This window comes from Sulfurospirillum sp. 1612, assembly GCF_036556685.1.
In the GTDB taxonomy this organism is placed as follows: Bacteria; Campylobacterota; Campylobacteria; order Campylobacterales; family Sulfurospirillaceae; genus JAADIZ01.
Window position 1 is genome coordinate 1959201 of record NZ_CP140614.1, and the last position, 230686, is coordinate 2189886.

248 protein-coding genes, 4 tRNA genes and 1 riboswitch (2 of these 253 only partly in view) are annotated in these 230686 nt (G+C 38.9%); of the genes, 89 read left to right on the plus strand and 163 right to left on the minus strand.

The features are described from left to right. The 3 genes in view from SFB89_RS09760 to rpsB are tightly spaced (at most 58 nt apart) and all read right to left on the minus strand, a layout consistent with a single transcriptional unit that may run on beyond the window. Positions 1-521, minus strand: the 5' portion of a protein-coding gene (locus SFB89_RS09760) for an ABC transporter ATP-binding protein (RefSeq protein ID WP_331774499.1). 115 nt of this gene lie to the left of the window's left edge; only the first 521 of its 636 coding nucleotides appear in the window; its start codon is at positions 519-521; its stop codon lies beyond the left edge, outside the window. Positions 522-579: 58 nt separating this feature from the next. Then, positions 580-1647, minus strand: coding sequence for a translation elongation factor Ts (tsf, locus tag SFB89_RS09765; protein WP_331774500.1), 1068 nt, complete (start codon positions 1645-1647; stop codon positions 580-582). Next, entirely contained in the window at positions 1647-2471 is an 825-nt protein-coding gene (gene rpsB / locus SFB89_RS09770; protein WP_331774501.1) for a 30S ribosomal protein S2, read from the minus strand. The genes tsf and rpsB overlap by 1 nt, the downstream gene beginning before the upstream one ends. 234 nt (positions 2472-2705) lie before the next feature. Between rpsB and SFB89_RS09775 the strand changes: the two genes are divergently transcribed. The 3 genes from SFB89_RS09775 to thiC all read left to right on the plus strand — a co-directional run bounded on the left by SFB89_RS09775 (position 2706) and on the right by thiC (position 7647). Continuing rightward, the gene (locus tag SFB89_RS09775) at positions 2706-4499 is read left to right on the plus strand and encodes an EAL domain-containing protein (protein WP_331774502.1); all 1794 of its coding nucleotides are present in this window, start codon (positions 2706-2708) and stop codon (positions 4497-4499) included. Between the two features lie 27 nt (positions 4500-4526). After that, entirely contained in the window at positions 4527-5576 is a 1050-nt protein-coding gene (locus SFB89_RS09780; protein WP_331774503.1) for a chemotaxis protein CheX, read from the plus strand. 184 nt (positions 5577-5760) lie between these two features. Further along, positions 5761-7647: a phosphomethylpyrimidine synthase ThiC gene (gene thiC / locus SFB89_RS09785; RefSeq protein WP_331774504.1), complete on the plus strand. Its 1887-nt coding sequence runs from the start codon at positions 5761-5763 to the stop codon at positions 7645-7647. Between the two features lie 27 nt (positions 7648-7674). Here the strand turns inward: thiC and SFB89_RS09790 are convergent, their stop codons facing one another. From SFB89_RS09790 to SFB89_RS09835, 10 genes are all read right to left on the minus strand, one after another. Beyond that, complete coding sequence (locus SFB89_RS09790; RefSeq protein ID WP_331774505.1) at positions 7675-7932, minus strand: hypothetical protein; 258 nt, start codon at positions 7930-7932, stop codon at positions 7675-7677. After that, positions 7922-8230: a cupin domain-containing protein gene (locus SFB89_RS09795; RefSeq protein WP_331774506.1), complete on the minus strand. Its 309-nt coding sequence runs from the start codon at positions 8228-8230 to the stop codon at positions 7922-7924. Before SFB89_RS09795 ends, SFB89_RS09790 begins: the two co-directional genes overlap by 11 nt. Next, a complete protein-coding gene (gene pgeF / locus SFB89_RS09800) occupies positions 8227-8907 on the minus strand; it encodes a peptidoglycan editing factor PgeF (RefSeq protein ID WP_331774507.1) in 681 nt (226 codons plus the stop codon). The genes SFB89_RS09795 and pgeF overlap by 4 nt, the downstream gene beginning before the upstream one ends. A gap of 2 nt (positions 8908-8909) precedes the next feature. Continuing rightward, complete coding sequence (gene ribE, locus SFB89_RS09805; RefSeq protein ID WP_331774508.1) at positions 8910-9518, minus strand: riboflavin synthase; 609 nt, start codon at positions 9516-9518, stop codon at positions 8910-8912. Between the two features lie 33 nt (positions 9519-9551). Next, positions 9552-10166, minus strand: a complete 615-nt coding sequence (locus SFB89_RS09810) for a hypothetical protein (protein WP_331774509.1) — start codon at positions 10164-10166, stop codon at positions 9552-9554. Next, positions 10163-10462, minus strand: a complete 300-nt coding sequence (locus SFB89_RS09815) for a metal-sulfur cluster assembly factor (protein WP_331774510.1) — start codon at positions 10460-10462, stop codon at positions 10163-10165. The genes SFB89_RS09810 and SFB89_RS09815 overlap by 4 nt, the downstream gene beginning before the upstream one ends. After that, positions 10452-11726, minus strand: coding sequence for a hypothetical protein (locus tag SFB89_RS09820; RefSeq protein WP_331774511.1), 1275 nt, complete (start codon positions 11724-11726; stop codon positions 10452-10454). The genes SFB89_RS09815 and SFB89_RS09820 overlap by 11 nt, the downstream gene beginning before the upstream one ends. A 3-nt stretch (positions 11727-11729) precedes the next feature. Beyond that, the gene (locus tag SFB89_RS09825) at positions 11730-12089 is read right to left on the minus strand and encodes a hypothetical protein (RefSeq protein ID WP_331774512.1); all 360 of its coding nucleotides are present in this window, start codon (positions 12087-12089) and stop codon (positions 11730-11732) included. Positions 12090-12157: 68 nt separating this feature from the next. Continuing rightward, complete coding sequence (locus tag SFB89_RS09830) at positions 12158-12700, minus strand: isochorismatase family protein (protein WP_331774513.1); 543 nt, start codon at positions 12698-12700, stop codon at positions 12158-12160. Beyond that, positions 12697-14658 carry a M3 family metallopeptidase gene (locus SFB89_RS09835; protein WP_331774514.1) on the minus strand — a complete coding sequence of 654 codons (1962 nt, stop codon included), beginning with the start codon at positions 14656-14658 and terminating at the stop codon, positions 12697-12699. Before SFB89_RS09835 ends, SFB89_RS09830 begins: the two co-directional genes overlap by 4 nt. A gap of 123 nt (positions 14659-14781) precedes the next feature. Between SFB89_RS09835 and SFB89_RS09840 the strand changes: the two genes are divergently transcribed. The 11 genes from SFB89_RS09840 (at position 14782) to SFB89_RS09890 (ending at position 21876) form a co-directional block, all read left to right on the plus strand. Then, entirely contained in the window at positions 14782-15159 is a 378-nt protein-coding gene (locus SFB89_RS09840; protein WP_331774515.1) for a phosphate-starvation-inducible PsiE family protein, read from the plus strand. Between the two features lie 15 nt (positions 15160-15174). Then, positions 15175-17046, plus strand: coding sequence for a tRNA uridine-5-carboxymethylaminomethyl(34) synthesis enzyme MnmG (gene mnmG, locus SFB89_RS09845; RefSeq protein WP_331774516.1), 1872 nt, complete (start codon positions 15175-15177; stop codon positions 17044-17046). A 251-nt stretch (positions 17047-17297) separates the two neighbouring features. Then, a complete protein-coding gene (locus tag SFB89_RS09850; RefSeq protein ID WP_331774517.1) occupies positions 17298-17942 on the plus strand; it encodes a peroxiredoxin-like family protein in 645 nt (214 codons plus the stop codon). Between the two features lie 92 nt (positions 17943-18034). Beyond that, the gene (locus tag SFB89_RS09855) at positions 18035-18331 is read left to right on the plus strand and encodes a DUF134 domain-containing protein (protein WP_331774518.1); all 297 of its coding nucleotides are present in this window, start codon (positions 18035-18037) and stop codon (positions 18329-18331) included. Further along, positions 18328-18474 (plus strand): hypothetical protein, encoded by a 147-nt coding sequence (locus SFB89_RS09860; protein ID WP_331774519.1) that lies wholly within the window; start codon positions 18328-18330, stop codon positions 18472-18474. Before SFB89_RS09855 ends, SFB89_RS09860 begins: the two co-directional genes overlap by 4 nt. 10 nt (positions 18475-18484) lie before the next feature. Beyond that, on the plus strand, positions 18485-18694 hold the full coding sequence (locus tag SFB89_RS09865) for a hypothetical protein (protein ID WP_331774520.1): 210 nt from the start codon (positions 18485-18487) through the stop codon (positions 18692-18694). Continuing rightward, positions 18681-19547 (plus strand): ATP-binding protein, encoded by an 867-nt coding sequence (locus tag SFB89_RS09870; RefSeq protein ID WP_331774521.1) that lies wholly within the window; start codon positions 18681-18683, stop codon positions 19545-19547. Before SFB89_RS09865 ends, SFB89_RS09870 begins: the two co-directional genes overlap by 14 nt. After that, complete coding sequence (locus SFB89_RS09875) at positions 19544-20437, plus strand: ATP-binding protein (RefSeq protein WP_331774522.1); 894 nt, start codon at positions 19544-19546, stop codon at positions 20435-20437. Before SFB89_RS09870 ends, SFB89_RS09875 begins: the two co-directional genes overlap by 4 nt. 1 nt (position 20438) lies before the next feature. Then, positions 20439-20780 (plus strand): NifB/NifX family molybdenum-iron cluster-binding protein, encoded by a 342-nt coding sequence (locus SFB89_RS09880; protein WP_331774523.1) that lies wholly within the window; start codon positions 20439-20441, stop codon positions 20778-20780. A 9-nt stretch (positions 20781-20789) separates the two neighbouring features. After that, positions 20790-21155, plus strand: a complete 366-nt coding sequence (locus tag SFB89_RS09885) for a NifB/NifX family molybdenum-iron cluster-binding protein (RefSeq protein WP_331774524.1) — start codon at positions 20790-20792, stop codon at positions 21153-21155. A 16-nt stretch (positions 21156-21171) separates the two neighbouring features. Beyond that, positions 21172-21876, plus strand: a complete 705-nt coding sequence (locus SFB89_RS09890) for a c-type cytochrome (RefSeq protein WP_331774525.1) — start codon at positions 21172-21174, stop codon at positions 21874-21876. Positions 21877-22040: 164 nt separating this feature from the next. Here the strand turns inward: SFB89_RS09890 and cydB are convergent, their stop codons facing one another. From cydB to SFB89_RS09905, 3 genes are read right to left on the minus strand one after another with little or no spacing between them, the layout of a single operon-like run. Next, on the minus strand, positions 22041-23165 hold the full coding sequence (gene cydB / locus SFB89_RS09895) for a cytochrome d ubiquinol oxidase subunit II (protein ID WP_331774526.1): 1125 nt from the start codon (positions 23163-23165) through the stop codon (positions 22041-22043). After that, positions 23166-24692 (minus strand): cytochrome ubiquinol oxidase subunit I, encoded by a 1527-nt coding sequence (locus tag SFB89_RS09900; RefSeq protein ID WP_331774527.1) that lies wholly within the window; start codon positions 24690-24692, stop codon positions 23166-23168. Between the two features lie 9 nt (positions 24693-24701). Beyond that, positions 24702-24911, minus strand: coding sequence for a DUF4492 domain-containing protein (locus SFB89_RS09905; protein WP_331774528.1), 210 nt, complete (start codon positions 24909-24911; stop codon positions 24702-24704). 254 nt (positions 24912-25165) lie between these two features. On the opposite strand from SFB89_RS09905, the gene SFB89_RS09910 reads away from it, so the two are divergent. From SFB89_RS09910 to SFB89_RS09920, 3 genes are read left to right on the plus strand one after another with little or no spacing between them, the layout of a single operon-like run. Next, positions 25166-25675 carry a Rieske 2Fe-2S domain-containing protein gene (locus SFB89_RS09910; protein WP_331774529.1) on the plus strand — a complete coding sequence of 170 codons (510 nt, stop codon included), beginning with the start codon at positions 25166-25168 and terminating at the stop codon, positions 25673-25675. Positions 25676-25685: 10 nt separating this feature from the next. Beyond that, complete coding sequence (locus SFB89_RS09915) at positions 25686-26909, plus strand: cytochrome b (protein ID WP_331774530.1); 1224 nt, start codon at positions 25686-25688, stop codon at positions 26907-26909. Beyond that, on the plus strand, positions 26909-27862 hold the full coding sequence (locus SFB89_RS09920) for a c-type cytochrome (protein WP_331774531.1): 954 nt from the start codon (positions 26909-26911) through the stop codon (positions 27860-27862). The genes SFB89_RS09915 and SFB89_RS09920 overlap by 1 nt, the downstream gene beginning before the upstream one ends. Positions 27863-27941: 79 nt before the next feature. Here the strand turns inward: SFB89_RS09920 and accA are convergent, their stop codons facing one another. The 5 genes from accA to gpmI all read right to left on the minus strand — a co-directional run bounded on the left by accA (position 27942) and on the right by gpmI (position 32698). Next, positions 27942-28880, minus strand: coding sequence for an acetyl-CoA carboxylase carboxyl transferase subunit alpha (accA, locus tag SFB89_RS09925; protein ID WP_331774532.1), 939 nt, complete (start codon positions 28878-28880; stop codon positions 27942-27944). A gap of 9 nt (positions 28881-28889) precedes the next feature. Further along, positions 28890-30098 carry a beta-ketoacyl-ACP synthase II gene (locus SFB89_RS09930; RefSeq protein WP_331774533.1) on the minus strand — a complete coding sequence of 403 codons (1209 nt, stop codon included), beginning with the start codon at positions 30096-30098 and terminating at the stop codon, positions 28890-28892. Positions 30099-30167: 69 nt separating this feature from the next. Continuing rightward, a complete protein-coding gene (gene acpP, locus SFB89_RS09935) occupies positions 30168-30398 on the minus strand; it encodes an acyl carrier protein (protein WP_331774534.1) in 231 nt (76 codons plus the stop codon). A gap of 68 nt (positions 30399-30466) precedes the next feature. Next, positions 30467-31210, minus strand: coding sequence for a 3-oxoacyl-ACP reductase FabG (gene fabG / locus SFB89_RS09940; protein ID WP_331774535.1), 744 nt, complete (start codon positions 31208-31210; stop codon positions 30467-30469). 12 nt (positions 31211-31222) lie between these two features. Further along, entirely contained in the window at positions 31223-32698 is a 1476-nt protein-coding gene (gene gpmI, locus SFB89_RS09945; protein WP_331776078.1) for a 2,3-bisphosphoglycerate-independent phosphoglycerate mutase, read from the minus strand. A gap of 145 nt (positions 32699-32843) precedes the next feature. Here gpmI and mraY point away from each other — a divergent pair, with 145 nt between their 5' ends. From mraY to SFB89_RS09965, 4 genes are all read left to right on the plus strand, one after another. Continuing rightward, entirely contained in the window at positions 32844-33908 is a 1065-nt protein-coding gene (gene mraY / locus SFB89_RS09950) for a phospho-N-acetylmuramoyl-pentapeptide-transferase (RefSeq protein WP_331774536.1), read from the plus strand. Further along, a complete protein-coding gene (gene murD / locus SFB89_RS09955; RefSeq protein ID WP_331774537.1) occupies positions 33905-35098 on the plus strand; it encodes a UDP-N-acetylmuramoyl-L-alanine--D-glutamate ligase in 1194 nt (397 codons plus the stop codon). The genes mraY and murD overlap by 4 nt, the downstream gene beginning before the upstream one ends. Before the next feature lie 80 nt (positions 35099-35178). Then, entirely contained in the window at positions 35179-35754 is a 576-nt protein-coding gene (locus tag SFB89_RS09960; RefSeq protein WP_331774538.1) for a pseudouridine synthase, read from the plus strand. Between the two features lie 60 nt (positions 35755-35814). Beyond that, positions 35815-36696 (plus strand): DMT family transporter, encoded by an 882-nt coding sequence (locus SFB89_RS09965; RefSeq protein WP_331774539.1) that lies wholly within the window; start codon positions 35815-35817, stop codon positions 36694-36696. A gap of 23 nt (positions 36697-36719) precedes the next feature. Here SFB89_RS09965 and SFB89_RS09970 read toward each other — a convergent pair whose 3' ends face one another. The 3 genes from SFB89_RS09970 to SFB89_RS09980 form a co-directional block, all read right to left on the minus strand. Then, entirely contained in the window at positions 36720-37469 is a 750-nt protein-coding gene (locus SFB89_RS09970) for an acyl-CoA dehydratase activase (protein WP_331774540.1), read from the minus strand. A gap of 1 nt (position 37470) precedes the next feature. Next, positions 37471-38793, minus strand: a complete 1323-nt coding sequence (locus tag SFB89_RS09975) for a double-cubane-cluster-containing anaerobic reductase (protein ID WP_331774541.1) — start codon at positions 38791-38793, stop codon at positions 37471-37473. A gap of 183 nt (positions 38794-38976) precedes the next feature. Beyond that, entirely contained in the window at positions 38977-39753 is a 777-nt protein-coding gene (locus tag SFB89_RS09980) for an exodeoxyribonuclease III (RefSeq protein ID WP_331774542.1), read from the minus strand. Positions 39754-39880: 127 nt separating this feature from the next. Here SFB89_RS09980 and SFB89_RS09985 point away from each other — a divergent pair. Then, positions 39881-39956, plus strand: a tRNA-Phe gene (locus tag SFB89_RS09985). A gap of 54 nt (positions 39957-40010) precedes the next feature. Further along, the gene (locus tag SFB89_RS09990; RefSeq protein WP_331774543.1) at positions 40011-40616 is read left to right on the plus strand and encodes a LysE/ArgO family amino acid transporter; all 606 of its coding nucleotides are present in this window, start codon (positions 40011-40013) and stop codon (positions 40614-40616) included. Positions 40617-40633: 17 nt separating this feature from the next. Here SFB89_RS09990 and SFB89_RS09995 read toward each other — a convergent pair whose 3' ends face one another. Together SFB89_RS09995 and ciaB are read right to left on the minus strand one after the other, a co-directional pair. Continuing rightward, positions 40634-42028, minus strand: a complete 1395-nt coding sequence (locus SFB89_RS09995) for a chloride channel protein (RefSeq protein WP_331774544.1) — start codon at positions 42026-42028, stop codon at positions 40634-40636. Positions 42029-42123: 95 nt separating this feature from the next. Further along, entirely contained in the window at positions 42124-43977 is a 1854-nt protein-coding gene (gene ciaB, locus SFB89_RS10000; protein ID WP_331774545.1) for an invasion protein CiaB, read from the minus strand. A 118-nt stretch (positions 43978-44095) separates the two neighbouring features. Here ciaB and SFB89_RS10005 point away from each other — a divergent pair, with 118 nt between their 5' ends. The 5 genes from SFB89_RS10005 to thiE all read left to right on the plus strand — a co-directional run bounded on the left by SFB89_RS10005 (position 44096) and on the right by thiE (position 48582). Continuing rightward, positions 44096-45223 (plus strand): hypothetical protein, encoded by a 1128-nt coding sequence (locus SFB89_RS10005; protein WP_331774546.1) that lies wholly within the window; start codon positions 44096-44098, stop codon positions 45221-45223. A gap of 77 nt (positions 45224-45300) precedes the next feature. Continuing rightward, a riboswitch (TPP riboswitch) is annotated at positions 45301-45400 on the plus strand. Between the two features lie 71 nt (positions 45401-45471). Next, on the plus strand, positions 45472-45669 hold the full coding sequence (gene thiS / locus SFB89_RS10010) for a sulfur carrier protein ThiS (RefSeq protein WP_331774547.1): 198 nt from the start codon (positions 45472-45474) through the stop codon (positions 45667-45669). Next, entirely contained in the window at positions 45670-46452 is a 783-nt protein-coding gene (locus SFB89_RS10015) for a thiazole synthase (RefSeq protein WP_331774548.1), read from the plus strand. Continuing rightward, positions 46449-47549: a 2-iminoacetate synthase ThiH gene (thiH, locus tag SFB89_RS10020; RefSeq protein ID WP_331774549.1), complete on the plus strand. Its 1101-nt coding sequence runs from the start codon at positions 46449-46451 to the stop codon at positions 47547-47549. Before SFB89_RS10015 ends, thiH begins: the two co-directional genes overlap by 4 nt. A 1-nt stretch (position 47550) precedes the next feature. Continuing rightward, a complete protein-coding gene (gene thiE, locus SFB89_RS10025) occupies positions 47551-48582 on the plus strand; it encodes a thiamine phosphate synthase (RefSeq protein ID WP_331774550.1) in 1032 nt (343 codons plus the stop codon). Between the two features lie 24 nt (positions 48583-48606). Here thiE and SFB89_RS10030 read toward each other — a convergent pair whose 3' ends face one another. Together SFB89_RS10030 and SFB89_RS10035 are read right to left on the minus strand one after the other, a co-directional pair. Continuing rightward, positions 48607-49404 (minus strand): 4Fe-4S binding protein, encoded by a 798-nt coding sequence (locus tag SFB89_RS10030; RefSeq protein WP_331774551.1) that lies wholly within the window; start codon positions 49402-49404, stop codon positions 48607-48609. Positions 49405-49609: 205 nt separating this feature from the next. Then, positions 49610-50653, minus strand: coding sequence for a mechanosensitive ion channel domain-containing protein (locus tag SFB89_RS10035; RefSeq protein ID WP_331774552.1), 1044 nt, complete (start codon positions 50651-50653; stop codon positions 49610-49612). Between the two features lie 219 nt (positions 50654-50872). On the opposite strand from SFB89_RS10035, the gene SFB89_RS10040 reads away from it, so the two are divergent. The 3 genes from SFB89_RS10040 (at position 50873) to SFB89_RS10050 (ending at position 52817) form a co-directional block, all read left to right on the plus strand. After that, entirely contained in the window at positions 50873-51613 is a 741-nt protein-coding gene (locus SFB89_RS10040; RefSeq protein ID WP_331774553.1) for a c-type cytochrome, read from the plus strand. Further along, positions 51610-52491, plus strand: coding sequence for a c-type cytochrome (locus tag SFB89_RS10045; protein ID WP_331774554.1), 882 nt, complete (start codon positions 51610-51612; stop codon positions 52489-52491). Before SFB89_RS10040 ends, SFB89_RS10045 begins: the two co-directional genes overlap by 4 nt. Positions 52492-52571: 80 nt before the next feature. Further along, positions 52572-52817 carry a Rho-binding antiterminator gene (locus SFB89_RS10050; protein WP_331774555.1) on the plus strand — a complete coding sequence of 82 codons (246 nt, stop codon included), beginning with the start codon at positions 52572-52574 and terminating at the stop codon, positions 52815-52817. Between the two features lie 38 nt (positions 52818-52855). Here SFB89_RS10050 and SFB89_RS10055 read toward each other — a convergent pair whose 3' ends face one another. Further along, positions 52856-53284, minus strand: coding sequence for a heme-binding domain-containing protein (locus SFB89_RS10055; RefSeq protein WP_331774556.1), 429 nt, complete (start codon positions 53282-53284; stop codon positions 52856-52858). 122 nt (positions 53285-53406) lie between these two features. On the opposite strand from SFB89_RS10055, the gene recQ reads away from it, so the two are divergent. The 4 genes from recQ to SFB89_RS10075 are packed head-to-tail and all read left to right on the plus strand — an operon-like array spanning position 53407 to position 57604. Continuing rightward, positions 53407-55185 (plus strand): DNA helicase RecQ, encoded by a 1779-nt coding sequence (gene recQ / locus SFB89_RS10060; RefSeq protein ID WP_331776079.1) that lies wholly within the window; start codon positions 53407-53409, stop codon positions 55183-55185. Then, positions 55172-55651: a Cys-tRNA(Pro) deacylase gene (ybaK, locus tag SFB89_RS10065; RefSeq protein ID WP_331774557.1), complete on the plus strand. Its 480-nt coding sequence runs from the start codon at positions 55172-55174 to the stop codon at positions 55649-55651. The genes recQ and ybaK overlap by 14 nt, the downstream gene beginning before the upstream one ends. Positions 55652-55697: 46 nt before the next feature. Next, positions 55698-56801: an OmpA family protein gene (locus SFB89_RS10070; RefSeq protein WP_331774558.1), complete on the plus strand. Its 1104-nt coding sequence runs from the start codon at positions 55698-55700 to the stop codon at positions 56799-56801. Between the two features lie 2 nt (positions 56802-56803). Further along, positions 56804-57604, plus strand: a complete 801-nt coding sequence (locus tag SFB89_RS10075) for a mechanosensitive ion channel family protein (RefSeq protein ID WP_331774559.1) — start codon at positions 56804-56806, stop codon at positions 57602-57604. Positions 57605-57652: 48 nt separating this feature from the next. Here SFB89_RS10075 and purT read toward each other — a convergent pair whose 3' ends face one another. Together purT and SFB89_RS10085 are read right to left on the minus strand one after the other, a co-directional pair. Next, on the minus strand, positions 57653-58816 hold the full coding sequence (gene purT, locus SFB89_RS10080) for a formate-dependent phosphoribosylglycinamide formyltransferase (protein ID WP_331774560.1): 1164 nt from the start codon (positions 58814-58816) through the stop codon (positions 57653-57655). Between the two features lie 15 nt (positions 58817-58831). Next, entirely contained in the window at positions 58832-59722 is an 891-nt protein-coding gene (locus tag SFB89_RS10085) for an aspartoacylase (protein WP_331774561.1), read from the minus strand. 155 nt (positions 59723-59877) lie between these two features. Here SFB89_RS10085 and SFB89_RS10090 point away from each other — a divergent pair, with 155 nt between their 5' ends. Together SFB89_RS10090 and nifJ are read left to right on the plus strand one after the other, a co-directional pair. Beyond that, positions 59878-60531, plus strand: a complete 654-nt coding sequence (locus SFB89_RS10090) for an HAD family hydrolase (protein WP_331774562.1) — start codon at positions 59878-59880, stop codon at positions 60529-60531. Positions 60532-60714: 183 nt separating this feature from the next. Continuing rightward, positions 60715-64278, plus strand: a complete 3564-nt coding sequence (gene nifJ / locus SFB89_RS10095) for a pyruvate:ferredoxin (flavodoxin) oxidoreductase (protein WP_331774563.1) — start codon at positions 60715-60717, stop codon at positions 64276-64278. Positions 64279-64317: 39 nt separating this feature from the next. Here the strand turns inward: nifJ and SFB89_RS10100 are convergent, their stop codons facing one another. Next, the gene (locus SFB89_RS10100) at positions 64318-64512 is read right to left on the minus strand and encodes a hypothetical protein (RefSeq protein WP_331774564.1); all 195 of its coding nucleotides are present in this window, start codon (positions 64510-64512) and stop codon (positions 64318-64320) included. A 121-nt stretch (positions 64513-64633) separates the two neighbouring features. Between SFB89_RS10100 and luxS the strand changes: the two genes are divergently transcribed. Next, the gene (gene luxS, locus SFB89_RS10105) at positions 64634-65134 is read left to right on the plus strand and encodes an S-ribosylhomocysteine lyase (RefSeq protein ID WP_331774565.1); all 501 of its coding nucleotides are present in this window, start codon (positions 64634-64636) and stop codon (positions 65132-65134) included. Between the two features lie 16 nt (positions 65135-65150). Here luxS and SFB89_RS10110 read toward each other — a convergent pair whose 3' ends face one another. Together SFB89_RS10110 and SFB89_RS10115 are read right to left on the minus strand one after the other, a co-directional pair. Continuing rightward, positions 65151-65558 carry a hypothetical protein gene (locus SFB89_RS10110; protein WP_331774566.1) on the minus strand — a complete coding sequence of 136 codons (408 nt, stop codon included), beginning with the start codon at positions 65556-65558 and terminating at the stop codon, positions 65151-65153. Beyond that, positions 65548-65934 (minus strand): DUF1294 domain-containing protein, encoded by a 387-nt coding sequence (locus SFB89_RS10115; RefSeq protein WP_331774567.1) that lies wholly within the window; start codon positions 65932-65934, stop codon positions 65548-65550. Before SFB89_RS10115 ends, SFB89_RS10110 begins: the two co-directional genes overlap by 11 nt. A 104-nt stretch (positions 65935-66038) precedes the next feature. On the opposite strand from SFB89_RS10115, the gene dut reads away from it, so the two are divergent. From dut to SFB89_RS10130, 3 genes are all read left to right on the plus strand, one after another. Then, positions 66039-66728, plus strand: a complete 690-nt coding sequence (dut, locus tag SFB89_RS10120; RefSeq protein ID WP_331774568.1) for a dUTPase — start codon at positions 66039-66041, stop codon at positions 66726-66728. Positions 66729-66826: 98 nt separating this feature from the next. Continuing rightward, positions 66827-68437: an inorganic phosphate transporter gene (locus tag SFB89_RS10125; RefSeq protein WP_331774569.1), complete on the plus strand. Its 1611-nt coding sequence runs from the start codon at positions 66827-66829 to the stop codon at positions 68435-68437. Positions 68438-68498: 61 nt separating this feature from the next. Continuing rightward, positions 68499-69041 carry a transglycosylase SLT domain-containing protein gene (locus SFB89_RS10130; protein WP_331774570.1) on the plus strand — a complete coding sequence of 181 codons (543 nt, stop codon included), beginning with the start codon at positions 68499-68501 and terminating at the stop codon, positions 69039-69041. A gap of 35 nt (positions 69042-69076) precedes the next feature. On the opposite strand, the gene SFB89_RS10135 is transcribed toward SFB89_RS10130, so the two are convergent. Both SFB89_RS10135 and SFB89_RS10140 read right to left on the minus strand, forming a co-directional pair. Next, positions 69077-69622 carry a 6-carboxytetrahydropterin synthase gene (locus tag SFB89_RS10135; protein ID WP_331774571.1) on the minus strand — a complete coding sequence of 182 codons (546 nt, stop codon included), beginning with the start codon at positions 69620-69622 and terminating at the stop codon, positions 69077-69079. Between the two features lie 76 nt (positions 69623-69698). Next, positions 69699-70556, minus strand: coding sequence for an AraC family transcriptional regulator (locus tag SFB89_RS10140; RefSeq protein ID WP_331774572.1), 858 nt, complete (start codon positions 70554-70556; stop codon positions 69699-69701). A gap of 118 nt (positions 70557-70674) precedes the next feature. On the opposite strand from SFB89_RS10140, the gene SFB89_RS10145 reads away from it, so the two are divergent. Next, entirely contained in the window at positions 70675-71844 is a 1170-nt protein-coding gene (locus SFB89_RS10145; protein ID WP_331774573.1) for an aminotransferase-like domain-containing protein, read from the plus strand. Positions 71845-71896: 52 nt separating this feature from the next. Here SFB89_RS10145 and SFB89_RS10150 read toward each other — a convergent pair whose 3' ends face one another. After that, entirely contained in the window at positions 71897-72898 is a 1002-nt protein-coding gene (locus SFB89_RS10150) for a YfdX family protein (protein WP_331774574.1), read from the minus strand. Between the two features lie 177 nt (positions 72899-73075). Here SFB89_RS10150 and SFB89_RS10155 point away from each other — a divergent pair, with 177 nt between their 5' ends. After that, complete coding sequence (locus SFB89_RS10155) at positions 73076-73831, plus strand: helix-turn-helix domain-containing protein (RefSeq protein ID WP_331774575.1); 756 nt, start codon at positions 73076-73078, stop codon at positions 73829-73831. On the opposite strand, the gene SFB89_RS10160 is transcribed toward SFB89_RS10155, so the two are convergent. The 5 genes from SFB89_RS10160 to bla all read right to left on the minus strand — a co-directional run bounded on the left by SFB89_RS10160 (position 73828) and on the right by bla (position 77733). Beyond that, positions 73828-74250: a RidA family protein gene (locus SFB89_RS10160; protein ID WP_331774576.1), complete on the minus strand. Its 423-nt coding sequence runs from the start codon at positions 74248-74250 to the stop codon at positions 73828-73830. The two genes, SFB89_RS10155 and SFB89_RS10160, sit on opposite strands and share 4 nt — an antisense overlap. Next, the gene (locus SFB89_RS10165; protein WP_331774577.1) at positions 74247-75461 is read right to left on the minus strand and encodes a pyridoxal phosphate-dependent aminotransferase; all 1215 of its coding nucleotides are present in this window, start codon (positions 75459-75461) and stop codon (positions 74247-74249) included. The genes SFB89_RS10160 and SFB89_RS10165 overlap by 4 nt, the downstream gene beginning before the upstream one ends. Before the next feature lie 117 nt (positions 75462-75578). Further along, on the minus strand, positions 75579-76166 hold the full coding sequence (locus tag SFB89_RS10170) for a mobile mystery protein B (RefSeq protein WP_331774578.1): 588 nt from the start codon (positions 76164-76166) through the stop codon (positions 75579-75581). Continuing rightward, positions 76163-76537 (minus strand): hypothetical protein, encoded by a 375-nt coding sequence (locus tag SFB89_RS10175; protein ID WP_331774579.1) that lies wholly within the window; start codon positions 76535-76537, stop codon positions 76163-76165. The genes SFB89_RS10170 and SFB89_RS10175 overlap by 4 nt, the downstream gene beginning before the upstream one ends. A 287-nt stretch (positions 76538-76824) precedes the next feature. Then, positions 76825-77733, minus strand: a complete 909-nt coding sequence (gene bla, locus SFB89_RS10180; RefSeq protein WP_331774580.1) for a class A beta-lactamase — start codon at positions 77731-77733, stop codon at positions 76825-76827. 271 nt (positions 77734-78004) lie between these two features. On the opposite strand from bla, the gene SFB89_RS10185 reads away from it, so the two are divergent. Next, positions 78005-78223 (plus strand): hypothetical protein, encoded by a 219-nt coding sequence (locus tag SFB89_RS10185; protein ID WP_331774581.1) that lies wholly within the window; start codon positions 78005-78007, stop codon positions 78221-78223. A 29-nt stretch (positions 78224-78252) separates the two neighbouring features. Here the strand turns inward: SFB89_RS10185 and SFB89_RS10190 are convergent, their stop codons facing one another. Then, entirely contained in the window at positions 78253-79200 is a 948-nt protein-coding gene (locus SFB89_RS10190; RefSeq protein WP_331774582.1) for a 2-hydroxyacid dehydrogenase, read from the minus strand. Between the two features lie 180 nt (positions 79201-79380). Between SFB89_RS10190 and SFB89_RS10195 the strand changes: the two genes are divergently transcribed. Then, positions 79381-80232: a transglutaminase family protein gene (locus SFB89_RS10195; RefSeq protein WP_331774583.1), complete on the plus strand. Its 852-nt coding sequence runs from the start codon at positions 79381-79383 to the stop codon at positions 80230-80232. A 33-nt stretch (positions 80233-80265) separates the two neighbouring features. Here SFB89_RS10195 and SFB89_RS10200 read toward each other — a convergent pair whose 3' ends face one another. Continuing rightward, positions 80266-80925, minus strand: a complete 660-nt coding sequence (locus SFB89_RS10200; protein WP_331774584.1) for an NAD(P)H-dependent oxidoreductase — start codon at positions 80923-80925, stop codon at positions 80266-80268. A gap of 98 nt (positions 80926-81023) precedes the next feature. On the opposite strand from SFB89_RS10200, the gene SFB89_RS10205 reads away from it, so the two are divergent. The 3 genes from SFB89_RS10205 to queC all read left to right on the plus strand — a co-directional run bounded on the left by SFB89_RS10205 (position 81024) and on the right by queC (position 82724). Continuing rightward, entirely contained in the window at positions 81024-81374 is a 351-nt protein-coding gene (locus tag SFB89_RS10205; protein WP_331774585.1) for a winged helix-turn-helix transcriptional regulator, read from the plus strand. A gap of 80 nt (positions 81375-81454) precedes the next feature. Continuing rightward, entirely contained in the window at positions 81455-82033 is a 579-nt protein-coding gene (locus SFB89_RS10210; RefSeq protein WP_331774586.1) for a 7-carboxy-7-deazaguanine synthase QueE, read from the plus strand. A 25-nt stretch (positions 82034-82058) separates the two neighbouring features. Continuing rightward, positions 82059-82724 carry a 7-cyano-7-deazaguanine synthase QueC gene (queC, locus tag SFB89_RS10215; RefSeq protein ID WP_331774587.1) on the plus strand — a complete coding sequence of 222 codons (666 nt, stop codon included), beginning with the start codon at positions 82059-82061 and terminating at the stop codon, positions 82722-82724. 16 nt (positions 82725-82740) lie between these two features. On the opposite strand, the gene SFB89_RS10220 is transcribed toward queC, so the two are convergent. Next, positions 82741-83178, minus strand: coding sequence for a DUF302 domain-containing protein (locus SFB89_RS10220; protein WP_331774588.1), 438 nt, complete (start codon positions 83176-83178; stop codon positions 82741-82743). A gap of 111 nt (positions 83179-83289) precedes the next feature. On the opposite strand from SFB89_RS10220, the gene SFB89_RS10225 reads away from it, so the two are divergent. The 7 genes from SFB89_RS10225 (at position 83290) to SFB89_RS10255 (ending at position 87766) form a co-directional block, all read left to right on the plus strand. Beyond that, positions 83290-83547 (plus strand): hypothetical protein, encoded by a 258-nt coding sequence (locus SFB89_RS10225; RefSeq protein ID WP_331774589.1) that lies wholly within the window; start codon positions 83290-83292, stop codon positions 83545-83547. Positions 83548-83656: 109 nt separating this feature from the next. Then, positions 83657-83941, plus strand: coding sequence for a hypothetical protein (locus SFB89_RS10230; protein ID WP_331774590.1), 285 nt, complete (start codon positions 83657-83659; stop codon positions 83939-83941). A 9-nt stretch (positions 83942-83950) separates the two neighbouring features. Further along, entirely contained in the window at positions 83951-84778 is an 828-nt protein-coding gene (locus SFB89_RS10235; protein ID WP_331774591.1) for a DUF692 domain-containing protein, read from the plus strand. Further along, entirely contained in the window at positions 84765-85463 is a 699-nt protein-coding gene (locus SFB89_RS10240; protein ID WP_331774592.1) for a hypothetical protein, read from the plus strand. Before SFB89_RS10235 ends, SFB89_RS10240 begins: the two co-directional genes overlap by 14 nt. A gap of 1 nt (position 85464) precedes the next feature. Beyond that, the gene (locus tag SFB89_RS10245; RefSeq protein WP_331774593.1) at positions 85465-85902 is read left to right on the plus strand and encodes an HvfX family Cu-binding RiPP maturation protein; all 438 of its coding nucleotides are present in this window, start codon (positions 85465-85467) and stop codon (positions 85900-85902) included. A gap of 54 nt (positions 85903-85956) precedes the next feature. After that, a complete protein-coding gene (locus SFB89_RS10250) occupies positions 85957-86616 on the plus strand; it encodes a response regulator transcription factor (protein ID WP_331774594.1) in 660 nt (219 codons plus the stop codon). Further along, positions 86606-87766, plus strand: a complete 1161-nt coding sequence (locus SFB89_RS10255) for a sensor histidine kinase (RefSeq protein WP_331774595.1) — start codon at positions 86606-86608, stop codon at positions 87764-87766. The genes SFB89_RS10250 and SFB89_RS10255 overlap by 11 nt, the downstream gene beginning before the upstream one ends. Here the strand turns inward: SFB89_RS10255 and SFB89_RS10260 are convergent. Genes SFB89_RS10260 through SFB89_RS10270 form a run of 3 tightly spaced genes read right to left on the minus strand, consistent with a single transcriptional unit; the run spans position 87747 to position 90830 of the window. Beyond that, positions 87747-88310: a sulfite oxidase heme-binding subunit YedZ gene (locus SFB89_RS10260; RefSeq protein WP_331774596.1), complete on the minus strand. Its 564-nt coding sequence runs from the start codon at positions 88308-88310 to the stop codon at positions 87747-87749. The two genes, SFB89_RS10255 and SFB89_RS10260, sit on opposite strands and share 20 nt — an antisense overlap. Next, a complete protein-coding gene (gene msrP, locus SFB89_RS10265) occupies positions 88307-89272 on the minus strand; it encodes a protein-methionine-sulfoxide reductase catalytic subunit MsrP (protein ID WP_331774597.1) in 966 nt (321 codons plus the stop codon). Before msrP ends, SFB89_RS10260 begins: the two co-directional genes overlap by 4 nt. 52 nt (positions 89273-89324) lie before the next feature. Continuing rightward, positions 89325-90830: a peptide-binding protein gene (locus tag SFB89_RS10270; RefSeq protein ID WP_331774598.1), complete on the minus strand. Its 1506-nt coding sequence runs from the start codon at positions 90828-90830 to the stop codon at positions 89325-89327. 722 nt (positions 90831-91552) lie between these two features. On the opposite strand from SFB89_RS10270, the gene SFB89_RS10275 reads away from it, so the two are divergent. After that, positions 91553-92191 (plus strand): DUF234 domain-containing protein, encoded by a 639-nt coding sequence (locus tag SFB89_RS10275; RefSeq protein ID WP_331774599.1) that lies wholly within the window; start codon positions 91553-91555, stop codon positions 92189-92191. Between the two features lie 166 nt (positions 92192-92357). On the opposite strand, the gene SFB89_RS10280 is transcribed toward SFB89_RS10275, so the two are convergent. Beyond that, positions 92358-92921: a PAS domain-containing protein gene (locus tag SFB89_RS10280; RefSeq protein ID WP_331774600.1), complete on the minus strand. Its 564-nt coding sequence runs from the start codon at positions 92919-92921 to the stop codon at positions 92358-92360. 87 nt (positions 92922-93008) lie between these two features. On the opposite strand from SFB89_RS10280, the gene SFB89_RS10285 reads away from it, so the two are divergent. Further along, the gene (locus SFB89_RS10285) at positions 93009-93443 is read left to right on the plus strand and encodes a hypothetical protein (RefSeq protein WP_331774601.1); all 435 of its coding nucleotides are present in this window, start codon (positions 93009-93011) and stop codon (positions 93441-93443) included. On the opposite strand, the gene SFB89_RS10290 is transcribed toward SFB89_RS10285, so the two are convergent. The 64 genes from SFB89_RS10290 to rpsJ all read right to left on the minus strand — a co-directional run bounded on the left by SFB89_RS10290 (position 93429) and on the right by rpsJ (position 138215). Then, a complete protein-coding gene (locus tag SFB89_RS10290) occupies positions 93429-93935 on the minus strand; it encodes a DUF523 domain-containing protein (protein ID WP_331774602.1) in 507 nt (168 codons plus the stop codon). The genes SFB89_RS10285 and SFB89_RS10290 overlap by 15 nt on opposite strands. A gap of 45 nt (positions 93936-93980) precedes the next feature. After that, entirely contained in the window at positions 93981-94370 is a 390-nt protein-coding gene (gene rpsI, locus SFB89_RS10295) for a 30S ribosomal protein S9 (RefSeq protein WP_331774603.1), read from the minus strand. Next, positions 94371-94802 (minus strand): 50S ribosomal protein L13, encoded by a 432-nt coding sequence (gene rplM / locus SFB89_RS10300; protein ID WP_331774604.1) that lies wholly within the window; start codon positions 94800-94802, stop codon positions 94371-94373. Positions 94803-94875: 73 nt separating this feature from the next. Beyond that, entirely contained in the window at positions 94876-97608 is a 2733-nt protein-coding gene (locus SFB89_RS10305; RefSeq protein WP_331774605.1) for a RecB-like helicase, read from the minus strand. Position 97609: 1 nt separating this feature from the next. Then, entirely contained in the window at positions 97610-99955 is a 2346-nt protein-coding gene (locus SFB89_RS10310) for a PD-(D/E)XK nuclease family protein (RefSeq protein WP_331774606.1), read from the minus strand. 17 nt (positions 99956-99972) lie between these two features. Beyond that, positions 99973-100470: a FixH family protein gene (locus SFB89_RS10315; protein WP_331774607.1), complete on the minus strand. Its 498-nt coding sequence runs from the start codon at positions 100468-100470 to the stop codon at positions 99973-99975. 7 nt (positions 100471-100477) lie between these two features. Next, positions 100478-101077, minus strand: a complete 600-nt coding sequence (locus SFB89_RS10320; RefSeq protein WP_331774608.1) for a TPM domain-containing protein — start codon at positions 101075-101077, stop codon at positions 100478-100480. Positions 101078-101188: 111 nt separating this feature from the next. Further along, positions 101189-101401 carry a DUF4006 family protein gene (locus SFB89_RS10325; protein WP_331774609.1) on the minus strand — a complete coding sequence of 71 codons (213 nt, stop codon included), beginning with the start codon at positions 101399-101401 and terminating at the stop codon, positions 101189-101191. A gap of 11 nt (positions 101402-101412) precedes the next feature. Then, complete coding sequence (locus tag SFB89_RS10330; RefSeq protein ID WP_331774610.1) at positions 101413-102258, minus strand: cbb3-type cytochrome c oxidase N-terminal domain-containing protein; 846 nt, start codon at positions 102256-102258, stop codon at positions 101413-101415. An 11-nt stretch (positions 102259-102269) separates the two neighbouring features. After that, positions 102270-102482, minus strand: coding sequence for a cytochrome c oxidase, cbb3-type, CcoQ subunit (locus SFB89_RS10335; RefSeq protein WP_331776080.1), 213 nt, complete (start codon positions 102480-102482; stop codon positions 102270-102272). 16 nt (positions 102483-102498) lie between these two features. After that, entirely contained in the window at positions 102499-103164 is a 666-nt protein-coding gene (gene ccoO / locus SFB89_RS10340) for a cytochrome-c oxidase, cbb3-type subunit II (RefSeq protein WP_331774611.1), read from the minus strand. Positions 103165-103175: 11 nt separating this feature from the next. Continuing rightward, positions 103176-104639, minus strand: coding sequence for a cytochrome-c oxidase, cbb3-type subunit I (gene ccoN, locus SFB89_RS10345; protein ID WP_331774612.1), 1464 nt, complete (start codon positions 104637-104639; stop codon positions 103176-103178). 102 nt (positions 104640-104741) lie between these two features. Next, a complete protein-coding gene (locus tag SFB89_RS10350) occupies positions 104742-105419 on the minus strand; it encodes a response regulator transcription factor (RefSeq protein WP_331774613.1) in 678 nt (225 codons plus the stop codon). Next, complete coding sequence (locus SFB89_RS10355) at positions 105412-106647, minus strand: PAS domain-containing sensor histidine kinase (RefSeq protein ID WP_331774614.1); 1236 nt, start codon at positions 106645-106647, stop codon at positions 105412-105414. The genes SFB89_RS10350 and SFB89_RS10355 overlap by 8 nt, the downstream gene beginning before the upstream one ends. Beyond that, the gene (locus SFB89_RS10360) at positions 106644-107336 is read right to left on the minus strand and encodes a sulfite exporter TauE/SafE family protein (protein WP_331776081.1); all 693 of its coding nucleotides are present in this window, start codon (positions 107334-107336) and stop codon (positions 106644-106646) included. The genes SFB89_RS10355 and SFB89_RS10360 overlap by 4 nt, the downstream gene beginning before the upstream one ends. 12 nt (positions 107337-107348) lie before the next feature. Then, entirely contained in the window at positions 107349-108479 is a 1131-nt protein-coding gene (carA, locus tag SFB89_RS10365) for a glutamine-hydrolyzing carbamoyl-phosphate synthase small subunit (RefSeq protein ID WP_331774615.1), read from the minus strand. Continuing rightward, complete coding sequence (locus SFB89_RS10370) at positions 108476-109030, minus strand: DUF507 family protein (protein ID WP_331774616.1); 555 nt, start codon at positions 109028-109030, stop codon at positions 108476-108478. Before SFB89_RS10370 ends, carA begins: the two co-directional genes overlap by 4 nt. Positions 109031-109138: 108 nt before the next feature. Then, a complete protein-coding gene (locus SFB89_RS10375) occupies positions 109139-109753 on the minus strand; it encodes a LysE family translocator (protein ID WP_331774617.1) in 615 nt (204 codons plus the stop codon). Further along, the gene (locus SFB89_RS10380) at positions 109753-110307 is read right to left on the minus strand and encodes a MotE family protein (protein ID WP_331774618.1); all 555 of its coding nucleotides are present in this window, start codon (positions 110305-110307) and stop codon (positions 109753-109755) included. The genes SFB89_RS10375 and SFB89_RS10380 overlap by 1 nt, the downstream gene beginning before the upstream one ends. A gap of 4 nt (positions 110308-110311) precedes the next feature. Then, a complete protein-coding gene (locus SFB89_RS10385) occupies positions 110312-110725 on the minus strand; it encodes a flagellar FliJ family protein (protein ID WP_331774619.1) in 414 nt (137 codons plus the stop codon). A gap of 8 nt (positions 110726-110733) precedes the next feature. After that, complete coding sequence (locus tag SFB89_RS10390) at positions 110734-111981, minus strand: adenylosuccinate synthase (protein WP_331774620.1); 1248 nt, start codon at positions 111979-111981, stop codon at positions 110734-110736. 4 nt (positions 111982-111985) lie between these two features. Next, entirely contained in the window at positions 111986-112837 is an 852-nt protein-coding gene (locus SFB89_RS10395; protein WP_331774621.1) for an ATP phosphoribosyltransferase regulatory subunit, read from the minus strand. A 5-nt stretch (positions 112838-112842) separates the two neighbouring features. Continuing rightward, positions 112843-113946, minus strand: a complete 1104-nt coding sequence (locus SFB89_RS10400) for a pyridoxal-phosphate-dependent aminotransferase family protein (protein WP_331774622.1) — start codon at positions 113944-113946, stop codon at positions 112843-112845. A gap of 59 nt (positions 113947-114005) precedes the next feature. Further along, positions 114006-114869: a hypothetical protein gene (locus SFB89_RS10405; RefSeq protein ID WP_331774623.1), complete on the minus strand. Its 864-nt coding sequence runs from the start codon at positions 114867-114869 to the stop codon at positions 114006-114008. Positions 114870-114876: 7 nt separating this feature from the next. Then, positions 114877-115521, minus strand: coding sequence for a PAQR family membrane homeostasis protein TrhA (gene trhA / locus SFB89_RS10410; RefSeq protein WP_331774624.1), 645 nt, complete (start codon positions 115519-115521; stop codon positions 114877-114879). 4 nt (positions 115522-115525) lie between these two features. Then, the gene (locus SFB89_RS10415) at positions 115526-116524 is read right to left on the minus strand and encodes an adenosine deaminase (RefSeq protein WP_331774625.1); all 999 of its coding nucleotides are present in this window, start codon (positions 116522-116524) and stop codon (positions 115526-115528) included. Positions 116525-116545: 21 nt separating this feature from the next. Further along, entirely contained in the window at positions 116546-117205 is a 660-nt protein-coding gene (locus SFB89_RS10420) for an HAD family hydrolase (RefSeq protein ID WP_331774626.1), read from the minus strand. A 53-nt stretch (positions 117206-117258) separates the two neighbouring features. Continuing rightward, positions 117259-119232, minus strand: coding sequence for a transketolase (gene tkt / locus SFB89_RS10425; protein WP_331776082.1), 1974 nt, complete (start codon positions 119230-119232; stop codon positions 117259-117261). 7 nt (positions 119233-119239) lie between these two features. Beyond that, positions 119240-120103 carry a polyprenyl synthetase family protein gene (locus tag SFB89_RS10430; protein WP_331774627.1) on the minus strand — a complete coding sequence of 288 codons (864 nt, stop codon included), beginning with the start codon at positions 120101-120103 and terminating at the stop codon, positions 119240-119242. Then, entirely contained in the window at positions 120100-121110 is a 1011-nt protein-coding gene (locus SFB89_RS10435) for a DUF7488 domain-containing protein (RefSeq protein WP_331774628.1), read from the minus strand. Before SFB89_RS10435 ends, SFB89_RS10430 begins: the two co-directional genes overlap by 4 nt. 10 nt (positions 121111-121120) lie before the next feature. Continuing rightward, on the minus strand, positions 121121-121432 hold the full coding sequence (locus SFB89_RS10440; RefSeq protein ID WP_331774629.1) for a YbaB/EbfC family nucleoid-associated protein: 312 nt from the start codon (positions 121430-121432) through the stop codon (positions 121121-121123). 19 nt (positions 121433-121451) lie between these two features. Next, complete coding sequence (gene panD, locus SFB89_RS10445; protein ID WP_331774630.1) at positions 121452-121817, minus strand: aspartate 1-decarboxylase; 366 nt, start codon at positions 121815-121817, stop codon at positions 121452-121454. Positions 121818-121876: 59 nt separating this feature from the next. Beyond that, positions 121877-123193 carry a UDP-N-acetylmuramoyl-L-alanyl-D-glutamate--2,6-diaminopimelate ligase gene (locus tag SFB89_RS10450; protein ID WP_331774631.1) on the minus strand — a complete coding sequence of 439 codons (1317 nt, stop codon included), beginning with the start codon at positions 123191-123193 and terminating at the stop codon, positions 121877-121879. Continuing rightward, the gene (locus SFB89_RS10455) at positions 123190-123747 is read right to left on the minus strand and encodes a tetratricopeptide repeat protein (RefSeq protein ID WP_331774632.1); all 558 of its coding nucleotides are present in this window, start codon (positions 123745-123747) and stop codon (positions 123190-123192) included. The genes SFB89_RS10450 and SFB89_RS10455 overlap by 4 nt, the downstream gene beginning before the upstream one ends. A 3-nt stretch (positions 123748-123750) precedes the next feature. Then, the gene (locus tag SFB89_RS10460; RefSeq protein WP_331774633.1) at positions 123751-124029 is read right to left on the minus strand and encodes a NifU family protein; all 279 of its coding nucleotides are present in this window, start codon (positions 124027-124029) and stop codon (positions 123751-123753) included. Positions 124030-124181: 152 nt separating this feature from the next. Beyond that, positions 124182-124532 carry a 50S ribosomal protein L17 gene (gene rplQ / locus SFB89_RS10465; RefSeq protein ID WP_331774634.1) on the minus strand — a complete coding sequence of 117 codons (351 nt, stop codon included), beginning with the start codon at positions 124530-124532 and terminating at the stop codon, positions 124182-124184. Positions 124533-124534: 2 nt separating this feature from the next. Beyond that, positions 124535-125548 (minus strand): DNA-directed RNA polymerase subunit alpha, encoded by a 1014-nt coding sequence (locus SFB89_RS10470; RefSeq protein ID WP_331774635.1) that lies wholly within the window; start codon positions 125546-125548, stop codon positions 124535-124537. 15 nt (positions 125549-125563) lie between these two features. Next, positions 125564-126190, minus strand: a complete 627-nt coding sequence (gene rpsD, locus SFB89_RS10475; RefSeq protein WP_331774636.1) for a 30S ribosomal protein S4 — start codon at positions 126188-126190, stop codon at positions 125564-125566. A 74-nt stretch (positions 126191-126264) separates the two neighbouring features. Further along, the gene (rpsK, locus tag SFB89_RS10480; RefSeq protein WP_331774637.1) at positions 126265-126657 is read right to left on the minus strand and encodes a 30S ribosomal protein S11; all 393 of its coding nucleotides are present in this window, start codon (positions 126655-126657) and stop codon (positions 126265-126267) included. Positions 126658-126675: 18 nt separating this feature from the next. Continuing rightward, on the minus strand, positions 126676-127044 hold the full coding sequence (gene rpsM, locus SFB89_RS10485) for a 30S ribosomal protein S13 (RefSeq protein WP_331774638.1): 369 nt from the start codon (positions 127042-127044) through the stop codon (positions 126676-126678). A gap of 2 nt (positions 127045-127046) precedes the next feature. Continuing rightward, on the minus strand, positions 127047-127160 hold the full coding sequence (gene rpmJ / locus SFB89_RS10490) for a 50S ribosomal protein L36 (RefSeq protein WP_331774639.1): 114 nt from the start codon (positions 127158-127160) through the stop codon (positions 127047-127049). Positions 127161-127321: 161 nt separating this feature from the next. After that, entirely contained in the window at positions 127322-127540 is a 219-nt protein-coding gene (gene infA, locus SFB89_RS10495; RefSeq protein WP_331774640.1) for a translation initiation factor IF-1, read from the minus strand. Positions 127541-127643: 103 nt separating this feature from the next. After that, entirely contained in the window at positions 127644-128402 is a 759-nt protein-coding gene (map, locus tag SFB89_RS10500) for a type I methionyl aminopeptidase (RefSeq protein WP_331774641.1), read from the minus strand. 1 nt (position 128403) lies between these two features. Continuing rightward, the gene (gene secY / locus SFB89_RS10505) at positions 128404-129666 is read right to left on the minus strand and encodes a preprotein translocase subunit SecY (protein ID WP_331774642.1); all 1263 of its coding nucleotides are present in this window, start codon (positions 129664-129666) and stop codon (positions 128404-128406) included. 139 nt (positions 129667-129805) lie between these two features. Further along, positions 129806-130210, minus strand: a complete 405-nt coding sequence (gene rplO / locus SFB89_RS10510) for a 50S ribosomal protein L15 (RefSeq protein WP_331774643.1) — start codon at positions 130208-130210, stop codon at positions 129806-129808. A gap of 14 nt (positions 130211-130224) precedes the next feature. Beyond that, positions 130225-130668 carry a 30S ribosomal protein S5 gene (gene rpsE, locus SFB89_RS10515; RefSeq protein ID WP_331774644.1) on the minus strand — a complete coding sequence of 148 codons (444 nt, stop codon included), beginning with the start codon at positions 130666-130668 and terminating at the stop codon, positions 130225-130227. Between the two features lie 18 nt (positions 130669-130686). Beyond that, a complete protein-coding gene (gene rplR, locus SFB89_RS10520; protein WP_331774645.1) occupies positions 130687-131043 on the minus strand; it encodes a 50S ribosomal protein L18 in 357 nt (118 codons plus the stop codon). 8 nt (positions 131044-131051) lie between these two features. Continuing rightward, a complete protein-coding gene (gene rplF / locus SFB89_RS10525; RefSeq protein ID WP_331774646.1) occupies positions 131052-131588 on the minus strand; it encodes a 50S ribosomal protein L6 in 537 nt (178 codons plus the stop codon). A gap of 73 nt (positions 131589-131661) precedes the next feature. After that, the gene (gene rpsH / locus SFB89_RS10530) at positions 131662-132057 is read right to left on the minus strand and encodes a 30S ribosomal protein S8 (RefSeq protein ID WP_331774647.1); all 396 of its coding nucleotides are present in this window, start codon (positions 132055-132057) and stop codon (positions 131662-131664) included. A 9-nt stretch (positions 132058-132066) separates the two neighbouring features. Further along, positions 132067-132252 carry a type Z 30S ribosomal protein S14 gene (locus tag SFB89_RS10535; protein WP_331774648.1) on the minus strand — a complete coding sequence of 62 codons (186 nt, stop codon included), beginning with the start codon at positions 132250-132252 and terminating at the stop codon, positions 132067-132069. 1 nt (position 132253) lies between these two features. Next, positions 132254-132799: a 50S ribosomal protein L5 gene (rplE, locus tag SFB89_RS10540; RefSeq protein WP_331774649.1), complete on the minus strand. Its 546-nt coding sequence runs from the start codon at positions 132797-132799 to the stop codon at positions 132254-132256. Then, complete coding sequence (gene rplX, locus SFB89_RS10545) at positions 132799-133035, minus strand: 50S ribosomal protein L24 (RefSeq protein WP_331774650.1); 237 nt, start codon at positions 133033-133035, stop codon at positions 132799-132801. Before rplX ends, rplE begins: the two co-directional genes overlap by 1 nt. After that, positions 133035-133403 carry a 50S ribosomal protein L14 gene (gene rplN / locus SFB89_RS10550; RefSeq protein ID WP_331774651.1) on the minus strand — a complete coding sequence of 123 codons (369 nt, stop codon included), beginning with the start codon at positions 133401-133403 and terminating at the stop codon, positions 133035-133037. The genes rplX and rplN overlap by 1 nt, the downstream gene beginning before the upstream one ends. Then, entirely contained in the window at positions 133403-133654 is a 252-nt protein-coding gene (gene rpsQ, locus SFB89_RS10555; protein ID WP_331774652.1) for a 30S ribosomal protein S17, read from the minus strand. The genes rplN and rpsQ overlap by 1 nt, the downstream gene beginning before the upstream one ends. A 13-nt stretch (positions 133655-133667) precedes the next feature. Next, complete coding sequence (gene rpmC / locus SFB89_RS10560; protein ID WP_331774653.1) at positions 133668-133856, minus strand: 50S ribosomal protein L29; 189 nt, start codon at positions 133854-133856, stop codon at positions 133668-133670. Next, positions 133843-134268, minus strand: a complete 426-nt coding sequence (gene rplP / locus SFB89_RS10565; RefSeq protein ID WP_331774654.1) for a 50S ribosomal protein L16 — start codon at positions 134266-134268, stop codon at positions 133843-133845. Before rplP ends, rpmC begins: the two co-directional genes overlap by 14 nt. Beyond that, complete coding sequence (gene rpsC / locus SFB89_RS10570; protein WP_331774655.1) at positions 134268-134963, minus strand: 30S ribosomal protein S3; 696 nt, start codon at positions 134961-134963, stop codon at positions 134268-134270. Before rpsC ends, rplP begins: the two co-directional genes overlap by 1 nt. 1 nt (position 134964) lies before the next feature. After that, entirely contained in the window at positions 134965-135297 is a 333-nt protein-coding gene (gene rplV / locus SFB89_RS10575) for a 50S ribosomal protein L22 (RefSeq protein WP_331774656.1), read from the minus strand. A 9-nt stretch (positions 135298-135306) separates the two neighbouring features. Further along, positions 135307-135588, minus strand: a complete 282-nt coding sequence (rpsS, locus tag SFB89_RS10580; protein ID WP_331774657.1) for a 30S ribosomal protein S19 — start codon at positions 135586-135588, stop codon at positions 135307-135309. After that, positions 135589-136419: a 50S ribosomal protein L2 gene (rplB, locus tag SFB89_RS10585; protein WP_331774658.1), complete on the minus strand. Its 831-nt coding sequence runs from the start codon at positions 136417-136419 to the stop codon at positions 135589-135591. It lies immediately after the preceding gene. 1 nt (position 136420) lies between these two features. After that, positions 136421-136702, minus strand: a complete 282-nt coding sequence (locus SFB89_RS10590) for a 50S ribosomal protein L23 (protein ID WP_331774659.1) — start codon at positions 136700-136702, stop codon at positions 136421-136423. A gap of 2 nt (positions 136703-136704) precedes the next feature. Beyond that, on the minus strand, positions 136705-137319 hold the full coding sequence (gene rplD / locus SFB89_RS10595; protein ID WP_331774660.1) for a 50S ribosomal protein L4: 615 nt from the start codon (positions 137317-137319) through the stop codon (positions 136705-136707). Then, positions 137316-137894 (minus strand): 50S ribosomal protein L3, encoded by a 579-nt coding sequence (gene rplC / locus SFB89_RS10600; RefSeq protein ID WP_331774661.1) that lies wholly within the window; start codon positions 137892-137894, stop codon positions 137316-137318. The genes rplD and rplC overlap by 4 nt, the downstream gene beginning before the upstream one ends. Positions 137895-137903: 9 nt before the next feature. Then, positions 137904-138215, minus strand: coding sequence for a 30S ribosomal protein S10 (rpsJ, locus tag SFB89_RS10605; protein WP_331774662.1), 312 nt, complete (start codon positions 138213-138215; stop codon positions 137904-137906). Positions 138216-138371: 156 nt separating this feature from the next. Here rpsJ and SFB89_RS10610 point away from each other — a divergent pair, with 156 nt between their 5' ends. Then, on the plus strand, positions 138372-139448 hold the full coding sequence (locus SFB89_RS10610; RefSeq protein WP_331774663.1) for an ATP-binding protein: 1077 nt from the start codon (positions 138372-138374) through the stop codon (positions 139446-139448). 58 nt (positions 139449-139506) lie between these two features. Next, a complete protein-coding gene (locus SFB89_RS10615; protein WP_331774664.1) occupies positions 139507-140073 on the plus strand; it encodes a ribonuclease HII in 567 nt (188 codons plus the stop codon). A gap of 2 nt (positions 140074-140075) precedes the next feature. On the opposite strand, the gene SFB89_RS10620 is transcribed toward SFB89_RS10615, so the two are convergent. Both SFB89_RS10620 and SFB89_RS10625 read right to left on the minus strand, forming a co-directional pair. Beyond that, positions 140076-140402, minus strand: a complete 327-nt coding sequence (locus SFB89_RS10620) for a cytochrome C (RefSeq protein ID WP_331774665.1) — start codon at positions 140400-140402, stop codon at positions 140076-140078. Between the two features lie 5 nt (positions 140403-140407). Beyond that, positions 140408-140734 carry a c-type cytochrome gene (locus SFB89_RS10625; RefSeq protein ID WP_331774666.1) on the minus strand — a complete coding sequence of 109 codons (327 nt, stop codon included), beginning with the start codon at positions 140732-140734 and terminating at the stop codon, positions 140408-140410. Between the two features lie 233 nt (positions 140735-140967). On the opposite strand from SFB89_RS10625, the gene SFB89_RS10630 reads away from it, so the two are divergent. From SFB89_RS10630 to SFB89_RS10640, 3 genes are all read left to right on the plus strand, one after another. Further along, positions 140968-142488 (plus strand): carbon starvation CstA family protein, encoded by a 1521-nt coding sequence (locus SFB89_RS10630; protein ID WP_331774667.1) that lies wholly within the window; start codon positions 140968-140970, stop codon positions 142486-142488. A gap of 160 nt (positions 142489-142648) precedes the next feature. Then, positions 142649-143602, plus strand: a complete 954-nt coding sequence (locus SFB89_RS10635) for a TAXI family TRAP transporter solute-binding subunit (RefSeq protein WP_331774668.1) — start codon at positions 142649-142651, stop codon at positions 143600-143602. Between the two features lie 8 nt (positions 143603-143610). Next, a complete protein-coding gene (locus SFB89_RS10640) occupies positions 143611-145404 on the plus strand; it encodes a TRAP transporter permease (protein WP_331774669.1) in 1794 nt (597 codons plus the stop codon). 12 nt (positions 145405-145416) lie between these two features. Here SFB89_RS10640 and aroC read toward each other — a convergent pair whose 3' ends face one another. From aroC to SFB89_RS10660, 4 genes are read right to left on the minus strand one after another with little or no spacing between them, the layout of a single operon-like run. Further along, on the minus strand, positions 145417-146493 hold the full coding sequence (gene aroC / locus SFB89_RS10645) for a chorismate synthase (RefSeq protein WP_331774670.1): 1077 nt from the start codon (positions 146491-146493) through the stop codon (positions 145417-145419). A 1-nt stretch (position 146494) separates the two neighbouring features. Next, positions 146495-147178, minus strand: coding sequence for a ribonuclease III (gene rnc / locus SFB89_RS10650; protein ID WP_331774671.1), 684 nt, complete (start codon positions 147176-147178; stop codon positions 146495-146497). A 33-nt stretch (positions 147179-147211) separates the two neighbouring features. Beyond that, complete coding sequence (gene rnhA, locus SFB89_RS10655; protein WP_331774672.1) at positions 147212-147631, minus strand: ribonuclease HI; 420 nt, start codon at positions 147629-147631, stop codon at positions 147212-147214. Beyond that, the gene (locus SFB89_RS10660) at positions 147606-148649 is read right to left on the minus strand and encodes a tetratricopeptide repeat protein (protein WP_331774673.1); all 1044 of its coding nucleotides are present in this window, start codon (positions 148647-148649) and stop codon (positions 147606-147608) included. The genes rnhA and SFB89_RS10660 overlap by 26 nt, the downstream gene beginning before the upstream one ends. 66 nt (positions 148650-148715) lie before the next feature. Between SFB89_RS10660 and dnaG the strand changes: the two genes are divergently transcribed. The 3 genes from dnaG to SFB89_RS10675 all read left to right on the plus strand — a co-directional run bounded on the left by dnaG (position 148716) and on the right by SFB89_RS10675 (position 151423). Beyond that, positions 148716-150365, plus strand: coding sequence for a DNA primase (dnaG, locus tag SFB89_RS10665; RefSeq protein ID WP_331776083.1), 1650 nt, complete (start codon positions 148716-148718; stop codon positions 150363-150365). Beyond that, positions 150366-151346 (plus strand): argininosuccinate synthase domain-containing protein, encoded by a 981-nt coding sequence (locus SFB89_RS10670; protein WP_331774674.1) that lies wholly within the window; start codon positions 150366-150368, stop codon positions 151344-151346. A 1-nt stretch (position 151347) separates the two neighbouring features. Then, positions 151348-151423 (plus strand) — tRNA-Ala (locus tag SFB89_RS10675). Between the two features lie 7 nt (positions 151424-151430). Here SFB89_RS10675 and SFB89_RS10680 read toward each other — a convergent pair. The 15 genes from SFB89_RS10680 to SFB89_RS10750 form a co-directional block, all read right to left on the minus strand. Continuing rightward, positions 151431-152210, minus strand: a complete 780-nt coding sequence (locus tag SFB89_RS10680; protein ID WP_331774675.1) for an IclR family transcriptional regulator domain-containing protein — start codon at positions 152208-152210, stop codon at positions 151431-151433. Positions 152211-152222: 12 nt separating this feature from the next. Then, positions 152223-153071: a DMT family transporter gene (locus SFB89_RS10685; protein WP_331774676.1), complete on the minus strand. Its 849-nt coding sequence runs from the start codon at positions 153069-153071 to the stop codon at positions 152223-152225. A gap of 96 nt (positions 153072-153167) precedes the next feature. Further along, positions 153168-154382, minus strand: coding sequence for a 4-hydroxybenzoate 3-monooxygenase (gene pobA / locus SFB89_RS10690; protein WP_331774677.1), 1215 nt, complete (start codon positions 154380-154382; stop codon positions 153168-153170). A gap of 12 nt (positions 154383-154394) precedes the next feature. Next, entirely contained in the window at positions 154395-156269 is a 1875-nt protein-coding gene (locus SFB89_RS10695; protein WP_331774678.1) for an FAD-binding monooxygenase, read from the minus strand. Positions 156270-156321: 52 nt separating this feature from the next. Continuing rightward, a complete protein-coding gene (locus SFB89_RS10700) occupies positions 156322-157716 on the minus strand; it encodes a TRAP transporter large permease (RefSeq protein WP_331774679.1) in 1395 nt (464 codons plus the stop codon). Then, positions 157709-158215, minus strand: a complete 507-nt coding sequence (locus SFB89_RS10705; protein WP_331774680.1) for a TRAP transporter small permease — start codon at positions 158213-158215, stop codon at positions 157709-157711. The genes SFB89_RS10700 and SFB89_RS10705 overlap by 8 nt, the downstream gene beginning before the upstream one ends. A gap of 12 nt (positions 158216-158227) precedes the next feature. Then, the gene (locus tag SFB89_RS10710; protein WP_331774681.1) at positions 158228-159271 is read right to left on the minus strand and encodes a TRAP transporter substrate-binding protein; all 1044 of its coding nucleotides are present in this window, start codon (positions 159269-159271) and stop codon (positions 158228-158230) included. A 35-nt stretch (positions 159272-159306) separates the two neighbouring features. Next, on the minus strand, positions 159307-160257 hold the full coding sequence (locus tag SFB89_RS10715; RefSeq protein WP_331774682.1) for a Gfo/Idh/MocA family oxidoreductase: 951 nt from the start codon (positions 160255-160257) through the stop codon (positions 159307-159309). Beyond that, a complete protein-coding gene (locus tag SFB89_RS10720) occupies positions 160257-161111 on the minus strand; it encodes a class III extradiol dioxygenase subunit beta (RefSeq protein WP_331774683.1) in 855 nt (284 codons plus the stop codon). The genes SFB89_RS10715 and SFB89_RS10720 overlap by 1 nt, the downstream gene beginning before the upstream one ends. Beyond that, entirely contained in the window at positions 161104-161499 is a 396-nt protein-coding gene (gene ligA / locus SFB89_RS10725) for a protocatechuate 4,5-dioxygenase subunit alpha (protein ID WP_331774684.1), read from the minus strand. Before ligA ends, SFB89_RS10720 begins: the two co-directional genes overlap by 8 nt. A gap of 12 nt (positions 161500-161511) precedes the next feature. After that, the gene (locus tag SFB89_RS10730) at positions 161512-162543 is read right to left on the minus strand and encodes an amidohydrolase family protein (protein ID WP_331774685.1); all 1032 of its coding nucleotides are present in this window, start codon (positions 162541-162543) and stop codon (positions 161512-161514) included. Continuing rightward, a complete protein-coding gene (locus SFB89_RS10735) occupies positions 162540-163265 on the minus strand; it encodes a 4-carboxy-4-hydroxy-2-oxoadipate aldolase/oxaloacetate decarboxylase (protein ID WP_331774686.1) in 726 nt (241 codons plus the stop codon). Before SFB89_RS10735 ends, SFB89_RS10730 begins: the two co-directional genes overlap by 4 nt. Positions 163266-163267: 2 nt before the next feature. Next, positions 163268-164143 carry an amidohydrolase family protein gene (locus SFB89_RS10740; RefSeq protein WP_331774687.1) on the minus strand — a complete coding sequence of 292 codons (876 nt, stop codon included), beginning with the start codon at positions 164141-164143 and terminating at the stop codon, positions 163268-163270. Then, positions 164140-165240: a 4-oxalomesaconate tautomerase gene (locus SFB89_RS10745; protein ID WP_331774688.1), complete on the minus strand. Its 1101-nt coding sequence runs from the start codon at positions 165238-165240 to the stop codon at positions 164140-164142. Before SFB89_RS10745 ends, SFB89_RS10740 begins: the two co-directional genes overlap by 4 nt. A gap of 233 nt (positions 165241-165473) precedes the next feature. After that, on the minus strand, positions 165474-166919 hold the full coding sequence (locus SFB89_RS10750) for an aldehyde dehydrogenase family protein (RefSeq protein ID WP_331774689.1): 1446 nt from the start codon (positions 166917-166919) through the stop codon (positions 165474-165476). 146 nt (positions 166920-167065) lie between these two features. Here SFB89_RS10750 and SFB89_RS10755 point away from each other — a divergent pair, with 146 nt between their 5' ends. The 21 genes from SFB89_RS10755 to SFB89_RS10855 all read left to right on the plus strand — a co-directional run bounded on the left by SFB89_RS10755 (position 167066) and on the right by SFB89_RS10855 (position 185289). Beyond that, entirely contained in the window at positions 167066-168352 is a 1287-nt protein-coding gene (locus SFB89_RS10755) for a sensor histidine kinase (protein ID WP_331774690.1), read from the plus strand. Beyond that, positions 168349-169098: a response regulator gene (locus SFB89_RS10760; RefSeq protein WP_331774691.1), complete on the plus strand. Its 750-nt coding sequence runs from the start codon at positions 168349-168351 to the stop codon at positions 169096-169098. Before SFB89_RS10755 ends, SFB89_RS10760 begins: the two co-directional genes overlap by 4 nt. Before the next feature lie 89 nt (positions 169099-169187). Then, positions 169188-169514, plus strand: a complete 327-nt coding sequence (locus tag SFB89_RS10765) for a c-type cytochrome (RefSeq protein WP_331774692.1) — start codon at positions 169188-169190, stop codon at positions 169512-169514. Next, positions 169511-170137: a hypothetical protein gene (locus SFB89_RS10770; protein WP_331774693.1), complete on the plus strand. Its 627-nt coding sequence runs from the start codon at positions 169511-169513 to the stop codon at positions 170135-170137. Before SFB89_RS10765 ends, SFB89_RS10770 begins: the two co-directional genes overlap by 4 nt. Continuing rightward, complete coding sequence (locus SFB89_RS10775; protein ID WP_331774694.1) at positions 170130-171689, plus strand: FAD-binding oxidoreductase; 1560 nt, start codon at positions 170130-170132, stop codon at positions 171687-171689. The genes SFB89_RS10770 and SFB89_RS10775 overlap by 8 nt, the downstream gene beginning before the upstream one ends. A 945-nt stretch (positions 171690-172634) precedes the next feature. Next, positions 172635-174002 carry a sulfite dehydrogenase gene (gene soxC / locus SFB89_RS10780; protein WP_331774695.1) on the plus strand — a complete coding sequence of 456 codons (1368 nt, stop codon included), beginning with the start codon at positions 172635-172637 and terminating at the stop codon, positions 174000-174002. After that, positions 173983-175095 (plus strand): c-type cytochrome, encoded by a 1113-nt coding sequence (locus SFB89_RS10785; protein WP_331774696.1) that lies wholly within the window; start codon positions 173983-173985, stop codon positions 175093-175095. Before soxC ends, SFB89_RS10785 begins: the two co-directional genes overlap by 20 nt. 19 nt (positions 175096-175114) lie before the next feature. Beyond that, the gene (gene soxX / locus SFB89_RS10790) at positions 175115-175483 is read left to right on the plus strand and encodes a sulfur oxidation c-type cytochrome SoxX (protein ID WP_331774697.1); all 369 of its coding nucleotides are present in this window, start codon (positions 175115-175117) and stop codon (positions 175481-175483) included. 9 nt (positions 175484-175492) lie between these two features. After that, positions 175493-175948, plus strand: coding sequence for a thiosulfate oxidation carrier protein SoxY (gene soxY, locus SFB89_RS10795; RefSeq protein ID WP_331774698.1), 456 nt, complete (start codon positions 175493-175495; stop codon positions 175946-175948). 53 nt (positions 175949-176001) lie between these two features. Beyond that, positions 176002-176298, plus strand: coding sequence for a thiosulfate oxidation carrier complex protein SoxZ (soxZ, locus tag SFB89_RS10800; RefSeq protein WP_331774699.1), 297 nt, complete (start codon positions 176002-176004; stop codon positions 176296-176298). A gap of 32 nt (positions 176299-176330) precedes the next feature. Next, positions 176331-177239, plus strand: coding sequence for a sulfur oxidation c-type cytochrome SoxA (gene soxA / locus SFB89_RS10805; protein ID WP_331774700.1), 909 nt, complete (start codon positions 176331-176333; stop codon positions 177237-177239). Between the two features lie 10 nt (positions 177240-177249). Continuing rightward, positions 177250-177564: a hypothetical protein gene (locus SFB89_RS10810; RefSeq protein ID WP_331774701.1), complete on the plus strand. Its 315-nt coding sequence runs from the start codon at positions 177250-177252 to the stop codon at positions 177562-177564. Between the two features lie 12 nt (positions 177565-177576). After that, positions 177577-179355: a thiosulfohydrolase SoxB gene (gene soxB, locus SFB89_RS10815; RefSeq protein WP_331774702.1), complete on the plus strand. Its 1779-nt coding sequence runs from the start codon at positions 177577-177579 to the stop codon at positions 179353-179355. 59 nt (positions 179356-179414) lie between these two features. Beyond that, the gene (locus SFB89_RS10820) at positions 179415-180326 is read left to right on the plus strand and encodes an MBL fold metallo-hydrolase (protein ID WP_331774703.1); all 912 of its coding nucleotides are present in this window, start codon (positions 179415-179417) and stop codon (positions 180324-180326) included. Between the two features lie 12 nt (positions 180327-180338). After that, positions 180339-180782: a DsrE family protein gene (locus SFB89_RS10825; protein ID WP_331774704.1), complete on the plus strand. Its 444-nt coding sequence runs from the start codon at positions 180339-180341 to the stop codon at positions 180780-180782. Between the two features lie 13 nt (positions 180783-180795). Beyond that, positions 180796-181608, plus strand: a complete 813-nt coding sequence (locus SFB89_RS10830; RefSeq protein ID WP_331774705.1) for a thioredoxin fold domain-containing protein — start codon at positions 180796-180798, stop codon at positions 181606-181608. A 173-nt stretch (positions 181609-181781) separates the two neighbouring features. Then, positions 181782-182870, plus strand: a complete 1089-nt coding sequence (locus tag SFB89_RS10835) for a transglutaminase-like domain-containing protein (protein ID WP_331774706.1) — start codon at positions 181782-181784, stop codon at positions 182868-182870. Beyond that, positions 182867-183448 carry a mercuric transporter MerT family protein gene (locus SFB89_RS10840; protein ID WP_331774707.1) on the plus strand — a complete coding sequence of 194 codons (582 nt, stop codon included), beginning with the start codon at positions 182867-182869 and terminating at the stop codon, positions 183446-183448. Before SFB89_RS10835 ends, SFB89_RS10840 begins: the two co-directional genes overlap by 4 nt. A 3-nt stretch (positions 183449-183451) precedes the next feature. Continuing rightward, the gene (locus SFB89_RS10845; RefSeq protein WP_331774708.1) at positions 183452-183730 is read left to right on the plus strand and encodes a heavy-metal-associated domain-containing protein; all 279 of its coding nucleotides are present in this window, start codon (positions 183452-183454) and stop codon (positions 183728-183730) included. A 40-nt stretch (positions 183731-183770) separates the two neighbouring features. Next, a tRNA-Sec gene (locus SFB89_RS10850) sits at positions 183771-183868 on the plus strand. Between the two features lie 161 nt (positions 183869-184029). After that, positions 184030-185289 carry a tyrosine-type recombinase/integrase gene (locus SFB89_RS10855; RefSeq protein ID WP_331774709.1) on the plus strand — a complete coding sequence of 420 codons (1260 nt, stop codon included), beginning with the start codon at positions 184030-184032 and terminating at the stop codon, positions 185287-185289. A gap of 94 nt (positions 185290-185383) precedes the next feature. On the opposite strand, the gene SFB89_RS10860 is transcribed toward SFB89_RS10855, so the two are convergent. From SFB89_RS10860 to fdhF, 24 genes are all read right to left on the minus strand, one after another. Next, complete coding sequence (locus tag SFB89_RS10860; RefSeq protein ID WP_331774710.1) at positions 185384-186706, minus strand: HlyD family type I secretion periplasmic adaptor subunit; 1323 nt, start codon at positions 186704-186706, stop codon at positions 185384-185386. Then, positions 186706-188442 (minus strand): peptidase domain-containing ABC transporter, encoded by a 1737-nt coding sequence (locus SFB89_RS10865; protein ID WP_331774711.1) that lies wholly within the window; start codon positions 188440-188442, stop codon positions 186706-186708. Before SFB89_RS10865 ends, SFB89_RS10860 begins: the two co-directional genes overlap by 1 nt. Continuing rightward, positions 188396-188815: a cysteine peptidase family C39 domain-containing protein gene (locus SFB89_RS10870; RefSeq protein WP_331774712.1), complete on the minus strand. Its 420-nt coding sequence runs from the start codon at positions 188813-188815 to the stop codon at positions 188396-188398. Before SFB89_RS10870 ends, SFB89_RS10865 begins: the two co-directional genes overlap by 47 nt. Next, positions 188800-190140, minus strand: coding sequence for a TolC family protein (locus tag SFB89_RS10875; protein WP_331774713.1), 1341 nt, complete (start codon positions 190138-190140; stop codon positions 188800-188802). The genes SFB89_RS10870 and SFB89_RS10875 overlap by 16 nt, the downstream gene beginning before the upstream one ends. Further along, a complete protein-coding gene (locus SFB89_RS10880; RefSeq protein WP_331774714.1) occupies positions 190141-205461 on the minus strand; it encodes a calcium-binding protein in 15321 nt (5106 codons plus the stop codon). Between the two features lie 15 nt (positions 205462-205476). Then, positions 205477-206295, minus strand: a complete 819-nt coding sequence (locus SFB89_RS10885; protein WP_331774715.1) for a hypothetical protein — start codon at positions 206293-206295, stop codon at positions 205477-205479. Between the two features lie 755 nt (positions 206296-207050). Continuing rightward, positions 207051-207599 carry a hypothetical protein gene (locus SFB89_RS10890; RefSeq protein ID WP_331774716.1) on the minus strand — a complete coding sequence of 183 codons (549 nt, stop codon included), beginning with the start codon at positions 207597-207599 and terminating at the stop codon, positions 207051-207053. A gap of 15 nt (positions 207600-207614) precedes the next feature. Beyond that, on the minus strand, positions 207615-208232 hold the full coding sequence (gene traT / locus SFB89_RS10895) for a complement resistance protein TraT (protein ID WP_331774717.1): 618 nt from the start codon (positions 208230-208232) through the stop codon (positions 207615-207617). A gap of 75 nt (positions 208233-208307) precedes the next feature. Then, positions 208308-208676 (minus strand): hypothetical protein, encoded by a 369-nt coding sequence (locus tag SFB89_RS10900; protein WP_331774718.1) that lies wholly within the window; start codon positions 208674-208676, stop codon positions 208308-208310. 477 nt (positions 208677-209153) lie between these two features. After that, entirely contained in the window at positions 209154-209465 is a 312-nt protein-coding gene (locus SFB89_RS10905; RefSeq protein ID WP_331774719.1) for a thiamine-binding protein, read from the minus strand. Between the two features lie 9 nt (positions 209466-209474). Next, the gene (locus SFB89_RS10910) at positions 209475-211193 is read right to left on the minus strand and encodes a YgiQ family radical SAM protein (protein ID WP_331774720.1); all 1719 of its coding nucleotides are present in this window, start codon (positions 211191-211193) and stop codon (positions 209475-209477) included. A gap of 146 nt (positions 211194-211339) precedes the next feature. After that, positions 211340-213586, minus strand: a complete 2247-nt coding sequence (locus SFB89_RS10915) for a molybdopterin oxidoreductase family protein (RefSeq protein WP_331774721.1) — start codon at positions 213584-213586, stop codon at positions 211340-211342. A gap of 124 nt (positions 213587-213710) precedes the next feature. Further along, entirely contained in the window at positions 213711-214562 is an 852-nt protein-coding gene (locus SFB89_RS10920; protein ID WP_331774722.1) for a formate/nitrite transporter family protein, read from the minus strand. A 15-nt stretch (positions 214563-214577) separates the two neighbouring features. Then, on the minus strand, positions 214578-215024 hold the full coding sequence (locus SFB89_RS10925; protein WP_331774723.1) for a hydrogenase 3 maturation endopeptidase HyCI: 447 nt from the start codon (positions 215022-215024) through the stop codon (positions 214578-214580). Then, positions 215021-215371, minus strand: a complete 351-nt coding sequence (locus SFB89_RS10930) for a formate hydrogenlyase maturation HycH family protein (protein ID WP_331774724.1) — start codon at positions 215369-215371, stop codon at positions 215021-215023. The genes SFB89_RS10925 and SFB89_RS10930 overlap by 4 nt, the downstream gene beginning before the upstream one ends. 15 nt (positions 215372-215386) lie before the next feature. Beyond that, positions 215387-216229 (minus strand): NADH-quinone oxidoreductase subunit B family protein, encoded by an 843-nt coding sequence (locus SFB89_RS10935; protein ID WP_331774725.1) that lies wholly within the window; start codon positions 216227-216229, stop codon positions 215387-215389. Continuing rightward, positions 216226-216762 (minus strand): formate hydrogenlyase complex iron-sulfur subunit, encoded by a 537-nt coding sequence (locus SFB89_RS10940; protein WP_331774726.1) that lies wholly within the window; start codon positions 216760-216762, stop codon positions 216226-216228. Before SFB89_RS10940 ends, SFB89_RS10935 begins: the two co-directional genes overlap by 4 nt. Before the next feature lie 12 nt (positions 216763-216774). Beyond that, the gene (locus SFB89_RS10945; RefSeq protein ID WP_331774727.1) at positions 216775-218514 is read right to left on the minus strand and encodes a hydrogenase large subunit; all 1740 of its coding nucleotides are present in this window, start codon (positions 218512-218514) and stop codon (positions 216775-216777) included. A 10-nt stretch (positions 218515-218524) separates the two neighbouring features. Continuing rightward, positions 218525-220009, minus strand: a complete 1485-nt coding sequence (locus SFB89_RS10950) for a hydrogenase 4 subunit F (RefSeq protein WP_331774728.1) — start codon at positions 220007-220009, stop codon at positions 218525-218527. 5 nt (positions 220010-220014) lie between these two features. Beyond that, on the minus strand, positions 220015-220659 hold the full coding sequence (hyfE, locus tag SFB89_RS10955; protein WP_331774729.1) for a hydrogenase 4 membrane subunit: 645 nt from the start codon (positions 220657-220659) through the stop codon (positions 220015-220017). Position 220660: 1 nt separating this feature from the next. Further along, on the minus strand, positions 220661-221584 hold the full coding sequence (locus SFB89_RS10960) for a respiratory chain complex I subunit 1 family protein (protein WP_331774730.1): 924 nt from the start codon (positions 221582-221584) through the stop codon (positions 220661-220663). A gap of 12 nt (positions 221585-221596) precedes the next feature. Next, the gene (locus tag SFB89_RS10965) at positions 221597-223561 is read right to left on the minus strand and encodes a proton-conducting transporter transmembrane domain-containing protein (protein ID WP_331774731.1); all 1965 of its coding nucleotides are present in this window, start codon (positions 223559-223561) and stop codon (positions 221597-221599) included. An 18-nt stretch (positions 223562-223579) separates the two neighbouring features. Then, positions 223580-224149: a 4Fe-4S dicluster domain-containing protein gene (locus SFB89_RS10970; protein WP_331774732.1), complete on the minus strand. Its 570-nt coding sequence runs from the start codon at positions 224147-224149 to the stop codon at positions 223580-223582. A 2-nt stretch (positions 224150-224151) separates the two neighbouring features. Beyond that, complete coding sequence (fdhF, locus tag SFB89_RS10975) at positions 224152-226389, minus strand: formate dehydrogenase subunit alpha (protein ID WP_331774733.1); 2238 nt, start codon at positions 226387-226389, stop codon at positions 224152-224154. 295 nt (positions 226390-226684) lie between these two features. On the opposite strand from fdhF, the gene SFB89_RS10980 reads away from it, so the two are divergent. Continuing rightward, on the plus strand, positions 226685-227329 hold the full coding sequence (locus SFB89_RS10980) for a Crp/Fnr family transcriptional regulator (RefSeq protein WP_331774734.1): 645 nt from the start codon (positions 226685-226687) through the stop codon (positions 227327-227329). 7 nt (positions 227330-227336) lie between these two features. Further along, entirely contained in the window at positions 227337-227537 is a 201-nt protein-coding gene (locus SFB89_RS10985) for a CPXCG motif-containing cysteine-rich protein (protein ID WP_331774735.1), read from the plus strand. Positions 227538-227553: 16 nt separating this feature from the next. Here the strand turns inward: SFB89_RS10985 and SFB89_RS10990 are convergent. Both SFB89_RS10990 and SFB89_RS10995 read right to left on the minus strand, forming a co-directional pair. After that, positions 227554-227630, minus strand: a tRNA-Thr gene (locus tag SFB89_RS10990). 66 nt (positions 227631-227696) lie between these two features. Then, the gene (locus tag SFB89_RS10995; RefSeq protein WP_331774736.1) at positions 227697-228407 is read right to left on the minus strand and encodes an SIR2 family NAD-dependent protein deacylase; all 711 of its coding nucleotides are present in this window, start codon (positions 228405-228407) and stop codon (positions 227697-227699) included. Positions 228408-228558: 151 nt separating this feature from the next. Here SFB89_RS10995 and SFB89_RS11000 point away from each other — a divergent pair, with 151 nt between their 5' ends. Beyond that, entirely contained in the window at positions 228559-229329 is a 771-nt protein-coding gene (locus SFB89_RS11000) for an inositol monophosphatase family protein (protein WP_331774737.1), read from the plus strand. Between the two features lies 1 nt (position 229330). Here SFB89_RS11000 and SFB89_RS11005 read toward each other — a convergent pair whose 3' ends face one another. The 3 genes in view from SFB89_RS11005 to SFB89_RS11015 are tightly spaced (at most 21 nt apart) and all read right to left on the minus strand, a layout consistent with a single transcriptional unit that may run on beyond the window. Further along, on the minus strand, positions 229331-229909 hold the full coding sequence (locus SFB89_RS11005; RefSeq protein ID WP_331774738.1) for an isochorismatase family protein: 579 nt from the start codon (positions 229907-229909) through the stop codon (positions 229331-229333). 21 nt (positions 229910-229930) lie between these two features. Then, positions 229931-230365, minus strand: coding sequence for a YMGG-like glycine zipper-containing protein (locus SFB89_RS11010; protein WP_331774739.1), 435 nt, complete (start codon positions 230363-230365; stop codon positions 229931-229933). Beyond that, positions 230346-230686, minus strand: partial view of a hypothetical protein gene (locus SFB89_RS11015; protein WP_331774740.1) — the 3' portion only. The gene runs 121 nt beyond the window's last position; only the last 341 of its 462 coding nucleotides appear in the window; its start codon lies off the right edge, out of view; it ends in the stop codon at positions 230346-230348. Before SFB89_RS11015 ends, SFB89_RS11010 begins: the two co-directional genes overlap by 20 nt.

Genomic DNA, 230686 nt, shown 5'->3' on the forward strand with positions numbered 1-230686 from the left:
ATATCCATCACTTCAGAAGCCGTTTTATGGTCTAAATTGCCCGTGGGTTCATCTGCAAAGATAATACGTGGTTTTTTTGACAAAACTCTTGCGATTGAAACCCGCTGTTGTTGTCCGCCAGATAATTCACCAACCTTTTGATGAATTGCTTTTTTGATTTGAAATCTCTCGAGTAATTCCTCATCAATCTTTGCATCCACCATCAAAGTAGATAACTCAATATTTTCAAATGCGTTGAAACCTTTAAAAAGATAATGAGATTGAAATATTATACCCAATTTTTTTCGTCTTAGGGCGATAAGTTCTTTGGTGGGAAGATTGTAAATATCTTGGTCAAAAAGTTTGACAGTGCCATGATTGGGCTTGAGAAGTGTGGAGCAAATATTTAAAAGTGTAGATTTACCACTTCCGCTCACACCAGTAATCGACATTGATTCAGAAGGCATTAAAGAAAAATTGATATCTTCAAAAAGTGGGTAATCAAAAGAGTGGGAAATATTTTGAACCTCCAAAAGGGGCATGCATATCCTTTTAGAAAAGAGGACTGAGGGCGCACCCTCAGTCTATTGTTTTAGTTAATTATTTTAATTGCTCTGCTACTTCATCCGCGAAATCAGCATCTTTTTTCTCTAAACCTTCACCAAGTTCAAATCTTACGTAATCAACAAGTTCAATCGTACCACCTAATTCGGCAGCTTTTTCACTGATAACTTCAGCGACTGTTTTCTTGTCATCCATAACATAAAATTGGCTAAGTAGTGTAAATTGTTGATCCAACATCGTGTTGTCAGCAATAAATCGTGCGATTTGTCCTGGGATGATTTTATCCCAGATTTTTTCTGGTTTATTTTGCTCTTTCAATGTTGCTTCGATATTGGCTCTTGCTTCTTTCATAACCGCATCGCTCAATTGCAATTGGCTACCATAAAGTGGCACTTTTTTCAAAGGTTTTTTTAATCTATGAAGTTCTTCATTCTCTTTTTCGATGTCCGCCTTTAAAGCAATTGTCTCTTTTTCGATGAAATCAGGATCTAGTTCAGTATAGCTAAGATACATCGGTTTCATCGCCGCTGCATGCATACATAGTTGTCTAATAAATTCAGCACTTGCTGCTGCTGTTTTTTCGCTGTCACATTTCGCAGCCAATAAAACACCAACACGGCCATTTGAGTGAACGTATCCATTAACAACACCACTCTCACCGGCTTTTAGAGTTGCAAATCTTCTCAATACAAGGTTTTCACCGATTGTTGCGATATGTGAATTAAAATATTCTTCAAATTTCACGCCATCTACAGTAGTAGACATCAACTCTTCTGTTGTGTTCACTTGTGTATTCATAATATGTTTAGTAGTACTTTGAGTGAAATTGACAAATTTTTCATTTTTGGCAACAAAATCGGTTTCTGAGTTGATTTCACTGATAGTTGCTTCTTTATGATTTGGATTGATTTCAACACTAACCAAACCCTCACTAGCAAGTCTATCTGATTTTTTCGCAGCTTTACCCAGACCTTTTTCTCTTAAAATATCAACAGCATTATCAATATTACCTTCAGTCTCAGTCAGTGCTTTTTTGCAATCCATCATACCTGCACCGGTCATGTCTCTTAATTGTTTTACTAATTTTGCAGTAATTTCAGCCATTATTTTACCTCTTCGTTATCTTTTTCAGCACTAGTTTCTTCTTCTGTCACTTCTTGAGCATCTTTATCATTCACTGCTTCTTCGATGACTTCATTTTTTTCTTCTTCGCTTACAACGATTTCTTCTTCTTTTGCCGCATCTTGATTTCTGATTTCTTGTCCTTCAATCATCGCTTCACTCATCTCTTTACAGAACAATCTCACAGAACGAATCGCGTCATCATTACCTGGAATTGGATAATCAACCAAATCAGGGTCACAGTTTGTATCAAGCGGGGCAACGACTTTGATACCAAGTCTTCTTGCTTCTTGAACTGCAATTTTTTCTTTTACGGTATCGATGACAAAAATCATATCAGGGATATTTTTCATTTCTCTAATACCGCCAAGATAATCTAATAGTTTTGCTTTTTTTCTTTTCAACATTAACGCTTCTTTTTTCGTCAATAACTCTATTTGTCCATCTTCTTCCATTTTTTCAATGATATCAAGTTTTCTGATTGATTGTTTGATGGTTTGATAATTTGTCAACATTCCACCCAACCATCTGTGATTAACATATGGCATACCACATTTTTCAGCGTATTCTTTCACTGCTTGGCTGGCTTGTTTTTTTGTTCCGACAAACAGCATGGTTTGACCTTCTGCTGCTGCATCTTTGACTACATTATAAGTATATCTGAAAAAACGAAGGGTTTTTTGTAAATCTATAATATAGATATTTTTTCTTTCACCAAAAATGTATTTTTTCATTTTTGGATTCCATCTTCTTGTTTGGTGTCCGAAGTGTACACCACATTCTAATAAGTCTTTCATGGCTACCATGAAGCGCTCCTTTGTGTAAAATTTTGGTTTAGCCTCCACGCCCATCAACAGCCGAAACTGCAACCTAAAAGGATTGGCGTGTGAGAAATAGAGAAGGATTATACTCAAATTTATATTAAAAATTGCTTCATTGACTTTGAGAATAGAAGCAATAGGCTTTCTTAAGAGAATTATCAATACTATTGTGATAAAGTAATGAGAAGTTTACAATACTATAGAATAAGGCAAATCAATATGTCTAAGACCACTAAATTATTTTTTGATTCTTTTTTGATCCTCTTAGCTATTTGTCTATTTATCTCCATTGAAAATGCTCTTGAAACCCTTTCTATTGGTCTTATTATTGCACTCATGTGTGCAATCTTGTTTGATTTTATCACCACAATCGCCAAACCCATCATATTGAAAACCCCTGATGACAGTGCACATAAAGCATACATGGAAGTCTTTGAAAACAGTGCTTCTATCGCAAAATTAGGGCTTGATTTTCATATAAAATACGTCAATCGTTCTTTTTCTCAATTAACACTCAGCACCAAAGAGGAGTGTCTGCAGAAAAAATTAGATAGTTTTTTAGAAGGACAAAACGAAGTCGTGAGTGAAATACATGAAACATTACGCCAAAACCAAACGTGGGATGGCGTGATTACATTGACGACGAAACACAACAATCATGCGCATATCAAGTGTACTATCAAACCCATCCCCAACGAAATCGGTGATGCGGCTGAATATTTACTCGTCGCTCATGATCTCACAGAACTCACTATCAGCAAGCAACTTGTGCGCACCAAGATGTACCGTGACAATCATACACAATTACCCAATAGAGTCCAACTCATTGAAGACAAGGTTGCATTACTCAATAAACAAGAGATGACATTGATGCTCTTTAATATCGACTCATTTCAAGCCATCAACAGTATCTATGGCAATCAAATTGGTGATGAAGTACTGATAGCGACGGCTCATTGGCTCAAAATGCATATGCCATGCAAACTGGCAAAATTGTATAAATTTGAAGCCGATGTTTTTGCTATCTTTATCCCTGCACACTACGACAATGACGCACTCAAAAATTATCTGAATGATGTCTCTAAAAAAATCTCAGAAGAAGGACTCGTCTGCTCAGGAATCGGCATCAATATCACCTTTACTATCGGTGCGGTACAGAGTAAAACAGACCTGTTAAAGTTTGCATCTATCGCATACAAAGTAGCCAAAAAAGAGCAGAAAGCTTTCTGGATTTATGACATTGCAAGCAACAAGGATGAAGAATATTTACAAAATGTCAAGATTATCAATATCATCAAAAAATCTTTATCACACAATGGCATCGTCCCTTATTTCCAGCCTATATTTGATATTAAAAATAAAAAAATTGATAAATATGAAACGCTCATACGCATCAAAAAAGAGGATGGCTCGGTCCATTTACCTTATGAATTTTTGGATATTGCCAAACATTCAAAACTCTATCCCACACTCTCACGTGACATCATTGGCAAAGCCTTTGATGCGTTTCGATTTTCATCCAATGAATTCTCAATCAACCTCTCCTTTTTAGATGTATCCAATGCTCACACGATAGATTTCATCTTTAATAAGATGAATGAATATACCATAGGTTCGTGTGTCGTTTTTGAAATTTTAGAGAGCGAAGGTATTCACAACTATGCAACCGTTTTGAAGTTTATAGAAAAAGCAAAATCTTATGGAGCGAAGATTGCCATTGATGATTTTGGAAGTGGCTATTCAAACTTTGAACGATTGGTCAAACTGCAGCCTGATTACATCAAAATAGATGGAGGCTTGATTAAAAATATAGATAAAAACGAAGATATGAAGATTATCACGCAAACAATCGTCGACTTTTCTAAAAAGCTTGGAGCAAAAACCATTGCAGAGTATGTCCATTCTAAAGAAATTTTTGATATAATCAAAGAGATGGGCGTTGACTTTGCACAAGGTTATTATATCGGGAAGCCTTCTCCTAATCTTGAGAATGACAACACTTTGAAATTTTAAATTCATATTATACATCTGAGGTACTTGTTGGAAAATTACATAAATATGGGTCTTGTTATCTTCGAATACAAAGGGGTGATTAAAAAAAGCCAAAACGCTTTGCTGGTACGCTCTATTACCACTTATATCAAATCCATAGATGAAGAAGAAAAACCTGAGAATATTTTAGTTTCATTGAAATCAGCAAGCACACTGGACCATTATGAAAGCCTCGCACTCCTCGTAAAAGCTTTGAATCTTTTATCCAAAGAATACACGATTGTTATCGCTTTGATTCACTATGATGAGACGATGTATGAGATTTTAAAACCTCTTAGCAAAAAGACTCTGGTCAAATTATTTAAAACTTTTGACATAGCCAGACTCTATCTCAAACCCTACTCTTACAAAAAAAATTCTCAAGTATTAATTTGTGACCGTGATGCAGAAAATGCTCGAAATCTCTCATTGAAACTTTCTCTCTTTGAGAACTTCATCATTACAACTCATGATGCATCAGAGCCTGATAAACTCACCAATCTCAAACATTATCAGATTGTCGTCACTCAATCTGCATTGAATCTAGATCTTGAAAAACATAGCAATACCAATCTTTTAAAACTCTCCAAAAAACTTATTAGTGCGTTGCCTTTTTTTATGGAGTCCGCTGTCAATGCACTAGAAACCGTCACAGAACTTAGCACATTCAAATCATCTCACGCCGTAGGCTCACTAGAAAAAGACCTCAAGCCCGATCAATATGTGTATTCTATCATGAAGTTTCGAGGTGACTTAGAAGGCACGTTTGTGCTCATCTTTCCCAAAGAAAATGCTTGGATTACGTTGATGGCCTTCTTAAAAGAAACTATCAATTCTAATGATGTTGAAACACTCAAAGATGGTATCGGAGAACTTTGTAATATCATCACCGGAAGTACGAAAAGTGCTTTATCTAAACGGCATATTAATATTTTATTTGAAATCCCCATCACGTTTACGACACTCAAACAAACCCTTGCTGAAATTAAAAACGACAATGGCATCATCATCAATATGCTTTTAAATAACAAACCGTTTTATCTATTTGTCACGCGATAATTACCTTTTTAAGTCCTTTTTATACTAATGCTTGTTACAATCCACCTTTTATTATTGTCAAAACTGTCTTAGGGGTGCTAATTTAATTTGGCTGAGAAATACCCTCAACACATGATGCCACGAACTCACATGACATCATGCACCTGATCTGGATAATGCCAGCGTAGGAAAAGGAGAATACTACATGAGTGCAACATTAGAACATCTCAAAGAGATGAAAACATCCACAATCCAAAACCTTCCCAATTCCCAAAAAGTTTATGACCAGGGTAGTAGCCCTGATATTTTGGTGCCAATGCGCAAGATTACCTTAAGTCCCACACTCTCAAGTGATGGCAAAAAGGAGGAAAATCCACCACTTTATGTCTATGATACCACCGGTCCTTATACCGACCCTAATGCCACCATTGATTTGCATCGCGGTTTAAATCCACTACGTGCGCCTTGGATTAATGCGCGACATGACAGTGAACCACTCACAGACTTTAGCTCATCTTATTGGCACACGCGTCATCAAGATACCGCGCTTGATACTCTAAGATTTCCCAATATTCCCAAACCAAAACGCGCCCAAAAAGGTCGAAATATCACACAAATGCACTACGCAAAAGCGGGAATTATCACCCCAGAGATGGAATTTGTCGCCATTCGAGAAAATTGTAAAATCGAAGAGATGAAACAAAGTGGCCATCTTTATAAGCAACATCAAGGCGAGCATTTTGGTGCCAATTTACCAGAATTTTATACACCCGAATTTGTCCGCGATGAAATCGCTAGCGGTAGAGCTGTACTGCCTGCAAATATCAATCATCCTGAGAGTGAGCCGATGATTATCGGACGAAATTTTAGGGTTAAAATCAATGCCAATATCGGTAACTCTGCCACGTCATCGTCTATCGAAGAAGAAGTGGAGAAGATGATTTGGGCGACGCGTTGGGGTGCCGATACCGTGATGGATCTCTCAACGGGTGCTAATATTCACGAAACCAGAGAGTGGATTATCCGCAATTGTGCGGTGCCCATCGGTACGGTGCCGATTTATCAAGCGCTTGAAAAAGTGCATGGGGTTGCTGAAAACCTTACGTGGGAAATCTTCAGAGATACACTTATCGAACAAGCCGAACAGGGAGTGGATTATTTTACCATTCACGCTGGTGTGCGCTTAGCTTACATTCCCCTAAGCGCCAAAAGATTGACAGGAATCGTCTCTCGTGGGGGTTCTATCATGGCAAAATGGTGTCTACATCATCACAAAGAGAGCTTTTTGTATGAGCATTTTGAAGAGATGTGTGAGATCATGAAAGCCTATGATGTGGCCTTTTCACTAGGTGATGGTTTGCGACCGGGATCTATCTATGATGCCAACGATGATGCCCAATTTGCAGAACTTGAAACACTGGGGGAACTCACGAAAATCGCATGGGATCATGATGTGCAAGTCATGATAGAAGGTCCCGGCCATGTTCCGATGCAAAAGATTAAAGAAAATATGGAAAAAGAGTTGCAAGATTGCATGCAAGCGCCTTTTTATACACTCGGGCCCCTCACGACCGATATTGCGCCAGGATATGATCATATTACTTCGGCCATCGGAGCAGCACAAATTGGCTGGTATGGTACTGCAATGTTGTGTTATGTCACGCCCAAAGAGCATTTGGGATTGCCTGATAAAGATGATGTCAAAGAGGGAATCATCACTTATAAAATCGCCGCGCATGCCGCAGATCTTGCTAAAGGCTTTGCGGGAGCACAAATACGAGATAATGCCATGAGTAAAGCACGATTTGAGTTTCGATGGTTTGATCAATTTAACATCGGTTTTGATCCAGAACGCGCACTTGCCTTTCATGATGAAGAGTTGCCCACAGAAGGTGCCAAAATCGCTCACTTTTGTTCGATGTGCGGACCAAAATTTTGCTCGATGAAAATCTCTCAAGATATTCGAGATTATGCCGAAAATAAAGGCATTGAAAACTTAGATGAAGCGTTTGAAAACGGGATGCAAGAACAAAGCGATAAATTCAAAGAGACGGCTACACACAGAATCGGTGAGATTTACCAAAAACTCTAACCTCTAGCAGCTCAGCATATTCTATCTTTATTTGCTGAGCTGCGCCTCTTTTTCGATATGAACAAAAAATTTCAACAACATCGTGATGGTTTGGCGTTCATTTTGAGACAGTTTATCCACCGCGTCACAATTTAACAAACGTGCCCTTAACGCTTCGTTTTCAAAAAATGGAATATGATATCGTGCAGCAATTTGTGCAATTTTCAGAGTCGTCTCATTGTCACAAGTATGCGTGGCCTCTGTTTCTTGTAGATAGTGTTTGATAATCTGTTTTTTATTTATCATGATGTTTCAGATGCACACACAACCACAGTGTGCCTTTTGTTGTCTCTAATACTTGATGCCTGATGCCTTGTTTTATGAGAAGCCAATCACCTTTTTTGAGGCGTTTTCGCTCTTTTTCCAATTGCAAAAGCGCTTCGCCTTGAGCGATCATGACCCACTCATCATGATCTTGTTTGTAAAGCTTTTTTTCTTGTTTATCCGAACTAATAATCCGCTCAATCAACACCTCTTTACTCTCAAATAAGGTTTCAAAAATCTCACCATTTTGGGGCGCATCACTATTGTCAAACAAATTCATAAAACTATCGCTCCACAAAATCTTCCCGTCACCCCGTCTCTTCGGTAGGAGAAATAATTCTCTTCACAACAGGTACAAATCTGAGCGTTATTGATGTGTTGAGCGCTCACGCCCCCCTCACACATATCATCCAAACATTTTTGCATGATATCCAAGTAAATACGCCCTTCGTGATGGCGCACATATCCCTCAAATCCTGCGGTGACATCTTCTTTGACTTCATAACAACAAGACCCAATCGCTGGACCTAAAAATACTTGAATATCCTCAGGGCTACTCCCATAGGTCTCTTGCATTGCTTGTATTGTTTTGTTGACAATCTTTTTCGCCACACCATTGCGCCCTGCATGTATGGCCGCGATAGCTTGTGTATGGCTATCGTGTAACAGAACAGGAATACAATCTGCCACCATCACGCACAAAGCAACATCGGGTAAATTGGTAATCAAAGCATCGCATCTACGTATTTTAGGAGAAGAGACATCCCGAACGATTGAGATACTATCACCATGAACTTGTTCCATAAACACAAGATTTTCACAAGCTATTTTTTGAGATAAGAGTGCGCGATTTTGCGCTACGATGAGGGGATCATCACCAACATGCAACGCCAGATTAAAACTCTCATAACGCCCCTCGCTCCTGCCGCCAAAGCGGTCTGTGAAACAATACCGCATCGCTAATAACGCGCCATCATATGATCTACATCATCCCAGCTGAGACTCTTTTTGGCATGAATCATGTGGTAGATATAGCGGGCAAACATATCGGTTTCGATGTTGACATGAGTGCCGACTTTGTATTCGCCAAAGAGCGTTTGGCTGAAGGTGTGGGGGATAATGGTGAGTCTAAAACGCGCATCATTGACCTCATTGATGGTCAAACTCACCCCATCAATCGCGATACTGCCTTTGGGTGCAATATAGGGTGCAAACTCTTTGGGATACGTGATATAAAAATCGGTCGCATTTTGATTTTTGTGAATCGATTCAATCACACCCACACAATCAACATGCCCTTGCACGATATGTCCCTCTAAGCGTTCATCAAGCTTCATAGCCGGCTCGATGTGAACACGTCCTTTGAGGTTTTCTACGGCCATCACCCCTCTGGTTTCGTTGGAGAGTTCAACTGAGAAGGTTTGATTGCCGATGGAAATCACGGTCAAACAGACGCCATTAACAGCAATGCTATCTCCAATATTGGGTTTATAATTGGCTTTTAGCGTCAATACACTGTTTTGATAACTAATAACGGTTGCAAATTCTCTGATAAGTCCTGTAAACATTACTACTCTTTTTTGCCATATTATACCAAAAGATTAGCGTACTTTTATCAATGCCTCATTATTAAAATTGTCAATCAAAATGCGTTTGACTCTCTCTTGCCACAAGGTACCAAACTCTTTTATCTGTGCTTCATTTGCTTTTTGATTCACAACAAGCAACATCAACTCTTGCAGGGCTTTACTCGGTGGCACGACATTGGGATTATAAAACACATCGACACTTTTTTGTGTATCCAACCTCGTAAAACGCGCACTTGATTGAATCGGCGCATTGAAAAACATCAAAGAGTGTCGTGCAAATCTGCCATTTAATCCTTTAAACCCACTCTTTTGGGTCGCTGCTGTGATATTGCTTATGACATTGCCAATCACACCGGCGACGCCCTCTTTTTCATCCTCTTTAAATTCTACTTTAATCTCGCCTCGAATGGGATTGCTATCAGGATACAGAGCATCTAAGGCTTTGAGTGTCATGATATAAGCGCCTGCAACCGTGGGACAACTGTGTCCGGCGGCTTTGACGATTTGTCGATAATTAAATACAATAATACCATCGCTCACGGTACCGAGTGTCAATGCCAAAGGATCAAAAGTAGTAATACTTGGTACCTCATCAAAAAATTTAGGAAATGCGCTCATATCTTTCATATTGCCCCCAATGCTTTTTTTACTTCATCACTTGCCATCGTGATATTCCACGCCGGCTCCCATACAATCTCAACGTCACAACTACTGATGCCATCAATGCGCTCAACGGCCTCTTTTGTCCACTGTTTCATCATCTCATGCAAAGGACATCCTCGTGTCGAGAGTGTCATCGTGACATGCGCATGGTCATCCTCTACGCGCACGCCATAAATCAAACCCAAAGAGTAGATATCAAATCCCACTTCAGGGTCGATAACTGTTTTAATTGCATCATACACATTTTCTTCACTCACCATCTTGAACTCCTAAATTAACTTTATAATTTAATGTAAAATAGATATTATATATCACCAAAAGGGTTCCCACTCCCATAATCGTAGCTCCGATTTGAAATGCCAATGGAATGGAGAATAAAATCGCCATCAAACTCACCAAAAATCCCAAGAGCGTGACCCAAAATTGCACATCGGCAATCTTCTCTTTTATCATCTCGCCCAGCATGGGCACTTTGATTTTACCCACAAGAGGGGAATAGCGCTGATACCAGACCAAAAAGGGCAAAATTTTATAGATATGTCCCACAATAAAAAAGGTAAAAAATCCAAAAAATAGCGTAAATCCAAACGCCAGATAGAGCGTAGCACTTTGGGTTACAATGGCCGTGATTAAAATCACAAAAGTGAGTAATAATGCCACAAATGAAGCAATCATATTCTTGGCCCAAAAGTCATTTTGTTTGCGAATTCTTGTACTAAAAATCAGCCACATTTGATACAATGCTAAAAATACAGAGACCATCACAAAAAATGATCCGAGTAATTCTAATGTCTCAAACTGCAATGTTGCTCCTAATAATAACAACACTAACCCTAGGATAATGGTATAAAAGGCGATTTCAATCGCACGTTGTTTAAAGCCATGAGAGAGTGAAAACATCGGTAGAAGAATCATCCCCACTCCCATAATCGTCATCAATACATATCCAAAAATCGTCGCACCCACATGCATGCGTACAAGGTTTTCAATATCTGGATAAAATCCATAAATCAGATTTAAAGCAATCACCAATCCAATGCTCACCCCCACAAACAAAAAGATATTGGAGACAAAGATAAATTTCGCGACAATATCCCAGCGTTTGAGCTCCTTATACGTCATCATGATATTCACGACGAAAATCAACATCGAGAGATACATCATCAAAGCGCCATAAGGCATCATAGCGATAAAATTGGTATCAAAAAGCCCCAACACAAAGAGAATAATACCCCCTATGAAGATATAAAACTGAACATAGGCAAAGTCTTTGGAGAATATTGGGATTTCCAATACAACGGGAATCAATTGATACATCGCGCCAAAGATTACCATCATGACAAAACCTAGCAGATACAGATGTATCAGTGAGGCGATGGATGTGGAGAGAAAATACCCACTAATATCATTCGCAAAAAAGGGCAAGATAAAAGCACTCAGTGCATAAAAAAAAGCCCCCGCGATAAAATAATGTGCCACCAGTACAAAAGGGGGCGCCATCTCTGTGGCTAAATTTTTTGCCATGATTTAACCATCACACGTTTTGTCACTAAGGTCAGCTTGCTCGCTCGCACCCTCAATATAAGAGAAGACAAGTTTGACCCTGCCATCTTCTAGTGTGCTCTCTTGAATATCAAAATTTTCACGAATCTTCGGCAACAAACCCGCAGGGCTTTTGTGATTGATCATGATAACTTTAGTCTTGGCATCTTTAATCAATCCCACCGCCAACATGGCATTGACCATAGGCTCAGGAGGACCGCAACGTGAAGTATCAAACTCGATATACGTCACTCCATTGACTTGGAACTGATAAAAAGGGACACTACTCCCTTCTACTGTGATAATTTGGGCATCTTCAGGTCGCTGTACTGTTAAATCCGACATACTAACTCCTATTTGTTTTTAGGAATTATATATTAGATTTCACTCAAGATTCTTGATTTAAATCAAGCTTATTTAATCAATGCGCTTATTGCCCTAAAAGCGGAGTGTTTTGCACTACCGCAGAGTTCAAAAAGTAACGATTCATAGGTCGTAGGGATGGCGCCTGCTTGCATCATTCGTGAAATTGCTACATTTTTATCATTTTCCTTGCGTGAGCCAATACAATCGGTGACCAAAATAGGCACCAATCGCGCATCAATCAAATCAAGTACGGTTTGCAAAACACAAACGTGCGCTTCAATACCAAATACGATGACAAACTTCCGACCTTCTTTTTTAATCAAATCCATCGTCTCTTCAGTTTGGCAACAACTAAAGGTCACCTTTTCATGAGCCACATCATTTTGCAATAATTCTTTGATAGGTGCAATCGTATGTCCAATCCCCTTAGGATACTGCTCATTTAGTACAAAATCCACTTCCAAAAGCTTCAACCCTTTGATGAGTTTGAGCATATTTTCCAATAAAATTTCATGGTTGTTGATGTGCGGAAAAAGTTTCTCCTGCACATCCACCGCCAAAGCAAACACATTGTCCATAGGTATTTTCATGATGCCTCCGATTTTGATGTTAATCCACTCAAGCGAAGCAAACTTTCTACTTTTGCATCCGCACCTTTTAACTCTTTATACAAGGCTTTCATACTTCTGCTTCCACCTTGCGCTAAGACAATATTGAGATAATCTTTACCAAATTTTGTATTAAAAATTCCCTGATCTACGATTGCAAAGAAGGCATCGGCACTGAGCACTTCTGCCCACTTGTAGCTGTAATACCCTGCCGCATAACCTCCTGCAAAGATGTGCGAGAAACCATTTTGAAATTTATTATAAGCAGGTGGCTGAATCAGTGAATTTTCCGCTCTTACTTGATTAAGTAAATCTTGTACCTCTTGACCTTGGTGAAGTTTTTGATGCAATTTAAAATCAAAAAGTGAAAACTCGACTTGTCGCAAGATGCCCAATGCTGATTGGAAGTTTTTGACCGCTACAATTTTATCAATCATCGCATCACTGAGGATTTCTCCGCTTTTGTAATGTGCGGCAAAAATTTTCAAGACTTTAGGTTCGTATGCAAAATTTTCCAAAAATTGTGACGGAAACTCGACCGCATCCCACTCAACCCCACTAATACCACTCACGCCCACTTCTGAGACATTTGAGAGCATATGATGCAAGGCATGACCCATCTCATGAAAGAGTGTCACGACATCATCATGACGCAACAAGGAAGGCGATTTCTCAGAAGAAGGAAAGTTACACACGATGAAAGCAGAAGCGAGATGTTCGGTGCCACCCTCTTTGTAGTGACTCTGCCAGTTGTGCATCCACGCGCCACCGCTTTTACCTTGGCGTGACTCCAAATCCAAATACAAACGCGCCGTGAGTTTATCCCCGACCATGACATTATAAGCACTGGCTTTTTCATCCCAAAGTGGTACTTCAACCTTTTCAAAGCGAATACCAAAAAGAAGATTTAAAAATTTAAAAAGTCCCGCTACCACAGAGTGTTGTTCAAAATAGGGACGATAGAGATCTTGGTCGAAATCATAGGTCTCTTTTTTGAGTTTTTCGGAATAAAATGCAAGATCATAACTCTGTAAATCTTCTTGTTTTGCAAACGTTCGCAGTGTGGCTAACTCTTGCTTGGCGATGGGTTTGGCCGCATGGGCTAATTTTTCTAAAAAAGAGATGACCGCTTCTTCTTTTTCTGCCATTTTAGGAGCCAGCGAATACGCCGCATAATTTTCAAACCCCAAGATATGAGACATCTCTTGACGTAATTGCATCAATTCATCAATAATAGCCGCATTTTGTGGGGCTTTTGTCGTATAGGCTTTGTAGAGTTTTTCGCGAATTTCACGATTTTGGCCATAGGTCATGTAGGTAATGTAAGGGGGCATTTGCAAGGTAAATCGATACTTTTTAGCCCCATCTACGTCGATCTCATAACTTTTTTTATCCTCTTCACTCAATCCCTTCACATCATCTTCATCGAGTATCAACTCATAATCATTCACTGCGTTGATGAGATTTTGTGAAAAATCATTGGCCAGTTCGCTCATCCGCAAATTGATGGCCTCTAAGCGCTTCTTTTTCTTTTCGTCCAAATTCGCACCGCTGAGTTCAAAACTTTGGATATTGAGTTCCAACACGCGAAGTTGCTCTTGATTTAGCTGTGCTTTTTCACTAGCCTCAATACTTTTAAAAGCATTGTAAATATCAAGATTTTGAGATAATTTTGTCGCATATTCTGTAATAATAGGTAAAGATTGGCTATAAACCTTTTGGGTTGTTTCGCTATTTTTTACAGAATTTAGATGTGACATGGGAGTAAAGAATTCATCCATCTTCTCTTCTAAGATCTCTAACGGTCTGACAAAGTTATCATAAGTTTTATGTTCAATCTTTAATAATTTTTCGATAGTTTGGTTGTTTTGGTTGATTTTTTCTTGTAGTTTTTCGATAAAATGATCGAAATCTACTTCAAATTTTAAAAATTTATTCATTATCGCTCCATTTTTTTTGAAATTATAGCAATAAAAGAGTAAAATAGTCATCTTACTTTAAAAATGGTTAACAAATTTTAAGCTAATTATGATATCTTACGCAAAAAATAAAGGATGAGAAGGATGGAAGTAAAAGACTACCTTACTAGGAACAGAATACTCGCTTTTTTGAAGTTTTTTGTTGCGGCCTTACTCTTTGTACTCGTCAAAGACCTCAAAGAAGTCAACTCTTTTTCGACCTTGATTGTGGCATTGTTGGAGTTTATTATCGTATTGGAAATCGTCAGAATGCTGATTGGATTTTTATTTAGCGATGAAAACAACATCAAACTGCGCTTCATGATAGACTCAACCATTATTTTTTTCATCAGAGATATCATGTTGATTGCAAATTCACACTTTGATTTTACGAAAATCGGCTCGGTCCTTGTGATCATCGCCGTACTATTTTTATTTAGAGGATTGACTATAAAATTTAGTCCATCAAACACACATCAATGATTTTAAAGGCACATTATGAAATATGACATTATCGTCGTCGGTGGCGGTCATGCAGGTATCGAGGCATCACTTGCGGCCGCACGACTTGGAAAGAAAACATTACTCATCACCATACTCGCAGAACAAATCGGCGCAGCGAGTTGTAATCCCGCAGTCGGAGGTTTGGCCAAAGGACATCTGGTTAAAGAACTCGATGCCCTCGGCGGACAAATGGGTCTTACAACTGATGCCACTGGTATTCAATTTAGAATCCTCAACCAATCCAAAGGCCCAGCAGTCCAAGGAAGTCGCGCACAAATTGATATGGATCGTTATCGTATCTATATGCGAAACATCGTCTTAAATACTGAAAATCTCAGTGTCACCCAAGAGATTGTCAAAGATCTCATCAGTGACAATCAAGTCGTCACAGGAGTCAAAACCCATTTGGGCAATATTTATAATGCCAAAAAGGTGATTTTGACAACAGGAACCTTTATGAAAGGTTTGATTCACGTCGGTGAATTCAAACAAGATGCCGGACGATTTGGTGAATTTCCTTCGGTTCACCTCTCTGATTCTCTAAGAGATTTAGGCTTAGACTTAGGACGATTGAAAACCGGAACGTGTGCGAGAATCGATGCTAAAAGTATCGATTTTTCTAAGATGGAAATCCAACACGGTGATGAAAAGCCACAACCTTTCAGCTTTAGAACCGATAGTGAGACATTCCAACCGCATCAACTCCCTTGTTACATCACCTATACCAATGAATCAACCCATACGATTATCGAGAGTAACTTTTATAGAGCCCCATTGTTCACCGGACAAATTCACGGCTCAGGTCCACGATACTGCCCAAGTATCGAAGACAAAGTCAATCGCTTCCGAGACAAAGATCGCCATCATCTCTTTATCGAACCCCAAACTAAAGAAGCCACAGAATATTATATTAATGGACTCACCACATCACTACCACCAGATACGCAACTCTCAATGCTCCACTCTATCGTAGGATTAGAAAATGCAAAAATCGTCCGATACGGTTATGCTATCGAATATGATTATATCAATCCCACCCAATTGCGTCATACTTTGGAGACGAAAAAGGTTTCTGGACTCTATCTTGCAGGACAGATCAATGGAACGACAGGATATGAAGAGGCTGCGGCGCAAGGTTTGATGGCAGGGATAAATGCTAGTTTGAGTATTGAAGAAAAAGAGCCATTGATTCTACGACGTGATGAGGCGTATATCGGTGTTTTGATTGATGATTTAGTCACAAAAGGCACCAAAGAACCCTATCGTATGTTCACCAGCCGTGCGGAATATCGCCTGCTCTTAAGAGAAGACAATGCTGACATCAGACTGAGCCATTATGGCTATAAACTCGGACTTATTGATGAGGAGACTTATGAGAAGGTTATCAAAAAGCAACGAGAAACCAAAGAGGGTTTGGCATATTTAGAAGAGACCGAACTCACTCCATCCAAAGAGAATATCGCTTATCTAGCCTCAATTGATGAAGACAAAATCACCGATAAAGTAAGTTTACAAAAAATCGTAGCACGAAAATCATTTGATATGGAAAAGCTAGACAAGCTTTCACCAATCTTTTCACAATTTTCACTCGATGCAAAAAAACAGATTCTTGTGGAAGCGAAATATAAAAATTATATTGAAAAACAGAAACAACAAATCGACAAGATGAAAGACCTCATGAATGTCAAAATACCACCAATGATGGATTTCGCTTCCATTTCAGGTCTCAGCAACGAAGTCGTAGAAAAGTTACAAAAACACAATCCACCCACACTATTTGCCGCCAGTGAAATCAGTGGCATCACGCCAGCAGCTTTAGATATCCTGCATATCTACGTCAAAATCGGCAGCAAACGACAAAAATAAGTATCATGAGATTCCTATAAGAATCTCCTACCACTTTTACCAATCTTGCGTGTATTCAAAGAGTATTGGCCTCAATACCATGATACACGCAGCTTGATTATCATCTCTAACACCCTTTTCATTTTTATCTCACTCTTCTTTTGATTCAACATTATTATCATGATGCTTGACATTATAGAACAATTATTCTACAATGTTGCATTAGGTCATTTATTATAAAAAAATCTAATATAAAAAAACAAAGGATACCTATGTCAAGATTAATTGATGCGATCAAAGAATACCAAGTTGGCTTTAGAAAAAAAGCTCCAAAAGAAGTTCAAGATATTATGCTGCAAGCAACAAAACAACTCGAAAAGATGCACCTCAGCCAGAATGCACTCACAGTAGGAGCGCGCGCCAAAGCCTTTACCCTACCCAATGCCGTAGGAAATCTTGTATCTTTAGATGATGTTTTAGACAAAAATGATTTTGCGATTGTGAGTTTTTATAGAGGAGCTTGGTGTGCTTATTGTAATCTTGAATTAAAAGCACTACAAGAGAGAAATGATGAATTTAAAGCATTGGGGGCCCAGCTCATTGCTATCTCTCCTCAAACTCCTGATGCCAGTTTATCGACGCAAGAAAAACATAATTTGCAGTTTGAAGTACTCAGTGATGCACAGAATACAGTAGCGAAGTCCTATGGCTTGGTCTTTTCTCTAGCCCAAGAGCTAAGACCAATCTATCTGAGTTTTGGTATTGATATCCCTGCAAGCAATGAAGAAGAGAGTTACGAACTCCCCATGCCCGCTACGTATGTCATCAATAAAGAGAAAACAATCATCTTTTCATATGTCAATGAAGATTACACAAAAAGGTGCGAACCGCAAGATATCATTGATATCATTAAATAAAATGAAATTATTTGTAAAATAACTTGAAAATATATTGACTTTTGAACATATGTGCGTTATAATTCTGCACATATGTTCAAAAAGGAGTCAAGATGCCCTGTTGTGGAAGACGACGCAAAGATAGAGTTATAGATGTCAATCACTGCGAGATTTGTTTCAAACCTCGAGGTATTCGTAGTGATACCCTTGAATCAATTATCCTTTACGAAGATGAGATGGAAGCCATCCGACTCTCAGATTATGAATCCCTATACCAACAAGATTGTGCTGACAAAATGCAAATATCTCGTACAACGTTTTCGAGACTCATTGATTCAGCACGAAAAAAAATCGCTGATGCCCTTTTGAACAATAAAATCTTAGAAGTAAAAGAAAGGAAACAATCATGATACTAGCATGTAACAACGGACGATGCATCAATAAAGATCGATGCGAACGCTATCGACTTTTCAAAGATGGTGCCAAAGAGTACTCCACCAATGGCGGTACTCCAGAAAAAGGCTGTAAAAAATTTATACCGATTCAAAAATAAGGAGATTATTATGAGAAGAAACGGACAAGGACAAGGTCAAGGACAAGGTCAAGGTCAAGGTCAAGGTCAAGGTCGAGGAAGAAACTGCGCTCATTCCCCTCGTCATGAAGGACGCGGAATGAATAAAAATACACATGCATGCCAAGGAAACGGTGTCGGATTTGGACAAGGTAATGGTCGAGGTCATGGCGTAAACCGCTACAGACATGAAGAAAAATAACCTTAAAATCACCATCGCAAGTGGAAAAGGTGGAACCGGAAAAACAACGGTTTCCACCAATCTTAGCTCCTATCTTGCCAGTAACAATCACGCGGTAGTACTGACAGATTTGGATGTAGAAGAGCCTAATTCTGCACTCTTTATCGATGCTAAACTCAAAGAGACAACAATCTGCAATAAAATGGTTCCAAAATGGGAACGTGCTGATTGTACCTTGTGTGGAAAATGTGCAAAGATTTGTAATTTTAATGCCATTGTCGCACTGCCTTCTGAGGTCTTAGTATTCCCTGAACTGTGTCACAGTTGTTATGCATGTAGCGAACTCTGCCCCACAAATTCTTTGCCGATGAATCCTGTCAGAATAGGAGAAATTAAAACATTTGAAGCGACTGATTTTCATTTTGTCGAAGGACGGTTAGATTTAGGCCAAGAGATGGCCGTACCACTCATCTCACAAACGATTGATTATGTAGATGAAAATTTTAAAGATACAATCAAAATTTATGACGCACCTCCGGGGACCAGTTGCCCGGTCATTGAAGCCAGTAGAGAGAGTGATTTTGTCATCTTAATCACAGAATCCACCCCTTTTGGGCTCAATGATTTGCGCTTGGCCGTCGAAACAATGCGCGTCCTCAAACAAAATTTTGGTGTCATCATCAACCGTTATGGTATTGGCAATAATGATGTTGAAGCGTATTGTCAGCAAGAGGGAATCCCAATTATCACAAAAATCAAAAATGACAAAGCCCTCGCCACTCTTTATTCAAAAGGAGCGTTAATTTATCCCAAAATCGAACACTTCAAAAATTCACTCGATGACATTGCAACATTTATAGGAGCGATAAAATGAAAGAAATCGTCGTAATTTCAGGTAAAGGAGGTACTGGGAAAACCTCACTGAGTGCTTCCTTTGCATATCTTGCTGGAGCGGAATCTCTGATTTGTGATTGTGATGTGGATGCGGCCAATATGCACCTACTTTTAGATGCAGATTTTGACAAAAGAGAAGATTTTATGAGTGGGGAAATCGCCAAAATCGATGCCGATTTATGTAGCAATTGTGGTGCATGCGAAGCAGCGTGTCGTTTTGATGCCATCCATCGCATAGAAGACCAATATGAAGTTGATCCAATTTCCTGTGAGGGATGTTGGTATTGTAGTCGTGTTTGTCCTAGCCATGCCATTACGATGGAAACACAAAAAGCCGGTGATCTTTTTGTCTCACATATCAAAAATAATGCACAAATGGTACATGCCAAGCTGGGATTTGGAGCAGAAAATTCTGGTAAACTCGTCGCAAAAGTCAAACAAACAGCCCGAAATATCACTAAAGATAGTGCCATCAAGTACATCATCACAGATGGTAGTCCGGGAATTGGATGTCCGGTCATCTCTTCTTTAAGTGGTGCTGATTTGGTCGTACTAGTAACTGAGGCTACGATATCGGGAATTCATGATTTAAAAAGAGTTCATAAACTCATCAAAACGTTCAATCTACAAGCGGTATGTATTATTAACAAATATGACCTCAATCTCGAAATGACGCAAGAGATTGAAGCATTTTTACATGATGAAGATATCAAACTGATTGCAAAATTACCTTATGATGAAACCTTTACCAAAGCACTTTCATTAGCACAGCCAATTGTAGAATATGATAAAGATTGCGCACTTTCACATCTTGTGAAACAGGCATGGGAAACGATAAAAGAGAATATTTTAATAAAAAAAGGAATATAATATGAAAATAGTATTTACAGCAAAAGGGGGCGATTGGGAGAGCTCTATGGATCCAAGATTTGGACGTATGGAGATGTTGGTCGTTTATGATGACGTCGCCAAGACACTCACATCAGTACCAAACAACGAGACAGAGGGCATGGAACATGGTGCAGGACTACAAACTGCAAAAAAAGTTTTGGAATTAACCCCCGATATCATTATCACGGGCAACGGTGCAGGGGAGAAGGCATTAGCCATCTTAAAACGCTCCAATGTGAAAATGTACATCGGTGCGGGCAATATGAGCATAAAAGAAGCATATGATGCATACCAAAACAATCAATTAGAATTACAATATTAAGGACAGAAAATGAAACTCGTTTTCCCAACAGATACCAATGAAGGGTATCTATCACCAAGAGGTGCTCACTTCGGTAGAGCCAATTTTTATACCATTGTCACACTGGAAGATGGAAAAATTGTCGAAGTAGAAGGAGCACAAAATCCAGGTCATAAAACTGGTGGTTGTAGCAATGCTATTACCAATATTTTGAATTTTAAACCCGATGCACTCATCGTCAGCGGCATCGGTGGTGCTCCCGCACAAGGTTTTGCAAAAGCGGGATTGGACGTCTATTTTGATCGCGTTTCTCGTACCGTAGAAGAGAGTATCAAAATGTTTCTTGAAGGAAAACTAGAACAAAGTACCGGACAAGGAACCTGTTCAACACACTAAAAACAATGGGGGCTACATGAAATTTAAACCACTCGCCACACTGATCTCATTGGCGCCCCTGCTTTTTATAGGCTGTGGCGAGGACCAAAGTCTCAAGCTTGATGGTAAAACACTACTAACACAAAAGTGCAGCAGTTGTCATAATCTTGATATGCCAGCACACTCAACAGAAGATGAAAAAGCACCACCTATGATGGCTGTTAGCTTTCATGTTTATGATTTTATCGATGCGGTTTCATTGCCAGATCGACGCTCAAAAAGCATTGAATTTGTCGTAGACTTCGTAGAAAATCCCAGCGTTTCAAAATCATTTTGTGATAAAAAAAGTCTCGCATCTTATGGACTCATGCCCTCCCTTAAAGGCAAAGTCAGTACCGATGAAGTACGTGCGATTGCACGATATATGTTTTCACACTACACACAAAAAAATCTTCTTGCTATCATGAAGCGTAATCGTGAACTTAAAGCCATGCCACAAGGTAGGCGAATAGCCGCTCAAAGCGGTTGTTTGAGCTGTCATGCAATCAAAAAGAAAAAAGTCGGCCCATCTTTTCATGATATTGCGCTAAAAAAAGATGCAACGCAGATTGATCATTCGATTCGTGAGGGGAGCAAAGGAATGTGGGAAGAAAGTCGCAATATCCCCATGCCAGCATTTGGGAAAAAACTAAGCAATAGCGATATTAAAATAGTATCAGATTGGATTTTAGAACAAAAATAATCCACATGCAACCTGCGTTGCACGTGGATGTTTCATCTATTTTAGATTCTCTTCAAAATGGTTAATATTTAATGCAATGAATTTATAAGATACAAATATCAAAGCCGGCCAAACCAAAAGCCATATAATCTCAGCAGTGTAATTAATCTCTTCCATGTTATCTCCTAATAATGATGAGAATCCGATTGGATTTCATCTGATGTAATTTGTTTTTGATCCATTTTTCGCCATACGATAATAATATATCCCAACACAAAAGGGACCAAAAGGGACACATAACTCATCGCTACCAAAGTGTATCGACTCGCCGCAGCGTTACGAATATCCAGAGAACTTTGTAAATCGCTCAGCGAAGGATAAATCGCCGTATTATTAAATCCCAAAAGGCTAAACAGTGCCAATACTACTAAAACCGTACCAACCCCACTAAACCAAATACCTTGTTGGCTCTTTTTAAACAATGAGATAAAGAGTGCATAAATCACCAACAAAGCCCCTACGAGAAAAATTCCCAACAGTATCGGTGATGCTAAAAAGTTGAGTAAAAATTTGTATTTTACAACCACAAAAGCATTGCCATCATACGCCACACCACTGAGTGTGAGCAACAAAATACAAAAAAGTATAAAAAATGCTAGGAAAAGAATCGCGTCATTTCGTAACACCCTTCTTGTATTATTGATGATACCCTCATGATTGATATTATTCAAAAAATAGAGACTCGCTTGAACGCGAGCTAAGAAAAAGACGACCAATCCTAAAATCACATTGAAAGGATTCAAAACAGCTTCCAAACCACGGCTTGAGAGTGTCCATGAGGAGAGATTCATATCACTTAATATAAAATTTCCTCCTGTAAAAAGTGTCCCCACTGCGGCACCAATGAGGATAATCCCCAAACTTCCATTGATGAATAAAAAGATTTCAAAAGTTTTTTGTCCTAGAAAATTATCCGGTTTTTTACGATATTCATAAGAGACCGCTTGGATAATAAAACAGAATAAAATCGCCATCCAGACATAATAAGCACCGCCAAAACTCGTCGCATAAAAGAGTGGAAATGCCGCAAATAAAGCACCTCCAAACATCACTAACGAGGTAAAAGTCAATTCCCATTTTCGACCTAATGAGGCAATAACAATATCCTTTTCATCTTCACTCTTTGCCACTTTATTCAGTAGTGTCTGACCCCCTTGTACAAAAGTCATGAACACAAACAAAGCACCCAAAAGAGCGATGAGGAACCACCAATATTCTTGTAATGCTAGATATGATAATTTTTCAAACATTTATGCTCCTTTGAACCCGAGTTTGATTTGAGATAACATGATTTTGATCTCTGCTATTAATAATCCCGTAAAAAGTACAGCAAAGAGCACCAAAGTCACAGCAACTGAATTACTAGTCAGATGCGAAGTGGCTACTTGTGTTGGTAGCATCCCTTGTATCGCCCAAGGTTGTCGCCCTACTTCTGCGACGATCCAACCGACTTCACCGGCAAGATATCCCAAAGGAATACTCCAAAGGGCTAGTTTTTGAAACAATCTTTTATCCTCTATTTTTCCAATCATTGAATAATATAACATAAAGAAAAAGAGGATTAAGAACCAAGTACCAAGACCTACCATGATATGGAAGCTATAAAACGTCAATCCAACCGGTGGGATGATATCTACTGGATTTTTCAAATAGCCATAGCCTAGATATTTTTCATACATTCTAAAGGTCTTCAATGAAGCTTGACTTTTCTCTGCATCATTTACTTTTTGGGCATTTTTATAATCTCGCAATGATTTCAACGCGATTTTACCTTTGGCAAGCATATCACTTGCTGGTTCAATATTCATTTTTTTGTTTCCCAATACCAAGTCATCCATACCGGGAACAAAAGCATCGATATTTCTAAATCCTAAAAATGAGAGCGCATAAGGAATTTGCACGGACCAAACAAAATCATCTTTGTTATCACCGATTTCCTTACCTGAGGTCAATTGGCCAATCGCCACAATTCCTTGACGTTTAGAACCATCATATAAACCCTCCATAGCTGCTAGTTTTGTAGGTTGTTTGAGCGCCACTTGATGCGCCGATTCATCTCCAGTTGAGATCAAGAAGATTGACGCTAAAAGACCAAAAGAGGCAGCCACAATAATGCTACGTTTTGCAAAAACCGTATCTCTTTTTTTCAACAAATACCAGCTACTAATCCCAATAACAAACAAAGATCCCATCACATAACCACTAGAAACGGTATGGAGGAATTTTGAAACTGCAACAGGATTGAAAAGCACATCAAAAAAGCTTTCCATTTCAAATCGTGCGGTATCGACATTAAATTTCATACCGGTTGGGTATTGCATCCAACCATTGGCGACTAAAATCCAAAGGGCTGACAGATTGGAACCAATCGCAACAAGCCACGTGGAAAGCAAATGGGCTTTTTTGGAAACTTTATTCCATCCGAAAAACATCACAGCAAAGAATGTTGATTCCATAAAAAACGCCATAATCCCTTCGATGGCAAGTGGTGCGCCGAAGATATCGCCAACGATCCATGAATAGTTGGACCAATTGGTACCAAATTCAAATTCCATGATGATTCCCGTAGCCAAACCAATCGCGAAATTGATGCCAAAAAGTGTCATCCAAAATTTCGTAATTTTTTTCCACTCAGGATTGCCCGTCTTGACATAAATCGTCTCCATAAATGCAATGATAAAAGAGAGCCCCAATGTCAATGGTACAAAAAGCCAGTGATACATCGCAGTCAATGCAAATTGTGATCGAGAGAGATCAACTAAAAGCGAATTATCCATATTATTCCTTTATTGTGTTATATTTTCCATGACATAGTTAGCACGTTCGTGGTCATTGGAAAATTTTGTTTGAAGTATGTCAGGAAAAAAGAAGATTTTTAAAACGATGAAAAAAATGAAAAATTTTATAGCCAAAATGGCCCATAATTTTTTGCCCACTTTCATATTTTGAAAACCTTCAACATAAAAGCGAAATACTTTTTTGCATAACTCTTGCATACATAATCCTATACGATAATAATTATCAATTTCCTTAATAGAATTATAATACTTATCAGCTAAATATGTTCTTAATTTAACCTTATTTTATTCTGAATTCGACACACTATTACCATTGCATATCCTATTTAATAGCGTATTTGATACATTTTATATTTTTATTTCTCTCAATTCTTAAAAATTGACTTACATCATCTTGTTTTAAAAAATAATTAGATAGAATAATTAAAAACTATTGAAAGGAAAGGAAAGCAATGGCAATAAAAAAAGAGAGAAGGGATTTTCTCGGCATGGCTCTTGGTGGTTTCACTGCTCTTGGCGGAATCGCGGCATTGGGCGCAGCTAAGAGAACTTGGGATCCCTTACCAAGTGTTATGGCCGCGGGATATTCAACCATCGATCTCAGCGCAGCAAAACCCAATGTGTTGAATGTAGAAAAATGGAGGGGAAAACCAATATTTATCTTAAAAAAATCCCCCGATATGAAAAAAGATCCTAGAGAGGTTATCGTAGGAGACAATAGATATCTTATATGCATTGGTCTTTGTACGCATCTTGGTTGTATTCCCTCTTATTTTCCAAAAGAGCACAAATTCAAATGTGCCTGTCACGGGGGCCAATTTGATGCAAGTGGTAGAGTTTTAAAATCTCCACCTCCAATACCACTCGTAATTCCACCTTTTAAAATTGAAGGTGAAAAGGTTGTGATTGGTGAAGCCGGCGAAGAATACAAAAAATTAAAAGCCGATGGCTTAACAGTATAAGGGAGGATTGATGGCACATTTTACAAAAGCAACAAGCGTTCATGATTGGCTAAATCAAAGACTTGCTATTGATTCAGTAAGAAAAGTTTTGGCAACAGAATATTGGATCCCAAAAAATATTAACTTTTTGTGGGCCATGGGGATGATTTTAGCAGTGACATTTGGGCTCCTGTTAATCTCTGGAATCTTTTTATTGATGTATTATAAACCCGATACAAAACTTGCCTTTGATAGCGTCAATTATACTATCATGAGCCAAGTTGGTTATGGATGGTTATGGCGACATATTCATGCCGTCGCTGCATCAGTTGTCTTTTTGATTATCTATATTCACATGTTCACCGGTATCTATTATGGAAGTTACAAAAAAGGCAGAGAGATGATTTGGATCTCGGGTATGCTTTTATTCGTCACTTTTTCAGGTGAAGCCTTTAGTGGGTACATGTTACCATGGGGTCAAATGAGTTATTGGGCGGGTATGGTTATTACCGATATTTTTAGCCTTGGTGCACTTCATCTTGATGGTTTGGTTGAGTGGATTCGAGGAAATTTTGTCCCAGGTGATGCTTTCTTAAATAGATTTTTTATGCTTCATGTTGTCTTGCTACCTTTAGCCGTTATGGCGTTGATAGTACTTCACTTTGCAACATTAAGAATACCTCATGTTAATAACCAAGACGGTGAAGAGATTGATTTCAAAGAGGAATCTCAAAAATACCTATCTGGTAATACAAAAAATTCAAAAGTGATTCGATTTCAATTTGACTTCTTAAGCAAAGATATTGTAGTACTCGGTTTCTTTTTAATTTTCTTCTTTTATCTTGTTTTTTATCACTTTGAATTTGCGATGGATCCGGTAAACTTTGATCCCGCAGATGGACTTAAAACGCCAACCCATATTTATCCTGAGTGGTACTTCTTGTGGACGTATGAGATTCTTAGACCATTCCCTAAAAATCCGGGACTTTTGGCATTTGGCTTTGCGCAAGTCATTTTCATCTTCTTGCCATTTTTAGATAGAAGTCCAAATGTGGCTCCTGCTAATAAAAGAGGTGCTTTTAAAATTTGGTTCTGGTTATTACTACTCACGATGGTAACATTGACAATATTTGGTAAATTACCGCCTGAGGGTGTTTTCACAACGTATGGTACGATTACGGCAAGTTTCTTTATACTCTTGTGGCTTTCTTTGCCTATCATCACCAAATTTGAAAAACCGATTGGGGGCAAATAATGAAAGAGTTAAAAATATTAGCAATCGTTGTCTTTTTTACACTATTGACATATTGGGGTGTTGAGCCTTTTGCACATAGTAAAATGCACAAACATGTAGAATTTAAAAACTTTGCCTATTCAGACCTTCCGGCACTCACAAAAACCGGTGATCCAGCAAAAGGCCAAGAACTCGTCATGGGTGCGGGAGCTTGTGTGGGATGTCACAGTATAAAAGCTGCGGGCGTACCAAGTCCAATGGACCCTAATATGGCCGCTTCAAGTTATGGTGTTACCCCACCAGATTTAAGTCAAGTTGGAGCGCTTTTAGATGATAGATTTTTGGCAGAAATGATTAAAAATCCTACCAAAGCGATGATGTTAAAACATAAATTCGATGGCACTACAAGAGTTTTCCCAATGCCAGCATTTATGGGTGCAGGTGGAGACATAGACCAAGAAGTCGCTGATATGGTTGCCTACTTTAAATCCATAGCAAAACCGGATGAACTCACTCCAAAAGTTGCCTATGAAGATAGTTGTGCCAGATGTCATGCTAATCGATACGGAAATATCACTCAAATTGGTGAGGTTCCAAAAACCAAAACTAATATCGTGACTAATAAAGATGTGGATCTCTTGAAATTTAAAATTAAAGTGGCAAATTATCAAGCAGATTTAGTACATTATCTCGGAAAACTTCCACCTGATCTTTCTATCATGATACGAGCGCGAAGTGAAAACTTCATGAAAACATTCGTAGAAGATCCTGAGAGTCAACTACCAGGGACAGCAATGCCTCGTGTTGGTTTAAGTAAAGAGGGTTATGATAAAGTCATCAGTTATCTTGAAGAGACCGGTGATCCAAGTAAAAAAGATAGAGAAAGCCTCGGACCATGGGTTTTAGGATTCTTTGCAATCTTTACCATTCTAGCACTATTATGGAAAAAATCTATCTGGAAAGATTTACACTAAACAAAACAATTAGCCCGGTTTAAAAACCGGGTTAACCTCTTCATCTCATATATTAGCAGTTTTAAATATTATAATAGGATTAAAGTTCTTCGTAGGCACCAACAGAGAGTATTTTATCTAATCTTCTTTTGAGTCGCTCTTCTGTGCTCAGATTGTCCATCTCTGTTAAAAAATTCACAAAGTACTCTTTGATAGCATTAGCCGCTCCCACTTTGTCACGATGTGCTCCGACAATTGGTTCGTCTAAGACAGCATCTATCAGTTTGAGTCGGTATAAATCATCAGCGGTGATTTTCATCGCTTTGGTAGCATTTTCTTGTTTGAGGGGGTCATTCCACAAAATCGCAGCACATCCCTCCGGTGAAATTACGGAAAAGACAGAATAGCGCATCATGACCATCTTATCAGCAACACCAATCGCCAAAGCGCCTCCGCTTCCTCCTTCACCAATCACCACAGCCAAAGTCTTCGCTTTGAGGTCACTCAACTCATAAAGATTTCGAGCAATCGCTTCACTTTGTCCCCGCTCTTCTGCTTCAAGTCCTGGATAAGCGCCGGGAGTGTCTATCAAGAAGAGGATAGGAATATCAAATTTTTCTGCCATTTTAGCGATTCTCAAAGCTTTGCGATACCCCTCAGGATGAGGCATCCCAAAATTGCGTTTGAGTTTGTATTTGGTACCACGGCCTTTTTGCTGTCCAATCACAATAACTTTATGACCGGCAATATAACCCATATAAGCCAACATCGCCTCATCATCTCGAAAAGCACGATCACCATGTATCTGATACGCATCATCCAAAATCAAGCGAATATAATCCATCGCATAAGGACGATCTGGATGTCGTGCTAATTGTAATTTTTGATAATCATTAAGATTTTTATAGACTTTTGAAATCTCTTTTGTAAGATTTTTTTCTAAAATTTCAACCGCAGGAGTATCCCCTTTGATTTTCGCATTAGCAATATCTTCATCTAAGTTTTTTATACTTTTTTCAAAGTCTAAATATGTTGCCATAATAATTCCCTAGACTCTTCTAAATATTAAAGAGCCGTTTGTGCCACCAAAACCAAAAGAGTTACTCATCACCACATCTACGTCCATAGTACGTGATTGATTGGCAATATAGTCCAAATCACATTCTGGATCTGGTGAAATTTGATTGATGGTAGGAGGCAAAATTTTATCGCGCATGGCCATCAATGAAATAACCGCTTCAATCGCTCCAGCAGCTCCTAAGCAGTGACCAATTTGTCCCTTAGTTGAGCTCACTAGTGGTACATTATCGCCAAAAAGTTTTTTGATTGCGGCGGTTTCATTTTTATCATTGGCTGCGGTACTAGTACCGTGTGCATTGATATAATCTACTTTGGGTTGATTGGCCATCTCATAAGCTGCCTTCATCGCACGAAAGGCACCATCAGGAGCCGGTGTCGTAATATGATAAGCATCACCACTTTCACCAAAGCCTATAATTTCACCATAAATATGTGCGCCTCTTTTGATGGCATCATCATAATCTTCAAGCACCAAAGCACCCGCTCCTTCACCCATGACAAAACCATCTCGGTCTTTATCAAAAGGACGTGAGGCAAGTTGCGGATCATCATTGCGAGTAGAGAGCGCTTTCATAGAGGAAAAACCGCCAACACCCACAGCACAAATCGCAGCTTCTGCCCCGACGACAAGCACTTTATCAGCACCACCAACAACGATGGTTTTGAAGGCTTCTGATATCGCATGAGTTCCCGCTGCACATGCAGTAACGGCTGATAAATTTGGCCCTTTAAGTCCGTGTTCAATCGCAACCATTCCCCCTAGCATATTGACTAATGCTGATGGAATAAAAAATGGCGAAATTCTTCTTGGGCCTCGGTTATCACAAATCAAAGAGTTTTTTTCGATTGCAATAAGACCCCCAATACCTGAAGCAGAGCAGACACCAAATCGTTCACCATCATAAGTATCAAGTTTTGCATCCATCATGGCTTCACCTGCTGCTTTGATACCAAATTGTATGAATCGATCAGCTTTTTTGACATCTTTTGGGTTCATCACTTCTTCGGGGACAAAATCAGTAATCTCACCTGCTATTTTTACAGAGTGATTGGTCGTGTCAAATGAACTAATCCTTTTAATGCCACATTTTCCCTCAACTATAGCTTTAAAAGAACTCTCCTTATCTAAACCAACTGAATTAATCATTCCCAAACCTGTAACTACGACTCTTCTCAAGATAACTCCTCTTAAATTTCACTAAAAAAGCGCTAGGACAACCCTAGCGCTACGATAAAATTGATAGTTTTATTTATGTTCTTCTATGTATTTAACAGCATCATTTACAGTCACAATTTTTTCTGCATCTGTATCAGGTATTTCAATATCAAATTTTTCTTCTAATGCCATTACAAGTTCCACTACATCAAGAGAATCTGCGCCCAAGTCTTCTACAAATTTTGATTCTTCTTTTACTTCATCAGGATTAACATTTAACTGTTCAACTACTACTTCTTTTACTTCTTCGATTAGTGCCATCACTAACTCCTTTAAAAAATTTTTATTATTCTAGCAAAATAAACTTTAATTCACGTTATGGTCTTATGCTACATATACATCCCGCCATTAACTTTCAAGACGCTACCGGTCACATAAGAGGCACTATCACTCAATAAAAATGCCACCGCTTCGGCAATATCCTCAGGCGTTCCAAAACGTTGGAGTGGTATTTTATCGGTATAAGATTTTTTTACCTCATCGCTGAGTTTATCAGTCATCTCTGTGGCAATAAACCCTGGAGTCACTGAATTAAATCGAATACCCCTAGCACTACCTTCAAGTGCAAAACTTTTTGTCATCGCAATCAATCCGCCTTTGCTTGCACTATAATTGACTTGACCCGCGTTGCCTGTTTCTCCTACAATAGAGGCGATATTCACGACACTACCAAATCGTTTTTTACTCATCACTTTCAAGGCTTCACGACATCCTACAAAAGCGGAAGTGAGATTGACATTGATGACCGCATCAAACTCTTCTGTTTTCATTCTCATTGCTAGTTTATCTTTGGTAATACCTGCATTGTTCACTAAATATGACAATTCGCCATCACTACTAATAATCGTTTTAATGCCCTCTATAAAAGCAGCTTCATCAGCCACATCAAAACAGACCACCGCTGCGGTGCCCCCTTGTGTTTCAATCTCTTGTTGGAGCGCATCTGCTTCAGCCGGACGGGAACGATAATTAATCCATACTTTCAAACCATACTGTGCTAATGTGATGGCAATTTGTTTTCCAATGCCGCTTGCTGCCCCTGTTATAAGAACATTTTTACCACTAAATTTCATCTATTTTTCTCCTTAAATTAAAGCTTCATCCATCTCTTTGGGGATGGTAATACCCATCAATTTTAAAACGGTCGGTGCGATATTATTCAATCCACCGTTTTTGACTTTTGTCACGCCATCAGCTTTGACGAAGCAAAAGACATCAAACGTCGTGTGATTGGTCAATACTTCACCCTCTTCTCCTAGCATTTTTTCACAATTTCCATGATCACTCGTCAACACCAAAGCATAATCTTGCGCTTCGGCTTTGCGAATAATACGCCCCAGTTGTGCATCCACAGCTTCCACTGCTTTTACTGCAGCATCGTAATTTCCGGTATGCCCAACCATATCGCCATTGGCAAAATTGACGACAATAAAATCATACGCTTCATCCATCGCTTTGAGTACGCCATCACCCACAGCACCCGCACTCATCTCAGGTTGCAAATCATAAGTTGCCACCTTTGGGCTAGGAATCAGCAATCTACTCTCTCCCACATAAGGCGTCTCAATACCGCCATTTAAGAAAAATGTAACATGAGCATATTTTTCTGTCTCTGCGGTATGAAACTGACGCAGGTGGTGGTCTGCTATGACACTGGCCAAAGTATTTTTCGGTACACTTTGATCAAACATCACCTCAAATGGAAATGTCTCATCATACCGTGTCATGGTTATGGTGGTAATACCATGATGTTTTCTCTCAAACTCATCAAATTCTGTCATTCCGATTGCTTTGGTAATCTCACGCACGCGATCATTTCTAAAATTTGCGATGATGACACCATCATCTTCCTTCATACCAGCATAATTATCAAAACTTGCTGGCTCGATAAATTCATCAGTGATGCCCTTATCATAGGAGGCTTTTACATAATCTAGCACATTAGAGGTTTCCAACATACCGCCTTCTGCAATCACATGATAGGCTTTTTGGATACGATCCCAACGATTGTCACGATCCATCGCATAATATCGGCCACTAATCGTAGCAATTTTAATTGTGTCATCACAAATTTTCAAAAAGGATTGAAGATACCCTATACCCGAAGTCGGTGAAACATCACGTCCGTCCATAATCGCATGATAATAGACTTTTTTACCTTGTGCTTTAGCAATCAAAGCCAAAGCTTTGATATGATCGATATGTGAATGCACACCTCCATCACTCAATAATCCAATAATGTGAATATCTCCTTTGACTTTTAATAGATGCTCTAATGCTAGATTATCTTTGAGAGTATTCTCAGCAATGGCTTTGGAAATTTTTACGAGGTTTTGGTATAAAACACGTCCACTTCCGATACACATATGCCCTACTTCGCTGTTTCCCATCTGCCCTTCTGGCAAACCAACAGCTAAGCCTGAGGTATGAATATACCCATAAGGCACTTCTTTAAAAAGTTTATCATAGGTAGGTTTTTTGGCATTTAAAAAAGCATTGGAATTCGCATGAGGATTGGCACCGATACCATCGGTAATCACTAAAATCGTTTTTTTCATTATCGCGCGCTCCTTCGATATAAATAAATTGAAAACAGGGCTGTAAAAATTTTATCTCTAAGAGCAAGACAATGCCCTGCGAACTATTAACAACTTATAAGCAATATGGTACTATAATGTAGCTTTTATTAAAATATATGGGAACACGATGCTTTATTTGCTTTATCAAACATTACACATTAATTTATTTCAATATATCACGGTCCGTTCTGGATTTGCTTTTTTTATTTCTTTAACCTTGAGTCTTTTTCTCATACCGCGCTTCATCAAATGGGCCAAGGCTAAAAATGCCAATCAACCCATTTATGATTTGGCACCAAAATCCCACCAATCCAAGCGAAAAACTCCGACCATGGGAGGCATCGTCATCCTTGCTTCTTCAATCTTATCGATTCTTTTATGTGCGCATCTTGTCAATGTTTATGTCTTGATGGGACTCGCCTCTATTATCTTGTTTGGCGCCATTGGTATCAAAGATGATATGTCTAAAATCATTGGAGGACAAAATACTTCAGGGATGAGTGCCAAAACAAAAATGATGTTTCAAATTATTGCATCTCTTATCGTAGGATTTTTCCTCTTTACCTTCTCGGGTATCAATCATGAGATTTTTATTCCATTTTACAAATATCCTATTATCGATTTGCATTGGCTTATTATTATCTTTTGGTCTTTGGTTATGATTTCATCAAGCAATGCTGTCAACCTCACCGATGGACTTGATGGTCTTGCAACCGTACCGTCTATCGCCTCCATGTTTAGTTTGGGTATTTTTGTCTATATGAGTGGTAATGCCGTACTGAGCAGTTATCTCTTGCTCCCTAAGATTAGTGGTAGTGGTGAAGTCGTCATTATGGCCGCAGCGATGATTGGCTCCCTCGTAGGCTTTCTTTGGTACAATTGTTATCCTGCTGAAGTTTTTATGGGCGATAGCGGTAGTTTGAGCATCGGAGCCTTTATCGGATATATGGCGATTATTTCTAAAAACGAATTCTTACTCTTTTTAATCAGTTTTGTTTTTGTATTAGAGACCATGTCGGTCATCTTGCAAGTGGGAAGTTTCAAAACACGTAAAAAAAGGATGTTTTTGATGGCACCAATTCATCACCATTTTGAAATCAAAGGTTGGGCAGAAAATAAAATTATCGTGAGATTTTGGATTATGGCTATTATCTCCAATATCATCGCACTTACGGCATTGAAAATCCGATGATTGCGTTATTTGGTAATGGTAAGACAACCAAGGCGATAGCCAAAAAGTTCAAAAATTGTCTGATTTTTGATGACCACATCAGCGAAAAACAAACCGATGACTGGGGCAATATCCTCCTGCCTCCTTGTGAATTTTCAAATTATGAGAGTCAGGTGCAAGTACTCAGTCCAAGTTTTCCACCTCATCATGATCTACTTAAAAGGGCTAAAAATTATATGAGTGAGTATGATTTTTTTGCTAAAGATATGCCTTTTTCCATCTGGATTAGTGGAACAAACGGCAAGACAACCACAACACAAATGTGTGATTTTTTGCTCAAAAAGCACGGTTCACAAAGTGGTGGAAATATCGGCACGCCACTAGCAGAACTTGATAAAAATGCACCCATTTGGATATTGGAGAGTAGCTCTTATATGCTCCACTACACCAAAATAGCCACACCTGATATTTATTTGTTATTGCCTATCAAACCCGATCATCTCAAATGGCACGGTAGCTTTGAGGCTTATGAAAAGGCAAAATTAGCACCCTTATCACGTATGAAAGAGGGTCAAATAGCCATTGTACCCGATACATACCGAGATATCCAAACGAATGCCTCAAAGATTATCTATCATGATGAATTTGATCTCGCTAAAACTTTGAGTATCGACATCACGCGCATCACGTTTCAAACCCCTTTTTTGCTCGATGCCATACTCGCGATGGCCGCACAAAAAGTGATTTTTGGTACGCTTGATTATGACCTACTTAATACCTTCAAGACCGATGTTCATAAACTAGAAGCCTTTAAAGATGCCCAAGGGCGAACGTGGGTCAATGACTCCAAAGGCACCAATCTTGATGCGACGCTTGAAGCTATCAAACGTTATAAAAATGAAAATTTGCTGTTGATTCTTGGAGGCGATGATAAAGGGGTGGATTTAACACCGCTATTTGAGATGTTGCGTCCACTTCAAGTCACCGTATTTGCCATCGGTTCCAACACCGAAAAAATCGTCAATTTTTGTCATAATATCAATAAACCCGTCCTTGCATGTGGTCATTTGGAAAAAGCGATAGTTGAAATCAAAAAACTCCATACACAAGACACTGTGGCACTTTTATCTCCTGCTGCTGCGAGTTTAGATCAATTTCCATCCTACGAGCACCGGGGAGATTTATTTAAAAAGTTGGCACAAGAAGCCTAGTTTTTTGGTGCTTTTATAAAGATACCAGCACCAAAAACAACACGACAACAATCAAACAGACAACATCATCAGGATTTATCATGAACCACACATTGGCTTCAAAAAAACTCTTAGTACTCAATAAGCCAAAGGGATATTTAGTGACACGTTCTGATGATCTTGGGCGCAAAACAGTCTATGATCTCTTGCCCCCATGGGCGTATAATAAGGGATGGATGCCAATTGGACGTCTTGATCTTGAATCAAAGGGCATGTTGCTTTTTACAACCGAGGGCAACATCAGCCACGCATTGACAAAACCGGGAAGTTGTATTAAAGTATATGAAGTTTGGGTTCGCGGTCATGTGAGGGATACCCATATGTCACAAGCACGAAAGGGCATCATGACACCACAAGGCTTACTCAAGGCTCTTAGCATAGAGAAAATCGGTACAGGCGGTGCCAAAACGAAACTCAGAGTCACAATCAACGAAGGGAAAAATCGACACATTCGTCGACTTTTTGGTGCACTCAAAGATCAAAAATTTGGCACACCTTTAAAGGTACTGCGCTTAAACCGCACTACCATTGGAAATTTTGAACTGGATATCGAGCTAGGTAACTGGCGATTTTTATCATCAGAAGAAGAGAAAGCACTGCTTCAAAATCTTGGTTAATCCGTGGGTTCCCATCGCAGTATCATACACAAATTCACACGATAAAATACAAGGATTTATATGTCACATAAGTATCCATCATTGAGAAGATTAAAATTACTTGATAAAGGAATTTTATTTATGATTTTAAGTGCCCTTCTTGGTGCACTCAATGGCGCTGTAGCCAAAATATTAACCATCAGTATGGACCCGATTGAAATCGTATTTTATAGAAATCTTTTAGGTATTGTTATCATTCTTTATAGTTTTAAAAAAGTCCCTGTATCTATCAATACCTCAAAGTTACATTTACTTTTTTTAAGAGGGCTTTTTGGGACGCTGGCTATGTTGTTGTTCTTTTATACCATTGCAACCATCCCTTTGGGAGAAGCGGTCATCTTAAATAAGACCTCTCCATTTTTTGTCACCATACTGGCATATTATCTCATGAAAGAGTCCATTAGCTCTCGTACTTTTTTTGCTCTTATAATTGGATTTTCTGGTGTGCTTTTTATCATAAAACCTTTTGGTATCGAGCTATCGGTGGATCATATTTTTGGAGTATTGGGTGGGTTTTTTGCCGCCGCTGCTTATGCTACAATAAAACGTATCAAAGATATTTATGATGCCCGTGTTATCATGCTATCGTTTATGGGCATTGGCGTCATTATCCCTTTGTTACTCTTTTTGCTGACACCTTATGTAGATTTTAAAATACATACAAATCCACTCATCTGGATACTGCTGGCCTTCATGGCAGTGCTCTCAACTGCTTCGCAATGGTTTTTGACCCGTGCTTACAGTTTGAGCCCTGCAAGTATCATCGGCGTGATTAGCTATACGAGTATTCCTTTTGCTATTGGATTTGGTGTACTCTTAGGAGATTTACTTCCTGATATGTATACCTTCATCGGCATTGCCCTGATTATCTTAGGAGGTATTTTGGTAAGCAAGAAATCATAATATCATGATACCTGATGTCATTATCAAATCTCAGCTCCAGCAAGTGCAGCTCCGAGTGAACCAACCAGTTGTGGTTGTTCGGGTGTGATAATCTTCTTCTCAAGTTTTAATGATAAAAGATGCTTCAAAAATGGATTGAGTGCACCTCCTCCTGAGAAGATGATGTATTCACTGTTGCTGGCAAATTTTCGCGCCATTGAAGCGAGTCTTGATGCGATGGATTCGTGTACCCCATAACAGATATTAGCGACGCTCTCTTTTTGGGCGATGAGTGAAATCACTTCAGATTCGGCGAACACCGCACACATACTAGAGATAGTCAACTCCTTATCTGCTTCAAATCCCAATTTTGAAAAGGACTCTAAATCCAGACCCATTCTATTGGCGGCAATCTCCAAAAACTTGCCCGTACCCGCAGCACATTTGTCATTCATCCTAAAATCTACAAAACCACCACTTTTATCAAGTTTGATGACCTTACTGTCTTGGCCACCCAAATCAATCACAAGTTGGGCCTCATGATTTGAAAAATACGCCCCTCTTGCGTGTGCTTTGATCTCACTAATTACCGGACAGGAGAGTGCATCTCCTATCATATGGCGACCATAACCGGTTGCAACAAGCATCGTCACCGTTTTGTCTTTTAAGTAATTTTTGACAATCTCATCTTGATTGATGATGGTGGGGATCACCGCGAAATCAATCACATCATGATCGGCATTAATCCCCGTGATTTTTGTATACGTCGAACCGACATCTACACCCCAATACATGTTATGAAATACCTTTGAATGCTTTGGCTTTTTTCTTAAAAGCCAAACTCTCTAAAAAGGCTTCAACGCGTGTTTTAATCTGTCCCATATCCTCAGGTGAATAATCCGATTCAATAATCAAACAAGGAATACCCTCTTTTTCTAAGGCTTCGGTGACAAGATGGGATTCGACATTATAAGTATGACAAAATGAGAGTGTGTAATAAATCACTCCATCGGCTTTTCTATCTTTATACATTTGTATGATTTTCTCAGTTCTTCCCATATTAGGGGTAAAACAGGCACAATCAACTTTGGCATAGCGATCGAGCAATTTTTGCATCATATCGTCTTCAGTTTTGACATCTTCTAAATCGACATTGTCTTTATAATAACGATGACCAATACAAGATTCTTCATTAATGATAACTCCACCAGTTGTCTCCACTGCTGTGTGAAGTTTCCAATTTGGCACGGCAAATGGTGTTCCAAGCACCATCAATCTTGGTCTATCTTTTTCAAAAACACTCACTCCATCAGCCACTCTTTGTTCTAATTCATCACACAGTTCATTGACTTTTTGAGTATAACGCACAGGGTCATCCATAAAGCCCACTTGTGTCACAAACAAGCCATCTTTGCCACTGATGGGTACCACATCAGGGTCCATACCACGAAGTGCATCCAATCGCAACATCGCTTTTCGTTTTTCATTGATAATACGTGTGCCCTCTTTCATCTCTTCTAGACTTAGTTTTTTGCCCGTTACCGATTCGATGTGGGTTTTAAAATCTTCAATCTCTTCTTTCCACATTTGCAAATCTTTGTCACGTTTCATATGAGGAATGTTCATGACATGTACGGGATGATGTTTGCCTAAAATCTCCCACGTTTTCTTTTTGGCTTCGCACGTTGTCTCACCGTAAATAAAATCAGCCGATTGGGTATAACCACACGTTTTTTGGAGTTTAAATCCGTGTGCTGATTTGATTAAAGGACAAATATTACGTGGTAGTTCTGTCTCAGCATCGGCAATAGTAGCAGGACTTCCGCCACACAATCCATAACATGACCCACCCGCACCTACGACAATCTCTTCAGGCACAAAAATACAAAAAGTACCCACCGCAGGTTTTTTTTGTGCTCTTAGGGCATTTATCTCTACCATCCTTTGACCTTGGATTTCACTCATAAACCAGTCAAAATACTTCATTCCCTCTGGTCTATTTGGTTGTGATAAAAATTGTTTGTTGTACCCTTCTAAACCCGCTGCCATCATTTTTGCATGTTTCGCTACATCAAGCCCGAGACTTGATAGTAACTCTTTATGTACTTCTACGCCCATACTGTATCCTTTTGTTAGAAATATGCTGAGATTGTTATATTGGATGAAAAGCAAAAGAGGAAAACGATGCTTATTCATGTTTGTCTGACCTCAGACCTCTGCAGCATTTGTGCGGAAATTATAAGATAAAAGAGATAAAAAATAGTTTAAAAAAGGAAAATATAATTTAAATAGTAAAGTTTTTTATACTTTTATAGTCAAACTAATAGGGCAATGATCGCTCCCTATAATCTCATCACAGATTTTGGCATCCACAATGTGATCTTTTAAATCTTCAGACACATAAAAATAATCGATACGCCACCCGACATTTCTCGCACGGGCACCAGCACGATAAGACCACCACGAATATCTATCTGTTTCGTTTCCATGAACATGACGAAAGGTATCGATATAACCGTAAGAGAGAAATTTATCAAGCCAATCACGCTCCATCTTCAAGAATCCTGAAGTATTTTCATTGGCTTTAGGTCTAGCAATATCAATCTCAGTGTGAGCGGTATTTACATCTCCACAAATGATAAGAGACTGTCCCTCACTGCGCAAGGCTTCACAATATTTTAAAAATCGCTCATAAAACTCCATCTTATAGACCAATCGTTCCTCATTGCGCTGACCATTAGGGAAATAGACATTAAACAAGGTGATATCGCCAAATTGAAACTCATTAATACGACCTTCATTTAGAATATCAACCGCTTCACTTTTGCCCACACGCGTAGAAGCAACATCACTAAAAAGGGCTACACCTGATTGTCCTTTGTTGGATGAAGGATTGACATGCACTTCTTTAAAGTTTTTATCAAAAATCGTATCCGGTATCTGATTGGCTTCTGCTTTAATCTCTTGCAACGCCAAGATATCAACCTGTGTTTCATCCACCCATTTGAGGGCTTGTTTCTTATCGACTGCGCGTATTCCATTGACATTCCATGATACCAAATGAAGTTCATTCATCATCTTCTCCATTGAAAATTATTTCTCTAATCATATAGCATTTTGTATAAAATTCTAATTCATTTTCAAAATTCCCTAAAATAAGCGTATATTAAAGTTATTCGGATATAATTTCAATCTTAAAATGAGTGGCTTGATAGCTCAGTCGGTAGAGCAGGTGACTGAAAATCACCGTGTCGGCGGTTCAATTCCGTCTCAAGCCACCACTTTAATCTATTCATCCTCATTATATTTATAATCATAACTCTCTAGGATTTACAATGACGTCGCTCATACAAGGATTTTTGATCAGTATTGGACTGATTGCAGCTATTGGTGCACAAAATCTCTATCTTCTCAAAAAAGGCCTCTTAAAAGAGTCTGTTTTCACCATCGCTTTTATTTGTTTCATGATAGATGCCATCTTAATCACAGCAGGCGTCAAAGGAGTTGGGAGTCTCTTAAAAAAATATCCCGCTTTGGTTGAGTATGTGACCTATTTTGGTATTGTATTTTTAATCAGTTATGGAATTTTAGCACTGCGTTCTGTCTTTAAAACCCAGATGATGGACCCCAACCAGAAAATCAATACCGATAAAAAGCTCACCACCATCTTAACCGTACTTTCTTTATCATTGCTAAACCCACACGTCTATCTTGATACGCTCTTATTAATTGGCTCAATTGGTGGACGTTATGAGAGTGCGGAGCAAAATCTTTTTATTATGGGTGCAGTGAGTGCTTCATTTATCTGGTTTTTTTCTATCGGTTATGGTAGTAGGATTTTGATTCCACTTTTTAAGAAGCCTTTTACGTGGAAATTACTCGATGCCTTTAGTGCTTTTGTCATGTTTTTTGTCGCCTTTAGTTTTTTTCAAACACTCTAAAAGCGACGTATCTCTCTTTATTTTTTTCTATTAAAATTCTTGGCTTGCCATTTGAGTCTTTTGTATTTTAGCTGCGATCCAATATGCCTGAATTTTTCAATATCTTCAGTGTGGATACTGATATTGGAGTGCTCAATATCATCCCCTGCTTCAATTTCGATATTTCCTGACTTACTCATAGCAATCTTCTGAGACGGAAAGACGCTTCGATGTCCTGAAACCAAGAAAGCAACAACCGCAGAAATTGCAGCATAATGTGCAATCTCGATACCAAAAAGCTCCACTGCCATGATGATAGATGCAATCGGTGCATTGGTAGCTCCTGCTAAAACACTCACAAATCCTAAGGCGCCAAAAAGTGCCACTTCATTGTGCATAATGTGTCCAAAAGCCACACCGCTGGTCGCACCAATATAGAAAATCGGTGTTACAATACCACCACTTCCCCCAGCACCTAGCGAGATTGCCGTAAAAACTGTCTTCAAGATAAAGTCATACCAGTGAATACCCGCAGACAAGAAACCCTCAGGGTCCAAAGCATTACCAATCACATCAAGACCAAGGCCAAGATATCGATCACCCACAATCAAAGTCGCGATGACCATAACCACGCCGGCACCAAAAGCTTTGAGATAGACATTGAGTTTAATTTTTTCAATAACGCGCTCAATTTCTGTCAACACGGTGATAAAGAAATCCGCAACGAAACCAAAGAAAATTCCCGCTACCAATACTTCTGCAATCAGGGTCAAATCTAAATCCATCGGTTTGTAGAAGTGAATATCAAAATAGGTATAATCTGTTCCTAAAAATTGCGCCGTAGTAAATGCCGCAAATCCTGCGATAAAAGAGGGCAACAACACATCATACATAATCACACCGATGGTCAACACCTCAATACCAAAGATTGCACCAGCAATCGGGGTTCCAAAAACCGAAGCAAACCCGGCACTAATACCGCAAATGACTAATTTTTTTCTATCGGCTTTACTAAATTTTAACATAGAAGCAATCACAGAAGAAGCCCCTGCACCGATTTGTGCACCCGGACCCTCTTTCCCCACAGAACCACCAGCAAAGATGGTAAAAACCGTGGCTAATAGCTTGATCGGCATCACAGCCACTTTAATCTTGCCACCATTTTTATGCACGGCTTCAATGACCTTTTCGGTACCATGTCCTTGCGCATTGGGCGCAAATGTTTTGATGACAAAAACGGTCAGCGGCAGGGCAAAAGGAAGGATAAAATAGTAATGAAACGGCAAGAGCCCTCTACTATTGACAGAATACTCAAGTATCCATAAAAAGAGTGCCATAAGGGCACCAATAATCACGCCCATGACAGATGACAAGAGTAGCCACTTAGTGACACTGAGAAATATTACGGTTTGTTCGACGACATGTTTTTTCACAAGAATTTCTTAAGAATTTATTTTATAAAATCATACACTATTTTATCTTATAATTCGTTTCAATAAACCGATAAAAATCTTTTTTAATAAAAATTTTATATCCAATTACTTTTTTGTGACGTTTCATCAATTTCACGACCGATACTTTTGTGTAAATTCCAGTAATAATCCACAAAACTTTTCACTTTTGCATCCTGTGGCACATAGTATGAATTTTCTTTATAAGCAAAATTATCAAGAAATGCTTTGGCATCTTTTTTAGCCAAATAATGCGCTGCCAGTTTCTCATAATGTTCTAAGTACCATGCTTTAAGTGATTCATAAGTTTCATCATTCATATGAATGTGCAATGTTGCATCAAAATCCAAAACACCACTATCAAAAAGTGCTTTAAGATGGATGAGCCCTTCACAATAATAAGGCTCGACTTCACCACTTGTTTTCCACGCTATCAAACTCACTGCGCGTTTAATCAATTCTATAAAAATGTGCTTTTTGATTTTTGGATTTTCATTCATAAAAAAGGCGACTAATCCTCCGGTTGTCGCTTTAAACTCTTCGATATTTTTAAAAACGCCACTGTGGTTCATGATCATTTCAGTGTCACTGTCTAACCAGAGGATATGTCCATATTCATGTCCGATAGTACTAACCTGATACACTTCATGCCATAGTGCTTCTTCTCTAAAGATTAGTGCGCGTTCTTGGTTCAAAAACTCATCACCAAAGACGATTTTATTGATCTTCAAAAAAGGTTTAGCCCGTTGTGCATCAAGGACATTGTCTGCAAAAGCAAAGATTTTTTTGCCCGCTTCTTTGCTCACATCTTCATCATTTGGCACGACTTGAGCAGAAAACAGTCCGTTGAATTCAGACGCATAATAAAAAGCAGGACGACCGATATACAACTGCACTCTGTTAAGATTTTTTTCGGTTCGCTCCAAAACATGTTCATATCCTTTGCCTATCTTATGAAACAAACTTTCATACATCGCGACCATAGCATCATAAACTTTATTGGCACCGAGATTTTTTGGATTTGAAAGTCTGACATCCCACTCCAATGCCACCGCTTTTCTAAAATGGTCCTCATAATATTCCAAAGGATGACCTAATTGTATCGGCGAGGTGATTTTCATCCATGCGCGATCGACGGCTTTCCAATCGGTCAACAATTTGGTTCGATCCTTCTGGGCAAAGGCATCTTTTAATGCAGTAAGATAGTCGATATATTCTGTTTTTTGATGAGTATCTTCATCTTCAAGCATCATGAGTGCTTGGATGAGTGTTTCGAGTTGATGCACCACTGTTTGCACATCTTCTTTAAAATATTGTGCATACGTCAAGACTTCATACCCCTCACCTTTAGGACTCAAGACAGAATAGGCACGATCACTAATGGCTCCAGTCTCATCAATTTCCAAGAGATTATTCTCAGATAAATACTTCAGCGCATCATCGCCAAAACGAGATTCAAGTTGAGGATTGATGGTATCAATGATATGAGCATTCCAATCAAATTGCCACAAACTAAGCGTCACCCCTACATCATGAAACCCTCGTAGAAGGGTTCGATAAAATGGATTAAAAAGCTGCTCGTCTTCGATGACCTCCAAAAGCTTCTCATGACGCTTCATGTGAAAATTTTTGGTCCAAAGATACGCGAGTGCCCGTTTGGTATCGCGCGCTTTTTTAGTGATGTCTTGCTGTTGTAAGACTTGATTTAATTGCTCATCTCTCAGACTAATCAAACGGCTCAATAAAGCCAAAGTGTTCTCCTTGGTATGGGCCAAATCACACTCATCTAAAAATTCATCAATATAAATTTTCACGGCATCATTAACATAGCCCTCTTCTTCTACTAATTTATATAAAGTTCCTAATTCTTTTTGGTTTTGACTCACAAGTTCGTATAATCGAGATAAATCTTTTGTAAATTTTTCACGCATGGTTGCTATCCTTGAAATTAATTGTATAATTATATCAAGTAAGTTATAATTAGTCCTTAGTGGTAAGAATATCCCTGATAGATTAAAATATCACAGAATGTAGAATGGATTACAAAATATGCAAAAAGATACCATCGTCAATGATTACATTATCCGAGCCATCATCGAAGCAAATCTCCAATCTGCCAAAGAAAATCACGCGACGTTCTCTTTGGTAAAATTCTCCTATACTATTGATTTGGAGGATACTTATGGGTTCAAAGATTTCATCGCTTTTATCCACAAAAATACAAATTTTAGTCCTATTTTGTATCAAGGTCATGATACGTTTTTGATTTTTCTAAAAGATACGAAGATTCTCGATGCAAAAACACTCATACGCGAACTCAACCGCAAAATCAAACAAATCTTTCGCTTTGAAATCCAGCAAGTCGGTATCACCTCAAGCGATCCGCTTGATACTTACAAAAAACTGATGGACCGCGTGGATAAATACTTTGTTATGGCAAAATTTTCTAACACAAAAAATATCTTTTACGGTACCGCAGATTTTGATTTTCACCATTCGGACAATCCGATACAAGCCTTGCAAAATATCTTTAAAAAATCCAATAAAATCACGTTGAACAATATCTACAAGGGCATTCCTATCAACGAAGATGTTGATATTAGTGGATTTAGTAATGGCATTTTACAAGTTCGTATTCCCCGCTCTATGCTTTCTTTTTACAAAAAAGAGCACTTTACATTTATCCGTCATGATCTCATCCCTGATGTGATTAAAGCAGATATTTTAACGGTGGATGATTTCAAGCTCGTCCTCATCTTAGGAAATCTCAAATATTCTTCTACATCTCCCGTGGAGCGCAAAAGTGCCCGAATTCATCCTGCACAAAAAATACATGCTATTTTGTCATGGAAAAAGAAAAAGATTTTATCTGGACACATCATAAACATTTCTGAAAATGCCACGTCACTCGAAGTACCCGAAGGTGATTTGGATGAAAAATTTGATAAAAATCTGCTGCATAAAGCACTGCACATCCAATTTCAATTTGTCAATAAAAAAAACTTTCTCTCCCTGATTGATATCACCGCTTATATTTTTAGTATCCAAGATAATATCATTGTCTTAAATCTTCTTCCAACTGCGGATGAAATCGAGAGAATCCGTCATTATATCGAGGTCCAACAGACCAAACTTCTCACCGATCTCAAAGTGGAATTAGCACAAAAAAAATCCTAACCCCACCCCTTATCATGATACTTTCAAACCCCGTTCTAAGCTCGATATAAGAGTAAAGATGCAAAAATTACAAAATTAGAATGTGCTAGGGGTGCATTTTGCTGAGAAGAGCTAAGGCTCTAACCCTTGAACCTGAATTTGGATAATACCAGCGTAGGAAAGCGACACTTTACACAAAAATGCCACCGTATCTCTCTGCAATGCCAACCTCCAAGATTCAGGAACCCAACAAACTAAGGAACATGATTATGGAGCTGACACTCAATAACCACACCATACAAACAGAACACACCAACGTGAACGATTTGATTGCTTCATTAAATCTTGAGAATCCCAACGTCGTCGTGGAGCTAAACCTTAAGATTTTAAAAAGAGTCAATTGGGAGCAAACCTTACTACATCCGGGAGATCGTGTAGAAATTATAACCTTTATGGGAGGGGGATAGATGCGGGACATACTAAAAATAGGAGACAAAGAATTCTCAAACCGATTGCTGTGCGGAACCGGAAAATTTAGAGATAAAAATGATATCAAAAAGATGCTAGCCCAAAGTGGCTCACAAATCATCACCATCGCACTCAGAAGAGTGAATCTTGATAATCCACAGGACAATATCCTCAATTATATTCCTAAAAATATCACCTTGCTTCCCAATACATCAGGAGCAAGAAATGCTGAAGAAGCGGTAAGAATCGCCAATATTGCTAGAGAATTTGGCTGTGGTAATTTTGTAAAAATCGAGATTATTCATGAGAGTAAATACTTGATGCCAGACAACGAAGAGACCATCAAAGCGACTAAAATACTCGCCAAAGATGGATTTGTCGTCTTACCTTATATCAACCCCGATTTGGTCACGTGCAAAAAACTTGAAGATGCCGGTGCGAGCACAGTCATGCCTCTGGGTGCTCCGATTGGCTCAAACCGTGGGCTAGAGACGCAGAGTCTGATTGAACTCATTATCGAAAATAGTAATCTTCCCGTCATCGTCGATGCCGGTATCGGGATGCCTTCACACGCCGCACATGCCATGGAGATGGGAGCGGATGGAGTTTTAGTCAATACCGCAATCGCCACAGCAGAAGACCCCATGATGGCAGGGCATGCATTTTCACTCGCCGTGCAAGCAGGCAGGATGGCCCATTTGGCAAAACTCGCCAAAAAAAGTAAATATGCCCAAGCCTCTTCTCCTCTGACAGGGTTTTTACACCAAGAGCGTCAATCATGAGTTTTTTAGCACAATTAAAAGCGTATGAAGAATTTGATTTTAAGGATTATTTTGACCATGTCACTGATACTATGATTTTTGAATCCATCGAGAAAAAAACGCTCGATTGGTATGATTTTTTAAATCTCCTATCCCCAAGAGCCAAACAACATTTAGAAGCTCTCGCTAGACGTGCGCATGAGGTGACGGTGCAACACTTTGGGTATACCATCAGCTTATACCTTCCCATTTACGTATCCAACTACTGCAGTAGCCATTGTCTTTATTGTGGCTTTAGCAAACAAAATCGCATCAAAAGAAACAAACTCAGCTTAGAAGAGGTTGAAATCGAAGCGCAAGAAATTGCCAAAACGGGTATCAAACATATCTTGTTTTTGACCGGTGAATCTAAAAAAATCACCCCGCTTAGCTACCTCATCGATGTTGCTAAAATATTAAGACGTCATTTTGCACAAGTAGCCATCGAAGTGGCACCCATGGATGAAAAGGAGTACCATCAACTCTTTGAAGCTGGCGTCGATGCGCTCACGGTTTATCAAGAAGTTTATGATAAAACCATCTACCAACAGGTGCATATTAGTGGAGAAAAAACAAACTACCAATACCGCCTCGATGCACCTGAACGTGGTGCAAAAGCAGGATTTAGAAACATCAATATCGGGCCGCTTTTTGGTTTGGGTGAGATTCTTCCTGAAGCTTTTTTTGGTGGACTTCATGCCAAATATCTCAGTGACAAGTACTTAGAGTGTGAAGTGGGACTCTCCTTGCCACGCATCAATGAAGCCGAAGGGGGATTTCAACCTCTTAGCCTCTTAGATGATACAACGTTTGTGCAGATTATGTGTGCGTATCGTCTCTTTTTACCACGTGCTGATATCAATATCTCAACAAGAGAAACCGCAGAATTTAGAGATAATTTACTCAAAATTTGTGCGACAAAATTCTCAGCAGGCTCCAAAACCGAAGTCGGCGGCTACACAAAAGCCAAAACCGAACCACAGTTTGAAATTAGTGATGCAAGAGACACGACGCACGTCATCGAGCGCATCCAAAGCATGGGCTATGAGCCCGTGTATAAAAATTGGGAAGGAATATAACATGATAAAAATATACAGAATCTTAGATGCCAATGTCAATCGTGCAGCAGAGGGAATTCGTGTGGTCGAGGATATTTGTCGGTTTCATTTTGAAGATGAAAATCTTACCAAAAAACTGCGCGATATCCGTCACAAAATCCGAAAAAATCTCTCAAGCGTCGATACGCATCTGTTGAAGTATCGCGACGCTGATCATGATATCGGCAAAGGCATCTCCACCGCTAGCAAAATTGACAAAAAAGCCTCCATCGCACAGAGTATCTTTGCCAACTTTAAACGTGCACTTGAAGCCATCCGTGTCATCGAAGAGATCCTAAAAACCACAGAAGATATGTATCACATCGGCAAAAGTTATGAAGCCTTGCGTTATGAGCTTTATTACTTAGAAAAAGAGTTGATGGAACGCCATCAAAAAAGAGTGTTACCTGAGGGAATTTATGGTATTACCTTCTCAAAATTTTCAAATGGCAGAAGCAATATTGAAATCGTACGCGATATGATAGATTGTGGTATCACAGTCATCCAATATCGTGAAAAAGACAAAAGTTTGAAAGAGATGTATGAAGAGGCTTTGATTTTAAGAGAGATGACACGCAAAGCCGGCGTCGTTTTCATCATCAACGATCACGTAGAACTCGCCATGATGGTCGATGCCGATGGCGTACACATCGGACAAGATGATTGGCCTCTAGAGAAGGTGCGGAAACTCATCGGCGATGACAAAATCATCGGGCTCTCCACTCACTCCAAAGAGCAAGCCCTAGAAGCGGTGGAACTTGGAGCTGATTACATCGGAGTCGGACCGATTTATGATACTAAAACCAAAGATTATGCCACTGTCGGGGTCGAATACTTAGAGTTTGTCGCTCAAAATATCCCTATTCCTTTTGTCGCCATCGGCGGCATCAAAGAGCACAACTTGAGCGAGATTATCAAACGAGGCGCCAAAAGTTTTGCCCTAGTTACGGAGCTGACAATGGCAGTAGATATGCGAGCCAAAGTGGAGGCACTAGAGACGATTATCAAATCTTAAAATCTATTGATTTTTACTTAGATTTTATAGAAAAAATTCAGGCTCTTTACGTGCTTGACAATTGGTATTTAATCTCTCAGCCATCGCCTTCCATGCGCTATCTTCAACCACTCTTGCCTCACTTGGGCAATTTTTGATGCAGGCACAACAGCGAATGCACAATGTCGCATTGGTTTGAATTTGCTCATCTAAAAATATCGCCCCAGTGGGGCACACATCGATACATGCACCACATACACTACAGAGCTCATAATCACTCAAAGGCGCCACACTGTTGGGTGGCATCGCCTCTTTGTAGGGAAAATTACCAGGCACTTCTAAATCCATTGGCAGGCAAGTGGGTGATACGTTGTTGATTTTATCTTTAATTTTTTTGGCAAATGCTGCTATTTTTTGCAAATCTAACGCATCAGGTCTTCCCTGTGCGATTGGAGTTTTTGCCGTTGAGTACGAGTGTTCTCCTATAAAAGCACCTCCGGCAATCGGCGTAAAGCCCAATGTTATCACGAAATGTTTTAACTCTAATAGTGCATCTTCAAATGCTCTATTCCCATACACGACGACGAGGATTGCAAGCGTATTATTGGCACGCAACTGTTTCAATCGTGCCATCGCCTCAGCACTCAAGCGTCCTGCATATACCGGAGCACCGATAATAACGATCTCATCTGAGCATACTCTTGTTGTTTTTGTCTGTTGCGCATAGGTGAGATCCAAATCTTCAACCACCTCAGCACCCAAGTTGTGAGCGATACACTCCAATACCTTTTTTGTTGTTTGTGTTGGTGAAAAATACACCATTTTGACGCGTTTAAATTCCATGATTCCTCTTCAAAGCGGGGTGAGACTTCTTAAGATTTTGGCATTGATAGAAAACAATCTCGCAAGCCTCAGAGAGATAAACATTGGATGCATTTGAACATTGCGGCAAACATGTAAATCAATCACTTTTTTTCTTTATCTTTCCCCATCAGATTATTTTTGAATCATATCAAAATTTAGCTATTATCTACAATAAAACTGATCGCTATTCTGCGTTTTTTTCACGCTCTTTGAGCTCTTTTAAACGTTGGCGTTTGGTCTCTATATTCTCTTTGACTCTCTCTTTTTCCTCGTCTTTGGCCTCTTTTGATTGCAATTCCAGATTTTTGATATCCTCAATCAGTTGTTCTTGCTCTTTTTCCTTTTGTTCTGATTGTTCTGCTTTATCAAAGACAATTTTTTCCGCTTCTACGCCCTCTGTTTTTGGTGAAGTTGGAGCCGTAAAAGTCGGGATAATTTTCTCATTGTCTCCAATTTTTCGCTGATTCATAAAAGTAGGTGATACGATTTCAATCCCCTCCTCATGTAATACTTCCAAAACAGAGCGAAACAGGTTAGAACGCGCAGTAATCAGCCCTTTTACCTCATTTAGAAGACCAGAAATACGATAGGTAACGGAGAAATTACCCAATTCCAAAATATGTACAAAGGCATGCTCAAGCCCACTTTTTTCTGCTGCTTGAATCAACAAAGTCTCGATTTTAGAATGAGGCACATCATAACCTAAAGAGAGTGACGCAGAGACAATCGCCCCAGTACTAGGCGTGGCTGAAATCGGATTTTTAATCAAATACGCATTGGGGATGGCGATTAATTCTCTAGTTTCAGATTGAATCTCCGTATCAAATAAGCCTCGTTGAGAAACACGTCCAAAGAACTCACCCACGCGAATAAAATCACCCGTAGAAAAGGGTTTCATAATGCGGAGCAATACCCCTGCCATCAAATTGGCAATAATATTTGTCGATGAAAATGCGATGATACCAGAGAGCACGATTCCAATCAAACGCATCACGTCGCTGCGAGATTCTTCACTCAAAGGCAAGGTCATCACCAGTGCCAAAACAGCAATCAAACTCAGTAACAACATCACCAGTTGTACCGGAAATTTTTGCTCATTGCCACGTTCGGGATATCGTCCAATCAAAAACCAATAAACGCCCCATAAAATGCCCATACAGAGCACAAGAGTAGCGATAAATGGTAAAAATGGAGCAACAAGTGTCATGATACTATTGATGTTTCCCATGGTAACACATCCTTTTATTGATCTTTGCAGATATACCAAAGATATTGGTAATAATTTTAACGTTGTATTACTTAAAGTATCTATTTGATACCTTTGGGTGCCATATGCAAATTTTTTATTTTACACTTATGAGAAAAAATCGCCTTAAATTATTCAGGCATTATTAATAACTTAACCTATATACTAATATAAATAACATTTATCATAAGGAGCAAAATAGTGACACACTTTTATAGTGATGCACAATGTGGTATGAAGATTTTGAGAAAATTCATCGCGTTGTCATCCGCTGCCATTTTCATCCCGATTCTCGCCTTTGGTGCGGGGGATATGGGAAAAACTCTGTACGATCAAGGAGACCAAGGTGCTATCATTGCCTGTAGCAGTTGTCATGGCGCACAAGGTCAGGGAGAAGCCAGTACGGGTATGCCCGCATTAGGAGACTTACAACCTGCTTATACCATCAAGGCATTGCAGGCTTTCAAGTCCAAAGAGCGCAAAAATGATATCATGAACAACATAGCCGCAGGGCTTTCTGAACAGCAGATGCAGGCCGTTGCCAACTATATCAGCACCCTTCCACAACCAAAACCTGCTGCTATAAAATCGAAAACTTTAGTAGAAAAAGGTCGTATTTTATTTGAATATGGCAAAAAAATATCTGCCACTGATTGGGTGCCATCGTGTTATCTTTGTCACGGTCAAAATGCCCAAGGTGCGGGAGATTTATTTCCGCCTCTTATCAACCAAAATGCAGCCTATCTCAAAACACAATTGCTTGATTTTAAAAGTGGAAAACGCGTAGACCAAACCGATGGTTTGATGAAATCAATCGCTGAAAAACTCTCCAAAGAGGATATCGATGCCATCAGTGCCTATTTGGCGTCTAAGTCAATCGTACGCGGGTATGAATGGCCTTATAAAATGCGCTCACAAGCAGAAAAAAAGGATAAAAGATGAGAAAAGTAATTTTATTTTTTTATATCATGATATTTATGGGCGTATCTGGATTTGCCGCATCGACTCAACAATCTACCGCAGATATCAGTAAAGCACTCGATGGCAAACCTGTGGATTATGCCGCCGCAAAAAGTATGCTCAGTAAAATACAATTTGATGCCCCTTTTCCTGCTGAAGTAGAAAAACAAAACAGTGAATTTGGTGAATTTGTGAAACTTGGTTACCTCCTTTTTACACAAACAAAAAAGTATGCTCCAAAATATGTCGGAAGTGCACTGAGTTGTAATAATTGTCACCTCAATGCCGGTGCTTTAGCAAACTCTGCTCCAATGTGGGCTTCTTATGGAATGTACCCAGCATATCGTGGTAAAAATCATCTAGTCAATAGTTTTGAAAACCGTTTGCAAGGATGCTTTATTTATTCAGAAAATGGAATCGTACCTCCATCAGGCGGTGTCATCCTCAAATCGCTCTCAGCCTATATTTATTGGATGTCAAAAGGGGTTCCAGTCGGCGTCTCACTACCAGGTCGAGGCTATCCGAAGGTAAAACCCGCTAAAAAAGCCGACCTTAAAAAAGGTGAAGCTGTTTATATGCAAAAATGTGCCATCTGCCACGGTAAATTTGGTGAAGGTGTGAAAACGCGTCATGCCCATGAATACCAATTTCCGCCATTGTGGGGACCAGATTCTTACAACTGGGGAGCAGGTATGCATAAAGTTTCTAATTTTGCAAACTTCATCAAAGCCAATATGCCACTAGGCCAAAGCTATACCCTCAGTGACCAAGAAGCTTGGGATATCGCCGCTTGGGTCAATCAAAAAAGTCATAGCAGACCGACAAGAGTCTCTGACCCGATTAATGGTCCTGCTTTTTAAGCACTCAAATAAAATACTCTCAAAAAGGATAGGAAAATGCAGCATGCTTTTCCTATCCACAATATCATCAAAGGAGCCTCATGATAAGTTGTGCGCACTATGATTACATAGAAATCGCTTGCCTGTATCACTATGACATCAAACTCACTCTAAAATCTGGAGAAGTCATCGAAGGAAGGGCCCTAGATACAGCACGCAATAGCGATTTGAAAGAGTGCATCAAAATAAAGACAAGCGTTGATGAGCCCCTTATTGTCCTCGACGATATCATGAGACTTCAAATCAAGACCAAAAATCCACACTTTCAAAGTGTCTCATTTACCTAAACGAAACCCCAATCACCCTCTTAAAAGTGGGCGTGATTTTATTTGTCTCCAAAAGTTGCCTTGAGTCCTGCAACCAAATCTGCGCGTTGTTGTGCACTAAGACGCGCCTTTTTATGCATCCACGGATACATGAACATCGGCATATCGCCCTCTTTTACTTCTGAGGCGGCCTCATCTCCTTTGTTGCGTTTTTGTACACCCCATGCTGAGACATTAAAATGATCGCGTCCCTCTTGGACATCACTATAAACGAGCCAAGAAATAGGCGCAATTTTACTATAAAGTGGCCACTTGGTTTCAAAACTATGACAATCAGCACACGCATTGGCAAAGAGTTTTTTTGTTCTTGGGCTGTCCCATTTTGGGGTGCTAATGATGGCAGGATTGGTGTGATTTTTCCCATAAGGGATGAATTGAATCAGTATCGCCAAAACGATGATTGAAATCAAAATTTTTGTTTTATTCATAACGCGTCCTTAAATTTTAGATTGACAATTATAAACACACAAAATGAAATGAAAATGAAAAAGTTAAAATGCTATAATAATCACTCATCTTAATTATATTGGAGATTTAAATCAAACAAATACTGCACCAATTTTTTGGTTTCAACGAATTTAAACCCCTGCAAAAAAAGAGTATTGAAGCTATCTTATCCAAAAGAGATTTGCTCACAATCTTGCCAACAGGGGGAGGAAAATCACTGTGTTATCAACTCCCTGCAATCATGCAAAAATCAGAGCTTACCATCGTCATCTCTCCCTTGATTGCCCTCATCAATGATCAAATCATCAATCTGCGCAACAACAATATCCAAGCAGACAAGCTCACAAGCGAATTGAATGAACACCAGATGCAAGAGGTTTATGAAAAAATCCGCAACAAGCAAATCTCACTCTTATATGTATCGCCTGAGCGTGCCGTTATGGGAAGTTTCAAGCAACTCTTGCGTCACAATGCTGTTAGTTTTATTGTGATTGATGAAGCGCATTGCGTGAGTGAATGGGGACATGAATTTCGATTTGATTATCGAAAACTTCACTATCTCAAAGAAGAATTTCCACACATCCCCATCGCCGCTTTTACTGCCACAGCGACTGATCTTGTTGCCAAAGATATTATAAAATCTCTCAAACTCAATAATCCGGTCCTTCTAAAGGGGAGCTTTTTTCGCAAGAATCTTTTGCTTAGTGCCAAAAAACGGCAAGGCAATGGAAGAGTGACTTTGCTCAAATTTTTAGAAGCATACCAGAATGAGAGTGGCATCATCTATACCTTCACACGAAAAGAGAGTGAAGCTTTGGCACTCTTTTTACAATCCAAACACTTAAAAGCCAAAGCCTATCATGCTGGAATTTCCAGTGAAGAGAGGCATGCCATCCAAAGTGCGTTTATCAAAGATGAGACGAAGATTATCGTAGCCACGATTGCCTTTGGTATGGGCATTGATAAAAGTAATGTCCGATTTGTCGTGCACATGGATTTGCCAAAAAGCATTGAGAGTTATTATCAAGAGATTGGGCGTGCCGGACGAGATGGCTTAAAAAGTGCGTGTTTGTTGCTCTATTCCAGAGGTGATGTGACGCGAAAATCTGAACTACTTGAGAGCATCGAAGATGAGCGCTACAAAAATTTAGCCAAAAACAAAATCGAAGCACTCTATCATTATGCCAGCGCGACACAATGCCGCCACAAAATATTGGTGAACTATTTTGAAGAGGAGATGGAAGATTGTCTTAGTTCGTGTGATAATTGCAAAAAAGAGCCACATGAGGCAATCGATATCACACGCGAAGCCCAAATGTTTCTCTCGGCGATGTATCGCAGCAATCAGAGTTTCGGGCACGCTTATATCATCGATATCCTAAGAGGCGCACGGGGCAAAAAGCTTTTGGATAACCATCATGATACGCTAAGCGTCTATGGTATCGGGAAATCCATCAGCAAGCAGAGTTGGGAACTCATTGTTGATGCACTTTTTGAACACAATGCAATCAAAAGAGGAGAATATCGAGAACTTCTCATCACTTCACGGGGACGTGACATCCTAAAAGGCAGCGCCAAAGTGTCGGTCAGAGATGAGATTTTTGCCAGCGAAAAAGAGGATAATCTCAACCAAGAGGTCACCATCAAAGATGAAAATTTTGAAGCATTAAGAGCACTGAGAACCAAGATTGCCAAAGAGATCAACCTCCCTGCGTATGTTGTATTTTCAGATGCCACCCTCAAAGAGATGGCACAAAAACTCCCTCATGATAGCGATGCCTTGCTACAAATCAACGGCGTCGGTCCAAGTAAACTCGAAAAATACGGCACGCAATTTTTACAAAAGATACAGGAGATAAGAACGCATCATGAAAAAGAGTAACGCCGCTAGAATTTTAGACCAACACCACATCGAGTATGAACTCTTCAGCTATCAAGTCGACCCCAATGATTTGAGTGCGACACATGCAGCTGAATCTTTGCAACAAAATCATGAAATTGTCTTTAAAACGCTCGTAGTTTGTGATGAAAATCAAAGACCAATAGTCGCATGTATTCCAGCTGATTATGAATTGGATCTCAAAGCACTAGCCAAAAGTGCAAACTGCAAAAAATGCACCATGTTGCCATTAAAAAATCTCTTAAAAACTACCGGCTATCTTCGTGGGGGTTGCTCTCCTATTGGGATGAAAAAACAGTATAAAACTTTTATGCATCACACCGCACTTCAATACGACAAAATACTGATTAGTGCGGGCTTGAGAGGGTTACAGCTCTACCTCAACCCTCGGGATTTACAGAACATTATAGAGATAGAATTTGAAAACTTGTGCATTATAAACGTATAACAATTTAAAATTATGATATAATCACTTAAACAATATGGAGGAATCAATGAAAAAATTAGTTTTTGTTATGCTACTCGCAAGCAGTTTTGCATTTGCCGGTAATTATAAATATGAAATCACCCCAATGATAGGTGGAGTACAACCCGAAGGCAACATGGATATTAAAAGTCACTTGAGTTATGGACTCAGATTTGGTATCAATGTTGAAAAATCTGTCATCGACCAAGTAGAACTTGGATATGAGCGATCGGATAAAGTAGAATATAAATTTACTAACATGAAAACAGATATTGATAGATTATTTGTCAATGTGCTTAAATTTTACCCAATCAAAAAAGACCTTTCATTTTATGCTCTCGCAGGAGCCGGTTATGAAAATCTCGAAAATCACTTCACTAGCAATGGAGATAGTGGTTTTGTAAATTATGGTGTTGGTCTTAAATATATGTTAAAAGATGAGATGGCAATCCGAGCAGAAGTTCGCCACGCTATCAACTTCAAACATGGGGATAACAACCTCTTTTATAATGTTGGCTTTAGCATTCCATTTGGTAAAAAAGCAGAGCCAGTAGAATACAAACCTGAGCCCGTAGCAAAAGTCGCACCAAAACCTGCACCTGTTGTTGTTTTGGATGATGACAAAGATGGTGTCATCAATGAAAAAGATGCCTGCCCCAATACTCCAATGGGTGTTCAAGTGGATGAAAAAGGATGCGAATTAGACAGCGATCATGATGGTGTCGTAAACAGTCAAGACCAATGTCTTAATACTCCAGCAGGCAATGTTGTCATGGCTGATGGATGTGAAAAAGTAATCCATTTAAAAGTAGAATTTGCATTTGATAAAGCTGATGTACCTGAGAGTTATATGAGCAAAATAAAAGAAGTGTCAAACTTCATGTCAATCAACAAAACCTACAAAGTCATCCTAGAAGGTAATACTGACTCCATTGGTAGCAAAAAATACAATCAAGCACTCTCTGTAAAAAGAGCAAAAGCCGTAGCGGGTGCACTTGAAACACTCGGTGTTGCATCGAATAGAATCATCACAAAAGGTTTCGGAGAGATGAATCCTGTAGCCAGCAACAAAACAGCAGAAGGACGAGCACAAAACAGAAGGGTTGATGCAAAATTCAATAAAGGTGAATAGTAATGGACTTCAATCTTGACTCTATACTAAGTATTTTAAGCGTCTATGGGCTCAAGCTCATAGGCTCAATACTTATATTTTATATTGGAAAAAAAGTTGCAAAAATATTGACGAAATTTTCACGAAAAGCGATGGATAAAGCCAAGCTTGATGTGACAATTTCACAATTCATCGGCAATGTCGTTTACGGTGCCCTACTTGTCTTTATCATACTAGCAGCACTTAGCAACCTTGGGGTCAATACCACCTCTTTCATCGCTGTTTTAGGTGCCGCCGGTTTGGCTGTTGGTTTGGCATTTCAAGGGACACTCTCAAACATCGGTGCGGGAGTTTTACTGGTCTTTTTCAGACCGTTTAATGTAGGCGATTTTATTGATGCGGCTGGTGTGATGGGTGTGGTTGAAGAGATTAATCTTTTTAGTACCCTCATGAAAACTGGAGATAACAAACAAATCATTATCCCAAATTCATCAATCATCGGAAAAAACATTATCAACTACTCCAAAAAAGAGACCCGTCGTGTGGATTTCGTCTTTGGCATTGGTTATGATGATGATCTCAAACTTGCTAAAACAACGCTTCAAGAAATCATTGATGCTGATGAGCGTGTCTTAAAAGACCCAGCCTCTCTTGTCGTTGTGAGTGAATTGGCCGACAGTAGTGTCAACTTCACCGTTCGTGCTTGGGTTAAAAGTGCGGATTATTGGGGAGTTTATTTTGATACTATCGAAAAAGTCAAACTGACGTTTGATGAGAAAAATATTTCGATTCCTTACCCTCAGATGGATATCCATCAGAATTAATACAACCAATTGGGAGAAGTACGCTTCTCCCAACAACCTCTCGCTTTTTTAATTATCTTTTATCTTTTTTATTAATTCTCGTGCCTTTTGTAGCGCTGCTGCAACTTTATCAAAAACAAGTACCACCGCCAAACGTCGCCCTTGGTGCGCTTCTGGTTTCCCAAATACTCGCACAAAAGAGTTATTGCTAAACAATGTATCATCCACATTGATAACCGGTGCAATAGCATCATGTTCAGATTTAAATGCGCCACTTGCGCCCTCACCATAAAAAGTAAATCCCAAAGGCAACCCTAAAATCGCTCGAAGATGCAGAGCAAACTCACTTTGACTTTGTGTGATGAGTGTCACCATCCCGGTATCATGAGGGCGTGGACTCACTTCACTAAAGTAGACATTATCCCCTTTGACAAATAGTTCTACCCCAAAAATCCCACGTCCTCCAAGCCCATCGGTAATCGTCTTGGCAATCTCTTGTGCGCTTTTTTTGGCATGAGCACTCATCTGCATCGGTTGCCATGAAAAAACATAATCCCCATCGCGTTGTTCATGACCTATGGGTTCGCAAAAGATGGTTTCATGTTCATGGCGCGCGGTGAGCATGGTGATTTCATAATCAAAATCAATAAACGCCTCGACAATCAAGGCACTCGCATCACCTCTGGCCTCTTTGGCTTTTTCCCAAGACATGGCAATATCTTCAGGCTTTTTGGCGATACTCTGTCCATGTCCAGAGCTACTCATGACGGGCTTTATCACACAAGGAAATCCCAACCTCTTCGCGGCTTCTTCTAACTCCTGCAACGTGCTCACAAACTCATAAGGACCGGTTTTAACTCCCAGTGTTTCGGCTGCAAATTGACGGATATTTTTACGATTCATAGTCTTGTTCACCGCATCAGCATTAGGAATGACACAAAAGCCCTCTGCCTCAGCATCATAAAGTGCTTCAATACTAATTGCTTCAATTTCAGGCAAGATAAAGTCAGGCTTTTCCCGTCTTATAATCTCCAAAATTGCATCACGATCTTGCATGTCCACCACATAACTTCGGTGTGCGACATGATGTGCTGGAGCATTTTGGTAACGATCTACTGCGATAACCTCAAGTCCTAAGCGTTGGGCTTCTATGGTGACTTCTTTGCCCAATTCACCTGAGCCTAAAAGCAAAATACGTTTTGAATTTGATTGTAATGGAGCTGAAAATTGCATCGTGATGGTTCCTTTTTATGACACTTTTATTGTTTTTTTCTCTGCGAAACACATCGCAAAGCCTTTTTCGTAATACGCCGCCTCGTTGATAAACAAGGCATAAACATCCGCTTCTTCTTCATAGTAGATAACCCTGCCTTCTAAATCAATAAACAAAGGATCTCCTTTTTGAACTTTTATATAACCATGGTCTTGAAGATTTGGATGCACAGCAGCCTTAATTTCTCCCTTTTTATCTCGCGGGAAATCTACCAATTTGATATGATTATAAATCTCAATTTCTTTTGGAAGTGTCTCTAGCGTGTTATTATTATATTTTTCAAAAAAATCTAAAATCTTTTGTACTAATGTTTCTGTTTCAAAAAATAGATCTGCTCGCAATACTCCCTGAGGAATCGGGCCTACTTCTATGGCAAATCCATTTGGGGCGATTGAATTGACAAAAGAGACTTCAGCAGTATCTCCCTTCCACCTAAAAATATGTAGCTTAGGCTCATGAACACTCAAATAGGCAGCCAATTTCCAAACCAATGGACTATCATTGTCGATAATAATCGAAAGTCCCATATCTGAAGTCGTAGAATGTAAATCAACGATAAAATCAACATGAGGATTTTTTGAACCTTTGGGTCCGAGTTTTTCATTGAGATTTTTTGCCAAAATATCTTCATACGTACACCGACTCGGATCGGCTAAATCTTGCGTCACAAACGTACGATTTAAATCTTTATCAACATAGCGAGTACACTGCTTCATCGCACCCAAATTCGTATGCATGAAAAGTGTTTCAAAATTGCTCCGCTTCACCAAGTCTGGATTTTTAAAAAATTTCTTTATAAGATACACTCCGGTGAGTTCATTACCATGGGTACCGCCGGTTATAGCCACGGTTTTGATTTTACGCATTATCTTCCACCCCACCCCATACTTTTTTATAGAATTATAGCCTAAAAACCCATAGAGAGGCCTAAATAAGGACGTATTCATATAAAAATTACAAAAAATAATCATTTAATCAGCTCCACTATAGTATAATCTCAAAAAAATCATAAGGGATTGTATTGACTGCGACAACCATACTCTTTGATCTTGATGGGACCTTGATCGATTCTACTGATGCTATTTTAGAGAGCTTTCATACGAGCTTCAAACAATGCAACTTCTCATCTCCTGATGATACCGCAATCAAATCCTTGATTGGGCATACACTTGAGGATATGTATCTACAATTGGGTGTCCCAAAAGAGGAACATCAGCGTATCATCGCCGCATACAAAGAACATTACCGACAAATTTCACGAGCACAAACATTACTTTTGCCTTATGCAAAAGAAGCCTTAGAAGCTGCCAAAACATTTGCAACACTAGGGGTTGTGACGACAAAAACCAAGCGTTATTCATTAGAATTATTAGAACATCTGGGCATTTTAGATTATTTTACTAGTATAATAGGTAGAGAAGATGTACAAAATCCCAAGCCTCATCCTGAACCGGTACTTAAAGCTATTGCTATGCTGCATGCTGAGAAAGCATCTACCTGGATGGTTGGCGATACGATTTTGGATATACAAAGCGCTAATCAAGCGGGGATTCAGTCATGTGCTGTCTTGTGTGGATACGGCATGAGAGAAGATTTAGAGCAACAAACCTCTCATATATCACAACACTCACACGATGCAGTTCAATTGATTTTAAGAAATTCTAATTTATTATAAGGAGTTTAGACTATTTAGATAATATAAAAAAAGTAAACTAGTGTTTTTCATTGCTCAATTCTTAACAAAATATAATATAGAATATGGCATTTATGAATTATTAAGATTCTAGAAGTAGAATAATCGAAATCATTTGTTTAAAGTTAGACTGCAATAAAATGAAATTTAAAAAAGGGGAACATTATGGCTAAAGTCATGAAAACGATGGACGGAAATGAAGCAGCAGCTTACGCTTCATACGCTTTTACGGAAGTTGCGGGTATATACCCTATCACACCTTCTTCACCTATGGCAGATCATGTTGACATCTGGGCATCACAAGGAAAGAAAAATCTATTTGGAATGCCAGTCAAAGTAGTAGAAATGCAAAGTGAAGGTGGGGCAGCCGGAGCAGTCCATGGATCACTCCAATCTGGAGCATTGACAACAACTTATACTGCATCTCAAGGATTATTATTAAAAATTCCTAATATGTATAAAATGGCGGGACAACTTCTACCAGCGGTCATCCATGTCGCAGCACGATCACTTGCCACCCATGCTTTATCAATTTTTGGCGATCATCAAGATGTCTGTGCCGCTCGTGCAACTGGTTTTGCTATGCTTGCTTCAAGCTCAGTTCAAGATGCTATGGATTTAGGTGGTATTGCCCATTTAGCAGCAATCAAAGGTAGAGTACCATTTTTGCACTTTTTTGATGGATTTAGAACCTCACATGAAATTCAAAAAATTGAAGTGATGGATTATGCAGTTTTCGATAGACTTCTTGATAAAGAGGCTGTTGCACAATTTAGAACTGAAGCATTAAATCCTGAAGCACCAAAGACAAGAGGAACAGCACAAAATGATGATATCTACTTTCAAGGTAGAGAAGCTCAAAATAAATATTATGAAGCCGTACCTGATATCGTAGCAGATTATATGAACGAAATTTCAAAAGTTACCGGTAGAGAGTACAAACCATTTGTCTATTATGGTGACCCTGAAGCTGATCGCATTATCATTGCTATGGGTTCTGTCAATGAAACGATTAAAGAAACCATCGATTATCTAAGAGAAAAAGGTGAAAAAGTTGGTCTGATCAATGTCCATCTTTACCGTCCATTTAGTCTCAAATACTTTTTTGATGTTATGCCAAAATCTGTCAAAAAAATCGCAGTATTAGATAGAACAAAAGAACCAGGTAGTTTAGGCGAGCCTCTCTTTTTAGACGTTAAATCTGCATTTTACGGCAAAGAAAATGCTCCTATTATCGTCGGAGGACGTTTTGGTCTCTCTTCAAAAGACACCAATCCAGCTCAAATTATCGCCGTATACAAAAATCTTGAAGCCACTGAGCCAAAATCTGACTTTACCATCGGTATTGTCGATGATGTGACTTTCAAATCACTTCCTGCAGGAGAAAATCTATCCCTTGGTGGTGAAGGTATTGTCGAATGTCTCTTCTATGGTTTGGGTGCTGATGGTACCGTTGGTGCCAACAAAAACTCCGTTAAGATTATCGGGGATAAAACCGATCTTTATGCACAAGCTTATTTTGCTTATGATTCAAAAAAATCAGGCGGTTATACCAGAAGTCACTTACGATTTGGAAAAACTCCGATTCGATCCACTTATCTCGTGACGCGCCCTGACTTTGTCGCCTGTTCTGTGGCTGCTTATCTTGATATCTATGATGTATTAGGCGGTATCAAAGATAACGGTACCTTCTTGCTGAACTCCATCTGGGATGCCCAAGAAACTGCCAAAAGAATTCCTAATAAAGTCAAAAAAATATTGGCAGAGAGAAATGTCAAATTTTATGTCATCAACGCAACTAAAATCGCACGAGAAATAGGACTGGGCAATAGAACCAATACGATTATGCAATCTGCCTTCTTTAAACTTGCCAATATCATCGATTACACTGAAGCTAAAAAGTTCATGAAAGAATTCGCACATAAATCTTATATCAAAAAAGGTGAAAATATTGTCGAGATGAACTACAAAGCAATCGACAGTGGAGAAGCTGGATTAGAACAAGTTACCGTCGATCCTGCTTGGGCGACACTTAAAGAAGAAGTCTCTTTGGCCGTTCCTAGCAAATATACTGGAAGTAAATATGTAGAAAGCATTTGTAAACCTATGAATGCCGCATTGGGAGATGAATTACCGGTCTCTGTATTTATGCAACATCCTGATGGTACCGCAGAAAATGGCTCAACCGCTACTGAAAAACGTGGCGTTGCGACGATGGTTCCTGAATGGAAAGAAGAGCACTGTATCCAATGTAACCAATGTGCATTTGTCTGTCCTCACTCTGTCATCCGACCATTTTTGATTGATGATAAAGAGCTTGCCGATGCTCCAGCTGGTGTGAAAAATCATGTCCTTGATGCCAAAGGGAAAGAGCTTAAAGGATTGAAATATAAAATCCAAGTTTCTACTCTCGATTGTACCGGATGTGACCTTTGTGTCGAAATTTGTCCAACAAAAGAAAAATCTTTGGTTATGGTGCCAATCAACCAAGAACTCGACAAAGGCGAACAAGAAAATGCCGATTATCTCTTTAAAGAAGTCACCTACAAAGATGATCTTGTCAACAAAGCAACCGTCAAAGGTTCACAATTTGCACAACCGCTACTCGAATTCCATGGCGCATGTCCAGGTTGTGGTGAAACACCGTATATCAATCTAGCCACACAACTTTATGGGGATCACATGATGATTGCCAATGCCACTGGTTGTTCATCAATCTATGGCGCGTCTATGCCATCAACCCCTTATACGACCAACGACAAAGGTCACGGACCAGCATGGGCCAACTCTTTGTTTGAAGATAATGCAGAATTTGGTATGGGTATGCATATTGCCAATGAAACCATTCGAAATAGAGTGGCAAACATCATGGCTAACTCCATCCAAGAAGTTCCAAATGCAATAGCAGCATTTTATAAAGATTTCCTTGAATTTAAAGATGATAGAGAAAAAACAGCAGAAATCAGAGACAGACTCGTGCCACTTCTAGCAGAACATTTGGATATCCCAAGTGTCGCAGAACTTTACAGTTTGAAACGCTACATCGCCAAAAAATCTCAATGGATTGTCGGTGGTGACGGTTGGGCTTATGATATCGGTTATGGTGGACTAGATCACGTGAGTGCCAGTGGTGAAGATGTCAATATCTTGGTACTTGATACCGAAGTATACTCCAACACCGGTGGACAAAGTTCAAAATCATCACGTAGTGGTTCGGTTTCAGAATTTACAGCATCAGGTAAACCTGTACAGAAAAAAGATCTCGGTTACATCACCATGACTTACGGAAATATCTATGTTGCGCAAATCAACTCCAATGCATCACAAGCACAAACATTAAAAGTGATGAAAGAAGCAGAAGAGTATCCTGGTGTCTCTTTGGTCATCGCATATTCTCCATGTATCGCTCATGGTATCAAGGGAGGATTGGCAAAATCAGGAAACCAAGCAGAACTTGCAACCAAATGTGGTTACTGGCCAATTTATACGTTTGACCCAAGATTGATGAAACAAGGTAAAAATCCTATCAAAATCAGCGGAAAAGAGCCTGATTGGGATCTTTATGAAGAGTTCTTGATGCACGAAGTACGCTATGCGTCACTCAAAAAATCTCACCCTGAACATGCCGCATTGATGTTTGAGAAAAACAAAAATGATGCAAAATTTAGATGGAGACAATTGAAACGAATGGCAGCCGCTGACTATTCTGACGAAGCAGAAAAAGAATAAGAAAAAAGACGAGCCGAAGAACAATCTTCGGCTCACCTATTATAAACCTAAAGTAGCTTTCACCTCAGCATTACTCTTTACCAATTCACCACTTTCATGAATCACTCTGGGAATACATGAGGTACAAATCAGCACTTCTTCTCCCCCGCATAACGCTTTCACATAGACACGTTTTTCGCCATCATCACTCGGTGATAAACAGACATTACAAACTTGAACATTGTTGATTTCCATCTTTTTTCCTTTAAGTGTTTTTGATTAATCTTTGTATTATAATAAAAATATATAAAAATACAATTGAGCTATATCAATTATTTTAGTATAATTCAAAAAAACATTACAATAAGGATTTTTTATGCCACTACTCGATAGTTTTACTGTTGACCACACCATTATGCCAGCCCCTGCGGTGCGTGTTGCTAAGCACATGAAAACACCATCAGGAGATGAAATCACGGTCTTTGACCTTCGTTTTTGTCATCCTAATAAAGAGATACTTCCGGAAAAGGGCATCCATACCTTGGAGCATCTTTTTGCTGGATTTATGAGAAATCATCTCAATCATGATGGTGTAGAAATCATCGATATTTCACCGATGGGATGTCGTACTGGTTTTTACATGAGCTTAATCGGAGACCCAAAAGAGCAAGAAGTTGTACAAGCGTGGAAAGACTCGATGCATGATGTCCTAGCAGTGAAAAGTCAAAATGATATACCCGAACTCAACCTTTATCAATGCGGCACTTATAAAATGCACTCCCTTGATGAAGCGAAACAAATCGCCAAAGATATTTTAGATAAAGATGTCGGTGTGATGAATAATGAAGATTTGAAATTGGATCTATCTAAAATTTAAAAATACGCAACATGATTTATTTGGTGGAAAATTCTAATTTTTCACCAAATCCAAACCGATTATCGGTAAATTTGATATATGAGATTTCAATACACCAAAGTTTTGGAACCATCACAGAGGCATAGGGAAATCTCAAAAGATACGCTTGAGACTCTTTCATCCTCGCCTTTCTCCAGATTCCTTGAAATTGCACTCCTTGTATTTTACCAATCTCCTGAGTCTCCAGATGAATCGTTCCGGCGACATGATGATTTTTGGACACCATGGCGATGTGTTTGCTCTCACCTTTTGAGGCGATGATAAAACGAGCAGGCTCGTCTAAAAATGCATAAAAACAACTGGCACTATAAATTTCCTCTTCTGAGCAAAAGGCACAACTGAGCACATGATGGTGATCAATGAAATCTAGAATTCTATTGTCCACGTAACGCTTCTATTCCATGGGCTATTTCGGGAAGATTTTGTATGATGAGATAACTTGCCACGACATAAAGCACTAAAATCGCAAACTGTATGCCAATAAACATTTTGTGATGCGTTTTGTGCCGAAACAATACAATACCCAACATCACTCCTAATCCACCGCCAATGAATGCGAGAAAATGAAAGCTCATCTCTGGTACACGCATACGCTCTTTTGTTGCATTAAATTTATCAATACCAAACAAAATAAAAGCGAAGATACTCACCGTAACAAAATACCAGACAAGAATAGGAATGCTTGGCATAAAATAATTAGAAGTAAAAGCAATCAATGCAAATAACAGCATTGTGAAAATTCTAAGCCCATTGGTACACATATCAATCCTTTTATTTATATATTATAACACCTGTCATTAAATTGTTTTTAAATAAATGGTATAATTCAGGCCGCAGATAATGAAAAAAGGAGAAAGATATAAAAATGCATGATTATTTAAAAGAGATGTTTTTATTGCAACAAAAATTAAATGATGAAACCAATGGTATTGGCTGGGAAAATGGATATACTAAAAATGATAAAATGATTAATTGGAAACGTTGTATTTATATGGAATGTGCTGAACTGATAGATAGTTTTAGTTGGAAACATTGGAAAAATATAGATGCGCCAATAGACTGGGAAAATGCTGTGATTGAAATCGTCGATATTTGGCATTTTATCATGAGCTTATTACTTGAGGATTACAAAACCAACAATAAAGGCGGTATCGATAAACTGGTTCGTGATATCACAGATGTGCACGGTTTTGAAAAATTCACAAAAGAGCCATATAGTCTGGGCAATGTCTCCTCTATGGAAATCATCAATGACATTGAGAAGATTATCAACAGAACAACAAGCTATAACATGGATATTTATGATGGATTGTTGCGAGATTATTTTACATTGGCGCTCAAATGCGGCGTTAATTTGAAAATTTTATACAAATACTACGTTGCTAAAAATGTACTCAACAAATTTCGACAAGACCACGGATACAAAGAGGGGACTTATAAAAAAGTCTGGAATGGCAAAGAAGACAATGAAGTCATGCTAGCGATTTTAGAGAAAAAACTTCCAAGCCCCGAAGCACTTTATCAGGAATTAGAAGCCGCTTATCAAGCAATTTAATAACTAATTTATTCTAAAACTATATTTTGTTCACCACCAAAGTGACTTTTTATAGTTCTTAGAATATAATTTCTCTACACAAACACCAAAGGAATTGTATGAAATTTTCATCTGTCAAAATCTCCAAAGAATCAAAACATAAAAAATTGATAGATGTATATAAATTTTTTGGTGCTTTGCTCTTCATCCTCATGATAGTCTGGTATGCAACCACACTCACTCAAGGTATTTCGCAGCCAATTTTATTGTTAGTAGCGACTATCTTTGGTGGCTATATGGCACTTAATATCGGGGCTAATGATGTCGCAAACAATGTAGGACCGGCCGTGGGGTCTCAAGCCATCACGATTCTTGGAGCTGTGATTGTAGCGGGACTCTTTGAAGCCTTAGGCTCATTTATTGCAGGAGGAAATGTCGTTGGTACGATTAAAAGTGGCATTATCAATCCCAACTTGATTCAAGAAACCAGTACGTTTGTTTGGTTGATGATGGCGGCACTACTAGCAGGGGCTATCTGGCTCAATCTAGCCACAGCTTTTGGAGCGCCCGTCTCAACAACCCACTCTATCGTCGGCGGCGTAATGGGTTCAGGCTTGGCTGCTGTGGGTTTTCATATGGTCAATTGGTCCAAGATGGGAGCCATTGTCTCAAGTTGGATTATCTCACCACTTTTAGGTGGTATTATTGCTGCCGTTTTTTTAATTATAATCAAAAAAACTATCGTTTACAAAGAAGACAAGCGCCTCGCTGCTAAAACAATGGTGCCGATTTTATTAGCACTGATGACCTGGGCATTTAGCACGTATATCATCTTAAAGGGTCTCAAAAAACTTGTCCATCTCAATTTTTCTATTGCTGCATTTATTGGATTACTCGTCGCTATTGTAGTCTATTTTTATACCCGCTCTTCAATCATAAAAAAAGCCGATACTCTTGAAAATACACGAAAGGGTATTAATAAACTTTTTAATATTCCGCTTATTTTCTCAGCCGCACTGTTGAGTTTTGCACATGGTTCTAACGATGTCGCCAATGCTATCGGTCCTTTGGCAGGTATCTATGATGCACTCGCAACGGGCAATATTATATCAACAGCGCACATTCCACTATGGGTTATGGCAGTAGGTGCAATCGGTATTGTCGTAGGACTCTCTTTATACGGACCCAAACTCATCAAAACAGTCGGCAGTGAAATCACGGAATTAGATCAAATTCGAGCGTTCTGCGTCGCCATATCCGCAGCACTCACGGTCATCATTGCCAGTCAATTAGGATTGCCCGTCAGTTCTACTCACATTGCTATTGGCGCCGTATTTGGAGTGGGTTTTTTGCGAGAATATCTCATGAGAAATCCCGTCAAAGAGACAGAAGCTGAGATTGAACAGCACAAAATTGACACAGAGATGAATAAACTTGAAGAGTATAAACACGCCCTGGAGTCTCTTGGAAAGCTCAAAAAGGTTGATCCAATTTTGGTAAAAAGTCTCATGACAAAAATCAATGAAGAGAAAGCCATCATCAGAAATATCCACGAAGGAGAACTTGAACTCAGTAAAATTGAGAAAAAAGCGATCAAAGCAGTCAAAAAACACGAACTAGTTAAACGCTCTGCACTTAAAATGATCATTGCCGCATGGTTGATTACCGTTCCTGCTTCTGCTCTATTATCGGCTATGTTTTACTACATGTTACGCGGGATGCTTTTATAGATTAATATTTTATTAAGCTTGTCATGATATAATCCACCAAAATTTTCTAAAAAGGTAAATAATGAAAAATATTTTTTCATTATTTCTTAGAAACTTTTTTATAATATTGATTGTTTCAACTTCTAGCCTGGTTGCCTCAAACCTCTCCCCTCAGCAAATAAAAACACTGAAATTAGTAAAAGAGATCGCAAAACAATATCCAAACAAAAGTGGAGAGACTTTTGAATACACAGCCATGTCAATCTGTATGACTGAGACCAGTGCTGGCATTTTTAAAGTTGGAGATATCGGCAAAGATCCCAATATCTTCAAAGCATCCCTTGGCATCATGCAAGTTCGGTTACAAACTGCGAGATTCATAGCAGAAAAACTTCAATTGCATGACATCCTCAAGATGAGTGATGTCGTTTTGGTCAATCGACTCTTAGGTGATGACCGGTTTAATATCTATGTCGCTGTGCAATATTTGGTATGGCTCAATGATTATACGAAAAATTATTTTCGAACCGTTAGTCGCTATAATGGTGGTAATTACAATCACACCTATTATAATAAAGTAATAAGAAATATGCGTTTTATTCAAAACATAAAAGATTTAAACTAGAGATTTTTCTCTGGTTTAAATCTTTCAAAATATCTTTAATTTGGTTTGGCGTAAACAACGCTTTTGCTTTTTGGGGTTTCTAGAAATTCAACACTAGAGACCCTCACCCCAATTTTGTTCATTTTTTCTTGTATGATTTCCATCAACCAAGTCGAAATATTTTCACTTGTTGGTACAAAATCCACGATAATATACCCCTCATACATCTCAAAAATATGTCTTGGCTCTTGTTGTATGACACTAAAATCAACCGTTTTAAATCCAGCATCATGATCAATGAGGTTCTTTTTATCACTAAAATGTGGCAACAGTGTCTCAAAGAGAGGATCATGAATATCGATGAGAAATTTGTGATCTAATGTATCGTCCAAAAATTGTTTGAACCAGTTGAGATGCCCAAAATCTGTCACCATTCCCTCTTGCAACACATCGCTTTGCAGGTGAATGATAATCTTGCCCTGATGACCATGAAGATGTCTGCATGTAAAGCACGTTTTCATCGCGAATTCTTGATCTAAAACCTGAGACCACACGCGGTGACCATAACAAAAATCAAACTCTTTTGAAATTTCCCAAAACATTATAGCTTCCTTTCTAAAAGATAATTATACTCAATCATATTAAAATTATTGCTTTGATGGCACAAAGTTAGCCGTATCACTTATAGCGTATCGGAATATAAAAATCCAATTCAAACTGTTCATCTTCACGAATAAAATGATTTTTATGATAAATAGCGATGGAGGGAAAATGCACTTTTTCATACGTGGAATGGGGAAGCCATTTGTAATAAATATAATCCATATATTTCATCAAATCCCCATATTTTCCCTGCAGTGAAAATTTTCCGCAAAAAAATCTAGGAATTTCCATGATACCAATTTCACCGCTACGATAATATTCTCCTGTGGCGTCTAGTTCCAAACAAGCCACATAATGGCACTCCTCTTTTTTGACGATATTAGGATTGCTATGATGCAGGCCTATCATCGTTGTATTCTCAAATGAGAGATGATTATTCCTGGCCCATTCACCAAGTTGATACCACGCTTGCCGGATGCTACGATCATACCCTTTGTGTCGGATGTATGCCACTTTTCTCTTTTCAAAATACCCCAATGAGACCTCTAAAAATTGGATTTCTTCAATATTTTGATTGATACTTTTTGGGATGTCAATCTCGCGCCACTTCGTCGGTGTGACACCAAAACAATCCTTAAATGCGTGCGTAAATGAAGCATTGGAGACAAAACCATACTCTTGCAAGATTTCAGTAATCGTTGAATCGGGATTAAATAACAGGGCATTAGCACAGTGTTCCAACCTAACGCGACGAATATAAGCATGCAGACTCTCACCGGTGACTTTTTTAAACACTCTATTACAATGAAACGGTGACATAGAAACACGCGCAGCCAATGAGGCGACACTATTTTCTTTTGATACATCCTGATGAATATAAAAAAGGATTTCATTGACACGTTGAGAATAATCTTGTTGTGTATTTTTCTTCATATTGCAATTATAGCACATTTCGACAAAATAATAATCATATTTTTTGTAGTCTTTTTCATAAAATCACAGTAATATAAGACATTACTTCATAAGATATTAATCCCATAAGGACATTTGAATGAATATACGATTTGCCAATAGAGTAACAAGCGCGCCGAGATCTTTTACTAGAAAGATACTCGATCTCACAAAGGATACATCTGTCATATCTTTTGCCGGTGGATTACCTGATGTCACCCTTTTTCCGCATGAGCTGATCAAGAGTGAGCTTGATCATATTTTGCAAGCTGACAATAAAACCATCTATCAATACAGTCCCGCCTCTGGCGTCGTAGAACTTCGAGAAGAGCTTGCTAAAGGATATCAAAATAGCAATGCCGAAGAGATTTTATTAACCAATGGCTCACAACAAGGCTTGGATCTTATCTGCAAAGCATTCATCAATGAAGGCGATGCTATTGTCGTAGAATCTCCGAGTTATTTGGCTGCACTCAATCTCTTTGCGCTGTATAATCCTGATATTATCGAAGTAAAACTCTCCGCCAATGGCGTCGATACTGAACAATTAGAAGAGATTTTTAAAACCAAAAAACCAAAATTTTTCTATGCCATTCCAACTTTTCAAAATCCTACCGGATGGAGTTGGGATCAAAAAACACGTGAAGAAGTCGCGCGTCTTGCAAAAAAATATGACATCATCATCATTCAAGATGGTCCTTATGATGCCTTGCGATATGAAGGAGAAAATCCTATAGGATTTGATACCCTTCTACCGGAGCAAACGGTCAATTTGGGAACCTTTTCTAAAACGTTGGTACCGGATTTTAGAATCGGATGGATGCGTGCCAATAAAGACCTTATCTCTGTATTTAAAGGCTTGAAAGAGAGTACAGATTTGCAAAGTTCAAAAGTGTTTCAATATGTTGCGGCTAATATTCTCAAAAAAGGGAAACTTCCTGCGCACATCGCAAAAATCAAAGCCACCTATAAAACCAAAAGAGATACTATGGTCAAGGCGCTCAATGAGCACTTTGGATCAATCATTGATTTAGAAATTCCACAAGGTGGGATGTTCCTTTGGATTAAATTTCCTGATGATATTGATACGATGAAGATGTTCGATGCGGCCGTCAAAGAAAATGTTGCCTATGTTCCAGGAAGCGTATTTTTTAGAGATCAAGGCATCAGTTCTTATGCAAGACTCAACTACACCAATGCAACACTAGATGAAATAAAAACCGGAATCAAAAGCCTCAAAAAGGCTTACCAAACCTACACCAGCAAATAATGTAATAACGGGGAGTGCGACACTCCCCACCATCTCACTGCGCGTACTTTTGTCAATAAGCGTCTGTTTCTGATTTGTGCGCAAAATTGACGATATCTTTATCCTCTTCTTTTGTCGCATTTTTATGCGCTACTTTAGTGTGATTCCATACTGAATCTGAATCTAACTTTCGGCTCTCTTTTCGCGTTATCATGAGAACATGATTGAAATATTGTTTGAGATCATGATACAACTTATCCACTTTGTTATTGGCTTTGATTCCTGCTTTGAGATCCTCTATCATGATAGTGAGCTTTTGGTACTCTTTTGCATGTTTTGAAGTGTATCCTAAAAGAAGTGTTTTTTGTAATGATTGCGTTGCTCTATCCAGCCAGGCAAGGGCATCTTTTTGATGGCTTTTATCGAGTTGTGAAGCCATTAAGACACTATTTTGGGCATCAAGTAAAGATAACGGCATCAGCGTATGTCGCCCCTCAATCATACTCAGCCCCATCATGAGCTCTCGCAATGCCTCTTTTTGTTTGCCTTTGTGAAGCAATTTTGTTGCGATTTTAGTCACGTCTGGATACAAATCCATCGGCAAGTAATATGTCGTGATATCCAGTTCATCCCGTAGCGGTGCCAACAGCTCCCTTACAGATTGCAAATGATTCTCTTGTAACATTTTCTTTGCAATTTGTAATGAGGCTTGGATATCTTTCACCGAACCGTTAAATTGATACATATAAACATCATTGCCAATAGGTACTAATCTAAGATCTGGATTGTTTTTGAGTGCCACATCAAAATCTTTGGTGGCTCCAGCTAATAATTTTGATGCGTCATCGGCTTTGTTGGCACGCAAATCACGCATCGCTTCAAAAGTTTTGTGCAGTCCTTTTAGCGCATCTGAAGAAGCAGATTCAATCTTCTTATTTTGCACTGACAGCTCTTTTTTGATGAAGGATTTCGTCTCAGAATTTTTGAGATTTTTGTCCATACTCGCAGATCCAAAAGCAGAAACACTCCACAAAACGGAAACACTTAGGGCAAAAACCAAAGCTTCTTTTTTCATGTTGACTCCTTATGACGTTTGATTTTAAAATACTATCACCCCCAGACAAATAATCTTTTAATATAATATAAATAATTTTTAAATTTTTCATATCATGACAATAAGAAAATATAATATTTTTTTAAGAAATCCGCTATATAATAGCATCATGAAAGAGAGAAAAATAGGAAAATTACAGTGATTGACTCGATCAAAACAGCATCGTTTGAGCTCAATATCCTCGATCGTGTTTCAACCAACTACAAACTCCACACTCATGAAAATATCTGTATGTGTGCCATCAGCCAAGGGGAGATGCTCTTTTTTCATGATGGTGAAAACATCCTATTAAAACCTGCAGAAATTATTGTTTTCAACACCAATCAACCGCACTGTTTGAAAGACTATCATGATATCACGCGCTATTATATTTTACATCTCTACAAAGAGGCGCAACTCTTGCCCAAAATCATCAAAGAACCCTCATGCTATGAACAATTTCTCACCTTTTGTACACACGCACTAAATGGAACATCTGATGGGTTTATCGATACCTTTTTAAAAGAGTATCAAGCCCCATTACCCCATGCAAATTTCGATGATGACTTTGAGAAAATCAAAAACTATATTGATGCCAATCTAGAGCAGAGCTTATCGCTTGAAGCACTCGCACAAAAGACAAAACGCAACCGCAGTTATCTCTCACGAGGATTCAAAAAAAAGTATGGACTCTCCCCCAGCCGTTATATCTTCAACAAACGCGTACACCGCTCTAAAACCATGCTTGATGAGGGCAAAGATATCACACACATTGCCCTCGAGCTTGGATTTTGTGATCAATCCCACTTCTACAAAGCCTTTAAATCCATCTTTTCTATTACTCCAAATGAATACAAACAGATGAAGCGACGCCAAGAAATTGCCCCGCTTCTTAACGATCACGATGACGTTTAGATTTTAGAAACACCCGCAACCAAAGCAATCTCAACCGGTGCATTTGATGGCAATGTCGCCACACCAATAGCCGCACGACTTCCGATGCTCGCTTCTCCAAGCTTTTCAGCTAAAAGTGCTGATGCAAAATCTGCGATTTTTGAATGCTCCAAAAAATCCTCTGCTGCATTGATATAAACGTTTAATTGTAAAATAAGCGTGATTTTTTCATCTTCTTGCACTAAAGCAAGCGCGGCCGTAAGCGAATTGGTTGTCGCCTGCTTTACCGCCTCTTGATAATGCTCCAAAGGGTACGCTGCTGTTATCTTTCCAGAGTATTGCAACACTCCTTGCACACGCGGTGTCATCCCTGAGGTATAAATCACATCATGATAACGCACAGCGGGACGATAGAGCCCTTGAGGTATTGGCTGATTCATTTTTTATACCTTTGTACCATACTTACAATCCGTTTTGCCGCCGCGACTGCATTATCATGATCTTGGGAAAAGTTTAGACGCACACTATCATGAGTCGTGGGTCCAAATTCAGAACCGGGCGTGACAATCACACCGGCTTGATGGCGCAATAATCTGACAAACAAAGTGATATCTACATCCAAAGGGGGCAATTTTGGAAAGAGATAACTACCCGCTTGCGGTTTTGCGGTGATAAGTCCGGCTGTATTGAAAATCTCCAACAAATCATCGCGTATGGCTTCATGCTTTTGGATACGCTCTTGCAACCAACCAGGCGTCTCATCAAGCCAGCCCGATAATACCGCTTGATTGTATCCAGCAGCCCGCAAAGAGACGATGGCTTGCAAGCGCTCCATTCGCTCAATCAACGCCGCACTCCCAAAGGCAACGCCCAGACGAAAACCGCTGAGCGATTCGGTTTTGGAAGGCCCCATAATCGTGATAATATTCTTAGGCACGCTCTCACAAGCGCGAAGATGTGTATAAGACTCCCCACTGTAAAGCAAGCGAGAATAGAGCTGATCGACAATCACACTCACATCATATTGCCGCGCAAGTGTTGCGATTTTGTTGATGCTCTCTTTGGAGTAAATCACCCCTGTGGGATTGTTAGGAGTTGAAAATACCAAAACCTCCACCCCCTCTTTGAAAGCACGCTCGAGTGCTTCTAAATCGGGTCCATTTTGCGATTGACCTTTGCCATAGTGCAACGGAATCGGCACGACAATCCCACCAAGATAAGTCACTATTTTACGATTTGCAAAATAATCAGGCGCAATCACAGCGACTTTTGTATCCGCTCCGACTAGCGCACCTAAGGCCAAAAAGAGTGCCCCTTGTGTACCCGGTGTGATAATCAACTCAGAATCAGCCGCGATGGCACGCCCGGTAAATGCACCCAAGCGCTCGGCTAAGCCTTGTGCTATCTCTGCAGATCCTCTATATTGGGTGTAAGCTTGCGCGGCTCCTTTTTGATACCCCTGCATCCACAGTGCATCTGACCCAGGTGTCGGAGCAAAAGCATCAACATCGCCATGAGAAAAATCCACCAGTACCCCGGCAATCTTTTCGCCTCGCATCATCGAATCAAGATTATCAATCTTTTGACGCCCCTCTTGCCCAGGCGCATTGTCTGCTCCGATTGCTTTGAACTTTTCATCTAGTGTCATCATGTCCTTTTCCTTTTATATCGTACTGTTTTTATGTCTATCATGATAACGGATTTTGAAACTTTAGTATTGTACGATATTGACTTTTGAGGTGGGTGAACAAAGAAAAATCATCGAATTTTATGTTTGTTTTTTCTCAAACATAAAAGTTTTTAACCCATCATACACTCCCTCATCAGCCTCTTTCAATGACCTGATATATGCTCTCCTAGAAACGGATACTTGTGTGATATTTCCACCCCAAGATAGCGCCTCATGTCCCATTTTCAACAGCCATAGATCAGTCACAAGTCGGGCCCATCTTCCATTGCCGTTTATAAAAGGATGAATTTTTACTAATGTATGATGCAAATGCGTCGTCGTATCTTGATAATCCCACTCTTTTTGCCAAAATTTTAAATCATCTTGCAACTGATATAAAGATTGATGAATCCTATGAGCTGGCACTCCTATCGAAGTTTGAGTAGTGCGAAAATCACCTGCCCAGCTCCATACATCGCCCAACATGTCTTTATGAAGTTTACAAAATAAACTAAGATTAAATTCTATCTTCTTCAGTTTTGAGGGAATCAATGTATAGTGAATATACGCTTTCAAAATATTTTGTGCTTCCGCCTCATCTAATTCTTTGCGTGAAGTTATCTTTTTGAGTTTTAATCCCGATATATCATCAAGAGGAGTTTCTCCCTCTTTGTCAAATGTAATCATCCCCATATCTGTGATTTTGGCATCTTAGCGATTATAGCTTTGGCTTGGATTAGCATCTTTTTTTGTGCTTCATCATCGACGGCTTGATCTTCTAAAGCCGAAGTTTGTATCACCCTTTTCACCATTTCATGCGCCTTTTTCTCGATTTGTGAACGATATAGTGCTTTGGGTGATTTTTTAGATTTAATCGTAATCTCACAATCCAAAGCTACTGCAATCTTCTCTAAAGTTCCAAATGCGACATCATTCCCTGCAAACACCCGCTTAACAGTTGCTATCCCAACATGGGAGCGCAAGGCTATGGACTCATAAGGGATATTCAGTGCTTGTTTTTGTTTTTTCAATACATCTAAAATAATTTTTTTATACATGAAGCATCCTTTTAGTATCAATTATGATACTATTTTATTTTAGCAATATATCATATATGATACTATATTGTCAAGACAAAGGAGGAGGATGCTTTTTAGTTATTTTGTATTTCCCTAATACTAATAATATATTTGTTCTACTAATTGAAAGAAGTAGAACACCTATTGCACTCTTTTCTAAATGCTACATTTTTTACACTTGAAAACTAATTAGAATAGGGGTTTTAAGCATATGTAAGAAAATCGCGAGTCGAGCCTTGAGCCCTATTATATAGTTTGAACACTTGTTATTTATAAAGCGCAAAAATCTCTCGGCCTATTTGTGCAATTGCTTTGTTCCGTTGGTCAAATGATGCTTTTGTTTGAGTTAAGTAAACAGCAATAATTAAAGGCTTATGTGTTTTTGGCCAAACAATAGCAGTTATCCCCCGGGAGCCATATCCTCCAGCACCTGAGCGATCTGCAATCACCCAATTATTTGGAAGTACAGAGCGAAACAAGCTGTTTGCGACTTTATTCTCCATCATCCATTTTTTTAACTGTGCTTTCGATGAATCTGATAATACATCTCCAAAAAGCAGAAGATGTAAACTTTGCGTTATAGCATGCGGCGTTGTTGTATCTCTAACATCCCCTTCAAGAGCTTCATTAAGATCTGGTTCCATTCGATCCAACTGAGTAGTGTTATCGCCAATAGTTTGCATAAACAATGTCAGAGCTTTTGGACCACCTATTTTCTTCAGAACGATATTGGCAGCAGTATTGTCACTCATGGTCATCATCGCACTGCATGCCTGTTTTAAAGTAAATTTTTTTCCTATATAATTTTTAGTTATTGGTGACCATTCGATAAGTGATTCCTTTTTAATAAAGGTGTAAGGATTAAGCAATAGTTTCTTTTTTTCGACATCATGAAGCATCTTAGCACAAGCTAAAGTCTTAAATGTACTCATCAAAGGAAAACGGGAACCCCCTCTATAGCTCCATAACTCTTTTTTCATATCGACATCATACACAGAAATACCCACACGGGCACCCAGCTTTTTTTCAATACTTATAATTTTATTCTCAAGGCCCCTATAATTGATTCCATCAACTTGACTTATTTTGGGAACTTGCTCATGATGTATAGAATCGCTACACCCCAATAAAGATCCAATGATAAAAATTAAACCGATTAATTTTAACGCACCCATTTATCTTTCCTTCAAAAGGATATCCAAGGAACCAGAGTTTACTCTTTGACTTTAAACTATATTTAGGAACTTTTCTTTATCTTATTGGCTCTTATTTCTTGGGAATTTTAAAAAATTTTATCAATCTTTTTGCCATAAGTCAAGCTTTAATTCAAATGCCCCATAAATAGATGGCTGTAGAGATAATAATAAAGAAAAAATGAGAGTTTAATTTTTTTGACTCAACCCGATTTTGTTATAATATCTCTATATCTACAGGCAAGGAGATACAATGGCTGGTGGTTGGTCGTGTCCTCATGATGTTGAGGGCATTTGTGATATTATCAAAAAGCAGTGTGATCCAGGAGAGGCGGGGTGCGTCTTGTTTGGCAAAGTAAAATTTTCTATGGAAACATCTCCCTCCAATGAGGCTTTTGAGCGAAGGATGGAGCGCAAAATGAAAAAAATGCTTCAAGAAGAACAAGATTCCAACAGTGATACGACCCAGTAGCCGCTTGACTCTCTTTGTTTAAAAGTGTGCTAATAACCCGTTTGCCTCGAAACGCTTTGGGGTATAATATTGGATTCAAAATAGGCTTTGATATTGTTGGCTGCGACTTGTGAGGCCGTTTGCTTGTTGGTTACTCCTGAGATATGTGGTAAAATCGTCACATGGGGATTTGTCCAAAGGGGATGATCCTTTGGCAGTGGTTCTTTTAGAAAAACATCCAAAATGGCGTGTTTGAGTCGGCGTGTCTCGAGGGCTTGAATCAAAGCTTGCTCCTCCACGATGGCACCTCGTGCAAAATTAATCAGTGAAGCACCACTTTTGAGCATGTTAAAAAAATTCCGATTCAGCAATCCACGTGTTTGATCCGTCAAAGGCAAAAGCACTACGATGATGTCGGAGCGCGCTGTTATCTGGGACAAACCCTCCTCCCCGCTTAGAGTTTGGATACCTAAATCTGTGACACGCTTATGGCGCTTCCAACCTATGACATTAAAACCATTCTCTTGCAATCGTTTGGCCGCCTTCAAACCCAAATACCCCATACCTAAAATGCCCACCGTCTGATTGGTTGCGCTTACTAGATCATGACGTATCCACTCTTTCTTAGCTTGTTGTTGTGCATACTTGTGCATATCACGATGGAGATAAAGGGTCCAAGCAAGCACCGCCTCTGCCATCGTCTGTGCGAGTTGGGGATCGATAAGACGCACCAAAGCAATCGTCTCATCTGGCACTATTTTCAATAACCGCTCCACCCCTGCCCATAAACTTTGGATCCATTTTAAATTGGGCAATGTCGCAAAATCCTTCGCATTAGGGCTGGTTACGATGGCGACTTTGACTTGGTATCGTTGTTCTTCTGAGAGATCTTGGATGTCCCTTATCATGATAGAAGGCATGGCAGATTGTAAGGTTGAAAGCCATATAGCCGTATCTTTTTCTCTAGGGCTGTGAACAAATGCAACAATCGGTTTCATGGGAGGCCTTTTTACAATATATTGGGTTATAAGAGTATTATAGTATTAAATTTTTAAAATTTTGTATTGTATGATATTGACTTTTTCACAAGATGACTTAAGCAAAATCGTTATAAAATGAAAGAGCAATCAAATCTGGGCTTTTAATAGGAGCTATGTCCACCAAAATAGGATCATATTATGAAACGCTATAAAATCATCCACCGAACCTATTACAACTATTCTACTCAAGTATCTTTGGGAGAGCACCATCTACTCTTGCGCCCCAAAGAGGATCATGAACTGCGTATCGAATCGTTTCACCTTAAAAGCACCCCAAGTGCCAAAATACTCTGGTACCGCGATGTTGAGGATAACTCTGTGGCCATTGCCAGCTTTAGTGAGCCCACACAACATCTCTTGATTGAGAGTGAAGTGATGATTCAACAATACAATGAATCACCATTGGATTTCATCGTCGCAGATTATGCCATTACCTTCCCGTTTCAATATCTTGATGATGATAGATTTTTATTAGCGCCATATATGTTATTGCCCGATTCTTCAACACAACACCTTTTAGATACGCTACTGGCTACTATTTATACACAGCAAGAGCCCATCCAAACTTATACCCTGCTCCAACGTCTCAGTCACCATATCTACCGCCGTTTTACTTACAAAAGTCGTGAAGAACCCGGAGTACAAAGTGTCGCGCAAACATTGCAATTGGGCTCAGGGTCATGCCGTGATTTTGCGCTGGTTTTTATGGAAGCGGCGCGATGTTTGGGACTGGCCGCTCGTTTTGTCAGTGGCTATTTATATGCTCCCTTGATGTCTGCTCAAGTGGGCTCAACCCATGCTTGGGCTGAAGTATATCTACCCGGAGGAGGATGGAAAGGATTTGATCCGACAATCGGGGATATCGCAGGAGAAGATCACATACGCGTGGCCGTCTCGCGCCTCCCACAAGCAGTCCCACCCATCGCAGGCTCTTTTAGCGGTAACGCCACCTCAACCCTTGATGTAGGGGTCTGGGTCACGTTGTGCTAAGCATCATGAGCCTCTTTTATTGCCGATACCCCTTTAGCGATACCAGGCGGTAATGTCTTTGATATCTTGTCGTGATTTCTCTCGGGGTTCACTCTTCCTATACCCAAATGCCACCATCACCGATGCGCCAAAGGCGTCAGTATCAATGCCTAACTCATTTTTCAAAAATTCCTCTGTCTTCGCCACATCAAATCCCTCTATGGGGCAAGAGTCGATGCCCTTCGTAGCCGCTCCAGTCATCATATTGGCTAAGGCCAAATAGGTTTGCTTTGAAGCCCAATCAAACAAAGTTCGATCACTCTCTAAGAGTTTAAAATCCTCTTTCTGAAACTTTTCATAAAATTGATTGATCATACCGACCACCTCTTCTGGCATTTGTTTAACATCATGCAACATATGTTGTATGTAGCTACTATCGTATTTGACACCAGGTGCTTTTCTTGCCAGAATCACCATGAAATGACTCGCTGTAGGAAGTTGCCCCTGGGCACCCCAGGTGAAAGCTTTCATCTTTTCTCTCAGAGCGCTGTTTTGAATGATGACAAATTTCCAGGGTTCAAAACCAAAGGAACTCGGACTCAATCTACCCATCTCTAAAATATCGTTAAAATCCTTCTCACTAATTTTTCGTGTTGCATCAAATGCCTTGCATGCATGTCGGAACATCATCGCATCTAAAAATTTCTTTTCCATTTTATGGTCCTTGTTTTATAATTTTGAAATTTTAGTAGTATTGTGTCATAATGTCAAGAACTATCTAATTAGTTATATACATACCAAAAGGATACTATGTGTCAAACACCATCATTTATAGAGACAAAGAATACCCGTGTGAATTTGGATTTACTCTAGATCTCATCAGTGGAAAATGGAAAGGTTTAATATTGTGGTACCTCCAAGATGGAACATTGCGTTATGGAGCATTACGGAAAAAACTAGGAAATATCACACAAAAAATGCTCACCCAAACACTCAGAGAACTCGAGAGAGACAAACTCATCAGCAGAAAAGTCTATCCAATCGTACCGCCAAAAGTTGAATACACGCTGACAGAGCGAGGTCTGAAACTCATCCCTATATTTAAACAGCTTATCCAATGGGGACATGAAGTGGGCACGATTGAGGGCGTCATTGTCGATTAATGCTGAGAAGAGTATCACCTAAGACGCTCATGAGCTAAATCTGGTATAATTGCGGATTCAAATAAATTATAAGGGATGCTGTGCTTAAAGTTGTTGAAATATTTTATTCGATTCAAGGAGAGGGCACCTATAGTGGGGTTCCTAGCATCTTCATAAGACTTCACGGATGCAATCTTGCTTGTTCATTTTGTGATGACGCACTTCATAAAGGAGATTATAAATCCTACCGTTATGAGGAAGTTTTGAACGCGATTCAAGACTACCCTGCCAAGAGAGTGATTATCACAGGAGGAGAGCCGAGTATCACCGATCTGAATGCTTTTATCAAATTTTTGCAAGCCAAAGATTATTATGTCTGTGTTGAAACCAATGGCTTTAAACTCGACCATATCAAAGCGGCCGATTGGATTACCTACAGTCCCAAAGATTGGGATGCGCTTTTAACACAAGGATACAATGAGATTAAATTCATCGTCTCACGCGAGGATGATACCCAAAAAATCACAAATTTTAAAAGTGATGGGCCCATTTACATCCAACCGCTGAATTTTTTTGATAAACCCGATATGGAAAATCTGGACTTTTGCATCGAACTAGCCAAAGCCCATCCACAGCTCAAACTCAGCATCCAAATGCACAAATTTTTAGGAGTGAGATAATGACAATCCAAAAGGAGTCCGTAATATGACCAAAGCGTTGATTATTTTTAGTGGCGGACAAGACAGTACAACATGCCTCGGTTGGGCAAAAGAGCGCTTTGATGTGGTAGAGACCATTACCTTTGATTACGGTCAAAAACACAAAGTAGAGATACAACAAGCTGATAAAATCGCACACTTGATGGGGGTAAAAAACACGCTTTTGAGCATCAATGCCTTCACAGAACTCAATGATTCAGCCTTGATCAACTCTGATCTTGATATCTCAAGCCAACACCAACATAAGAAAAATTTGCCGGCTTCTTTTGTGCCAAATCGCAATGCGATTTTCTTCACACTCGCACATGCCTTTGCACAAAAACAAGGGATTGACAATCTTGTCACTGGGATTAATCAAACCGATTATTCGGGCTATCCTGATTGTCGTGAGAACTTTGTCAAAGCACTAGAATTAGCCCTCAACCTCGGCAGTGAAGCCACTATAAAATTTCACTACCCCCTCATGCATCTGAGCAAAGGGGAAACATTTGCATTGGCACAACAAGAGGGAATTTTAGACCTTGTTGTCAATGAATCGCACACCTGTTACAATGGCGATCATGATCACTTCCATGATTGGGGTTATGGTTGTGGTACCTGTCCGGCTTGTATTTTGAGAAAAAAAGGCTGGGAAGAGTTCACGGCAAGATAAATTGCCGTGTTTGCGCTTACATTGCGGCTTTTGAAGTGATTTTATCAAGTGCACCGGAGAGTTTTGGTAAGACAACACAATCTTCTAACTGATACGATTTTTCTAAATTTTTGGGGTCTTTGTACTCAATGATGGTCTGACCCTCACTGTTTTGATACACTAACACTTTCATTGGTAAATCAATCGCAGCCGTGATATCGCGTTGCATGATTCGAGTGCCAAGCTTTGGATTACCAAATATCAAAAGTTTGGCTTTGCTCATCTGTAATCCCACACTTTTGGCACCGGCTTGAAAATCGATAACCGTAAAGAGGGTAATCCCTTTTTGCTTGATAATTTGCTCCATCTTAGCCACCGTCGCATCAACAGAAGCGTGACTCTTTTTTATCACCAAATTTCCAGCGCTCAATCCGATTGCTGTTATAATACTCAAGATGAAAACTTTCCACATCATGATAACTCCTTGTAAAATTTTTGATACTATATCCACTCAAAGTGTAGTCAAAGTGTAGCTTTAAAAAAAGAGAGATTGTTGGTATAATACGCAAAAATAAAAAGGAATTTTATGAAAGATTCACAACTGGTTGAGTTATATTTTGTGGCCAAAAGTCCATCCCGCTACTATATATTTGTACTACTTAGTATGTTTGGAGGTTGGAATATCGCACAAGATATTATGAACATCTTAGAACACAAGATGAATCCCTCTTCTATCGCATTTGAATATATCGCCATCACGATGCTCTCAATGCTTGGATTCTATTTTGTGAGAAAAAATGCACTACGCAAAATCAGAAAACTCGAAAAAGAAAACGTCTCATGATATAAAATGGGACGTTTTGATTTCACTACACATTCGCTAAACACAACATTTACATTATCTACACATTAAATCATTATACTTTCATCACAAATCAACAAAAGGATGAATGATGAAATCTTCAAAAACATTAAAATTAGCCGGAGCGCTTTTAGGCGCAACCATCATGAGTAGTACTGCCGCAATCGCAGCAGGCAGCAATGGCAAATGTGGCACCGGAACCTGTGGGGCTAAAAACAGTAGTGAAAAAGTCCAACAAAAAAGTGCGGGTGATAGCAAATGTGGTACGGGAACCTGTGGGGCTACCAAAAAAGAGATGAAAAAAGAGATGAAAAAAGCAGGCGATAGTAAATGCGGCACCGGAACGTGTGGTAGCACCAAAAAAGCAAAGCAGTAGAAACGCATCATGATAGATATTAAAGGCTGTGGACTCGGACTCAGACGAGATTTTCTTTATGAGGTTCAACGTGATGGATTTTTGCCTGATTTTTGGGAAGTTACTCCTGAAAATTGGATGCACATGCCCCATCACCACAAAGAAAAATTTGAAGAAATTGTCGCGCTCAGACCCACATTAGCCCATGGCCTTTCTCTCTCTATCGGATCTCCTGATCCTGTGGATAAAAAGTTTGTCAAGGCAATCAAAGAGTTCTTAGATTGCTATGGCATCCAATACTACTCAGAGCACCTCAGTTTTAGCGCGCTCTCTTCCAATCAGACCTATGAGTTATTGCCGCTTCCTATGACCCCTAAGATGGTCAATCATGTCAGTGATAAAATCAAAAGAGTCGAGGATATTTTGCAAAGAAATCTGATTTTGGAAAATGCTACGTATTACCATGTATTAGAGGCAAAGATGTCAGAAGCTGAGTTTATTAACCGCGTGATGGAACAATCAAAAGCGCAGTTACTGCTCGATATCAATAATGTCTTTGTGAATTCCAAAAATCATCATTATGATGCCAAGAAATTTCTTGATGACCTTGACCTTACAAAGGTGGCCTACATCCATATGGCAGGACATTATAAGGATGATGACTTAGACCTCATCATTGATTCGCATGGGATGCCTGTAAAAAAGAAGGTTTGGAAGCTTTTAGCTCATACCCTAAATCAAATCAATTGCCCGGTTATGATTGAGCGGGATAATAATATTCCGCCTTATAAAACATTGGAAAAAGAGTATCACAAATTAGAAAAAATTGTCCAAAAGGCGTATCATGATAGAGTTTAAAAAACAAAAATCACTCATCAATATCGCCAATAAAACCCTCCCCTTGCCCAAAAAACAAAAAGGATTGAGGGCGTATCGCGCATTGATTTACAATCGCTTTTATGAAGTACTCTCGCATGCCTTTCCGATTTTTTTTGAGACAATCGATCATGATGCCTTTGAAAAATCGATTTATGAATTTATGAGATATGGGGCCAAAACGCCCTATATCTGGCAAGTTCCTAATGAATATCGCAAATTTATCAAAGCCAAAAATATGTTAAGAGAAGACCCGTTTGTCGATGATCTTTTGTGGTTTGAGTGGATTGAAATCAAACTTTTGATGCAGACACATCAACGACCCAAAAATCGTCTATTTCACTTCAAAAATACATATCGACTCGCTTCAAATGCAAGAGTCAAGCCGTTGCATTTTCGAGTCTTTGAGCATCGTTTTGAACAAAAAGGAGAGTATTTTTTACTTTCTTATTATGACTTTGAAGCCCAAGCGGTACATTATCGCGAGATTGCTCCTGCCTTGTATCTATTTTTAAAAAATCTCAATACGCATGGATTAAAAAAGAGTATAAAAATCTTGGCACATCAAAGCCATGAATCCATCAAAAATGTGAAGCAATTTCTCAAACCTGCCCTTCAAGAGTTGTGCGAACAAGGTATCTTAACCAACAAGAAGAAAAGGAAATAATATGTGTATCAAAGATTGCTATATCAGTATCAAACAGAAAATGAATCACCTCCAAAGTATCTCTTTGCTCGCGGCGCGATTGATTGTCGCTTATGGATTTTGGACACCGGCTTGGAAGAAATTTGGCAATATCGATGCGGTGGCTGCTTGGTTTGCCACATTGGGCATTCCCTTCCCTCTTATCAACGCCTATCTCTCTGCAAGTACCGAACTCTTAGGGGTTATTTTGTTGACACTCGGTTTCATGACACGGTTTATCTCTATCCCGCTGATTGTCATCATGATAGTGGCCATCCTCACCGTGCATTTGCCCAATGGCTTTCATGCTGCGGATAATGGATTTGAGATTCCACTTTATTATATGATTTTTCTCTCGCTATTTCTCTCCTTTGGCGCGGGCAAAATCAGTGTGGATCATTTTGTATTTAAAAAACAATAAATGCTATAATAGCGTCATGAAACGTGGCGCTATGAATCAAACAAAGAAGAAATTATGAAAATCTTACTGCTAGAAGATGATTATATATTGGCGGATATCTTATTCCATCATCTAAAAGACGACGCCCATCAAGTCGTGCATGTCGCCGATGGTGAGCATGCGCTCGATGAGGCCAGTGCCAACAAATTTGATTTGATGATTTTAGACATCAATGTCCCAAAACTCAATGGCATTGAAGTGCTCAAAAGTATCCGCTCTTATAGTAAAACCACACCCATTATCCTCATCACCGCCTATCAAGACACCAAACATCTCAAAAATGGCTTTGAAAATGGCTGTGATGATTACATCAAAAAACCCTTTGATTTAGAAGAGTTAAACCTGCGCATCAACAATATCAAAAAACGTTTTAGTATCGAAAATGACGATACTGTGGTCATCAATGCCCATACCTATATGATTCCTTCACGCAATCTTTTGTATGTCAATGAGCAAGAATTTCAACTGGCCAAAAAAGAGATTGAGATTTTGCTTTACCTCAGCAGCCGCAAAAAACGGGTCGTCTCCTCAGAAGAGTTGATGCAAAATATCTGGGAATTTGAAGATATGCCCAGTGATGCTACCATACGCGTATATATCAAAAATCTTAGAAATATCATCGGTAAAGATTGTATCAAAACCATAAGAGGGAGCGGCTACTACTTTGAATCATGAAGAGAAAAAAGCACTGTATAGTTTCTTGATTATCTATACCCTCTCTGCCTTTGTGCTGATTGCTATCATCGCGATTTTATACTACAATAGGGGTATTGTCTCCATTCAAGACCGTTGTAGTATGCAGATGCGAAATGCCGCATTATGGATGGAAAAAGAGCTCATGCATGCCGATATGGACCATCTCACGTATCACTTCAAAGCACGAAAAGATGGTTTGAGAATTGGACTATTTGATGCTCATAACAAAAAACTCTACTCCAACCTCAAAGATAATGACATCTACTTTTCAAAAAAAGCCTATCGCAATTATCAGCATGATTACCACATACAAAAGCTCAATCCCCCGATCTTGGGAGTTGCTTATATTGTGGTTGAGAATGATGGCATTGCCAAAGATCGTCTCAAGCTCATCACCCTCATCATCGCCACCATGCTCGTCTCGATGGTTTTTGTCTCTTTCATTGGATATTGCCTTAGCAAAATACTCTTACGTCCGGCGCAAAGTCGCATCCAAAAACTCAACCGTTTCATCAAAGACAGCTCCCATGAGCTCAACACCCCCATCTCTGCTCTTTTGATGAGTGCCTCATCACTCAAGCATGCCAAAGAGATGAATCCCCGCGTCATCAATCACATCTCGGTTAGCGCCAAGCTCATCTCTCAGATTTATAACACCCTCTCCTTCATCGCCTTTAATGATGTCGATGAGCGTTTTGATGAGGCTTTTGATCTCAAAGAATTGGTTCAAGAGAGTGTGCGATTTTTTAATGAAATCGCCGCGAGCAAAGGCAATCATATCACCGTCTCTTTGGAGAAGACTGATGTCTTTTTGGATAAGACAAGAATCCAAAAAATCATCAATAACCTCCTCTCTAATGCCATCAAATACAGTTATGCTAAAAGTGAAATCGAAGTCCTACTCAAAGATTATACTCTGTGTATCATCAACCAGGGAGAAGGCATCAAAAAAGAGGATCAAAAATCCATCTTCAAACGATTTGAACGTCGTAACAGTAATGAAGAAGGGGGTTTTGGAATTGGCTTAGATATCGTTCAGCGCATCTGCAAAGAGTATGATATACAAATCAAAGTTGAGTCACAACTCAAAGAGAAAACGACCTTTTTCCTCACCTTTCCACGCCCTTGATTCTTTTTTGTAAAAGTCGCTTAAAAGGAATCCGAAATCCTAATAATAAGAGAGCCATGAACATATAAGCATACTCATTAAAACTCAATACTTTCTGCGCCATAGCAGCATGAATGACCACTAAAATCAGCACCATATAAACAAATCGGTGCCAGCGATGAAACCGAGCAAAAAGCTTTTTTGAAGAGGTGATACTCATTAATAATAAAACCGCAAAAGCAATCATCCCAAGATAAACAAAGGGTTTCTCATAGGTCTCTTTTACCACCAAAGCCAAATCAAACTGCGCATCTAAAATCACAAAATTTAAAAAATGCAACATCACATAAAAAAAGGTAAACAATCCCAACATCCTACGATATCGCATCACATTCACCCACCGACGCAATAGCGAAGGCAAGAGCGTGAGATTGAGCATACAAATTGATGTCACCCCGGTGATGGTATAGATGTATTTGATGGGATCAATAGCATGAGGGAGCTTGATGAGTAAAAATCCCAAAGGAGCCAATAAAATAAGCGCTAAAAATCCTTTTTTTTTCATATAAATTTTCGCAAATCCATATCTTTGTAAAGGGGTGCCACTTCCTTTTCATAACCATTGAACATCAGAGTCTTTTGTTTCCAAAAACTCCCCAATTTGCGCTCACTTGCCTGAGACCATCTTGGGTGATCTACTTTGGGATTGACATTGGCATAAAAGCCATACTCTTTAGCATTAATCTGGCGCCACGTGTTGAGTGGCTCGTTTTCAACCAATTCAATACTCACAATCGATTTGATACTTTTAAAGCCATATTTCCAAGGCACCACCAAACGAATCGGCGCCCCATTTTGATTGGGTAAAACTTTGCCATACATGCCCACGCCTAAAAGGGTAAGATCATGCATCGCTTCATCCATGCGTAGTCCTTCTACATAAGGATAGGGAATATTGCTACCAAAGAGTGAACTGGCTTGGTCTGGGAATTGTTTGGGATCAAAAAGGGTTGTAAATTTAACGTATTTTGCTTTGGAGGTAGGTGCCACTTTTTTGAGAACATAAGACAAGGGAACACCAATCCATGGCAATACCATCGACCAGCCCTCCACACAGCGAAATCGGTACACGCGCTCCTCTAGGGGATATGATGAGAGGATCTCCTCCATACTGATGGTCATCGGATGCTCCACTTCACCCGATACGCTAATACTCCAAGGGCTTGGCTTTAGGGTATGCGCCATCTTCGAGGGTTTGGCTTTATCGAGTGAAAATTCATAAAAATTATTATAGGTGCTGGCTTGATGAAAGGTATTGGTTTCTAAATTTTTGCCATAGTCTGTTTTTTTAAATGCTAAAATACTTCTTTTTTCTGTCTCAATGGCAGCGAGTTTTTCTGCGATTACGGAGAGTGAAACCGTACTGGCAATACCAAGTTTTAGAAAATGCCTGCGCGCGTCAAATAAAACCTCAGGGGTAATCTCTTTATCGCTAATATGCCAGCTTGGTTTTTTCAATAGATTCATATCATACTCCTCATGTTACTAATCTTAACATATTATAGTGAGTATTTGTGTACTATTTGTTGGGCTCTATTTTCCAATCGATGATATTGTGCATCACCCCGATGATAGAGGGAGAGATGGGTGAAATTTTCTTGCTAACCACCGTGATAGAATTGGGAATCACTAAAAAAAGATAGGGATTGTCATCGACGATTAATTGAAATATTTTTTGATAAATAGCATCAAATTTCTCAGATTCAACCGTACGCTCCGCCTTTTTGATGAGACGGTCTACTTTTTTATTGTGATAGCCGACAAAATTAAAGCCTCCCTTTTTATCCGATTCACTATGCCAAATACTATAAGCATCCGGTTTGAGCCCCACAGACCAACCCAAAAGTACCGCTTCAAAATGTCGTGGCAATACAACCGTATTTAAAAAAGCTTGCCACTCCATCACACGCAGTGTCACGATGACACCGGATTGTTTTAATTGGTGTTGTAATATTTGTGCGATGTAAGAGCGTGTTGAGCCTGTGCTCGTTGTGATTTCAAAACGCAAAGGATGCGCTTTATCATATCCGGCTTCTTTTAAGAGTGCTGTTGCCTTTTTGATGTCTTGCTTGGGCGCTTTGATATGAGGATTAAAAGCTCCCGTCCCTGGCAAAAAGGGGCCACTACACACCTTGCCGTGTCCAAAATATAAGATATTCACCAACTCTTGACGATTAATCGCCAAAGAGAGAGCCTTTCGCACTCTTGGGTCTTTAAATTTCTTATTTTTGAGATTAAATCCTAAGTATTCATAAGCGTGAGCTGGTGATTCGTAGATATTGTATTGTTTTTTAAAATTCTCATCAATCTGTCTTGTCAGTTGCAAAGCAGAAAGCGAGCCCATATCCAAAAGTCCTGATTTTAACATCAAAAAACTAGCAGAACTATCGGGCAAATAGTGAAAGATAATCTTATCAATATAGGGTTTATGTATAAAATAATGAGGATTGGCATCGAGTTCAATATCGCTGGAAGTGGTAAACTTTTTGAGGGTATACGCTCCCGTACCAATAGGTGCTTGATTAAATTTACTCGTCATGATATCTTTATCATTTTTCAAAATATGCTCAGGCAAAATCTCCATCATCCAAGTCTCAAGCGCCTTAAAATAGGGATATTTATAGGTCACTTTCACCGTATAATCATCGAGGGCCTCCACACTTTTGATGTGTTTGAAACTGGAAGCATACGGGGTGAAAATCTTCGGAGAGATGATAGTCTTGTAAGTAAAGAGCACATCTTTAGCACTAAAAGGTGCCCCATCACTCCAACTCACATCATGACGCAGGTAAAAAATCAAAGTGGTTGGATTTTTAAATTCATAACTTGTGGCTAGAGATGGGACGATTTTGGCATGTTTGTCATATTTGATTAAAGAATTAAACAAAAATCCCGCCACTTCACTACTGGCACTATCGGTTGAGAGAATGGGATTGATGCGACTTGGATTGGCACTTATGGCCAAATTTAGGGTTGAGGCAAAAATATTGACAAGGAATAAAAATAGTAATATTAAGAATTTCATTTGAGGATTATACCATAAGAAGGAAAGAGAAAAAAGAGGTGAATGTGCGTCCGAGGTGGGCAACTCGGACGCGTATTCTAAAAATATATTCGTTCTATAAAAAGGAGGGTTGCGTCTTGGTAAAAGAATTATAAGCTTATAGATTAAATACTGTGTTAATTTAATATAAACAAATAGTAAATAAGATGATTTTTCTCTTATTTTGTGAATTTTTTACTCATTTGTCATAAAATTTCTGAATCTTGTCGGTCAAAGTGTGATAATAAAAAAAGGGAGGGTGAATTTGCGTCCGAGGTGGGCAACTCGGACGCGCATTCTAAAAATATATTCGTTCTATAAAAAGGAGGGTTGCGTCTTGGTAGGAGAATTATAAGCTTATAGATTAAATGTGACATTAACCTATTATAAATAAATAGTAAATAAGATGATTTTTCTCTTATTTACTAGATTTTTCTTTCCTATGCTATAATCTCACAGAAATATTCAAAGGATTTATTATCATCATACATCATACACAATCATTTATAGAACAGTTTGAGATTTTTTGTTCTCGTAACCATCCTAAAAATATCGAAGAGGCGATAGCCTACTTTACTATTTTTGGTGGACTTGATATCAAAATCGATTGCAATCAGCCTCTTGAAGCATTGATTGAAAAACATATTTTAAATCGATACAAATATCTAAGAAACGATATTGCCCTCTTAACCACAGGCGATGAATTGTTTCATTTGATTCTTACAGGTGCCGCGTTGGGAGATCGCAGGACCAACTCTTCATTTAAACGCGCCAAAGTATCTTTTGATAAGGGGATGGATTGTCTCGATGAATTATGTGATTTAGACGTCATAAAACTCGAATCGACTTCAGCATCTTGCGATATGTCTGATAAAATCTTATTTATGGCACCTTTTTTGAGATTCTGGTTTGCGTTTATCTCTCCTATTTTCAAAGGAATCAAAAACGGTGATTATACGGAATTTTTTGAAAAGTTTAAAAATTTAAAATCTGAATTTTCCTACTTGACCTTTGAGCAACTCTCTCATGAATATATCAAACGCTCCTTTCAAGAAGATAAAATCTACAATATCAACCGATATTGGGATGATGATCGCGACATCAATATCGTCGCAAAAACAAAATCAGGACAAATCATCGCAGGTCTTTGTAAATACACGCAAACAAAAGTCAAAAAAAGTGACCTCACAAAACTAAAAGTTGATTGTGATGCCGCACACATCAAACCTGATATCCTTGTCATGTTTTCAAAAAACGGTTTTACGAGTGAATTAAAGTCAATGAAAAGTAATAATTTGAGACTTTTTAGTGTGAGAAATTTAAAAATTTTATTGGAAAAATAAAAAGAAGGTGAATGTGCGTCCGAGGTGGGCAACTCGGACGTGCATTCTAAAAATATATTCGTTCTATAAAAAGGAGGGTTGCGTCTTGGTAGGAGAATTATAAGCTTATAGATTAAATGTGACATTAACCTATTATAAATAAATAGTAAATTAGATGATTTTTCTCTTATTTAAAGAGTTTTCTCATCGCGGCAAAGAACATTTTAAAAAGCCCTTTGTTTTGTACTATATTATCAATATACTCATCATAAGTCGTGTTATTTTCTTTTAAAAACTCAACCAAAAATTTCTCGCTAGCCTCCATACCGCCGATTTTTTCAAGTGCTATTAACTTCTTGTAAATGGGTATGATTTTTTCTATTGCATCTCTCGGAGCCGCTTTTCTAAAGGCGGTATAACTGATAATCTTACGCGTTCTTTTATCTTTTTTCGTTTCAAACTCTGTCACCACCCAATAATATTTTCCATTTTTAGCTAAATTTTTAACCAGGGCAGTGATATTTTCAGATTTTTTGATGCGATCCCACATCATCTTAAAAACAATACGTGGCATATCTGGATGTCTCAAGATATTATGAGGGGTACCAATCAACTCTTCGCGCCCATAGCCACTAATCTCCACAAAGTAGTCATTGGCATACTCAATAATCCCCTTAGGATCCGTTTTGCTTACAATATATTTTGAGGGATCTAAGACAATTTCTTCATCAATCGCATCAGGTCGTTTCATAAAATTTTCTCCTTTTCTATAAATAATATAAATTATGATACAATTTATATCCAATATTTACTTATATTTTTATTTTAAGGTATCCCCGTGACGAAACAAGAATGTATTAATTTTTTAGAAAGAACGCAACGCAGTTACAACACACACATGTCTACCATGAAATATAACGAGGCAAAAAATTTTTCTGGATATACTCCGGTTATTCTCAATAAGGAAAAATCCTTGGTCGGAAAATGGATTTATGAAAATATTGAAGCCACGAAAAATATCACTGGTACGATTTTTTATGATGAGTTAGAATCACTTCACTCTCAATGGTGTGAAGAGTATAACAAAATTTCTAATGTTTATTTAAAAAATGCCAAAAAAAGTTTTTTGTTTGGGAAAAAGATTGATTCGATGAGCAAAGACAAAGTCAAGGCTTATTTAGATGATCTCATCCACACGACCGAACAAATCACCATCATGTTCAATAAAATATTGACACGCGTCCATGCGTTGCCTGAATCAAAGTTTGTCTAAAGTCTCCCAAAACGCTTCAGCCGCATCCAGTTGTTTTTCATTAAAGACTCGGATGCCTTTTTCTTTGATTTTACGCGCACCGATGCCATCTCCGGGTACCAGCGTTTTTGTAAAATTACCATCATAAATATATCCAGAGCCACATGAGGGGCTTTTGCTCTTGAGTATGGCCATACACACGGCGTGTTCTTGTGCGATATTGCACGCTAGCGTTGCGCCCAATTCAAAGGCATCACTCTTATCAATACCCTCTTTGTTGATAGCCCGATGCTCTTTAATCTCCACAGGGACTCTGGGAGTCGGTAAACCACCCAATGTTTCAGGACACACGGGAACGAGAAGATTGAGTTTTAACATTTTTTGAATAAAAGCATGCTCGCGTATATCATTATTGGTACCATCGTATTTGACATTTTCACCCAATAAACAAGCACTGATGAGGATTTTTTGCATGGAGGTTAAAAAAGAAGAGAGGACAATCCCCTCTTCCAATATTCTATTACTAAGATTTTCAAAGAGACAAGGTGTCTCAAAAAATTATCTTTTAGAGAATTGTGGACTTCTTCTCGCTTTTCTTCTACCAAATTTCTTTCTCTCAACGATTCTTGAATCGCGAGTCAATAATCCATAAGGTTTCAAAATTGCTCTGTTGTCCGCGTCCATAGAAGCCAATGCTTTAGAGATACCGTGTCGCAATGCATCTGCTTGGGCAGAATATCCACCACCAAATGCAGTCGCTTTAATATCTACTCTATCGATTTGTTTTGTTAGCTCTAAAGGTTGTCTTACTCTTTTTTTGATGGTTTCTAAGCCGCCGAGCCATGCTTCGAAATCAATACCATTAACAATAATGTTACCGCTGCCAGGAGCTACCCAAACTTTGGCAATTGCTGTTTTTCTTTTGCCTGTTGCATATACTTTTGCCATCTATTTTCCCTCTCCCTGACTAATTTGAGCGGTGTGAGGATGCTCACTACCAGCATAAACTTTTAGTTTTTTGATCATATCTTTTGCAAGATTTGATTTAGGCAACATCCCTCTAACTGCTAATTTATACAATTTTGCAGGATTATTTTTTAGCAAGTCATTAAGCTTGTCACTTCTTACTCCACCAAAATACCCAGTGTGTCTGTGATACTGTTTGGTATCCAATTTATTTCCACTAAACTCAACTTTCTCTGCATTGATAATGACGACATAGTCACCACAATCAACATTTGGAGTAAAATAAGGTTTATGTTTGCCTCTTAAAAGTGTTGCTACTTCAGTTAAAATTCTACCGAATTTTTTACCTTCTGCATCTACGATTATCCAATCGCGTTTTACTTCGTTTGGCTTAATAGCAATTGTTGCTTTCATCTTTTTACCTTTGCCAAAATTATTTTGAACTGTGATTGTAGTCAATTAAAACTTTGATATAGCTTAATTTCAGCTATTTTTCAGCTATTTCCACTAATTCACACCCCGTTTCTCTCAAGTAGCACAAATAAGCCCGACATTTTTTATTATATATGCTCTGCAGTGCTTTTTGATAGTGCTTTACTTGGTTCCTATGCGCCTCTTGAACGATGCGTGAGGTTTTGTAATCAATGACGATAATTTCACCATCTTTTTCAACTAAAAGATCCAATTGCTTGCGCTCTCCTTGATAGTAGAGTGGTTGCTCTTTATAACAGGTCCCTTCGTGTACCAAAGTCCTAAAGGTTTCATCTTGCAATAGCATCTGCACACGATTATAAATATCTTGCAACATGTTTTCTTTTAAGATAAATCCATAGCGATTTTTCAACGATGCAAAAGCCTCAGGCAAAGCGCGCTCATCAAATCCACCAAGAATCTCCAACATATAATGAAGCCCTAAGCCAAAATCAATAGCATGAATATCGCCACGGTACACTTCTGATTTTTCGGTTTTTTCTTGTTTTTGAGAGCCATATCGCGAAGGAGAGATGGGTTTGGTCTCTTTTTTGCTAGGGGATGTCTCTTTTGGCACGGACGCGAAAATGTCACCAACTTCCTGTTGGAGTAAATCCAAATTTTCAAATGCTGAATCTTTTTTCTTAGCACATACGATGAGATTGTTTTTGGCACGTGTGAGTGCGACATATTGGGCATTGATGAGATCTTCTGTGGCTGCATTTTTTTCTTGCTCTTTGGCTCGTGCATAATCTAAATCCACATTTTCTCGCCCTTTGATTCGCAAATAGAGATTTTTTAATTGGATGCCTTCATAATCAAATAATAAAGTATGAGACGAACTTTTAGGTTTTTTGATGCGGTCAGCAATCACAACACTATGAAACTCTAAGCCTTTTGATTTGTGTATCGTCAAGACCCGAATACCCTGTGTACTTTTCGACAGTGACGCTTGTGAAATCGTATCATGATTAAATATAAAATCTTCAATATCACGGAATTTTTTACTAATTTCAATAAAATAGAGTAAATCTTCTTCTTTTGAAAAAATTTCAAACGCTTCAATAATATCGCAAATCAGCTCAAAAACATCGCCATCAAGATTAAAATAGGCCATTTTAGAGCTATCGACCTTTTTTGCACACGCAGCTTCAAAGTTTCTAAGATATATAGGCTCACGAAAATACAAATAAAAAATAAAATCAATAATGCCGCTGATGATAGGGACATCGATTAATTTTTGTTTGGCTTCCATTGTCACTTTGGTACCGGGGATTTGTTGCTGTATTAACTCTTTTAAGATTAATGCCTCTTTATTGGTAAAACATAAAATAGCAATATCATCTTGCGAAATATCATGATCCATCAAAAATTGTAAATTTGCAATCACTTGCGCTTCAATATCATCACCCAAATCCACTTTGACATATCCCACGGGATTTGCCGGATTGATTTTTTGTGCCTTGTAATCTTTAATTTTCTCGGCAAAGGTAGCATTAACAAAATGAACCACCTGATGCGCACTGCGATAATTGGTCTCTAAGATATCTCGACTCAAATGCAACTGTTCTGCCGCATACAAAAACAGCTCCTTAGAGCCTCCTCTAAAGCGATAGATTGATTGTTTAATATCCCCTACGATAAAGAGCGAACGATCCTCATAAGCGCCCTTTCCTGCTGCGACTTCTTGCATAAAAGGTTCTAATATTTTATATTGCACGATACTCGTATCTTGAAATTCGTCAATCAACAAATGCGTAAAATTACCATCCATCCTAAAGTATAGAAAATCTTTAGAAATCTCTTGATGCAACAATTGATACAGCCGATACGTTAAATCTAAAAAGCTTAATTTTCCACTTTTTTTGGCTTCTTCATAAATGGCCTTTTTAAATGCGCTATAGTATTTTGAAATCTCTTTGATGACATAATGCTCTTTCTGTTGTACGTATTGTGCTAATTCATGTTTTAGCTCATGATGCAAAGCATTGATAGTGGCATCTGCATATTTTTTATAATGCCAATATTCAAAATCAGCTTTACCAACAAATCCCTTACTTAAGAGCTCATCAACACTAGAGACCTGAAGGCTTTGCAATGTTTTCTCTCCTAAGCCATTGCGCGCAAAAGCTTCTTGTATCTGCTCTAATAGCGACAATATCTTTTCACTTCGTAGGGCTTGTAATTGAATCCCTTTAGCATAGCGCTCTAAGTCCAATTCAGACTCTCGCTCATAGACGACTTGAAATAGTTTAAAAATATCAGTCAAGCTTTTATTTTCTTTTTGGGCAAAAACGACCAAAGAGTGATACAGGCTTGATTTTTTACAGATTTGTAGAAAACGTTCCATCAATACATCACTCGCAAACTCTTCTTCTATCGAAAAATCTGGCATCAATCCAATATTAAATGAAAATTTTCTCAATATGGAAGCAAAAAAAGAGTCTATCGTCGAGATTTTGAGATCGCTGTTTAAAAAAAGTTTCAAAATTTTCGGTTGCATTTCTAAAATTTTCTCTTTTGTCAATCCCGTCAATTTGACAATTTCATGAAGTTCGCTGGAGTGTTCTAGTGTTTTGAGACACTCAAAAATCTTAACTTTCATCTCTAGGGTGGCTTTATTTGTAAAGGTTAATGTTAAGATTTTATTGGGGTTGATTCCTAAGTACATCAATGAAATATAGCGCACACTCAAGGCAAAAGTTTTCCCACTTCCGGCACTGGCTTCTAGTGCTAAACTTTTTAACATCTTAATTTTGCCTTAAACATAATTTTTTGTAAGGACAATAGAGGCAATTTTGGATTTTCTCACACATATCAAAGGTACTAATTGGCGTTTGATATTCTTTTAAAATTATTTTAAGATTATCAAGTTTTGCATCCAAATTGCTTTCATCCACCCGTTTGGCATTTTTCAAATCATAATAAACGACACTGCTAACATCACCCAGACTGCTAGCAAGCAGATAATAAAATTCCAGTTGGTAGTCATCGACTAAATCCATATTTTTTGGCATCAGTCGCTTTACATCACCACTTTTATAATCGATAATGTGTAGTTTTCCATCTTTCTTGTCAATGCGGTCTATGGTCCCTTTGAGTGTATATCCCTCAAAATTGACACTCAAATGTTCTTCTATCTTAAAAATTCTATATCCCTCATGATAATGCTCAACTTCATTGGTGACAAAATTTTTCAGCCGTTGTAGCCAAATATCAATAGAAAATTGATCTAAAGGGTTGTATTTTTCATGATGAAGATATGCCTCAATGGCATGATAGAGTCTTTTTTCATCCCCTAAAATCGATCTATCATCTATCATGACATGTTCCAATGCACGGTGTAAGAGTAACCCAATATTGGCATTAGATTGCGTAAAATCATTTTCAGGTTCTTTGAGCCGTTCGATGTATTGATGATAAAATTTACGCTTACAAACCAAAAGTGTTTTTAACTTCGTAGCAGAAAGTGGCGCTTGACTCAGAAGATAGGAGGACGCTTTGATCTCATGAACACAAGGGTCTCTCTCAGCAACACTTTTAAATAACGCTGAGTGATCAACAAATTCACTCTCACTAAGATGATATTTTAGACTCAATTCATCTAAAAATCGTGAGGGCATCTCTTTGTCATTTTTGAGACACGATATCGCAACACGTTGGGCTGTGGAGAAAAGCCGGTGGTAATAAAAACGTTGTAAATTTTCTCGATCTTTTGCAGTCGGCAATCTTAGTTGGGTTCTAATATGCGTATTGAGGAACATATCTTTATTGTTTATCTTTGGTACGATATTGTCATTAAAATCAGGAACAATGACCCCCTTAAACTGACTGCCGCGCGTTTCCAACACACCCATTACCGTGATGACACCCCCTCGCACATCATCTGTTGTTTGAGCACTTAGTCTGTTTAAGAAAAGTTTCAATATTTGTTCTAAGTTATAAAGCTTTAATTTTGATAAAAATTCAGAAAATCGGAAAATTGTCTCTTGTATTTTTTCATTTTCACACTCTTTTTCATCCAGAGCACAAACAGAATTGATGATATCCATACACGCCATGGCATTGACTTTTTTTTGCCAAATCATCTCAATTTGATGCAGCAATTCATCAGGAATTTGTAATCTTTTAATGCGTAATTTTTCCTCTGCATCTCTTGCGTTCATAAACAATTCTATGGCCTCAATTCTTTTGTATAGCTTGGATTGTTTGAGCGAAAATCCCATAGCAAAATTCAGATTTCTCATGCTATCAAATTTTTGTAAAAATGGAGCAAAACTCTCATCTGGCAATACCACGACAATCTCTTCAGGAGGAATACCTTCATTTACAAATTGATCAATTTGCGAGAAAATAAAACCGATTTGTGATAATCTTGTATTAAACACCTTCACATTGACAGGGGAGGATGCCTCTTTCACTGGGGTTTCAGACACAATCTGATTGGTGGAAAGGTTGAGGCGATAATGATGTCCTAGTTTAAGTTCAAATCCCAATGATTCTATGCTTTGTTTGAGTTTGGTATTGTAATGATTTAACACAAAACTCAACTCTACTGGTATCAAACCGGCACATTGAGTAAACAGGTCTAATTCATAACCACTCAAAAATCCATCAATTCGCACATGAATGCTCTCTTGGCTCATGATATAATCTCGATTGAGTTCATAAAGACCTTGTAAATTGATACGATCTGCATAGTGATGGGTATCAAGGAGAGCTTTGTAATTTTGCAATAATTGCTCTAAAATCACTAGATGACCCGCAAATTCTTCATACAAGTCATACTCTTTTATACTATCAATACTGACAAATTCATTGGCGAGTTCTTCAAAAAAATTAAATAAGTATTTGGAGTGATTTAAAAAAACAAGTAAATTCGTATCAAATTGCAATTTATGAAAATCTTGAAAATTTGCAGCTTCGTGCAAGAGTAAAAATCTGGTATCATCATCGATTAAAACGCGGTCTTTGAGAATAATAGCTTTGGATTCAAAATCCGAGATTGTTATGGATTTTGGTAAAAGGGTATCGTGATTGCTATATGAGGCATAGCATTCACGAACAGCACGATTGGTAGAGTAAATTTCAACCATATAGCACAATCATATCGTCACTCAGTAGCATACACTTCATGACTATCATATCCATCATAGTTATTGTCGACTTTAATATTTGTCATAAGCCTCCAACGACCTGGTCTTTGGACTTGAATATTGGTGAAAATGTATTGATCATTTTCTACCTTTGATGGTTTCATTTTTTGATTAAATTCGTTGGTTTCAGGTCGTGTTACCAAGAGTGTTATGTCAGCATTTTGTATAAATTTATGTGTTTTTTTATCTTGTATTTTAATAAAAAAAGTATTGCTCCCTTGAACAAACTTTTTCTTGGCATAGATAATATCAAAGTCTTTATCAAATTTGCTTTTATCTGCCATGAGTTTATGGATATTTTTATCCACAGTTTGATATTTTTCCATAAACAAAGTCTCTTCTTGCACGGGATTTTTCAAAGCAAGATCTACAGTAAAAGCACCGGCTACTACAACGGTCAAAATAATACCAATAATGGCATGCGGCCAAAAATTTCTCTCTTTTTTTTCTTTCATGATAGTGCTACCTTTTTTTTATTCTCATCAGTACATACCGCCCAATCACGAATGCTAAAAATAGATAGATGGCAATACGTAGAAAAAAGATCATATCTCTATTTGTGCTTCCGATTCCGCTAGTAAGTGTGACATTGTTGTGGCTGGCTATCTGCTCGGTTAAATCGGCATAGCCATTTAACATCGCAGCATTGACATTGACATCTTTCTTTTTCCCTACGAGTAAGGGGATAATACTGCCGCTCCAAGAGTATGGAGATAGAATTTGTTCTCTATCAAAGGCTGTATCTAAATCTGGAGAATTAACGATATCTACCTTTTGGTCTTTCAGTGTAATGAGTAAAACAACAAAAGGTGATTTTTTGTTTTTCATAATTTCTTTTTCATAATCATGAAGTGCCATATTGTTGATATTTTGCGTGGCATAAACATAGGCTCTAACACCGGTTTTTGAGAGTAACTCATCACCGATTTGTTCCATTTTAGCTTCTGTTTTGGGGATAAGCACTCCGTCATTATAGATGAGCTTTTCAGCATGCAGTGTGAGGGTTGATAAAAAAAGTGCAAAAAGTATAAACTTTTTGCACTTGAAAAATGTTCTACTCATCTAGCCCACATACAGATGATTAGAGGTTAGTACTGCAAAGGCTGATACGATAGCCATGATGATTAAACCAACCGTGATGATTTTGTCCATATTTTCCGCCATGATATCTCCTTATTTTTCAATCACTTTGTTTTTGATATTATCTTTGTCTCTGACCTTCAAAGTACTGATATTATTGATCTTATAAGGTTTATTGGCAACTTCTTGTTGTGCAGAAATTCCCATAACTGTAAGACCCACTAGTATACTCAGCAATAAAACAGTAGCAATCAGCATTCCGGTTACTCCGTTAAGTCCAAAAACATTTCTATTAGTATTTTCCATTTTTAATCCCCTTATTCGTGTAGCGAATCAACATAGGTACCAACTGCTATCTTTTGGACCTTTGTGAGTCTTCCATCGTTGAAAGCCGGCATTTCACCAATAACACCTTTTTTACCGTGATTTAAAATACTAACGACAAAACCAGCTTTGTTGAAATTCGCAAGATCTGGAGCACTTCCGCCCATACCTTTTCCATCTGCACCATGACATGCTGCACACGTTGCAAACAGTGCTTTTCCGGTTTCTACTAATTCAGGGTGTTTTGTTCCTGTTTTAGATATATCTTGAGTGATGTAAGCCGCTACTGCTTTGGCACTACTTTCATCCAACATTCCCGCTGGCATTTCACCTAGAGGATACCCTTGACCTTTAGAACCGTGCAATACAACATTCACAATAAATTGTTCAGTACCAAATTTTGTCAAGTCTGCTGCTTTTCCATTCATACCATCACCGGTAATCCCGTGACATGGTGCACATTGTACCAAAAATACGCCCTCGCCCATACCCATCAAAGTGGCATGGTCAGGATTGGCCCATTTGCTTTCAAATTTTTGATTGTATTGTGTCACTTCTTCATTGTATTGTCCGATTTGAGAAAATGTTCCCAACGGATACCCCATGAAAAAGTACCATAATGCCCAAATCATCGTACCTATAAAAGATAGTGACCAACCTATAGGTAATGGGTTTTTGTATTCGCCAACCCCATCCCAGTTGTCTCCTGTTAATTCTCCACCACTTTTGTCAGTTTTCATCTGTTTGATGTATTTACCCGCTACACCAATGGTAAGAATTAAAATTGCTGCTGCACCGATCAGTGTCAACACATTTACATTATCATTCAGCCAATTCATTTTTAACGCTCCTATTTAACTTTATGATCATTTTGTGGATATTGTTTTTCAACAAGATTATCATCAATCTCATCATGCAGTGCTAAGTTTGAGTACTTTTCATAATCCTTAACACCATCTTTTTCTGATTTGTAAAGATGATAGATATAAGCATAGAGTCCTATTGTTAAAATAAAAATCATAGCAACATAACTATAGCCCTGTATCAGTCTTACAAGTTCCATATCCACAACTAATTCCTTATTTTAAGCTATTCAAATACGCAATCAATGCAACAATTTCTTTAATTTGCCCATTTTTGTACGCATCTTTCACGGATTGATTTTTCATATCTTTTACTATAGCACCGGCTTCTTTATAAGCAGCTGCTTTAGCTTCAGCAAATGTACCGAGTTTTGGCATATTTGGCTGATCGTAAGGAACATCAAAAACTTTTTTAACGGTATAAGCTTCTGCATAAGCAGTCTCTAAATCCGCATTTTTCTTAAACATAAAACCATATTTTGGCATGATAGAACCTGGTACTACACTTTCAGGGTCTAGCATATGATTTTCATGCCAGTCTGTTGTTCTGTAGTTACCAACACGGTGCAAATCTGGACCGGTTCTTTCACTTCCCCACAAAAATGGTCGATCATAAGCATATTCTCCACTTAAAGAGTACTTACCGTATCGGTCAGTCTCTGATTTAAATGGTCGAATCAATTGAGAATGGCAAGCGTTACAACTCTCTTGGATATAGATTTGTCTCCCTGCCAACTGCAATGTTGTATAAGGTTTGGTACCCACTAGTGGTCTCGCACTTTCCATAAAATCTGGCAATACGGTAACAATTCCCGCATACGCAATGACGACAAAAACGCCTACTGCAAAAAAGAATGGATTTTTTTCTAACCAATGAAACATCATATACCCCCTTATGCCATAGGTGAAGCGTATTGAGGTTCTTTCTCAATTGCTTTGCTTGAAGTTGCTGTTTTATACATATTATAAGCCCACATAAACACACCAACCAGATAAAATACGCCACCCACACCTCTTAGTGTATAATATGGATGCAATACTTCAACTGCATCAATAAAGGAGTACGCTAGGTTTCCGTATTGGTCTGTTGCTCGCCACATCATACCTTGTGTGATACCTGCAATCCACATACTTGAGAAATACATAACAATACCAGTTGTTTGAACCCAAAATTGTGCTTCTACAATTTTTTTACTAAAAATCTCTTTTTTGTACATTCGTGGAGCCATATGGAACAATGCGCCGATAATCATAAATCCGACCCATCCCAAAGTACCATCATGAACATGTCCTGGAATCCAGTTAGTAAAGTGTGCCAAAGCATTGACAGATTTAATCGCTTGGATAGGACCTTCAAGAGTACTTAACATATAGAATGTTGATGCTAAAACATAAAATTTAATCAGTGGATTTTCTTTGAGTTGTCCCCACTCACCTTTCATGGTTAAGAGCATATTAATCGCACTACCCCAAGACGGAAGGATGAGAATAATAGAGAAAATTGATCCCATAGTTTGAACCCAATCTGGAACGGTTGAGTAAAGTAAGTGGTGTCCACCAGCCCAAAGATAAACAAACATCAAGCCCCAAAATGATAATAGTGACAATTTATAAGAGAAAATTGGTTGACCTGATTCTTTTGGTAAAAAGTAATAAATCATAGCAATAATTGGCACCGTGAAAACAAATGCAACCGCATTGTGTCCATACCACCATTGAACCATCGCATCATTACTTCCTGCATACATAGATACAGAGTGATACCATTTACCCATACCGGCTACAAAGTAAGTCGGTACTTCCATATTGTTAAAAAGATACAACATCGCCACACCAAGAAACGTCGCGATATAATACCAAATGGAAATATAGAGTACTTTTTCTCTTCTAATTCCGATAAGACCAAAAATGCCAAGACCCCAAAGTACCCATACTATAACGATAGCAATATCAATTGGCCATTCAAATTCTGCATACTCTTTTGAAGTTGTAATCCCCATAATTAAAGAAACAACAACAGCTGCCACTCCAATTAAATACAACCAAAAATGAAGTTTTCCAACGAACATTAGAAATTTTGATTCTGCCATAGAGACTTTCAAAACTCTTTGTCCAACATAGTACCAAGTCGCCCAGATTCCACTGAGTGTAAAACCAAAAATCACTGAATCTGTGTGTAGCGGTCGTAACCTTCCAAATGTTCCATATGCTCCGAACAAGTCGTTAAGCCCCGGAAACGACAATTGAAAAGCTATAAATACACCTACGGTCATACCGACAATACCAAAAACAATAGTGGCTATTGTGAAGTACTTCGCTACTGTGTAGTCATACTGAATAGCATTACTAGACTGCATCAATTCCTCCTGAATTAATTTTTATGTCACAAAAATATCACATAATTATAAGAATTATAATATATATATCATACAACAAAGCTTAATAGGATTAAATTTGTATTAAATGAAAGTATTAATCTGATACCCCAATCCGGGTACGTTTTTAATAAAATCCTTGCTTGTTTTGCTCCGAATTCGCTTGACAAATGTCCTGATAGCGGCATCACTGACATTTTTGTTGATCCAGACATATTTTTTAATCTCTTCATGCAAGACAAATACGCCTAAATTTTTTACTAAAATTGTGATAAAAAGTAACTCTTTTTTCGTCAAAGGAATGATAGTATCTCCTTTGATTAAAACTTTTTTGCTTCGATCAAATTTATAATCACCACCCAAACTCACCGTATCATCTAATGAGAGTAAATCTTGTCCAATAAAGTTCAAGACATTCATCAATTCATCCGCATCAATGGGTTTGATAAGATATTTGTCAATACCAATATCAATGGCCTTGAGAAGACGTTCTTTTTCATCAAAGGCACTTAAAACCACAATAGGGGTGTCTCTGGATATTTTTTTGATTTCTTTTGACATTTCCAAACCATCTTTGATGGGCATTAATATATCGGTCACCACGATATCGGGTTTGTATTTTTGAAACTTTTTAAAACCCTCTTCACCATCTCGTGCCATGATAAAACTTTGAAACTCATCTCCTATAGCACCTTCTAACGCGTCTCGAATATCTTGTTCGTCTTCGACAAACAGTACTGTTATTTTTGATAAGTCACTCATTTTTTCTCCTTTGCGGTACGATGATAGTGAATTGTGCTCCATGGTCGTTATTGGTAACACTCATATCTCCGTCCATACTATCTTTTATAATCATTCGACTCATATACAGACCCAAGCCTGTTCCGACACTCGAATGTTTGGTCGTAAAATAGGGATCAAAGATTTTATCAATAATATCTTCCTTGATGCCCCCGGCATTATCATGATAGGTAATCACCGCGTTGGATTGCTCATCTGAGTCAATCACTAAAGCAATCTCTCTTTGCGTCACGTGTTTACTTTCAAATGCGTCTTTTGAGTTATTTAGCAGATTCATCAAAACCTGAGTAAACTCACTAATAAATCCATCAATAGAAATATTTTTCTTATACGTCACTTTGATATGCAAATGGTGCTTATGTACCGTTTCTTTCATAATCCGAAGCATCTCATCTACAGCATCTTTAATAAGAAAATGTTCTCGCGCTCTATTGGGATTAAAAAAATGCCGAAAATCTTCAATGGTTTTGGACATTTTTTTAATCACATCTTTTGCATGATTGTAGCTCGACAAAAACGTATCATGATCGCTAAGATTTTCTGTTTGACTCATGTATATTTTCTTGGTTTTATAAAGCGTAATACTCAGTTCAGAGAGAGGTTGTCGCCATTGATGTGCGATATTGCCAATCATCTCACCCATGCTCGCCAGTCGTGATTGTTGAAATAACAACCGATCTTTCTCACGATTTTTACACACTTCTTCTTCGACTCTTTTTTCTAAATCACGATTTAAAAGTTGCAATTCTTGTGTTTGAATGGCAATGCGCTCTTCTAATGTCGCATTGAGGTTTTCTAACTCTCTTTCTTTTTTTTGCAACTCTTTTGTCAACTCTTCTTTACGCGTCACATCATAGCGAATGGCGATGAATTCTTCGATTGCCCCGTTTTTATCAAGTATGGGGATGACCGTGGTGTTGACATAGATGGTTTTACCCGATTTTGAGAGATTTTTCACCGTAGATTTATACGTTTTTTTGGCTAATATCGTATCCCATAATGCTTTAAAAACGCTAGCATCGACATCGGGATGTCTGACAATATTATGATTTTTACCGATTAATTCTTCTCTGCTATATTCAAAAATCCGACAAAATTCATCATTGACAAAAGTAATCATGCCATTGAGGTCTGTTTTTGAAACAATATTACTCGTCTCAATAGCATTTTTATATTGCTCTAGTGTCACTGAGAGATGCCTTTGACGACGGCCATATAGCCAAGATAGGACATGTATATACCATACAAGATAATCACCACAGAAGCAATGCGTATCATGATGCTTCTAAAACTACTTCCTTTGAGAAAACCCACGATAAAACCAAAACCCAAGAGAGAGGGGATGGTAGAGAGTCCAAAAACAAGCATCGTGACCCCACCCCAAAGAACAGAGCCCGTTGCTGCAGCGGAAACGGCAAAGAAATAAACCAGTCCGCAAGGAAGAAATCCATTGAGAATACCCAAGCCATAAAAACTCAAAATACTCTTTGAATGAATGAGTGTCGAGAAAATCTTTTTGACAAAGGCATTCGTCGCGATGGAGGATTCTAAAGAGGTGAGGAATTTAATCTGTCCCATCAAAGAAAAGCCCATCAAAATCATAAACAATCCTACGAGAAACAGAAAATATCCGGTTGATGTCTCTGAAAAAGAGACCACGCTTCCAAGATAGCCCGAAATCATCCCAATAAAAACATACGACGTCACCCGTCCTAAACTATAAAAGAGATGACTGATAAATTGCCGACTTTTTGAGGATTTACTATCTATTTTCGAACTGCTGTAAGCCACGATAAATCCACCGCACATTCCAATACAGTGTCCCAAACTTCCCAAAAAAGCAACCGCAATGATGGCAGTAAAATTTATAGTATCTATGACTGCATCCTTTTAAATTTTTTGTGCAAATTCTTTAAAGATATATTTACTATCGTGTGGCCCTGGGCTCGCTTCAGGGTGGTGCTGTACCGAAAAGATTGGTTCATTTTTATATGCCACGCCTTCGATAGTATTATCAAATAAATTTTTATGGGTAACCTCAGCAATTTCACAAATCGAAGCAGGAACATTATAGTTGTGATTTTGTGCTGTGATTTCAACCACGCGATTTCGCTCATATCTCACAGGATGATTGCCGCCATGTTGTCCAAACAATAACTTATAGGTCGGATAGCCATGAGCAATACTTAAGAGTTGATGCCCCAAACAAATTGCAAACATTGGTACTTTTGCTTCAATTAATGTCTTAATTTTTGCAACTTCTTCTTTATAAAACATCGGATCTCCAGGCCCATTGGAGAGAAACAGTGCATTGATTTCGCCTTTTCTATATCGTTGTATCAATACCTCTATATCACTATCATGAGGCACGACTTCTACTTCTAATCCTGCCATGCACAGTTCATTGAGAATATTCCGCTTCACACCATAATCCAAAACGACGACTTTTTTCTTCGCGCCTTTTGGTGCATCATGATATTTAAATTGGGTACCATCCCATGATCCACTTTTGTGAATGTAAGGCTCTTTGGTGCTGACTTCTTTGATGAAATTCACCTCTTCGATTCTTGGAAAAGAGTGGAGAATCTCTTTTAATTCTTCTTTATTGGAAATTTCAGTCGATGCAATCATCATCTTTGAACCATGATCTCGGATATTGGTTGTAAGATAGCGGGTATCAATATCGCAAATACCGATAGCATTATTGTCGATTAGTAAATGATCAATGGAGTCTTCGGCTCTAAAATTGGAGTAATATTCATTAAAATTGCGCACAATCATGCCACTAGCATGTACACGATCGCTCTCCATGTCATCTTTGTTGATTCCAACAATGCCGATTTCTGGCATCGTAAAAACGACAAATTGACCCGCATAACTTGGGTCACTCATAATCTCTTCATAACCACTCATCGAGGTATTAAAAACTATTTCACCGACGCGCGTACCATCACTTCCAAAACTCTTTGCTTCCAAAAAAATACCATTTTCTAAATAGATCCAAATTGGCTTCAATTTCATAACAACATGCCTCTTCTTTTTAACTCTTCTTCGTAAAGTTTTTCAAATACCAAATCATACTCCGCAGAACCGGGTATTAATTTTCTTTTATAGTTATCAATTTGTTCTGCTACAATATCCTCAATGCCTTCAAAATTTTCCAAATACTGTTCAATAGCCGTGTAAATGACATTTTTGACACGATTTTCAGAGACTGCATAATCAATCAATCCATCTTTCCATGATTGTTCCAAAACCAGATGTGCAATATTGTTAAATCGGTCTTCATAAGAGAGTACAAAGTCATATTCTTTCGCCAATTTCTTTTTGACTAACCAAAACATGCTTCTTCTATCTACTTGTCTAAACTCTATCTCATCATCATTGGCATCAAGTATTTCATCGACTTTGGTCTCTAAAGCCATCTCTTTTTTTATATCTTCTTCGATCAAATTTTGAGCGATTTTTGCTATTGGCTCAACCCCATGAAGCAAGGTAACAAAACCACAATTTATTAAGTCTATTGCTATTTTATTAGCGATGTAGGGAGCGTGAGGTAATCTGACTTTCATCAACCAACCTTATTATTAGATTTTGAACTATTTTATCCAATCTAAGGTAAATATCTGTTTATACCAAAAAAGTGTCACGAAAAAGTTTTAGGATTGCAAGCGCTGTTGCTATCGTTTGATGATGAGTAAACTACCGATTAGAAGCATCATGGAGCCGGCTGTTTTGTTCATGATATTTTGCGCTTTTGGCTTTTTGATTGCCTCTTTGGCTTTGGAAGCAAAGTACGCATAGGTTACTAAGATAGAAGAGAGTACGCCCAAAACAAGACCCGCTACAATAGCAATATCTTGATAAGTCATCGCGGACATATTGATAAAAGTCGGCAAAAATCCGACATAAAAAACGATGACTTTAGGGTTGCCAAGGGTGATGAATAATCCAGAGATAAAATCCCCCTTATAACTCACTTTTTGCTTTGAAGCGCTCAATCCGTGCAATGTTTTTGTGCGTATTATTTTATACCCAAGGTAGATTAAATAGAGTCCGCCGATGATTTTAATCATCTCAAAAAGCGTCCCAAATGTACTGGCAATCATCCCCAAACCCAACATCGATAAGAGCAGGAAAATGATATCCCCTAAGACCATACCTGAGGCCATCATGATAGCATGCTTAAATCCCGACCCTAAGGAGCGCGATACCACCGCAAGCGTGCCCGGACCGGGTGTGGCCATAAAGACAAAAATCGCACCCGTAAACGTCACAATGTGAATCAAATCCATCAAGGACTCTTAGTATTTTGTGCTGGAATCTGTTTTTGTGTTGATTTTTGAAACGGAGGTCCTTCACTCAATCGTATCGTCACTTTAGATGCGTTTAGAGGATTCATTTTTGCCAAAATTTTAGAAATCTTTTTGGCTTGAAGCGTAAAAAGGATACGGGAGGCTTCTTCTGTCGTGAGACTATCTAATATGGCCGCCGCAGCTGAATCTTTCATCTTGGTATATGTTTGACTGATTTTACTCTCTTTGATGCCTTTGATTTCATCCAAAATTTTTTGGTTTTTTGCTATTAATGCTTTGATATTTTGTTGGGTTGCATTAAGGTCCGCTTCTTTTTGCACTAAGGCTTTTCTATCCGCTTCTATGCTGGCTCTTTGTTTATCAAAAAGTGCATTGGTGGCGGCTTTGAGTGCTTCAAAAGATTGTCGGGCATCATCAATCTTCTCGACCTCTCTTAATAGTTCACCTTTTCGGCTTTCAAAGATTTGCGTACAATCCACACTCTGTGCAAAAGAGGCAGCAAGCAGTGTCATGATCAAAAATATTATTTTCAAATTTTCACCTTTTGTATTGGAGTATATTTGCCATTTCGTCTAGCTCTTTTTGTTCATCTTTTTTGATTTTTTTTATCTTGCTCATGAGCTCTTGGTCTTCTAAATATTTAATTTTTTCAAAATCAATTTGAGCATCTTTATACGCTGTTTGCTTCTCTGTAAGCCTCTCTCTTTTTGCTTCTAATCGCTGGTCTAACTCATGTTTTTGCTTGTTTAATAATTGTCGTTTTTCTTGATAAAAATTTAACAAAACCACCGAACCGCGACTTGGCATCTCGAGTTTTTTGATATGCTCATAAATCTCTTTGATAGCTTGTTCTAGTCGCATGATGTCCAGTTGGATACGCATAATCTCATTTTCTATTGTATTTAATTTCTGTTTTTTAATCTTAGATATTTTAGAAAATGCCGATTTCATATCATGATCTATACAAAAATCGTTTCTTTTCGATCTGGGCCAGTTGAAATCAGACCAATTTTTGTCTGAGTCAGCTCTTCGATTCTTTTAACATATTTCTTAGCATTTTCTGGCAAATCTTCATATTTGGTGATACCTTGTACCCGGTCCCAACCATCATATTCTTCATAAATAGGCGTGACATTTTCTAATGATTGTGGCAAGGTTTCAACACGTTTGCCATCAATCTCATAAGCCACACAAACTTTGATTTTTGGAAAGCCATCCAAAACATCTAGTTTCATGAATGCCAACTCATCACAACCATTGAGACGACTCGCATAACGACACGCTACGGCATCAAACCAGCCACAACGTCGTGCCCGTCCTGTGGTCACACCAAATTCTTTACCTTTTTCACCGAGGTCTTTGCCATCTTGTGTAAAATCCTCAGTCGGGAAAGGACCATTTCCCACGCGCGTACAATACGCTTTGACAATACCCGTGACATTGCCGATATCTTTTGGATTCAATCCCAAACCAATACAAGCTCCGGCACTGACAGTAGAAGAACTGGTCACAAAAGGATAGGTACCATGGTCAATATCTAAAAGTGTACCTTGTGCGCCTTCTAACAATACTTTTTTGTTCTCATCCAGTGCATTCCATACCATAGAGGTTGTGTCTGCAATCATCGGGACCAATACCTTGGCATAAGCATCCAACTCTTTTTTCAAATCATCATAATTTGCTGTTTCAATCCCGAGTGCTTCAAATAATACGTGATTAATATCAAAATATTCGATGAGGCTTTTTGCTAATTTTTCCGTATCTTTGAGTTCGCCAATGCGATGTCCTACCCGCTCGATTTTGTTACCATAAGCCGGTCCAATACCACGACCGGTCGTACCGATTGCTTTTTTACCTCGTAATTTTTCTCTCGCTTGATCGATTAAAATATGGTGTCTTAGAATCATATGCGCTTTATCGCTAATAAAAAGTCTATCACTCAAATCACCAAAAGGTTTCATCTCTTCAATCAAATCTTTAGGTGAAATCACCACACCATTTCCTATGATATTGATAGCATTTTGATTGAGTACTCCTGATGGAATCAGGTGTAATGCCAATTTTTTGTCATCTACGACGATGGTATGTCCAGCATTGTGTCCGCCTTGATACCTACAAACGACATCATAATCTTGAGCCAGCAAATCGACGATTTTGCCCTTGCCTTCATCTCCCCATTGAATCCCTACTATCAAATCACTTTTCATTTTATCATTTCCTAATTTTTATCATTGTATCTATTATAGCGTCTGTATATAACGCAAACCCTGAAGATTTTGAGCCTTCACACTCATAATTTCCACCCAAGCCCAACCTTAAGTTTTTGTCAATAAACCGAAAGAAAAGTCCATCATAATATCGCATTCTTGCATAAAAAAGTGGTGAGAAGACAATCTTCTCATAACTAATGCCCTCTTGTAACTTTTTCATTTTCAATAATTCATCGGCAATATTTTTTGGAGCAATCGTAATCACTTCTTCAATTTGAGCTAAACTTTGCGCTTTCACCAGCTTATTCAACCAAGGAATATTAAAAGCTAAAAGTTTTTCAATCTCACCGCGTTCAAAAAGACCGATATCCAAATGAAACTCTTTTGCGATTTCACGCGGTATCGTGATATTACAAAGTTGCAATAGTGGACTCATGGAAAAATGTCGAAAAAGTGCACTGCTGATTTCAATCCCAAAGGAGAGGTCATTAATACCCACATACTCTGCTCCAATTTGGTTGATTTCTTGACTTGGAAATTTGAAAACCGGTTGGATATAAAACCATTTGTCTTGGTTGACACTTCTCCCAAGTCTCTTGCTCATCAATCGTACGACATCCATCGTACTATCTGCGCGAAGAGAAAGAATGTGATTATTACCATCTGAAAATCGAATCAACTCTTCTTCTGCAATATTACCATGTTGGTGGTACGACAAAAATGGTGTCACAATCTCTTCAAACCCATTTTTGATAAACATCTCACTCGCGACGCTCTCAATATCTCTTTTTAATTTGGCACTGCTGCCAAAATACAATTTACTGCCTATTGGTATTTCGTGTTCGTATATCATCATATCTACTTATAAAGTGTTTCACAGAAAACTCTGTTGGCGCTTCCATCATAAGGCCTTCTTCCTAATTCATCCAAAGCCAACTCAATGGCATTGAGTGTCCATGGAATCTCATAACCCTCAAATATCCCCATGTGGTTGATACGAAAGAGCGTCGTTTTGATGTGCTCTTGTCCCCCGGCGATATTAACATGATATTTTTGTTTTAAAATCTTTCTGATGGTTGCCGCATCGTCATCTAAGACCGCACTCATAGAGTTGGCAGGCACTTTTGGATAAATCTTCAAACCCAGAGTTTTCAATGCTTCTCTTGTGGCTTTAGCACGCGCTGCTGTATCAGCATACAACTGCTTAATGCCATCTTCATCGATGGATTCCAAGATGGCTTTCAAACCAATCACAAGCGTCGTTGGAGCCGTCCATGCGGTGGTATTTTTTTGTTGGTTTTTCAACTCAGTGGCTAGATTAAAATAAAACCCTCGTGAAGCCGCTTGAATTTTTGTCATGGCATGAGCACTCAACCCAATCATGGCAAGACCCGGTGGCAACATAAAAGCTTTTTGGCTTCCTGATACAAGGGCATCAATATTTGTGGTGTCAATCTTCTCTACGCCTACGGCGGTGATGCCATCAGCAATGATGGAAATCTCTGGATTGTGCGCTTTGGCTAATTTTGCAATGGCTTCCACAGGATGTCTTAATCCCCCTGCACTCTCACACACTTGTACGCAAATCGTATCAATATCGGAATCGTTTTTCAAGGCTTTTTCAACATCATCCACAGACGATGGTGTATCCCAATCATATTTTAATTCCTGGTATGGAATCTGATATGCGTCACATATCTTACCAAACCGCTCACCAAATTTTCCAGCATTAATCACCAAAGCTTTTTTCTGGCACAGATTTAAAACCGAAGCTTCCATCGCACCAGTACCACTGCTTGCGAGCATCAAAACTTCGGGCATATCAAAAAATTTTTTCAGTAATTCTCTAGTTTTAGCAAATATTTCTTCAAATTCGGGTGTCCTATGATGGATCGTAGGTTCACTCATAGCAACTCTGATAGCCTCAGGCACAGGAGTCGGGCCGGGCGTTAATAGCAACATTTTTCCTACCTTATTTTGATTTTTACAATTATTTTATCAAAATATTACTTTTTCTTTGTTTAGTAATCTCTATGATTTAAAATACGTATGGTTTTAAAGATGAGCCAAAATGACAATATCGGTAAAAAAATTACTTGAATAAAAAATATTCCCATATATAAAAAACTAAGCGTCAGAAGATTGTCAATAATATTTCCCGCATTTTGTACCGTATTGATAAAAATCTCTTTGAAGGCATCGGTTTTTTCACTAATAAACGCAGACGTAGTGCGAAACGTACTAAAGAGCCCTTCTGTTTGTGGGAGGGTGACCTTTTGCATCGTATCCGTTTGAAGCGTATTGAGTTCTAAATTTTTCCGTGCTGTTGCGATATGATTTTCAAAGTATTGATGATATATAAAACTATTGGCAATCGAAGAGAGTGGCATCGTGAGTCTTAATATCAAAACCAAAAATGAGAGTTGCAACAGTAGCGTATTAAAACGCTTGAGTGTCTGATTGTGAGCTAGCATCATGATAGATATCATGATAAACAAAACCCCCAAGATTCCCGGTGTTACATGCACTCCAATTTCATAGATTAATTGCTGCACTCCCAATGAGACAATCGCCAAAACTAAAATATCAGAGAGTTTTTCAACCATATCATAAACCGGTCCCAACACTTGCCCCACAGCCAAAGAGATTCCCACTCCTGCTGGTTCAAGTTGGAGATTAGACTCTTTTACCACCGATACCGAGGCATTGACAACCCGACACGTCGCATAAGCAATACCTGCTTTTTCTATCGATTGAATAAAATAATCATGACTGATTGAATCCACAATAGGCAGTGTTGAGATACGAGAAAAAAGCAAAAAAAGTCCCAAAATAAAAAGGCTCAGTGCTTTGAGCAATGGTTTATGTTTCAAAATAACTATCATGATACGTTTATTCTACTATATAAAATAGCACCATAAAATAGTGACAAATGCTACCACCTAATACAAACAGGTGCCAGATGGCATGATTATAGGGCAGTTTTTTCCAAACATAAAAAATCACCCCAATAGAGTAGGATAAGCCCCCGGCCAAAAGTAGCCACAAACCACCTGAGGCCATATTATGGATGAGTTGGTTGGTCGCAATCACCATAAACCAACCCATCAACAAATACAACACAAGTGAGAGCTTTCGAAACCGCTCAAATGCCACAAATTCCAATACGATACCAAAGATCGATACCGCCCAAATCACGCCAAAAATACTCCATCCCCATACGCCCTTTAATACGACTAATGCGATTGGCGTATAGGTACCGGCTATGAGAAAATAGATACTAGCATGATCAAACTTACGAAACATCTGTTTCGCTTTTTCGTTAGTAATCGCATGATAAAGCGTCGAAAAAGTATACGCAAATATCAAAGCAGCTCCAAAGATAGCACAACTTACAATCAACATCACCGAGCCATTGAGCGCAGCAAATGCGATCAGAACACTCAATCCTACAATGCTAAGCAAGATGCCTAGCCCATGCGTCGAAGCATTGAGTATCTCCTCTACAAAGGTGTATCTTCCGACTAACTTTTCCATTTTATCATGACCTCATCGACGCAAAGTAAGCTTTTTGTTTGTTTATCTCATGATTACTCAAAAAAGAGGCGCGAAATCCATTTTCAACAAGTTGCAATATCTCTTCTTTTGTTGCCTGTAAACTTGTCGCCACGGCTTCGAGATTTTCGTTGAGATAGCCTCCAAAGTAGGCAGGATCATCAGAATTGACCGTCACCAATAATCCCCGATGCAAAAGTTTTAAAATATTATGATAGCCCATCTCTTTGACGGCTTTTAACTTGACATTTGAGAGCGGGCAAACCGTCAGTGGCAGTTGTGTTTTTTGCAAATACGCAACCAATTTTTCATCCTCTTCACACCGGATTCCATGATCAATGCGACGCACATCCAAAAGTTCAATGGCTTCCCAAATATAGCGACTATCTCCCTCTTCTCCCGCATGAGCTACGAGTTCATAGCCTTCTTCTTTGGCTTTTTGAAATACTTCTTTAAATTTTGATGGCGGATTGCCAAGTTCTGAGGAATCCAATCCGACCCCTTTGATTTTATCTTTAAAGGGCAGCGATGCCTCAAGCGTCTCGAAAGCCGCTCCTTGTGATAGGTGCCTCAAAAAGCTCATGATTAAAAAAGAGCTAATATTATAGCGTCGTTTTGCCTCCTCTAAGGCTTCACTAATTCCTGTTACAACGGTTTCAAAAGCAATCCCACGATCGGTATGTGTTTGAGGGTCAAAAAAGATTTCAGTATGCACGATATTTTGTTCATGACACTTTTTTAAATAAGCCAGAGTTAAATCATAAAAATCAGATGCTTCAATAAGTACCGCTGCTCCTTTGTAGTAAATATCCAAAAAGGATTGCAAGGAGGTAAAATGATAGGCTTGTCGTACCTCTTCGATACTGTTGTAGGGAAGTACAACATGATTTTTCTTTGCAAGTTTAAACATTAGTTCTGGCTCCAAAGTACCCTCGATGTGCAAATGGAGCTCGGCTTTTGGTAAGTTTTGGATAAATTGTTTCATCTGCTTTATCCTTTAAATATTTTATTGTTCTATGGTTTGAATTATCTTGATTGCCTCAGCGGGTGATGCTGCGATATAGGTCGCATCATGACTTCGTAACTCTTCTTCATCTCGAAAGCCCCACAAAACGCCCATAGATTGCATTCTAGCATTTTTGGCAGTCATCATATCAATCTTAGTGTCCCCCACGAACAAACACTCCGCAGGCTTGAGGTCTAACTCTTTTAAAATAGCCACAACTCCATCAGCTGCAGGTTTTCTTTCAATATGTTCACGAATACCATAAACGGCTTCAAAATGCCATGTGCGAAGGTATTTAACCGCGCATTTTTTAGTAAAAGCATTGGGCTTGTTGGATAAAATGGCCATTTTACAATCTCGTGCTTGTAAAAAACTCAATAATTTGCCAATACCCTCATAAGGCTTAGTATTTTTATCATACTGTGTTGCATAATGTTTCTCAAAAAGATTCAATGCTTCCTTTATCTTTGCATCATCAGCATCAGGCAAGACATTTTGCATTAATTTATAAGCGCCCTCTCCTACCAAGTATCGGTATCGATCAAGCGCAATCGGTGTTTTTCCAAAGTGTGTCAATACGTGATTGACACTGATTGCAATATCCTCGAGTGTATCCAATAAGGTACCATCGAGGTCAAATATAACTGCTTTTAATTTCATGATTATTTCTTTATGTCAGTGTCGCGACGCCCATCAGACGCCGCAATAAAATCTTAATTTGATAGTTTACAACCCTTAGGTTCGCTCTCTTCATAATCTCTATCAAACATCTCAAATACTTTTGCTTTAATACCCTTAGTCGTGATATTAAATTTTTCAAACAATTGGCCCGCAGGAGCACTCGCACCAAAACGTTCCATCCCCAGAACCTCATCAGCAAATCGGTACCACTCTAATCCACGAGCAGCCTCAACCGCCAACACTTTGGTCGCAGGGTCTACGACTTGATTGATGTATTCTTTATCTTGTTCACAGAATATATCAAAACAAGGAACACTCACAATATTCGCATTAATCCCCACAGATTCGAGTTGACAACCCGCTTGAAGTGCTGGCATTAATTCACTTCCGCTTGCCATAATAGTGACTACGGCATTATCGCGTTTTCGCACCAAATAACCGCCCTGTTCTACACTACCAAAATCAACTTTTCCCGCTTTTAGGGTGGTAAGTTTTTGTCGTGATAGTACAAAAGCCGAAGGAGAGTGTTTCATCGCTAGTGCCATTTTCCAACAAGCAACATTTTCACTCGCATCGGCAGGTCTAAATACATAAAAATTTGGTAAAGCCCTAAACTGACTCAATTGTTCAATCGGTTGATGAGTAGGTCCATCTTCACCGACTCCGATGCTATCGTGTGTCCAGACAAAGAAGTTTTGGATTTCCATCAATGCGGAGAGTCTAGCAGCAGGTTTTAGATAATCGCTAAAGATAAAAAAAGTAGCACTAAAAGGCATAAACAAGCCATACAAACTCAGTGCATTGCTAATCGCAGCCATGGAGTGTTCACGAATACCAAAATGGATATTTCTTCCTTTTGGGAAACATCCCATATCTTTTAATTCACTTTTATTAGAAGGTGCCAAATCTGCACTTCCTCCGATAAATCCCGGCAGTGTTTGAGCAATAGCATTGAGGATTTTCCCATTGCTATCTCGTGTTGCAATCTCGCTACCATCTTCAAATGTAGGCCATTGGATTTTGGAAATATCAGGATTTTGTAAATTTTGCAATAATGTTTTTTGTTCATCGCTTGCATTTAAGAGGGTTTGATTCCAAGCGGCTTCTGCTAAATCACCTTTTTCGATGGCGCAGCCAAATCGCGCTTTGACATCTTCATCAATCCAAAAACTTTTTTCAGGATCAAATCCCGCTTTTATTTTGGCTTCTTTAATAATCGCCTCACCCAATGGAGCCCCATGAGCATTGTGGCTTCCTTCCATCTCACACGCCCCTTTGGCAATCACCGTATGGGCAATAATCAAGTAAGGTTTGGTCTGTTTCTTCGCATTTTCTAATGCTTCATTAATCTCTTCAAAATGGTTACCATCGATACGCGCGACTTGCCATCCTTGTGCTTCAAAGCGCAATTTGACATCTTCACTCCATGCCAAATCGGTACTTCCTTCGATTGTAATAGCATTACAATCATAAATCATGACCAAATTATCCAAACCTAAATGCCCCGCTAGTGCGCAGGCTTCATAGCTGATACCTTCTTCTAAATCACCATCACCACACAGTGCATACACTTTGTGATCTAGCAGTGTTGTTTGGGCATCATTTAGCATATTTTGTGCTAGCTTTTCAGCCATTGCGAAACCTACAGCATTGGCAATACCCTGCCCTAAAGGACCGGTTGTCACTTCAACACCAGGGACGATACCATACTCAGGATGTCCCGGAGTGATACTATCTAATTGTCTGAAATTTTTCAAATCATCCAAACTAATGTCATAGCCGCTAAGATGCAAAAACGCATAAATCAAAGAAGAGGCATGTCCTCCACTAAAAACCAACCGGTCTCGATTGAGCCATTTTGGATTTTTTGGATTGTGTTTTAAGTGTGAACTCAAAACCGTGACAATATCTGCCAATCCCATAGGAGCACCCGGGTGCCCACTGTTTGCTTGCTGTACCATATCGGCACACAAAAATCTAATCGTATCTGCTTGTTTTTGCAACATATCAATACTATCCATTAAAATATTCCTTTACTATGTGATCAAGTTCATCTGCTAATTTTTTATCTAATGTATTTAATTCATCATTTAAAGATTTGATAAAATCCTCTTTATATTGAATCGCTTCTTCTAGACCTAAAAGATTCACAAATGAGTTTTTATGTTCGTCATTTCCTGTCGGTTTGCCCTCTGCTTCAGCGCTTGAAGTGGCATCTATAATATCATCTTGAATTTGAAACAAGAGTCCCAATTTTAATCCAAAACTATAAATATTGTCTCGACTTTTCGCATCCAAGTCACAAATAATAGCGCCCATAAGTAATGAAGCAGCAATCAGCCTTGCGGTTTTATTGGTATGTAAAAATTCAAGTTCCTTTTGCGAAAGGCGCTTATCTTCAAATTCACAATCAATCGCTTGTCCGATAACCATACCCCCACTACCGCCATTTTGGGCTAAGGCTTGCACCAATTCAATGCGCGTTTCAGCGCTCAGGGGAGCCTGAGAGATTTGACAAAAAGCATCAGTATTGAGTGCATCACCCACCAATATAGCCGTCACTTCATCATAAGCGACATGAAGGGTTGTCTCACCCCGTCTCAAATCCGCATCATCCATCGCTGGTAAATCATCATGAATCAAAGAGTAGGTATGCAACATCTCAAGACCGAGCGCTACCGGATAGGCATTTTTCATCAATGATGGGGCGCAGGTATGAACAACACTGAGCAATAATAGCGGTCGAAACCGTTTGCCTCCTGCTAGGATAATCTCTTGATACGCTTTTGAAAAATGGGGATGAAATCCTTCAACTGAAGGCAAATTTTCTCTCAGATAAGACTCAAAAGAGTCTAAAAATTCTGCTTTTACTCTCACAAATTCACCTTTACAAAAAATTGGAAATTATCGCGGTCCATGAGCAAATGAAGCTCTTTTTTATGAATATGAGAAAGATAGGCTTTGACATCATTTTGATTTTTCATAGGATGTCTATCAATCTCCAATAATCGATCTCCGACCTTAAGACCATATTGGGCAGCAAAACTCTTAGCTTTTATACTGATAATTCGCAATTGTGAGTCAAAATACATTCCTTTATATTCTAAAAATGTATCACTTAATACCCCGCCACCTTGGCGTTCATGAATTTTGAATTTTTCATTCTTAAAAATACCCTCTCGCATGAATTTTAGGGTCACTGTTTTATCTGTGGGTGAAAAAAGTATATAATGTTCTAACTGTTCTAGCGTCTTGATAGCTTTACCATCTACTGATTTGATAATATCTCCGACTTGAAGTTTATTGCCAGGATAAAAAGGGTTGACAAATGTCACTACAACTTCTTCTCCAATTTGTTCAAAGCGGGCGCCGATACTACCATAGTGGATTTTTTTCGCTTTGATAAAACGGGTAATGAGTTCACTAGGAATAAATCGGCCATCACCAACGCCTAAGCCATACACTTTATAACAAAGACACGTAATCATGTCATTGGGTTTTACGGTTGTGCCTAATGAGTATAGTATATCAATACCACTGCCCCTTTGTGCAAAATTTCCAACATACAAAGAGTTAGGACCAATACTTGCCAACCATTCGCCTAATGCAAGTTTACGAGTATCTTTAAACTCTATGGGTTTGAGTGTTTTAGCACTATGAAACAAATAGAGTCCAAGAAAAGGGTCATGTTTGACATAGGGGCGATTGGGTTTGTGTTTGAGATAAGAGAGCGCATAATGTTTGGACACTGCGATGGCTTCAATCGCACCAAAATGAACCACGGAGTGGATATTACGGTTGTAGCACTGCTTAAAATCAGGGTAGACAAAATTGACACCGTATACTACTTGCCAAAATAAAAGTAGACTCACAAAAAATTTCATTAAGGCTCCTTTACTTGTTAAAGTTCCCCATACCACTTAGCATCTGTGATGCTGCCAACTTTTTATCATCTTCTACCATCTTGATTCCATCATTGATGGCACTGATGAGCAGAATCTGCATGGATTCTTTATCCTCTAGCAATGAATCATCAATCGACAAATCGAAGACTTCCCCCGCTCCATTGAGGCTGACACTAACCAGACCGCCACCACTTTTTGCAGTAAACTCTTTGGATTTGGCTTCCTCTTCCATCTTCTTTGCCTGTTCTTGCGCCATTTCCAGCATTTCACCCATTTTTGATAAGTCAATGTTTTCAAACATGTCAATCCCCACCTATTTTTTAAATATAGTCTCGCACTTCATTAATATTATTATCGTCATCTACTAATACAATGGATGGCTTAAATGTTGCTATTTCTTCTTCATTCATACTCGCATACGCAATGATGATAATCTTGTCACCCGGTTCTGCTTTACGTGCAGCAGCGCCATTGAGACAGATATCGCGTTTGCCTTTTTCACCTTCGATAATATAGGTGCTAAAGCGTTCACCGTTGTTAATATTGACGATTTCGACTTTTTGCCCCACACGAAATTTTGCAGCTTGCATTAATTCAGCATCAATGGTAATGGAGCCTACATAATTTAAATTTGCATCGCTCACCGTTGCTCTATGGATTTTACCATATAACATCTCTAATGTCATTTCTATTTACCTCTTTATTTTATCTATTTTTTACTTAATAATCGACTGGTTCTTACGGTTTAGTCGGCTGATTGCGTGTTATTAGATGATAATTCATTTTTGATAATCACCCGATCATCAAACGGATATTTTTGCCCCTTAATCTCTTGATACGTTTCATCCCCTTTTCCCAAAATCAATAGCACCTCATCTTTTTCTTGCCATTTTAGGGCTTCTTGGAGTGCTTTTTTTCGATCGGGTTCTACTTTGAGATTGGTTTTTTGTTTGATGCCCATCAGGATCTCTTCAATAATCATCTCAGGGTCTTCACTGCGTGGGTTGTCACTTGTTATCATGATTTTTTTAGCAAATTTTGATGCAATAAACCCCATCTTTGGTCTTTTATTGCGATCTCTATCTCCCCCTGCCCCAAAGACTACGACAATCTTTTTCTCTTTGAGACTGTCCATGACCTTTTCCATCCCATCTGGTGTGTGGGCAAAATCTACGATAATCAACGGATCAGCACTGACAACTTCCATACGACCTTCTACGCCCATAAAATTTTCAACTGCTTCACAAATAGCATCAAGTGGCGCGATATTGAGCATATCAGCAGCACCAATCGCGGCTAATATATTATACAAATTAAAAAATCCGTGCAGTGGAGAGTGACATTCATGAACTTTTTCGATCTTCGCTAAGGCTACCTGGATACCCTCATCCAAAGAGTAGGCCAACGTTTTGTATGTAGCAGGGTTTTCGACACCATAGGTCCTGCAATTTTTTGGATTATACTGTATCTTTTTATCATCTTTGTTAATCAGTTTTGGTGTTTCATCATCAAAAAAACTACTCTTTACTGCGATATATTCTTCGATACTTTTATGATAGTCTAAATGATCGTGTGTCACATTTGTGAAGATTTTAAGGGAAAATTTCAATCCATCAATGCGATTTTGAACGATGGCATGAGAACTCACTTCCATGATAAAATACTCACACCCCTCATTGATGGCATCTTGAATATTTTTCATCGTCTCAAATATAGTTGGTGTGGTTAAGCCTTTTTCTTGGACTCTCTCATCATTGATAAAATAACCCCGCGTTCCTTGCAGTGCTACTTTGTGTCCTAAATCCAAAAGAATCGAATATAGGGCTGCGGCTGTGGTGGTCTTACCATTGGTGCCTGTGATGCCAATAATTTTTATGTTTTCAATGCCCAGTATTTTTGAGACTGCTTCAGCCTTGATGATATTTGTGCACCCATGCGCCTTGGCATCGTTTAAATAACGCGCATTTAATTGTGTGAGAAAAAAGGCACTCCTAGCATCACACGCTTGTGAATCATCCGTAATATAACGAAAGCCATATTTTTTATCAACTGGTACTATCAAAATTTAATTGCTTTTTCTACTAAGGAGATAAGTTTCGTATCATTTGGATACATGCTAATAGCACTCTCTAGATAATTGATTGACATCTCTGTAAACCCACTATCGATCAGTTGCTCCAAAAAATCTACAAAATCATCTTTGTTTGAAATCAACACTTTTGTTGAAAACATAATGTCTTCAAAAGCTTTTTTAAAGCTGCCTCTCTGGGCCACAAGTTTGATAAAATCAACATATTCTATACCGTTTTCTTCATTCATGGCGTGTTCTAGCTCTTTGGAATCTATTTTTTCAAAAATCGACTCGATACTCGCATCTGCTAAATCAACAATCTCTTCTACAATATCCCCGTTTTCGCTATCTTTTGTTAACATAAAGTATTCAAATAGAGCTTCGGCTTCATGTCTTCTTTGTGTCGCCATATCCGATAAAATAGCCCCTACTCTAGCGGCTACTGAATCTTGATCTTCTTGTAAGGCCAAGGCAAAGTAAAAAAGAGCCTTTTCAAAGTCTCCCTTGTAAAAATAGTCGATACCCAAGGACAAATTCATACTCATCAATCAAACCAACTTGTCCATGTCAAAATCTGTTCCAATCGGGATACTAATCACTTCAAGCTCGGGATGGATGTCAATTCGTAGTTGTCGCTCCACTCCGTATTTTAGTGTTTGAGATGCAGAAGAACAGCCATGACATGCACCTTGTAATTGTACAAAGACTTTTCCATCTTTAATACCAAGCAGTGTCAATCCACCACCATCAAGGGCTAGCATTGGTTTTACCTTGTCCAAAGATTTTTCTACGGCTGGTAACAATTCGTCATCTGTAAATGGAATCATTGTGTCTCCTAAATAGTCATAAAATTATTGTAAAACTATTGGTCTATTTTTACAATATATTTGGTTAAAAACGACTGAAGTTCTAATGCTAAACAGGGAGTTGGGGATTGTATTTGAAAAGGAGGAGACCCAAAAGGGTCCCCAAAGATAGATTATACGAGTTCTAAAAATGCCATAGGGGCTGCATCGCCTCTTCTGGTTCTTGTTTTAATAATACGGGTATAACCACCGTTTCTTTGTTCATATTTTGGAGCAATTTCTTCTACAAGTTTTTTAGTACATTCTTTATCTTGTAGCAATGCAAATACTGCTCTATGTGCATTAAAGTCACCTTTTCTAGCTCTTGTAATCAATTTTTCTATATGTCCTCTTAGCTCTTTAGCTTTTGGAAGTGTCGTTTCGATTTTTTCATATTTGATGATAGCAATAGCTAGGTTCTTCAAAAGTGCGCCTCTATGAGTAGAAGTGCGACCTAATTTTCTATATCCATGCTTATGTCTCATTGTTAACCCTCATTATTTTCAGATTTTAAATCTTCGATTTTTTTTCTAAGCTTCTCAGATGTTTCATCTAAAAATTCATAACCAACTGGAAATTCAATGTCTTCCATCACTTGTTTGATCTCTTCAAGAGATTTTTTTCCAAGATTTTTTAGATTTTTTAACTCTGCTTCAGTCATCAAGGCTAATTCGCCGATGTATTTCACAGAAGCTCTCTCTAGACAATTAAAACTTCTAGCGCTTAGGTTTAAATCTTCGATACTTTGTAAAAGCTTTCCTAGCTCAACTCCAGCACTTGTATCTTCATCATTTGTCGTCACTTCAATATCAAGGATACCTTTGAATACTGACATTTGTGCATACATGGCTTCCATAGAGTTTTTAAAAGCTTCTATAGGCGAAATCAGCCCATCAGTTTCAATAGTAAATACAATCTTTTCAAAGTTAGGATTGTCTTCTACTAATACGTTTTCTATGTCATATACTGCTTTTGATACCGGTGTAAAAAATGCATCGAGTGCAATATAATCCGTTCCAATGTCTTCTCTAATGTTCTCACTTGGAACATAACCGACACCCTTTTCTATGATAACTGAAAAGTTTAGTTCCGCATCTTCATTCAAGGTCGCCAAATAATTATCAGGAGTTACAATCTCAACATCATCATTGTTAAGGTCTGCACCTGTAATCTCTTTAGGACCAGAAAAAGAGTAGTTTAATACTACTCTTTTTTCATCGGTTTTGATTTTGAAGCGAATACCTTTAAGATTGATAATGAAAAGTGCAACATCTTCTAACATTCCACGGATACTGTCAAATTCATGTGTTACACCATCAATTTTCACAGCAATTGGCGCATAACCCACAGTAGAACTAAAAAGAAGTCTTCTTAGAGGATGAGCCAACGTTACCGCAAAGCCTGATTCAAAAGGATAAGCAATCACTTTAATCTTATTTGGAGCAATATTCTCAACTTCTATTTCTGTTGGTATATGTGCTGATGTATTAATACTTTTCATAACAGTACCTACTTATTATTTAGAGTATAGCTCAACGATTAATCTCTCTTCAACCGGAATAACTACTTCTTCACGATCCGGTATACGAGTAAATATACCAAACACTTTGCTTGTATCTATGTCAACCCAAGGGACAATCCCTGTTTGTGCAGTTAACTCTAACGCACGAACAACTTGAGGGTTATTTTTAGATTTTTCGCATACTTCTACTTTATCGCCAGGTTTTACTGTATATGATGGGATATCTACTTTTCTTCCATTGACAAGTACATGTCCATGAGTGACGAGTTGACGTGCAAATCTTCTTGTTGTTGCAAAACCCATACGGTAAGCAACATTGTCTAATCTTCTCTCAATCAATAATATCAAGTTTGAACCAGTATTACCTTCTTTTTTATTTGCATCTGAGAACAATCTTCTAAACTGTTTTTCAGAAACACCATACATAAATTTTGCTTTTTGCTTCTCTCTTAATTGAAGCCCATATTCACTAATTTTTGTTCTTCTTTGACCATGTTGACCCGGGGCATAAGGTCGTTTATCTAGCGCACTTTTACCAGCAAGGCGTCGCTCACCTTTAAGAGCCAGGCTTACACCTAGTCTTCTTTCCAACTTTTCAACTGGTCCTCTATATCTCGCCATCTTTTCTCCTAATTTAATGCATTACCAAAAAAAATAATATTTTATTTATCTTAAGTACCTAATTCTAATGTGAATTAAACTCTTCTTCTTTTTGGAGGCCTACAACCGTTGTGCGGTAAAGGAGTAATGTCTTTTAGAAAACTCACTCGAATACCCTCTGATGCACCGACGCTCTTAACCGCTGTTTCACGACCGCTACCAGGACCTTGTACTTTAATTCCAAGTTCTTTGATGCCATGTTCTTTTGCTTTTGCAAGCGCGTCATCAACTGCTTGTTGAGCCGCATAAGGAGTTGATTTTTTGCTACCTTTGAAACCAAGGCTACCAGCACTACTCCATGCAATAACATTTCCCATCTCATCAGTTACAGTTACAACAGTGTTATTGAACGATGCAGAGATAAAGATTATCCCTTTTGCAATATTTTTCTTAACAACTTTTTTTCTAGCTACTTTTCTTTTTGCCATCTGTTTCCCTTTGAGACTCTATTTAGCTTTTGCGCCGACGGTTCGTTTCTTACCTTTTCTTGTTCGCGCATTAGTTTTTGTTTTTTGACCTCTAACAGGAAGTCCTCGTCTATGTCTTAGACCTCTGTAGCTACCCATGTCCATCAAGGATTTAATATCCATAGCGACTTTTTTTCTCAAGTCACCTTCAACGGAATAGTTTTGTTGCAATTCATTTCTGATCGCAGCAACTTCATCTTCAGTCAACTCACTTGCTCGTTTATCATAAGAAATACCTGTCGCATTTAATATAGATCTAGAAGTTGTTAAACCGATACCGTAAATGTATGTTAAAGCATACTCTACTCTCTTCTTGTTTGGAAGGTCTACACCTGCAATTCTTGCCATGCTTATCCTTGTCTCTGTTTATGTTTTGGATTTACGCAAATGACTCTCACGACACCTTTTCGTTTGATCACTTTGCATTTATCGCACATCTTCTTTACAGAAGGTCGTACTTTCATGTCTTTGCCTTTGTCTAATTTTCCACTGTATTTCGAGTAAACTGTCACAGGTTTAGAGACTCTTGACTAAACCAACAATTGAAAAAATAGTGGGGTTTTTTCAATTCTTCTTCACACAGTTATCCAAAAGGTATGTATTATACAGAAAATAAACTAATAAATTACTTATATCTATATGTGATTCGCCCTTTATCTAAACTATAAGGGGTTAACTCTACCTTCACCTTATCACCTGGCATTATTTTTATGTAATGCATTCTCATTTTCCCAGCGATGTGACATAAAATCACATGGTTGTTTTGTACTTCTACCTTAAAGGTTGCATTCGGTAAAGCTTCTACAACTTTGCCATCGATCTCTATAACATCATCTTTTGCCATCTTACCTCCTATTTATGTTTTGTATCTCAAAAAACACAAGAACATTTTATTGTATTGTAAGGTGGCTTGTAAAACTATCAGTTTCACAAGCCACCTTATAACGCTACTCTACTGAAAGAATTTCTGCTTTATTATTAATCACTGCCACACAGTGTTCATAATGACTGCCATTCATACCATCTGTTGAAACAACAGACCACTTATCACTTAAGACTTTGGCCGTAGCTTCTTTGAAACAGATCATAGGCTCTAAGCAAAATACCATACCATTTTTGATTTTTGGGCCTTGCTTTGGATTGTGCCCTTCTAGATAATTTGGAATTTCAGGCTCTTCATGAGGCTTTCTTCCGATACCATGACCACAATAACTTCGCAAAGCTACAAATCCTCTAGCATTAATAAATTTTTCTATTTCATTGCTCAATTCTTTAAAACGCATCCCAGCTTCTATGGTCTCAATCGCAAAATAAAGCGCATCTTTTGCACAAGCAATCAGTGCTTCATCCTGTTTTGAGATTTCCCCTACCCCAACTGTCATAGCGGCATCACCAAACCAACCATCCAATTTCGTACCGATATCAAGACCGACAATATCGCCCTCTTTGATTTTATAATCTGTCGGTATACCATGAATGATGACTTGATTCACGGAAGTACATACACCTGCTGGGAAATTATAGAGTCCCTTAAATGCAGGAATAGCTCCGTGTGAATAGATAAAATCTTCCCCCATGGCATTGATCTCTTTGAGTGTCATGCCTGGGCGAAGTTCTTTTGATAAGTAGTTGAGAGTTTGTGCTACGATTTTATTCGCAGCACGCATTTTTTCGATTTGAGCAGGTGTTTTAAGACTAATTGCCATCTTACAAACCTACCGCACTAAGTGTTTCATATTTGCTCATGTAAATCTGAGCTTCTATTTTTCTCATCGTATCCAAAGCCACTTGAACCACAATCAATACAGCCGTTCCACCAAAATAAAATGGCACGCCCATTACTTTGACTAAGATCCATGGCAAGGTTGAAATCAATCCAAGATAAATCGCGCCCCAAAAGGTCAATCGACTGGCCACATCATTGAGAAAATCTGCTGTGTGTACGCCAGGTCTGACACCAGGGATAAAGCCCCCTTGTTTTTTAAGGTTCTCAGATATATCTTTTGCATTAAAGACAATCGATGCATAAAAATATGAAAAGAATATGACAAATAAAAATGTCAAAATATTAAATACATAGCTATTTGGACTCAAAAAGTCCTTGATACTCAACACTATTGGATTGGTACTTGTTTGCAATAAGGTTGAAGGAAACATCAATATAGCACTTGCAAAAATCGGTGGTATAACACCACTTAAGTTTACTTTAATTGGCACATAATTCATAATTCTTTTGTGTTGATTTTGCATCATCACTTTTCTCGAATACGAAATCGGTACCCTTCTCTCGCCCATCTCAACATAAATAATCGATCCTACCGTCACTAATATGACCACCAGGATGGCTAAGACGATTAAGAAGTTTAACTCACCGGTATTGACGAGGTTAATCGTGCCGCCTATTGCATGAGGAATGCCTGAGACGATACCTGCGAAGATGATTAAACTGATACCATTACCGATACCACGTTGCGTAATTTGCTCACCAATCCACATCAGTAACATCGTACCTGTTAACATGGAAGCTGCCGCAATTGCAGTAAAGGTTGTCATATCTATCATGACCGCACTCTCACCACTTCGTCCTGTCAATCCACCCAGTCCCATTGAGACCCCGATGGCTTGAACAATCGTAATAGCAATCGTAGCATAACGGATGATTTGCATATATTTGACCATACCATCTCGCTCTTTTTTCATCTTTCCAAGAGTCGGGAAGGTTGCCGCTAATAGTTCCATAACGATTGATGCCGTAATGTAGGGCATAATTCCCAAAGAGATGATACTCAATCGTTTGGCTGCATTTCCACTAAACATGTTGAACATGCCCAGTGCATTGGAGCTGTTAGAATTAAAAAATTCTTTTACAACATCTAAATTGACACCAGGGACTGGAACATAAGCTAAAATTCTGTAAGCAAATATGAATCCTAGTGTAATTAAAATTTTTTTAGTTAAGTCTTTACTCATTCAGCCATCTCCTTCAGCTTGGATTGTCTCCAATCTAAATCTCTTCCGCTTTCCCGCAGATTTGGCCTTAGCTCTAAATCCACGGAAGCGGAGGAAATCATTAAAATTATTTTGTTATTTTCTCTGAAACAGAGTTGTTTCACTTGTTCATTCCGCTGTATAGGACATTCTCGTCTTTGATTTTTGAAGCAAGTTCTGCTACACCCTTGCCTATCAACTTAACTTGTTTAACAGAATTGGATATTTTGTGGATGCTTCTTAGTGAATCTAGAGTGATCTCTTCTAAAGCAGCTACTGTTGTTATCTTTTCAATATTGATTACATAAGGTTTAACAAGACCAGAGTAGAAGCCTACTTTTGGTAGTCTTCGTTGAAGTGGTTGTTGACCCCCTTCAAATCCTCTTTTAATACTGTAACCTGTACGAGATTTTTGACCATTTGATCCTCTGCTCGCTGTTTTTCCCATACCGGATGCTTGTCCTCGACCCACACGTTTTGTTTTGTGAGTTGAATTTCCTGCCGGTGTTAGATTATTTAGTGCCATCTCTCATCCTTCCTTTAGCTTTTTATCATGCTAAGCGCTTTAAGCGTTGCTCGTACAACATTTGACGCATTGTTTGAACCCAATGACTTTGTCAAAATGTCTTTAATACCAGCAAGTTCTACGACGGGACGTGTTGCACCACCTGCGATGATTCCGGTACCTTCACTAGCCGGCTTCAATAATATACGACTTGCATTGAATTTTACTTCGATATCATGTGCTATCGTTGAGCCTTTTACATTGACTTCAATAATATTTTTGAAAGCATCATCCACGGCTTTTTTAATCGCATTTGGTACCTCTTTGGCTTTACCAAAACCATAGCCTACGAGACCATTTTTGTTACCAACAACGACTAAAGCTGTAAATCGGAATCTTCTACCACCCTTGACAACTTTCGTTACACGACCAATATTAACGATAACTTCTTCAAACTCTTCTCTATTATATTTTTCCATTATATCGTTCCTCTTAATTTACAGTGTAATACCGTTTTCTCTTAGGCCGTCTGCGAATGCAGCCACAACACCATGATAGAGATATCCGTTTCTATCAAAAACCACTTTGCTCAAGCCTTTAGCATTGAGAGTCTCTGCGAAAGTTTTAGCAAGTTTTGCAGCGTCTTCTTTGTTGGCTTTCAAACCCAGTTTATTTCCATCAACGCTAGCTAGTGTCACAGCGTTTACATCGTCAATCGCTTGCGCATACAACGCTCGGTTTGATTTGTAAATCGATACCCTAACTAATTCGCTAGTGCCAGAAATATTAGCTCTAATTCTTCTTTTACGCTTTAATCTAAGATTAATTTTGCGTTTTTGTACATTTGTTCTCATTTTTACCTCTATTTCTTAGCTGTTTTACCGGCTTTGCGGATAATAACTTCGTCTGTATATTTAACCCCTTTGCCTTTGTAAGGTTCTGGTGGTCTAAATGCTCTGATTTCAGCCGCAATTTGCCCAATAACTTGCTTATCAGTTCCTGATATTGTTACGACATTTTTTTCTACTGCAATTTGAACATCTTTTGGAAATTCATAATTAACAGGGTGTGAAAAACCAAGTTGCAACTCTAGAACATTACCTTTGACGGCTGCTCTATAACCCACACCGTTGATTTCAAGACTCTTTTTGAAGCCTTCTGTTAAACCGACGATGATGTTTTGACTAAGAGATCGGTAGGTACCCCAAAAAGCACGATCTTTTCTCTCATCACTTTTAGATGCAAATACGATATGATTACCGTCTACTTTGACATCAACATTTCCTTTAGTGTCCAATTCTTTTGTGACACTGCCTTTTTTAAATACCAATACCTTGTCATTGACAGATACGTCAATTCCTGCTGGTATTGTTACTGGTTGTTTTCCAATACGAGACATTTTTTTCCTTTTACTTGTCTACGATAAGTCTACATCTTAGAATGGATATCGAATACCATAAAAAGAAAACTTCTTACCAAATACTACAAAGAAGTTCGCCGCCAAGTCCTGCTTTATGAGCGTCTTCATTACTAAGTACACCTTTAGAGGTGCTCACCACGATTGTACCATAACCATTTTTGAAAAGTTTAATATCGTCTTTACCTTTGTAGACTCGTCTACCTGGTTTTGAGATTTTTTTCACTTCTGAAATCACACTGTTTGCGTCATTTCCATATTTTAGTACAACTTTTATAAATTTTTTGTTACCCTCTTCTACAACATTAAAACTTTCGATATAACCTTTATCTTGGAATACTACCAAGACCGCTTCGACAAGTTTTGAATGCATCAATTGAGTCACATCTAATTTTCTCATTGACGCATTTCTAATTCTTGTCAATGCATCCGCTAAGAGATCATTAATCATTGCTATTCCTTACCAGCTTGCTTTTTTAAGTCCGGGAATCAGACCTTCGTTTGCCATTTTTCTTAGACAAATTCTACATATACCAAAATCTTTATACACAGAGTGTGGACGACCACAAATCTGACATCTTGTGTAGGCTCTTGTACTAAACTTCGCTTTTCTTCCAGCTTTTGCTATCATTGATTTTTTTGCCATTTTAACGACCCTTTGCGAATGGTAGCCCGATTAGCTCAAGCAATCTAAACGCTTGCTTGTCGTCACCGGCTGTAGTTACAATTGTTATGTTCATACCATGTGTTTTAAGAATATTATCATATTCAACTTCTGGAAACATCAACTGCTCATCTAAACCAAAATTGTAGTTTGCCCTACCGTCAAATCCATTGCGAGGAAGACCACGGAAATCTTTCACACGAGGAAGAGCCACAGAAATCAATTTATCAAGAAATGCGTACATTCTCTCATCTCTTAGTGTTACTTTTACGCCAACAGGGTACCCTTCTCTAACTTTGAAACCCGCCACTGATTTTTTTGCTAAAGTGACGACCGCTTTTTGTCCAGCGATCAAGGAAATAGTATCCGTAATATTTTGTATTATTTTGTTATCTTTTCCTTCTTCACCAGCACCAACGCTAATCACAACTTTTTCAATAGCTGGTGTTAACATAGGGTTTTTGATGTCAAATTCTTTGACGAGCGCTGGTTGGATTTCAGCACTTAATTTTGCTTTTAATCTATTCATTATTCACCCTCAACTTTTGCTACGTTTGAGATATCAATCGGTGTTTCTTTATTGACGAAGCCACCTTTTGGGTTATTATCATCAGGCTTAATCGCTTTTTTGACAACCTTGCATCCCTCTACGATTACTTTAGAGCTTTTTGGAAATACTGCTGTTACTTTAGCAACTTTCCCTTTGTCATCTCCAGCGATAATTTTAACGCTATCGCCTTTTTTAATTTTACATTTAATCGCCATTATAATACCTCCGGAGCAAGTGAAACTATCTTCATGAAGTTTGCATATCTTACTTCTCTACCAACCGGTCCAAAAATTCTGGTTCCGATAGGTTCTTTTTTACTATCAAGTATTACTGCTGCGTTTTCATCAAATCGAATCAAAGAACCATTTTCTCTTTGAATCTCTTTCTTTGTTCGAACAACAACTGCCTTGATCACTTGACCTTTTTTAACTTTACCATTAGGGATTGCTTTTTTAACAGAAGCGACGATGACATCACCAACACTTGCATATCTTCTTTTACTACCACCTAATACTTTTATACACATGATCTCTTTTGCACCACTATTGTCAGCAACAGATAGTCTAGTAAAACTTTGAATCATTACTCAACTCCTACTGTCACAATTTTTTTCAATCTAAAAGCTTTTCTTTTAGAAAGTGGTCGACACTCAATCGCTATAATTTCATCACCGGCTTTGACTTGATTGCTCTCATCATGTACCAGGTATTTTTTAAAACGTTTTACGAATTTGCGATATTTTGGATGCATTACTTTTCGTTCCACCAATATCGTAGCTGTTTTATCGCCAGCTTTTTGCACAACTACGCCTTGAATTTCTCGGTTTAAAGCCATTACTTTCCCCTAATTACTTATTTTGAGCGGAAATAGCCGTATTAATACGCGCAATATCTCTTCTAACTTCTCTTAATTCATTAGGATTAGTTAGTTGCATTGTTTTTAGCTTTTGCTTTAATGTAAACAAAAGCACCTTTTTTTCTTTTAATAACTCTAAAAGCTCTAAAGCGCTTTTTTCTTTTAGATCAGTATAGTTCATTTTCGCTCGCTTTAGTGATAATCTTAGTCTTAAATGGTAGCTTGTGCATTGCAAGTGTTAACGCTTCTCGAGCAAGTTCTTCACTTACGCCTGCCATTTCATATATAATACGGCCTGGCTTAATATTCATAACCCACTTATCAACAGCACCTTTACCTTTACCCATTCTTGTTTCTAACGGTTTTGCTGTTAGAGGTTTGTCTGGGAAAACACGGATCCATGTTTTTGCCGCACGATTAACACGTCGAGTCATAGCAATTCTAGCTGCTTCGATTTGACGAGAATCAATACGACCCGCTTCAGTTGCTTTTAGTGCAATATCGCCAAAAGCAATAGAGTTTCCTCTAAAAGACTTTCCACGATTTCTGCCCTTCATTTGTTTTTTATATTTTGTTCTCTTAGGCATTAACATTAGTTTTTACCTCTTCTTCTTGGTTTTCTGTTCTCTTCTGTTTCATGTTTTTCAGCAGGGACACCCTTGCTTAACACTTCACCTTTGAAGATCCATACTTTGATACCGATAATACCATAGGTTGTATGCGCTTCTGCAAAGCCATAATCAATCTTTGCTCTTAATGTATGAAGCGGAACTCTTCCTTCTAGGTACCATTCAGTTCTTGCCATCTCAGCACCACCAAGACGACCTGCTACAGCAATTTTAATCCCTTTGGCACCTGATTTTTGGGCACCTTGGATTACTTTTTTCATCGCACGTCTAAAAGCAACTCGACGTTCTAATTGCATTGCAACATTTTCGGCACACAATTGACCTGATGCTTGTGCTTTTCTCTCTTCTTTGATATTTACATTAATATCTTTACCGATAAGTTTGTTGAGTTTTACTCTTAACTTTTCGATATCAGCACCCTTTTTACCAATGATGATACCTGGGCGTGCTGCAACGACAGTTACTCTCAGTTTTTTTGCTGTTCGCTCAATAACAATTTGACTGACGCCAGCGTAATAAAGTTCTTTTTTTAGAAACGTTCTTATTTTATGATCTTCACCGATATTTGTCGCCAAACTTGCACCACTTGGAAACCATCTTGAGTCCCAATTTCTATTTATGCCAAGTCTTAAACCAATTGGATTTACTTTTTGACCCATCTTAGTCTTCCTTCTTTGCAGCTTGATTTACTTCAACAAATACATGTGAAGTAGGCTTCCTGATACCACTAGCACTACCTCTTGCTCTTGGTCTAAATCTTTTTAGTACCGGGCCAGCGTCCACTCTACATGATGACACAATTACTTCTTCTGGCTCGAAACCACCGTTTGCAACAGCAGATGCGATCACTTTAGATATAACTTGTGCTGCTTTGTTTGGAGTAAATTCCAAACTTGCAAGTGCTACTTCTGCGTTCATTCCTTGCACTTCTCGTGCAATTAATCTTGCTTTTGTAGGAGATAATCTAATAAATTTCAATATTGCTTTACTCATGCCATACCCCTACTTACCAATTTTCTTTTGAACAGAGCCTTTATGGCCTTTAAATGTTCGTGTTGGAGCAAATTCACCCATTTTATATCCGATGTGATTTTCAGTGACATAAACAGGGATAAAATTTCTTCCATTGTGTACGTTGAATGTTAATCCAATCATATCAGGAGTTATGGTACTTCTTCTTGACCAAGTTTTAATCGGTTTATTAGAATTTTCTTCTTTTGCCGCTAATACTTTCTTAGCTAAATGCGCATCTACAAAAGGACCTTTTTTTAGACTTCTTGCCATCTACTTTCCTTTTTTTCTAGAAATTATCAGTTTGTCACTCGCTTTACGTCTACGAGTTTTAGCACCCTTGGTTGGTTTACCCCAAGGAGTAACAGGGTGACGACCTGAGTTCTTTTTACCTTCACCACCACCATGTGGGTGATCAACTGGGTTCATAGCACTACCTCGAGTTTGAGGTCGGATACCACGATGACGATTTCGTCCCGCTTTACCGATAACGACATTAGCCCAATCTTCACAACCAACGGTTCCAATTGTTGCCATACATTCGCTTAAAACTTGTCTCATTTCACCACTTGGTAGTCTTAGAACGACATATTTTTCTTCTTTACCCATAAGTTGAGCATATCCACCCGCACTTCGTGCAATTTGTGCCCCATGACCAGGTTTCATCTCAATATTGTGAATAATAGTACCCACAGGTATATTTTTCATTTTCATAGCATTACCAGGCTTGATATCAAGTCCCGCTTCAGCAGAAGAAATTTTATCTCCGACTTTCAAGCCAGATGGTTGGATAATATATCTTTTTTCTCCATCAACGTATGTAATCAAAGCAATACGACAATTTCTATTTGGATCGTATTCTATAGCACTGACAACACCTTCGATATCAAATTTTCTTCTTTTAAAATCAATGATTCTATAAAGACGCTTTGCGCCACCTTGCTTATGACGAGATGTGATTCTACCATTGTTATTTCTACCAGCACTTACTGGTAATTTTTTTAACAATGAAGCAACACCTGCCTTAGCAGTAATATCGCTTGAATCCAAACCGGTAACATATCGACGGCTTGGAGTGTATGGTTTGTATGATTTTATTGCCATATTACGCCTCCAAATTCTCTAGTTTAGCACCTTCTGGTAACTGAACATAGAATTTTTTAGTATCGGTTCTTTTCCCTTGAACGCCTTTGAATTTTTTAACTTTTCCTAACACTTTCATTGAATTTATCTTTAAAGGTGTAAAGCCAAAATATTCTCTTAAAACCTCTTTTAGACGATTTTTTGTCATTCTAGTTGATGTTTGAATAACAACGGTACCGTTTTCTTGAAGGCTCAAACTCTTTTCGGTATAAAGAATTGCTTTTATATCGGTTATATCTGCCATGATTAGCCCTCTTTTGTAATTGTTTCAAGTACTGATTTTTCAATCACTACAGTATAGTATGCAGTCGTTAAATAGGCATTTAACTCATTTGCTTCTATGAGATAGCAATTTTTCAAATTTCTAAATGCTAAAAATGTTTTTTCATCTACTAATTCTTTTACTATCAAAGCATCTCTTGCACCCAGTGTTTTTATCAATGCTGCTGCATCTTTTGCTTTACCAGACTCGATTGCAATAGAATCAACAACAAACAAAGAGTTGGCCACTGCTTTTTCGTTCAATGCATATTGTAACGCTAGTTTTTTCTGTTTTTTGTTGACTTTTTGGTTGTAATTTCTGTTTGCTTTTGGTCCAAAGGCAACACCGCCGCCTACCCAAACAGGACTTCTAGATGAACCCGCACGCGCGCCACCTTTACCTTTTTGTGCCCAAGGCTTTTTACCACCACCACTAACATCAGATCTAGTTTTTGAGTGTGCAGTATTGGCACGAACACTTGCTAGATAAGATTTTACATATAGGTATAAGTTATGTGAGTGGATTGTTTCATAATCCGCTGGAAGTGAAAGTTCTCCAGCATTCTCAAATTTTTCATTTAGTACGATTGCACTACTCATTTAACTATCCTCATTCTTCCAAGTGCTCCATTTGCGCCTGGAACTGAACCTTTAACGGCTAAAATTCCATTTTCTGCATCAAAAGAGACGACTTCATTTTTTACTGTTGTTTTTGCGTTTCCGTAGTGTCCTGGCATTTTTCTACCTTTTTGAACACGACCTGGCCATTCACAGTTACCAATTGAACCTGGAGCTCTGTGAAAACGGCTACCATGTCCACCAGGGCCACCTGCGAAGTTATAACGTTTCATAACACCGGCAAAACCTCTACCTTTAGAATCAAAAGATATTTTGATTATTTTGGTATCGCTGATTACAGAAGTATCAATATCACCGACTTCAGCATTAGAAACACTCAAAGTAGCAAATCGATTAAATTCTCCACTAAGATTGTATTTCTTTTGTTGTCCGGCAATGGCTTTGTTCATCTTTTTACCACTGGCATAAGCAACGATTGCTTGCTTATCATTAGTAATTTCACAAACCTTTGCTTCTTTTACCTTTAGTAATGTTACAGGAATGCTTGGTACTGCTATGGTTCTACTCATTCCAATTTTTTCTACTATATATTCCATCATTACTCCCTACTTACCCATCGCTCTAACTTCTACATTCACCTCAGGAGCAAGATCAAGCTTCATGAGAGAGTCAACAGTATCAGTCGTAGCAGATATGATATCAATCATACGGGCATGTATTCTAATTTCAAATTGTTCTCTTGAATCTTTATTTACGTGTGGTGATTTAAGCACTGTATAGCGCTTAATTTTCGTAGGCATAGGAATTGGACCTTTAATTTCGGCTCCAGTTCGCTTAACAGCTTCTACAATAGCTGCAACAGATCGGTCTAAAACTCTATGGTCATGTGCCTTGAGTTTAAGTCGTATTTTTTCCATAATTACCCCTAAAAAAAGAACTTGTCACCTCAAACGATGACGATTAAGGAATGAGATTGTACTTAAATTTAATTAAAAAGTCAATATTTTAGGGCATCAGGGAGAATTTATATCGATTTTATTTCCTTTTAAGAAGGAAACAAATATAATTTTTTCATGAATTTGCTTGAAACACTCTATGAGATACATTATAAAAACGACACTTATTTTGATCGAAAAACAAAAATTTTATCTAATAAGACGTTGATTTTAGGGCCTAGAAAAAGTGGAAAGTCCCATTTAGTCATCGATTATCTACAAGAGTATGCTGTCTCATCTTATCTTTATATTGATTTTTTAGATGAGAGACTCAACACAGAAGAAATCGAGAGTAAAAAATTGGAAACTTTTATCCAAAACAACCACATTAAACTCTTAATTTTGGAAAATTTTGATTTTTCTATTAATCTTCCTAAAGTTGACAAAATTATCATCACTTCTGATGATTCAACCCGTCGACTTGAAAATTTTCATACTATTTCATTATATCCTCTAGATTTCGAAGAGTTTATTCTTTTTGATAAAAAACACTCCAATATCGAACAACTTTTTAATCAGTTTGCCAACCAAGGTTCCTTTCCTGAGATTGCAACCTATCATGATAATGACAGATATAATAAGATGCAAAAAATAACCAGAGATCTTTTTCAAACTCGCAATGAATTTCTTGTCTTTAAAAAGTTTTGTGAATTACAGGGAACAAAAATATCTCTCTTTCAACTTTATAATCAACTCAAACCAAAGATGAAAATATCAAAAGATTTTATATATAAATGCAGTGCTGATTTACAACATAGAGAATTGATTGTACTTCTTGAGAAATATCAACAACCCAAGGCAGCCAAAAAAGTCTATCTTTTTGATTTTGCCCTGAAAAATGCCCTCTCATTTAAGAGAGATTTTTTGAAACGGTTTGAAAATATGGTCTTTTTAGAATTGTACAAACGTAACAAAGAGATTTTTTACAATGATATTATCGATTTTTGGTTGCCTTTAGAACACGAAGGTATCATCTGTGCTCCTTTTACACCTATTGTTTCAATCAAAGCCAAAGTCAAGAAGATGATTTCGCATCTTAGTGCATTGCAAGCTAAAAAAATCTGGATTACCACATTGGGTAATGAAGGAGCATTTGAACAAGATGGCGTGACTTTTGTCTTGATTCCCTTTTGGGATTGGGCCCTACAAAATTAACGCTCATGATAGCTATAACATGCTACTATAAAACAGTAATATCGTTTATAAAAGGGGAATGATAATGTTGTGTGGAATCGATGAAGCTGGCAGGGGATGTATCGCAGGACCTTTAGTCGTCGCGGGTGTTGTTTTGAACCGTGAGATAAAAGGTCTTGCAGATTCCAAAATACTAAGCGAAGCAAAACGTGATGCTTTGTTTGCCAAAATCAAAGCGTTTTCTGACTATAAAATTGTATTTTGTGATAATAAAATGGTCGATACCAAAGGGTTGAGCTATTGTCTTGGTTATGCCATAAAAAATATCAAAGAGTATTTTCTCGCACAAAATGCCCAATACGAAATCCTCATGGACGGGAATAGCGCTTTTGGCGTCAGTGGTGTTCAAACGCTCATCAAAGCGGATGCAAAAGTCCCAGAAGTGAGTGCGGCGAGTATTTTAGCAAAAGTCAGTCGTGATCAGTTTATGTACAGTATCTGCCATCAATATCCACACTATTCATTTGCCAAACACAAAGGATATGGGACGGCTTTACATGTTGAGGAGATTAAGAACTATGGATATTCTGATATCCATAGAACTTCTTTTAAAATAAAAAGTCTCAGAGAACCGAGTCTTTTTTAATTTTATTGGCTACAACTCGGAACATTACCACTATCGCTGGCAAAATATTCAAGGAATTGCGACAAATGCTTTAACTGTTTTTTGGATTGTATTCGTTTTGAAGTAGGACAAATTCTTTGCAATTCTGCTGCTAATTGTCCGGTTTTATATAGATTTCTCCATTCATAAACCGTATGTTTTTTTCCCATCTCACTACCATAAAAACCACATGGTGTTTTTAAAAGTTTGATATAGTATTTTTTTCCCCGAATCACACTCGCATTGAGATTTGTGCCCATTACTAAGCCAAAAAACACAAAGGCCACCGCCAAAGAGATAATCTGTCTCATGATGTTTATTTTCCCCCTAAATTTGAGATATATATCGCTAAATCGCGAATTTGTTTTTGATTTAAATGTTTTACTTGTTTGCCCATCACCGTCGTCACGCTGCGACTGCTTAACTGACTATTTTTAAAAAAATCGATGCTATCGATGAGATCTTCGACATCTTGTCCTGCGATAATTTCACTTCTCCCAAACGCTTTATTTTTGCCATCGACACCATGACAACCCGCGCATCCTTTATAAATGACAGAGGGAATAGTAGATTGTACATCTTTTGAATATAAGCTAGAATAAAAAACTGATACTATTAAAACCATCATGATATGTAACTTCATCTTAATCCTTTTTTGATTACAAAAGTTGTGAAATATTATATCACTAAAATCATAAAAAGTAAAATAATTTTTATTATTTTTTCTACTAAGTACAGTTTATTTAATCTTTTAATTTTTTATTAAAACAAAAACTAAACTGTTAATTCAATAATTATTTTATATTTAAAGTTATATTATTTTGGAATATTATGTTCTATATCACATAGTATAATCTTAAACAGGGGGTAATTTCAATGTTGACGTTTTTTTCTTCCATAGTATTGCTAGTCTTGGCATATTTTACATATGGGAAATACGTAGAGAAAGTATTTGGTGCTGATGAGAATCGAGAGACTCCGGCTATTAAAGAACCTGATGGTGTCGATTTTGTACCAATGAGCACGACAAAGAATTTCTTGATTCAATTCCTAAATATCGCGGGCCTTGGACCAATTTTTGGACCAATACTAGGTGCGCTATATGGACCTATTGCGTTTTTATGGATTATCGCTGGATCTATCTTCGCCGGAGGGGTACATGATTACATGTCCGGTATGATGAGTGTACGATCAAACGGTAAAACCATGGCTGAAATCACAGGAGATTACCTTGGTGAATTCAGTCGATATGCAATGCTTTTTATTAGTGTTATGTTACTTTTGTTTGTGGGTATTGTTTTTATTGTAGGACCTGCCGCCTTATTGGCAAATCTTACATTTCAACCGATGGGCGATGGCGTTTTCAAAGGAACTATGTTTGCCAATAAAGAAATTTGGATTGCGATTATTTTCGTATATTATTTCTTGTCCACGATTATACCTATCGACAAGATTATCGGTCGTATCTATCCGTTCTTCGGCGCCATTTTAATGTTTATGGCATTTGGTGTTGGTGGGGCGATGGTGTATCATGGATTAGCCATACCAGAACTTACTGATTGGGCTAACTACACCCACCCTGGTGGCGTACCAATCTGGCCAGGACTTATTTTTACTATTAGTTGTGGTGCTATTAGTGGTTTTCACGCAACACAATCTCCAATGGTAGCGCGAACACTAAAAAATGAAAAAAAAGGTCGTATTGTATTTTATGGTGCGATGCTAACAGAATCTTTTATCGCAATGATTTGGGCCTCTGTCGGTATGGCATTTTTCCCACATGGAATCAGCGGATTAAATGAAGTCCTAACAAAAGGTGGACCGGGTCTTGTTGTCAATGAAGTCACGGTTGGATATCTTGGAGCAGCGGGCGGTTTACTAGCGATTTTAGGTGTTATTATTGCACCAATTACCTCTGGTGATACAGCATTTCGATCAATCCGTTTGAGCGTTTCTGATCGATTTAAACTCTCACAAGGGAAAATTATCAACCGATTATTAATCGCGATTCCGATTTTTATCATTGCCTATTTCATTACTAAAATTGGATTTAAATCTATATGGATTTACTTCTCATTTAGTAATCAATTACTATCTACTTTTGTGTTATGGACCGCTGTTGCGTATCTTTATGCGCATGGCAAAAACTTCTGGATTGCCGGTGTTCCGGTTATCTTTATGAGTGCGAGTATCGTCGGATATGTATTGACAGCCAAAGTATTTCCGTTTGGACTCAGTCATACGGTCGCTCTAAATAGTGGTTATGCCACAGGATTAGCAGTATTTGCTGTTTTAATTATGCTGTCGTTTTCTTCCAAAAAAAGGAAACTCAAACCAGAATTTATCACCACTGATAATAAAATCAAAGAAGCGGATACTGAGAATATAATATTATAATTCTTTATATCACACGATGGACTTAAGTGGAAATTTTCCCTTGAGTCCATTGATTTATAACAACACTTAAAACCCAAAATATCACAATTCTCCACTACTTGTAGCTCTCCTTAAACTTAAATTGTTATAATTTTCAAAATTAAAATATTAGGGAGTAACCATGAGACGTATCAAAATAATTTCATTGGCAGTGTTGTGTGTTTTTGGATTAAGTCTTCAAGCCTCAAGTACGAGAATCACCTATAAATCAGCCAAATCTTCATCGTCCTATTATCAAATGGCCGTCCAAGTTGGTGAAAATATCAATCACATCACACATGGCAAGCTTAGTGTAACCATAGAAGAGAGTCAAGGTTCGGTTCAAAATGTCAAAGAAGCCAGAAAACGAACGGGTAATTATGTCTTTACAACGCCTCCGGTTCTCATCAAATTAGCGCAAGCCAAAAAAGCGATGTTTAAAAATGATAACCCAAAAAGTTATGACAAGATTCGCGCGCTTTTTCCTATTCCCTTTTTGACAATGCACTTTGTGGTACGCGCAGATTCTGGTATTAACACCTTTGCAGATCTTGCAGGAAAAAGTATCTTGATAGGAAAAGGTAGTTTTGGTGCTAAAGAAGCAGCAAAATACATCAAATTGTTTGGGTTAGCGGGAAAAGTCAAGTTAATCAATGCTGAACTCTCCGGTGCCGTTGCCGCACTCAAAAATGGTCAAATTGATGGCTTTGCCACATCAGGGTCCTATCCCGCACCTAACGTCATCGAAGCCGCAGCGAGTACCAAAATCAAAATCCTCAGTATGACACCACAAGAGATTAAATTAACCAAACGCGACCCGCTTGTCATCCCAGCAGGCACCTATCCCAACATCAATCATGATATCATGACAACCACGCTCCCCGTTGGTGTTTATACGACCACTAACATGAGTGAAAAGACTGCCTATGAACTCACGAAGGCCTTTTGGGAATCAAAGAAAAACCTAGAAAAACAGAACATTTGGTGGAAAGCCATTACGTTTAAAAATCTCAATATGTTCCATACCAAACTTCACAAAGGGGCGTTGAAATATTATGAAGAAGTCAAAGCAAACCTACCAGCTCGATTGAAATAAATCAAGATATGAGTGTTATTAATAACAAGCTACGACAATATTCACACCTCATCGTAGCTTGTTTTGCTTTTGTGACGGTTGCTTTTCATATTTATATCATTTTTACAGGATTGATGCCCAATCTTGTGAGCAGACCCTTGCATCTTGCTTTAGTATTGCCATGGATTTTCTTATTCAGACAAGATGCAGTTTCTCGTTTGACACGATATATTGGCTATATTTTATTAGTTTGTGCCCTTTTTTCTTCTTTTTATATTTTGTTTTATCATACAAATTTAGAGGATCAATATGGTTCATTAGAGGGACCCCTTCAATACTTTGTCGCCATCAGCCTCATTATCAGCGTTTTAGAGATGGCTAGAAGATCCATCAAACTAGCCCTCCCACTCACCGCACTCATCGCTTTGGCTTATGGACTTTTTGGACATTTAATACCGGGTAATTTTGGTCATCAAGAAATCCCATTAGATAGTTTTTTAGGTACCCTTGTTATCGCAGAAGGGGGCATTTATGGAAGTCTAACTGGAATATCTGTCAATGTTATCGCTGTTTTTGTCATCTTAGGTGCTTTTGTTGGTGTGGGAGAAGGGGGCAATGCGTTTATGATGATGTCAACCAAACTCGCCGGAAGATTACGTGGGGGTGCGGCCAAAGTCTCTATACTTGCCTCTGCATTTTTTGGTTCTATCTCAGGCTCTGCTTCTGCAAACGTCGCCTCTACGGGGGCTTTTACAATTCCTACGATGAAACGGCTCAAATATCCGCCATCCTTAGCCGCCGCAGTGGAAGCCGTCGCTAGTACAGGAGGTCAAATCATGCCTCCACTCATGGGCGCGGGTGCTTTTATCATGGCAGAACTCTTAGGCGTGAAATACTCCATCATCATGGCCGCAGCCATTTTCCCGGCATTACTGTTTTTTCTCACTGTTTGGATTGGAATCAATATCTTTGCCAAAAAATATCATCTTGAAGCGATGCGAGATGAAGAGATTCCTACTTTAAAATTAGTCCTACAGCTTGCACCTTTTTTTATGATTCCTTTTTCTGCTTTATTGATTGAGCTCTTACTCATGCACAAAACCCCACAATATTCTGCCGCCATTGCTATCTTTATCACGATTTTTCTACTTTTAGTAGATCGAAGTTGGCAAGTATCATTCAGACATTGGGGTACGACATTTGTCCAAGGCACAATTGAAGCATCAAAACAGATTGCCATCATCGCATCAGTTATTATTTGTGCGAGTATCATCATCGGTGTTTTAAATATCACGGGTGTCGGTGTCAAAATTACTTCTGAAATACTATTTTTATCAGGGGGACAACTGTGGCTTGCGATGCTATTAACCGCCTTTGCGTGCTTAGTCTTGGGTATGGAAGTTCCCACAACCGCAGCTTATATCATCTGTGTTTCCGTTGCCGGTCCCATTTTGGAGCAATATGGTTTATCAGCACTCCAAACACATCTTTTTATCTTTTGGTTTGCCCTGCTTTCTACGATTACACCACCGGTTTGTGGCACCGTTTTTATCGCAGCGGGTATTGCGCAAACCAATTGGTTAGGTGTTGCCTCAAAAGCGATGCGCTTGGGAATTGGCCTGTATCTTATCCCGGTTGCATTTATCACCAATCAATATCTCATATATCCCGAAGAGCATTTTTTCTTTGCCCTGCTCTCCTTTATAAAAATATCTATTGGTCTTGCTGCAGTTTCATCTGCACTGGTCAATGAAAGTCACTCAAAAATAGTAAGATTTTTAATATTTTTATTAGGGCTTGGAATTATTTTATTTCCATTTTGATACGTATGTCTCTTATGAATTGTAAACTTTTTTAACATTTTGAATGTTGGCACTCATATTTAAAAAGAGCATATCCACAATAACAAGTGCGGCCATGGCCTCTGCCACGACGCTACCACGAATCGCAATACAAGGGTCATGTCGACCTTTGAGCGCGCAAATTTGCTCTTCGCCTTTGATATCTACGGTTTTTTGCTCTACAAATATGGAAGGTGTGGGCTTAAAATAGACTTTGATATTAATCGCATCACCATTGGAGATGCCTCCTAATATCCCGCCACTTTTATTGCTCAGAAAACCTTGAGATGAAATTTCATCATTATTATGAGACCCAAGCGTTGCGGATGCTTCAATACCATCACCAATCTCAACAGCTTTGACGCCATTGATGCTCATCATGGCACTGGCTAAAACCGCATCGAGTTTGTGGTAGATTGGCTCACCCAATCCAATGGGAGGATTTTGTATCATGACACAGGCAACACCACCCACAGAATTGTGGCTATTTTTGGCTTTTAAAATCGTCTCTTTCCAAAGTGCTTCTTTCTTAGAATCAAGCGCAAAAATCTCACTCTGTCGCGCCGCTTTATAATCAAACAAATCGCCATCGATTCCACCAATAGAACTAATACCGCTGTGTACTTCGATATCTAACTCTTTGAGAATTAATTTTGCCACAGCACCAGCTGCCACGCGGGAAGCGGTTTCTCTAGCACTGCTTCGCCCCCCTCCACGATAATCTCTGATGCCATATTTATGAAAATAGGTAAAATCAGCATGCCCAGGACGAAAAAGGTCTTTGACATTGGTATAATCTTTACTTTTTTGATCTTCATTGAAAATGATGAGTTCAATCGGGGTACCGGTACTCTTGCCCTCAAAGACCCCACTGAGTATCTCAACCTTGTCACCCTCTTTTCGTTGTGTGGAAAATTTATTAGTGCCTGGCTTTCGTCTGTCAAGTTCGCCTTGAATAAAATCCAGATCAATCGCAACGCCGGAGGGCACGCCATCAATCAAACATCCAATTGCTTTACCGTGAGACTCTCCAAACGTACTAAAAGAAAACCGCACACCGAATTGATTCATCTTATTGTTCTCCCTTGCGTAATATTTTCAACGCAATTTCTGCAGAGGCTTGTTGTGCCCATTTTTTGCTTTTCCCTTTGGCTCTTGAAATCTCTTTGCCTTGTACGACCACCGCCATCTCAAACTCTTTTTTGTGATCTGGTCCATAAGAGTGAATCAAGCGGTATTCTGGTGTCTCGCCATATTTGGCTTGTGTGAACTCTTGGAGTGTGGTTTTATAATCTCTAAAAACTGCTTCCATATCTATTTTTGGATACGCTTCATTCAGCAGTTTAATCGAAATTTCTTTGGCACGCTCCAATCCGGCTTCTAGATAAAGTGCCCCAATCAATGCTTCAAAAGCATTCGAAAGCAAAGAGGATTTTTCACGCCCTTTGTTGTTCTCTTCTGCTAGTGAAATATAGATATGTTCCCCTAAATTTAGGATTTCTGCCAGTTTTTGAAAGCTTTTTTCATTCACCAATGAAGCTCTCAATTTCGAGAGCTCTCCCTCTGCAACTTTTGGAAATTTGTGAAATAAAAATTCCCCGATAATCAAATCCAAAACCGCATCACCTAAAAATTCCAATCGTTCATTGTTATACGATTGTTTATAACTTTTATGCGTAAGAGCCTTGATTATCAGATTCTCATCTTTAAACTGATAACCCAAACGCTTTTGCAATATTTCTAGTTTTTGTTGCAAAAATCTATACCTCCCGTTTACAAATTTCTCTTTTTATCGTAACTTCTCTGCTTCTTCCTTGGCAATCTGATCACATCTCTCATTCTCTTCATGCCCATCATGTCCTCTCACCCACTTTGCTTGAATTTTATGTGGTTGTGAGACTTTTACATACTCTTTCCACAATTCAGGATTCTTAATTTTTACAAAATGTTTCTTTTTCCAATTTTCCAACCATTCATTGATGCCTTTTACGACATACGTCGAATCGCTTGTTATCTCTACATCACAGGGACTCTTCAAAGCCTTTAGCCCTTCTATTACGGCTTTTAGTTCCATCTGGTTGTTGGTAGCGACTTTTTCTCCTCCTTTAATAATTTTTTCGTGATCTTTAAACCTTAAAATTGCGCAATAACCGCCAGCTCCAGGGTTTCCCAAAGAGGAACCATCAGAGAAAAGATAGATTTTCTTCATCATGATCCTTAACGATAGAGCTTTGTACTTTGGCTGTAGCGATAGATTGGCAATTTGGACATCTATAAAAATAGATAGGAAAAACATTTTTGCATTCACTGCACATATAATGAAAACTCAAGTTTGCTTTGTGATACTGTTCCTTTTCTAAGATGCCGAGCACTTCGAGTTCAAAAGAGGAATTTTGAGAGGGTTCAAACGCAATGTAGCCTTTTGCCATCGCAATGTGTCGCAAAAAAGTATCCTCATATTTTGATAAATCCAACCAATCTTTATCTGCCGCCCACAGCAAATCGATAATATCTAAGTATTCAAAATCTCGCATTTCATCTTCATGGATTTCAAGTTTATGTTGTTGCAAAAACTCAAAATACTTTCGCTGCAAAAATTTATCCTCATGATACAATAATTTTAGTTTAGCAGCTTTTTGCTTTTTGTTTAATTTTATATCATTGCACACCTGCAATGCATTGATGTAATGGCGTTGTTTACTCACTTTTGCACCCAATTCTTCTAGTGCATCTAACACTTCGATTGCTTTTTTGTACTCTTTTAGTTTTTCATAAACGACGGTCAAATATTTGAGCGACTCTTCATTGCGAGGATGAATCCGTAACGATTCTAAAAAGACTTCCGCACTACGACTTAAAAAACCAGCCTTAAAGTAGATTTTGCCCAGTGCCGATAAGATATACTGTTTTTTACTGCGGTCTTTGACGCGTTTGAGTGCGACAAGATAAATATTGATTGATTTCTCATAATCGCCTCCTTTGGAATACGCATCAGCTAAAAGCGCCAAAGATTCTACGGGGATGGCCGCATCTTGCAAAAGTTTTTTGTACTCTTTTTCGTCACTGATAATTTCAAATTTTTTGACGAACTTCTCAATGCTCTCTTTTTCTTCCTTACTTTTAAACACACCCCACCAATAATTGACAAATGAAATGATAAATATAATGGCAAAAAGTATAATAATCCCAAACATAGGGTCACGATACTCAATAAAAAAATTGTTCAAATCAAAACCTTGCTTATTTAAATAAGACATTATACCAAATAAGTTTTTAAATGCTATAATTTGCTTATGATAGACAACCAATCAATAGAAAATTTAAAACAAAGACTTGACATTGTCGATGTCGTCGGTAGTTATTTGGAATTGAAAAAAAACGGAGCCAATTTCAAATGTATCTGTCCGTTTCATAACGACTCCAACCCCAGCCTCGTCATCAGTCCTTCAAAGCAGATATACCACTGTTTTAGCTGTCAGGCAGGAGGGGATGCGATCAAATTCGTCATGGAATATGAAAAGCTCAACTACCCTGAAGCGATAGAAAAACTTGCCACCATGTACAATTTTTCACTCACCTATACCAATGAAAATCACGTCACCCATAACAGTAAATTGATGCAAAATCTCACCATGTTTTTCAGGCAAAATCTTGATAAAAACAACCAGGCCAAAGCCTATATCACACAACGTGGCATCAAAGAATCCATCATGGAAAAATTTGAACTTGGCTTTGCGGGAAGTTCCTTTGAGACGCTAAACTTTTTAAAAAATTACAATCATAGTATCGATGAGGCTAAAGAGTATGGGGTGGCTGATTATTCTCAAAATGGCAGTGGGCAAGCATATTGTAGATTTGTTGACCGCGTCATGTTTCCGATTCGCTCTAAAAATGGCATGATTGTAGGATTTGGAGGACGCACAATCTCAAATCATCCTGCCAAATATATCAACTCGCCACAAACCAAATATTTCAATAAATCGCGACTTTTATATGGCTATTATTTTGCAAAAGACAGTATTTTCAAAAACAAAAAAATTATCATTACAGAAGGCTACTTGGATGTGGTGATGCTGCATCAAGCAGGTTTTGACAATGCTGTTGCAACTCTTGGTACCGCGCTTACAGAAGAGCATCTTCCCTTAATCGCAAAATTGGAGCCTGAAGTCATTCTTGCTTATGATGGCGATGATGCGGGAATCAATGCGGCACTCAAAGCGTCGATGTTACTCAGTCGCCACTCTTTTAAAGGGGGTGTGATTCTTTTTGGTGGGGGATTAGACCCAGCAGACATGGTGAAGAACAATCAAATTGACAAACTAACCAAACTCTTTTCTCAAGCCCAACCTTTTGTCGAATTTGCCATTGAACGCATTGTCAAAAAGTACGATCTCAATGATCCCATTGAAAAAGAAAAAGCACTCCATGAAGGCACACAATACCTCCAAAGTATCCCTTTGGCACAACAAGAGAGTTATCGCGGTGTTTTAAGCGGCGCACTCAATCTTCCTCAAAATTTAATCAAACTCAAACGCAACCAAACCCATCGTGACAAGAGAGAATCCTTTGAGGACTTTTTGGAATTGACCATTATCAAAACAATTTTACACAAACCCACACTGATTGATACCCTCTTAGATACCATCGATATTGTGATGTTCAAAACACACCATACCGAATTTAAACTTTTGTTAGAAAATAAACTCGATGATGCAAGGCTCAGACGCATTATGCTCTGGGATGACATCAAAATCTATGAGGAAAATGATCTTTTTTCTGCTATGATTACATTTTTGATTCGATTTTATAGTGAAAAATTACACCATATTAAACATGACAAACTCTTAAATTATAAAGAAAAACAGTTTCATATTCGATCGATTCAAGAAAAAATATTTAAATTAAAAAAAGGCGAGTTAGTAGCGTATGAAGAGGATAATTAGATGAAATGTTTAGCACTTTTTAGCGGTGGTTTAGACAGTATGCTAGCCATCAAATTGATGAGTTTACAAGGCATTGAAGTGATGGCACTCAATATCAACATAGGATTTGGCTCCAAAACCGATGTCAGTGAGACAATGAGGCGAAGAGCAAAAATTGCAGGGGCTGATTTTGCAGTGATTGATGTGCGAGAAACCTATCTCAAAGAAATACTCTTTTCACCAAAATACGGATACGGTAAAAATTTTAATCCGTGTATTGATTGTCATGGATTTATGTTTAAAACAGCCAAAAGCTTACTTAAAACCTACGACGCATCCTTTTTAATCACGGGTGAAGTACTAGGACAACGTCCTATGAGCCAACGTTCTAATGCTATCAAATCGGTGACAAAACTCTCAGGTGATGAAGAAAATCTGATATTAAGACCTTTGTGTGCAAAATTAATGGAGCCAACCAAACCAGAATTAGAAGGTTGGGTAGATCGTGAAAAACTCTTTGACATCAGTGGAAGAAGTCGAGAGAGACAACTAGCCCTTGCAGAGAGTTTTGGCTGGGAAGACTTTGAAAAGCCTGGAGGAGGCTGTCTTTTGACGGATATCAATTTTGCAAAAAAAATGCGTGATTTTATCAAATTTGACACCCTTCAAGTTGCTGATATTGATGTATTGAAAAATGGAAGACAATTAAGATTGCCCGATAATGCAAAATTAATCATCGGCAGGGACGAGGCGGAGAACAAAAGAATCGAAAATATCAAAAATGATAAATACCTGTTTATCAAAGCACAAGATATACCCGGACCTTCCGCACTTTTAAGAGCAGATGCAAGCGAAAACGATAAAAAATTGGCATTACAAGCCGTTTTAAGTTTTTCTAAAACTGAAAATGGAAAAAAATATGATATAATTTGCGGCGAAAATTTATTGCAAGAGTCTCCGCATCCAAATAAAGAGTCTCTGTATCAATATTTGATTACATGATGGGGTATTAGCTCAGCTGGGAGAGCACGACGCTGGCAGCGTCGGGGTCAGCGGTTCGAACCCGCTATACTCCACCATCTACTTTTAATATCGCAAGGCTTTGATGGCTTTGGTAGTCTCCATAGCGGCACGCTGCAATATTGGCAAAACATTTTTGATGAGTGTCTCTGGGCTATTTAAGCCCGTATGAGTCCCCACATTCATCGCACCTTTTAACTCTTGATTTCTTCCATAAATCGGAACCGCCATCGACAACATCCCCTCTTCTAACTCTTCGACGACCATTTGATAAGATTGTGCACGTTCTGCCTTCATTTTTTCAAACAAAAGATTTGGATCTACAATGCTATTTTTCGTAAATGCCTTTAGTGGCAACGTATCGATAAATGCTCGTAATTCTTCATCAGGCATGTGTGTCATGAAAACACGTCCTGTCGATGAGTAAGCCGTGGGCAATCGTGAGCCGACATGAATCTCTTCATGAATAATCTGTGTCGCAGGAACTCTGGCAATACAGATAATATAATCACCATCCAACACAGAAGTCGAACAAGAGATTTTGCATTGTTGGGAGACAGTTTTCATATTCTCATACGCTAAATCTGTCCAAGGACGTGACGCAAAATAGCTAAACCCCAACTCGATGATTTTAGGAGTCAATGAAAATTGATTGTGGCGTTGTTGCACATATCCTAATGACTCAAGCGTGAGCAATAATCGTCTCGCACTCGCGCGCGTGATATCGAGAGTTTTTGCAACCTCACTCAATGTCATAGATTGGTGCTGACTGTCAAAAGCTTTGATGACATTCAAGCCTTTGATTAAGGTCCCGACGATTTCTTTATTTTCTGTCTGTTTTTGCATGGATACTACTTTTTAATTTTTTTCTTTAGCGATAATAATACCACCTAAAATAATAAATACAATGCCTATTATACCAATAATATTGGGTAAATTGTCTCCTAAGACTAATCCAATTAACAGCGAGAACAAAATGACAGAATATCCAGTCGCTCCTACGATGACGGCATTAGCCGCACCATAAGCTCGTGTCATGTAAATTTGTGAAATGGAAGCAAAAGTACCAATTCCTGCTAAATAAAACCACTGAATGCCCTGAGGCATAATAAAATCACCCATAATAAAATCAAAAGTTTCACTAACATAAAAGTGAGAAACAATCATCGAAAAAATCGGAACCAACAAGCCAATACCCATAAAACTCAAAACGATAGCACGCGTATCATAGTAGCGTTTTAATTCTCGAATACTCGTAAATGCCAAAGCCGCACAGACCGCATTTAAGAGTCCAAAAATATAACTTTTATGAATCTCTCCACCCGGTTGCATCACCAGTAACATACCGATAAAACCGAGCAACATTGCCAAAAGCCCTTTAAAACCAATCTTCTCGTGTAACAACAAAAAGGCAAAAAGTGCTGTAAATAATGGCGATGTCCTAGAGTACGTCACCGCATCTACCAAAGGAATGTGGGTAATATTATAAAAATAAGACAACATAGCAATGAGTCCGATGGCTCCTCTGAAAAATAGGAGCCACGGTTTTCCTCCAACATGGCGCATCGGTTTTTTGACAAAAGAGAGACTGATAACCAGAACCCCCAATATATTTCTAAAAAATACAATCTCAATCGTAGGCAAATCTTTTGAGACCATCTTGACAAACGCACTCATCAAAGCCAGGCATACTGATGAGATTAACATCAGCAGTACCCCTTGATTTATGGAGATATTTTTCCCCCTCAAGGGGTTAAATCGATACATGTTACTCATTTTTATCCAATTTTATTTCACGCTTATCTATTTTACTTTTTCATAAGGCAATCCCGCATATTGCTCTGCTATCACTTTTTTACCTGCTTCTGAGCTCAAGTAGTATCGTGCTTCAGAAGTTGCTATACGTGTATCAAAAGCTGATTTCGTTGTTTGGAAATCATGCAACATATTGGTCATCCACCAAGAAAATCTCACCCCATTCCAAATACGTCTGAGACAGATCTCAGAATATTGTGCGATGCATTCGGTATTGTTTTCCTTATAGACCTTTGTCAAAATTTCATACAATGCCGCTACATCTGATGCAGCAAGATTCAAACCCTTTGCTCCTGTTGGTGGTACAATATGTCCAGCATCACCCACTAAAAACAATTTCCCGTATTGTAACGGTTCACAGATAAAAGAACGCAAAGGTACGATACTTTTTTCAATACTTGGACCCGTTATGAGTTTTTCAGCAGCACTTTTTGGTAATCGTTTCTTTAATTCCTCCCAAAACGCTTCATCAGACCAATCTTCCACGGTATCACTGAGTGGCACTTGGAGATAATATCGTGATAAGACTTGTGAGCGAAGGCTCGCCAATGCAAAACCACGATCGCTCTTACAATAAATCAACTCATCATTAACCGGAGGGGTCTCACTCAATAGTCCTAACCATCCAAATGGATAGACTTTTTCATACTCAACACGTTTTTCTTTAGGAATTGTTTGTCGACTCACCCCATGAAATCCATCACAGCCTGCGATATAATCACACTCTATTTTAAACGTTTTCCCATCTTTTTCATAGGTCACATAAGGGTGTTCCCCTGTGACATCATGAGGCTGTGTATTGGAGACTTCATAAACACTCTCCAAACCCGCAGCACTTCTCGCTTCCATCAGATCACGCGTGATATCGACTTGTCCATAAATCACCACCGTATCGCCTCCGGTAAGCTCTTTGAGATTTACTTTAATGCGCTCATCATTAAAAGCAATTTCAACGCCTTCGTGCACTTCCCCTTTGGTATCCATGTTATGCGCCACGCCTGCTTCTCTGACAAGGTTAGCAAACCCTTGCTCTAACACACCTGCTCGAATACGCCCCAGGACATACTCACCACTCACGCGCTCTAAGATGATATTTTCAATTCCCTGTTTGGCTAGTAATTGTCCCAATAAAAGTCCCGAAGGACCCGCACCAATAATCACCACCTGTGTTTTTCTAGTCTTCATTGTTTTTGTATTTGACATGTTGTCTCCTTTTTATTTTTTTATTAATATTTTTGAGAAGAATCGCTCTAATTCCTCATACGCATTCAAGGGCACAACATGTGCCACATATTGGTCAGGCCGCACAATCACCAAACATCCTCTCTTGCGATCAATGCCTCGCATCTCAAAGATATCATCACCATTTTTGAAATCAGGGGCATACATCTTTTCATAATCTTTAAGACCATAGCGCCCAATGGAAGGTTTTAATAAAGGGGGCATGGCTTCAAAATCTATATCATGATGATGCTGTTGGAACACACCATAGAGGCTTATAACCGCATCAATATCTTCATTTTTTTGAGTATATTTCACGATAGGTGACTTGGGTGATTTCTCTAAAAATTCACATAATTTCGTGATGGCACTATTGGAATTGGCTGGATTTTCATGACCGGAAAATGCATACAATCGCCATCTAGTATCTGCTTTAATCGTATCACCAAGATGGATGCGTTTGCCATCAGCCAAGCGAATAACAGGAGCGGAGTGAAACCGTTTCCCAATCTCAAATCCACGAGCCAGACTTTGCCATGTCGCTTCTGCTGTCAATATTGAAGGGGTATATTGTACTGATAAGCCTGCTGTGAAAACCCCACCTTGAATAAAATGATCTTTGACGCTCATGGCTTCTTCTTTTATAGAAGCGCCCATGACACGAGACCATTTATGATCATAATCAATCAAACCTTGCGCCACCGCTTGGCGCTCTGCAGAATACGTATGCAACAATGACGCATCACTTTGCCCCATCAGCACTGAGGCCAGTTTCCATCCGAGATTAAAGGTATCACCCATTGATACATTCATCCCTTGACCTGCTTTTGCACTGTGCGTGTGACAGGCATCTCCTGCGATAAATACATGCGGCAAACGTCTGTTTTGTTCATCATGTGGCACATCATCAAATTTATCCGTGACACTATGACCCACTTCATAAACCGACCACCATGATACTTCTTTGGCTTCAAAAGTATAAGGATGGAAGATATTTTGAGCCGTAGCAATGAGTTTCTCTAAGGTCACTTTCTTGCTTTCGCCTCGGGTATTAATCTTATCAAGCTCAACATACATACGTACCATATGTCCGCCTTCACGTGGAATCAATAAAATATTGCCATGGGAAGCAGACTTGATAATACATTTGAAACGAATATCTGGAAAATTTGTCACCGGTAAAACATCCATAACACCCCATGCTTGATTGGCATAATCTCCCTTTAATTCTCGACCAATCGCATTGCGCACCAGACTACGAGCACCATCACAACCCACGACATAGCGTGCACGCACGGTTTTTACCTCATCCCCACATGCTAATCTCACAGCAACCGGATAGGCTTCATCAGGTTCGATTTTTAAATCCATCAACCGATGTTGATAATCCACTTCCAGTCGAGAAGGAGAATGACGCATCACCTCAAGATATTTATCATGAACACGTGCTTGATTCAAAATAATATGCGGCATCTCGGAGAGACCATCTTTGACATCTTGAACCCGTGCATCACGGACGATATGAGAACTGTTTTTGGTATCTGGTTTCCAAAAATTTGTCTCATTGACCCAATATCCCTCTTTCAAAACATCCTCAGCAAATCCAAATGCCTTGAACATTTCCATCGAACGACAGGAGACACCATCGGCTTGTCCTAACACCATAGGGCCCTCTTTTTGCTCTACAATTCGCGTCTGAATTTGCGGATAAGCAGCCAGTTGTGCTGCTAGTGTCAGCCCTGCTGGGCCACTACCAATAATCAAAACATCCAATTTTTCTGGCACGGCACCTTGGATACCCTCACGTCCTTTTGCGGGTGTAAAAATCTCAGGACTTCCTGCATGGAAGCCATTTAGATGAAATTGCATGATCGTCCTTTTCTTTTTTTATATCGTGTCCATTGTGATAAATAATGTTGCATCAGCCGGCTAACCATCTTGGGATAATGAGCACCAGCGTGGGCGCTAAGAGCAAGATAGTAATCCTCAAAATTTCTGCTCCAAAAAATGGCATGACCCCTTTAAACGTCTCTGCCATTGGTACTTTTTTTGAAATCTGTGAGATGATAAAGACATTCAAGCCCACCGGAGGGGTTATCAATCCTAATTCCACTACAATCAAAGAGAGAATGCCAAACCAAATCTTTAAATCACTCAAATTCAACCCAAATGTCGCACTATCGGCACTCACATATTCGCCACCATTAAGGCTCACTAAAACGGGCCAAATAAAAGGAATAAAGACCAAAATCATCGCCAAAGATTCCATAAAAAATCCGAAGATAATAAACATAATCAAAATCCCGATGAGGATAAGCCATGGATTAATCTGTGCATGCATCGCCATATCTGCCATCGCTTGAGGAAGACCCGAACGGCTAAAAAAACCTTTCAGCACCTCAGCACCAAATAATATAAAATAAATCATCGCACTCGCACTCGCGGTTTGCACCACACTATCTTTTAATCTTTTGAGCGTTAATCCCTCTCCTTTGCCTCGCGTTCTTAAAAAAAGACCGTATCCCAAAATGATAAATACGCCAGCTGCAGCAGCAGGAGTTGGGGTAAACAATCCCAAGCCTAAGCCTAAGATAATCGTACCAAACACCATAACAACCGGAATCAATCGAATCAAAGCTTTGTTGCGCTCTTGCTTGCTCAAAGGTTTTGGCAGTGGCGCTAATGCTGGTTTTAATTTTACTTGGATGATGATAGCCAAGGTAAAAAATAAAATAGCAATAATCCCCGGTAACAATGCAGCTTGAAACATCTCAATAATAGAGGCTTGCACGACTGTCGCATAAACAATCAATGCGATAGAAGGAGGAATCAAGATTCCCAGTGTGCCACCAGCTGCTAGTGTTCCTGTCGCAAGGCGGGGAGAATACCCCAAACGATCCAGCTCTGGGAGTGCGATTTTTCCCATCGTGGAAGCCGTGGCAAGAGAAGAACCAGACACCGCTCCAAACCCCGCACACGCCCCAATAGCCGTCACCGCAACACCGCCTTTGAATTTACCAAACAGCACATTCATCCCTTGAAACAAATCTTTGGCCAATTGCGTATGACTCGCAAGATACCCCATCAAGATAAACAGAGGAATGACCGATAAATCATAATTAGCAACATTGGCCCATAAAAGACTTTTAAATTGCTTGATATAGGGAATAAACCGAATATACGACTCAGCCAAAGAGAGCGCATACGTCCCCCCAACTCCCGTCACTATCATCGCTAAGGCAACAGGGGCACGAAGGGCTAAAAGGATAAAAAAGACGCCAAGTCCTACCAATCCAATGATTTCAGTATCAAGCATGAACGTGTCCTCTTTTCTCAAATAATATTTGGTAAATGAGCACTAAAGCCCAAAGAAATAGTGATATCAACCCAGGAATATAAAAGCGCCATTCCTCCCATCCTAAGATTCGTGAGAGTGCATTGTCACCTTTGGATTCTAGCATTCCAAAATACATCATGATCATCAAAAATATCACCAAGCAAAATGTCAAACTTAACCATATTTTGTCTAGTATCATGAGCCATTTTGTGGAGAGACTATCTGTGAAAAACTCAACAGAAATATGCCCGCGCTCCAGTTGCGTCCAGGGGAAGAACATCAGCGCAATTGAGCTCACCAGCAAGCGTACCAAATCTTCATATCCTGGTAAACCTTCGACACTATAACCGTAATTTCTCACGATTCTATCGATACCTGATGCGCTAATATCTATCACGGTCGTGAGGATAATAATCAGCAATAATATCCCCGCTAAGTAAACCCACCACAGGCATAATTTTCTTAGTTGATTCTCCACAATACCCACCTTTTATTTACTAAATTCTTTAATCGCTTTGCGTGCACTATCGACTAGTTTTTTACCATCGATGCCTTTGCCATCTGCTTCTTTAATCCATCGATCGACGACTTTTTGTCCCACTGCATCAAATTCCTTCATTGCCTCAGGCGTTAAATTAATCACTGCGCCACCTTTGGATTCTCGCTGCAATTTTATGCCCGGTTTTTCGACATCCATCCAGATTTGTCCTGCACGTTTGGCAAATGCTTCTCCAGAGGCATCATCAATGATTTTTTGCAAATCTTTTGGAAGAGAGTTGTACTTATCTTTGTTCATGAGAAACAAAAATACTGAAGTTCCAAATCGCTCATTTTTAGGTCCGAGTGTTGAATATTTTGTCAACTGATATAATTTATAATCAGGAAAAACCTCAAAAGGAACAAAAGCACCATCTAGTGCGTGTTTTGAGAGTGCTTGAGGTAAGGCTGGCAATGGCATTCCAACCGGAACGCCACCTAAATCAGAGATATACCAAGCACCCGTTCGTGATGGTGTTCGCATCTTGAGACCTTTGAGATCTGCTACTGATGTAATTTTTTTATCAACAGTATGGATGGAATTACCAGCGGCTACATAAACAAGGAGTGGATGAACGGCTTTATAATCTGCTTTGATTAAATCAAAGTTTTTTCTAATCGCCAAAGTTGTCGCTAACGCATCACCACGGTGTACTGTTGGTAATTCATAAACTTCTGTTCTTGGAAATACGCCCGGGGTGTATCCTGCTAGGGTCCACACAATATCTGCAGTTCCATCTCGCACTTGAGTGTAGAGTTCCCCTGGCTTGCCACCAAGTGTCATCGAAGGGAAAAGTCTGATTTTGATTCTCCCTTTTGATGCTTTTTCAATCGCTTTGGCCCATGGCATAATCAAATCTTTATTGGTAGCTGAACCTCCTGGCATAAAATCTGACACAACCAATGTGATAGGCTTCTCTTTTGCGAAAAGCGTCCCGGTCATCATGATACAACCAAGCGCAAGGGATGCGCCTTTGATAAAAATACTATTTTTCATATTACTCTCCTGATTTTTTGAGTATAAAAAGTGACTTACGAAACACCTTGGGCTAGTTTATTTTCAAGCGCATCTAAAATCTTCATCGCAGATAACGCTTGTGCTACGCTTGCATTGGGTTCTCTTTTCTCTTTGATGGCGGCTATAAATTCTCGATCTTGCAACTCGATGCCATTCATAGAAACCGCGACCTTTGAGACATCGATTTGATTTTCTCTTCCATCATACAAATCATCATAGCGCGCTAGATAGGTTCCATTGTCACAGATATAACGGAAAAATGTTCCAAAAGGGCCATCATTGTTAAACGATAACGACAGCGTACAAATGGCTCCTGAAGCGCTTTTGAGTCCGATACTCATATCCAATGCAATACCGAGTTCTGGATGAATCGGTCCTTGCATGGCTTGAACTTGTACGATTTCTTCACCGGTTTGATACGCAAATAAATCAACCGTATGGCATGCGTGATGCCACAATAGATGATCCGTCCAACTTCGTGCTTCACCGAGTGCATTGGTATTGGTTCTTCTAAAAAAGTACGTTTGTACATCCATTTGTTGGATATTTAATTCCCCTGCTTTGATTTTATTGTGAATCCATTGATGTGAGGGATTAAAACGCCTTGTGTGTCCAGCCATTGCTACCAGTCCCGTCTCTTTTTGGACATCCACAATCGCTTGAGCGTCCCGCAAAGTATCGGCCATCGGAATTTCTATCATGACATGTTTTCCTGCACGCATACACGCGATTGCCTGACTGGCATGAATTTGTGTCGGAGAGGCGATAATAACGGCTTCAAAATCTTTTTTAAGTGCTTCTTCTAACGAAGTCGTCCACTCTTTGACACCAAATTCTTCTGCTGTTTTTTTTGTACTTGCTTCTCGTGCACCTACAACACAGACTACCTCTGCATCTTCAATTTGTGATATAGCTTGAAGGTGTTTTTTTCCAAAAGCACCATTACCGACTAAACATATTTTCATTATTTGCCTCCTTTATTTTGATTTTCTAATATAATAAGTGAATAGTTTGTATTTGAAACCGGTGCATGCATAAATCGATACACCTCATTTACTTTATCATCCATCGCCCCTCTCATGACAAGCCACATAATCGCTTCAATTCCCTCAGATCCGGTCTCTCGTATCAATTCAGTATGGGAGATATCTTTGGTAGTCAAAGGATCATTGACCAAACCTGTGAGCCATTTTTGATCATAATCTTGATTGATAAGACCTGCTCTTGGGCCTTGAAGTTGATGGGACAATCCCCCGGTTCCTAAAATGGCTACTGTGATATCTTCAGGAAAAGAATCCACCGCTTTTCGGATGGCTTTTCCTAAGTTATAACATCGATTTCCTGTTGGTTGCGGATACTGGACCACGCCCACATAAAGTGGGATGACTTTGCAAGGCCACTCGCTTGGTTGATCGTATAAAATAGAAAGTGGCACGGTAAGCCCGTGATCGACGTCTAATTCATTTGACATGACAATATCAAATTCATCAAAAATCAAAGACTCCGCAATATGTGCTGATAAAGCCTGATGCCCATAACACGTCGGCACGTTTCTTCTCCCGTAACCTTCATCCGCTGGCAAAAACTTATCGGCCATACCGATACCAAATGGAATCACGTCTTTTAAAGAAAAATTTGACCCATGATCATTATAGACGACAATGCACACATCGGGTTTGTTCTTTTTAATCCATTGGCGTGCGGGTTGAATGCCATTGATAAACGGTTCCCAATAATCCCCCACCATCGTACCACTATCCATAACATGCCCTACTGTCGGGATATGCGAGGTCCCGATCCCTCCAATAATCTTAGCCATTTTCATTTTCCTTTTTACTTCTATTGCCCTCAATCGGACGTCCACCATCAATCATCATCTGTCTAAATTCTGCTTCGCTCATCCGCGGAACGGCTTGCATTCCTCCGGCTGATTGCATCGAGTGTCCTAATACCGCAGCGATTTTAAAAACATAATAAATATTGCCGCCTAATTCTAAAAGTTTATTGATATCACGCTTTTTGATCGCATCTTTTTGTGCTTCGCTCATATCAAAAGTGTCCAGGTAGGCTGCTTCATTGTTCAAAAATTGTTCTCTACCTTCTGCTCGGTTGAGTGTTTCACAAAACTTATTGAGCGCATACCCTTTTTGTGCTTGCTCAATATCAAATACATAGGTGCCGGGGATATCATGATAATCTTTCTTCATAGGGGTCTCCTGTTACTTATTGTTTTCAATATGCTGATTAATACGTGGGAAAACTTTACGAATATTGTCTTCAAAAATCATCTGTTTTTTGGCATCACTGATTTTGGCACCATCGATATATCGTTTGGTATCATCAAAATAATGCCCCGTTTGTGGGTCAATCCCTCGCACCGCACCAATCATCTCTGAGGCAAATAAAATTTGCTCTGTCGGTACGACATCAACGAGTAAATCAATCCCTTCTTGGTGATAGACACACGTGTCAAAGTAGATATTATTTTCAATAATGCTATTGAGATCATCCAAGCCCAACATATCTGTAAAGCCTCGAAATCTTCCCCAATGATACGGTACCGCACCCCCACCATGAGGGATGATAAATTTGAGTTCTGGAAATTCTTTAAAAATCGTTTTGCTCATCATCAGTTGCGTAAACGCTGTCGTATCTGCCCCTAGATAATGTGAACTCGTAGAATGAAACGCACAATTACATGACCCACTCACATGAATCATCGCCGGGACTTGTAATTCACACATTTTTTCATACAACGGATACCAATATTTATCATCAAGCGGTGGCACATCATTCCAAAATCCACCAGATGGGTCAGGATTGAGATTACAACCAACAAAGCCGTATTCTTTGACACATCGTTCCAACTCAGCCGCACTGGTTTCAATTCCATATCCTGGAGATTGTGGAAGTTGTGCGACGCCAACAAAGTTTTTCGGATACAAATCTGAAATTCTATGAATCAGCTCATTGCAGTGTTCACTCCAATTTTTACTGGTGGTGATATTACCAATATGATGTCCCATCCAGCTGGCTCTTGGCGAGAAGAGTGTCAAATCAGTACCTCTATCTCGTTGCAATTTTAGTTGATTGTTTTCGATACTTTCTCGCAATTGATCATCAGTAATATTGATAATCCCCTTCACATGTTCAACCAATGGATCGACAGCCAACTCTCTTTTTTGTTGTTCTCTATACTCTCCAAGCTCTTTGGGTGCTGTTGTGTAATGTCCGTGACAATCTATAATCATGATAATGCTCCTTTTTCGATATCTTCTAATCTCTCAACATACTTCAGTCCTGCTTCTTTAAGACGCTCTCGCATTTTGTAGATGTCCAATCCAAGCACTCCTTTTTCAAACTCTTTTCTTTTCATCGCCTCATTGGCTTCGCGTGCTTCACCCGCTTTTGCTGTCTCTTCAGCATTTTCGATAGCAACCACACAGATCCCATCATCATCTGCTACCACAACATCACCCGGATGAATAATCTGTCCACCACACACGATAGGTACGTTCACAGAGCCGAGTGTATTTTTCACCGTGCCTCTGATGCTCACCGCTTTTGACCACACTGGAAATTGCATCGCTTTGAGATCACGCACATCACGAACACCGCCATCAATCACCAAACCTTTCACCCCTTTTGAGAGGGCAGAAGTGGCCAATAAATCTCCAAAGAAACCATCATTGCATTCTGTTGTGACACCAACCACCAAAATATCTCCAGGTTGACAAAGCTCCATAGCAACATGCAACATCCAATTATCTCCCGGTTGTGCCAATACGGTCACCGCACTGCCTGCGATTCTGCTACCCTCATAAATAGGGCGCAAATATGGTTTTAGCTGTCCGATTCGTTTTTGTGCTTCATGTACGGTTGCCGCACCGAGTCTTTCCAATCTTGCAATCGTATCAGGCGCGGCTCTATTGATATTTTTGACTGCTATTCCCAAACTTTTTTCTGTTATCATGATCAATCCTCAAATCCATATAATCTTGCTGGATTATCCACAAGAATTTTTTGTTGAAGTTCTGGATCTGGTGCTATTAGCGGAACCAAATCCAACAAATCTGCATCATTGGGCATGTGCTCTTTGATGTTTGGATGAGGATAATCCGTCCCCCATAAAATCCGATCTGGTGCTACCGCTACCAATCCTTGCGCATAAGGAATCGCGTCATAAAAAGGCGCACCAGCAGCAGAAATTCGCTCAGAGCCACAAATCTTAACCCACCAATTTTCTTTTTTCATAAAGTCTAATAATATTTGATACGCTTCTTGTCCCACACCTTTTGATGTAGGGACTCTCCCCATGTGATCCACCACAATAGGAAGATCAAATTTTGCAAAGAAGTCTGCATATTTGATAATATCCTCAGCATTAACATGAATAACTAAATGCCAACCAAGTGGCGTCACCTGTCGGATGACTTTTTCCATCATCTCTAAATCAGGCGCACCGCCAAGATGCGCAACAAAGTTAAAACGAACCCCACGCACACCGTTATCATTGAGATATTTAAAATCATCATCACTAAAGGTATCATCTGCGATACAAACACCACGGTAATGCCCATGACTGCTTTGAATCGCATCAATCATCGCACGATTATCGGTACCATGACAACTCGCTTGTACCAATACCGCTCTTTTGATACCCAGTTTGTCGTGCATCTTTTTGAGATCCTCTTTTGGGGCATCTGGTGGCCAATAGGTCGCTTTTTCCGAATAGGGAAATGTTGCGTGTGGGCCAAAAACATGACAATGGGCATCACAAGCATGAAGCGGTGCTTTATATCGTGGTTGTTTCGTATTTTTATCCGGGGCCATACAACTTTTCTTTTTCAATTTTTTTCCTTATTTAATATTTTTAATGTAGCATCTGTGAGAAATGCTTCTCCTTTGCTCAATAATCTCGCCGTCCTTAATAGTCCAGCTTTTTTGATAACGCGCATACCCTCTTGGTATTCACTCTCTAATCTGACTATAAATTCTCCACTAGGATGTTCTACTGAGATGGTTCTATCATTGCCTTTTGTAGCAGCGACAAACTCATAGGCGACAGTCCCTTCGTACAAACAAGAACTGGCTACGGATACCGCTCCGAGTACACCAATGGACGAGTGGCAATTGTGCGGAATAAACGTTCGCGTACAAATATCTCCCCTCTTAGTCGCTTTTGCAATGATGCTGACTTTTGGAATCACTTTGTTGCTGACATCTCCTAATCCCATCAATACCCCCGCCTTTAAACGAATGGATTCTATTTTTTGTCGAAAGATGGGATCACTACTTAGGGCATCGCAACTCTCATATCCTGTTTTTCCAAGATCTGCTGCTTTGATAAGAATCACAGGCATTCCATTGTCAATGCACGTCACAGCCGTATCATGAATCCAATCGGTTTGCTTTCCACTAGGAAACAGTGAGCCACAAATCGAGCCTTCAATATCCATATAATTACAGATAATTGGAGCAGAAGTCCCCGGCACGCCATCAATCCTCGCATCACCCGCATATGTAATTTGTTTATTCGGTGTTTGTAGTACCAATTCACAAATATTATGGCTATTAATCATATTGACCCTAACATGCGTGATGTCACCAGTGACGGTCACCATCTGAGATTCGATGGCAAAAGCACCCACACCAGCTAAAATATTGCCACAATTAGGGGAGGAATCCACTCGATTCTCACCGACGACTACTTGAACAAACAAATAATCAACATCCGCTTCAGGATGGCTCGAAGGAGATATAATGGCCACTTTACTCGTCAGTGGATTGGCGCCACCTAATCCATCGATTTGACGGATATCTCGCCCGACTATATCAAGAATAATTTGATCTCTTTGCTCGATATCTTCGGGTAAATCCGCTTTATTAAAATAAATGCCTTTGGAGCTTCCTCCACGAATTTGCATATAAGGAACAGAATTTTTCAATAGTAACCTTTCAATAAGTTCGTATAACGAACACTTGTACGATTATACTAACACAAAAAATTTTCTATGCTTCAAAAAATAAGAAAAATAAGAAAAAATTTTGGTTATGTGTGCAATATTTACACAATATTTACATAATTTGTATCAGACTCGATACCTCGAAAAAGAGAGGAAATCTCCATCTCTTTTTCCCACTTATTTGTCATAAACGCCTGATAATAGGGCTATTACAATCAAAATGGATATTGGTGATTTAAGTGACCTTCTAGAGTAATCCATTTGAGTTCAGTCATCTCTTCGATTGAGAAATGTCCACCTTCACGTCCCATGCCACTCTCTTTAACGCCACCAAAAGGAATGTGCGCTTCATCTTGAATTGTTGGACCATTGACATGAACCATACCGGTTTTTAATGATTCTGTGAGCTTCAAGGCGGCACTAAGATTATCCGTAATGACAGCAGAGCTCAAACCATAGCTTGAGTTATTAGCAATTTCTAAAACGTGCTCAAGGTCTCTGGCTTTAATAATAGCAGCAGCTGGTCCAAAAGCCTCCTCATGAAAAATCGTCATCGTATCTTTGATTTCAGAGACTACTGTTGGCTTATAGAAACATCCCTCATGTTCACGTCCAACCAGTAAATGTGCCCCTTTTTCCACAGCATCATCTACCAATCCATTGATGTATTCACATTGCGCTTCTTCAATCAATGGTCCAATAATAGTGGTAGGGTCTTCTGGATTTCCCACTTTAAGTGTTTTGACTTTGGCTGCAAATTTTTCACAGAATTCATCATAAATATTGGCTTCTACAATGATTCTAGAACCGGCCATACAAATTTGACCTTGATGCATAAAAATACTAAATGCGGCCGTATCCACAGCATAATCTACATCAGCATCTCCCAAAACGATTGTCGGACTTTTACCGCCGAGTTCAACCGTACATTTTTTCATATGCATCGCAGCAGAAGCGGCTACCAACTTGCCCACACGAGTCGAACCGGTGAGTGTAATCATCGCAATACGTGGATCGGTTTGAAAGGTTTCACCTAAATCTTGGCTAGAACATGGGATGATATTCAAAACACCATCAGGCAATCCCGCATCGCGAAATACTTCACCAAAAACAAGACCACAAACGGGAGTGTGACTTGAGGGTTTGAGCACAAAGGCATTACCAGCAGCTAAGGCAAAAGCAAACTTTTTAGTACTCAAAATCATCGGAGCATTAAAGGGTGAAATTCCCGCAACCACACCTAAAGGGCGGCGAATACTATAAGAGAGCACGCCCGGGTCATTGGACGTAAAGGTCTCTCCAGATACCCGTCTAGCCTCACCTGCTGCAGTTCTTAGAATGTCAGCAACCATGCCGATTTCAAACATACATTTGGCGATCACCGAACCACTCTCTTGCATCAAAATGGTTTTAATTTCATCAGCACGGGCCTCAAAAATATCCGCAGCTTTGAGCAACACACGCTCTTTTTCTCTAGGTGCTGTTGCTGCCCATGACTTTTGGGCGACATAAGCACTCTCAATGGCATCTTCTATATCTTGGGTACTGGCCATGTGAACACGAGCAAAAAGTTCACCATTGGATGGGTTAATATCATCAATAATGGTTCCATTTGATGATGCTTTGTCTTTTCCATTGATAAATAATTTATATTCTTTCATTATTTATATCTCCTCTTTTCATGAATTTTTAGCACCGTATGCTTGTTTAATATTTTCATCATAAATAAAATAAATCGCAAAAAAATCGCAAAATTCTACTTAATAGAAATTAGAGTATAATTTGTAAAATTAATTCGAGGTTTGTTATGATTTTGCACAAAATATTAAATAGATTAATTTTTAATCCCGAATATATCCCGAGCCGATTCTCTTTAATTTTTGCGATTGTGGGATGTACGGGCATTATACTGCTTGACCGTATCATTAATCTAGATCTCGTTGAAATTCCTCCCTTTGAAGTGGGTATCGGCTATACTCTTGTTATGGCACTAATACTCTATTTTTTACTGCGCCACATGCTCAGTCTTATCAAAGAGACAGAAGCCTCCTATTTAGCGGTAGAAAAAAGAGAAAAAGAGAGTCTGCGCCTGTTTAACTTTGCCCTTGACAATAGTGCCGATGCGACGTATTGGTTCACTTTTGATGGACATTTTTATTATGTTAATGATGCCGCATCTCGGATGTTGGGGTACTCTAAAGAGGAGTTACTTCGCATGAATCTTTGGGAGATGGATCTCAATTTTTCTACCTTGCAAGCTCAAAAATTTTTACAAAAAATCAAAGAGGTCAAGCATACAACATTTGAAACCATGCAAACCCGCAAAGATGGTAAAAACCTACCTATAGAAGTCTCTGCTAATTATTTTACTCACGAGGGAGAAGAGTTCATCTGCGCTTTCGGACGCGATATTAGTGAACGTCGCAACTATCAAAATGCAATCGAATCGGCAAATGAAGAATTAACGAAATCCATCGCAGAAAAAGAGACCCTGCTCAAAGAGGTCCATCATCGTGTCAAAAATAATCTTGAAATTATCTCGAGTCTTTTGAGCATGCAATACCGTCGTGTTAATGATACCAATATGCGTATGATTTTACAGCAAAGTCGCAGTCGTATCCATACGATGTCATTGGTGCATGAATTTTTATATAAAAGTAAAACACTGGATGATATCAATCTCAATGATTACATCCAAAGACTTCTGACAGATATCATCTCCTTGCATGCCCAAGACCATGCAAACATTACACTCAATATCGATATTCCGCCCATACATTTTTCTACTGATGCTTCAATCCGCTTAGGTATGGTCTTGCATGAATTATGTGTCAATTCTATCAAATATGCTTTCAAAAACCGCAATAATAATGTGATTAATATTACTTTAAAGCTCAAAAATGAGATAATACATGTATGTGTAGCAGATAATGGCGTGGGGATTGAAAATGTCCAAAGCCTCTTAGAGAGTAACTCTTTGGGTATTCAGCTTATCAAAACCATAACAGAAGAGCAGCTAGATGGAGAGGTTGCCTTTCGCTTAGACCATGGCCTTGTCTGTGATATCTATTTTCCAAGGAAGGCAGTACAATGAAAAAAAGTACTATCATGATAGTAGAGGATGAGAGTATCATCGCCCTCAATATCAAAGAGACTCTTTTTGAATTGGGTTATGATGTCTTAGGTATCGCCACAAATATTAAAAAAGCACTCGAATTATTAGAGAAAGCTACTCCTGATCTCATATTAATGGATGTTTTTTTAAAAGATGGCGACAACGGTATTGAACTTGCCAAAATCATTAACAAAAAATATGCGATTCCCATCATCTTTCTTACTGCAAATTCTGAGCTTCAAACCATCGCTCAAGCAGGAGAGAGTTCTCCTTATGGATATCTTGTCAAACCTTTTAAAGCGACGGACTTACAAAGCAATATAGAGATTGCCTTACAACGCTTTAGCCAAGACCAAGCGCAAAAAGATCAATTGAACAAAATTAAAAATCTCAATGATTCGTTAAAAACAAAAATTAAAAAGGATGCGACACACGCCTCCCAACTCGTCGCGCTCAAAGATGGTTATATGTTTGATAGAAAAGAAAAATCTCTTTATAATGGAGAGACGATTATCCCGCTCACACAACGTGAGAAAAAAGTCATGGATACGCTCTGTGCCAATGTCGGGCATGTCACCTCAATTGAACAGATAGAAACCGCTGTTTGGAATGATTATCCCGCCGGTTATGCAGCGCTTCGCTCTCTTTTATTTCGCCTTCGGTTGAAACTTCCAGAGGGGATGATTACCAATACAAGCGGTAGTGGCTACAAGATTCATCAATAATATTTTTTAATCATTGCGATTTTTTTGCGATTAATTCTCCTTATAATTTTTTAACGGTTTGCAAACCGCTAATCTTAAAAGGAGATTTTATGCAAAAACAATATAAATCTATGAGACTCCTAGCGATGGCCAGTCTAATATTTTTAGGCGTTTCTCCATCTGTAGCGAGTGAGAGATATTGGAAAGATGGGCAACAAGCTTACACCCAAGTATGTGCTTATTGTCACAATATCGGAGTCGGTCCCGATAGTGTCAAAATCAAATTTCCTGATGATGCCGTCGCATTTCGTACCAACAACATCATACAAGTTGTACGACATGGGCTCAATGCAATGCCAGCATTTCGAAAAACGGAAATTGATGATGCCACGTTGCGAGACTTAGCCCACGGTTTGGCCACAGGAAAAATCAAATGAAAACGGTCGATACAAAACGCAGATCTGTGCTCAAAGGAGCATTGGTGACACCGGCTATTATCGCACTTGGTTCTCATTTGCATGCAACACAAAACCAACAGCAAAAAGCATTGGTTCTTCTCAATCATACTCCTTATGCATCAGCATTTTTAGAGGGTATGAAACAGGCAAATACGACAAACATCCAGGTGAAATACATCGATATTCTTCATGATTATCACACCTTTACATCGCTCATGATAACCCACTTAAAACGTGGAACTATGACATCCATCACGGGGCTTTTGAGTGAAGCGGATTATCAACTTACCTTAGCCTACTTTCAAAGTCATGGTATCAATCTCAAAGCAGAAATCTTTCACCAAGTGAGTCATAGCGGTACCCGACACCATATTACAACAGCGCACACGGCAACGAACGTTATTTCAAATGCAAAAAGAACGTTAGACCAAAGCAATCAATGGGCTTTTTTAAGCGGTCATATCCTCAGTGGTACTAGTGCCCCTACTTCGTGCTCAACTTTCAATCATATTGACGAGCTCACCCTTTCACGAGATGAACAAGGTCATACCAATCTTATCTCATTTCTAGCAACTATTAGTAAGGAAAAACAGTATGTCTAAATACTTATCCCTCCCAAAAGGAGTCACAGAAGAGACTTTTACAAAAGCAATCGAAGCGTTTAAGAAAATTTTAGGTGATGAAAATGTTTTTATCAGTTCAGAAGAGCTAACACCTTATACTAAAGTCTTGGTCCCCATCAAGAAAAAAAATCATATGCCAAGTGCCGTGCTCGTACCGCATAGTGTGGAAGAAATTCAAGCCATTTTGAAAGTTTGCAACCAATACTTAATACCGATTTGGACCTTTTCTACGGGCAAAAACTTTGGTTATGGTAGCGCCATGCCAGCTAAAGCCGGTACGGCACTGATGGACTTACGTCGCATGAATAAAATCATCGAAGTCAATAAAGAGTTAGGCTATGCCCTAGTAGAACCCGGTGTCACCTACCAAATGCTACACGATTATATCAAAGAGCACAAACTGGGTTTATGGTTAAGTTGTCCCGCACCTAGTGCCATCGTCGGACCGGTGGGTAATACTATGGACCGGGGTGTTGGTTATACTCCTTATGGAGAACATTTTATGTTTCAATGCGGTATGGAAATCGTTCTAGCTGATGGTCAAGTCCTACGTACCGGTATGGGTGGCATCGAAAATTCTAACTCATGGCAAGTATTTAAATGGGGGTTTGGACCAACACTAGATGGGATTTTCACTCAATCAAATTATGGAATTTGTACCAAGATGGGATTTTGGTTGATGCCAGAACCACCGGCATTTAAACCCTTTTGTATCTCCTTTCCAAATGACTCGGATATTGTCGAAATTGTTGATACGCTAAGACCGCTACGAATCGCCAATATCATTCCAAATGCCTTTACGATTGCCAACACCAGTTATGAAGCGGCTTCAGTCGCCAATAGAAGCGACTACCACCAAGGCCCCGGATACATCACGGCAAAAGAGTTGAAAAAACTTCAAAAAGATAAAAACATGGGCGCATGGAATGTGTATGCCGCACTGTATGGTGACCCTGCTTCTATTGAACACAATTGGAAAATCGTTCAATCTGTATTTGCTAATAATAAAAAAGCGAAATTCTATACCGAAGAAGAACTAGGAGAAGATCCCATCTTCAAATATCGCGCCAAACTTATGAGAGGAGACCCGACACTCCAAGAGTTTAGTCTTTACAATTGGAAAGGCGGTGGCGGTAGTATGTGGTTTGCACCGGTTGCTCCGGCTGAGGGAAAACACACACTCATACAACAAGAATTAGCGACCAAGATTATGCACAAATATGGTTTTGATTATGTCGGTGAATTTATAGTCGGGTGGAGAGACATGCACCACATCGTCGATTTGCTTTATAATAGAAATGACCCTGAAGAGATGCAGCGAGCCAAAGAGTGTTATATTGAACTCGTGCAAGAGTTTGCAAAGCTTGGTTATGGAGTTTACCGTACGCACAGTGGTGCCATGACAGAAGTAGGAAACACGTATGGACCGGTCATCAAAGATGTCTTTCATAAACTCAAAAAAGCGCTTGACCCTAACAATATCTTAGCTCCTGGTAAATCGGGTATTGATTTATCAGAGTATGAGGGTTAGGAGCAGAAACACTATCTGGCACAGAAGCACTCGCGTATCCCTCTTCTGTGCCTCTTTTTTGCTTCCTTTACATCAGGCTCCATTTCTCTCATCAGAAGCTCTTAAAAACACTCCTTTATCCTCTAAAAACACTATCATGATATACAAAATCAGCAAGAGAAGAACTTTAATAAAAAATTAAGAAAAAGCACTCATTTTGCTCAAAAAAGCTCTCATAAGGGGGATAAATTGACGAAAAAAAGAAAGACTTTAATCACCAATTAGCATCATTTTATCGTCTATTTTTACATCATGATAATATTTGTTGATGACTCAGAAATATTTTTCTTTTGAAGAAATAAAATGCCTATATTATCGAGGTTTCATGAGACAATATGGCACATATTTTGCAAATATCATAAATCACAAAATCTCTACATTGGTGTAAAAATTATCCTCTTTTATTATTATTAATGTCACCAATCTAAGCATTTATTTTTTATTTATCAAAAATAAAATTTTCCTTAGCATATAAAGGGAAAATATAAGTTAAAGTTTATTTTATTTTTAAATATTTTTTTATAACAACCCTCCAACCTAATCTCTTTTAGGCACTTTCAGGCCATATTTTGGTCAACAAAAAATTACCAAGTCATAAATTTCACTTATTTATATTATCGATATAGTCCTATTATAAAAAGAAAAAAAGAAAAAATTTTGCTACTTTTCGTAACGTTTTAAAGAATAAATAAAAATACTTAACACTATAAAATAGTAGTGAAAATATCCTATTTCTGAGGGATACTCCTAAAAACAAGCAATTTGAGTGACGAATAATATAAACTATTTCAAAAAAAAATATTTCACACTATAATGTTTGCTTAAGTTAAATAATGACAAAATTGTGTTGATTTCAATGCTACTTTAACTTTTTTAGTAGTATTGGATATTTTAAAGGAGTTAGAATTGAAGGAAATCAAACAAAACAAAAATTCTTCTTCCTCTACGACAGAATTAGTACAAGAAGTTGCTAGAGATTTAGAAGAGATTCCTAAAGAGAGCAGAAGAAACTTTTTAAAAAGAGGGTTTTTCTTTTCTGTGACAGCAGCAGCTGCTTTAGGTGGTGTAGGCGCTTCAAAATTGTATGCGCAAGATCACGTAGATCCTAAAAATCTACCACCAAACAACCCTCAATGGGGTCTTAAATGGGGTAGAGATGTAAATGCAAACCCTTACGGCGTTCCATCAAAATATGAGAAAAATGTCGTCAGAAGAATGGTGCCATGGCTTACAGCCGATAAAAAAGCATCAGTCAGCTTTACTCCTTGGCAGGATTTAAAAGGTATCATCGTACCAAATGGTCTACATTTTACACGATGTCATGGTGGTGTTGTCGATATCAATCCATTGGAATGGAGACTTTTGATTCACGGTCTTGTAGATAGAGAAGTTGTTCTTACTCTAGAAGACATCAAAAGATATCCAAGTATTAGTGTGATTCATTCATTTGAATGTGCCGCTAACAATGGTATGGAATGGAGAGGACCAGGAATCAACTCACTTCAAGCAACACACGGAATGCTCGCTTGTTCTGAATGGACCGGGGTTCCTTTGAAAGTCATACTTGATGATATTGGATTGAAACCTGAAGCAAAATGGATGTTCCCTGAGGGATCAGATCCTGCTGGTGTTGGTAGAAGTATTCCAATAGAAAAAGTACTCGATGATGCGATGCTTGTTTACGCCATGAACGGTGAAGCACTCAGACCAGAACAAGGCTATCCCGTCAGATTATTCCTCCCAGGTTGGGAAGGGGTACTTCAAATCAAATGGCTCAAACGATTGAAATTTGATACAAAATCTTGGATGGTTCGAGAAGAGAGTACTAAATACACTATGCTCGAAGCTGATGGTCATGCATTGATGTATAACTGGTCTATGGAAGCCAATTCAGTCATCACATACCCTTGCCCTGAACGTGACTTGAAAGGCGTCAAAAAAGGTATGATTATGGTTCAAGGTATTGCATGGTCAGGAAAAGGAACCATCACACATGTTGACATTTCTACTGATGGTGGTATTAACTGGAAACCAGCAAGATTCACCTCTCTTGTCTTACCGAAAGCGGTCACGAGATTTGAAGCAGAAGTAGAATGGGACGGAAAACCGATGATGCTACAAAGTAGAACAACCGATGATACGGGATATACCCAACCAACTGCGGGACAATTAATCGCAGCACGAGGGAAAGAGGCTGTATATCATAGAAATGCTATCCAAACCTGGGAAGTAAAAAGTAACGGGGAGGTAAACGATGTACAAATCTACTCTTAAAATGATCTTATTGGCAAGTTCTGCATTATTAGTGACATCATCTGTATATGCAGCAAAATTAAGTTATACGCCAGCTGATCCAAATCACTATCCATATCCTGATATTACGACAAATAAAAAAGGTCAAAAAATCGGTATTGATGGTGCGATTATCTTGAATCCCGTTATTAATGTAAAAGAAGTTTACAAATCACAATTTAGCGGCAAAAATTTTGCGCTGGGCAAAAAAGCTTCAGCAGCGACACTAAAAGCTTGGAATACTGATGTTCGACCAGATGGAAAAGGACTCCCTGATGGGTCTATGACTGTGGCTGAGGGTGCGCAAGTATTTCAAAACAAATGTGCCTCATGTCATGGTGACTTTGGTGAAGGTGTTGATAGATTCCCTGTCTTAGCAGGTGGAATCGGTACCTTAACACTCCATCCAAAAACCGGTGGTGATCCAGGTCCATTGAAAACAATCGGTAGCTACTTGCCATATATTGCACCAATTTATTGGTATATCCAAACAGCGATGCCACTATCAGCTCCTAAATCATTGACTAATAGTGAAGTATATGGAATCATTGGATATATTTTACAACTTAATGAAATCCAAGTAAACGGTAAAGATATTGAAGACGACACTGTCATTGATAGAAAGTTCATCAAAGCAGTACATTTACCTAATGAAAAAGGATTTGAATACAATAATCTTAGAAAGCCAGATACTCACAATACACGTTGTATGAAAGATTGTATCAAACCATCTATGATGACAGTAATGCACATCAAAACCGATGCGACACAAGTCGATCCAGGCTTTGGTGATGGAAGATACTATTTCCCTCCAAAAGTCAAAAAAACAGCGGCACAAATCGGGAAAAGTGTTTATGAAAATACTTGTGCGGGTTGCCATGGTTCAGGTATTGCCGGTGCCCCAATCTTTGGAGACAAAGCGGCTTGGGCAAAAATTTCAAAGCAAGGCGTAAAAACCATATTTGCCAATGCAATTAATGGATTGAATGCCATGCCACCAAAAGGAGGAGATGCATCGCTTAGTGATGACAGCGTAAAAGATGCGGTCAGATATATGCTAGAAAAAAGTAAATAAATTCAAAAAGGGAGACAACATGGATTTGATTAAGAAAATCGCAGCAGTTGCAATCGTTTCATCTCTATTTTCAACTGCAGTATTTGCAGCGGATCAGAGTGCAATGATAAAAGAAGGGCGAAAAGTTTTTGTAACAAAAAAATTAGGAAATTGTCTGGCTTGCCATTCCGTTCAAGGTGATAATAATATCCCTCAAACCGGAAACTTAGGACCAAAATTGGCAAACTTGGATAAATATCCAAAAGAATATTTGTTTGAGAAAATTTGGGATCCGAACAAAACAAACCCAGTAACAATTATGCCTCCAATGGGCAGAAATCACAAAATATCAAAAGAGCAAGTTAATGCTCTCGTAGCCTATTTACAAGCTACAACTAAAACAAAATAAGGAGAAAATATGGAAAGAAGAAAATTTATAGGTCTTGGGATCTCAGCTGTAGCAGTGGCTGCAATACAAACCGTCTCTAAGGCAGATTTACTAAAAACAAATCCAAAAGCATTTGATGATACAACAACAGAGAGTGCCTTAAAAGATTTATATGGAACATCAACAACAACACAAAATGACAAAGTGAACCTAAAAGTTCCTGATATTGCTGAAAACGGCGCTGCTGTTCCTGTTACTGTCTCTACTACGATTCCAAATGTGAAAACAATGTCAGTAATCATTGATGGAAATCCTAGACCTTTAGCCGTCGCTTGGGAAATTCCAGAGGGCACACTTCCTGAATTCTCAACAAGAATCAAAATGAGAAAAACAGGTAAAGTGATCTTGGTGGTTGAAGATGCAAACGGTAAACTATTTTCTATGACAAAACAAGTCAAAGTTACTGTGGGTGGTTGTGGCGGTTGATGCCATTTTATTGCACACACAAAAAACATTAAAATAAATAAAAGGAAAACAATATGGGAATAAAAGCAATAGCAAAAGCAAAAAATGATATAGCAACAGTAAAATTACTTGTAAAACATCCAATGAGTCCAGGATCAATTGCCGGAGGTAAAAAGCCACCGAAATTCATCACACACCTTACAGCAAAAGCGGGTTCAAGATTGGTCTATGATATGTATCCAACATCAGCAGTTTCAAAAAATCCATACATCAAATTTGCTTACAAAGGAGCAAAAAAAGGTGATGTGATTACTGTTCAATGGGTTGATAACACAGGAGCATCAGAAAAAGCAGATATTAAACTAAAATAGCTACACCAAGTTATGAATTACAAGGAGACAACATGTTAGATAAATTGATAAAGACATCTATAGCAGTCGTTACATTGGGTAGCCTCTTGTATGCGGGTACGTTTAACACTCAAGCAGAAAAAGATAGACTTGCGATGCAAAAATTCTTTTTAAAAAAGTTTGAAAATCCGTTGAAAAACAAAGCTGAATACTTTCCGTATGTCAGTGACGCTGAAATCAAAAAAAATTACATCTATCCTGTAAAATTGGAAGATTTCAAAGATGGTACGGCGGCTTGGTATCGACCGACTAAAGAACAATTAGAAGAGATCAATGCATTCCCTCCATACGACATACCGTTGGATGAAGGAAAAGAATTGTATAACAAGCCGTTTGCAAATGGTAAAACATACTCAAGTTGTTTTCCAAGTCCGGCTATTAAACAAAATTATCCTTACTTTGACACAAAAAGAAATGAAGTCATTACTATTGGTCAAGCAATCAATGAATGTCGTGTAAAAAATGGTGAAAAACCTCTCAAATACGGTAAAGGTGATATCGCAAAAATTATTGCATACATCGCTTACGAATCAAGAGGTAAAGTCATCGATGTAAAAATTCCAAATGCTGCAGCTGAAAAAGCATATGAAGCAGGTAAAAAAGAATTTTACAAACAAAGAGGATATCTAGCTCTTAGCTGTCAAGAATGTCACGTTTTGGGTTCAGGCCAAAGAATTAGAGCAGAAGCGCTCAGTCCAACACTCGGTCAAGTCACTCACATGCCAGTTTATAGAATCAAATGGGGTGGACTTGGAACACTTCAAAGAAGACTTTCTGGTTGTGTTAGAGATACTGGTTCTGAAAAACCTAAGTTGCAATCAAAAATACTTAAAGATCTTGAGTATTTCTTAACCTATATGTCAAACGGTCTGAAATTAAACGGCCCTGACACAAGAAAATAAAGGAGCTAAAATGAAAAAATTAATTTTATCAGTCGCAGCAGCTGCATTTTTATTTTCAGGTTGTGCACAAATGAACTCAAGTAATCAAGGGGCTAGCGCTCAAGAACTGATCAAAACAGCAAAAATGAAATATACCCAAGCGCATAATGAAGATGTCGCTTGGAAAGAGACAAAAAGTTTGATCGTTAAAGCAGAAGCGATGCTTAAAAAATCAGATGAGAAAAAAGCAATCGCACTAGCAAAAGAAGCGATTTATCAGGCAGAAACTGCCATGGCTGAGTCAAGAGAATATGAAAAAACTTGGCGACAAACAGTACCACAATAACAAAGGACAACGATGAGTTCATTAAATAGAAGAGAATTTTTATACATGATGTCACTTTTGGGTTCTTCCCAATTGTTTGCTAAATCACATGAAAAAATTCGAGATTACAATAGTCTTGAAGACTACTATAAGATCAAAAATTTTGGAAATGCTAGATTTATGCATATGACAGATTGTCATGCTCAACTATTGCCGGTACACTTTAGAGAACCAAGTGTTAATCTTGGATTTGACTCAAATTTCGGAAAGCCTCCTCACATCGTGGGGAGCCATTTCTTGAAACATTATGGTATCAAACCCGACACTAGAGCCGCATTTGCGATGACCTGTGTCAATTACGTAGACAATGCAAAAAGATTCCACAGAATTGGTGGCTTTGCGCATATCAAAACATTGACCGATCATCTCAAAAATAGTTTTGGTGCAGATAAAACACTATTCTTAGATGGTGGTGATACATGGCAAGGAAGTGCAACATCTCTTTATACTCGTGGTAAAGATATGGTTGAGGCTATCAACCTTCTTGGTGTTGATGTTTGTACAGGACACTGGGAATTTACTTATAAAGAAAAAGAGATTTTAGAAAATATCAAAGCACTCAAAGCAGACTTCGTTGCACAAAATGTCTTCGTCAAAGAAGAATCATTGATGAACGGTGTCGAAGCGTATGATGAAGACAGCGGTAGAGCTTTTCAACCGTATGTCATGAAACAAATGGGAGACAATAGAATTGCCGTTATCGGACAAGCATTCCCATATACAACGATTGCAAATCCACAAAGATTTATACCAGATTGGTCATTTGGTATCAAACCGGATGAAATGCAACAACTTGTCGATAGTGTTCGCACTAAAGAAAAACCGGATGCGGTTATCGTCATTTCTCATAACGGATTTGATGTCGATAAGAAAATGGCAGAAGTCGTTAGTGGTATCGACTTTATTTTAGGTGGTCATACTCATGATGCCGTGCCTGAAGCGGTACCGGTTAAAAATAGATCAGGCGTCACACACGTCATTAATTCTGGTTCTAACGGTAAGTTTATCGGTGTACTTGATATCGATATCAAGAGCAAAAAAGTACATGACTTTAGATTTACACTATTGCCAGTGTTCTCTGACTTGATTCCTGAAGACCCTAAGATGAAAAAATACATCGAAGATGTCAGAGCACCATTTTTGGATAAACTCACAAAACCACTAGCAACAACCGATGAGCTTCTTTATAGAAGAGGAAACTTTAACGGAACATTTGATCAAATCATTTGTGACGCTCTTCGGGAAGTTAAAGGTGCAGATATCTCTATGTCTCCGGGCTTTAGATGGGGAACTTCCGTCTTACCAGGTGAAGCCATTACCTTTGATGATTTGATGAATCACACCTCTATGACCTATCCTGAAACATATGTCAGAGAAGTAAAAGGGAAAGATTTGCATGCCATCTTAGAAGATGTAGCAGATAACCTCTTTAATAAAGATCCATTCTTACAACAAGGTGGGGATATGGTACGAACCGGTGGTCTTTCTTATACGATTGATCCTATCAAAACCATTGGACATAGAATTACCAATCTTCAACTAAGCTCAGGACATAAAATCGAAGCGGACAAAAGTTATAAACTTGCCGGTTGGTCTACTGTTGGAAGCGCTTCAACAGGTGAGCCAGTTTGGGAGACTGTGACAAAATATCTCGAAGACCATAAGCATATCAAAAACTTGAAGTTAGAGACTCCCGATATCATCGGTGTCAAAAACAATCCAGGGATTGAATTGGCCTTGTACGGTAAATAGTACAACTATCTTAGCAAGATTTATTCTTGCTAAGACCTTCACATACACATAGGAAAACGATGAAAAAAATCACCTTTATCTTGGTATTACCAATTTTTTTATTTGCAAATTTTTTTGCTTTCAAACCAATCACAATAGACAAAGACATCAGTTGTGTCATTGGAGATTATAACCCGCCTCTACAATCAAACAAGGGCTTTGTCTCTAATGTCTGCTATGTCAACATGGGAAATTTTTTGGTGCTTCTAGATGCTGGAGCCACTTATAATTTCGCAAAAGAGCTCAATCAATACATCGAAAAATCTACAAATAAGAAAATCAAATACGTCGTCATTACAAGCTATCATGATGATAGATTATTGGGGGCTTCTTACTTCAAAGAAAAGGGCGTGAAAATCATCGCGGCGAGCAATGTACCGGCTCTTATCAAAACGCACAAAAGTGTTTATGATAGAATTTTGAAACACTTTCCAAAAGATTTGATAGAAAATACAAAAGTTGTGAATCCTGACATTCTTGTAGATAAAGAATACACCATCAAAGGCGACAAAAAATCGCTATTTGTTTACAAACCATCTAAGGCGACACAATCTCCTGCTGATATGATTGTATATAGTCCAAAAGATAGTTTTATCTTTGCAGGAAATACCGTATTCAACGGGAGATTTGTCAACTATGCTAGTGATAGCTCGATGGAGGGATGGATTAAGGCTCTTAATTTCATTAAAGACAAAAAAGCGAAATTTGTCCTTGGGGGACATGGGCGTGAATACGATGCGCACTCTTATAAAATGACACTTGATTATTTGCTGATGTTACGTCAACAGGTCAAAGCAGCCTATGAAAAAGATATCGATCCTGCGGATCTTGACAAAAACATCCACACAGATGCATTTAAAAAGATACCTCATTACCACGAATTATATATGAGAAATGCACGAAATTATTTTGATCAATTAGAATGGCAATAAAGGGAGGGAACCATGATAAAAAAATTGCTACTTATTGTACTTATCGCGACGTTTGCATTTGCAAAAATTGATTTTGCAGAAAATGCACCATCTTTCGACAATCCAAGGCATTGGCTTATTCGGGTCAACAACAGCAACACCGAAAAAGTCAACCACATACTCAATGCTGTCAACAATGTCCTCAAAGGATATCCAGAAGAAGCATTGCATATCGAAATCATCTTCTATGCCAATGGCATTAGAGCCGTGCGAAAAGATTACGATAAAGAGATATTAAAACGCATCAAATCTTTGATGGTATACGATACGATTCGGTTTGTCGTATGTAAAAATACAATGGACACGATGGGATGGCATAAAGATGAGTTTATCAGCGGTGTAGATTATGTACAAATCGGTATTGCCGAAGCAATTGAGCGTGTCGCCGATGGTTGGATTGATGTATCACCATATTAGTAGGAACACCATCATGAGAAATATATTTGTATTGGTCTTTGCGGTTTTATTGGCAAGCCATTTGAATGCAGATTATAAAACAGGAAAGGCCATATTTGCCAAAAAATGTGCATCATGCCATGGAGGTTATATCTCAGCAAAAATTTTAAAGAAAAACTTCTATAAAGATCACAACTCGATGCTTCACCTCACCGCTCCCACCGTCAATATGATTGCGTATGCGATGAAAGACAGTCCCACACATATCGGGGATAGCAGTGATCCGGCTATGCAAAAGATGGAAATGGAGTCTTACTTGCAAGATTATCTCTATCATCCCAATATCAACAACAGTATTTGTGAGCCCGATTTTATCAAATATTATGACAAAAAAGAGAGTATGAAGGGAGAAGTCAGTGAGAAAGAAATCGCTAATATTGTTGACTATATTTATGATTATCGCAAGATGCGACTCTTAGCACATCCAAAGCCTAGAAAAAACTTCTCAGGTACACTCGATTTGCCCACACTAATCGATGAAGCAAAGCGTCAAAACAAGATTCTTCTCGTCGAAGCGATGTCCCAAACGTGTCATTTTTGTAAACGAATGGAAAAAGATGTCTTTTCAAAGCAGCGTGTCAAAGAGGCAATCAAAAAGGATTTTATATTTGAACAAGTCGATATAGAACACATAAAATTGCCACCGCTTTTGCTAAAACATTACCAAAAAATTACACCAAGTTTCTTCATGATTTCACCTGATGGCAAGCTTCTCAACGCATACCCCGGAGCCTGGAAAACCAACGATTTTCTCGAGATACTAAAGGAAAATAAAGCACTTAAATAAGATTTGATTTTTATAATCAAATCTTATTCAGGTCTAATTTATAATTTTAGGATAATATTACAAAAGAATTGCATGATGCTCAAGGCTTGAGCCGACATTAATGTGACACTTTTGATAGGTCCTCACGCTCCTTGTCTCTACAATCATGTAAAATATCCTCCAAGGAACTTTTAATGAAAAGAAGAGAATTTCTAAAGACATCGGCATTAACATTGGGTGCAGTTTCCATACTGCCAAATCAACTTCTAGCCAATGAAAACAGCAGAAGATTTAAAGTCATCTATGATTTTGACATCAAATATGATGAAAAAAATTTCGCGGCAAAACTCTGGAATCCGATTCCTTATGACAGCGACTACCAAAAGGTGAAATTTCTAAAATTCAGCGGCGATTACAACGACTATAACATCAATGAAGAAAATCCATACGATGCAAAAGTACTCTATGCAAGCTGGGACAAAGGCGAAACCAAAAAAACCCTACACATAGAGATGGAAATCGAAACGACGTACCGAAAAGTCGGTTTGAAATTTATCAAAAAAGCAAGTAGCGAAAATCTTCCCATTCCTGATGGCGTCAAAATGTACCTAGAGCCAACCGAACACATCCCAACAACCGGTAAACTCAAAGAATTAGCAGATAAACTAACAAAAAACAAAACCGACCGATTTGATAAAGTCAAAGCGATTTATGACTGGGTGACTTATACCACTTTTAGAGACCCAAAAGTTCTCGGTTGTGGTGTCGGCGATGCTGGCAAGATGGTAAAAAGTGGCTATTTTGGCGGTAAATGTACCGATATCAGCTCCCTTTTTGTCGCCCTACTTCGTGCTTCTGGCATCCCGGCACGTGAGGTTTTCGGCATCCGTCTTGGCAAATCAGAATATTCAAAAGCACTCGGAAAATCTGATGATAAAGGCTTTGCCACTATCTCATCATGGCAACATTGTCGTGCCGAATACTACATCCCAGGGGCGGGATGGATACCAAGTGATCCTGCAGACATCACCAAGCTTGAACTTGTCGAAAAACTAAAATACGATGACAAAAAAGTCAAAGAACTCACCTCAAGATACCTTCACTCTTGGGAGATGAACTGGGTCGGATTCAATCATGCGAGAGATTTCATACTCAGTCCAAAACCAACACAGTTCCCACTCAATATGCTGGGATATCCTTATGCAGAAGCCGATGGTGACACACTCAACTACTACTCACCAAAAACATTTGCATATAAGATAACATCGCAAGAAATCAAATGAACCACGCTATAGATTGTAAGAATTTAGCCTGCCCGATGCCGGTCATCCAAGTCAAAGAAGCCTATGAAAAGCTCGCCGATGATGACCTGCTCGATGTGGAACTAAACTCTTACTCTTCTATAGAAAATGTCAAAAGATTTGCAAAAAAACAAGGTATCTTTTGTCACGTTACATCAAAAACCAAAGAGATGACGGTATTGAGATTAGTCAAAGGCTACAAAGGAGCGCTCGATGAAACCAAAAAAGACCGCTCTTTTTATGCCCTTTTTATCGGCTCACTGATCTCAGCGCTCTTAGCAAGCACGTGTTGTCTCGCACCACTTTTGTTTTTGATTTTTGGCGTGAGTATGGGGTCCTTGTCTTTTTTACAAATTTTTGCACCCTATCATCTGTACTTTTCGCTCTTTTCTGTTCTCATCATCATCTATCTTTGGTATGATTATTTAAAAAGAACAAAAGAGAGACGGATCTGTGCCACAATGCTGTGCAAGCATTACAAACTTTATCTTGGTATCGGTACGTTTTTTGTGGCAATCCTCATCACCTATCCCTATTGGGTCAATTATATATTGGAGTAAATCATGAAATCAATCCTCATCCTCCTTACCCTCGTCTCACTCTCATTTGCTGCTAGCAAAGTCGCCATCATCGATATTTCAGGCATGACCTGTCCGCTTTGCACGAGTGCCATCAAAAAGAGTCTCAAACACACCAAAGGCATACAAAAAGCCAAAGTCTTGCTCAACACACGACAAGCAACTGTCATCTTTGATGATACCATTGCCTCAGAAAAAGAGCTCTTAGGAGCTATCAAAAAAGCTGGATATGATGGAAAAATAAAATCTATAAAAGAGAGGTAAGCTTTTCTTTACAAAAATTCTGCTAAAATTCGAAATATGAGGGGGGTATCTGACCCTGGTGGGCAGTACGGGCTTCAAACCCGATGTCTGGGTAGTTGACTATCTGGAGGTAGGTTCGATTCCTACACCCTCTCGCCAATATCTAATCTAAACAAGTCTAATAAAGTCTAATAACCCCATAAAATCAGGATATTAAAGCTATTTATAATCTAATATACTCTAGAATACTCCAACAAAGTCCAATTTTTTATGTTACAAAATGTATTACATAATTACATACTACGCGAGGATGTTACATTATGCCAAAGATTTCAACTCCTTTAAATATTAAGCAAATACAAAGTGCACAACCAGCAGAAAAAGCTTACACATTATCAGATGGAAAAGGTTTACAGTTGTTAGTTAAACCAGATGGGACTAAAAGCTGGGAATTCTATTATCAAAGTCCAACAAAAAATAAAAGACGAAAAACATCTTTTAGCACGTTCCCAACTGTATCACTAAAAGATGCCAGGGATAAGAGGGATGAGTATAAAGCGTTAATATTTAAAGGAATTGATCCTATAGATTACTTTAAAACATTGAAAATTGAATCCAATTATGAAGAAAATGGCAAGCTAGAAGATGTATTTTACGAATGGATTAAAAAGCAAAAAGAAAGTTTAGCAACCACTACATTTGAGAGAAAAGTTAGATTATTTCAAGCTGATGTGCTTCCCTTCTTCAAAGACAGGCATATATCATCAATTGAACATCCAGAGATTGTAAAAATATTAGAGATGAAAGCTATCCAAGCGCCAGTTGTTGCGCATAGACTCTATACTTATTTAGATAAAATGTGGCGTTATGCTACTATGAAAGGATACTGCAAATTCAATATCGTAGGGAACATAGATAGAGATGTAGTTCTACCCAAAGTTAAAAAGACTCATTATGCAAAAATTACTGATTTTAATGTTCTTGGAGAACTTATCGATGCTCTATATAATTACAATGGGTTTTATAGTACTAAAAATGCATTAAAATTCGTGTTACATGTTCCTCTAAGAGCCTCAAACTTAGTAAGTCTAAAGTGGGAGTACATAGATTTTGAAAAAAGCTCTCTTACAATTCCAAGAGAGTTAATGAAAGTTAGTGATCATAATCTACCAGATTTCACTCTTCCCTTAAGCCAAGAGGCAACAAATATTCTTAGAGAGCAAGAGCTTTTTTGCGAAGATAAACAGTATATTTTTGTAAGTGACCATAATACAAGTTTGCATATAAATCCAGAAACACCTAATCGAGCTTTACAAAGGATGGGATTCAACGACGCCAAAAGAGACAGAAAGCAAAGACTTCATAGCTTTAGAGGAACCTTTAGAAGTTTGGCAAATACTTTCCAGAGAGAACATGGATGTTCCCTTGAAGTAAAAGAAAGAGCACTAGATCATGTAACTGCAAATGCCACAGAAAAGGCCTATACAGATAAATCTAACTACTTTGAAGAATTAAAAATTTTAATGAATTGGTGGAGTAATTATATAGTCAATATCAAAAATATAACTACTCCAAAATAATACACTTAAAAACCTGACAAAAAATTGAGTTCGATGTTAATTAGAAGATCCCCCCTACTATTATAATTTTTTTATTTCATAATAACTATCCTCATTACCTCACACTCAATCCTTCGTCCATATATTTTATTAGCGGATAGATAAAGAACTCTATGACTCTCCTTCTTCCTATTTTAATCTCTGTAGTAACACTCATACCAGGTTCTAACGGTTTGTATTCTCCTTCTACAAGCAATGCTTTTTGTTTGGGCATGATCTTGACTTCATAAACAGGACCTAACTTCTTGTCATCAATCGCATCATGAGCGATAGCTGTCACATTGCCATCAAATGAGCCATATTTTTGGAAACTAAACGTGTCAACTTTTATGGTACATTTCATTCCTTGTTTGATAAAACCAATATCTTGGTTCAACACGGTGGCTTTGACTATGAGTGGGACATTTTCCGGGATTATAGAGATAAGTTTTTCAGCGGGTGTCACGACGCCGCTTTCGGTATTTATGAGTAGTTTTCCAACATGTCCGTCTGTCGGTGATATAATTTGTTGTTTTTTATTTTGAAAAGATATCGCATTGATTTGAGATACGAGATCTCGCCTCTCCTTTTGTTTTTGGGTTAAATCTTTAAACCATTGCGAATACATTTGGTATTTGTAAACTTTGGCTTCTTGTTTGGTCTCTAAAATATGCTTTTGAAGCTCAACTATCTTACTTTGTGCCATCATATGCTGATTTTCAAAGTTATGGATATTTTTCAAGACTTCTTCGTAATCGTTTTGCGCAATAATATCAAGCACTTTTTTCATCTTTTCCAGCCTCGCTTTACTAACGTCTAAAAGATCTTGAACTCTTTTTGCATCAGATTTTGCACTATTTAGCTGTGAAACGGCTTGTTCTTCTTTCATATTGATCTTCAGCATGTTTTGTGAAAATGTGTTTTTTTGCTGCTCATATTGATCATATTGTTCGGCATAAATGGTTTTATCTGTACCTCTGATATAACGAAACTTTTTATTCTTCACCAATGCTTCTAATCTTGCAATCTCCATATTGGTAACGCTCATATCTTTTTCTTTTGACTCAAGACTGGTTTTTGTGACACTAGGATCAATCTGCATCAGCACTTGTCCTTTGTGCACTTTTTCACATTCTTTAACAAAAATCTTGGTAATAATCCCCTTTTCTATGGGTTGGAGGATTTTTATCTCTCCTTGAGGAATCACTTTTCCTCTTGCACTAACAACCACATCGATTTTAGCAAAGAAAAGCCACAGACTACCAAATAACATCACGGCCAATATGATCCAAAGGATGCTCCTGCCTAGTGGGTTAAGAGGTCTGTCTTCGATTTCAACTAAGAGCGGCTGAAACTCATGTATATCATTTTGTTTTCTTTTTTTGAACATTTTAAACATCATCGCTCCTGTTGGCTAACTAGGAAGTTATAATAGCCATTCTTTTTCATTAATTCATCATGGCTCCCCATCTCCACGATTTCTCCTTTATCCATCACGACAATTTCATCACATGTACGAACCGTACTAAGACGATGTGCAACGATAAATGTCGTGCGTCCTGCTTTGATATTTTTTAGATTATCTTGTATGATCTTTTCAGATTCATAATCCAATGCAGATGTCGCTTCATCAAATATCAAGATCTTTGGATTGCTAAGTAATGCCCGAGCGATGGCAATCCTCTGTTTTTGACCACCGGATAGAGACGAACCCCTCTCTCCTACAAGTGTATCGTATCCTTGAGGGAATTCACTGATAAACTCATGAGCCCCGGCAATCTTGGTGATCTTGATGATATGCTCCATCGAAGCTCCTGGCATCGTATAAGCTATATTTTCTTTTATGGTACCACTGAAGAGATAATTTTCCTGCAAAACCACTCCAATGTTCTGCCTGAGCCAGGAAGGGTTCATATGTCTTATATCCACTCCATCTAGATAGATGGCGCCCTCATTTGTAAGATAAAGTCTTTGCAATAACTTTGTCAAGGTGCTTTTCCCGCTTCCGCTTCGCCCTACTACACCAATACTTTTACCCGGGCTCACTTCTAAAGACAAAGTTTTGAGTATTTGAGCACCCTCATTTGAGTATCGAAACGAGATCTTATCGAACTTTACTGCACCTTCGATCTTCGAGAGTGTGATTGCTTTTTGATTGGTCTGTTCTACCGGTGTATTTAAGATGTCACCAAGTCGATCGACTGATAACAGTGCTTGTTGAAACTCATTCCAAAGCCCAACGAGTCTCATGATCGGTCCACTGAATTGCCCTGCGAACATTTGAAATGCTATGAGCTGACCGACACTCAACTTCCCATCTATGACTAACCCTACTCCCACATAAAGGATACTCAATGTCATGAGCTTTTGCAACGCTTTGCCGATACCTGAGAGTATATTGGAAAGATTGGTGAGATTAAAACCGGAATTGACATAATTGCCCAGATAATTTTCCCAATTTTTTTGCATACCACCCTCTATTGCCAGAGATTTGACGGTTTGCATACCGGTCACTGCTTCGACAAGATAGGAGTTGGATTGTGCGCCCATTTGGAATTTTTCTTCCAATCTTTTTCTTAATTGCGGTGTAATAAAAAAGTATAATAGTGCGATTACCCCTATGAAGCTCAGCGCTATAAAAGTCAATTTCACGCTATAAAGCAGCATCATGACTACAAATACACCGGAAAAAAGAATATCCAAGATCAATGTGACAGACTTATTGGCAATAAACTCTCGGATTTGATCGAGCTCTCTCACTCGAGCGATGATATTTCCCACTTTTCTGTGTTCAAAGTAAACCAAAGGCAGAGAAATGAGATGACGAAACAGTTTTGCCCCCAATTTAGCATCTATCTTCGAAGTAGTGTGTATAAAGATATAATTTCGGACGAGATTCAGTAATAATTCAAAGATGATAACAGCTCCAAATGCCATCGCGATGACATTCAAGGTGCTCAGTGAGTGATGCACCAAGACTTTGTCTAAAACCACCTGTGTAAACAAAGGCGTCACCAAACCAAAAAGCTGCATGACAAAGGATGCCAGTAGAATTTCTCCTACGATCTGTTTGTAATGCATCAGTTGATTATAAAACCACATAAAACCACATAAATCCAAACTTGATTTGATCATTAAGTACGCGATGTTTGAGTATGATGACTCTTTTGTTCATGTTTTGGGAAAAATCCGCGTAGCTCATCACATAGGGTTCTGTTTTACCCGCCCCAAACAACAGCATCGTCTCTTTTTCTTTATCTATTTTCAAGACCACCACATACGAACCCTCTTTGGTTTGGGCAATACAAGGTAAAGGATAAGAAGCGATCTCCGATGGAGTGAGAGATTTTAATCTTGCTCTAAAACTTTGCTCTTTTGCTATGTTAACTAACTTTTCAATACTAGGTTCGCTCTCCCCTAAGCCATGATTTTTAATGATCGAATTTGAATCAATCGCAGTTTTATTTAATTGCCCGACTATTTCCAATGCGACTAATGCGCTGTGCATTCGCTCTCCTTACGTAGTATTAAAACTTTCTTCATCTTTGCACTTGCTAGCATCTCTTTTGCTACTTCATTTTTAGAAAGATTTTGATAATAAGCAACCTTGCTTTTTAGTATCTGGAGTTGGTCACCCTCACCTTGTGCATGCAATCTGGTGCTCATAGTAACAATCTCATGAGAAGTATCAGTGCTCGTTTGTGCGACCAATACTCGCTTGGAAATGTTGTGAATCTGGTAGTTGAGTTGCCTTTCTTGTTCTTCATATTTTCTTTTCGCTTCTTCTTGCGAGATTTTTGCATTTTTTAACTCTAAAAGTTTTATTTTGATATCTGCTTCTCGCTTAAAGCCATCAAAGATCTTCCAAGATACCGCCAAACCCACCCTATATCCATTTTTCTCCAAATTATCAATAGAATTAGAAAAAGTATCCTGACTTGAACCGTAGAAATCGTATTTGCCATAAAGAGAGAAAACAGGAAAGTAACTTTTTTCTTCAGCTTCAAGCTCAGCTGTTTTTTGCTCAATCACGGCTCTTGCTTGCCTGGCCTTGGTACTCTTTTCAAAAGGAGGAAGAGCTGTATATATCGTTTTAGTTTGCAAAGGATCTAACGTGACCGTATCGTCAATCTTAGCGCCACTAAGATACGCAAGATGGGCTATAAGGCCGACTCTATCTTCTTTAAATTGTGAAATACTCTCTATCGTATCAGCTACATTGAGCGCATAGGTTGAAAGATCCGTTTGTTTCAAAGAGCCATAAGTTCGTAATCTTTTGCCAGAGCTATAAATCTTCTCATAAAGCTTTTCTATCTGGCTCAAATATTTCAACTTTATAGTATCGACTCTTGCTTTTTGATAAGTATCTAAAAGTTCCAAAAGCACTTGCTCGCTCACGACACACTGATTTGCTAATGAAGAAACAATTTCTTTTTTTGCAGCTTTTACACCAAGATAAGTTGCCCCAAAGCGAAACAAGTCATAATTGACACTGAGTACTGATGATGTTTGATACTGAGTGTCTTGGGTTAAGCTGCTATCACCTATGTAAGAAGGTGTTGCACTTACCTTAAATTTATGAGAGTACTCACTGGTTCCACCCAAGTTGATCGTGGGATAGTATTGTGATGTCACTTGTGCAAGTTTTGCTTTTGAAAGCTCAGTATTGACCTTTTGTTGCAAGATTTTTGGTGATGTTGCTTCAACTCTACCGACCAAATCACTAAAACTCATAGACGATGATTGAAGAGCCAAGCCTGTTTGTAAACTTGGCTCTTCTGCCAATGCTGTACTGATCATGAGTGCAGTACAAAGAATCATAAAACTTCTCATCTACGCGCTATGCCATCCCGAACTTACAATTTGCATGAGATCGGCATTGTTTCGGATATCATTATTGGTGATATTATCCATACCGTGTTCACTACCATAGGCACTCATCTGTTGTATGATCAAGTTCATATCAACATTGGTAAGATAATTACCGTTTGAAAGTTCCATACGTTCTATCGGTGCGTTGGCATTATACGTATTGGTAACTTTAATCATATCGTCTTGTCCATACTGAATCAAGAGGTTTGTACCGTTAAGAGCAAAGCTCACATCCTCTTGGGTAATATTTTGAGAAAATTTGATCGTATCAACATCACTATCTGTTCCACAAGATGCCCATTCGTTAACGGTATCATGTCCATCCCCTTGATCAAAGACATAGGTATCGCTACCGCTGCCACCTTCTAAGAAATCATCACCTTTACCTCCGCTTAGAAAGTCATTTCCTGCAAAACTGTATACGAAGTCATTTCCCTCTTTGGCATAGATATGATCATCGAAATTACTGAGTCCACTAATCCAATCATTATGATCACTTCCTAAAGTTAAAGCCAAAGAGTTTACTGCATTTAAATCAAGCGTACTACCATCGCTAAAGTTTAATTGTTCTATAGTATTTCTTTGATCGCTTGCAAACCAGTATTTAACTCTCATCGAATCGTTATCATCTACTTTAAAAACAAGATCATAGTCATCTCTGATGATTTGAAGATTGTCTTGAGTGATACCTGCACCAAACACGATCTTATCGACATCACTGCTACCAAACCAGGAAGTATCCACTACGGTATCGTTGCCATCACCTTTATTGAAGAGGTAGGTATCGCTTCCATAAGAACCATCTATGAAATCATCCCCTGCTCCTGCAGCTATGGTATCATTGCCTTGATCACTGTAGATTGTATCATTACCCTCTCCACCATATATTGTATCATCCCCACTTTGACCAAAGAGTGTATCATCTCCCTTGCCGCCTATGAGCGTATCATTGCCATCTCCTGCATAGATCTGATCGCTTCCATCATCACCGTATATCATATCATTTCCACTGCCAGTATTGATATTATCATCTCCTTCTCCTGCAAAGATCATATTATCTCCATCGCCACCACTAATATAGTCATTTCCTTTCCCAGCAAATACAATATCATTACCTCTGTTTCCAATCAACCAATTACTGTAGTCATCTCCACTTATGAGGTGATCATTGGAATCTAGAGCTAAAAACCCACCATATTGTGAATCATTGATCACATCTCGTGAAAGGGCGAGTGCTCCTTGTGCTGTGATGATGGTATTGACTCCTGTATTGATATGAGTAAAGTAATTTTTCAAGATAATAGTATTTTGATCTTGCACGCTAATTTGTAGATCCGCTCCATCACGAGAGAATCCAAGATCATCTTTATTGATAGTATTTATCACTAAGGTATCTTCACCATTATCATCGATGACAAGATCTTCACCTTCATAGATATACCCTTTGACTGTGAAGTTCAGGGTTGAAGTCACTTTTCCACCGTTACCGTCATCTACGGTTATGACTGCACTATCATCGCCGTTATAAGAGCCATCTGCTTTATAGTGCCACTTACCGTTTTCATCAACACTGAGTGTCCCATGTTGGGCTTGTGTTTGAACACTATAGTTTAGGGTATCATCATCTATATCGCTTGCAACGACTTGACCATCTATGTTACGGATGTTGGTTAAGGTGAAAGATTGATCATCTGTACTCACGACAGGAGCGTCATTCACCGGAGTAACGCTGAGATCAATCGTAGCGACAGAGCTGAGTCCATACTCATTGGTGACTCTAATACTCAGTATGTCATCTCCATTATAGTTGGCATTTGGAGTATAAGAGTACGTTCCATCTGGATTTAGCGTAAATACTCCATGGTCAACATTATCGATAATCTCATATGTAAGGGCTCCACCGATCGGGTTGGTTACATGCAATGCATCACTGATGTTGGTATCTTCATCCAGCGTATTTGTCACATCAGCTAGTGTCGGTGCCGAAACCAAAGCATTAAAGTTTAGAGTCTTTGTAATCGTTCCACCATTACCATCATCTACAGTGATCACTGCACTATCTTCTCCCATATAGTAACCATCTACTTTATAAGTCCACTTACCGTTTTCATCAACACTAACTGTTCCATGCTCAGCTTGTGTGGAAACGCTGTAATTGAGTGTATCACCGTCCACATCACTTGAGATTACTTGTCCATCTATGTTACGAATGTTGGTAAGTGTAAATGCTTCGCTTGTTTTTTCAACCGTCGGCACATCATTGGTACCGATCACCGTAATGATCAGATTGTTACTGTCTGTTGCGTTTTGATCATCGGTGACCGTTACAGGTATTGTAATATCCAGTCTTTCATCTTTTGCTAATGATTGGTATGCATTGTCTGCCGGGTTAAAGCTGTAGCTACCGTCACTGTTAAGAGTAAACCCTGCTATTGCTGCAGTTGTGCTATATGTCGCTGTTGCTCCATCATCCACATCTGTTGATGTTATGATACCGGTAATCATTGCTGCATCTTCTTGTGTTTCAAGCGGAGTTAGAGTTTCCAGCACTGGTCGATCATTGGTTCCGGTAACCGTGATGATTATCTCTGATGTAGAGGTAGCCCCTGCACTGTCTGCAATAGTGTATGCAACAGACACCTCCTCACTTTCTCCTACTGCCAAGTGGTCGAAATCACTACCCGGATCAAATAGGAATTCACCGGTTGTGGCATCCAAAGACGCATTTCCTCTGTTCACAGGTGCAGCGACATTGATGATATTCATCGTATCATTGGTATCTACATCGGTATCATTTGCCAAGATATCCACTATATTAAGGACTAGTTGAGTATTTTCCTCTGTTGTTGCACTATCCATGTTTGCTACAGGAGCATCGTTCACCGCTTCAATTGCAAAGCTTAGTGTACTTGTTGTACTCAGACCATATGCATTGGTCACTTTTATGATTACGGCATCGTCTCCGTTATAATCTTGCTTTGGATCATAACTGTAATTTCCGTTTGCATCGATGCTGAAGGTTCCGTTTGCCGAAGGCGTTATAATCTCATATGTCAATGCGCCACCAACTGGGTTAGTTATAGAAAGATTATCGCTCAAAGGCGTATCTTCTTGCAAGCCAAACGAAGTCGTATCGATACTTGGTGCTGAGACTCTGAGATTAAAGTTCAGGGTTTGCTCTACCACGCCACCGTTACCGTCATCTATTTGAACTACAGCACTATCAGCTCCGATATAATTTCCAATGGCTTCATAACTCCAGGTTCCATCACTATTGAGTGTGAGATTGCCGTTTGCCGGAGCTGTTCTTACGGTGTAGCTTAGGGGATCGTTGTCTGGATCAGTTACTTTAAAGCTATCTGCGATTACTCTTATATCTTGCATATCGATTGTCAGTATTGCAGATTCCAAAATTGGTGCTTGATTGAGTAAATCCGCAACATGATAAGCAGAACCATCATCAAAGAGCACGGTTTCTATCTCAAACCCACTTTGAGCATAATTTTTTATAGTGATCGTATCACTTAACGCATCGAAAGTTTTTCCCTCTTCTTTGAGTCCAAAGATGATATCATCTCCTACTATCTTTGCTAAAATATCCTGGCGTGTGATGTTGGAGCCGAACATCAGTGTATCGTTACCTGAACTGTCTATGATTATATCATGTCCGTCACCTCTCTCAAAGATATAATAATCGTCTCCACTTTCACCCATCAAGATATCATCACCTTGGTTTCCATTTAGTGTATCATCATCGTTTCCGCCCATGAGCTTATCATCGCCTGCTTGTCCACTCAGATAATCATCCCCATCACCGCCTTTTAGGAGTTCATTGCCACTTGCTCCAAATAGTACGTCATTGTACCTGCCACCTATTAAAGTATCATCATTATGCAGAACTCTAGCAGTCAATTCACCGTTATCTCTTGCTGCTAAAAGCTTGTTATATATGGAATCAGTATCTAAAACTGTTCCATCTGAAAATTCAAACTTTTCAATTTTTCCTTCATTTGCAAACCAGTTTTTTATAACGACTTGATTGTCTAAGTCTCTCAAAGCAGTACTATTGTCACCATTTTCCCTGATACCGATCAATAATCCATTTGTAGCTTGATCCCATGCTACGAGTATTTGATTTGGGCTTATACCATCTGCAAATTTTATAGTATCCACCCCTAATCCGGTAGGATCATTGTCATCAATCACATCTTTTCCGCCACCTAGTTTCATGATATAAGTATCGTTACCTTCACCTCCGCTAAAGCTTTCATCTTTATCGGTGCTGATGTATGTTTCGTTATTTGTTATAGTGTCGTTACTATCTGTTTGAAACCAAATATCTCGCACTAGCCCTGAGGTATCTTGAGTGGTATAATTTGTTTGATTTGAGATGATATTTCCAGCCTCTATGACTTGATCAAAGGTGCTACCATCTTCTCGGTAAAGATAAATCGCCGTGATCGAGCTTAATTGTAAGCTTGTCAATTCTCCGGAGTCTGTGATCCCGTTGTTATTGACATCTTTCCATAACTTCAGACTTGCAAAAGCACTATCATTTGCATCGATAATATTGTCATGATTGCTGTCATATTGGGCAAGTGCTGCGTATCCGTCACTTGCGAAAGTACCATCAGAGAGTTTGGTATAGTTTCCAAACAATTCTGAGCCGTTGTTTATGATCCCATCACCGTTTAGATCCATTGCCAAAAGGGCATCTCCGCTTTGTGTCCAAGCGGTTCTTTCCTTGATCCCATCCCCATCATAATCAAAGTATACATTGCCATCTTCCATAGCTACGGAAGTAACTTTATCTCCATTGAGATCAACAACTATCGGAGGTGTGTACTCGCCACCGGTGTTGTCTGAATTTCTCCAAGCGTTTTGTATGATGTTCATCATCTGGGCATTGTTATGAACATCTTCCGCACTATTTATGGTGATATTGTTTTCTGAAGTATATAGATTGAGATCTTCGATGAGCTTTTCAAGATCGATATTTGTTAAGTATGAACCATTTGCAAGTTCTATTTTTTCGATAGCATTGTTTGGATTGATTTGAGAGTTGATTGTCACTGTATCACCATTACCTGCATCTACTTGAAGATTACCACCATCCATCCAAAAAGCAAGGTCATCCTGCGTGATTCCCTCACCAAACTTCAGCGTATCGTTACCTGCATTACCATCACGATAAGCATCATATATAGTATCTTTCCCATCTCCGCGATTAAAGACATAGGTATCATCTCCTACTCTCCCGTAAAGCGTATCATCACCCTTGCCACCTTCTATCGTATCGGCTCCGTCTAGTCCAAAGATCACATCATTATCATCCGTCCCGATATGTGCCATAATATCTGCCGTTGTCCAAGCGGTACCGTCACTAAAGGTAAAGTTATCAATCCCGAAGCGAGCATGATAATTCTGCCATGTTTCAAGATAGTCAGGGTGAATTGGATCATTATACGACCAATTCGTAATCCTGATCTTATCACTCAACTCATCGAATGTTTTACCATCTTCTTTCAGAGCTACTACTAAGTTAGATCCTACTTGTTTTATGAGAATATCATCTGCACTAATCCCCTCTGCAAACTTCAGAGTGTCATTCCCGCCACTCCAACCACTATAACTCTCGTTATAGTCATATATGGTATCTGCCCCATCACCTCGTCCAAATACATAAGTATCGTTACCTGTCCCGCCGTAGAGCACATCCGTACCTTTACCGCCATAAAGCGTATCATCTCCGTCATTACCGTAAAGTGTGTCATCTCCGTCATTACCGTTTAACACATCGTTATCATTTCCGCCGTAAAGTGTGTCATTATCTTCTCCTCCGTTTATGGTATCGTTACCGTCTTGTCCATAAATCGTATCATTACCGCCATCTCCATTTACGACATCATCCCCCGCGCCGGATTCTATGTAGTCATCTCCGCCCAAAGCTGATATCGTATCTGCTGTCTCACCATACTCTAAGTGGTCATCAAACTCAGTTGGTGTCCTTAAGATGATATCTTGACCCAGCACCGTGCCATCACTCAGTTCAAAGTTCTCGATACGATTATTCTTATTGTACCAATTTTGCATCGTAACAACATCACTCAACTCGTCGAAAGTTTTTCCATCTTCTTTGATACCAACAAGTACATTGTTCCCATCTTTTTTAAAGATTAGGTCATCCTGCGTGATTCCCTCACCAAACTTCAGCGTATCGTTACCTGCATTACCATCACGATAAGCATCATATATAGTATCTTTCCCATCTCCGCGATTAAAGACATAGGTATCATCTCCTACTCTCCCGTAAAGCGTATCATCACCCTTGCCACCTTCTATCGTATCGGCTCCGTCTAGTCCAAAGATCACATCATTATCATCCGTCCCGATATGTGCCATAATATCTGCCGTTGTCCAAGCGGTACCGTCACTAAAGGTAAAGTTATCAATCCCGAAGCGAGCATGATAATTCTGCCATGTTTCAAGATAGTCAGGGTGAATTGGATCATTATACGACCAATTCGTAATCCTGATCTTATCACTCAACTCATCGAATGTTTTACCATCTTCTTTCAGAGCTACTACTAAGTTAGATCCTACTTGTTTTATGAGAATATCATCTGCACTAATCCCCTCTGCAAACTTCAGAGTGTCATTCCCGCCACTCCAACCACTATAACTCTCGTTATAGTCATATATGGTATCTGCCCCATCACCTCGTCCAAATACATAAGTATCGTTACCTGTCCCGCCGTAGAGCACATCCGTACCTTTACCGCCATAAAGCGTATCATCTCCGTCATTACCGTAAAGTGTGTCATCTCCGTCATTACCGTTTAACACATCGTTATCATTTCCGCCGTAAAGTGTGTCATTATCTTCTCCTCCGTTTATGGTATCGTTACCGTCTTGTCCATAAATCGTATCATTACCGCCATCTCCATTTACGACATCATCCCCCGCGCCGGATTCTATGTAGTCATCTCCGCCCAAAGCTGATATCGTATCTGCTGTCTCACCATACTCTAAGTGGTCATCAAACTCAGTTGGTGTCCTTAAGATGATATCTTGACCCAGCACCGTGCCATCACTCAGTTCAAAGTTCTCGATACGATTATTCTTATTGTACCAATTTTGCATCGTAACAACATCACTCAACTCGTCGAAAGTTTTTCCATCTTCTTTGATACCAACAAGTACATTGTTCCCATCTTTTTTAAAGATTAGGTCATCCTGCGTGATTCCCTCACCAAACTTCAGCGTATCGTTACCTGCATTACCATCACGATAAGCATCATATATAGTATCTTTCCCATCTCCGCGATTAAAGACATAGGTATCATCTCCTACTCTCCCGTAAAGCGTATCATCACCCTTGCCACCTTCTATCGTATCGGCTCCGTCTAGTCCAAAGATCACATCATTATCATCCGTCCCGATATGTGCCATAATATCTGCCGTTGTCCAAGCGGTACCGTCACTAAAGGTAAAGTTATCAATCCCGAAGCGAGCATGATAATTCTGCCATGTTTCAAGATAGTCAGGGTGAATTGGATCATTATACGACCAATTCGTAATCCTGATCTTATCACTCAACTCATCGAATGTTTTACCATCTTCTTTCAGAGCTACTACTAAGTTAGATCCTACTTGTTTTATGAGAATATCATCTGCACTAATCCCCTCTGCAAACTTCAGAGTGTCATTCCCGCCACTCCAACCACTATAACTCTCGTTATAGTCATATATGGTATCTGCCCCATCACCTCGTCCAAATACATAAGTATCGTTACCTGTCCCGCCGTAGAGCACATCCGTACCTTTACCGCCATAAAGTGTGTCATCTCCGTCATTACCGTTTAACACATCGTTATCATTTCCGCCGTAAAGTGTGTCATTATCTTCTCCTCCGTTTATGGTATCGTTACCGTCTTGTCCATAAATCGTATCATTACCGCCATCTCCATTTACGACATCATCCCCCGCGCCGGATTCTATGTAGTCATCTCCGCCCAAAGCTGATATCGTATCTGCCTCTGCGCCGTATGTAAAAGTATCTTTTTGATCGGTTGGAACCAATATATCATTTGCCGTAATCGTCTCACCATTGCTAAATTTTACGGTTTCTACTCTGTCATTTAGGGAATTGAACCAGTTTTTGATAGTTATGGTATCACTGAGTTCATCAAAGCTTTTTCCACTCTCTTTGATTCCAAATACCAAGTCATCTCCGATTCGCTCATATAACATATCACCTTTTGTTAATTCACTATTGATTTGCAGAGTATCATTACCACCACTGTCTACGATAGTGTCTTTGCCCATACCTTTAGCGAAGATATAGGTGTCATCACCTGCACCGCCATCTAGTGAGTCATTACCAACACCTCCGTCTAGTGTATCATTGCCTACCCCACTATTTATGATGTCATTGCCAATCCCACCGTTTAAGGTGTCATTGCCATTTTTACCGTTTAAAGTATCGTTACCTTTTCCTCCGTTTAGGGTAGTGTCTTCATTATCTAAACCAAAAATCGTATCATCTCCATCCGTACCGATACCTGCGATGATCTCTGTGACATCAAGAGATGTCCCATCACTAAACTCAAAGGATTCGATTCGTCCACTCTGAACATACCAATCTTTGATAACAATGCGATCACTAAGATAGTAAAAAGATGTAGCTCCCTCTTTTAGCCCTACTGCCAAATTATTATCGAACACCTTTATAACGATATCGTCTTTCGTAATTCCATCACCGAAATATATCTTATCATCTCCGTTGGTATCTTTGATAAAATCTCGTCCATCACCACGGTTAAACACATAAACATCATCTCCAGAATTATCTTTGAGATAATCATCTCCTGCCCCACCGATGATCCTATCGTTTCCTGCTCCACTATCTATGATGTCATTGCCGTCTCCGCCATAAACGATATCGTTGCCGGCTCCTGCATAGACGATATCTTCTCCTCCTGCACTTTCTATCGTATCATTGCTACTTGTGCCATTGATCTCGTCATTGTCGTTACCGTATATATAATAGCGGCTTGTTGTCCAAGAGTTATCAAAGGTTATCGTTGGGAAATCTTCTGTTTTTGTGATATTCATAACTTCACCGTCACTAAAGATGATCTTCTCTATACCACGATTTGCAGATTGCCAATCTTTGATAACCACGATGTCTTGCAATTCTTGGTATGTCTCATCTCCATTGACCTTGATGATCAAGTTTGCCCCATTGACACCAATACTCACATCTGCTTTAGTGATACCGGTTGCAAACCTAAGTGTGTCATTGCCTGCATTGACTTCGAGTCCGTCTTTGTAGAAGTTATCATCCACCACAACGGTAAAATCACCTCTATTATAAACATACGTATCATCTCCTGCTCCACCCCGAAGCGTGGCGCCTTGTGCACTAAAGATCGTATCTTGTATGTTGACATCCACAAACAAACCGGCGACATCACTGCTGCTCATCTCACTGCCATCGCTAAATTTTAGTGTTTCTATGGTGTACTGTTGTCTGAAATAATTGGTTATTTTTATGTTATCACTTAACTGGTTAAAGCTTTTACCATCTTCTTTGATAGCCAAGATTAGATCATACCCTACTTGCTTAAAGATCAAATCTTCCTTAGAGATTCCATCACCAAATTTTATGGTATCGGTTCCGCCCTCATCGCTGAGTTTGTCTTTACCATCCCCTTTGTTAAAGACATAAATATCGTTTCCTAGACCTCCTTTTAGAGTGTCAACTCCTGTTCCCCCTTCTAGCGTATCGTCACCAGTACCTGCATTTAAGACATCATTTCCTGCACCCCCTTGTAGGGAGTCATTTCCTCCAGCAGAGTTTAGAACATCGTCGCCTTCACCTCCTTGTAGAGTATCTGCTCCTCCACCGGAGTTTGCGGTGTCATTTCCGCTTCCTGCATCTATGATGTCAGCGCCAGCTCCTGTGATCACGGTATCGTCCCCACTAAGAGCATCGACTGTGACCGGTTCATCGCCGTATGCAAGATAGTCACTTTCTTCAGTTCCGACTTCGATCTCATCGAGTGCAATCGTTGTCGCATTAGCCAAGAGAAAGTTTTCGATTTTGCCACCTGTGAGATAGTTTTTGATGATAATCTTATCGCTAAGTGCATCAAAGTCAACGCCGTCTTCTTTGATAGCTATGATGAGATCATTGCCGTTTGCTTTTGCAATCAAGTCATTTTTGGTGATGCCCTCTGCGAATTTTAAAGTATCGTTTCCACTCGTATCATTGATGGTGTCATGGCCATCTCCTTTAGCATAAAGATACGTATCATGTCCTGCTCCACCATAGAGAGTATCGGCTCCACTTCCACCTTGAAGGGTATCGTTCCCATCGCCTGCATTTATGGTATCGCTCCCCGCTCCGCCGTAGATCATGTCATCACCACTGCCACTTTGTAGTATGTCATCACCGTCTTCACCTTTTACGACATCATCGCCACCGCCTGTTATGAGTATGTCATTGCCTGCTCCGCCGTTGACATTGTCATCACCCAAACCAGTCGTCACTCTGTCATCACCACCAAGTGCATCGATGGTCGTATTGTTATCATCAAAATAGAGCGTGTCATCGCCTTGTGTGCCTTTTTGCAACTGATCTAGCGTCAAAGTGGAACCATCACTCAATTGCAAAGTTTCGATGCGGTTATTAGGGTTAAAATAGTCTTGTAATCTCACTATATCATTGAGTGCATCGAAAGTTTTACCGTCTTCTCTCAAACCGATGAGAAGGTCACTGCCATCAACCTTGACTATCAAATCTTCTTGACTGATGCCATCGCCAAAGATCAGCGTATCATTGCCACCGCTTCCGTATTGGTAGGCATCATAGACAACATCAACTCCATCACCTCGATTGAAAAGGTAGGTATCATCTCCTAGCCCTCCTTGGAGTAGATCATTTCCACTTCCACCACTAAGCGTATCGGCTCCACTGCCGCCTTGAAGGGTGTCATCTCCTGCTCCACCTTTTAGTGTGTCATTACCTGCGCCTGCTTCTAGTATATCATTTCCATCTGCTCCATCGAGCACGTCATCTCCATTGCCTGAAGTGATGTGATCATTACCGCTTCCACCATTTAAGATATCTGCGCCATTGCCACTGATGATCCTATCATCTCCACCTAGAGCATCGATTGTTACGGCATCATCTCCATAGATAAGCTGATCGTCTCCCTCTGTGGCACTGATGAGTTGATTGAGACTGATGATACCGCCATCAGACATCATGATATTTTCGATGCGAGAGTTTGAATCCACATAGTTTCTGAGCGTTATGGTATCGGAGAGATCCGCAAAGTCAACACCGTCTTCTTTGATGCCTATGATCATATCAGCTCCATCAGCTCGTACTACGAGGTCATCCGCACTGATACCATTGCCAAATTTTAGTGTATCGTTACCTGCATTTTGGTTCAGTTGATGGTTGTATCCATAGGTGTATGAGTCATCGATCGTGTCCGCTCCATCGCCTCGATTGAAGATATAGGTATCATCACCCAGTCCTCCTTGAAGCAAGTCATCCCCTCTTCCTCCTTGAAGCGTATCGGCTCCATAGCCGGAACTCAGCGTGTCATCGCCTGCTCCACCGATTAAAGTATCTGCCCCACTACCTGAGGTCACGATGTCAGCTCCATCACCTGCATCAACAGTGTTGTTTCCACTGCCTGCGCTTATCGTGTCATCTCCACTGCCTGCATTGATCACATCGTCACCACTGCCTGATGTGATCACATCATCGCCCGCTCCTGCATCAATGTTATTGGCTCCATTGCCAGATCTTATGATATCATCCCCTTCGCCTGCGACTATGACATCATCTCCATTTCCAGAGATAATGGTATCTGCTCCACCAAGAGCATCGACATGTACGGCGTTGTTGCCATATGCAAGATAATCATCTCCCTCTGTTCCGCTTTGAAGTTCATCTAGATTTATGGTTGTATCATCACTGAGTTTTATATTTTCGATCAAACCGCTCGTGAGATAGTTTTTGATGGTAATGGTATCAGAGAGATCCGCAAAGTCAACACCGTCTTCTTTGATACCTATGATCATATCATTGCCGTTTGCTTTTGCAATCAAGTCATCTTTGGTGATGCCATCTGCAAATTTTAAAGTATCATTTCCTGAGCTATCTGTGATCACATCTTTGCCATCACCTTTAGCAAAGATATAGATGTCATTGCCACTTCCTCCTTGAAGCGTATCATCACCCGCTCCACCGATCAAAGTATCATCCCCATTGCCTGCATCTATGGTATCACTCCCGACTCCACCGTAGATGGTGTCATCGCCTGCGAAAGTCCTGATGATATCATCACCACCAAGGGCATTGATGGTGTTGTTTGCATCATCGAGTTCTACGATGTCATTTCCTTCTGTGACGAACAAAGAGATGATATTAGAGCTTTCGAGAGATAGTTCATCTCCATTTGCAAATGTCAGTTTTTCGATACGGTTGGCTTTCTTGCCAAAGTCGATTATTGTTATTGTATCGGTAGAATTTGCGATATTGATGACAAGATTATCGCCTTGGGTAGTAAACGAGATATCATCTTTTGAGATGTTAGCTGTAAATTTTATCTTATCCTCACCGTCTGTATCATAAATCGTATCCACTCCATCGCCTCGATTAAAAATATAGGTATCGTTTGAATTTTTTGTGATGATCTTGTCATTGCCTTGGTTTGCGATGATCGTACTGTTATGATTGTTACTGTTTATATTGATGATGTCATCACTATCGTCTCCTATAACCGTGATATCTTTTACGGTATTGATATTGCTTTTATCAAACAAGTAATATGTCGAACTGCTTTGTCCGTTTAGGATACTTTGCACCATAGTTTGCAAGGAGTCATCTTCTATATTGCTCAATACCCCATCAAAATCAAAGTTAATAAAAACATCTTTGAGATTGTTCAGTGTCTCAGCAAGAAAGATTTTATAATCTATACTAACGGATGTATCGTTCATATAGGTCACAAAGCTTTCATCAAAAGCATTTTGATCGGCGATCACAAACTGATCTTGAGCAAGATCATAACTGAGTCCACTGAGTTTATCTTCATAAAAAGCCTGTAAAGCAAAGATACCCTGATAATGACTCAGGAGTTCATTGTATTTTTCCTTTATATAATCTTCATCATTATAACTTGTGATATGATAGCCACCGTTTGTATTTTCTCTTAAGTGGACTTCCGTTCGCCAAGCATTGATGAGATTGCCACTAAAATGCTCTAACATCCACAATTTAATAGATGTTACATTTAAAAAACCAGGGGTGAAGTCTTCTTTGGCGATACCTCTTGTTGCTGCCATATCATAAAAACCAGACCAAGTTGCGAGAAAGTCGTCAAAGTGATTGGCTACAAGGTTGATATCTCCAGCGTACTCTTTTGCCATCGTCTCAAGCGTAGTGTTTGTATTATAGTCGATCAAAGTATTGCCGACATAACCATAACCTCTAAGTTGTGGCAATAAAACTGTATCGATATCGATACCGCCATCATAGTTTGAATTATCTTGAGAGACGGTCGATGTATATTCTAGTTCCAGATCTGCTGCTAGTTCTTGGTTGCCATTGGTATCTAAGTAATGAGATGCTTCTGTGAGTATGGCACCGTCTAGGTTGATCGTAGTTTGCAAAGAATTTAGGTTTATCGATGTGATACCCTCATCTTTGAGACTTTTAAGTTCTCCATCATCGACTTTACCGTTCCCGTTATAATCATGCCAGACCTGAAGGCGGTTAAACAGGGCATCACGTCTGTCTATCTTATTGTCATAGTTACTATCTGCGACATCTCTTAGTTCATCGAAACCACTTTTGAAGTCATTACCAAATACTTCATCGATACCACTGATCTGTCCATCTTCATTTTTATCATAGACTAGCAGGGCATCATTGCCTTTGATCCACGAGGTTTTATCTTTGACACCATCTCCGTTAATATCGAAGTAGGTTTCAGAATCTTGGAGTGAGATAGTAGAGATGAAACCATCTTTATCGGTATCAAGTACCAAGGGATCAGACATATGAACTATAGCGGAGTTAAAGTCGATCGGGTGGCCGTCTTGAAAATCGATAGAAAGTCCTGCTGGTAGATAAATATCATTCTGTGGATTAAAAATAAGATACCCATCGACAAAGTCTTTATTTGGATTTGCATTGATGATGTCTGTGACATCTATATTGAAATATTTTGCCATCAGTTGTAATGCATTTAAAGGAACAACCTTATAATTTTTACTTGCATCATATCCAGGCATTTTTTCAAAGAGGTCTGTAGGTAGTGAAGATAGTATCTGCACTAAATCTACAAGGGAGTGACTACTACCTAAAACGCTTATCTCTTTTCCTATATCTTCGTTTAGATCCGCGATAAAAGTTGGTCCGTTGTCTGCTTTGATGTTAGTGATTTTATTATTTACTTCTGCACTATCCTTATTTGCGAGAAATCGTAGATGTGCTTCATATACTGCTTCTGTAATCTCTTGTTCATTACCATAATTCGGTGTTCCAGAAGTAGTGCTATAACTCAATATTTCTCTGTAATAGTATTGACCGTCTTTTTCATAAACATAACTATTTAAATCTTTTGCCCCAGGAGAATTTTGTGTAGAAGCTGAATCAATATACTCGCTATATGCAGCAGTTCCCATCTGGGTCAATGTTCCTCCTGCAGAATGTCCAGTCATGGTCACATCATCTTCTTTTGTGATCTTACCTTCATCGATCAGTTGGTTCATAAAAGTAGCCATAGAATTAAACTGTTCGGGAACCTGTTTGGTTACAAGAGAGGTATCATTTAATAAGTCATTTAATTTATTTGGTTGTGTTCCTCTATTTGATATAGTCAGTTTTCCTGTTGTATTATCTTTAAACAACACACCGTAATAACCGGTATTTGGATCGGAGTAGGTGGAGAGGATGGTGTAGCCTTTGGTTCTGATATCTTTGGTACTGCCATCTGGTTGTGTGACTTTTTCTGTCACAAATTTATACTGAATATTCCCCTTATCATCTGTGACCACTTGACCGTCTTTCATCTGTTCTGTAACTCCAGCGAAAGCTTTGGCTTGGGAGGAAGAGAGTTTTACTTCACCTTTTTTATCAGCTAAATAATAAAAATATTTGCTTGGATCACTAACTATATCATTAGTTAAATCACCGTAAGCTACATTTGCTGCGATTGCATTATCCAAATATGTTTCTACTACTGTTGCCATTATTTTTTTCCTTATTTAGTTTTTATTTTTATATGGGTTTGGAATAACTCTAGTTTGATAATCATATAAGTCTTTTTTATCTCTTTTTCCACATCTGCTTAGTGCACCATGGTGATATGGATTGAAAAGATTTATATACCATCCTCCCCAAAATGCGAAACCTATGTATTTAGCCAAAACTTCACCTGTTTTTATGTTTTTTATCTTTTGAATATCTTTACTAATAAACGGAAATAAAAAAATCTCTCTATCCATACCTTTTTCAAGAGCATTGGTGTAAAACACATATTTTCTCTTTGGCACTTTGATAACATTTTTAAGATGATATTGTTTGATGATCTCCTCTGCATTCTTACATGATCTATGATAGTTTGGATCATCTTTGGGAAGGCTATCGTATTTCGAGTTGCAATAGTTTAGGTAAACTATTTTAAAGCCTCCTTTAGCACAAACTCTTTCGCCGACATTACCATCTTTTAATAAATTAGTACAAATTCCTCTTTTCACTAATCCATTGTTTGCAAAAAAATGATACTCTTTATCATCATATGAATTATCAAATACATTCAACCCATCATAAAACCAGTAATCCAACTGCTCCTGTTTATTTGTCACGGTTTTATAGATATGTACGCCTCCATTGGTGAAGCACAAGGTTTTATATACTATATAACCTACAATATGATCACCTACAGGGAAAAGCATAACAAGCAATAAGATTATCATCCTCTTTTGTTTGCTTTCAACTACTTTATCTATAATTCCTTTTTTGATGATCGGTACCAATATGGCATAATAGATCAGTAAAGGTACAATTAATATAATTAGCCCCATAATCCATCCTTTATCTTTTGTATTTTATTTTGCTTATGCTGCTGTATCTGTTCGTTCATGATCTTTCCCTTTTGTTTGTTGTCTTGATATGTAAATATTTGCTTGGTTTGAAATGTTTACATGTGAAGACATCATGATAGTAGTTTGAGTTTGGAAGTATAGTGATATGCATTTTTATCATATTTATCCTCATAGTTTTCCTTTTGATGTTAGATGCTCTGCATACAAAGGAATCTTATTTTAAATTTATTTTATAGATACAAATATAGAGTCTCTATAGTTACAATCTTGGAGTACATGATGTTCTATGACAATTGAAAAATATGATACATGGTTTTTGTTTTATAGCTGATCTTATCTGCCCGAGCGTATGATATCTTTATATATATTCATACCGACAAGTTATAAAACGGATAAATTGAACGAACGGTTTATTGTAACGACTGTTTTATAAGATAGAAATTAAAAACAGTACTTTTGTTAACAAATAATCAACAAATTGTTAATAGTTTTTAATAATTACGTGAATCTCATGGTTTCAAAGTAATTTATATTGATCATCATCTATCATGTTCTTATCCTATATACTCTTAAGAAATTTAGGATACCAGTCTAACCATGTAGTGAATCTTAGATTGATCTGGATAGACTATATGCCTGACACAGGGCAAGCAGTGCACAAACCTACTCTACTATGTATGGAAAAGTAAATATGTACACCGATACAAATACAGCCCCTTCTATTCATTAATAATCTATCTAAAATCAGCCGGACAACTATCCATATACTCTTCAATACCGTCCTTTCTCCAGAGGTCATGCTTTACTAGATAGTCTTTCACCTCTTGAGCATTATATGTCGTCATGTCATAGGGTTGTTTTTTATAAATATTGATTTCGGCATACACCTTACCATCCAAGCCAAGTCCACAAGGAGCAGCATTTTGAAGAGAAGTCACATTGAGAGAGCTAGAAGTACATGTATCTACAAACCCTTTGGCAGTATGGATCAAACTTCCTTGAGCATTGTTGATCTTATTGCCTGCAACTTTCACAAATGCAAAATATTTATAACCGTAATGCAATGTCAATGCGGCAGCATTTTGCAAGAGATGTGTGTTTCTTGTTGAAATATTGTACCCATACGAAGGACTATTCCATTTTTGTTGGCCTGCTATCATAAAATTTCTTTTGGTTTTGGTCGCGTCGTATTTATATTCACAAACAGCCAACTTGCTAGAACACCCGTTAAATAAAATCAAAGCACCAACACTTAACAATCCATATATAATCAATTTTTTCATTGTTCTCTCTTCTCCTTATTCTAATATATCAGCAATCTTTTGCACCGCTTGAGTTTCCATGATACCTTTGGCTTCCATCGGTTTCAATCCCATCTTCACAGCCTGTACCAAGACTCTTGTTTTATCTTCATCACTCCATTGTCCCAAGGTATTCTTTGTACGTAAAGAGATATCAATCACTGCTCGATACGTTTCATCCCTTGTGGCATTTTCAACGATTCCCATAGCAAGGGCTGCGGTGATACCGATTAAGATACTATCGCCACCACTGTTGCCATTAGCACTTGCCAAAGCTCCCGCCGTTGCTCCACCAAGGGCAGCACCACCATAATGAGCTGCTTCTTTGAGGTTATTGGCAAACAAGGTATTGACATGCATGCTGATCGTTGCAAGTTCCGGATTATCGACTAAAGTAACACCACGTTTCAAAAGTGCTTGTTTAAGAGGCGCTTTTAGCTTTAAAATGCTCGCAGTGGTTCCAGTAACCCTTAGATATACTTTTTTATCTTCTAGGGCTTTAGGGCTCAGTGAGACTGTTCGAGTCATTGCCGATTGCACCTGCAGGGTTGTGGTTCCACATCCACTAAATAAAAAAGCGGTTAGGACCATCATGCCCACTAAGAATTTCTTCATACTCCTTCTCCTTTTTATAGTTTTTATGAATTATACTTAATGAATTTTTATAATTAAATTAACACATAAATATCATTAACTGTTCCCAAGTCCCCACTTAATAATACCTTTAATAATATCAACCATCACCAAGGTGCTTCTGTGATTGTGAATCATCGTAATATAATCAAGCAGTAAATACTCAATAAACACAAACAATGCTGCATACCAGAATCCTTTTCTCTCTTTGAGTATTAGCAGTATCAAATAGCCGATACCAAAGCATAAAATTGCCAATCCCCACTTAGCAAAGTTATTACCGATAAAATGATCTCCGACATACCAGCCGCCAATCACCATAGGAAGCACGGGGAGCGTAAAGATAGCAATAACAAATACAACACCAAACGCTGCTTCGTCAGTATTGATAGTCCAATACGGTCCTGGATGATAATTGTTACTCATGTTCTTTTTCTCCTTTTATTAAAATTAATGACATTTATAATATTCCTCTATATGTTTAATGCTGCTAACCCTAAAAAGATTCACACTCCTATTAAAATCACAAAAAAATCAACATACCAAAATCAAAAAGCTTTGGTCTAAAAGTATTTGCTGCTTTGATATGAAATCGTTGTTGCATAAAATTTGAAATATGCTCAATTTTTGTCAGATTCACTTTTCTTAGATTATTGCTGTTTCAATACGGTTTTTGAAACAATGATAGGCTATTATTTTAAGAATACTCAATATCACTCCTTGTTTTATCGTTATTTCAAAGGGATAGTGAAAGTATAGAAATTAATATGGACATTTTTAGTCTATTTAATTTAAAAAGGGGAAGGTAAGATTTCTATAAGTTTTTCAAACTACGCTATCACGATGCATTTGTCTTTATTTTGCTCATGTTTCAATCTTTTTTGATTTACATCATTGCACTATTTAGCTTTTGATTGGCACATCCACTTTGGCTTGTACTGAGGCGATTTTTTGATGCATGCCATCGACTCTGCTGGCTCTGATGTCAAATTTCGCACACGCATAGATGCGATCATTCTCTTCGAGTTGTAGGTAGGCCTCTTCTAAAAGCTGCAATGCTTCTTTCATCGTTTTGGTCTCGACCACCGTGCTCATCGCGGTGAGTTTATAGGGAAATCCACTCTTTTCTATCAGCTTGATGATTTGTGCGACATCAGCACTCTTGCTCTCGCCTCCACTTAGTGGGAACATACTCAATTCCATCAAAACACTCATTTTCTCTCCTTAACTGTCAAATCCACTTTTAAACATGTTGTTTTTTTTACTCACGACGATCTCTTTTTGCTTTTCTTTTCTCACCGTATCTTTTTCTACAAAAAGCGGCTTTCTGCTTTTGGGCTCCAACCCTGTATAGTACATCAAAGTCGAGTAGGTCGAAGGTGTTGGGGTGAAGACTTGAGCTTGTTCGGGACTCATTTTGAGCACATTGGTAGCAAAATTTTTGAGATTGTGCATGTGCTTTTCCTCACAACCCGGATGTGCGGCGATCAGGTAGTAGGTCAAAAACTGTTTTTTGCCAGATTCTCGGTTGAGCTTATCAAAAAGCACTTTGAAATCCACAAGCGCTTTTTTGCCGGGTTTTCCCATGAGAGAAAGAATCTCATCGTCCACATGTTCCGGAGCGATCTTCATCTGTCCACTGATGTGATGATTGATGATCTCTTTGAGGTATGTATATCCATGCGCTTTGTCATCGCTGATGAGGTCATACCGCACGCCTGAGGCTATAAACGCTTTTTTGATGCCTTTGATTTTTCTCACATTACGAAGCAAATCTATCTGTCTTTGATGCGTTGGTTTGAGGGCTTTACACATCGTGGGAAACATACAGCTTTTTTCTTCACATGTCCCTTTTTTGATCTTTTTATTGCACTCGTATCCGTACATGTTCGCTGTCGGTCCACCGATATCGGAGATGATGCCTTTAAAATCTTTGTAAGTCGTAAAAAGTCGCGCCTCATCAAGAATCGATGCTTCACTGCGACTTCTGATCGTGCGTCCCTGATGCACGCTAATCGCGCAGAAATTACACTCCCCATAACAACCCTGATGGGTGGAAATCGAAAATTTAATCGTCTCCAATGCTTTGACTTTTCCCTCGCTCTGATGATACGGATGCAAATCCCGCTCAAAGCCGAGCGCGCTCACCGCGTCTAACTCATGAGTATCTAGATACATAGAAGGAGGATTTTGAATCAGGTAGCGACTGTCGACTTTTTGACACAATCCTTGGGCGCTGATGGGGTCATTGTTGTGATAAAACAGATCAAACATGTCGATAAATTTGTGCTTATCATGGAGTACTTCTTCATGGCTAGGGAGTTGTAAATAGTCACTTCTTGGCTCTTTTGAGATATAACTAAGCCCCCTTACATGATGAGGCGCAATGTCACTTTTAAGTGCATCGGCAAACTCTACCACGCTTTTATCTGCCATCCCATAGATCAAATAATCTGCTTTGGCATCAAAGATGATGGGTTTGCGGATTTTGTTAGACCAAAAATCATAGTGACTCACGCGTCTCAAACTCGCTTCAATCCCACCTAACACGATAGGTACCGTTTCTTTGAAATAGCGTCTTATAAGATTAGTATAGACCAAACTCGCACGATCAGGTCGCTTGGTATTTTTGCCACCAGGAGTATAGTCATCATCGCTTCTGAATTTTTTCGTCGCCGTGTAGTTGGAGACCATCGAATCCACACTACCACCACTCACACCCCAAAACAGTCTTGGTTCGCCCAATCGTTTGATATCAACATCTGAGGTAATATCAGGTTGGCCGATGATACCCACGCGATATCCGGCATTTTCTAAAATCCTACCAACCACAGCAACGCCCATATAAGGGCTGTCGATATAAGCATCAGAGGTTATCAGTATCACATCAAGATGCCGCCATCCGCGTTTTTTCATCTCCGCTCTTGTAGTGGGTAAAAACATAAATCTCCTAAGCTTTCTTTAGTAAAACTAATATACCATATCCGCTCTATAAATCGGCTTTTTAGCTGTGTTTTTTCAAATAAATAGAAAACAAAAGTAGAGAAAGAGAGCCAAAAGACTCTCTTTCTTAATAGAAGAGATGAATACTAAGCGTGCGCTTCAGCATCCGTAAAGATAATCTTCTCTGAATAAAACTTGACACGTTTCTCTGCCAATACTGCTGCATATTCGCTTTTTGAAATTTTATGAAACCGTACTGCCGCTTTATAAGTCGGTGTGCGCGTGATAGGATCAGCACCCTCACCGGTCAATTCATTGGCGTGACCTTCCCAATAATGAAAGGCCATCTGCATCACCTCATCAGGCACAATCGGGGTGACTTCCACCTTCACGGCAATCTTACCATACCGACTCTCAACAGCCATATAATCACCATCTTCGACACCGTATCTGGTTGCTGTCTTTTCATTGATTTCACCGCAAGGGCCATGAATATCTGCACCCTCTTCAAGTGCAGGTGAGCGACGTGTCATCGTCCCAACCGTATATTGATACACTTTTCTTGTTGTCAACAACTCAATAGGATATTCCTCATCTCTGGGTTCATCCACAGAACCTGCCATCCGTGGATAGCCTTCTGGCAGATCAAGTATGGTATCCATCGCTTCTTCTGCTTGTTGGATATATTTTTTATCCTCCACAAACACAACTGGAGCAAAATTCGCTTTTTGATCGGGTGTGAGAAACTTCATATCTAGATACAAGGACTTTGTTCCCGGATGGTTTTCCGTTGGACAAGGCCAATGCAAACCATGTTCGCGCTCTAAACGATAATAACTCATACCACCATATCGGTGGGGATCTACTTTTCGTACCTCTTCCCAAATCTCTTCTGGTTTCAAATAATCAAATCCTTTAGCCCCCATCTTTTGGGCTAATAAACAGACGATTTCCCAATCTTGCTTCACATCACCAACAGGCTGAACGGCCATATGATTGAGTTGTACTCTTCGCTCAGCATTGGTATAGCATCCCTCTTTTTCAGGGCCGCAAACAGCTGGTAATACGACATCAGCCTTGAGTGCTGTTTCTGTCAAGAAAATATCTTGGACGATATACAAATCAACATGAGCCAAAGCTTTTAGCAAATGATTGGTATTGGGGTCTGAAATGACCGGATTTTCACCGATAGTCCAAAATATCTTGACGCTATCATTGAGAATGACATCGGGGATATCCGTACGTCTTACTCCTACTTTATCATTCAACTTACAATCCCAAAATTTTTCGTACCAAGCTTTGGCTTTGGCATCATAAACTTTTTCACCACTTGGGAAGATATCGGGCAAAATCCCCATATCACAAGCCCCTTGGACATTTTGTTGCCCACGAAGCGGTAAATCTCCTGAACCCAACACTCCGATATTGCCAGTTGCAAGCATCAGATTGGAGACATCATAAACATTACCGACACCATGATTAAAATGGGTCACACCCATGCCGTGTGTGATTACCGCCGGTTTGATTGTCGCATACATTCTAGCGGCCTCTTCGATCAATTGAGCCGGAACACCACTGCTTTCTGCCACTTTTTCAGGGCTGTATTCTTTGACAATCTTTTTGATATACTCAAACCCATGAGTATATTGATTGATAAAGGCTTCATCTTGCAGATTATTTTCAATAATATAATGCAACATCGCATTGATAACCGGAATATTATGTTCAGGTTTCAATTGCAAATGAAGGTCTGCTTTTTGAGCCATCTCTGTTTGTATTGGATCAATGACGATCAACTTCGCACCTCTATTGAGTGCTCTTTGGATATACATCGCTGCAATTGGATGAGCATTTTCTGGATTTGAACCCACCATCAAAATACAGTTACTATGTTCTGCTATCTCTGTGAAACTATTTGTCGCTGCACCACAACCTATTGTTTTAGCCAGACCGGCTACTGTTGGGGCATGTCAAATACGAGCACAGTGATCAATATTATTTGTACCGATGATGGCACGCATAAATTTTTGTGCGACATAGTTTTCTTCCAAAGTACATCTTGAAGAAAAATTACCGGCTATGGCATCGGGACCATAATTTTCTTTTGCTTCTCTCATCTTAGAAGCGACCAAATCCAGTGCTTCATCCCAAGAGGATTCTGTGAGTTCACCATCTTTGGCAAAAACACCATCTTTTTTTCGAATCAAGGGTTTTTTCAATCGATCATTTGCACCGACATAATCCCAACCATACAACCCTTTTAAACACAATTCGCCGTCATTAACATAATCATTGCAACTACCTTTGGCTTTGACGATCCTGTTATCTTTGACAGACAAATCGACATTGCATCCTGTCCCGCAATAGGGACAGATGACTCTTGTCTCTTTCATACTGTTTCCTTTTATATGATATAAAACATCAATAAATTACATTTATTAAGATATGCAAATTTTGCATATCACCAGTTAAAAAAAATCTCCTCTTTACAAGGAGATTTTTAAAACGATTCTAAAATTACACGTCTTTTGGTTTAAAATCTGGTTTATTGGCGATAAAGCCCAAAATACCGACGAAAAATACACCTCCTACGATATTGCCCGCAGTAACAGGGGCTAGATTATGAAAAAATCCTGATATATTTAACGTGGACAATTTTGCCACAGAAATGTGAGATAGAGCAGCCAATGCATCGATATCTCCATGTACTTGTACTAAATAATACGCTTTGGCCAATAATCCCATTGAGATGATAAACATATTTGCGACGCAGTGTTCATAACCAGAAGCGACGAATGCTGCGATAATAAAAGCAATCGCAAGAACTTTACCCGCTGTATCTTTGGCACCCATAGCCGCCCAAACAGCCATACAGACAAATACGTTACAAAAAATACCACGGATGAATGCTGGCTCAACTCCAAGTGCTGTTTTACCCGCACCTAAGTGTAAGAAATGCATCAAAATCTCGCCACCATACTTCAACGGTAACTCAGAGCGAAAATACATATAGGCGATTAATGCAGATCCTACGAAGTTGAAAATCCATACAATAACCCAATAAGAAATCATTTTAGCAAATGATAGTTTTTTGTCATAAGTAGAGACACCGGACATAACCGAACTGGTAAATAAATGACCACCAAAAAACACCACCATCATCAAACCGACGGAGAAGGCAAAACCACCGATAAAATTGGCGATCCCCGGAGTTTCAACACCGACGGTGGCATGGGCCCAAAAAATATCACCCATCCCGATGGAACCCCCTGCCATGACTGACATAATAACAACACTCAACAAAGGCATCGTCGCCTTATGCTTTAAACCACTTGATACATCATTAGCTATTTCTGCTGGTGACAACATATTTTTTTCCCTTTTTTATACGTTAAAAATGTTTTCGATTTCTCTCATCTTGTCCATCGCCCGATGTGCTGTTGCCTCAGCTTCAGCAGAAAGATCAGGATTGAATTCGAGAACATTTTCGATATCAACATTGAGTCCCAAAAACAGGACAACTTTACAAAATTTCCTTATGTAGCTCAATAAAATAGGCATCGGCAAATTATGGGTTGTATACATATAATCCACATCATCGCTGATGTCTATGAGCTCGACACTGCCCACATTGACTCCGGTCATCGCATCGGCAACCACAATCAAATCAGGAGCGTATTCTCGCAACTTATTAAATTCACTCTCTGGCGTATCTTGTCCGTCAAATATCTTCCAATCAGGATTCTCTTTTTCGAGAAGTTTTCCGAGAAATGGTGCAACACCGTCATCTCCCATCATGGAATTTCCTACTGATAAAAATGCCTTTTTCATATTTGTTTCCTGATGATCCAATAACCCTCTTTTAAAGAGAACAAAATCGTTTTAAGATCACTTTCTGGCATCTCAGAATTCAATTTTTCTAGATGTTCTGGAAAGATTTCGATCTCAAAATAACGCTTCAGATTTCCTAATTTAAATTGAGCATATTCCCCACATTTTGCCACCTCACCCATATACTCATCTTCGTCAATCTCAGCTATTTTTTCTATGAAATCAATCGTACCAATCCCATGGCCCACAGCCATAGAAAAGACTTTGACTTGCTCGAGTTCTGGAGGCAACTGGTTTTTCGAAGGCTCAACTTGTCGTTTTGTTAATCTACATATTTGAATCATCATGACACTCCTATTGCATTAAAGGTTACTGATATCTATCGCACATTCTTCAGAATTTGACGCATTGACATGAGCGAGATAAACAGCATTGTGAATCAACCCCATACACTCTTTATATCGTACGTCTTCTTCACGCGAAATCGCCGCATCCATCGTAATTTTTGCAACAAATGGATCATGAATATTTTTGGACTGACCCACCGCTTCAATATACTTAGCACTAAGTTTGCGGCCATAAATATAACCCATCAATCGCTTGGCTTCTGCATAAACATCACGTTCAAACAAAATATTTCCAAAAACAGATTTTTCAACTTTTGGAGGGATTCCATTATCTTCTTTTTCATCAATAAGATGAATTTTCTGATCCAACAATCCAAGTGCTGTTGCAATCCCATAAATCGTACTTGCAGGATGTGGTGGGCACCCAGGAATCCAGACATCCACAGGAATCACTTTATCAATACCACCCCAAACAGAGTAAGCATCATGAAAAATGCCACCCGTAGAACCACACGCACCATAAGCGATTACAATCTTTGGATCTGGTGTTGCTTCATACGCCCGCAAAAGGGGATAATACATCTGTCTTGTCAACGGTCCGGTACACAAGAGAATATCTGCATGACGTGGACTTGCGACGAGTTTAAATCCAAAACGCTCCGGATCCCACATTGGTGTGATGGATGCGAAAATTTCAATTTCACAACCATTACATGAGCCACAATCGACGCGATACACGCTAAAGCTTCTCTTCACATTTTTGAGAAGTTCAAGCTTTGCTTCAACACTGTTGGCATCTTGAATCTCTTGTGGCACGACATACGTTTTTGGCTTGGCATGAACATTAATCTGTCTCATTTGTTGCTCCTTATAAAATAGTGACAAGCTTGCTCAACTGCTTTTTTCTTTTTACATTCAGGACACGTATAAAGATGTTCCACTTTGGCGTCAAAACCCTCAGTGCTCCAGCCAACATTTTTTAATCTTTCGATATCATATGCAATCAGTCTTTTTGTCGTATAAGGTTTTTTACAAACATGACAATATTCGACTTCGAGCTCCCCTCGTACTTTCAAATCATCTTTATTAAATTTCACCGCTGTTTCAAACTCATGTGATAAAAATACAGCATTTGTAGGGCATACTTCATCACATCGTCCACAATAGATGCAACGTCCGCAATCAAATTCCCAAACCAACTTCGTGCCAGTTTTGTTCAATTTCACATTGATGGCATTGGAAGGACAAGCTACGGCACATGCAGTACAACCGATACATTTAGCATAATCATAATTTGGTTTTCCACGAAAATTCTCAGGAACCTCATAGGGTTCAAATGGATAAGCATATGTGGCTCCTCCATATTTTCGTGTCATATCTAATAGTTTCATATTAGTTCCTTCCTAATTTTTTATTGGAGAATTTTTGAGCGTCTGTGAATATTGTTTCAAATCTTTATGAGTCAAAATTTTTGACTTTTTATTCTTAACATCCACAACCGTCACTCTCTCAGTACAAGAATAACAAGGATCTAGTGAACACACAATCAAAGCAGCATCTGCAATAGTGTTACCTTGAAATTGGTATCTCAAAGAAGGCCAGTTATTATAAGTAGCCGCACGACAACGCCATCTATAAACTTTTTGAGAGCCTCCGTGCATAATCCAATGTATATTTTCTCCACGTGGTGCTTCAACATTACCCACACCATAAGCCTCAGGCAAAATCAAACGCTGTGATTTAATCATCAACGCACCAGCTGGCATCATCTCAAAACATTGTCGTATGATAGAGAGTGATTCTAATAGCTCTTTATATCGAACGGTTTCTCTAGCAAACACATCGCCACCGTCTTCTGTAATCACTTTAAAATCAACATTTTGGTAAAAATCAAAAGGATGGTCATATCGGCTATCGCGTTTGAAACCACTTCCTCTCATATTCGGACCAACGGGTGAAAAATCACGTGCAATCTGCTTATCGAGCATCCCCACGCCTTTCCATCTTCCAATTTGTGCTTTATCATCCATCACAGCGTCCCAAATCTCTTTGATTTGTGTTTCCATAATCTCAAGTAACGCCATCCCTTTTTTGATTTCATCACCACTGATATCCCGTCGCAATCCGCCAACAATCACATTGCCGTAAGTTTTACGTCCACCAGTGACCAATTGTGCCAATTCCATCGAATACTCACGAATTCTAAAGATTTGCATAAATGCGGTAACATTACCGGTGACTTCACACGCCAAACCAATATTAAGTAGATGCGAGTGCAAGCGTTCGATCTCAAGACACACGACACGCAATGCTTGTGCTCTTTGTGGAATTTCCAGACCCACAGCACGCTCGGCTGCTTCAATACAAGCAATCGCATGCGCATAGCCACAGATTCCACAAACGCGCTCAGCCAAAAATCCCATCTGATCATAATTCATTCGGTTTTCAGCCAATTTTTCCATACCACGGTGTTGATAAAAGAGTCGATAATCCGCATCGATGATGGTATCACCATCACAATATAATCGAAAGTGTCCCGCCTCATCACTCGTAATATGCAACGGTCCAAGAGGCACGTCAACCACGCCACCGGTTCCCTCAGGAGACAGAAATTTGTAATCAGGTTCATCTTGATGTGCATAAGCATCCGGGCGATATCGATAATCCATGGCATCTTTTTTCAAAGGATGTAATCCATCGGGCCAATCATCCGCCAATACCAATCGTCTTGGATCTGGCAAACCAACGGCTACCAAACCAAACATATCATACGCTTCTCTCTCATACCAAACCGCTGCGGGTACTTTACACGTCACAGATGGAAATGTTGGATCATTTCCTGGCACATATGCCTTCACTGTCATCCAACATTTTTCATCTTGTGGCAATTCATCATCAGGGGTCATCTTGCCCCCTTCCATAGATAAAACGTAATAAAGGGCATAATTACCGTTTAATTGTCGCTCATCATTAGGAGTCATCGTAGAGAGCCAGCCACCCATATCATAATAGAGCATTCTCACAGCTTCTGGCAAATCATTACGATCCACAGTGATGGTGATCTGATCTTCACATTGTCGTGTCACCTCATGAATGGTTATCTTTTCTCTTACTTTATTTATAAATCTTTCACCTTTTTTCATCTGGATCTCCTTATGAAGGTATTACAATTTTAACTGCATTTTGAAGCAGTGTTGTCCACTCAGGAACGGTACAAAGACCAAAAATCAATATCAGTGCAGCAAGTCCAACCAAAGGAAGATTTGCGCTCCATTCAACTTCTCCGGAGAGCACTTTGGTTCTGGGATCACCAAAGGTAGCAAGATTGTAGTGAGAAAAGTCTGCTATGAAAATAATGATCAAACCAATAATAAAAATTGTGACAGGAAATGCTAAACCCGTAGCGATTGATGTTTTGATCATCAAAAATTCACTCACAAAGATAGCAAAACCGGGTACACCAATCAAAGACAAGATTGAGATACAAAATAATATCGCGGTAATTGGTGCGATTCTGATGAGTCCCCCCATCTTCGTCATGTCACGTGTGCCATAAATTTTAACCAAGTTCCCCGTGATACAAAATGCCAATGCTTTTGTAACAGAGTGTGCCAATGCGTGAAAAAATACTGCGAACATTCCAAATATGCCACCCACGCCCATACCAAAAGCGATAACGCCCATATGTGCAACAGAGTGGTATGCGAACATTCTCTTGACATCATGCTGTCGTAACAAGAAGAATGCTGAGATCATGATCGTCACCAAACCACTGATAAGCATCATGATCTGGACATATTCAAATCCAACCATAGAGTTACCCACGATGGCGTAATATCGAATGAGCGCCAAAATAGCACATTTCAATAAAATCCCTGACAACATAGCAGATGCTGGTGCCGGACCTTCTGCATGAACATCGGGCAACCACGTATGGGTTGGAGCAAGTCCCGCTTTGGTGCCATAACCGATCAATGCAAATACAAAGATGAGTTTGAGGGCATCGGGATTGATTTCTTTTGCATGGGCCATTAACGTAGTCCATAGCATGATATCTTCACTATCGTGAACGACAGCATATCCTGCACTATAAAGTAATACCGTAGCATAAAGTGCAAAAGCCAAACCGATACTACAAATGACGATATATTTCCAACCGCTTTCAGTCGATCGCTTACCCTTGAAAAGTGCGACCATAAATACGGAAGATAATGTTGTTGCTTCGATTGCAACCCACATCAAGACAATATTATTAGAAAGGACAGAAAATGTCATCGTAAATACAAAAAGATGTGACAAGGCAAAAAACAATCGCGTGTCTTTGACATTAATCTCTTTTTTGTCTACTTCCCACTGCATGTATTTGATAGAATATAGATTGACTAATAAACCCGTTACCGCAATCAAAGAGATAAATACTCCTCCCACTGCATCGATAAAAAGCATTTTATTGACAGCATAATAGACAGCGCCATTTACCACGCTCATCACCGCTTTTAGCCCAATCACCGCTTCAATGATTGCACCGACGACATGGAGGGTGCTCAGTGTTTTAAAATTGTTTGGTGCAAACCAGATGATTGCTGATACAACCAGTGGCACCACCAAAAGTAAGATAATTAATAATTGCATATCCATCTCTTCTATCCTTTCAATTCTGTCGCTTTGGAAACATCCAAAGAACCGAAATACTTATAAAATCTCTCTGCCAATGTCGCCATAATGAGCACTGCAAAAATGGCATCGGTCAAAATTCCAAGTTCAGCAATCTCTGGAGAATTATATGCCATCACCGCTAATGAGAGGTGGATGCCATTTTCAAACATACAATAAGCCAATATCTGTTTGAAAGCAGAATTTCTAAGAATAAATCCAAAAACTCCCATCATAAAAAGTACAATAGAGGCTATCAAAGGGATGGATTCTTTGATCAAAGAAAACTCCATAAAGATAGGATAGATTGACATCGCAATGGCAAGTGAAAAGCCCATCGCAATGATAGGGCTAACAAAAAAGCCTTGTGTTGGTTCATCTTCATACACAAGTTTTAGTTTTTGAATCAAACGAAACAGTACAAAAGGGACAAAAATCACTTTTGTAACTGTCGCGATAATGGCCCAACCAAAAAGCTCTTCAGCATGATGTATCACACCTAGGTAATAAAAAACGGATACCAATAACATGGTTTGTATGATATAGGTATAAACAGATAATTTATACTTCCGCAATGAAAACACAAGTAACGATGTCACCATCATTAAAATTGATAATATACTGATAACATCCATCTTACGCTCCTACTATATATAAAATGAGTGATACAAATGATACGCCAAGTGCGGCTAAAGCATTAGATCGCATACTGGTTAACAATTTGTATCGTGGTCCAAAGTTATCAATGAAAACAGCAGCAACATAAAAGATACCCGCTTCTATGATAAATACGACCAAAGCTAAAATAGGATTTGAAAAATTCCATGGTTCGAAAATACTCAAAAACATACTGATCATGGCAAATTGTTTCAATATAAAACCCGCATGTGCGATGCCAAAATCTGAACCGGAATATTCGCCTAAAACCCCTTCTTGAAGCTCTTGTTCTGCTTCTGCCAAGTCATATGGATTTCTACCGCTCTCTACGTACATCGCCCATAGAAATGAGATGGATGCTACCGCAAATGCTGGGATGTGATATCCAATGACGCCACTTCGTACCATTTCTTGAATCGAAGCCAAATTGCTGGTTTGTGCCAACAACATGACCACCAACAAACTGGTTATCATAACCGGCTCTACAAAAACCGCCAACATTTGTTCGCGACTACCACCAACCCCAGCAAATGGGTTACCTGAATCAATGGATGCCGCACCAAAGATGAAGCGAAACATCGCACTAAGATAAACAATAATAAAAATATCAGAACAAGAACCTGCTAAAGTATTGGGTCCATACATAATTGGCATCACTGCCAATAATGCCGCGCCGGTACCAAACATAATGTAAGCACCATAACGGAATACCCAGTGTGAACACGCAGGCAAGGTTCTACTTCTTGTAAACAATTTAAAAATATCTCGATAGGTTTGAAAAAAATCAGGCGGTCCCTTACGCGCTTGTAATCGCGCGCGTAACACTCTAGCAACACCATCAAACAAAGGAGCTATTGCTGCAATTGCGACAACTTGAAAAATCATCCAAAATAAACTAATCATAATCTCGCCTCCTTATATCATTTGGCTAATGCCGATAAATGCACACAGCGCAATCAGCGTATACGTACAATACATGGAAGTACTACCATTTTGCATTGCCCCGATTTTTTTGGTTATATAGGCTATGGCATTAATCACCGGTGCATAAAACAAACCCCACCAAATATCATTAGGATGATCATTATAAATCACCGGTTTAAAATATCCTTGAGAGATTACTTTTGGCTTACTTCTGAATAACCATTCCATTAAGCGACGAAGATCACCGGTAAAAGGTCCCGCTACCATTTGCATGCGGCTACTGTATTTAAATCCACACGCCCAAGGATCCGTTTCTCTTGGTACGGTTTTATTCTTACCAAAGATGGCAACGATAATAAAAGGTAAAATCATAGCGCCGGTGATAACTAGAGTCACGATAGGTAAAGAAATCGTAGAACCAATTGGTGATGCGATATACAAGCTACCAGGAGCTACTTCATACAATCCGTGAGTAAAAGAGGTAACAACACCGACAATCTTAGCGGCAATCACATTAGCACCGATTCCAAAAACAAAACAACCCGCGACCAATAACATCATTCCAATTACCATCGTCAACGGTGATTCTTTTGCTTTGTCAAATATTTTCATATCTCTTGGAGTTCCTGCAAAAATAACTGCATATAATTTTAAGTGAATGACAACCAAGACACCCGTCAAGGCAAGTGCAACCACAGCCATTGAAAAAACACCCCGCTCAAGGATACTATTGCCAAGTGCGCCTTGCATCATGCCTTGATACGTAAACCATTCACTGACAAATCCATTCAACGGTGGCAGTGCTGCAATCCCCATGACACCCACAAACATACCCACAGCGGTAAATGGCATTTTCTTAGCCAAACCACCGAGGACTTCGATTTGTTTGGTGCCGGTTGCAAATAACACGCTTCCCGCACATAAAAATAATAAACCTTTGAAAATTGCGTGGTTCACAGTATGGTATAAACCACCCAAGAAGCCGATTGTCGCAAGTGCTGGAGAGTGAATAGCCAGACCATAAATCCCTGTACCCACACCTAATAAAATAATGCCGATGTTTTCGACTGAGTGATACGCCAACAATGCTTTGTAATCGTGTTGGATCAAGGCATAAAGCACGCCAAGTAATGAGGAGAGTGCACCAACCACAACGATAAGGATTCCCCACCAAGGCATGAGAGGCAACCATAAAGAGAATTTGATAATCGCAAAGATTGCCACTTTAATCATGACACCACTCATGAGAGCAGATACATTAGTCGGTGCTGCTGGGTGTGCTTGTGGAAGCCACACATGAAAAGGAAACATTCCCGCTTTTGAACCAAATCCAATAAACGCTAATATAAAAGCCAAACTAGCAAGCCCCGGGCTCAAAGTAACCGATGCAAAAGAGCTAAATTGAATTGACCCGGAGGCATGTGCCAATATCAAGAAAGCAGCAATGATACACATCGCACCGAGTTCTGCAATTCCTAGATATAGCATAATTGCTTTTAGTGACGCTTTTGAATCATTAAAAGCAATCAAGAAGGCAGATGCAATCGTCATACTCTCCCAAAAAATCATAAACCAAAACACATCAGAGGCACTCAATACCAACATCATTGAAACGATAAAGATATTAAATAACGCAGCCATCACGCCCAAATTTCCTCTCTCTTCATATTCAACACAGTACGAAATCGCATAAATCGATGACGCCAATGAAATCAATGAAATAACAAATGAGAAAAAATTTCCCAATGGATGCAATGTGAGACTTGGTTCATAAATGAGCCCAGACCACAATGTCACGACCTCAGTCGCTCCTAAATGTGCTGCAAAATAATATACCCCATAAGCCGAAGCGATAGCGGATATCCCAAATCCGACTTTCGCGGCCAATCGACCTTGCTTGTACATCAACAATGACACAACGCAGCCGATGAGGTATAGCATATAAACTTGTACCATCATAACTCCTTTTTTACATTACACATGGTGTCTCTTTGTTGTTTCAACAAAGGACGCGACGGTATTTTTTGCTTTTGCTTCGATGGTCGCTTGCGAATCAATAAACATCAATGCACCAGTAGGACATACAGCAACACAAGCAGGTCCATCTTCTCTTCCATTACACAAATCACACTTGACTGCGATACTTTTCGCACCAATTTCAGATTCTGTGGCGAGATTATAGTTGGGTTCCATATTGTAATTTACAGAAGGCATCTTTTCAGCTTCTGCTCGGATGGCACCAAATGGACACGCAATGGTACACATCTTACAACCAATACAAAGGTCTTCATAGACCTCAATATAGTTGTTTTTACCAAATCGCAAAGCGCCTACGGGACACACATTGGCACAAGGGGCATCGTCACATTGACGGCATTGATTTGGCATCGTACCCCCATCTACTCTCGATACAACAAGACGCGGAGTTGCAAGTTTTCCTCTCTCATAGGCTGACTCATAACAAGCAGCCATACAAGTAGCACATCCAATACAAGTCTCTGGATTTGCTATCACAAATTTATTAGTACTAGCACCTAGTTGCATCATTATCTCCTTTTCGCATAATTTTGTTGTGATGGATGCATCAATTCATCCGCTTTAATTCTGAAAGAGATAAATTCTTCTTCACTTAATCGTCGGATGCCAGCAATCGTCATTTTTAGAGGACTCATACCCGATAATGGATCTCTATCATCTGGGTTAGCCAATTCATTTCCATCGGCTTCGGCATAATGAAATGTTGTAAAAATAGTCCCATGTCGAAGGTCTGGATTGACCAATACTTTTGCTGCGATCTTGCCTCTTTTATTCTCAACCAAAGCATAACAGTTGTCTTCGAGGTTTTTATCATGAGCGATATCTTCACTCACTTCAATCACTGGTCCCATAATCCCTGCACCCATCTCCAATGCGCGACATTCTCGTGTCATCGTGCCGGTATGATAATGATAAACTTTTCTTCCGGTTGTAAACATACACGGATATTCTTCATTCACACGCTCACTCACAGCTCCGGAACCCACAGGATAATCATCAGGAATATTCAAGGTTTCTCGTAACTCTTTTTCAAGTCGTGCTCTTTGTGTTTTGTCTTCTGTATAAATAACCGGTGCTAATCTGAATTTTCCATCCGGCAACATCGATTTGTTGTCGCTGTATAAATCAGGAGTACCGGGATGGTCTTCAGTCGGACAAGGCCACGTCACACCATTTTCTTTTTCAAGTCTGGCATAAGATATTCCGCCATAAAATGGAGGATGGACTTTTCTAACTTCATTCCAAATCTCTTCTACTCTCAAATAATCAAATCCCTTAAGCCCGATTCTATTGGCGATATTTGCAATCACTTTCCAATCTGCTTCCAAACCAGCGGCTGGTGCGACTGCTTTTCTGACAAGCTGAACTCTTCTTGCGGTATTAATAAACGTACCATCTCGCTCACCCCAACTCGCAGCCGGTAATACGACATCTGCTCTTTGCGCTGTTTCTGTGAGGAAAATGTCTTGTACGATAAAGGTATCAAGATAATCAATCGCATGGACAAAGTGTTCAGTCCATGGATCACTCATCACAGGATTTTCTCCAAAAACATAGAGAAGCTTGACATCACCCTCTTCGATTCTATGTGGGATTTCCGTCAATTGATAACCAACTTTATCACTGATTTCATAACCCCAGATCTCTTTGATGTGTGCACGAACATTCGCATCTGTCACAGGACCATTTGGAACGATATTTGGCAAGGCCGCCATATCACAAGAACCTTGTACGTTGTTTTGTCCTCTTAGTGGATTGACACCCGCACCTTTTTTACCAAGATTTCCTGTAAGAACTGCAAGATTTGCAGCGGAGTAAATGTTAGATGTACCATCTGTGAATTGTGTCATACCCATGGTATAACAAAACGCAGCGGCACCGGCTTTGGCATACATTTCCGCAACTTCTACCACGGTACTTGCCAAAATCCCTGTTTCTTTTTCAACACGCTGTGGTGTAAAATCTTTAACAGCATATTTTAGATATTCAAAACCAACACTGTATTTTTCTACAAATTCTTTGTCATATAAATCATTTTCAATAATATGATTCATCATGGCATTTAAAAAAGGAATATTGTAGCCAGTAGGTATTTGAACGTAGATATCTGCTTTTTTAGCCATATCTGTTTTTTTAGGATCGATTACGATCATTTTCGCACCGCGCTCAACACCGCGCAACATTTGCATGGCGATGATAGGGTGACATTCACTTGTATTTGTTCCCATCAAAAACAATACATCACTATCGGTTGCAAATTCTGTAAAATCGTTTGTCATGGTGCCATTTCCCAATGTTTTAGCCAAACCGGCTACTGTAGGACCATGTCAGAGACGAGCGCAGTGATCTATATTGTTTGTACCTAATACTCTAAAGAGTTTTTGAAAGACATAATTATCTTCGTTTGTGCAACGAGCTGAAGAAAAACCCGCAATGCTATTTGCACCATTGACTTCGACTGTTGTTTTCATGCGTGAGGCTACAAAATCATAGGCCTCATCAAAACTCACTTCAACCAAATCGCCGTCTTTTGAAAAAACGCCGTCTTTTTTCCGGATGAGAGGTTTTGTGATTCTTCTTGGAGAATTTATAAATTCCCAGCCAAATAAACCTTTCAAGCACAATTCACCATCATTAACATGGTGCCCTTTTGTTGGTTCTGCTTTGACGATTTTTCCATCATCAACAAACAGATCAATATTGCAGCCGGTGCCACAATAAGGACAGGTTGTTTGAAACTTTTCCATCTTTTCCCTTTCGGTGGTTTTTAAAATCAGAAAGCATAAAAGGCCTAAAATAAGGGATTAGCCTCAGATACTTTATAGAATTTAAGTGGAATATTATCAGATAAAGTTATTTGTGTCTGTCGCAAAACTGACATGTCGCAAATCTGACATGTCAGTTTTGCGACGAATTATAATTCAGAAAAAAGTGACATTTTTTATCTCAATTTTTTCACATTTGTGCTGATTTAAATCACTGATTTATGATATTGTTTAAGAAAAATAGATATAATAGATAGATACTAATAGAAGGCACAATATGATATCAAGTAGAATTCGAATAGACTCTGTCAATCTTTCCGCTGTTCTTTCAGAAGCTGAGTTTAAATCGATTCCTGTTAAAAAATTTAGAAAAGATAATATTATTTATGATGATGGAACGCTTACATTATATGTATTTAAAAGCGGTAGAGCAAAAGCGATTATTTATGAAGGCGATGAAGCATTTATTTTATACTATCTTACCACCAACAATATTATTATTCCAGAAGACTCTTGCGCTATTGAATTTACAGAAGATAGTGAGGTTTTTGTCATTGATGCTAATAAATTTTCTCATTTTTTTGAAAATAGCGCATTTGCCACTGCTGTCATCAACTCCTTAAAACAACGTGCTGTCATGGAGCGTAGAATTATCAAAAATCTCGCTTTCAAAAGTTGCAAAAATAGATTGGCCGCTTTTTTACTCGAGATTACGCTCTCACAAAACGGTGCCATAGAAAATGAGATGACCATTACGATGGACCTCTCTATCAAGGAATTATCTGCATTTATTGGCTCAAAACGCCAAACTGTTTCGACACTCTTTAATACCCTGATTCGAGATAAAATCCTCATTCGAGGTGAGGACAATCAATACATCGTCAACAAAGTTGAAAAACTCTACAAATGGAAAGTCAGCTAAGCCCTTCATGATGGAAGAGAAAATCATCACCTGCCCATATTGCTGGGAATCAATTCACGTCTATCTTGAACCGGATATTGGAGAAGAGAAGATTTGTATTATTGAAGATTGTTCTGTCTGTTGTCGACCGATTGAGCTCATATATGGTATAAAAAATGGCAATATAAAGCTTTATGATTATCATGAGATAGAAGGCAATCGCTTTTAGCCATCCGCCTCATATCTGGAGCTGATGGCGGGACTTGAACCCGCGACCTCTTGATTACGAATCAAGTGCTCTAGCCAGCTGAGCTACATCAGCAAATAAAGACCGCAATTATATCAAGGAATCTGTAATATTTTACTTATACAATCAGATTTTTAAAACTTATTTCAAAAAGGTTTCCACATCTGCTGCAATCTCATCAATCGCCTCACTTGCTTTTTTATAGAGTACCTTAGTATAAAGGCGGTCGTTTATAGCAGGACTCGGCTCTAGATTATTGAGGATTGAGATTTTGATGGTTGGATTTAAAAACATATCGGTATTAATGACATAGCCGCTTGTCCCAATCACAACCAACATTTCGCAATCATCAAACGCTCGGTACAACAGTTGATAATTGGGAGCTGCTTCACCAAACATCACAATATAAGGACGCACTTTATCACTGCCGCAAATCGGGCATTTTCCACCAAAACTCTGAGCGGTTTTCTGATAACCCACATCATAAACCTCTTGGCATCGTTCGCACTCTAAATTGGTCAAAAATCCATGAAGATGCACGACCTCATCGGCTTTTAATCCCGCTTTTTCAAACAAATTATCGACATTTTGTGTGATCACAGCAATCTCTTTGGGATACTTTTTTTTAAGTTTGGCGATGATTGTATGGGCATGATTTGGTTTTTTGTCTTTTAATTCGATTCTTCTTTGATCATAAAAATCTAACGTCTGAGCTCGATTACTCACCAAACATCCCACGGTGCAAATATCCTCAACACGATATTTTTCCCATAACCCATCACTGTCTCGAAACGTACTGATACCAGATTCAGCACTCACACCAGCCCCCGTTAAAATGATGACTTTTGACATCTTTTGCTCCTTTTGATTTTCTCATCAAATAGAGGTTTATTGTATAGCAAATCGATTTATATTCAAATAAATAACTCCATTGCATCATAGTATCATGATAAGAAGTTAATCATAACTTGGCTAAAATGACAAAAAACTTATAGGAAATTTTATGTTACGCTCACTTCAACTTTTCGAAATCGCACAAACATGCAAAGACCTCTTTATTGAGGGATTTTATACCCAAAAAGATATTCAATACAAAGGAACGGTTGATTTAGTCACACAATATGACAAAGAAATCGAAAAAAAGCTGACTCAAAAATTACAAGAAGTCTTTCCCATGTATACGGTGGTTGGGGAAGAAAATACTCAAACCATCACCTATCCCAAGCGTGCCATCTATCTAGACCCGATTGATGGGACGACCAATTTCGTACATGGCATCCCCCATTGTGCCATCAGCATCGGAATGTGGGAAGATGGTCTACCCGTTGCCGCGCTTGTTTACAATCCCATACTCGATGAGGCCTTTCGTGCCGATGTTGGAAAAGGCGCGTTTTTAGGAGAGAAACAACTTCACGTCTCCACCCAAACCCTACTCCAACAATCTCTCATCGCCACAGGATTTCCTTATACTAAAGTCAAAAAAGGGAAAGATTATCAATGGGTGATACAGTGCCTTAGTAATCTCTTGCCATTGTGTCGTGATATTAGGCGCTTTGGTGCGGCTTCTTTGGATCTTTGTTATTTAGCCAAAGGGACTTTTGATGCGTATTATGAGTGCAATCTCAAGCCTTGGGATGTGAGTGCGGGAGTGCTCATCTTACAAGAAGCCGGCGGTCGGTTCACTAATGAAAAAGCCCAACCGTACCGCTTGTCAGATCACATCATCGTCGCGAGTAATGGCCACATTCATGAGGCACTCTTAGCGCAACTTTGAGTTAGGATAATGTTTCGATTATCTCTGCTGTCGTCCCGCGCTCGCCGATTCGAGGGAAAATGTACTGGACGCTGTGATTGTGTGCCTCAAGCACGCGATCACTCATCGCATCAAGAGCAAAAGTAAGGTTATAACCCAATTCACTCGCTGCGCGTGCGGTACCCTCCACACCAATACTGGTTGAAATACCGCCTAAGACGATTCCGGTGATATTTTTCTCTTGTAATTTTCGGTGTAATGCAGTGTTATAAAAAGCATTCCATGTATTTTTGGTCACATAGATATCTTTGGGTTCTACCTCTAATACTGGAGAGATTTTCAAAAAGGCATCTTGCTTCACTTCGGTATCAAGTACTTGGCTCATATCTCCAGATACTTCGACGCGCACGCGTGTCCATGTAGCGCCAATGGGATTGACATTGACGATAACAATCGGCAATTTAGCGTGACGAAACGCGCGTATTAAACTATTGGCATTGGCAAGCAGTTGATCGATAGGATGTGCTTTTTCTCCCGCGATAATGCCTTGCTGTAGGTCGATTAAAACCAACGCTGTCTTTTCATCGAGTTTACTCATCATTATCATACTCCTTTATTCACTTCACTGAGGATACGCCACCACATTCACATTTTTGAGTTTATTATCAACGATGGTGTATTCAAGTTCAGTCCCTTGCATCAATCTTTGTTTAACATAACATACCAATCCATTGTCTAATGTCGTTTTATATGCTTCGATTTCATTGCCAGATAATGCTCCGATAATCCCACCGATTGCCGCACCGATTAGAGCGCCTTTGACATTATCGCCACCAACCAAAGCACCACCCACCGCACCGACGCCGACACCTGTGAGTACCGCAACTTGAGAATTATCGACGATGACTTTCTCTTGTGAAACGACATAAGCTTGATGAAAGACACGGGAGACTTTGTTGCCATCGGGAGTATTAACCGCCATTCCATTACTCGCACACCCACCAAAACCTAACAATGCACTGAATACTATTGCCACACTAATGATTATCTTTTTCATCTGTTTTCTCCTTATGATTGCCTCTACAAGAGGTATCTTTCATGATATTATTCCATTTTTTGTCAAACAGTTTCTTAACAAATTTTTCTTGATGCGGCACAATACAGTTGGAGCAATCTTGATGCAAGGCATCCTTACTCTCAAAAATCGCACCTTTTTTGTGATGAATACTGCAAAAGCTATAAAGTCGCTTTTCACCTACCTTGTGACTTCCCGTATCATCAAACCGAAAATAGGGACAAGCACACAAATAGCAGTTGAGTTTTTCCATATCATGACACTTTTTATTTTGAGCATAAAGGGGACAAAAATCTGGCTCTT

Coding starts and splice junctions, on each gene's coding strand:
- SFB89_RS10925 (WP_331774723.1), bottom strand. CDS start 215,024: ATGAAAAAGGCATTTTTATCAGTAGGAAATTCCATGATGGGAGATGAC.
- SFB89_RS10960 (WP_331774730.1), bottom strand. CDS start 221,584: ATGATTAGTTTATTTTGGATGATTTTTCAAGTTGTCGCAATTGCAGCA.
- SFB89_RS10415 (WP_331774625.1), bottom strand. CDS start 116,524: ATGAAACAATTTATCCAAAACTTACCAAAAGCCGAGCTCCATTTGCAC.
- rplC (WP_331774661.1), bottom strand. CDS start 137,894: ATGGAATATATAGTAGAAAAAATTGGAATGAGTAGAACCATAGCAGTA.
- SFB89_RS10160 (WP_331774576.1), bottom strand. CDS start 74,250: ATGAATCAGCCAATACCTCAAGGGCTCTATCGTCCCGCTGTGCGTTAT.
- SFB89_RS09975 (WP_331774541.1), bottom strand. CDS start 38,793: ATGGGCGTAGAAGTACATAAAGAGTTACTATCAAGTCTCGGGCTTGAT.
- SFB89_RS10435 (WP_331774628.1), bottom strand. CDS start 121,110: ATGAAATTTTTTGTGAGTCTACTTTTATTTTGGCAAGTAGTATACGGT.
- SFB89_RS10420 (WP_331774626.1), bottom strand. CDS start 117,205: ATGAAATTAAAAGCAGTTATATTTGACCTCGATGGTACCTTATTGGAT.
- SFB89_RS10305 (WP_331774605.1), bottom strand. CDS start 97,608: ATGTTAAAAAGTTTAGCACTAGAAGCCAGTGCCGGAAGTGGGAAAACT.
- SFB89_RS09870 (WP_331774521.1), top strand. CDS start 18,681: ATGAAGAAAAATAACCTTAAAATCACCATCGCAAGTGGAAAAGGTGGA.
- soxA (WP_331774700.1), top strand. CDS start 176,331: ATGTTAGATAAATTGATAAAGACATCTATAGCAGTCGTTACATTGGGT.
- SFB89_RS09865 (WP_331774520.1), top strand. CDS start 18,485: ATGAGAAGAAACGGACAAGGACAAGGTCAAGGACAAGGTCAAGGTCAA.
- SFB89_RS10625 (WP_331774666.1), bottom strand. CDS start 140,734: ATGAAGTTACATATCATGATGGTTTTAATAGTATCAGTTTTTTATTCT.
- SFB89_RS10190 (WP_331774582.1), bottom strand. CDS start 79,200: ATGAAACCGATTGTTGCATTTGTTCACAGCCCTAGAGAAAAAGATACG.
- hyfE (WP_331774729.1), bottom strand. CDS start 220,659: ATGGATGTTATCAGTATATTATCAATTTTAATGATGGTGACATCGTTA.
- rpsD (WP_331774636.1), bottom strand. CDS start 126,190: ATGGCGAGATATAGAGGACCAGTTGAAAAGTTGGAAAGAAGACTAGGT.
- SFB89_RS09775 (WP_331774502.1), top strand. CDS start 2,706: ATGTCTAAGACCACTAAATTATTTTTTGATTCTTTTTTGATCCTCTTA.
- murD (WP_331774537.1), top strand. CDS start 33,905: ATGATTGCGTTATTTGGTAATGGTAAGACAACCAAGGCGATAGCCAAA.
- SFB89_RS10325 (WP_331774609.1), bottom strand. CDS start 101,401: ATGGAAAATACTAATAGAAATGTTTTTGGACTTAACGGAGTAACCGGA.
- soxY (WP_331774698.1), top strand. CDS start 175,493: ATGGAAAGAAGAAAATTTATAGGTCTTGGGATCTCAGCTGTAGCAGTG.
- SFB89_RS09965 (WP_331774539.1), top strand. CDS start 35,815: ATGTCACATAAGTATCCATCATTGAGAAGATTAAAATTACTTGATAAA.
- SFB89_RS10460 (WP_331774633.1), bottom strand. CDS start 124,029: ATGATTCCATTTACAGATGACGAATTGTTACCAGCCGTAGAAAAATCT.
- SFB89_RS10230 (WP_331774590.1), top strand. CDS start 83,657: ATGAAATCTTCAAAAACATTAAAATTAGCCGGAGCGCTTTTAGGCGCA.
- msrP (WP_331774597.1), bottom strand. CDS start 89,272: ATGAATCTATTGAAAAAACCAAGCTGGCATATTAGCGATAAAGAGATT.
- SFB89_RS10885 (WP_331774715.1), bottom strand. CDS start 206,295: ATGGGGCTAATTATATTAATTGTACCTTTACTGATCTATTATGCCATA.
- SFB89_RS10890 (WP_331774716.1), bottom strand. CDS start 207,599: ATGAAAAAATTGATTATATATGGATTGTTAAGTGTTGGTGCTTTGATT.
- SFB89_RS10700 (WP_331774679.1), bottom strand. CDS start 157,716: ATGCTTGATACTGAAATCATTGGATTGGTAGGACTTGGCGTCTTTTTT.
- tkt (WP_331776082.1), bottom strand. CDS start 119,232: ATGTTGCAAAAACAAGCAGATACGATTAGATTTTTGTGTGCCGATATG.
- SFB89_RS10235 (WP_331774591.1), top strand. CDS start 83,951: ATGATAGATATTAAAGGCTGTGGACTCGGACTCAGACGAGATTTTCTT.
- SFB89_RS10635 (WP_331774668.1), top strand. CDS start 142,649: ATGAGACGTATCAAAATAATTTCATTGGCAGTGTTGTGTGTTTTTGGA.
- SFB89_RS10750 (WP_331774689.1), bottom strand. CDS start 166,919: ATGAAAGAATATAAATTATTTATCAATGGAAAAGACAAAGCATCATCA.
- SFB89_RS10250 (WP_331774594.1), top strand. CDS start 85,957: ATGAAAATCTTACTGCTAGAAGATGATTATATATTGGCGGATATCTTA.
- SFB89_RS10730 (WP_331774685.1), bottom strand. CDS start 162,543: ATGATTATAGATTGTCACGGACATTACACAACAGCACCCAAAGAGCTT.
- tsf (WP_331774500.1), bottom strand. CDS start 1,647: ATGGCTGAAATTACTGCAAAATTAGTAAAACAATTAAGAGACATGACC.
- SFB89_RS10385 (WP_331774619.1), bottom strand. CDS start 110,725: ATGAAATCGGCATTTTCTAAAATATCTAAGATTAAAAAACAGAAATTA.
- map (WP_331774641.1), bottom strand. CDS start 128,402: ATGGCAATTAGTCTTAAAACACCTGCTCAAATCGAAAAAATGCGTGCT.
- SFB89_RS09795 (WP_331774506.1), bottom strand. CDS start 8,230: ATGAATTTGTTTGACAATAGTGATGCGCCCCAAAATGGTGAGATTTTT.
- soxX (WP_331774697.1), top strand. CDS start 175,115: ATGGATTTGATTAAGAAAATCGCAGCAGTTGCAATCGTTTCATCTCTA.
- nifJ (WP_331774563.1), top strand. CDS start 60,715: ATGGCTAAAGTCATGAAAACGATGGACGGAAATGAAGCAGCAGCTTAC.
- SFB89_RS10630 (WP_331774667.1), top strand. CDS start 140,968: ATGTTGACGTTTTTTTCTTCCATAGTATTGCTAGTCTTGGCATATTTT.
- ccoO (WP_331774611.1), bottom strand. CDS start 103,164: ATGTTTCATTGGTTAGAAAAAAATCCATTCTTTTTTGCAGTAGGCGTT.
- panD (WP_331774630.1), bottom strand. CDS start 121,817: ATGACATTAGAGATGTTATATGGTAAAATCCATAGAGCAACGGTGAGC.
- SFB89_RS09910 (WP_331774529.1), top strand. CDS start 25,166: ATGGCAATAAAAAAAGAGAGAAGGGATTTTCTCGGCATGGCTCTTGGT.
- SFB89_RS10535 (WP_331774648.1), bottom strand. CDS start 132,252: ATGGCAAAAAAATCAATGATAGCAAAAGCTGGAAGAAAAGCGAAGTTT.
- SFB89_RS10200 (WP_331774584.1), bottom strand. CDS start 80,925: ATGGAAAAGAAATTTTTAGATGCGATGATGTTCCGACATGCATGCAAG.
- SFB89_RS10720 (WP_331774683.1), bottom strand. CDS start 161,111: ATGGCTAAGATTATTGGAGGGATCGGGACCTCGCATATCCCGACAGTA.
- SFB89_RS10710 (WP_331774681.1), bottom strand. CDS start 159,271: ATGAAAAATAGTATTTTTATCAAAGGCGCATCCCTTGCGCTTGGTTGT.
- rpsS (WP_331774657.1), bottom strand. CDS start 135,588: ATGGCAAGAAGTCTAAAAAAAGGTCCTTTTGTAGATGCGCATTTAGCT.
- SFB89_RS09980 (WP_331774542.1), bottom strand. CDS start 39,753: ATGATGAATGAACTTCATTTGGTATCATGGAATGTCAATGGAATACGC.
- SFB89_RS10870 (WP_331774712.1), bottom strand. CDS start 188,815: ATGCACAGCGCATTAGTCGCATTGGAAATAGTCGGGCAATTAAATAAA.
- SFB89_RS10715 (WP_331774682.1), bottom strand. CDS start 160,257: ATGAAAATATGTTTAGTCGGTAATGGTGCTTTTGGAAAAAAACACCTT.
- SFB89_RS09790 (WP_331774505.1), bottom strand. CDS start 7,932: ATGATAAATAAAAAACAGATTATCAAACACTATCTACAAGAAACAGAG.
- SFB89_RS10315 (WP_331774607.1), bottom strand. CDS start 100,470: ATGAAAGAAAAAAAAGAGAGAAATTTTTGGCCGCATGCCATTATTGGT.
- SFB89_RS10075 (WP_331774559.1), top strand. CDS start 56,804: ATGGACTTCAATCTTGACTCTATACTAAGTATTTTAAGCGTCTATGGG.
- pobA (WP_331774677.1), bottom strand. CDS start 154,382: ATGTCAAATACAAAAACAATGAAGACTAGAAAAACACAGGTGGTGATT.
- accA (WP_331774532.1), bottom strand. CDS start 28,880: ATGGCAACATATTTAGACTTTGAAAAAAGTATAAAAAACTTAGATGAA.
- SFB89_RS10820 (WP_331774703.1), top strand. CDS start 179,415: ATGAAAAAAATCACCTTTATCTTGGTATTACCAATTTTTTTATTTGCA.
- SFB89_RS10240 (WP_331774592.1), top strand. CDS start 84,765: ATGATAGAGTTTAAAAAACAAAAATCACTCATCAATATCGCCAATAAA.
- SFB89_RS10940 (WP_331774726.1), bottom strand. CDS start 216,762: ATGAAACTATTAGATATGACACGAAAATATGGAGGAGCCACATATGCT.
- rpsK (WP_331774637.1), bottom strand. CDS start 126,657: ATGGCAAAAAGAAAAGTAGCTAGAAAAAAAGTTGTTAAGAAAAATATT.
- SFB89_RS10860 (WP_331774710.1), bottom strand. CDS start 186,706: ATGTTTAAAATGTTCAAAAAAAGAAAACAAAATGATATACATGAGTTT.
- SFB89_RS10170 (WP_331774578.1), bottom strand. CDS start 76,166: ATGATTACATTTGACAAAGAGGGAGAAACTCCTCTTGATGATATATCG.
- SFB89_RS10880 (WP_331774714.1), bottom strand. CDS start 205,461: ATGGCAACAGTAGTAGAAACATATTTGGATAATGCAATCGCAGCAAAT.
- SFB89_RS09875 (WP_331774522.1), top strand. CDS start 19,544: ATGAAAGAAATCGTCGTAATTTCAGGTAAAGGAGGTACTGGGAAAACC.
- secY (WP_331774642.1), bottom strand. CDS start 129,666: ATGAGTAAAGACTTAACTAAAAAAATTTTAATTACACTAGGATTCATA.
- ybaK (WP_331774557.1), top strand. CDS start 55,172: ATGAAAAAGAGTAACGCCGCTAGAATTTTAGACCAACACCACATCGAG.
- SFB89_RS10950 (WP_331774728.1), bottom strand. CDS start 220,009: ATGGATATGCAATTATTAATTATCTTACTTTTGGTGGTGCCACTGGTT.
- SFB89_RS11005 (WP_331774738.1), bottom strand. CDS start 229,909: ATGATGAGTAAACTCGATGAAAAGACAGCGTTGGTTTTAATCGACCTA.
- SFB89_RS10810 (WP_331774701.1), top strand. CDS start 177,250: ATGAAAAAATTAATTTTATCAGTCGCAGCAGCTGCATTTTTATTTTCA.
- rpsE (WP_331774644.1), bottom strand. CDS start 130,668: ATGGAAAAATATAATAGAGAAGAGTTTGAAGAAGTTATCGTTAATATT.
- SFB89_RS10920 (WP_331774722.1), bottom strand. CDS start 214,562: ATGTTGTCACCAGCAGAAATAGCTAATGATGTATCAAGTGGTTTAAAG.
- SFB89_RS10335 (WP_331776080.1), bottom strand. CDS start 102,482: ATGGAACTTGTAAGACTGATACAGGGCTATAGTTATGTTGCTATGATT.
- rpsQ (WP_331774652.1), bottom strand. CDS start 133,654: ATGGCTTTAAACCGAGAAATTCAAGGCGTAGTTGTGCAAAAAGCTGGC.
- rplV (WP_331774656.1), bottom strand. CDS start 135,297: ATGAGTAAAGCAATATTGAAATTTATTAGATTATCTCCTACAAAAGCA.
- SFB89_RS10735 (WP_331774686.1), bottom strand. CDS start 163,265: ATGATAACAGAAAAAAGTTTGGGAATAGCAGTCAAAAATATCAATAGA.
- SFB89_RS09890 (WP_331774525.1), top strand. CDS start 21,172: ATGAAATTTAAACCACTCGCCACACTGATCTCATTGGCGCCCCTGCTT.
- SFB89_RS09915 (WP_331774530.1), top strand. CDS start 25,686: ATGGCACATTTTACAAAAGCAACAAGCGTTCATGATTGGCTAAATCAA.
- SFB89_RS10225 (WP_331774589.1), top strand. CDS start 83,290: ATGAAAGATTCACAACTGGTTGAGTTATATTTTGTGGCCAAAAGTCCA.
- SFB89_RS09885 (WP_331774524.1), top strand. CDS start 20,790: ATGAAACTCGTTTTCCCAACAGATACCAATGAAGGGTATCTATCACCA.
- SFB89_RS10785 (WP_331774696.1), top strand. CDS start 173,983: ATGTACAAATCTACTCTTAAAATGATCTTATTGGCAAGTTCTGCATTA.
- rplQ (WP_331774634.1), bottom strand. CDS start 124,532: ATGAGACATAAGCATGGATATAGAAAATTAGGTCGCACTTCTACTCAT.
- rplO (WP_331774643.1), bottom strand. CDS start 130,210: ATGGCACTAAATAATCTAACACCGGCAGGAAATTCAACTCACAAAACA.
- ribE (WP_331774508.1), bottom strand. CDS start 9,518: ATGTTTACAGGACTTATCAGAGAATTTGCAACCGTTATTAGTTATCAA.
- pgeF (WP_331774507.1), bottom strand. CDS start 8,907: ATGCGGTATTGTTTCACAGACCGCTTTGGCGGCAGGAGCGAGGGGCGT.
- dnaG (WP_331776083.1), top strand. CDS start 148,716: ATGATAGACAACCAATCAATAGAAAATTTAAAACAAAGACTTGACATT.
- rplN (WP_331774651.1), bottom strand. CDS start 133,403: ATGATTCAAAGTTTTACTAGACTATCTGTTGCTGACAATAGTGGTGCA.
- SFB89_RS10390 (WP_331774620.1), bottom strand. CDS start 111,981: ATGAAAAGTGATTTGATAGTAGGGATTCAATGGGGAGATGAAGGCAAG.
- SFB89_RS10935 (WP_331774725.1), bottom strand. CDS start 216,229: ATGAGACAGATTAATGTTCATGCCAAGCCAAAAACGTATGTCGTGCCA.
- SFB89_RS09850 (WP_331774517.1), top strand. CDS start 17,298: ATGTCAAGATTAATTGATGCGATCAAAGAATACCAAGTTGGCTTTAGA.
- SFB89_RS10865 (WP_331774711.1), bottom strand. CDS start 188,442: ATGATCAAATCAAGTTTGGATTTATGTGGTTTTATGTGGTTTTATAAT.
- rplF (WP_331774646.1), bottom strand. CDS start 131,588: ATGTCTCGTATTGGAAAACAACCAGTAACAATACCAGCAGGAATTGAC.
- SFB89_RS10640 (WP_331774669.1), top strand. CDS start 143,611: ATGAGTGTTATTAATAACAAGCTACGACAATATTCACACCTCATCGTA.
- SFB89_RS10330 (WP_331774610.1), bottom strand. CDS start 102,258: ATGAATTGGCTGAATGATAATGTAAATGTGTTGACACTGATCGGTGCA.
- SFB89_RS10145 (WP_331774573.1), top strand. CDS start 70,675: ATGAATATACGATTTGCCAATAGAGTAACAAGCGCGCCGAGATCTTTT.
- SFB89_RS10760 (WP_331774691.1), top strand. CDS start 168,349: ATGAAAAAAAGTACTATCATGATAGTAGAGGATGAGAGTATCATCGCC.
- SFB89_RS10030 (WP_331774551.1), bottom strand. CDS start 49,404: ATGGAATTTAAACGCGTCAAAATGGTGTATTTTTCACCAACACAAACA.
- trhA (WP_331774624.1), bottom strand. CDS start 115,521: ATGGAAAAGTTAGTCGGAAGATACACCTTTGTAGAGGAGATACTCAAT.
- SFB89_RS10845 (WP_331774708.1), top strand. CDS start 183,452: ATGAAATCAATCCTCATCCTCCTTACCCTCGTCTCACTCTCATTTGCT.
- SFB89_RS10375 (WP_331774617.1), bottom strand. CDS start 109,753: ATGGATTTGATTCACATTGTGACGTTTACGGGTGCGATTTTTGTCTTT.
- SFB89_RS10370 (WP_331774616.1), bottom strand. CDS start 109,030: ATGAAAGTCAGATTACCTCACGCTCCCTACATCGCTAATAAAATAGCA.
- SFB89_RS10930 (WP_331774724.1), bottom strand. CDS start 215,371: ATGATGATTCAAATATGTAGATTAACAAAACGACAAGTTGAGCCTTCG.
- SFB89_RS10085 (WP_331774561.1), bottom strand. CDS start 59,722: ATGCGTAAAATCAAAACCGTGGCTATAACCGGCGGTACCCATGGTAAT.
- SFB89_RS10440 (WP_331774629.1), bottom strand. CDS start 121,432: ATGTTTGAAAACATTGACTTATCAAAAATGGGTGAAATGCTGGAAATG.
- SFB89_RS10670 (WP_331774674.1), top strand. CDS start 150,366: ATGAAATGTTTAGCACTTTTTAGCGGTGGTTTAGACAGTATGCTAGCC.
- SFB89_RS10765 (WP_331774692.1), top strand. CDS start 169,188: ATGCAAAAACAATATAAATCTATGAGACTCCTAGCGATGGCCAGTCTA.
- SFB89_RS10005 (WP_331774546.1), top strand. CDS start 44,096: ATGCAAAAAGATACCATCGTCAATGATTACATTATCCGAGCCATCATC.
- SFB89_RS10015 (WP_331774548.1), top strand. CDS start 45,670: ATGCGGGACATACTAAAAATAGGAGACAAAGAATTCTCAAACCGATTG.
- ligA (WP_331774684.1), bottom strand. CDS start 161,499: ATGAAGAAAGATTATCATGATATCCCCGGCACCTATGTATTTGATATT.
- thiS (WP_331774547.1), top strand. CDS start 45,472: ATGGAGCTGACACTCAATAACCACACCATACAAACAGAACACACCAAC.
- SFB89_RS10875 (WP_331774713.1), bottom strand. CDS start 190,140: ATGAGAAGTTTTATGATTCTTTGTACTGCACTCATGATCAGTACAGCA.
- queC (WP_331774587.1), top strand. CDS start 82,059: ATGACCAAAGCGTTGATTATTTTTAGTGGCGGACAAGACAGTACAACA.
- infA (WP_331774640.1), bottom strand. CDS start 127,540: ATGGCAAAAGATGATGTTATAGAGATCGATGGCAAAGTTGTAGAAGCT.
- rpmJ (WP_331774639.1), bottom strand. CDS start 127,160: ATGAAAGTACGACCTTCTGTAAAGAAGATGTGCGATAAATGCAAAGTG.
- SFB89_RS09900 (WP_331774527.1), bottom strand. CDS start 24,692: ATGGATAATTCGCTTTTAGTTGATCTCTCTCGATCACAATTTGCATTG.
- thiH (WP_331774549.1), top strand. CDS start 46,449: ATGAGTTTTTTAGCACAATTAAAAGCGTATGAAGAATTTGATTTTAAG.
- SFB89_RS10970 (WP_331774732.1), bottom strand. CDS start 224,149: ATGCAACTAGGTGCTAGTACTAATAAATTTGTGATAGCAAATCCAGAG.
- SFB89_RS10245 (WP_331774593.1), top strand. CDS start 85,465: ATGTGTATCAAAGATTGCTATATCAGTATCAAACAGAAAATGAATCAC.
- SFB89_RS10050 (WP_331774555.1), top strand. CDS start 52,572: ATGATAAGTTGTGCGCACTATGATTACATAGAAATCGCTTGCCTGTAT.
- dut (WP_331774568.1), top strand. CDS start 66,039: ATGCATGATTATTTAAAAGAGATGTTTTTATTGCAACAAAAATTAAAT.
- SFB89_RS09825 (WP_331774512.1), bottom strand. CDS start 12,089: ATGTCGGATTTAACAGTACAGCGACCTGAAGATGCCCAAATTATCACA.
- SFB89_RS10470 (WP_331774635.1), bottom strand. CDS start 125,548: ATGAAAAGTATTAATACATCAGCACATATACCAACAGAAATAGAAGTT.
- rpsH (WP_331774647.1), bottom strand. CDS start 132,057: ATGATTAATGATCTCTTAGCGGATGCATTGACAAGAATTAGAAATGCG.
- SFB89_RS10175 (WP_331774579.1), bottom strand. CDS start 76,537: ATGTATAAAAAAATTATTTTAGATGTATTGAAAAAACAAAAACAAGCA.
- SFB89_RS10195 (WP_331774583.1), top strand. CDS start 79,381: ATGAAACGCTATAAAATCATCCACCGAACCTATTACAACTATTCTACT.
- SFB89_RS10945 (WP_331774727.1), bottom strand. CDS start 218,514: ATGAAAAAAGGTGAAAGATTTATAAATAAAGTAAGAGAAAAGATAACC.
- SFB89_RS10775 (WP_331774694.1), top strand. CDS start 170,130: ATGTCTAAATACTTATCCCTCCCAAAAGGAGTCACAGAAGAGACTTTT.
- rplP (WP_331774654.1), bottom strand. CDS start 134,268: ATGTTAATGCCTAAGAGAACAAAATATAAAAAACAAATGAAGGGCAGA.
- carA (WP_331774615.1), bottom strand. CDS start 108,479: ATGAAATTGAAGCCAATTTGGATCTATTTAGAAAATGGTATTTTTTTG.
- purT (WP_331774560.1), bottom strand. CDS start 58,816: ATGCAATTTTCAGCTCCATTACAATCAAATTCAAAACGTATTTTGCTT.
- SFB89_RS10100 (WP_331774564.1), bottom strand. CDS start 64,512: ATGGAAATCAACAATGTTCAAGTTTGTAATGTCTGTTTATCACCGAGT.
- SFB89_RS09970 (WP_331774540.1), bottom strand. CDS start 37,469: ATGTATTGGGGTGTAGATGTCGGTTCGACGTATACAAAAATCACGGGG.
- SFB89_RS10695 (WP_331774678.1), bottom strand. CDS start 156,269: ATGCAATTTCATCTAAATGGCTTCCATGCAGGAAGTCCTGAGATTTTT.
- SFB89_RS10835 (WP_331774706.1), top strand. CDS start 181,782: ATGAAAAGAAGAGAATTTCTAAAGACATCGGCATTAACATTGGGTGCA.
- SFB89_RS10615 (WP_331774664.1), top strand. CDS start 139,507: ATGATAATGTTGTGTGGAATCGATGAAGCTGGCAGGGGATGTATCGCA.
- SFB89_RS09960 (WP_331774538.1), top strand. CDS start 35,179: ATGAACCACACATTGGCTTCAAAAAAACTCTTAGTACTCAATAAGCCA.
- SFB89_RS10610 (WP_331774663.1), top strand. CDS start 138,372: ATGAATTTGCTTGAAACACTCTATGAGATACATTATAAAAACGACACT.
- thiE (WP_331774550.1), top strand. CDS start 47,551: ATGATAAAAATATACAGAATCTTAGATGCCAATGTCAATCGTGCAGCA.
- SFB89_RS10165 (WP_331774577.1), bottom strand. CDS start 75,461: ATGATGACACTAGATGAAAAGTTCAAAGCAATCGGAGCAGACAATGCG.
- mraY (WP_331774536.1), top strand. CDS start 32,844: ATGCTTTATTTGCTTTATCAAACATTACACATTAATTTATTTCAATAT.
- SFB89_RS10905 (WP_331774719.1), bottom strand. CDS start 209,465: ATGAGTGTTTTGATGGAATTGAGTATGTTCCCACTAAGTGGAGGCGAG.
- ciaB (WP_331774545.1), bottom strand. CDS start 43,977: ATGCGTGAAAAATTTACAAAAGATTTATCTCGATTATACGAACTTGTG.
- SFB89_RS10320 (WP_331774608.1), bottom strand. CDS start 101,077: ATGAGTAGAACATTTTTCAAGTGCAAAAAGTTTATACTTTTTGCACTT.
- SFB89_RS09990 (WP_331774543.1), top strand. CDS start 40,011: ATGACGTCGCTCATACAAGGATTTTTGATCAGTATTGGACTGATTGCA.
- SFB89_RS10980 (WP_331774734.1), top strand. CDS start 226,685: ATGATATCAAGTAGAATTCGAATAGACTCTGTCAATCTTTCCGCTGTT.
- rpsI (WP_331774603.1), bottom strand. CDS start 94,370: ATGGCAAAAGTATATGCAACAGGCAAAAGAAAAACAGCAATTGCCAAA.
- traT (WP_331774717.1), bottom strand. CDS start 208,232: ATGAAGAAATTCTTAGTGGGCATGATGGTCCTAACCGCTTTTTTATTT.
- ccoN (WP_331774612.1), bottom strand. CDS start 104,639: ATGCAGTCTAGTAATGCTATTCAGTATGACTACACAGTAGCGAAGTAC.
- SFB89_RS11010 (WP_331774739.1), bottom strand. CDS start 230,365: ATGAAAAAGATAATCATTAGTGTGGCAATAGTATTCAGTGCATTGTTA.
- SFB89_RS10135 (WP_331774571.1), bottom strand. CDS start 69,622: ATGTTTTGGGAAATTTCAAAAGAGTTTGATTTTTGTTATGGTCACCGC.
- SFB89_RS10150 (WP_331774574.1), bottom strand. CDS start 72,898: ATGAAAAAAGAAGCTTTGGTTTTTGCCCTAAGTGTTTCCGTTTTGTGG.
- SFB89_RS09855 (WP_331774518.1), top strand. CDS start 18,035: ATGCCCTGTTGTGGAAGACGACGCAAAGATAGAGTTATAGATGTCAAT.
- mnmG (WP_331774516.1), top strand. CDS start 15,175: ATGAAATATGACATTATCGTCGTCGGTGGCGGTCATGCAGGTATCGAG.
- SFB89_RS10590 (WP_331774659.1), bottom strand. CDS start 136,702: ATGGCAGATATAACCGATATAAAAGCAATTCTTTATACCGAAAAGAGT.
- SFB89_RS09815 (WP_331774510.1), bottom strand. CDS start 10,462: ATGGTGAGTGAAGAAAATGTGTATGATGCAATTAAAACAGTTATCGAC.
- SFB89_RS09820 (WP_331774511.1), bottom strand. CDS start 11,726: ATGGCAAAAAATTTAGCCACAGAGATGGCGCCCCCTTTTGTACTGGTG.
- SFB89_RS10310 (WP_331774606.1), bottom strand. CDS start 99,955: ATGGTTGAAATTTACTCTACCAATCGTGCTGTTCGTGAATGCTATGCC.
- SFB89_RS10350 (WP_331774613.1), bottom strand. CDS start 105,419: ATGAGTGACTTATCAAAAATAACAGTACTGTTTGTCGAAGACGAACAA.
- SFB89_RS10280 (WP_331774600.1), bottom strand. CDS start 92,921: ATGAAACGACCTGATGCGATTGATGAAGAAATTGTCTTAGATCCCTCA.
- SFB89_RS10685 (WP_331774676.1), bottom strand. CDS start 153,071: ATGTTAATCTCATCAGTATGCCTGGCTTTGATGAGTGCGTTTGTCAAG.
- SFB89_RS09840 (WP_331774515.1), top strand. CDS start 14,782: ATGGAAGTAAAAGACTACCTTACTAGGAACAGAATACTCGCTTTTTTG.
- SFB89_RS10965 (WP_331774731.1), bottom strand. CDS start 223,561: ATGGTACAAGTTTATATGCTATACCTCATCGGCTGCGTTGTGTCATTG.
- SFB89_RS10395 (WP_331774621.1), bottom strand. CDS start 112,837: ATGATATACGAACACGAAATACCAATAGGCAGTAAATTGTATTTTGGC.
- thiC (WP_331774504.1), top strand. CDS start 5,761: ATGAGTGCAACATTAGAACATCTCAAAGAGATGAAAACATCCACAATC.
- soxB (WP_331774702.1), top strand. CDS start 177,577: ATGAGTTCATTAAATAGAAGAGAATTTTTATACATGATGTCACTTTTG.
- SFB89_RS10115 (WP_331774567.1), bottom strand. CDS start 65,934: ATGTGTACCAATGGGCTTAGAATTTTCACAATGCTGTTATTTGCATTG.
- SFB89_RS10130 (WP_331774570.1), top strand. CDS start 68,499: ATGAAAAATATTTTTTCATTATTTCTTAGAAACTTTTTTATAATATTG.
- SFB89_RS10270 (WP_331774598.1), bottom strand. CDS start 90,830: ATGAAATTCTTAATATTACTATTTTTATTCCTTGTCAATATTTTTGCC.
- SFB89_RS09920 (WP_331774531.1), top strand. CDS start 26,909: ATGAAAGAGTTAAAAATATTAGCAATCGTTGTCTTTTTTACACTATTG.
- SFB89_RS10840 (WP_331774707.1), top strand. CDS start 182,867: ATGAACCACGCTATAGATTGTAAGAATTTAGCCTGCCCGATGCCGGTC.
- SFB89_RS10985 (WP_331774735.1), top strand. CDS start 227,337: ATGATGGAAGAGAAAATCATCACCTGCCCATATTGCTGGGAATCAATT.
- SFB89_RS10825 (WP_331774704.1), top strand. CDS start 180,339: ATGATAAAAAAATTGCTACTTATTGTACTTATCGCGACGTTTGCATTT.
- SFB89_RS10910 (WP_331774720.1), bottom strand. CDS start 211,193: ATGTTTTTACCCACTACAAGAGCGGAGATGAAAAAACGCGGATGGCGG.
- rpsB (WP_331774501.1), bottom strand. CDS start 2,471: ATGGTAGCCATGAAAGACTTATTAGAATGTGGTGTACACTTCGGACAC.
- SFB89_RS10260 (WP_331774596.1), bottom strand. CDS start 88,310: ATGAAAAAAAAAGGATTTTTAGCGCTTATTTTATTGGCTCCTTTGGGA.
- rnhA (WP_331774672.1), bottom strand. CDS start 147,631: ATGAAGAAAATCTATCTTTTCTCTGATGGTTCCTCTTTGGGAAACCCT.
- SFB89_RS09860 (WP_331774519.1), top strand. CDS start 18,328: ATGATACTAGCATGTAACAACGGACGATGCATCAATAAAGATCGATGC.
- rpsJ (WP_331774662.1), bottom strand. CDS start 138,215: ATGGAAAAAATACGACTTAAACTCAAGGCACATGACCATAGAGTTTTA.
- bla (WP_331774580.1), bottom strand. CDS start 77,733: ATGGGTGCGTTAAAATTAATCGGTTTAATTTTTATCATTGGATCTTTA.
- SFB89_RS10755 (WP_331774690.1), top strand. CDS start 167,066: ATGATTTTGCACAAAATATTAAATAGATTAATTTTTAATCCCGAATAT.
- SFB89_RS10855 (WP_331774709.1), top strand. CDS start 184,030: ATGCCAAAGATTTCAACTCCTTTAAATATTAAGCAAATACAAAGTGCA.
- aroC (WP_331774670.1), bottom strand. CDS start 146,493: ATGAATCAATTCGGTGTGCGGTTTTCTTTTAGTACGTTTGGAGAGTCT.
- luxS (WP_331774565.1), top strand. CDS start 64,634: ATGCCACTACTCGATAGTTTTACTGTTGACCACACCATTATGCCAGCC.
- SFB89_RS09830 (WP_331774513.1), bottom strand. CDS start 12,700: ATGAAAATACCTATGGACAATGTGTTTGCTTTGGCGGTGGATGTGCAG.
- rplM (WP_331774604.1), bottom strand. CDS start 94,802: ATGAAAGCAACAATTGCTATTAAGCCAAACGAAGTAAAACGCGATTGG.
- rpsM (WP_331774638.1), bottom strand. CDS start 127,044: ATGGCAAGAATTGCAGGTGTAGACCTTCCAAACAAGAAGAGAGTAGAG.
- SFB89_RS09880 (WP_331774523.1), top strand. CDS start 20,439: ATGAAAATAGTATTTACAGCAAAAGGGGGCGATTGGGAGAGCTCTATG.
- rplB (WP_331774658.1), bottom strand. CDS start 136,419: ATGGCAATAAAATCATACAAACCATACACTCCAAGCCGTCGATATGTT.
- soxZ (WP_331774699.1), top strand. CDS start 176,002: ATGGGAATAAAAGCAATAGCAAAAGCAAAAAATGATATAGCAACAGTA.
- SFB89_RS10620 (WP_331774665.1), bottom strand. CDS start 140,402: ATGAGACAGATTATCTCTTTGGCGGTGGCCTTTGTGTTTTTTGGCTTA.
- SFB89_RS10455 (WP_331774632.1), bottom strand. CDS start 123,747: ATGAGTATGAATTTGTCCTTGGGTATCGACTATTTTTACAAGGGAGAC.
- rplE (WP_331774649.1), bottom strand. CDS start 132,799: ATGAATAGATTAAAAGCAAAATTAAGTGCTGAAATCCAACCAGCGCTC.
- SFB89_RS10220 (WP_331774588.1), bottom strand. CDS start 83,178: ATGATGTGGAAAGTTTTCATCTTGAGTATTATAACAGCAATCGGATTG.
- SFB89_RS09905 (WP_331774528.1), bottom strand. CDS start 24,911: ATGCAAGAGTTATGCAAAAAAGTATTTCGCTTTTATGTTGAAGGTTTT.
- rplD (WP_331774660.1), bottom strand. CDS start 137,319: ATGAGTAGTGCAATCGTACTAAATGAAAAATTTGAGAATGCTGGAGAA.
- SFB89_RS10995 (WP_331774736.1), bottom strand. CDS start 228,407: ATGTCAAAAGTCATCATTTTAACGGGGGCTGGTGTGAGTGCTGAATCT.
- fabG (WP_331774535.1), bottom strand. CDS start 31,210: ATGAAATTTAGTGGTAAAAATGTTCTTATAACAGGGGCAGCAAGCGGC.
- rplR (WP_331774645.1), bottom strand. CDS start 131,043: ATGAGAACAAATGTACAAAAACGCAAAATTAATCTTAGATTAAAGCGT.
- SFB89_RS10070 (WP_331774558.1), top strand. CDS start 55,698: ATGAAAAAATTAGTTTTTGTTATGCTACTCGCAAGCAGTTTTGCATTT.
- SFB89_RS10140 (WP_331774572.1), bottom strand. CDS start 70,556: ATGAAGAAAAATACACAACAAGATTATTCTCAACGTGTCAATGAAATC.
- SFB89_RS10830 (WP_331774705.1), top strand. CDS start 180,796: ATGAGAAATATATTTGTATTGGTCTTTGCGGTTTTATTGGCAAGCCAT.
- SFB89_RS10900 (WP_331774718.1), bottom strand. CDS start 208,676: ATGAGTAACAATTATCATCCAGGACCGTATTGGACTATCAATACTGAC.
- SFB89_RS09835 (WP_331774514.1), bottom strand. CDS start 14,658: ATGAATAAATTTTTAAAATTTGAAGTAGATTTCGATCATTTTATCGAA.
- SFB89_RS09810 (WP_331774509.1), bottom strand. CDS start 10,166: ATGAAAGATATGAGCGCATTTCCTAAATTTTTTGATGAGGTACCAAGT.
- SFB89_RS10405 (WP_331774623.1), bottom strand. CDS start 114,869: ATGATAGTTATTTTGAAACATAAACCATTGCTCAAAGCACTGAGCCTT.
- SFB89_RS10680 (WP_331774675.1), bottom strand. CDS start 152,210: ATGCAAAAACAGACAGAAAATAAAGAAATCGTCGGGACCTTAATCAAA.
- rplX (WP_331774650.1), bottom strand. CDS start 133,035: ATGGCGATTAAATGTAAAATTAAAAAAGGCGATAGCGTTAAAATTATC.
- acpP (WP_331774534.1), bottom strand. CDS start 30,398: ATGGCACTAATCGAAGAAGTAAAAGAAGTAGTAGTTGAACAGTTAAAT.
- SFB89_RS10400 (WP_331774622.1), bottom strand. CDS start 113,946: ATGTTGCTATTAACGCCCGGCCCGACTCCTGTGCCTGAGGCTATCAGA.
- rpsC (WP_331774655.1), bottom strand. CDS start 134,963: ATGGGTCAAAAAGTAAATCCAATTGGTTTAAGACTTGGCATAAATAGA.
- cydB (WP_331774526.1), bottom strand. CDS start 23,165: ATGTTTGAAAAATTATCATATCTAGCATTACAAGAATATTGGTGGTTC.
- SFB89_RS10055 (WP_331774556.1), bottom strand. CDS start 53,284: ATGAATAAAACAAAAATTTTGATTTCAATCATCGTTTTGGCGATACTG.
- SFB89_RS10185 (WP_331774581.1), top strand. CDS start 78,005: ATGGCTGGTGGTTGGTCGTGTCCTCATGATGTTGAGGGCATTTGTGAT.
- SFB89_RS10770 (WP_331774693.1), top strand. CDS start 169,511: ATGAAAACGGTCGATACAAAACGCAGATCTGTGCTCAAAGGAGCATTG.
- SFB89_RS11000 (WP_331774737.1), top strand. CDS start 228,559: ATGTTACGCTCACTTCAACTTTTCGAAATCGCACAAACATGCAAAGAC.
- rpmC (WP_331774653.1), bottom strand. CDS start 133,856: ATGAACTATACTGATCTAAAAGAAAAAAGCGCTTTAGAGCTTTTAGAG.
- SFB89_RS10035 (WP_331774552.1), bottom strand. CDS start 50,653: ATGGGAAACATCAATAGTATCATGACACTTGTTGCTCCATTTTTACCA.
- SFB89_RS10125 (WP_331774569.1), top strand. CDS start 66,827: ATGAAATTTTCATCTGTCAAAATCTCCAAAGAATCAAAACATAAAAAA.
- SFB89_RS10045 (WP_331774554.1), top strand. CDS start 51,610: ATGAGAAAAGTAATTTTATTTTTTTATATCATGATATTTATGGGCGTA.